The 221566-nt window shown below is 66.7% G+C and carries 227 protein-coding genes, 2 tRNA genes and 3 pseudogenes (2 of these 232 cut by a window edge); 106 read left to right on the top strand and 126 right to left on the bottom strand.

What is annotated here, in order from left to right; translation table 11 throughout:
- From AC3A84_RS14240 to AC3A84_RS14230, 3 genes are all read left to right on the top strand, one after another.
- On the top strand, positions 1–2949 hold the 3' portion of the coding sequence (locus tag AC3A84_RS14240; RefSeq protein WP_487970471.1) for an efflux RND transporter permease subunit. 297 nt of this gene lie to the left of the window's left edge; 2949 of the gene's 3246 nt are visible here — the last part of the coding sequence; the start codon falls outside the window, past its left edge; the stop codon is at positions 2947–2949.
- A gap of 14 nt (positions 2950–2963) precedes the next feature.
- Entirely contained in the window at positions 2964–4436 is a 1473-nt protein-coding gene (locus tag AC3A84_RS14235; protein WP_487970469.1) for an efflux transporter outer membrane subunit, read from the top strand.
- A 196-nt stretch (positions 4437–4632) separates the two neighbouring features.
- Positions 4633–6072 (top strand): NAD-dependent succinate-semialdehyde dehydrogenase, encoded by a 1440-nt coding sequence (locus AC3A84_RS14230; protein WP_487970467.1) that lies wholly within the window; start codon positions 4633–4635, stop codon positions 6070–6072.
- Between the two features lie 143 nt (positions 6073–6215).
- Here AC3A84_RS14230 and AC3A84_RS14225 read toward each other — a convergent pair whose 3' ends face one another.
- The 3 genes from AC3A84_RS14225 to AC3A84_RS14215 form a co-directional block, all read right to left on the bottom strand.
- Positions 6216–6914 carry a DUF4124 domain-containing protein gene (locus AC3A84_RS14225; protein ID WP_487970465.1) on the bottom strand — a complete coding sequence of 233 codons (699 nt, stop codon included), beginning with the start codon at positions 6912–6914 and terminating at the stop codon, positions 6216–6218.
- A 71-nt stretch (positions 6915–6985) separates the two neighbouring features.
- Positions 6986–7282 (bottom strand): hypothetical protein, encoded by a 297-nt coding sequence (locus tag AC3A84_RS14220; protein WP_487970463.1) that lies wholly within the window; start codon positions 7280–7282, stop codon positions 6986–6988.
- 230 nt (positions 7283–7512) lie between these two features.
- Positions 7513–8427, bottom strand: coding sequence for a LysR family transcriptional regulator (locus AC3A84_RS14215; RefSeq protein ID WP_487970461.1), 915 nt, complete (start codon positions 8425–8427; stop codon positions 7513–7515).
- A gap of 112 nt (positions 8428–8539) precedes the next feature.
- Between AC3A84_RS14215 and AC3A84_RS14210 the strand changes: the two genes are divergently transcribed.
- The gene (locus AC3A84_RS14210; protein ID WP_487970459.1) at positions 8540–9190 is read left to right on the top strand and encodes an NAD(P)-dependent oxidoreductase; all 651 of its coding nucleotides are present in this window, start codon (positions 8540–8542) and stop codon (positions 9188–9190) included.
- A gap of 131 nt (positions 9191–9321) precedes the next feature.
- Here AC3A84_RS14210 and AC3A84_RS14205 read toward each other — a convergent pair whose 3' ends face one another.
- From AC3A84_RS14205 to AC3A84_RS14195, 3 genes are all read right to left on the bottom strand, one after another.
- Positions 9322–10281, bottom strand: a complete 960-nt coding sequence (locus AC3A84_RS14205) for a chemotaxis protein (protein WP_487970457.1) — start codon at positions 10279–10281, stop codon at positions 9322–9324.
- 457 nt (positions 10282–10738) lie between these two features.
- Positions 10739–12013 carry a CaiB/BaiF CoA transferase family protein gene (locus AC3A84_RS14200; protein WP_487970455.1) on the bottom strand — a complete coding sequence of 425 codons (1275 nt, stop codon included), beginning with the start codon at positions 12011–12013 and terminating at the stop codon, positions 10739–10741.
- 108 nt (positions 12014–12121) lie between these two features.
- Positions 12122–13318, bottom strand: coding sequence for an acyl-CoA dehydrogenase (locus AC3A84_RS14195; protein ID WP_092939756.1), 1197 nt, complete (start codon positions 13316–13318; stop codon positions 12122–12124).
- 159 nt (positions 13319–13477) lie between these two features.
- Between AC3A84_RS14195 and AC3A84_RS14190 the strand changes: the two genes are divergently transcribed.
- The 3 genes from AC3A84_RS14190 to AC3A84_RS14180 all read left to right on the top strand — a co-directional run bounded on the left by AC3A84_RS14190 (position 13478) and on the right by AC3A84_RS14180 (position 15129).
- Positions 13478–14425, top strand: coding sequence for a LysR substrate-binding domain-containing protein (locus AC3A84_RS14190; protein WP_487970453.1), 948 nt, complete (start codon positions 13478–13480; stop codon positions 14423–14425).
- 163 nt (positions 14426–14588) lie between these two features.
- Positions 14589–14816, top strand: coding sequence for a hypothetical protein (locus AC3A84_RS14185; RefSeq protein ID WP_487970451.1), 228 nt, complete (start codon positions 14589–14591; stop codon positions 14814–14816).
- A 169-nt stretch (positions 14817–14985) separates the two neighbouring features.
- Positions 14986–15129: a hypothetical protein gene (locus tag AC3A84_RS14180; RefSeq protein ID WP_487970449.1), complete on the top strand. Its 144-nt coding sequence runs from the start codon at positions 14986–14988 to the stop codon at positions 15127–15129.
- 416 nt (positions 15130–15545) lie between these two features.
- Here the strand turns inward: AC3A84_RS14180 and AC3A84_RS14175 are convergent, their stop codons facing one another.
- Positions 15546–17207, bottom strand: coding sequence for a histidine kinase famiy protein (locus tag AC3A84_RS14175; RefSeq protein ID WP_487970447.1), 1662 nt, complete (start codon positions 17205–17207; stop codon positions 15546–15548).
- A gap of 480 nt (positions 17208–17687) precedes the next feature.
- On the opposite strand from AC3A84_RS14175, the gene AC3A84_RS14170 reads away from it, so the two are divergent.
- The gene (locus tag AC3A84_RS14170; protein ID WP_487970445.1) at positions 17688–18161 is read left to right on the top strand and encodes a hypothetical protein; all 474 of its coding nucleotides are present in this window, start codon (positions 17688–17690) and stop codon (positions 18159–18161) included.
- Positions 18162–18362: 201 nt separating this feature from the next.
- Here the strand turns inward: AC3A84_RS14170 and AC3A84_RS14165 are convergent, their stop codons facing one another.
- Entirely contained in the window at positions 18363–18902 is a 540-nt protein-coding gene (locus AC3A84_RS14165) for a GNAT family N-acetyltransferase (protein WP_487970443.1), read from the bottom strand.
- Between the two features lie 579 nt (positions 18903–19481).
- On the opposite strand from AC3A84_RS14165, the gene AC3A84_RS14160 reads away from it, so the two are divergent.
- Both AC3A84_RS14160 and AC3A84_RS14155 read left to right on the top strand, forming a co-directional pair.
- A complete protein-coding gene (locus tag AC3A84_RS14160; RefSeq protein WP_487970441.1) occupies positions 19482–20687 on the top strand; it encodes a tyrosine-type recombinase/integrase in 1206 nt (401 codons plus the stop codon).
- A gap of 586 nt (positions 20688–21273) precedes the next feature.
- Positions 21274–21552 (top strand): helix-turn-helix domain-containing protein, encoded by a 279-nt coding sequence (locus AC3A84_RS14155; protein WP_487970439.1) that lies wholly within the window; start codon positions 21274–21276, stop codon positions 21550–21552.
- Between the two features lie 3 nt (positions 21553–21555).
- Here AC3A84_RS14155 and AC3A84_RS14150 read toward each other — a convergent pair whose 3' ends face one another.
- Complete coding sequence (locus AC3A84_RS14150; RefSeq protein ID WP_487970438.1) at positions 21556–22137, bottom strand: hypothetical protein; 582 nt, start codon at positions 22135–22137, stop codon at positions 21556–21558.
- A gap of 274 nt (positions 22138–22411) precedes the next feature.
- On the opposite strand from AC3A84_RS14150, the gene AC3A84_RS14145 reads away from it, so the two are divergent.
- From AC3A84_RS14145 to AC3A84_RS14115, 7 genes are all read left to right on the top strand, one after another.
- Positions 22412–22645: a hypothetical protein gene (locus tag AC3A84_RS14145; protein ID WP_487970436.1), complete on the top strand. Its 234-nt coding sequence runs from the start codon at positions 22412–22414 to the stop codon at positions 22643–22645.
- A 3-nt stretch (positions 22646–22648) separates the two neighbouring features.
- Positions 22649–23215, top strand: coding sequence for a JAB domain-containing protein (locus tag AC3A84_RS14140; RefSeq protein ID WP_487970434.1), 567 nt, complete (start codon positions 22649–22651; stop codon positions 23213–23215).
- Between the two features lie 9 nt (positions 23216–23224).
- Positions 23225–24805 (top strand): hypothetical protein, encoded by a 1581-nt coding sequence (locus AC3A84_RS14135; protein ID WP_487970432.1) that lies wholly within the window; start codon positions 23225–23227, stop codon positions 24803–24805.
- Positions 24806–24987: 182 nt separating this feature from the next.
- Positions 24988–25218 carry a helix-turn-helix transcriptional regulator gene (locus AC3A84_RS14130; protein ID WP_487970430.1) on the top strand — a complete coding sequence of 77 codons (231 nt, stop codon included), beginning with the start codon at positions 24988–24990 and terminating at the stop codon, positions 25216–25218.
- Positions 25215–25715, top strand: coding sequence for a hypothetical protein (locus AC3A84_RS14125; protein WP_487970428.1), 501 nt, complete (start codon positions 25215–25217; stop codon positions 25713–25715). The genes AC3A84_RS14130 and AC3A84_RS14125 overlap by 4 nt, the downstream gene beginning before the upstream one ends.
- A gap of 12 nt (positions 25716–25727) precedes the next feature.
- Positions 25728–26009 (top strand): hypothetical protein, encoded by a 282-nt coding sequence (locus tag AC3A84_RS14120; RefSeq protein ID WP_487970426.1) that lies wholly within the window; start codon positions 25728–25730, stop codon positions 26007–26009.
- Entirely contained in the window at positions 26006–28900 is a 2895-nt protein-coding gene (locus tag AC3A84_RS14115; RefSeq protein ID WP_487970425.1) for a DUF927 domain-containing protein, read from the top strand. The genes AC3A84_RS14120 and AC3A84_RS14115 overlap by 4 nt, the downstream gene beginning before the upstream one ends.
- 728 nt (positions 28901–29628) lie before the next feature.
- On the opposite strand, the gene AC3A84_RS14110 is transcribed toward AC3A84_RS14115, so the two are convergent.
- From AC3A84_RS14110 to AC3A84_RS13975, 28 genes and pseudogenes are all read right to left on the bottom strand, one after another.
- Positions 29629–29711: transfer RNA gene (locus AC3A84_RS14110), tRNA-OTHER, on the bottom strand.
- 70 nt (positions 29712–29781) lie between these two features.
- Positions 29782–30807 carry a site-specific integrase gene (locus AC3A84_RS14105; protein ID WP_487970423.1) on the bottom strand — a complete coding sequence of 342 codons (1026 nt, stop codon included), beginning with the start codon at positions 30805–30807 and terminating at the stop codon, positions 29782–29784.
- Positions 30808–30815: 8 nt separating this feature from the next.
- Positions 30816–31022 carry a DUF4224 domain-containing protein gene (locus AC3A84_RS14100; RefSeq protein ID WP_487970421.1) on the bottom strand — a complete coding sequence of 69 codons (207 nt, stop codon included), beginning with the start codon at positions 31020–31022 and terminating at the stop codon, positions 30816–30818.
- Positions 31007–31204, bottom strand: a complete 198-nt coding sequence (locus tag AC3A84_RS14095) for a hypothetical protein (protein ID WP_487970419.1) — start codon at positions 31202–31204, stop codon at positions 31007–31009. The genes AC3A84_RS14100 and AC3A84_RS14095 overlap by 16 nt, the downstream gene beginning before the upstream one ends.
- Positions 31201–32109: a recombination-associated protein RdgC gene (locus AC3A84_RS14090; protein WP_487970417.1), complete on the bottom strand. Its 909-nt coding sequence runs from the start codon at positions 32107–32109 to the stop codon at positions 31201–31203. The genes AC3A84_RS14095 and AC3A84_RS14090 overlap by 4 nt, the downstream gene beginning before the upstream one ends.
- A 58-nt stretch (positions 32110–32167) precedes the next feature.
- Complete coding sequence (locus AC3A84_RS14085; protein WP_487970415.1) at positions 32168–32335, bottom strand: hypothetical protein; 168 nt, start codon at positions 32333–32335, stop codon at positions 32168–32170.
- On the bottom strand, positions 32332–32553 hold the full coding sequence (locus AC3A84_RS14080; protein WP_487970413.1) for a hypothetical protein: 222 nt from the start codon (positions 32551–32553) through the stop codon (positions 32332–32334). Before AC3A84_RS14080 ends, AC3A84_RS14085 begins: the two co-directional genes overlap by 4 nt.
- Entirely contained in the window at positions 32543–32671 is a 129-nt protein-coding gene (locus AC3A84_RS14075) for a hypothetical protein (RefSeq protein WP_487970411.1), read from the bottom strand. The genes AC3A84_RS14080 and AC3A84_RS14075 overlap by 11 nt, the downstream gene beginning before the upstream one ends.
- Positions 32661–32852, bottom strand: coding sequence for a hypothetical protein (locus AC3A84_RS14070; protein ID WP_487970409.1), 192 nt, complete (start codon positions 32850–32852; stop codon positions 32661–32663). Before AC3A84_RS14070 ends, AC3A84_RS14075 begins: the two co-directional genes overlap by 11 nt.
- Positions 32849–33709: a DNA adenine methylase gene (locus AC3A84_RS14065; RefSeq protein ID WP_487970407.1), complete on the bottom strand. Its 861-nt coding sequence runs from the start codon at positions 33707–33709 to the stop codon at positions 32849–32851. Before AC3A84_RS14065 ends, AC3A84_RS14070 begins: the two co-directional genes overlap by 4 nt.
- A 391-nt stretch (positions 33710–34100) precedes the next feature.
- Positions 34101–34925: a hypothetical protein gene (locus tag AC3A84_RS14060; RefSeq protein WP_487970405.1), complete on the bottom strand. Its 825-nt coding sequence runs from the start codon at positions 34923–34925 to the stop codon at positions 34101–34103.
- Entirely contained in the window at positions 34922–35239 is a 318-nt protein-coding gene (locus AC3A84_RS14055; protein ID WP_487970402.1) for a hypothetical protein, read from the bottom strand. Before AC3A84_RS14055 ends, AC3A84_RS14060 begins: the two co-directional genes overlap by 4 nt.
- Before the next feature lie 96 nt (positions 35240–35335).
- Positions 35336–35551 (bottom strand): hypothetical protein, encoded by a 216-nt coding sequence (locus tag AC3A84_RS14050; RefSeq protein WP_487970400.1) that lies wholly within the window; start codon positions 35549–35551, stop codon positions 35336–35338.
- 79 nt (positions 35552–35630) lie between these two features.
- On the bottom strand, positions 35631–36320 hold the full coding sequence (locus tag AC3A84_RS14045; protein WP_487970398.1) for a hypothetical protein: 690 nt from the start codon (positions 36318–36320) through the stop codon (positions 35631–35633).
- Positions 36321–36358: 38 nt separating this feature from the next.
- Positions 36359–37429 (bottom strand): DNA cytosine methyltransferase, encoded by a 1071-nt coding sequence (locus AC3A84_RS14040; protein WP_487970396.1) that lies wholly within the window; start codon positions 37427–37429, stop codon positions 36359–36361.
- A 59-nt stretch (positions 37430–37488) separates the two neighbouring features.
- A pseudogene (locus AC3A84_RS14035) lies at positions 37489–37659 on the bottom strand (KTSC domain-containing protein); the annotation flags it as partial.
- A 142-nt stretch (positions 37660–37801) separates the two neighbouring features.
- Positions 37802–38260 carry a hypothetical protein gene (locus AC3A84_RS14030; protein ID WP_487970394.1) on the bottom strand — a complete coding sequence of 153 codons (459 nt, stop codon included), beginning with the start codon at positions 38258–38260 and terminating at the stop codon, positions 37802–37804.
- Positions 38260–40041: a YqaJ viral recombinase family protein gene (locus AC3A84_RS14025; protein ID WP_487970393.1), complete on the bottom strand. Its 1782-nt coding sequence runs from the start codon at positions 40039–40041 to the stop codon at positions 38260–38262. The genes AC3A84_RS14030 and AC3A84_RS14025 overlap by 1 nt, the downstream gene beginning before the upstream one ends.
- Positions 40042–40109: 68 nt before the next feature.
- Complete coding sequence (locus AC3A84_RS14020; RefSeq protein ID WP_487970391.1) at positions 40110–41078, bottom strand: hypothetical protein; 969 nt, start codon at positions 41076–41078, stop codon at positions 40110–40112.
- A 64-nt stretch (positions 41079–41142) separates the two neighbouring features.
- Positions 41143–41349: a hypothetical protein gene (locus AC3A84_RS14015; protein ID WP_487970389.1), complete on the bottom strand. Its 207-nt coding sequence runs from the start codon at positions 41347–41349 to the stop codon at positions 41143–41145.
- Positions 41350–41359: 10 nt separating this feature from the next.
- Positions 41360–41563, bottom strand: a complete 204-nt coding sequence (locus AC3A84_RS14010) for a hypothetical protein (RefSeq protein WP_487970387.1) — start codon at positions 41561–41563, stop codon at positions 41360–41362.
- Positions 41563–41775 (bottom strand): hypothetical protein, encoded by a 213-nt coding sequence (locus tag AC3A84_RS14005; RefSeq protein WP_487970385.1) that lies wholly within the window; start codon positions 41773–41775, stop codon positions 41563–41565. Before AC3A84_RS14005 ends, AC3A84_RS14010 begins: the two co-directional genes overlap by 1 nt.
- Before the next feature lie 1084 nt (positions 41776–42859).
- The gene (locus tag AC3A84_RS14000; RefSeq protein ID WP_487970383.1) at positions 42860–43072 is read right to left on the bottom strand and encodes a hypothetical protein; all 213 of its coding nucleotides are present in this window, start codon (positions 43070–43072) and stop codon (positions 42860–42862) included.
- Entirely contained in the window at positions 43069–43380 is a 312-nt protein-coding gene (locus tag AC3A84_RS13995; RefSeq protein WP_487970381.1) for a hypothetical protein, read from the bottom strand. Before AC3A84_RS13995 ends, AC3A84_RS14000 begins: the two co-directional genes overlap by 4 nt.
- A 200-nt stretch (positions 43381–43580) precedes the next feature.
- Complete coding sequence (locus tag AC3A84_RS13990) at positions 43581–44357, bottom strand: DUF1828 domain-containing protein (protein WP_487970379.1); 777 nt, start codon at positions 44355–44357, stop codon at positions 43581–43583.
- Positions 44354–44824, bottom strand: a complete 471-nt coding sequence (locus tag AC3A84_RS13985; RefSeq protein WP_487970377.1) for a DUF6978 family protein — start codon at positions 44822–44824, stop codon at positions 44354–44356. The genes AC3A84_RS13990 and AC3A84_RS13985 overlap by 4 nt, the downstream gene beginning before the upstream one ends.
- A 51-nt stretch (positions 44825–44875) precedes the next feature.
- A complete protein-coding gene (locus AC3A84_RS13980) occupies positions 44876–45304 on the bottom strand; it encodes a thermonuclease family protein (RefSeq protein WP_487970375.1) in 429 nt (142 codons plus the stop codon).
- Between the two features lie 12 nt (positions 45305–45316).
- On the bottom strand, positions 45317–45757 hold the full coding sequence (locus tag AC3A84_RS13975; protein WP_487970373.1) for a hypothetical protein: 441 nt from the start codon (positions 45755–45757) through the stop codon (positions 45317–45319).
- Positions 45758–45840: 83 nt separating this feature from the next.
- On the opposite strand from AC3A84_RS13975, the gene AC3A84_RS13970 reads away from it, so the two are divergent.
- The 22 genes from AC3A84_RS13970 (at position 45841) to AC3A84_RS13865 (ending at position 58044) form a co-directional block, all read left to right on the top strand.
- Complete coding sequence (locus tag AC3A84_RS13970) at positions 45841–46074, top strand: hypothetical protein (RefSeq protein WP_487970371.1); 234 nt, start codon at positions 45841–45843, stop codon at positions 46072–46074.
- A gap of 90 nt (positions 46075–46164) precedes the next feature.
- Positions 46165–46398 (top strand): hypothetical protein, encoded by a 234-nt coding sequence (locus tag AC3A84_RS13965; RefSeq protein ID WP_487970369.1) that lies wholly within the window; start codon positions 46165–46167, stop codon positions 46396–46398.
- Positions 46399–46419: 21 nt separating this feature from the next.
- The gene (locus AC3A84_RS13960) at positions 46420–46605 is read left to right on the top strand and encodes a hypothetical protein (RefSeq protein WP_487970367.1); all 186 of its coding nucleotides are present in this window, start codon (positions 46420–46422) and stop codon (positions 46603–46605) included.
- Between the two features lie 33 nt (positions 46606–46638).
- Positions 46639–46917: a hypothetical protein gene (locus tag AC3A84_RS13955; protein ID WP_487970365.1), complete on the top strand. Its 279-nt coding sequence runs from the start codon at positions 46639–46641 to the stop codon at positions 46915–46917.
- Positions 46914–47657, top strand: a complete 744-nt coding sequence (locus AC3A84_RS13950) for a helix-turn-helix domain-containing protein (protein WP_487970363.1) — start codon at positions 46914–46916, stop codon at positions 47655–47657. Before AC3A84_RS13955 ends, AC3A84_RS13950 begins: the two co-directional genes overlap by 4 nt.
- Positions 47654–48199, top strand: a complete 546-nt coding sequence (locus AC3A84_RS13945; protein ID WP_487970361.1) for a hypothetical protein — start codon at positions 47654–47656, stop codon at positions 48197–48199. Before AC3A84_RS13950 ends, AC3A84_RS13945 begins: the two co-directional genes overlap by 4 nt.
- A complete protein-coding gene (locus AC3A84_RS13940; RefSeq protein WP_487970359.1) occupies positions 48190–48555 on the top strand; it encodes a hypothetical protein in 366 nt (121 codons plus the stop codon). Before AC3A84_RS13945 ends, AC3A84_RS13940 begins: the two co-directional genes overlap by 10 nt.
- Positions 48552–48863, top strand: coding sequence for a DUF4406 domain-containing protein (locus AC3A84_RS13935; RefSeq protein ID WP_487970357.1), 312 nt, complete (start codon positions 48552–48554; stop codon positions 48861–48863). The genes AC3A84_RS13940 and AC3A84_RS13935 overlap by 4 nt, the downstream gene beginning before the upstream one ends.
- The gene (locus AC3A84_RS13930; protein ID WP_487970355.1) at positions 48860–49201 is read left to right on the top strand and encodes a RusA family crossover junction endodeoxyribonuclease; all 342 of its coding nucleotides are present in this window, start codon (positions 48860–48862) and stop codon (positions 49199–49201) included. Before AC3A84_RS13935 ends, AC3A84_RS13930 begins: the two co-directional genes overlap by 4 nt.
- Positions 49194–49718, top strand: a complete 525-nt coding sequence (locus AC3A84_RS13925) for a hypothetical protein (protein WP_487970353.1) — start codon at positions 49194–49196, stop codon at positions 49716–49718. Before AC3A84_RS13930 ends, AC3A84_RS13925 begins: the two co-directional genes overlap by 8 nt.
- 202 nt (positions 49719–49920) lie before the next feature.
- Positions 49921–50304, top strand: coding sequence for a hypothetical protein (locus AC3A84_RS13920; protein WP_487970351.1), 384 nt, complete (start codon positions 49921–49923; stop codon positions 50302–50304).
- 1 nt (position 50305) lies between these two features.
- A complete protein-coding gene (locus AC3A84_RS13915) occupies positions 50306–50779 on the top strand; it encodes a hypothetical protein (protein WP_487970349.1) in 474 nt (157 codons plus the stop codon).
- Positions 50776–51261, top strand: coding sequence for a hypothetical protein (locus AC3A84_RS13910; RefSeq protein ID WP_487970347.1), 486 nt, complete (start codon positions 50776–50778; stop codon positions 51259–51261). Before AC3A84_RS13915 ends, AC3A84_RS13910 begins: the two co-directional genes overlap by 4 nt.
- Before the next feature lie 42 nt (positions 51262–51303).
- On the top strand, positions 51304–51894 hold the full coding sequence (locus AC3A84_RS13905) for a putative metallopeptidase (protein ID WP_487970345.1): 591 nt from the start codon (positions 51304–51306) through the stop codon (positions 51892–51894).
- A 31-nt stretch (positions 51895–51925) separates the two neighbouring features.
- Positions 51926–52399, top strand: coding sequence for a DUF2280 domain-containing protein (locus tag AC3A84_RS13900; protein WP_487970343.1), 474 nt, complete (start codon positions 51926–51928; stop codon positions 52397–52399).
- A complete protein-coding gene (gene terL, locus AC3A84_RS13895) occupies positions 52380–53798 on the top strand; it encodes a phage terminase large subunit (protein ID WP_487970341.1) in 1419 nt (472 codons plus the stop codon). Before AC3A84_RS13900 ends, terL begins: the two co-directional genes overlap by 20 nt.
- Positions 53799–53818: 20 nt before the next feature.
- Positions 53819–55198, top strand: coding sequence for an anti-CBASS protein Acb1 family protein (locus AC3A84_RS13890; RefSeq protein ID WP_487970339.1), 1380 nt, complete (start codon positions 53819–53821; stop codon positions 55196–55198).
- Positions 55199–55279: 81 nt separating this feature from the next.
- Positions 55280–56131, top strand: coding sequence for a hypothetical protein (locus AC3A84_RS13885; RefSeq protein ID WP_487970337.1), 852 nt, complete (start codon positions 55280–55282; stop codon positions 56129–56131).
- Positions 56128–56370 carry a helix-turn-helix domain-containing protein gene (locus AC3A84_RS13880; RefSeq protein WP_487970335.1) on the top strand — a complete coding sequence of 81 codons (243 nt, stop codon included), beginning with the start codon at positions 56128–56130 and terminating at the stop codon, positions 56368–56370. Before AC3A84_RS13885 ends, AC3A84_RS13880 begins: the two co-directional genes overlap by 4 nt.
- Positions 56363–56644 carry a hypothetical protein gene (locus tag AC3A84_RS13875; protein ID WP_487970333.1) on the top strand — a complete coding sequence of 94 codons (282 nt, stop codon included), beginning with the start codon at positions 56363–56365 and terminating at the stop codon, positions 56642–56644. The genes AC3A84_RS13880 and AC3A84_RS13875 overlap by 8 nt, the downstream gene beginning before the upstream one ends.
- A 97-nt stretch (positions 56645–56741) precedes the next feature.
- Positions 56742–57098 (top strand): hypothetical protein, encoded by a 357-nt coding sequence (locus AC3A84_RS13870; protein ID WP_487970331.1) that lies wholly within the window; start codon positions 56742–56744, stop codon positions 57096–57098.
- A gap of 16 nt (positions 57099–57114) precedes the next feature.
- Positions 57115–58044: a phage minor head protein gene (locus AC3A84_RS13865; protein WP_487970329.1), complete on the top strand. Its 930-nt coding sequence runs from the start codon at positions 57115–57117 to the stop codon at positions 58042–58044.
- On the opposite strand, the gene AC3A84_RS13860 is transcribed toward AC3A84_RS13865, so the two are convergent.
- The 4 genes from AC3A84_RS13860 to AC3A84_RS13845 all read right to left on the bottom strand — a co-directional run bounded on the left by AC3A84_RS13860 (position 58034) and on the right by AC3A84_RS13845 (position 59361).
- Positions 58034–58234, bottom strand: coding sequence for a hypothetical protein (locus tag AC3A84_RS13860; protein ID WP_487970327.1), 201 nt, complete (start codon positions 58232–58234; stop codon positions 58034–58036). The two genes, AC3A84_RS13865 and AC3A84_RS13860, sit on opposite strands and share 11 nt — an antisense overlap.
- Before the next feature lie 198 nt (positions 58235–58432).
- Positions 58433–58618 carry a hypothetical protein gene (locus AC3A84_RS13855; RefSeq protein WP_487970326.1) on the bottom strand — a complete coding sequence of 62 codons (186 nt, stop codon included), beginning with the start codon at positions 58616–58618 and terminating at the stop codon, positions 58433–58435.
- Positions 58619–58785: 167 nt separating this feature from the next.
- A complete protein-coding gene (locus AC3A84_RS13850) occupies positions 58786–59076 on the bottom strand; it encodes a hypothetical protein (RefSeq protein WP_487970324.1) in 291 nt (96 codons plus the stop codon).
- A gap of 39 nt (positions 59077–59115) precedes the next feature.
- The gene (locus tag AC3A84_RS13845; RefSeq protein ID WP_487970322.1) at positions 59116–59361 is read right to left on the bottom strand and encodes a hypothetical protein; all 246 of its coding nucleotides are present in this window, start codon (positions 59359–59361) and stop codon (positions 59116–59118) included.
- 198 nt (positions 59362–59559) lie between these two features.
- Here AC3A84_RS13845 and AC3A84_RS13840 point away from each other — a divergent pair, with 198 nt between their 5' ends.
- Genes AC3A84_RS13840 through AC3A84_RS13785 form a run of 12 tightly spaced genes read left to right on the top strand, consistent with a single transcriptional unit; the run spans position 59560 to position 68265 of the window.
- Complete coding sequence (locus AC3A84_RS13840) at positions 59560–60843, top strand: hypothetical protein (RefSeq protein ID WP_487970320.1); 1284 nt, start codon at positions 59560–59562, stop codon at positions 60841–60843.
- 11 nt (positions 60844–60854) lie between these two features.
- On the top strand, positions 60855–61316 hold the full coding sequence (locus AC3A84_RS13835) for a hypothetical protein (RefSeq protein ID WP_487970318.1): 462 nt from the start codon (positions 60855–60857) through the stop codon (positions 61314–61316).
- A gap of 11 nt (positions 61317–61327) precedes the next feature.
- Positions 61328–62326, top strand: a complete 999-nt coding sequence (locus AC3A84_RS13830) for a major capsid protein (protein WP_487970317.1) — start codon at positions 61328–61330, stop codon at positions 62324–62326.
- Positions 62327–62337: 11 nt separating this feature from the next.
- A complete protein-coding gene (locus AC3A84_RS13825) occupies positions 62338–62604 on the top strand; it encodes a hypothetical protein (protein WP_487970315.1) in 267 nt (88 codons plus the stop codon).
- A complete protein-coding gene (locus AC3A84_RS13820; RefSeq protein ID WP_487970313.1) occupies positions 62601–62969 on the top strand; it encodes a DUF7370 family protein in 369 nt (122 codons plus the stop codon). Before AC3A84_RS13825 ends, AC3A84_RS13820 begins: the two co-directional genes overlap by 4 nt.
- Positions 62969–63310: a hypothetical protein gene (locus tag AC3A84_RS13815; protein ID WP_487970311.1), complete on the top strand. Its 342-nt coding sequence runs from the start codon at positions 62969–62971 to the stop codon at positions 63308–63310. The genes AC3A84_RS13820 and AC3A84_RS13815 overlap by 1 nt, the downstream gene beginning before the upstream one ends.
- Before the next feature lie 32 nt (positions 63311–63342).
- Positions 63343–63690, top strand: coding sequence for a hypothetical protein (locus AC3A84_RS13810; protein WP_487970309.1), 348 nt, complete (start codon positions 63343–63345; stop codon positions 63688–63690).
- Positions 63687–64043, top strand: coding sequence for a phage tail termination protein (locus AC3A84_RS13805; RefSeq protein WP_487970308.1), 357 nt, complete (start codon positions 63687–63689; stop codon positions 64041–64043). The genes AC3A84_RS13810 and AC3A84_RS13805 overlap by 4 nt, the downstream gene beginning before the upstream one ends.
- Positions 64044–64048: 5 nt before the next feature.
- Positions 64049–64501, top strand: coding sequence for a phage tail tube protein (locus tag AC3A84_RS13800; protein ID WP_487970306.1), 453 nt, complete (start codon positions 64049–64051; stop codon positions 64499–64501).
- 17 nt (positions 64502–64518) lie between these two features.
- Positions 64519–64863, top strand: a complete 345-nt coding sequence (locus AC3A84_RS13795) for a hypothetical protein (protein ID WP_487970304.1) — start codon at positions 64519–64521, stop codon at positions 64861–64863.
- Positions 64863–65426 (top strand): DUF6246 family protein, encoded by a 564-nt coding sequence (locus AC3A84_RS13790; protein ID WP_487970302.1) that lies wholly within the window; start codon positions 64863–64865, stop codon positions 65424–65426. Before AC3A84_RS13795 ends, AC3A84_RS13790 begins: the two co-directional genes overlap by 1 nt.
- Before the next feature lie 25 nt (positions 65427–65451).
- Positions 65452–68265: a tape measure protein gene (locus tag AC3A84_RS13785; protein ID WP_487970300.1), complete on the top strand. Its 2814-nt coding sequence runs from the start codon at positions 65452–65454 to the stop codon at positions 68263–68265.
- Here AC3A84_RS13785 and AC3A84_RS13780 read toward each other — a convergent pair whose 3' ends face one another.
- Entirely contained in the window at positions 68266–68946 is a 681-nt protein-coding gene (locus AC3A84_RS13780) for a hypothetical protein (protein WP_487970298.1), read from the bottom strand.
- Positions 68947–69036: 90 nt separating this feature from the next.
- Between AC3A84_RS13780 and AC3A84_RS13775 the strand changes: the two genes are divergently transcribed.
- The 9 genes from AC3A84_RS13775 to AC3A84_RS13735 all read left to right on the top strand — a co-directional run bounded on the left by AC3A84_RS13775 (position 69037) and on the right by AC3A84_RS13735 (position 76507).
- Positions 69037–69474, top strand: coding sequence for a hypothetical protein (locus AC3A84_RS13775; RefSeq protein ID WP_487970297.1), 438 nt, complete (start codon positions 69037–69039; stop codon positions 69472–69474).
- On the top strand, positions 69474–69956 hold the full coding sequence (locus AC3A84_RS13770) for a hypothetical protein (protein ID WP_487970295.1): 483 nt from the start codon (positions 69474–69476) through the stop codon (positions 69954–69956). Before AC3A84_RS13775 ends, AC3A84_RS13770 begins: the two co-directional genes overlap by 1 nt.
- Complete coding sequence (locus AC3A84_RS13765) at positions 69953–70348, top strand: NlpC/P60 family protein (RefSeq protein WP_487970294.1); 396 nt, start codon at positions 69953–69955, stop codon at positions 70346–70348. The genes AC3A84_RS13770 and AC3A84_RS13765 overlap by 4 nt, the downstream gene beginning before the upstream one ends.
- A complete protein-coding gene (locus AC3A84_RS13760) occupies positions 70342–72810 on the top strand; it encodes a host specificity factor TipJ family phage tail protein (RefSeq protein ID WP_487970292.1) in 2469 nt (822 codons plus the stop codon). The genes AC3A84_RS13765 and AC3A84_RS13760 overlap by 7 nt, the downstream gene beginning before the upstream one ends.
- A 50-nt stretch (positions 72811–72860) precedes the next feature.
- Complete coding sequence (locus AC3A84_RS13755; RefSeq protein ID WP_487970290.1) at positions 72861–74741, top strand: hypothetical protein; 1881 nt, start codon at positions 72861–72863, stop codon at positions 74739–74741.
- 124 nt (positions 74742–74865) lie between these two features.
- The gene (locus AC3A84_RS13750) at positions 74866–75219 is read left to right on the top strand and encodes a hypothetical protein (protein ID WP_487970288.1); all 354 of its coding nucleotides are present in this window, start codon (positions 74866–74868) and stop codon (positions 75217–75219) included.
- Between the two features lies 1 nt (position 75220).
- A complete protein-coding gene (locus tag AC3A84_RS13745; RefSeq protein WP_487970287.1) occupies positions 75221–75499 on the top strand; it encodes a hypothetical protein in 279 nt (92 codons plus the stop codon).
- 1 nt (position 75500) lies between these two features.
- Entirely contained in the window at positions 75501–75974 is a 474-nt protein-coding gene (locus AC3A84_RS13740) for a hypothetical protein (RefSeq protein ID WP_487970285.1), read from the top strand.
- Complete coding sequence (locus tag AC3A84_RS13735; RefSeq protein WP_487970283.1) at positions 75971–76507, top strand: DUF2514 family protein; 537 nt, start codon at positions 75971–75973, stop codon at positions 76505–76507. The genes AC3A84_RS13740 and AC3A84_RS13735 overlap by 4 nt, the downstream gene beginning before the upstream one ends.
- Positions 76508–76572: 65 nt before the next feature.
- Here AC3A84_RS13735 and AC3A84_RS13730 read toward each other — a convergent pair.
- A tRNA-Leu gene (locus tag AC3A84_RS13730) sits at positions 76573–76657 on the bottom strand.
- Between the two features lie 43 nt (positions 76658–76700).
- Here AC3A84_RS13730 and cysM point away from each other — a divergent pair.
- The 3 genes from cysM (at position 76701) to AC3A84_RS13715 (ending at position 78600) form a co-directional block, all read left to right on the top strand.
- Positions 76701–77606, top strand: a complete 906-nt coding sequence (gene cysM / locus AC3A84_RS13725; protein WP_092939761.1) for a cysteine synthase CysM — start codon at positions 76701–76703, stop codon at positions 77604–77606.
- 130 nt (positions 77607–77736) lie between these two features.
- Positions 77737–78297: an NUDIX domain-containing protein gene (locus AC3A84_RS13720; protein WP_487970591.1), complete on the top strand. Its 561-nt coding sequence runs from the start codon at positions 77737–77739 to the stop codon at positions 78295–78297.
- A 75-nt stretch (positions 78298–78372) separates the two neighbouring features.
- On the top strand, positions 78373–78600 hold the full coding sequence (locus AC3A84_RS13715; protein WP_092939763.1) for a sulfurtransferase TusA family protein: 228 nt from the start codon (positions 78373–78375) through the stop codon (positions 78598–78600).
- A gap of 128 nt (positions 78601–78728) precedes the next feature.
- On the opposite strand, the gene galU is transcribed toward AC3A84_RS13715, so the two are convergent.
- From galU to hemC, 7 genes are all read right to left on the bottom strand, one after another.
- On the bottom strand, positions 78729–79610 hold the full coding sequence (gene galU / locus AC3A84_RS13710; RefSeq protein WP_487970281.1) for a UTP--glucose-1-phosphate uridylyltransferase GalU: 882 nt from the start codon (positions 79608–79610) through the stop codon (positions 78729–78731).
- Positions 79611–79784: 174 nt separating this feature from the next.
- Positions 79785–82658 (bottom strand): valine--tRNA ligase, encoded by a 2874-nt coding sequence (locus AC3A84_RS13705; protein ID WP_487970279.1) that lies wholly within the window; start codon positions 82656–82658, stop codon positions 79785–79787.
- Between the two features lie 201 nt (positions 82659–82859).
- Positions 82860–83489, bottom strand: coding sequence for a VOC family protein (locus AC3A84_RS13700; RefSeq protein WP_487970278.1), 630 nt, complete (start codon positions 83487–83489; stop codon positions 82860–82862).
- A gap of 285 nt (positions 83490–83774) precedes the next feature.
- Entirely contained in the window at positions 83775–85052 is a 1278-nt protein-coding gene (locus AC3A84_RS13695; protein ID WP_487970276.1) for a heme biosynthesis HemY N-terminal domain-containing protein, read from the bottom strand.
- Positions 85053–85070: 18 nt separating this feature from the next.
- The gene (locus AC3A84_RS13690; protein WP_487970275.1) at positions 85071–86168 is read right to left on the bottom strand and encodes a uroporphyrinogen-III C-methyltransferase; all 1098 of its coding nucleotides are present in this window, start codon (positions 86166–86168) and stop codon (positions 85071–85073) included.
- Entirely contained in the window at positions 86158–86994 is an 837-nt protein-coding gene (locus AC3A84_RS13685; RefSeq protein ID WP_487970273.1) for a uroporphyrinogen-III synthase, read from the bottom strand. The genes AC3A84_RS13690 and AC3A84_RS13685 overlap by 11 nt, the downstream gene beginning before the upstream one ends.
- A 6-nt stretch (positions 86995–87000) precedes the next feature.
- A complete protein-coding gene (gene hemC, locus AC3A84_RS13680; RefSeq protein WP_487970271.1) occupies positions 87001–87942 on the bottom strand; it encodes a hydroxymethylbilane synthase in 942 nt (313 codons plus the stop codon).
- A 178-nt stretch (positions 87943–88120) separates the two neighbouring features.
- Between hemC and ppc the strand changes: the two genes are divergently transcribed.
- Both ppc and yccS read left to right on the top strand, forming a co-directional pair.
- Positions 88121–90991: a phosphoenolpyruvate carboxylase gene (gene ppc / locus AC3A84_RS13675; RefSeq protein WP_487970269.1), complete on the top strand. Its 2871-nt coding sequence runs from the start codon at positions 88121–88123 to the stop codon at positions 90989–90991.
- 336 nt (positions 90992–91327) lie between these two features.
- A complete protein-coding gene (yccS, locus tag AC3A84_RS13670) occupies positions 91328–93526 on the top strand; it encodes a YccS family putative transporter (RefSeq protein ID WP_487970267.1) in 2199 nt (732 codons plus the stop codon).
- A gap of 72 nt (positions 93527–93598) precedes the next feature.
- On the opposite strand, the gene AC3A84_RS13665 is transcribed toward yccS, so the two are convergent.
- Entirely contained in the window at positions 93599–94843 is a 1245-nt protein-coding gene (locus AC3A84_RS13665; RefSeq protein WP_487970265.1) for an AI-2E family transporter, read from the bottom strand.
- A gap of 252 nt (positions 94844–95095) precedes the next feature.
- Between AC3A84_RS13665 and AC3A84_RS13660 the strand changes: the two genes are divergently transcribed.
- Both AC3A84_RS13660 and AC3A84_RS13655 read left to right on the top strand, forming a co-directional pair.
- Positions 95096–95830 carry a hypothetical protein gene (locus AC3A84_RS13660; protein WP_487970263.1) on the top strand — a complete coding sequence of 245 codons (735 nt, stop codon included), beginning with the start codon at positions 95096–95098 and terminating at the stop codon, positions 95828–95830.
- Between the two features lie 47 nt (positions 95831–95877).
- Positions 95878–96435, top strand: a complete 558-nt coding sequence (locus AC3A84_RS13655) for a FlgO family outer membrane protein (RefSeq protein ID WP_487970589.1) — start codon at positions 95878–95880, stop codon at positions 96433–96435.
- 151 nt (positions 96436–96586) lie between these two features.
- Here the strand turns inward: AC3A84_RS13655 and flhC are convergent, their stop codons facing one another.
- From flhC to AC3A84_RS13550, 21 genes are all read right to left on the bottom strand, one after another.
- A complete protein-coding gene (flhC, locus tag AC3A84_RS13650) occupies positions 96587–97132 on the bottom strand; it encodes a flagellar transcriptional regulator FlhC (RefSeq protein ID WP_487970261.1) in 546 nt (181 codons plus the stop codon).
- A gap of 61 nt (positions 97133–97193) precedes the next feature.
- Complete coding sequence (gene flhD / locus AC3A84_RS13645) at positions 97194–97523, bottom strand: flagellar transcriptional regulator FlhD (RefSeq protein ID WP_092939776.1); 330 nt, start codon at positions 97521–97523, stop codon at positions 97194–97196.
- A 748-nt stretch (positions 97524–98271) separates the two neighbouring features.
- Complete coding sequence (locus AC3A84_RS13640; protein ID WP_024537615.1) at positions 98272–98517, bottom strand: DUF2274 domain-containing protein; 246 nt, start codon at positions 98515–98517, stop codon at positions 98272–98274.
- The gene (locus AC3A84_RS13635; protein ID WP_024537616.1) at positions 98514–99782 is read right to left on the bottom strand and encodes a TraB/TrbI/VirB10 family type IV secretion system protein; all 1269 of its coding nucleotides are present in this window, start codon (positions 99780–99782) and stop codon (positions 98514–98516) included. The genes AC3A84_RS13640 and AC3A84_RS13635 overlap by 4 nt, the downstream gene beginning before the upstream one ends.
- Positions 99783–99784: 2 nt before the next feature.
- Complete coding sequence (gene trbG, locus AC3A84_RS13630) at positions 99785–100765, bottom strand: P-type conjugative transfer protein TrbG (RefSeq protein WP_487970258.1); 981 nt, start codon at positions 100763–100765, stop codon at positions 99785–99787.
- On the bottom strand, positions 100762–101466 hold the full coding sequence (trbF, locus tag AC3A84_RS13625; protein ID WP_024537618.1) for a conjugal transfer protein TrbF: 705 nt from the start codon (positions 101464–101466) through the stop codon (positions 100762–100764). Before trbF ends, trbG begins: the two co-directional genes overlap by 4 nt.
- Positions 101467–101484: 18 nt before the next feature.
- Entirely contained in the window at positions 101485–102849 is a 1365-nt protein-coding gene (gene trbL, locus AC3A84_RS13620; RefSeq protein WP_024537619.1) for a P-type conjugative transfer protein TrbL, read from the bottom strand.
- A complete protein-coding gene (locus AC3A84_RS13615; protein ID WP_009523295.1) occupies positions 102846–103169 on the bottom strand; it encodes an EexN family lipoprotein in 324 nt (107 codons plus the stop codon). The genes trbL and AC3A84_RS13615 overlap by 4 nt, the downstream gene beginning before the upstream one ends.
- 11 nt (positions 103170–103180) lie before the next feature.
- On the bottom strand, positions 103181–103906 hold the full coding sequence (gene trbJ, locus AC3A84_RS13610; protein WP_009523294.1) for a P-type conjugative transfer protein TrbJ: 726 nt from the start codon (positions 103904–103906) through the stop codon (positions 103181–103183).
- Entirely contained in the window at positions 103903–106356 is a 2454-nt protein-coding gene (gene trbE / locus AC3A84_RS13605; protein WP_487970255.1) for a conjugal transfer protein TrbE, read from the bottom strand. Before trbE ends, trbJ begins: the two co-directional genes overlap by 4 nt.
- 10 nt (positions 106357–106366) lie before the next feature.
- Positions 106367–106639 carry a VirB3 family type IV secretion system protein gene (locus AC3A84_RS13600; RefSeq protein ID WP_009523292.1) on the bottom strand — a complete coding sequence of 91 codons (273 nt, stop codon included), beginning with the start codon at positions 106637–106639 and terminating at the stop codon, positions 106367–106369.
- Entirely contained in the window at positions 106636–107013 is a 378-nt protein-coding gene (locus tag AC3A84_RS13595; protein ID WP_009523291.1) for a TrbC/VirB2 family type IV secretion system protein, read from the bottom strand. Before AC3A84_RS13595 ends, AC3A84_RS13600 begins: the two co-directional genes overlap by 4 nt.
- On the bottom strand, positions 107010–108044 hold the full coding sequence (trbB, locus tag AC3A84_RS13590; protein WP_024537621.1) for a P-type conjugative transfer ATPase TrbB: 1035 nt from the start codon (positions 108042–108044) through the stop codon (positions 107010–107012). The genes AC3A84_RS13595 and trbB overlap by 4 nt, the downstream gene beginning before the upstream one ends.
- A complete protein-coding gene (locus AC3A84_RS13585; protein ID WP_009523289.1) occupies positions 108041–108487 on the bottom strand; it encodes a ribbon-helix-helix protein, CopG family in 447 nt (148 codons plus the stop codon). Before AC3A84_RS13585 ends, trbB begins: the two co-directional genes overlap by 4 nt.
- Entirely contained in the window at positions 108484–110481 is a 1998-nt protein-coding gene (locus tag AC3A84_RS13580; protein ID WP_024537622.1) for a conjugal transfer protein TraG, read from the bottom strand. Before AC3A84_RS13580 ends, AC3A84_RS13585 begins: the two co-directional genes overlap by 4 nt.
- Positions 110482–110699: 218 nt before the next feature.
- Positions 110700–110972 carry an EexN family lipoprotein gene (locus tag AC3A84_RS13575; RefSeq protein ID WP_009523287.1) on the bottom strand — a complete coding sequence of 91 codons (273 nt, stop codon included), beginning with the start codon at positions 110970–110972 and terminating at the stop codon, positions 110700–110702.
- A gap of 35 nt (positions 110973–111007) precedes the next feature.
- Positions 111008–111901: a LysR family transcriptional regulator gene (locus tag AC3A84_RS13570; protein ID WP_487970252.1), complete on the bottom strand. Its 894-nt coding sequence runs from the start codon at positions 111899–111901 to the stop codon at positions 111008–111010.
- Positions 111902–111970: 69 nt separating this feature from the next.
- Positions 111971–115150 (bottom strand): CusA/CzcA family heavy metal efflux RND transporter, encoded by a 3180-nt coding sequence (locus AC3A84_RS13565; RefSeq protein ID WP_103018377.1) that lies wholly within the window; start codon positions 115148–115150, stop codon positions 111971–111973.
- Positions 115151–115166: 16 nt separating this feature from the next.
- Positions 115167–116759 (bottom strand): efflux RND transporter periplasmic adaptor subunit, encoded by a 1593-nt coding sequence (locus tag AC3A84_RS13560; RefSeq protein ID WP_103018419.1) that lies wholly within the window; start codon positions 116757–116759, stop codon positions 115167–115169.
- Positions 116760–116761: 2 nt separating this feature from the next.
- Positions 116762–118087, bottom strand: coding sequence for a TolC family protein (locus AC3A84_RS13555; RefSeq protein WP_024537625.1), 1326 nt, complete (start codon positions 118085–118087; stop codon positions 116762–116764).
- 167 nt (positions 118088–118254) lie between these two features.
- Entirely contained in the window at positions 118255–118608 is a 354-nt protein-coding gene (locus AC3A84_RS13550) for a hypothetical protein (RefSeq protein ID WP_083840419.1), read from the bottom strand.
- A 175-nt stretch (positions 118609–118783) separates the two neighbouring features.
- Between AC3A84_RS13550 and AC3A84_RS13545 the strand changes: the two are divergent.
- Positions 118784–119476: pseudogene (locus AC3A84_RS13545) on the top strand (ATP-binding protein); the annotation flags it as partial.
- Between the two features lie 35 nt (positions 119477–119511).
- On the opposite strand, the gene AC3A84_RS13540 reads toward AC3A84_RS13545, so the two are convergent.
- The 3 genes from AC3A84_RS13540 to AC3A84_RS13530 are packed head-to-tail and all read right to left on the bottom strand — an operon-like array spanning position 119512 to position 122971.
- Positions 119512–120204 carry a ZIP family metal transporter gene (locus AC3A84_RS13540; RefSeq protein ID WP_009523279.1) on the bottom strand — a complete coding sequence of 231 codons (693 nt, stop codon included), beginning with the start codon at positions 120202–120204 and terminating at the stop codon, positions 119512–119514.
- A gap of 3 nt (positions 120205–120207) precedes the next feature.
- Positions 120208–120510 (bottom strand): double zinc ribbon domain-containing protein, encoded by a 303-nt coding sequence (locus tag AC3A84_RS13535; RefSeq protein ID WP_082136747.1) that lies wholly within the window; start codon positions 120508–120510, stop codon positions 120208–120210.
- A gap of 22 nt (positions 120511–120532) precedes the next feature.
- The gene (locus tag AC3A84_RS13530) at positions 120533–122971 is read right to left on the bottom strand and encodes a heavy metal translocating P-type ATPase (protein ID WP_027477924.1); all 2439 of its coding nucleotides are present in this window, start codon (positions 122969–122971) and stop codon (positions 120533–120535) included.
- 103 nt (positions 122972–123074) lie between these two features.
- Here AC3A84_RS13530 and cadR point away from each other — a divergent pair, with 103 nt between their 5' ends.
- A complete protein-coding gene (gene cadR, locus AC3A84_RS13525) occupies positions 123075–123530 on the top strand; it encodes a Cd(II)/Pb(II)-responsive transcriptional regulator (RefSeq protein ID WP_024537628.1) in 456 nt (151 codons plus the stop codon).
- Here the strand turns inward: cadR and AC3A84_RS13520 are convergent, their stop codons facing one another.
- From AC3A84_RS13520 to parA, 5 genes are all read right to left on the bottom strand, one after another.
- Positions 123531–125525, bottom strand: coding sequence for a relaxase/mobilization nuclease domain-containing protein (locus tag AC3A84_RS13520; RefSeq protein WP_024537629.1), 1995 nt, complete (start codon positions 125523–125525; stop codon positions 123531–123533).
- Between the two features lie 436 nt (positions 125526–125961).
- Entirely contained in the window at positions 125962–126549 is a 588-nt protein-coding gene (locus tag AC3A84_RS13515) for a S26 family signal peptidase (RefSeq protein WP_027477923.1), read from the bottom strand.
- Positions 126546–127091 (bottom strand): DUF2840 domain-containing protein, encoded by a 546-nt coding sequence (locus AC3A84_RS13510; protein WP_027477922.1) that lies wholly within the window; start codon positions 127089–127091, stop codon positions 126546–126548. Before AC3A84_RS13510 ends, AC3A84_RS13515 begins: the two co-directional genes overlap by 4 nt.
- A complete protein-coding gene (locus AC3A84_RS13505) occupies positions 127088–127372 on the bottom strand; it encodes a hypothetical protein (RefSeq protein ID WP_009523273.1) in 285 nt (94 codons plus the stop codon). Before AC3A84_RS13505 ends, AC3A84_RS13510 begins: the two co-directional genes overlap by 4 nt.
- Positions 127369–128007, bottom strand: coding sequence for a ParA family partition ATPase (gene parA, locus AC3A84_RS13500; protein ID WP_059400215.1), 639 nt, complete (start codon positions 128005–128007; stop codon positions 127369–127371). Before parA ends, AC3A84_RS13505 begins: the two co-directional genes overlap by 4 nt.
- On the opposite strand from parA, the gene AC3A84_RS13495 reads away from it, so the two are divergent.
- Complete coding sequence (locus AC3A84_RS13495; protein ID WP_255581933.1) at positions 128006–128137, top strand: hypothetical protein; 132 nt, start codon at positions 128006–128008, stop codon at positions 128135–128137. The genes parA and AC3A84_RS13495 overlap by 2 nt on opposite strands.
- A 159-nt stretch (positions 128138–128296) precedes the next feature.
- Here the strand turns inward: AC3A84_RS13495 and AC3A84_RS13490 are convergent, their stop codons facing one another.
- The 4 genes from AC3A84_RS13490 to AC3A84_RS13475 form a co-directional block, all read right to left on the bottom strand.
- Entirely contained in the window at positions 128297–129154 is an 858-nt protein-coding gene (locus AC3A84_RS13490) for a replication initiator protein A (RefSeq protein ID WP_059400232.1), read from the bottom strand.
- Between the two features lie 26 nt (positions 129155–129180).
- Positions 129181–129471 carry a helix-turn-helix transcriptional regulator gene (locus AC3A84_RS13485; RefSeq protein WP_103245942.1) on the bottom strand — a complete coding sequence of 97 codons (291 nt, stop codon included), beginning with the start codon at positions 129469–129471 and terminating at the stop codon, positions 129181–129183.
- Positions 129472–129554: 83 nt separating this feature from the next.
- Positions 129555–130316 (bottom strand): DUF2285 domain-containing protein, encoded by a 762-nt coding sequence (locus AC3A84_RS13480; RefSeq protein ID WP_009523269.1) that lies wholly within the window; start codon positions 130314–130316, stop codon positions 129555–129557.
- A 329-nt stretch (positions 130317–130645) separates the two neighbouring features.
- Positions 130646–130996, bottom strand: coding sequence for a DUF2958 domain-containing protein (locus tag AC3A84_RS13475; protein ID WP_009523268.1), 351 nt, complete (start codon positions 130994–130996; stop codon positions 130646–130648).
- Positions 130997–131253: 257 nt separating this feature from the next.
- On the opposite strand from AC3A84_RS13475, the gene AC3A84_RS13470 reads away from it, so the two are divergent.
- Positions 131254–131544 (top strand): helix-turn-helix domain-containing protein, encoded by a 291-nt coding sequence (locus AC3A84_RS13470; RefSeq protein ID WP_009523267.1) that lies wholly within the window; start codon positions 131254–131256, stop codon positions 131542–131544.
- Between the two features lie 388 nt (positions 131545–131932).
- Here AC3A84_RS13470 and AC3A84_RS13465 read toward each other — a convergent pair whose 3' ends face one another.
- From AC3A84_RS13465 to bfr, 9 genes are all read right to left on the bottom strand, one after another.
- A complete protein-coding gene (locus tag AC3A84_RS13465; RefSeq protein WP_009523266.1) occupies positions 131933–132247 on the bottom strand; it encodes a DUF736 domain-containing protein in 315 nt (104 codons plus the stop codon).
- An 803-nt stretch (positions 132248–133050) separates the two neighbouring features.
- A complete protein-coding gene (locus AC3A84_RS13460) occupies positions 133051–133443 on the bottom strand; it encodes a YkvA family protein (protein ID WP_059400218.1) in 393 nt (130 codons plus the stop codon).
- 186 nt (positions 133444–133629) lie between these two features.
- Positions 133630–133839 (bottom strand): hypothetical protein, encoded by a 210-nt coding sequence (locus tag AC3A84_RS13455; protein ID WP_059400219.1) that lies wholly within the window; start codon positions 133837–133839, stop codon positions 133630–133632.
- Positions 133840–133901: 62 nt separating this feature from the next.
- A complete protein-coding gene (locus AC3A84_RS13450; protein ID WP_066788719.1) occupies positions 133902–135992 on the bottom strand; it encodes a ParB/RepB/Spo0J family partition protein in 2091 nt (696 codons plus the stop codon).
- A 66-nt stretch (positions 135993–136058) separates the two neighbouring features.
- Positions 136059–136889 (bottom strand): DUF932 domain-containing protein, encoded by an 831-nt coding sequence (locus AC3A84_RS13445; RefSeq protein ID WP_103245943.1) that lies wholly within the window; start codon positions 136887–136889, stop codon positions 136059–136061.
- 775 nt (positions 136890–137664) lie between these two features.
- A complete protein-coding gene (locus AC3A84_RS13440) occupies positions 137665–138057 on the bottom strand; it encodes an ATPase (RefSeq protein ID WP_103245825.1) in 393 nt (130 codons plus the stop codon).
- A gap of 320 nt (positions 138058–138377) precedes the next feature.
- Positions 138378–139541, bottom strand: a complete 1164-nt coding sequence (locus AC3A84_RS13435) for a PDDEXK nuclease domain-containing protein (protein WP_103245826.1) — start codon at positions 139539–139541, stop codon at positions 138378–138380.
- On the bottom strand, positions 139538–140737 hold the full coding sequence (locus AC3A84_RS13430) for a tyrosine-type recombinase/integrase (protein ID WP_103245827.1): 1200 nt from the start codon (positions 140735–140737) through the stop codon (positions 139538–139540). Before AC3A84_RS13430 ends, AC3A84_RS13435 begins: the two co-directional genes overlap by 4 nt.
- A gap of 249 nt (positions 140738–140986) precedes the next feature.
- The gene (gene bfr, locus AC3A84_RS13425; RefSeq protein ID WP_487970245.1) at positions 140987–141463 is read right to left on the bottom strand and encodes a bacterioferritin; all 477 of its coding nucleotides are present in this window, start codon (positions 141461–141463) and stop codon (positions 140987–140989) included.
- 269 nt (positions 141464–141732) lie between these two features.
- On the opposite strand from bfr, the gene ahpC reads away from it, so the two are divergent.
- The 3 genes and pseudogenes from ahpC to AC3A84_RS13410 all read left to right on the top strand — a co-directional run.
- Entirely contained in the window at positions 141733–142308 is a 576-nt protein-coding gene (gene ahpC, locus AC3A84_RS13420; protein ID WP_011794518.1) for an alkyl hydroperoxide reductase subunit C, read from the top strand.
- Between the two features lie 168 nt (positions 142309–142476).
- Positions 142477–144045, top strand: a complete 1569-nt coding sequence (ahpF, locus tag AC3A84_RS13415) for an alkyl hydroperoxide reductase subunit F (RefSeq protein ID WP_487970243.1) — start codon at positions 142477–142479, stop codon at positions 144043–144045.
- A gap of 82 nt (positions 144046–144127) precedes the next feature.
- Positions 144128–145263 (top strand): annotated as a pseudogene (locus AC3A84_RS13410) (alkaline phosphatase family protein); the annotation flags it as partial.
- A gap of 528 nt (positions 145264–145791) precedes the next feature.
- Here AC3A84_RS13410 and AC3A84_RS13405 read toward each other — a convergent pair.
- The 3 genes from AC3A84_RS13405 to AC3A84_RS13395 are packed head-to-tail and all read right to left on the bottom strand — an operon-like array spanning position 145792 to position 151890.
- Positions 145792–147336, bottom strand: coding sequence for an efflux transporter outer membrane subunit (locus tag AC3A84_RS13405; protein ID WP_487970586.1), 1545 nt, complete (start codon positions 147334–147336; stop codon positions 145792–145794).
- Entirely contained in the window at positions 147336–150527 is a 3192-nt protein-coding gene (locus AC3A84_RS13400; RefSeq protein ID WP_487970242.1) for an efflux RND transporter permease subunit, read from the bottom strand. Before AC3A84_RS13400 ends, AC3A84_RS13405 begins: the two co-directional genes overlap by 1 nt.
- A gap of 16 nt (positions 150528–150543) precedes the next feature.
- Positions 150544–151890 carry an efflux RND transporter periplasmic adaptor subunit gene (locus AC3A84_RS13395; RefSeq protein WP_487970240.1) on the bottom strand — a complete coding sequence of 449 codons (1347 nt, stop codon included), beginning with the start codon at positions 151888–151890 and terminating at the stop codon, positions 150544–150546.
- Between the two features lie 187 nt (positions 151891–152077).
- On the opposite strand from AC3A84_RS13395, the gene AC3A84_RS13390 reads away from it, so the two are divergent.
- From AC3A84_RS13390 to AC3A84_RS13365, 6 genes are all read left to right on the top strand, one after another.
- Positions 152078–153547 carry an ATP-binding protein gene (locus AC3A84_RS13390; RefSeq protein ID WP_487970238.1) on the top strand — a complete coding sequence of 490 codons (1470 nt, stop codon included), beginning with the start codon at positions 152078–152080 and terminating at the stop codon, positions 153545–153547.
- The gene (locus AC3A84_RS13385) at positions 153544–154272 is read left to right on the top strand and encodes a response regulator (RefSeq protein ID WP_487970236.1); all 729 of its coding nucleotides are present in this window, start codon (positions 153544–153546) and stop codon (positions 154270–154272) included. Before AC3A84_RS13390 ends, AC3A84_RS13385 begins: the two co-directional genes overlap by 4 nt.
- Before the next feature lie 388 nt (positions 154273–154660).
- Positions 154661–156325 carry a methyl-accepting chemotaxis protein gene (locus AC3A84_RS13380; RefSeq protein WP_487970234.1) on the top strand — a complete coding sequence of 555 codons (1665 nt, stop codon included), beginning with the start codon at positions 154661–154663 and terminating at the stop codon, positions 156323–156325.
- 254 nt (positions 156326–156579) lie between these two features.
- The gene (locus AC3A84_RS13375; protein WP_487970232.1) at positions 156580–157233 is read left to right on the top strand and encodes a DUF937 domain-containing protein; all 654 of its coding nucleotides are present in this window, start codon (positions 156580–156582) and stop codon (positions 157231–157233) included.
- Between the two features lie 144 nt (positions 157234–157377).
- Complete coding sequence (locus AC3A84_RS13370; RefSeq protein ID WP_487970231.1) at positions 157378–157824, top strand: CBS domain-containing protein; 447 nt, start codon at positions 157378–157380, stop codon at positions 157822–157824.
- Positions 157825–157906: 82 nt separating this feature from the next.
- Positions 157907–159688, top strand: coding sequence for a bifunctional protein-serine/threonine kinase/phosphatase (locus tag AC3A84_RS13365; RefSeq protein ID WP_487970229.1), 1782 nt, complete (start codon positions 157907–157909; stop codon positions 159686–159688).
- A gap of 127 nt (positions 159689–159815) precedes the next feature.
- Here the strand turns inward: AC3A84_RS13365 and AC3A84_RS13360 are convergent, their stop codons facing one another.
- A complete protein-coding gene (locus tag AC3A84_RS13360; protein WP_487970227.1) occupies positions 159816–161033 on the bottom strand; it encodes an MFS transporter in 1218 nt (405 codons plus the stop codon).
- A 370-nt stretch (positions 161034–161403) separates the two neighbouring features.
- Between AC3A84_RS13360 and AC3A84_RS13355 the strand changes: the two genes are divergently transcribed.
- From AC3A84_RS13355 to AC3A84_RS13335, 5 genes are all read left to right on the top strand, one after another.
- A complete protein-coding gene (locus AC3A84_RS13355; RefSeq protein ID WP_487970225.1) occupies positions 161404–163761 on the top strand; it encodes an ATP-binding protein in 2358 nt (785 codons plus the stop codon).
- A complete protein-coding gene (locus AC3A84_RS13350) occupies positions 163761–164507 on the top strand; it encodes a methyl-accepting chemotaxis protein (protein WP_487970584.1) in 747 nt (248 codons plus the stop codon). The genes AC3A84_RS13355 and AC3A84_RS13350 overlap by 1 nt, the downstream gene beginning before the upstream one ends.
- Positions 164504–165139 (top strand): hypothetical protein, encoded by a 636-nt coding sequence (locus AC3A84_RS13345; RefSeq protein ID WP_487970223.1) that lies wholly within the window; start codon positions 164504–164506, stop codon positions 165137–165139. Before AC3A84_RS13350 ends, AC3A84_RS13345 begins: the two co-directional genes overlap by 4 nt.
- Before the next feature lie 140 nt (positions 165140–165279).
- Positions 165280–166332: a chemotaxis protein CheX gene (locus AC3A84_RS13340; protein WP_487970221.1), complete on the top strand. Its 1053-nt coding sequence runs from the start codon at positions 165280–165282 to the stop codon at positions 166330–166332.
- 73 nt (positions 166333–166405) lie between these two features.
- On the top strand, positions 166406–166771 hold the full coding sequence (locus AC3A84_RS13335) for a response regulator (protein ID WP_343589749.1): 366 nt from the start codon (positions 166406–166408) through the stop codon (positions 166769–166771).
- A gap of 193 nt (positions 166772–166964) precedes the next feature.
- Here the strand turns inward: AC3A84_RS13335 and AC3A84_RS13330 are convergent, their stop codons facing one another.
- The 4 genes from AC3A84_RS13330 to AC3A84_RS13315 form a co-directional block, all read right to left on the bottom strand.
- On the bottom strand, positions 166965–167777 hold the full coding sequence (locus AC3A84_RS13330) for an ABC transporter ATP-binding protein (RefSeq protein ID WP_487970219.1): 813 nt from the start codon (positions 167775–167777) through the stop codon (positions 166965–166967).
- The gene (ntrB, locus tag AC3A84_RS13325) at positions 167774–168721 is read right to left on the bottom strand and encodes a nitrate ABC transporter permease (protein WP_487970217.1); all 948 of its coding nucleotides are present in this window, start codon (positions 168719–168721) and stop codon (positions 167774–167776) included. Before ntrB ends, AC3A84_RS13330 begins: the two co-directional genes overlap by 4 nt.
- Positions 168722–168780: 59 nt before the next feature.
- Entirely contained in the window at positions 168781–170025 is a 1245-nt protein-coding gene (locus AC3A84_RS13320; RefSeq protein ID WP_487970216.1) for a CmpA/NrtA family ABC transporter substrate-binding protein, read from the bottom strand.
- Positions 170026–170458: 433 nt separating this feature from the next.
- A complete protein-coding gene (locus tag AC3A84_RS13315) occupies positions 170459–171085 on the bottom strand; it encodes an ANTAR domain-containing response regulator (protein WP_092939837.1) in 627 nt (208 codons plus the stop codon).
- A gap of 338 nt (positions 171086–171423) precedes the next feature.
- On the opposite strand from AC3A84_RS13315, the gene tsaD reads away from it, so the two are divergent.
- Positions 171424–172488, top strand: a complete 1065-nt coding sequence (gene tsaD, locus AC3A84_RS13310) for a tRNA (adenosine(37)-N6)-threonylcarbamoyltransferase complex transferase subunit TsaD (protein ID WP_487970214.1) — start codon at positions 171424–171426, stop codon at positions 172486–172488.
- 89 nt (positions 172489–172577) lie between these two features.
- Here the strand turns inward: tsaD and ppsR are convergent, their stop codons facing one another.
- Positions 172578–173399, bottom strand: a complete 822-nt coding sequence (gene ppsR, locus AC3A84_RS13305; protein WP_487970212.1) for a posphoenolpyruvate synthetase regulatory kinase/phosphorylase PpsR — start codon at positions 173397–173399, stop codon at positions 172578–172580.
- A gap of 239 nt (positions 173400–173638) precedes the next feature.
- On the opposite strand from ppsR, the gene ppsA reads away from it, so the two are divergent.
- The 5 genes from ppsA (at position 173639) to AC3A84_RS13280 (ending at position 179668) form a co-directional block, all read left to right on the top strand.
- Entirely contained in the window at positions 173639–176029 is a 2391-nt protein-coding gene (ppsA, locus tag AC3A84_RS13300) for a phosphoenolpyruvate synthase (protein ID WP_487970210.1), read from the top strand.
- A gap of 37 nt (positions 176030–176066) precedes the next feature.
- Positions 176067–176417, top strand: a complete 351-nt coding sequence (locus tag AC3A84_RS13295; RefSeq protein WP_487970208.1) for a DUF4212 domain-containing protein — start codon at positions 176067–176069, stop codon at positions 176415–176417.
- Entirely contained in the window at positions 176410–178512 is a 2103-nt protein-coding gene (locus AC3A84_RS13290) for a VC_2705 family sodium/solute symporter (RefSeq protein WP_487970207.1), read from the top strand. Before AC3A84_RS13295 ends, AC3A84_RS13290 begins: the two co-directional genes overlap by 8 nt.
- A 120-nt stretch (positions 178513–178632) precedes the next feature.
- Complete coding sequence (locus AC3A84_RS13285) at positions 178633–179121, top strand: hypothetical protein (protein WP_487970206.1); 489 nt, start codon at positions 178633–178635, stop codon at positions 179119–179121.
- A 130-nt stretch (positions 179122–179251) separates the two neighbouring features.
- The gene (locus AC3A84_RS13280) at positions 179252–179668 is read left to right on the top strand and encodes a nuclear transport factor 2 family protein (RefSeq protein ID WP_487970204.1); all 417 of its coding nucleotides are present in this window, start codon (positions 179252–179254) and stop codon (positions 179666–179668) included.
- 94 nt (positions 179669–179762) lie between these two features.
- Here AC3A84_RS13280 and AC3A84_RS13275 read toward each other — a convergent pair whose 3' ends face one another.
- Together AC3A84_RS13275 and AC3A84_RS13270 are read right to left on the bottom strand one after the other, a co-directional pair.
- Positions 179763–180122 carry an FKBP-type peptidyl-prolyl cis-trans isomerase gene (locus tag AC3A84_RS13275; RefSeq protein WP_487970202.1) on the bottom strand — a complete coding sequence of 120 codons (360 nt, stop codon included), beginning with the start codon at positions 180120–180122 and terminating at the stop codon, positions 179763–179765.
- 119 nt (positions 180123–180241) lie between these two features.
- Positions 180242–180547 (bottom strand): winged helix-turn-helix transcriptional regulator, encoded by a 306-nt coding sequence (locus AC3A84_RS13270; protein WP_092939804.1) that lies wholly within the window; start codon positions 180545–180547, stop codon positions 180242–180244.
- A 246-nt stretch (positions 180548–180793) separates the two neighbouring features.
- Between AC3A84_RS13270 and AC3A84_RS13265 the strand changes: the two genes are divergently transcribed.
- From AC3A84_RS13265 to AC3A84_RS13255, 3 genes are all read left to right on the top strand, one after another.
- Complete coding sequence (locus tag AC3A84_RS13265) at positions 180794–182038, top strand: CaiB/BaiF CoA transferase family protein (protein WP_487970200.1); 1245 nt, start codon at positions 180794–180796, stop codon at positions 182036–182038.
- Positions 182039–182182: 144 nt separating this feature from the next.
- Positions 182183–183172: a DnaJ C-terminal domain-containing protein gene (locus AC3A84_RS13260; RefSeq protein ID WP_487970198.1), complete on the top strand. Its 990-nt coding sequence runs from the start codon at positions 182183–182185 to the stop codon at positions 183170–183172.
- A gap of 4 nt (positions 183173–183176) precedes the next feature.
- Positions 183177–183521 (top strand): chaperone modulator CbpM, encoded by a 345-nt coding sequence (locus AC3A84_RS13255; RefSeq protein ID WP_487970197.1) that lies wholly within the window; start codon positions 183177–183179, stop codon positions 183519–183521.
- On the opposite strand, the gene aroQ is transcribed toward AC3A84_RS13255, so the two are convergent.
- Genes aroQ through AC3A84_RS13225 form a run of 6 tightly spaced genes read right to left on the bottom strand, consistent with a single transcriptional unit; the run spans position 183493 to position 187934 of the window.
- The gene (gene aroQ / locus AC3A84_RS13250; protein WP_487970195.1) at positions 183493–183939 is read right to left on the bottom strand and encodes a type II 3-dehydroquinate dehydratase; all 447 of its coding nucleotides are present in this window, start codon (positions 183937–183939) and stop codon (positions 183493–183495) included. The two genes, AC3A84_RS13255 and aroQ, sit on opposite strands and share 29 nt — an antisense overlap.
- A gap of 28 nt (positions 183940–183967) precedes the next feature.
- Complete coding sequence (gene aroE, locus AC3A84_RS13245; protein ID WP_487970193.1) at positions 183968–184789, bottom strand: shikimate dehydrogenase; 822 nt, start codon at positions 184787–184789, stop codon at positions 183968–183970.
- Positions 184786–186051, bottom strand: a complete 1266-nt coding sequence (locus AC3A84_RS13240) for a CaiB/BaiF CoA transferase family protein (protein ID WP_487970192.1) — start codon at positions 186049–186051, stop codon at positions 184786–184788. Before AC3A84_RS13240 ends, aroE begins: the two co-directional genes overlap by 4 nt.
- Positions 186048–186527: a MaoC family dehydratase gene (locus AC3A84_RS13235; RefSeq protein WP_487970191.1), complete on the bottom strand. Its 480-nt coding sequence runs from the start codon at positions 186525–186527 to the stop codon at positions 186048–186050. Before AC3A84_RS13235 ends, AC3A84_RS13240 begins: the two co-directional genes overlap by 4 nt.
- Positions 186528–186556: 29 nt before the next feature.
- The gene (locus tag AC3A84_RS13230; protein ID WP_487970189.1) at positions 186557–186970 is read right to left on the bottom strand and encodes a VOC family protein; all 414 of its coding nucleotides are present in this window, start codon (positions 186968–186970) and stop codon (positions 186557–186559) included.
- A 34-nt stretch (positions 186971–187004) separates the two neighbouring features.
- Positions 187005–187934: a ketopantoate reductase family protein gene (locus tag AC3A84_RS13225; RefSeq protein ID WP_487970187.1), complete on the bottom strand. Its 930-nt coding sequence runs from the start codon at positions 187932–187934 to the stop codon at positions 187005–187007.
- 112 nt (positions 187935–188046) lie between these two features.
- On the opposite strand from AC3A84_RS13225, the gene AC3A84_RS13220 reads away from it, so the two are divergent.
- Positions 188047–188991 carry a LysR family transcriptional regulator gene (locus tag AC3A84_RS13220; RefSeq protein WP_487970185.1) on the top strand — a complete coding sequence of 315 codons (945 nt, stop codon included), beginning with the start codon at positions 188047–188049 and terminating at the stop codon, positions 188989–188991.
- Between the two features lie 92 nt (positions 188992–189083).
- Here AC3A84_RS13220 and AC3A84_RS13215 read toward each other — a convergent pair whose 3' ends face one another.
- The 4 genes from AC3A84_RS13215 to AC3A84_RS13200 all read right to left on the bottom strand — a co-directional run bounded on the left by AC3A84_RS13215 (position 189084) and on the right by AC3A84_RS13200 (position 192536).
- Positions 189084–189884: an amino acid ABC transporter permease gene (locus tag AC3A84_RS13215; protein WP_487970184.1), complete on the bottom strand. Its 801-nt coding sequence runs from the start codon at positions 189882–189884 to the stop codon at positions 189084–189086.
- On the bottom strand, positions 189881–190546 hold the full coding sequence (locus AC3A84_RS13210) for an amino acid ABC transporter permease (protein ID WP_487970182.1): 666 nt from the start codon (positions 190544–190546) through the stop codon (positions 189881–189883). Before AC3A84_RS13210 ends, AC3A84_RS13215 begins: the two co-directional genes overlap by 4 nt.
- A 17-nt stretch (positions 190547–190563) precedes the next feature.
- Entirely contained in the window at positions 190564–191466 is a 903-nt protein-coding gene (locus AC3A84_RS13205) for a glutamate ABC transporter substrate-binding protein (RefSeq protein WP_487970180.1), read from the bottom strand.
- 104 nt (positions 191467–191570) lie between these two features.
- Entirely contained in the window at positions 191571–192536 is a 966-nt protein-coding gene (locus AC3A84_RS13200) for a ketopantoate reductase family protein (protein WP_487970178.1), read from the bottom strand.
- A 188-nt stretch (positions 192537–192724) separates the two neighbouring features.
- Here AC3A84_RS13200 and AC3A84_RS13195 point away from each other — a divergent pair, with 188 nt between their 5' ends.
- On the top strand, positions 192725–194014 hold the full coding sequence (locus tag AC3A84_RS13195) for a LysR family transcriptional regulator (protein ID WP_487970177.1): 1290 nt from the start codon (positions 192725–192727) through the stop codon (positions 194012–194014).
- Between the two features lie 31 nt (positions 194015–194045).
- Here the strand turns inward: AC3A84_RS13195 and AC3A84_RS13190 are convergent, their stop codons facing one another.
- From AC3A84_RS13190 to dnaG, 4 genes are all read right to left on the bottom strand, one after another.
- A complete protein-coding gene (locus AC3A84_RS13190; RefSeq protein ID WP_487970175.1) occupies positions 194046–194756 on the bottom strand; it encodes an alpha/beta fold hydrolase in 711 nt (236 codons plus the stop codon).
- Between the two features lie 46 nt (positions 194757–194802).
- Positions 194803–196143 carry an MFS transporter gene (locus tag AC3A84_RS13185; RefSeq protein WP_487970174.1) on the bottom strand — a complete coding sequence of 447 codons (1341 nt, stop codon included), beginning with the start codon at positions 196141–196143 and terminating at the stop codon, positions 194803–194805.
- 375 nt (positions 196144–196518) lie between these two features.
- Positions 196519–198900 (bottom strand): RNA polymerase sigma factor RpoD, encoded by a 2382-nt coding sequence (gene rpoD / locus AC3A84_RS13180; protein ID WP_487970173.1) that lies wholly within the window; start codon positions 198898–198900, stop codon positions 196519–196521.
- A 333-nt stretch (positions 198901–199233) separates the two neighbouring features.
- Positions 199234–201231 carry a DNA primase gene (gene dnaG, locus AC3A84_RS13175; RefSeq protein WP_487970582.1) on the bottom strand — a complete coding sequence of 666 codons (1998 nt, stop codon included), beginning with the start codon at positions 201229–201231 and terminating at the stop codon, positions 199234–199236.
- A gap of 213 nt (positions 201232–201444) precedes the next feature.
- On the opposite strand from dnaG, the gene AC3A84_RS13170 reads away from it, so the two are divergent.
- The gene (locus AC3A84_RS13170; RefSeq protein ID WP_487970171.1) at positions 201445–202125 is read left to right on the top strand and encodes an EAL domain-containing protein; all 681 of its coding nucleotides are present in this window, start codon (positions 201445–201447) and stop codon (positions 202123–202125) included.
- 42 nt (positions 202126–202167) lie between these two features.
- On the opposite strand, the gene AC3A84_RS13165 is transcribed toward AC3A84_RS13170, so the two are convergent.
- Entirely contained in the window at positions 202168–203262 is a 1095-nt protein-coding gene (locus AC3A84_RS13165; protein ID WP_487970580.1) for a mechanosensitive ion channel family protein, read from the bottom strand.
- Between the two features lie 335 nt (positions 203263–203597).
- Here AC3A84_RS13165 and AC3A84_RS13160 point away from each other — a divergent pair, with 335 nt between their 5' ends.
- Both AC3A84_RS13160 and AC3A84_RS13155 read left to right on the top strand, forming a co-directional pair.
- Positions 203598–207701, top strand: a complete 4104-nt coding sequence (locus AC3A84_RS13160) for a response regulator (protein WP_487970169.1) — start codon at positions 203598–203600, stop codon at positions 207699–207701.
- A gap of 53 nt (positions 207702–207754) precedes the next feature.
- Positions 207755–208894 (top strand): response regulator, encoded by a 1140-nt coding sequence (locus tag AC3A84_RS13155; protein ID WP_487970168.1) that lies wholly within the window; start codon positions 207755–207757, stop codon positions 208892–208894.
- A gap of 114 nt (positions 208895–209008) precedes the next feature.
- Here the strand turns inward: AC3A84_RS13155 and AC3A84_RS13150 are convergent, their stop codons facing one another.
- A complete protein-coding gene (locus AC3A84_RS13150; RefSeq protein WP_487970166.1) occupies positions 209009–209974 on the bottom strand; it encodes an inositol monophosphatase family protein in 966 nt (321 codons plus the stop codon).
- Positions 209975–210132: 158 nt separating this feature from the next.
- Here AC3A84_RS13150 and AC3A84_RS13145 point away from each other — a divergent pair, with 158 nt between their 5' ends.
- Positions 210133–210939: an RNA methyltransferase gene (locus AC3A84_RS13145; RefSeq protein WP_487970164.1), complete on the top strand. Its 807-nt coding sequence runs from the start codon at positions 210133–210135 to the stop codon at positions 210937–210939.
- 55 nt (positions 210940–210994) lie between these two features.
- Positions 210995–211777: a serine O-acetyltransferase gene (gene cysE / locus AC3A84_RS13140; RefSeq protein WP_343589834.1), complete on the top strand. Its 783-nt coding sequence runs from the start codon at positions 210995–210997 to the stop codon at positions 211775–211777.
- A gap of 93 nt (positions 211778–211870) precedes the next feature.
- Here the strand turns inward: cysE and mog are convergent, their stop codons facing one another.
- Positions 211871–212506: a molybdopterin adenylyltransferase gene (gene mog, locus AC3A84_RS13135; RefSeq protein ID WP_487970162.1), complete on the bottom strand. Its 636-nt coding sequence runs from the start codon at positions 212504–212506 to the stop codon at positions 211871–211873.
- Positions 212499–213164 (bottom strand): ribosome biogenesis factor YjgA, encoded by a 666-nt coding sequence (gene yjgA / locus AC3A84_RS13130; protein ID WP_487970161.1) that lies wholly within the window; start codon positions 213162–213164, stop codon positions 212499–212501. The genes mog and yjgA overlap by 8 nt, the downstream gene beginning before the upstream one ends.
- A gap of 96 nt (positions 213165–213260) precedes the next feature.
- On the opposite strand from yjgA, the gene pmbA reads away from it, so the two are divergent.
- Positions 213261–214691 (top strand): metalloprotease PmbA, encoded by a 1431-nt coding sequence (gene pmbA, locus AC3A84_RS13125; protein ID WP_487970160.1) that lies wholly within the window; start codon positions 213261–213263, stop codon positions 214689–214691.
- A 25-nt stretch (positions 214692–214716) separates the two neighbouring features.
- On the opposite strand, the gene AC3A84_RS13120 is transcribed toward pmbA, so the two are convergent.
- Positions 214717–215856, bottom strand: coding sequence for a GGDEF domain-containing protein (locus AC3A84_RS13120; RefSeq protein WP_487970158.1), 1140 nt, complete (start codon positions 215854–215856; stop codon positions 214717–214719).
- Positions 215857–216034: 178 nt separating this feature from the next.
- Between AC3A84_RS13120 and AC3A84_RS13115 the strand changes: the two genes are divergently transcribed.
- The gene (locus AC3A84_RS13115; protein WP_487970156.1) at positions 216035–216640 is read left to right on the top strand and encodes a hypothetical protein; all 606 of its coding nucleotides are present in this window, start codon (positions 216035–216037) and stop codon (positions 216638–216640) included.
- A gap of 25 nt (positions 216641–216665) precedes the next feature.
- Here the strand turns inward: AC3A84_RS13115 and AC3A84_RS13110 are convergent, their stop codons facing one another.
- The 3 genes from AC3A84_RS13110 to AC3A84_RS13100 all read right to left on the bottom strand — a co-directional run bounded on the left by AC3A84_RS13110 (position 216666) and on the right by AC3A84_RS13100 (position 219249).
- Positions 216666–217067 carry an RNA-binding S4 domain-containing protein gene (locus AC3A84_RS13110; RefSeq protein WP_487970154.1) on the bottom strand — a complete coding sequence of 134 codons (402 nt, stop codon included), beginning with the start codon at positions 217065–217067 and terminating at the stop codon, positions 216666–216668.
- 68 nt (positions 217068–217135) lie between these two features.
- On the bottom strand, positions 217136–218554 hold the full coding sequence (locus AC3A84_RS13105; protein WP_487970578.1) for a sensor histidine kinase: 1419 nt from the start codon (positions 218552–218554) through the stop codon (positions 217136–217138).
- Positions 218555–218565: 11 nt separating this feature from the next.
- Entirely contained in the window at positions 218566–219249 is a 684-nt protein-coding gene (locus AC3A84_RS13100) for a response regulator (protein WP_487970152.1), read from the bottom strand.
- A gap of 168 nt (positions 219250–219417) precedes the next feature.
- Between AC3A84_RS13100 and AC3A84_RS13095 the strand changes: the two genes are divergently transcribed.
- The 3 genes from AC3A84_RS13095 to AC3A84_RS13085 all read left to right on the top strand — a co-directional run.
- Positions 219418–220377 carry a Bug family tripartite tricarboxylate transporter substrate binding protein gene (locus AC3A84_RS13095; protein WP_487970151.1) on the top strand — a complete coding sequence of 320 codons (960 nt, stop codon included), beginning with the start codon at positions 219418–219420 and terminating at the stop codon, positions 220375–220377.
- A 111-nt stretch (positions 220378–220488) separates the two neighbouring features.
- Positions 220489–221058 (top strand): tripartite tricarboxylate transporter TctB family protein, encoded by a 570-nt coding sequence (locus tag AC3A84_RS13090; RefSeq protein WP_487970150.1) that lies wholly within the window; start codon positions 220489–220491, stop codon positions 221056–221058.
- Positions 221058–221566 carry the 5' end (the start) of a tripartite tricarboxylate transporter permease gene (locus AC3A84_RS13085; protein ID WP_487970148.1) on the top strand. It continues 1012 nt past the right edge of the window, so the window shows 509 of its 1521 coding nt (coding positions 1–509); it begins with the start codon at positions 221058–221060; its stop codon lies off the right edge, out of view. The genes AC3A84_RS13090 and AC3A84_RS13085 overlap by 1 nt, the downstream gene beginning before the upstream one ends.

The following is a 221566-nucleotide window of genomic DNA, read 5'->3' as shown; positions in this document are numbered from 1 at the left end:
ACTGATCCCGACAAGGCGCAGCAGCTGGTGCAGAACCGCGTCTCGCAAGCCGAGCCGCGCCTTCCCGAGGAAGTGCGCCGGCTGGGCATCACCACCGTCAAGAGCGCGCCCGACCTGACCATGGTCGTGCACATGGTCTCCCCCAACGGGCGCTATGACATCGACTACCTGCGCAACTACGCCGTGCTGAACGTGAAGGACCGGCTGGCCCGCATCCCTGGCGTGGGCCAGGTGCAGATCTTCGGCGGCGGCGACTATTCCATGCGCGCCTGGCTCGATCCGCAGAAGGTCGCGCAGCGCGGCCTGTCGGCCAGCGACGTGGTGGCCGCCATCCGCGGCCAGAACGTGCAGGCCGCAGCGGGCGTGGTGGGGCAGTCGCCCGGCCTCAAGGGCGTGGACATGCAGCTGTCGATCAATGCGCAGGGGCGTTTGGCGACGGTGGAGGAGTTCGGCGACATCATCGTCAAGACCGGTGCCGACGGCGCCGTGACGCGTCTGCGCGACGTGGCCCGGCTGGAGCTGGGCGCGGCCGACTACTCGCTGCGCTCGCTGCTCAACAACGACCCGGCCGTGGGCATGGGTGTGTTCCAGGCGCCGGGCTCCAACGCGCTGGACATTTCGTCCAACGTGCGTTCCACCATGGCCGAGCTGCAGAAGAAGATGCCGGAGGGCGTGGAATTCCGCATCGCCTACGACCCCACGCAGTTCGTGCGCGCCTCCATCAAGTCCGTCATCCAGACGCTGCTGGAGGCCGTGGCGCTGGTGGTGGTCGTCGTGATCCTGTTCCTGCAGACCTGGCGCGCGTCCATCATCCCGCTGCTGGCGGTGCCGGTGTCGGTGGTGGGCACGTTCGCCATGCTGCATCTGCTGGGCTTCTCGATCAACGCGCTGAGCCTTTTCGGCCTGGTGCTGGCCATCGGCATCGTGGTGGACGACGCCATCGTGGTGGTGGAGAACGTGGAGCGCAACATCGAGGCGGGCCTGACGCCGCGCGAGGCCACCTACCGCGCCATGCGCGAAGTGTCAGGGCCCATCATCGCCATTGCGCTGGTGCTGGTGGCGGTGTTCGTGCCGCTGGCGTTCATCAGCGGGCTCACGGGACAGTTCTACCGCCAGTTCGCGGTGACCATCGCCATCTCCACGGTGATCTCGGCCATCAACTCGCTCACGCTGTCGCCGGCCCTGAGCGCACTGCTGCTGAAGGGCCACGATGAACCCAAGGACGCGCTCACGCGCGGCATGGACAAAGTGCTGGGCGGGTTCTTCCGCCGTTTCAACAGCGTGTTCCACCGCGGCTCCGAGGCCTACAGCGGGGGCGTCAGGCGCGTCATCGGCCGCAAGGCGCTGATGCTGGTGATCTACGGCGCACTGGTGTTCGCCACCTGGGGCCTGTTCAAGATCGTTCCGGGTGGCTTCGTGCCGGCGCAGGACAAGCAGTACCTGGTCGGCTTTGCCCAGCTGCCCGACGGCGCCACGCTGGACCGCACGGACGACGTGATCCGCCGCATGGGCGAGATCGTCAAGAAGAACCCCAATGTGGAGGACGCCATCGCCTTCCCGGGGCTGTCGATCAACGGCTTCACCAACAGCTCCAACTCCGGCATCGTGTTCGTCACGCTCAAGCCTTTTGCCGAGCGCACCCGCGCCGACCAGAGTGGCGGCGCCGTCGCGGGCCAGCTGAACCAGGCCTTCGGCAGCATCGAGGAGGCGTTCATCGCCATGTTCCCGCCGCCGCCGGTGGCGGGGCTGGGCACGACGGGCGGCTTCAAGCTGCAGATCGAGGACCGCGCCTCGCTGGGCTACGAAGCGATGGATGCGGCCGTCAAAGCCTTCATGGCCAAGGCCTACCAGACGCCCGAGCTGGCCGGCCTCTTCACCAGCTGGCAGGTCAACGTGCCGCAGCTGTACGCCAACATCGACCGCACCAAGGCGCGGCAGCTGGGCGTGCCGGTCACGGACATCTTCGAGACCCTGCAGATCTACCTGGGCAGCCTGTACGCCAACGACTTCAACCAGTTCGGCCGCACGTACAGCGTGCGCGTTCAGGCCGATGCGGCCTACCGCGCGCGGGCCGAAGACGTGGGCCTGCTCAAGGTGCGCTCCGCCACGGGCGAGATGGTGCCCTTGTCGGCGTTGATGAAGATCGAGCCCAGCTTCGGGCCCGAGCGTGCCATGCGCTACAACGGCTTCCTGGCAGCCGATGTGAACGGTGGGCCCGCGCCGGGCTACTCGTCAGGGCAGGCGCAGGCCGCCATCGAGCGCATCGCCGCTGAGACGCTGCCGCAGGGCATCAGCTTCGAGTGGACCGAGCTCACTTACCAGGAGATCCTGGCCGGCAACTCCGCCGTGCTGGTGTTCCCCATCGCCATCCTGCTGGTGTTCCTGGTGCTGGCCGCGCAGTACGAAAGCCTGACGCTGCCGATCGCCATCATCCTGATCGTGCCGATGGGATTGCTGGCGGCCATGACGGGCGTGTGGCTCTCGGGCGGCGATAACAACGTGTTCACGCAGATCGGACTGATCGTGCTGGTGGGGCTGTCGGCCAAGAACGCCATCCTGATCGTGGAGTTCGCGCGGGAGCTGGAATTTTCGGGACGCACGCCGGTGCAGGCCGCGATCGAGGCCAGCCGCCTGCGGCTGCGCCCCATTCTGATGACGTCGCTGGCCTTCGTGATGGGCGTGCTGCCGCTGGTGCTGTCCACCGGTGCCGGCGCCGAGATGCGCAGCGCCATGGGCGTGGCGGTGTTCGCCGGAATGATCGGCGTGACGGCTTTCGGTCTGTTCCTGACTCCGGTGTTCTACGTGGTGCTGCGCCGCATGGCCGGCAATCGGCCGCTGCAGCAGCACGGCAGCCACGTGGCGCCGTTGACCGATGCCGACGTGGGCGCAGCAGGTCATGGCGCCTCGGCCTACCCGGTGATCGCCGCGCCGCGTGGCCTGCACGAATGAGACGGAGTTTTTCCATGACGACACTGTTTTCCCTTTCTTCCTTTTCGCGGCTGGTTCCGCTGGCCGCGGCCCTGGTGCTGGCGGGTTGCATGAGCCCGCCGGTGGTGCCGGAACATGCCGGCGTGGCCGTGCCCGCCGCCTTCAGCGAAGCCGATGGCGCAGCATCCTGGACCACCGCGCCTCCGGCCGAGGCACAGCCGCGCGGCGCGTGGTGGCTGGGCTTTCGCGATCCCGTGATGGACGACCTGGTGCAGCGTGCCGGCAGCGGCAACACCACCGTGCAGGAGGCGGCCGCGCGCCTGGCGGAGGCCCGTGCGCTGCTGCGCTCGGCCGACGCCAACCGCACTCCGCAGGTGGGCCTGTCCACCGGCGTGGCGCGCCAGGCCGGGGCCAACACGGCCACGGGCGGCCCCTTGCCTGCCACTCTCGCCACCGTTGGTTTGAGTGTGTCGTACGAGCTGGACTTGTTCGGCCGCCTGTCGCAGGCCAGCGATGCGGCGCGGCTCGACGCACAGTCGCGCGATGCGCTGCTGCAAAGCACCCGGCTGATGGCCCAGGCCGACGCGGCGCAGGCCTACCTGCAGCTGCGCTCCGTGCAGGCCGAGAGCAGCCTGGTCCGGGAGAGCCTGGCGGCCTACCGCGAGACGCTGCGTCTGACGCAGCGCCGCTACCAGGCCGGCGATGTGGCCGAGCTGGACGTGGCCCGCGTGCAGACCGAAGTGGCGGCGACCGAGTCGGATGCGCTGGCCCTGGAGCGCCAGCAGGCCGTGCTGACGCATGCCCTGGCGCTGCTGGTGGGCGAGGTGGCCACAGGCTTCACCGTGCCCGCTGCGGCGGGCGATGCCGCTTTGCCGGTCATCCCGGCCGGCGTGCCGGGTACGGTGCTGGCCCGCCGGCCGGACGTGTCGGCGGCACAGGCTGCGGTACTCGCGGCGCAGGCCCGCGTGGGCGTGGCGCAGGCGGCGTGGTTCCCCGCGGTCACGCTCACGGGCAATGGTGGTTATGCGTCGCCGGAACTCGGCGATCTGTTCAAGTGGTCGGCACGCTCCTGGGGCATTGGCGCGCTGCTGTCCCTGCCGCTCTTCGATGGGGGCCAGCGCCAGGCGCAGGAGGACGGGGCGCGGGCACGGCTGGAAGGGGCGCTGGCGGCGCACCGCGGCCAGGTGCTCACGGCCTTCCGCGAGGTGGAGGATCAGCTGAGTGCGCTGCGCCTGCTCGCGGGCCAGGCAGAGGCGCAAGGCCGCGCCGTGCAGTCGGCCGCGCGTGCCACCCAACTGTCGGAATCCCGCTACCGCAACGGTATGGTGAGCCAGCTGGAACTGCTGGACGCCCGGCGCAGCGAATTGCGCAACCGGCGCCAGGCGCTGCAGGTGCGCACGGCGCAGTACACCGCCACCGTCGGCCTGATCCGGGCACTGGGAGGCGGGTGGGGCGATGGCCCTGCGCCAGCGGCCCAGATCGCGCAGGCCTTGCGACCCAAGCCCTGACTCCGTCGGGGCGAGACCTTGCAGCGGCGCATTCGGGGTGCCGGCTGACACGCGGGTGTCGCCGGCACGCCTGCAGCTGCCGCTCAAGGGGCCTATAGTTGTCGGTTGCCGACGCGCGTGCCGGCGGCAGGCCTTGCCTTGGGGCAGGGTCTTGACGGCACCGCCATTCCCCAGAACCCCTCCAGGAGCTTTCTGCATGACCTATCCCAACACGCAACTCTTCATCGCCGGCACATGGCAGGACGCCGCCGATGGCAAGACCATCGCCGTGCACAACCCTTCCACCGGCAAGGAGATCGGCCGTGTGGCCCACGCCGGCAAGGCCGACCTGGACCGTGCGCTGGAAGCCGCCCAGAAGGGTTTCGAGGCCTGGCGCGATCTGCCTGCGATCGAGCGCGCCAAGGCCATGCGCCGGGCCGCCGCCCTGATGCGCGAGCGCGCCGATTCCATCGCCCGCATCCTGACGCAGGAGCAGGGCAAGCCGCTGGCTGAAGCCAAGATCGAAGCCATGGCTGCTGCCGACATCATCGAGTGGTTCGCCGACGAAGGCCTGCGCATCTATGGCCGCATCGTGCCCTCGCGCGGCAACCTGAACGTGCGCCAGCTGGTGCTGAAGGATCCTGTGGGCCCGGTGGCCGCCTTCACGCCCTGGAACTTCCCCATCAACCAGGTGGTGCGCAAGATGGCCGCCGCGCTGGGCGCGGGCTGTTCCATCCTCGTCAAGGCGCCTGAAGAAACCCCGGCCAGCCCGGCAGAACTGATCCGAGCCTTCGCCGATGCCGGCGTGCCCGCCGGCACGGTGGGCCTGGTGTATGGCGATCCGGCCGAGATCTCCGGCTACCTCATTCCGCACCCGATCATCCGCAAGGTCACCTTCACGGGCTCCACCGCTGTGGGCAAGCAACTGGCAGCGCTCGCGGGCAAGCACATGAAGCGCGTGACCATGGAACTGGGTGGCCATGCCCCGGTGATCGTGGCGGAAGACGCCGACGTCGAACTGGCCGTCAAGGCCGCAGGCGGCGCCAAGTTCCGCAACGCCGGCCAGGTCTGCATCTCGCCTACGCGCTTCCTGGTGCATGAGAGCATCCGCAAGGATTTCGTCGCAGCGCTCACGCGCCATGCGCAGAGCCTGAAGGTGGGCGATGGCCTGGCCGAAGGCACGCAGATGGGCCCGCTGGCCAACCCGCGCCGCGTGAGCGCCATGGCCGATCTGATGCAGGACGCCGTGAAGAACGGAGCGCAGGTCACGGCCGGAGGCGAGCGCATCGGCGGCGAGGGCAACTACTTCCAGCCTACCGTGCTGGATAACGTGCCCCTGTCGGCGCGCATCTTCAACGAAGAGCCCTTCGGCCCCGTGGCTGCCGTGCGCGGCTTCGAGAAGATCGAGGACGCCATCGCCGAAGCCAACCGCCTGCCCTATGGCCTGGCGGGCTACGCCTTTACCAGCTCGCTGAAGTACGCGCACTTGCTGTCGCAGCGCGTGGAAGTGGGCATGCTCTGGATCAACCAGCCTGCCACGCCGTCGGCCGAATTGCCTTTCGGCGGCTTGAGGGATTCCGGCTACGGCTCTGAAGGCGGCCCGGAAGCCATCGAGGCACACCTGAACACCCGGTCGGTGTCGATTACCAACGTGTGATCTGCGCCTGAGCGCCCCTGCCAGGGCATGTGCCCTGGCCCTGGGGCAATCAGCAGCCGGGCCGTTGCGCGCTGCGATCCTTAGCCCGCGATGGCTTGATCTCGGTGCGCTGGCCTGCCCCTCGCCGGCGGCCCATTACCGCATCAGTGCGGATACACGTTGCCCTGCCGGTCGTAGCAGCGGAACACGTTGCACTGCGTCATCTCCGGCCGGGGCTGCGGCGCTGGCCGGGGTGGCACGACCACCACGGCGGGCGGCGCGTAGTACGGCGATGCGTACTGCGGCGCCACATAGGCCGGCCGGTTGGCGCGTGCCCGTTCGGCTTCGGCATAGGCTGCTGGCGTGAGGCACGCCAGATCGGCCTGTCGTTGGGCCGCGTCCAGTCGCGTCGCTTCGTCGTACATGCCTTGGCCGAGGCTGGCCGTGGCTTCCTGCAGCTGCAGGCGTGCGCGCTGGCAGGCTGCGCTCTGTGACGGGTCCGCCCGCGCCTCGTTGCCCCTGCGCACCTGCGCACTGCGCTCACGCGCATCGCGGGCGGCATCCAGCCGCGCCTGTTCGGCGTCGGTGCGCAAGCGTAGCTGGCGTTGCTCCAGTGCCTGCGCCGCCTGTTCCCGTTCCTGGCGCAGCTGCGCCTCGGTCTTGCGCGGCTCCACTTCCGTCACAGCCGCACCACGGCCGCAGGTGCCGTCGGTGTAGGTGACCTTGCCGGTGGCCGCGTCGGTGCAGCGCAGCACCTGGGCGCCCGCACCTGCGGCCAGCAGCCCGGCACTGGCCGCGCAGGCGAGCGCCCGCAGCAGCCGCGATGGGCGGGAGGGAGAACGGGGGGGGGGCGGCGATGGCATGAGACGGCTTAGAGGGAAGCGATGGTGCACGGCGAATGCGCGATGCTGCGAGTGTGCGGCAATCCTGGCGCTCAACGCCAGTCGTTGGCCAAGTGGGCGTTGCCTCGCTGCCATACCGGCCGCGGGGCGGGCGCGGAGCGGGGCAATGGAATGCCGCCCGGGCTGGAATAGACGTAGCGCGGCGGCGGCTCGTTCACCGGATGGGTGGAGTAGGCGGCACTGTCGCCGCCCATCGCGTCGGGGACATGCGGGTATTGGCCATAGTCGTTGTCGTCGTAGGGATGGTCCGGAAGTGCGACACAGCCCATGGTCAGCCCGGTCAGCGCCGTGGTGGCGGTGAGCCGCAGCGCGAGCAGCAGAGGGGGCATGGCCTGTCTCTTTCTTTGGGAGTGGATGTGGCCCGGGAACCTCGCTCGTGGGCACTTTTCACCTGGCTGGGCATCGGTGCGCCGTATCCGCCAGGCGGCGTGTTCTTTCATGACTGACGCGCTACGGCTTGTTTTGGTTGACCGTGCGCTCTGGTCCGCGGCCACCGTGGTGCTGACCTTGCAGGCGGGCTGGCGCGTGATGCGGCCCGTGCCGCACAACTCCTGCCGGCTCAGTCGCTCACGCCCGGCTGCTGCCGCAGGTAGCTCTGCAGCGCGGAGATGGCCTGGCGCACCTTGGCGGGCTGGGTGTCGCGCTGCGGGGTGACGGCCCAGATGCGCAACCCGTCTGCCGGGCCGAAGTGCCATTGCGGCATTAACCGCACCAGCCGGCCGCTGTCCAGCGCGTCCTGCACGTCGATGCTGCCCACCAGGGCCAGGCCCAGGCCGGCTTCGCACATCTGCTGGATCGACAACTGGTTGTTGCTGGCGATGCGCGGCTGCACGCGCAGCGTGTGCGACTCGGCACCGGGCGCGCTGCGCTTCATCTCGATGCCAAGGCCGCCTTCGCGCGCGAAGCCCAACCAGGGCTGGGCCAGCAACTGCCCTGGCGTTTGCGGTGTGCCATGCCGGGCCAGCCAGTGCGGCGCTGCGCAGAGCCACCAGTGGAGCGTGCCCAGGCTGCGCGCGGCCCAGGATGAATCGGGCAGGCCGCCGAAACGCACGGCCAGATCCACCCGCGCCTCGATGAGGTCGATGAGCGCGTCGTCCACCAGCAGATGCAGGCGCAGGTCCGGGTGTGCAGCCAGCAGGGGGCCGAGGGCCGGCGAGATGTGCCGCGCGAAGCCCACGGGTGCCGCCAGCCGCAACTCGCCACTGGGCACGTCGCGCGAGGCCGCTAGTTCGGCACGGGCCTGTTCGGCGGCTGCGCACATGGCTGCGCACTGCGCGTGGTAGCGGGCGCCAGCTTCGGTCAGGGCCAGTTTGCGGGTGGAGCGGTGCAACAGCGTGACGCCGCCCGACTGCTCCAGTAGCCGCACCTGCTGGCTGATGGCCGAGGGACTGAGCCCCAGCGCACGTGCGGCCCCGCTCATGGATCCGTGCCGCACCACGGTGGCGAAGATCGCCATGCGTTTGAGATCATCCATTGTGAAGTTGGCCTTCAAGGAGAAGGCTGAAAAAGCCATCTAGTGCGTTGATTGTGCATTCCATACGATGAGGGCATCGCCTCGATGGCTCTTTTGACGGAAGGACACTCTGATGAAAATCGCTTTGATTGGTACGGGTTTTGTGGGCAGCGCGGTGCTGGAAGAGTTGCTGGCGCGCGGCCATCGCGTCACGGTATTGGCCCGCCATCCCGACAAGCTGGAGCCGCGCGAAGGCCTGAGCGTGGTGACGGCTGATGCGCAGGATGCCGCACGAGTCGCGGCTGCCGTACGCGGCCATGATGCGGTGATCAGCGCCTACAACCCCGGCTGGACGGTGCCGGACCTGCACGATCAGTTCCTGGCCGGCAGCCTCGCCATTCTGGAAGGGGTGCGCGCCTCTGGCGTCACGCGGGTGCTGGTGGTGGGCGGCGCGGGCAGCCTGTTCGTGGCGCCGGGCGTGCAGCTGGTCGATACGCCGGAATTCCCGGCCGAATGGAAGCAGGGCGCCCTCGCAGCCCGCGAACTGTTGACCCGCATGCGGCAGGACCAGCAACTGGAATGGACCTTCCTTTCCCCAGCCATCATGCTGGAGCCGGGCCCTCGTACCGGCCGCTACCGCCGCGGTACCGAATGGCCCCTGATGAACGGCGATCAGCCGGGCCGCATCAGCGTGGCTGACCTGGCCGTGGCGTTGGTGGACGAGCTGGAAGCTCCGCAGCATGTGCGGGCGCGCTTCACGGTGGCGCAAGAGCTGCCCGCCTGAGCCGGAACAGGGCATCCGTGGTGCGTGGCGGCCGGCCCCAGATCGGCTGCCCCGGGGGTGCTATGAAAAAAAGAGCTGCCAGCGCTTGCAATAAAAGCGCTGGCAGCTCTTTTGACGACGAATTGATGGTTTCAGGTCGGCAGCACCCGGCGCATGGTTTCGGCCAGATCTTCGGCAACGAACTTGGCAACGTAAGCGTCTGCGCCGACGCTGCGCACATGGTCTTCATTGGCCGAGCCCGAGAGCGAGGAATGGATGACCACCGGAATGTTCTTGAGCCGGGCATCCTGCTTGATGTTGCGAGTCAGGGTGAAGCCGTCCATCTCGGGCATTTCCAGGTCGGTCAGCACGAGGGAGATGCGGTCGGCCGCGGTCTTGCCCTCGGCTTCGGCGCCCCGCGCGATCGCATTGAGGCGGTCCCACGCCTCCTTGCCGGACTTGGTCATTTCGTAGGGCGCCTGCAGGGCCTGCAGTTCCTGCTCGATGAGCGTGCGGGCGACGAAGGAGTCGTCCGCCGCCAGCACGATGCTGCCGGGCTTGATCTTCAGGCGCGGGCCGACCTTCTCCGGGTCCACATGGTGTTCGTCCGAAGGCGACACCATCTGCAGGATGGCTTCGACGTCCAGCACCTGGGCCAGGCGCGAGCCGTCGGTGTTGCCGTCCAGCCGGGCGATGCTGGTGACCAGCTTGCCGCGCGCGCCGCTGGTTTCGGCGGACAGCACCTGTTTCCAGTCCAGCCGCACGATGTCTTCCACCGATTCGACCGCGAAGGCCTGGGTGGTGCGTGCGTATTCGGTCACCAGCATGATGTTCAGCCCCGTCTGCGGCTTGCAGCCGACGATGGCCGGCAAATCCAGCACCGGGATGATCTGGCCCCGCAGGTTGACCACTCCCAGGGAATGCGGCGTGGCGCCCGCGATCGGCGTGATATTGGGCATCGCCACGATCTCGCGGATCTTGAACACATTGATGCCGAACAGCTCCGACTTGCCGAGTGCGCTGTCGGTGCCCAGCCGGAACAGCAGCAATTCGAACTTGTTCGTGCCTGTGAGGTTGGTGCGCTCGTCGATGTCCTGCTGAACTGCTTTCATTGCTACTCCTTGGCGCGGATGCGCCTGCAGACAAATTCTAAGGGGGGGGCGGGTGTAAGGCCCTGCTGGCGTTTACCCCGACTGCCCGGCCTGTGTGCCGCAGGGGTCAGGCCGCGCCTGCTGCTATTGCGGCCTGTGGGTCCAAGGGGCGCCGGCAAGCATGGAGTCTGCCGGTGGGACGGGTGTCGCGCGCGACCCCAGCGGACGCCTTCAGGTCGTGGCAGCCGTCTGGGGTGGCCTTGTCGCTGATCGGTGCCGTGGTTGATCGCGGGAACCTGGGCTGCGAGGGCGACGTAGTTGTCTTCGGGGTCTTGCCTGGCGTCACGGAGCATACGTCGATGGGCGTGAGCGGCTGGCCTGTCGTGGCGCGTCCCACCAGGGCGCGCCCGCTGCTGCTTGCAGGCCGCTTGAAGTCGAAAAAGGTGGGCTGCGCGTTGCATGCCTGTGGCCCAGCCGTTCAGACCACGTTCGCGCTCCGCAATGCCGCGATGCCAGCCGCATCCAGGCCCAGCTCGGCCAACACTTCGTCCGTGTGCTGGCCCAGAGCCGGCGGCGCATGGCGCAGCACGGGCGGGTGGGCCGAAAGGCGGAGCGGGCTGGCTACGGTGGCGATGGTGTCCACCCCGTCGCCGGCATCGCCCTGCGGCCAGCGGGGCAGGTCCACCCGCAGGCCGCGCGCCTGCACTTGCGGGTCGTCGAAGGCCTGGGCGATGGTGTTGATGGGGCCGCAGGGCACGGCCTTGTCCTGCAGCAGGGCAACCCACTCGGCCGTGCTGCGTGAGCGGGTGAGCGGCTCCATCAACGCGATCAGCTCGGCCCGGTGGCGAACGCGCAGGGTGTTGGTGGCAAAGCGCGCGTCCTCGGCCCACTGCGGCATGCCTGCGGCGGCGCAGAAGCGGGCGAACTGGCCGTCGTTGCCGATGGCCAGCAGCATGTTGCCGTCGGCCGTGGGGAAGTCCTGGTAGGGCACCAAGCTGGGGTGGCTGTTGCCCATGCGGCCGGGCGATGCGCCCGTGGCGAGAAAGCCCGCCGCCTGGTTGGCCAGCACGGCCATGCCCACGTCCAGCAGCGCCATGTCGATGTGCTGGCCCTGGCCGGTGCCGGTGGCGGCGTTGTCGCGGGCATGCAGCGCGGCCAGGATGGCGTTGCTGGCATAGAGCCCGGTGAAGAGGTCGATCACCGCCACGCCCACGCGCAGCGGGCCGCCGCCGGGCGCGTCGTCGGGCCGGCCGGTGATGCTCATGAGCCCGGTCATGGCCTGCACCATCAGGTCGTAGCCTGCGCGCTCGGCATACGGGCCAGTCTGCCCGAAGCCGGTGACCGAGCAGTAGATGAGGCGCGGGTTGAGCGCGCGCAGGCTGTCGTGGTCCAGCCCGTATTGGCGCAGTCCGCCGACCTTGAAGTTTTCCACCACCACGTCGGCCTGCTGCGCCATGCGGCGGATCAGCTGCTGGCCTTCGGGCGTCGCCATGTCTATGGTGACCGAGCGCTTGTTGCGGTTGCAGGCGGCGAAGTAGCTGGCCTGCGGCGTGTCGCGGCCCTCGGCGTCCTGCAGGAAGGGCGGGCCCCAGTGGCGCGTGTCGTCGCCCGCGCCGGGGCGTTCCACCTTCACCACGTCCGCGCCCAGGTCGGCCAGCACCTGGGTGCACCAGGGGCCTGCCAGCACGCGGGAGAGGTCGAGCACCTTGATGCCCGCCAGGGCGCCGGGCGGGGAAGGGTGGGGCGCGGTCATGGGTGTGGAAACCGTGGGTTTGAGTGAAAACGGCTGGCAGCCCAGGTGGATCAATGGTGGATAGCTATTGATTAGATAGCGCCACCCGGATGCGGCGCGAAGGGTGGGTCAGTTCCCGAACGCCGCGATGCCGGTCTGCGCGCGGCCCAGGATGAGCGCATGCACGTCGTGCGTGCCCTCGTAGGTGTTGACCACCTCCAGGTTGACCAGGTGGCGCGCCACGCCGAACTCGTCGCTGATGCCGTTGCCGCCCATCATGTCGCGGGCCAGGCGGGCGATGTCCAGCGCCTTGCCGCAGTTGTTGCGCTTGATGATGGAGGTGCCTTCGACCGATGCGATGCCCTCGTCCTTCATGCGGCCGAAGCGCAGCGCGGCCTGCAGGCCCAGCGCGATCTCGGTCTGCATGTCGGCCAGCTTCTTCTGGATGAGCTGGTTGGCGGCGAGCGGCCGGCCGAACTGCTTGCGGTCCAGCGTGTACTGGCGGGCGGTGTGCCAGCAGAACTCGGCCGCGCCCATCGCGCCCCAGGCGATGCCGTAGCGCGCGCTGTTGAGGCAGGTGAACGGGCCCTTGAGGCCCTGCACTTCGGGGAACGCGTTCTCTTCGGGCACGAACACGTCGTCCATCACGATCTCGCCGGTCACGCTGGCGCGCAGGCCTACCTTGCCGTGGATGGCAGGCGCGCTCAGGCCCTTCATGCCCTTTTCGAGCACGAAGCCGCGGATAGGGCCGAGGGCGCCGCCTTCGGAGACTTCCTTGGCCCAGACCACGAAGACGTCGGCCACCGGGCTGTTGGTGATCCACATCTTGGTGCCCTTGAGCTTGTAGCCACCGGCCGTCTTGTACGCCCGCGTGGCCATGCTGCCGGGGTCGGAGCCGTGATCGGGCTCGGTCAGGCCAAAGCAGCCGATCCATTCGCCGCTGGCCAGCTTGGGCAGGTATTTCTGTTTCTGCGCCTCCGAGCCGAATTCATGGATGGGCACCATCACCAGCGAGCTCTGCACGCTGGCCATAGAGCGGTAGCCCGAATCGACGCGCTCGACCTCGCGCGCGATCAGGCCGTAGGCCACGTAGCTGAGGCCCGGGCCGCCGTACTGTTCGGGAATGGTGGGGCCGAGCAGGCCGACTTCGCCCATCTCGCGGAAGATGCTGGTGTCCATCTTCTCGTGGCGGAAGGCGTCCAGCACGCGCGGGGCCAGCTTGTCCTGGCAATAGGCGGCAGCGGCATCGCGGATGGCGCGCTCGTCGTCGGTGAGCTGCTGCTCGATCAGGAAAGGGTCGTCCCATTGGAAGGCGGCGTGGGCCATGGCGTGTCTCCGGTATCGGTGAGGGCAGGGTGCCCAGGCATGCAGGCAATGCATGGCGTGAGCTGGTGCCGGCATCGTATGGAGGGCAACGCCACTGCGCAAACGACTTGTTTTCATCCAGAAATGCATAAATGGAATGTCTGGGGTAGTCTTGCGCCCATGCACCGACATCTTCCCTCCACCCAGGCGCTGGCCTGCTTCGAAGCGGCCGCCCGGCATGAGAGCTACACCCGCGCGGCGCAGGAGCTGTCGCTGACGCAGAGCGCGGTCTCCCGCCAGATCCTCGCGCTGGAGGAAGGGCTGGGCGTGCAGCTCTTTCGCCGCACGCGCCACGGCGTGGTGCTGACGCCTGCCGGCACGCGCTACGGCCGCCAGGTCGCCCGCTGGCTGCAGGGGCTAGAGCGCGACACGCTGGAGGTGATGGCCCACCAGGGCCGCGGCGGTGCGTTGTCGCTGGCGGCGGTGCCCACCTTCGCCACACGCTGGCTGATTCCGCGCCTGCCGCAGCTGGCGGCGCTGCATCCCGACATCGTGGTCCACATCGAGACGCGCACGCGGCCCTTCCTCTTCGCCGACACCACCTTCGACGCCGCCCTCTACGCCGGCACGCCCGAGCAGATCGCCCAGTGGCCGGGCGTGCAGGCGCAATTGCTCTTGCATGAAGACGTGGTGCCGGTGTGCAGCCCGCGCCTGCTCGAAGCCGCCGCCCGGCGCGGCCCTGGGCGGGCGCACCAGCCCGTGCCGGCGCAGATGCTGGCGCGCCTGCCGCTGCTGCAACAGAGCACGCGGCCGCTGGCATGGCAGCAATGGTTCGCCGCAGCGGGCGTGGAGGCGCCTCGCGCGCTGGACGGGCCGCGCCATGAGCTCTTTTCCATGCTGGCCGTGGCGGCCACGCACGGCCTGGGCGTTGCGCTGATACCGCCTTTGCTGATCGAGGCCGAGATCGCCCGGGGCGAACTGGTGGTGGCTTGCGCGCAGCCGCTGCGCGGAGAGCGTGCGTACTACCTCATCAGCCCGGCCCAGGAGCCGCCGGCCGTGCTGGCCAGCTTCGCTGCTTGGCTGCAGGAATGCGCCGCGACGAGTGCAGACGAGCGGCGCAGCAGGTGACATGAACGTGCCGGCGCGGATGCACTGGGCCGCGGTCCTCCAAGGTCGCATGCCGCGCGTGCGGCGCATTCAGTGTTGATGAAGTGCGCGCCCGGCGGCGCGGAACCGGCGTGCCCTGTGCGGACTCTGTCATTCACGCGCACCAACGACGAGGAGTTTCGACATGGCCGCCATTCCTTCCACTTACCACGCACCCACGTTCGAGCCCACTCTGGACGAGCTTGAAACCCTCAAGCAGCTGGAGATGGGACGCCCCGTCGGCGTGCCTGAAGCGCTCAAGCACCACCTTTCGGGCCGTCTGCTGCATTGGGGCATGGTCACTCAAGCCGCGGGCGGCGACTGGCACATCACCGATGCCGGCCGCCAGATCATCAAACGCCAGAACAACTGATTGAGCCCTGGCGAGTCGCGCCTCCTGAGCTGTGCGGACGGGGCTGGCGGCAAGCGGTTTCGTCCTACGTACCTCCTGTCAACCGCCCCCTACATTCGCTTGCATCAGTGGGGGCTTCGTGAGCGAGGCGCCCGTCGTCCCGGTTTTACCAGTTTCAAGGAGTGTGACGATGCCGCACCGTCCTCAGCCCGTCGCCCATGTGGCTGCCGGCACCGCAGGCTGCAAGCGGTGTGCGGTGGGCCTGGGTTGCGACTGCTCCCGCCGCATGGCGATGGCCTTCCAGGCATTCCGCCTGGTCGCGCTACCGCGCTGAAATGCTCACCAGCGTGGTCGCACCTGCGTTCCGCCGACTCGCCCAGCCCATCCCATTGCGGGAGCGGCGCGATAACGCGGTCGATGGTTGTGGTGGTGAACGGATTCTTGCTGTCCCACATCCCCGTCCTCATGCGGCTGGCAGGCTGTGCCGGCGGTATGGCACGAGATCAGGCAGGCCAATCAGTCCATCACCCTCGCGATGCCACGCTGGGCCCATTGCCACTGCCGGTGCATGTGGTTTGCGGCTTTCGGCCGGCAAGCCGGGTCAGCCCGTAGAGCCTGACGTGCCAGGTCCGGCCCCGGAACCTGCAGACGCGCCGCCGTACATCGTGTGCATGCGGCCCTGACGTAACGTTCGCCGGGGACGGCTGAATGCCCGCAGCTGCCGTCTTTCTGATCGACGCGCCACGCGTCTCAGCGTGGCCGAAGCATCCGTGCCCCGGTATGCCCGTCGATCGCGAGCCTTACTCTGCGTGCTAGCTCGCTCATGCCGTAAGGCTTCTTCAAGACATCGAATTCCGCACCCTCTGTCACGCCCGAGATATTGCCGTCACCGGCATATCCGGTTGTCAGCAGGATGGCTATACGGGGATTGCGCTTGCGCACCTCCCGAGCGAGCATGAACCCGTTCATGCCTCCGGGCATCAGCACATCGGAAAACACCAGATCCGGCACCACGGGGTTGGTGCGCGAGTCCAGCCTCGCCAGAGCCTGGGCTGCATCGGTAGCCACCTCGGTCTGGTAGCCCAGGCTTTCCAGCATCGCGCCTGCGAGGTCAGCGACCTCCTGCCGGTCGTCCACGATGAGCACGAATTCCGATCCACCCCGCTCGGTCGCCTTCTCGCCCGGCTGCGCGTTCTGGGGCGGGTTCATGGCTTTGCCGGTCGCCGGAAAGTAAAGCTGCACGGTCGTGCCCACTCCGACTTCCGAATAGATGTTGACCGTTCCACCGGACTGCTTGGCAAAGCCATAGACCATCGACAGGCCCAGCCCGGTGCCCTGGCCCTCGGGCTTGGTGGTGAAGAAGGGGTTGATCACCTGCTTGATGAGCTCGGGCGGAATGCCCTCGCCGGTGTCGGTGATACAAAGGGCCACGTACGTGCCCGGCTGCAACCCTCCGTGGGCCGACACATCGGCGTCGGTCACTTCCACATTGCGGGTCTGCAAGGTGACCTTGCCTCCCGACGGCATGGCATCGCGCGCGTTGGTGATGATGTTGAGGATCGCGGCCTCCAGCTGCGTGGGATCGACCTGGCAATTGGCAAGATTCGGGTCCAGCTGCAACTCCAGCGGGATCTCCGCTTTGAGGAGGTCTTCGATCAGCGCGCGGAGGCTTTGGGTCTTGACGTTCAGGTTGATGGGCCTGCCTTCGAGGCGCTGCTTGCGGGCAAAGGCCAGCAACTGCTGCGTCAGCGTGGCTGCGCGCTTGACCGCCTCCGATGCGCTGCCGATGCTGGTCAGCACGGCCTCCGCATCCTTGCCGGCCTGAACCCGACGCTTGGCGATCTCGAGGTGGCCGGATATCACCTGCAGCAGGTTGTTGAAGTCGTGCGAGATCCCGCCCGTCAGTTGCCCGAGCGCCTCCATCTTCTGTGCCTGCGCCAGGGCCTGCTCTGCGTCCCGCCGGCGGCTCACGTCCAACTGCGAGGCGAAAAAATAGACCAGCTGGCGGTCCTTGTTGTAGACGGGCGATACGAAGAGGGCGTTCCAGAACGAGGAGCCGTCCTTGCGATAGTTCAGGATCTCGGTGGTGATCTCCATCCGATTGGCGATGGCCTCCGAAAGAGCGGCCACCGTGGCGCGGTCGGTGTCCGGCCCTTGGAGAAAACGGCAGTTGCTGCCCAGGATCTCTTCGCGCGTGTAACCCGTCATCGAAAGGAAGGCCCGGTTGACGAACACGATGGGGTTATCCGGCTGCCGCGGGTCGGTCACCAGCATGGGCATGCGGGTCGTCTCGATGGCGGTGAAGAAGATGTCGTGTTCGTGGTTTTCGAGCGTGCGCACATCGGAGCTCGCGATCGACACTTGAGGCGCACGGGAGCCCTGAATGGGTGGCTTTTCTTCATGCGAAGTCATGCCTTATTAGAGCAGCAGTTCCCCCGAGTTTTGCGTAAGCGGGGACGTCGCTTTCCATGTCGGCCGCCGTCGCTTTGAAGTGGCTGCACGGCGCTGCCGCTTGGTGCGCAGGCTCGCATCGAACAGCCGGAGCGGCGGGCACGAGGCCGAGTCGCGGGCCGGTCCAGCGGATTGCCAGGCCGCTCGGTGCCGGGACGCAGTTCGTGGCTCCGTCTGCCTGACATCCGCATGCGTGCGCCGCGTGGCGCCTTCTCTCTGGAGGCGATGCGTCTCCGAGGTTGTGCGCAGGCCGCCGCCAGTCAGCGGGGCCTACGCGGGGCCCGCGGGCTGCTTCAGCTGACCTCACAGCTTTGGGGTAAGCGGGTGCTGTGTGTTTCGGCGGTGCCTGCGTCCTACGCAGCTCTGTTGCAAATCCCTCCAGGCATGTCAACGCGACTGGCTCACGCTCGCAGGACCCCGCAAAAAAAGGTGCTTACTCTCATGAACATCCGAAGCCTGCTTCCTTCTGCCTTGATCGGCGCCGTTGCCAGCGCACGTTCCATGACGCCCATGGCGGCCCTGTCCTTGGCAAGGCTTTTGGGCAGGGAAACGCCGGGCGCGCTCGCACTGCTGGACCGACCGCTTTTTCGCGGTGGAGCATTGGCCATGGGGGCCGGCGAGCTCTATGGCGACAAGATGAAGACCGCGCCTGACCGTACCGTCTTTTTAGGGCTGCTGGCCCGGGTCATGAGCGCAGGGATTGCCGGTGCCGCATTGGCGCCGCGCGGCAAAGAGAAGGCAGGGGCCGTCGTCGCCATCACCACGGCGGTGCCTCTGGCCTATGTGACCCTCGATGTGCGGAAAAAAGCGATGTCGCGCATGGGCCAGACCCCCAGTGGTTTGATCGAAGATGCCTTGATCGTCGCCGCAGGCCTGGCCATCGTGGCGGTGGCGACCCGGAGGGAGCGAGCCTGATTCATCGAGCGTCTGTCCACTGCCAGGGCACCGCGGCGACCATAAGTCACCAGGCTAGAAACGAAAAGGCCCACTCGGTGCGGGCATTCGCGAGGCTGAGCTGGGGGCACATGGTGGCTGAGATCCCCATCCCACGCGGACGTACTTTCGGGCGCAGAAGTGGGTATATCGGCAATTGCTACCGCTGCGCTGGCCACCGGGTCACGCAGTCCTGCTGTCCCGCATGACCTTCTCGAACTGAAACGCGTCACCGCCGTCTTCGGGCAAGTCAGCAGGCTCCCCATGGTCTGGCTCAGGATGATGTCGGTTGAAAAACTCGATGATCTTGAAGCCGCACTTGTTGACGTAGAAGTGGATGTTGCGTTTCTCGAAGTAGGGCGTGTGCGTCTGCCACGTGATGGTTTTGGGGTATCGCTCCTCGATCGCGCGCCAAGCCTTCAAACCGATGCCACGCCCTTCCTCGCCCGCGTTCACGAAGAAAAGGTCAAGCGAATTGTGATGCGTTTCGTTGATGGTGAGGACCGCTCCGCCCACGTTCTGACCATTGCGAAGAATGCGTAACGCCACGGCATCGGGTGCATGGATCGCCGCGTCCAGGGTTTTGTCTGCGGGTATCGGCCCATCGGGCAGTTCACCAAACTCTTCCACGACGGCGACCGCAAAGGCGTTCTGCAGTTCCGCCTTGAAATCGGCGATGTCATGAGGTAGTAAGGGCTCGAGGGTGATGCGATCGGCGGTCATATGTCCGGTATATCACCGATTGCCTGCGACCTGCCCCCGACGGGCCGTGCAGAGGGTGGGCTGGCATGACCTTTCCTGCTCATCCCTGCTGTTCAGGTGTGCCTCCACCTGTGAGGCGTGCCCTCCTCAGAGCCCCGCCTGGCCAACCAAGCGCTCACCGGCATCGGGCCTGCGTATTGGCCAAGCAGCGGACTGGGTTTGTGATGCTGACCCTCGACTCGATGGGGCGGGGGCTGTCAAAGGTGACGGAGTCTGGCAGCCCATACCGCGAGTGCCATGCAGCTGAGCTGGCTACGGTGTAGCCCAACTTCCCAAGTGGCCCGATCCACGTCCGCACCCTCAGTCGCGGATGGCTGCTTCGTCGGGAACTGTGGAATGGCGGGAGGGCCTAGAACACTTTCCACACTGGCGTTGCGCCAATATCGCGCCATAAGCTATTGGTTAAATAGCAAGAAAGCCATGGTGCCGGGGCCGCATCCAAACTCAGCCCCGGAACCCGCATGAATGCTGGGCGTGGTTTGACTTTTCGCGGAATGTACCCCCAAATGTACCCCCAGACCGCGAAGGATACCCCCCGCCATGAAGCTCACTGACGCCAAGCTCCGCAACCTCACAGCCCCCGGCAAGCATTTCGACGGCGGCGGCCTCTATCTGGATGTGACCAAGGCGGGCGGCCGGTACTGGCGCATGAAGTACCGGTTCGGCGGCAAAGAGAAGCTGCTGGCCTTCGGCGTGTACCCCGGCGTGAGCCTCAAGGACGCCCGTGACCTGGCCGCCGTCGCCCGCAAGGCGCTGCAGGCTGGAGACGATCCGGGCGAGCTGCGCAAGGCCGACAAGGCCAAGGCGGCGCACGAGCAGGCCAACACGCTGCAGGCGGTGACTGCTGACTGGATGAAGCACCAGGCCAGCCGCTGGGAGCCTGAGACGGCTGGCCGCATCCGCGCATCGCTGGAGGCCGACGTGCTCGATACCCTGGGTCAGCGCCCCATGGCCAGCATCAAGCCGGGGGAGATCATGGCGGCCGTGAAGAAGATCGAGGCGCGAGGGGCCGGCGACCAGGCGGGGCGTGTGCTGCAGCGCGTGAAGGCTATCTACCGCTGGGCCGTGACGCATGAGCGGATCGAGGCGAACCCCATGCTCGACCTGGTGCCATCGGAAATCCTCAAGCCCCGCGAGGTTCAGCACCGCGCCGCCCTTGCCGACAAGGAACTGCCGGCCTTCCTTGCCAAGCTGGAGGCCTATGAGGGCGACCCGCATACCGTGCATGCGCTGCGCATGGTCATGCTGACCGCCACGCGCCCGGGCGAGGTGCGGGGCGCCCGGTGGGATGAATTCGACACCGAGGCCGCCGTGTGGACGATCCCCGCGGAGCGCATGAAGATGCGCACCGAACACCGCGTTCCGCTCTCGCGCCAGGCCTTGCAACTGCTCGAGGCCATGCGCCCGCTGAGCGGTGGCCGCGAGCTGGTGTTCCCCAGCCCCGTCTATCCGTCCAAGCCACTGAGCGAAAACACCTTCAACTCCGCCATGGCGCGGCTGGGCTACAAGTACACCGCCACGGCCCACGGCTTTCGGGCGCTCTTCTCCACCGTGGCGAATGAGGCTGGCTGGAACCCCGATGTGATCGAGCGCCAGCTTGCGCACATGGAGCGCAACAAGATCCGGGCGGCCTATCACCGCTCCACCTACACGGAAGAACGGGCCAAGCTCATGCAGTGGTGGGCCGACTATCTGGACGGCCGCAAGGCGGGGAACGTGGTGGCCTTCACCCAGCGGGCCGCGTAGCCAGCCCCAGCCCAGCAAAGCCGCCACGGTGTCAAGCCCTGGCGGCTTTTCTACGCTTGCTGTTGAATCGTTCAGCCCCGGAAATTGAAAAATTGCCGGGGACACCGGGGACAGATGGCAAAAGCCAGCAACCATGCGGCTTTGAGGGTAGGAGGTGCCGGGGACTGGCAGGGGACAAGGCGGGGACTAAGAGGGGACGAATAGGAAATTTATTGAATAGTGAAATTTCTCATGTATTCACATCCTGCCTTCCCGTTGCAACCTCTTCCCCCCAGCTGTGAGAAACGAGCGGCGACCAGTGCGCGAGCGCGTTCGGACGGTGGCGCACAAGTTCGGAAACGAGCGCGAGAGGGGTTCCCTTGGCGCCGCCATCGCACGCGGGCGGCCTGTGGATAACTTCCATGCCCGCACGTGCTCAAAATTTCAGCAAATTGCCGACCTTTGTAAGCCCTTGTGAGCATTGGTTTTTCCCGAAAGTGTGCGGAAATTATCCACAATGCACATTAGATACGACGGGCGTTATGTCAAATAGTGTGCTGATATTTTCTATTTTGCACACTATCGGGCTTCGTGCCAGAATTGACGCATGACGCTTGACGAATTTGACGCCGCCCTCCATGCCCTGGGATGGAAGGTCAGCGAGTTCTGCCGGGCTACAGGCCTGCACCGCAACACCCCCAGCCGCTGGCGCAATGACGGCGTGGAGATACCTGATTGGGTGCCTAGGCACCTGGGCCTGCTGCTCGATGTGAAGCGCCTGCATGCGGCCCACGTGCTGCCTGAAAGTGACAAGGGTGCTGGGTGGTACGTGCAGGACCTGCAGCGTCTCCACGCGGCTTATCTGGCGCCGCCCGCTGGCGAATAGCTGTCAACCAGGCTTTTGGCCGGGGTCATCAGGTGCATGCGCTGCGGCTGCGAGGGCTGTGCGCTCCCGCTCCCGCTCCCGCTGGGCGGCCCTGCGCGCATTCAATTTGGCTCGATGCGCCTCTGGTGCCTCTGCGTAAGCTGCGCGGCGTTGCGCGTTGCGTTCGTCCCTGCGGCGCAGCTCGTGCCGCTGGTCAATGGCTCGGTAGAGCTCAGGATTGGCGGCCCTGCGTGCGCGTTTCTGCATGGCCTGGGCCTCGCGCCACTGGTCTGTCTGCCTTTTTCTCCAGTTTCTGAGGTGGGCGTTGCGTGCTTCGCGTTGGTCTTCGGTTTCTTCGCTGCGCTCGATCTCGGCCTGCGTCTCCCTGAAGGCCTGCAGCGCGGCCCTGGCCAGCGCCCGTTCTGCTCCGAACTCGCGGTGAAACCATCGCTCGTGCCCGCCTGGCTCGCCGTTGGGTGGTGGGCTCTTTCCCTCCAGATACACGACTTGCGCGGGCGCTTGCCACATGCGGCGCCGCAGCTCTGCAGCCTGGTCTTCCATGCGTGAGCGCCAGCCTTTGATTTGTTGAGATTCGTCGGTAGCCATGTACGCCTCCCCCGTGCATAATGCCTGCAACCCCTGACCGGGGCCGGTGCGTAGAAACACCTTTTCGATAAGCGGCGCGACCTCCCCGATAGCGAGGTTTTGTCACGTCTGGATTCAGCACGCAGGGCATGGCCATGCGTGTGCGGTTTCGGGCGGGATGGCCAAAGCGGTAACGCCTGGCGCACGTCTTATCGCGTGTTTCTAACATCCCGTCCACCTGCTGCGCGTAGAAACGCAACAGGTGGGTTTCAAGTCTCGATAAGGAGCAGAAGCCATGACCCTCGTCATCTCCCCGGCTGGCCGCAGTGATGCGCCCAGCAGCCCTCCAGGCGCCTGCCTGTCAGCCCCCGCCGATCCTATTCAACTGCATGCCGAAGCGCACAATGCGCTGGCCATGGCGCTGCACTATCTGCGCCAACCATCGGGCCTGAATGTGCCGGGTGCGAAACGCAAGGCAGTGCAGGCGCTGGCGGCGTTGCGCCGTATGGATGTGATGGGGAGGGCTTGAGCCATGGCCGTAGCAGACAAGCCCAAGACCCCAGCGCGTGCCGCGGCCAAACGGCCGCGTCTCGTTGCTGAGGCTATCCCTGCTTTTGGTGTGGCTGATGGCGTGCAGAGCTGGCGCCATGGCCTGCGTGCCCGAGAGCGTGCGACCGTGGATCGCGCCCTGGCGATTCTTGGCGCTAGGCTGCGCAATGCCGGTGAGGTCTTCGACAGCCCTGCAGCCGTGCGTGCATACCTGTCGCTGCACCTTGCTGCTGATCCTTGCGAGCGATTCGCGGTGCTGTACCTCGACAGTCAAAACTGTGTCATTGCCTATGAGTGCCACTTCTCCGGCACGCTCACGCAGACCAGCGTCTACCCCCGGGAAATCGCTGTAGCTGCGATGAAGCACCAGGCTGCTGCCGTGATCCTGGCGCATAACCACCCCAGTGGAAAAGTGATGCCCAGCAAGGCGGATCACTCGCTGACCCGGGCGCTGAAAGACACGCTCGCGCTGATCGATGTGCGCGTGTTGGATCACATCATCGTGGGCGGTGTGCAGTCTTTGAGCATGGCAGAAGAAGGTTTGATGTAGGGAGTGGCGATGTCATCAGCTTCAAAAGATCCAGCAAACGAAACGCCGCTGGCATGGCGGCTGCAGTCGGATGATGGACTGCACCTTCGTGCGGATGCCACGGATGCGGGGCGTCTCGTTCTTCTCTCTGATGCATTGCGGTGGCTGATGGACGTGAGAGAGCTCCCTCGTTCAGAGGCCATCGAAACGCTCTGCCATGCCTTTGAATCGACTCAGCCGGCGCCCGAGATTTTTCGAGCACAGCAGAGCAGCAGGGCTGAGCCCATTACCGGCGATGAGGCTCTCTTTGGGTACCACACCGAAGAGACTTGGGCGTGCATGGAGTTGGGTAGAGCACTAGTCGAGCGGCGCAGGCGATACCCGTTTCGTTTTGATGAACGCAGTGGCTCATTTGGCAGCAATGGCGAGTTGACGGCGGCAGGTTGGGCGGCGGTGAAAGAGCAGTATCGCCAGGGCGAGCGCCCAGCAGTGTTGCATGTTGGCGAGCGGGCGCCTCATCTTTGCGAGCCCGGAATCCCGGCAGCGGCGCGATATATCCGGGAACATTGGAGTGTGGTGCCTAAGCCGGATGTATCGCCGCAACGATGGCAGGGCCTTGCGTATGGTCTGGCAGTGCGGCTGTCCGATGCTTGGGCATTTCTGGGTTGCAATGTGCAGCACGGTTCAGTTCAGCCTCTGAATCGTTCCGCGCCGTTGAAAGTGGAGCCTCCTGCCGGTAGCGGGTGGACGGTCCATTCAGCATTTGGTGCATTAAAGACCGCGAAGGGTGAGAGGCTCATCCGGCTGCAGGATGTGCATGCATGGCTGATGCAGCGTGATGGATTGCCTTCCGCTTCTATCGCTGCGCGGGTGCTTGGCGTTTTCGTCTCTGACGCCAATTCCAAGATGGGCATCGACCAGGGGGTAAGCGAAGTACGAAAGCATCTGTATCTCACGGATCTTTCTGGGTACGCCGAAGCTGTGCCGGGTTTTGCTGGTCAACAGTTCTTGCAGGAAGTGGCAGAGCTCGTGCCGTACATCCCACATCATCGTTTCGACAGAGGATCGCTTGCCGCACTCATGTATTCGCTGGGCTTGATGGCGGGTGAGGTATGGGCGCCGCATGCATGTGACCTCGATGTGGACGAACGACTTGAAGGGTACAGCCCCTGCGGGTCGTTTCCCACGGCGGCGAAGTGTCGGGAAATCGTTGGTCGCCTTGCTGTTCCCTTTGCTCTGGCTCATGAGCTATGGGGGTGGGGGACTGTTCTGCACTCAGTGGAGTCTGCCGGCGCAAGTGCGAAGCTTCCAGAGGGTGTGTCACCCTTCCCATTGGCCGACTTCGCTGCGCTTGTGCGGTATCGACTGGCGCAGAAGGCTATCAATGTGGATGCCGGGAAGCACCGGAAGAATGTTCCTTGGGATCAGGGGAATCAGCTTGACGTGCTGCATGCTGAATATGAGCGGCTGGGCCAAAACACCAGCGCCGCAGAGGCTATTGCGAAAAACCTTCGCATCACCAGGCAGGCCGTTGAGTCTGCTCTAGGCAGGGAGTGGGAACGGCCAAGCCCCAACCGGTGGGGACAGTTGGGTGCAGCTAAGGGCGCCTGACTGTTTGCAAAAGCATTTGCAGCCTGCTCTACATGCGCGGGCCATCCCCGCTCTGTACGCACGTCTGCGGGCGTATGCAAGCGATTTGCAAGGCGACAAATAACGTTTGCACGCTCGAAAGTCTCGCCATGCCTTGCGTGCACCACTACGGATGCACCGGCAGACATGAAAGGACTTTCCCCATGCAAATGGTTCATTCCATCAAGCCTGTCATTCCCCGTGATCGCCTATTGCGTCTTCATGATGTGGAAGCAGCCACTGGCTGCAAGAAAAGCACCATTTACAAGCTCATGAAGGAAGGCAAATTCCCTCGGTGCATTCGCATCACAGCACGCATGGCGGCGTGGCCTGAGTCGGCTGTCTTGGCGTGGGTGCAAGCGCGTATTGCCGATGGGCAAGGGGTGCAGCCATGAACGGCACCAATGATTCCAGCCCTATAGCGACGGTGTTTGCAGCGTCCAAGGCAGCTGCGCAACGTCGCTTGCGTATGGCCGCAAATAAGCTGAATGCGGTCATCCCATCGCATGGCGTGGTGTTCGACAAGGTAATGCGGAACGGGGTTGCAGAGCCTGAAAGGGTGGTGCTCCGCTGGCCCGGTGTGTTGGTGCGGTCCAATCTCAGAAGCGGTGAAGTGATCGGCGAGAGCTGGGCGCGTGACATGCATCTTGAGATGCCCCAAGCAGTTGCCTTCATGGCACAGCGGCAACGTGGCCGCCCCTTGGTGAAGGTGCGTTTCCAGCCCCCGCAGGGTGTGCGCTTGGTTGCCACGTTATGGGCCGATGGCGTGGTGCGCGTGCATGCGGCGAAGGGTGGCGAACTGCTGGCCGAGTCGGAGCCGGGACAGCCCACCGTGCTGCGCTCTGGCTTTCAGTCGTTGGCGGCGGCGGATCTTGCGCCGCGGCTGAACTGACGGGGGGCTGTCATGGCATACGCCAAACCCCCAGAGGACACGCGCCCCGCCCAGGCGTTGCGAGCGGCGGACTTCATGGAAGCGCACCCCGGCAGCACGTTGAAGGAAATCAACGATGCGTGCGACGTGGGCAGCGTCACCAAACTGCTTTCCGAAATGACTGCCATGGGCTATGGCATCGAACGCGGGTGGCGGGAGGTGTCCTGCGCAGGCGGAACGCATAGCCGCCGCGTGCGTACCTACACCTTGCTGCACCGGCCCTCTCCGGTGCGCGATCTCTTCTCCCCAGAATGACTAAAACGACCATCACCCCCGCCCTGGTTCGTGATGCCCTTGCGCACATCCCCGCGAACCTGCCGCGTGACGAATGGGCGCGGGTGGGCATGGCGATCAAGAGCGAATATCCCGACGACACGGGGCTGACGCTGTTCGAGGGCTGGAGCGCCACGGCCGAGGGCTACGACTCCGCGGCGGTGCGCAGCACCTGGCGCAGCATCAAGGCCGGCGGCGGTGTGACCATCGCCACGCTGCTGCACATCGCCAAGGGCCACGGCTTCGAGCTGCCCCGGCCCGATGCGCCAGCGGCACTGCCCAGCGCGGCCGAGCAGGCGCGGCGTGAAGCCGAACGCACCCAGCAGCGCCAGGCAGAAGCCAGCGCCCGCCAGGCCGCCCACGCCGCCGCAGCGGCAGAGGCGCAAGCCCTCTGGGAAGCCGCCAGCGATGCTGGCGCCAGCCCCTACCTGGCCCGCAAGGGCGTGCAGGCCTACGGCGTGCGCTTTGCGGCCGATGGCTGGCTGCTGGTGCCTCTGCGCGATGCGGCCGGCACGTTGTGGAACGTGCAGCGCATTGCCCCCGGCCGCAACCGCTACGGCACGGACAAGCTGTTCATGAAGGGCGGGCGCAAGTCGGGCCTGTGGCACATGCTGGGCGATGCGGCCGGCGCTGCGCTGGTGCTGGTGGCCGAGGGCTACGCCACTGCCGCCAGCCTGCACGAAGCCACGGGGCTGCCCGTGGCCGTGGCCATCGACGCCGGCAACCTGGCCCACGTCGCCAGGGCGCTGAGGCAGATCCTGCCGGCCGCGCTGCTGGTGCTGTGTGGGGATGATGATCTCGCCACGGCGCAGCGCACCGGCACCAACACCGGCCGCGTGAAGGCCGAAGCGGCGGCCCTGGCCGTGGGTGGCGTGGCGGTGTTCCCCGTGGGGCTGGAGGCCGGCGCCAGCGACTTCAACGATATGCACCAGGCGCAGGGGCTGCAGGCCGTGCGCCAGGCCGTGGAGGGCGCGATAGAGGCCGCACGGCAGGCCGCAGCCCCTGCGGGTGCCAGCGAGGCCGGCCAGCCCCGCCCACGGGCCGGCAAAGGGCGGGGCGATGGCTCTGCGCCTGCAGAGGATGCAGCCCCCTACGATCCTTTCACCGTGGACGATGCCGGCGTGTACTTCCATGGCCGCGACAAAGAGGGCAACCCGGCGCGGCCCCTGTGGCTGTGCTCGCGCCTCGATGTGGCCGCCCTCACGCGCGATCAGGACGGCCAGGGCTGGGGCTACCTGCTGCAGTTCGCCGACCCGCTGGGCCGCGCCAAGCAATGGGCCATGCCTGCCCGCATGCTCTCGGGCGATGGGGGCGAATACCGCGCCGTGCTGCTGAACATGGGGCTGCGCATCGCCACCGCGCCCGCCGCACGCAACAAGCTCACGGAATACGTCCAGACCCGGAGGCCGGACGAATTCGCCAGCTGCACCGACCGCATCGGCTGGCATGGCACCGAGGGCGGGGCCGCCTATGTGCTGCCGCACCAGACCATTGGCGACGATGCGGAGCGCATCGTGTTCCAGAGCGACAGCCAGATGGAGAACACCTTCCGCGTGCGCAAGGATGCCGCCGCCTGGCGCGAGCGCATCGGGGCGCTGTGCGTGGGCAATAGCCGCCTGGTGTTTGCCGTGGCCTGCGCCTTCGCCGGGCCGCTGCTGCGGCCGGCCGGCATGGAGAGCGGCGGCTTTCACCTGCGGGGCGACAGCAGCTCGGGCAAGACCACGGCGCTGCGTCTGGCTGCCAGCGTGAACGGCGGCCCCAGCTACATGCAGCGCTGGCGCACCACCGATAACGCCCTGGAGGCCATCGCCGCCCAGCACTGCGATGCGCTGCTGATCCTCGACGAACTGGCCCAAGTGGAGGGCAAGGTGGCCGGCGAGTGCGCCTACATGCTGGCGAACGAGCAGAGCAAGGCACGGGCAACCCGTGGCGGTGCGCCGCGTGCCCGCCTGTCCTGGCGCCTGCTGTTCCTGTCTGCTGGCGAACTGGGGCTGGCCGACCACATGGCCGAAGGAATGAAGCGCACCCGCACCGGGCAAGAGGTGCGCATGGCGGACATTCCGGCTGATGCCGGCGCCGGTATGGGGGCGTTTGAGCAGATCCATGATTTCGCTGGCCCTGCTGCTTTCGCCAGCCACCTGGGCCGCGAGGTGCAGGCCTGCCATGGGGCGCCGGGGCTGGCTTTCCTCGAATGGGCGTGCAGCCAGTGGGGCGTGCTGCCGAAGCGCCTGCGAGCCGGCATGCAGGCCCTGCAAGGGCAGTGGGTGCCACAAGGTGCATCCGGCCAGGTGGAGCGCGTTGCCGCCCGGTTTGCCTTGGTAGGCGTGGCGGGCGAACTGGCTACCGAAGCGGGGCTGACCGGCTGGCCGCAAGGCGAGAGCGAGCGTGCAGCACGCGCATGCTTCGATGCCTGGCTGGCGGCACGCGGCGGGGCTGGGAATGGCGAGGTGCGCAACATGCTGCGCCAGGTGAGGCGCTTCCTCGAATCCCACGGTGAAGGGCGCTTCACCTGGTGGCACCGGGCCTCCGATGACCACAACGCCAAGACGCTGCAACGGGCTGGCGTGCGCCGCATGCTCAACGCCGACGGCGATCCCATCAAGAGCAATAGCCAGCATGGCGCCGAGTACGGGGAGCGCATGCCTGCGGCGCTGGGCGAGGGCGTGAGCTGCGAATACTTCATCCTGGCCGAAACGTTCAAGGGCGAAATCTGCAGCGGTTTCGACCATCAGGCCGTGTGCCGCGTGCTGGTGGAACACGGATGCCTGACCGTGAAGGAGCCCGGCCGCCACACCATCAGCACCAAGCTGCCGGGCATCGGCAAGGTGCGTTGCTACCACGTGCCCCCGGCCATCTTCGAGCTGGATCTATAAGTTCAGCATACGGGCCTGCCGCCCTTCCGCCCGCCGCCCGGTGGGGGCGGGGGCGCAGGCTCTTTTCGCGCTGCAAATTGCTGAGCCGCTGGCCGCCCAGCTCCAGTGCGGTGCGGTGCGGGGTGCGGACGCTCTTGCACATCCGTGGAAAGAGTTGTCCCCGGTGTCCCCGGTGCCGGGGTGTTTGTCCCCGGTGCCTACCGGGGACTACTTTCCTCAATGATGACAACGGGTTACGTGCGTTTTCCGGAGTTGTCCCCGGTGTCCCCGGTAAAAAATGGTCATACCCCGAAGCAGAGGGCCGCCGTGCCTTGCTGCGGGTCCTCCCTGGGTGCCCCCGATGCGGGTAATTCGAGCCGCACCGATTCGCTGTTCCGTGGCGCTCCTAAGGGGCTTAAGTGAAGGTGCGGCAAGCAGGGGGAGGGTGGGGCAAAAGTCGCCTCGAATCGACCGGAAACCGAACGCCCAGATGGGGTTTTATGGGGAACGAAAACTACCCCCTGGGGGTTCGCTGCGGAGGGGCTGGAAAGTGCCAGAAAACGCCCGCTTGGCAGGCTGGGGTACGAGGCCGATATACCCCCGGATCTCAAGAATCTACCCCCAAAGGTACCCCCAGATACCCCCGGATTCCGGCACACTTCGCCGGACGTTTGCGCACTAGTCAGGCCAGCTCTTCAGAGGGGCAAAAGAAAAGGCCGCACGGTTATGGAACCATGCGGCCTTAGATTTGGTGCCCGGGGCCGGAATCGAACCGGCACGCCTTGCGGCGGGGGATTTTGAGTCCCCATCACATTCCAGTGTTTATGCGGGCTGCGGGCCGATAGTTTCCTCAAAACATGGGAGTTACCGCCCTCTATCAAGGAGGCATTGCGGAAATGGTTTCAGCGCACCGCGCGCAGCTTGTCGGCCCTGGTTCTGTAGTGCTTTGCGGTCAAGGCCTTGCTGCTGTGCTGCAGCAGCTTGGAGGCCTCATCCACGTCGCCAGCCAGGTCGGCCGCCAGGCTGCGCATGTCTCGCAAATACATCGCGCGGATGCGGGCGCCAAGGTCCGCATTGCCGGTCACCTCTGCCCGGTAGGCCGCCGCGTCCCGCGCTTCCTCCCAGCGGTCGCGCAGCATGCGGGCGGACACTTGGCGGCCCGTGCTGGTGGCCAGCAGCATGACGCAGTGCGCGCGCATCGCTTCGCGCCGTGCGACGAGTTCAGACAGCACGGGCGAGTCGGCCACAACGAACTGCACGGCCTTCTTGGTCTTGCTGGCGCGGTGGGTGATGACGCCATCGGCAGGCATCCGCACGGTGCGGGCGTCGGTGATCCGCATGCCTGTTGCTGATGCGATGTCCATGCAGTCGCGCACCACCTGGTCGGCCTGCGCATAGACAGCGGCGAACATCGCTTCGGTCACCTCGAACTCGCGTGCTTGCTCTTCGTTCTTCCACCCGCGGACGCCCTGGGCCGGCCATGGCAGGCGAGTCATGCCCCAGAGCAGGGCCTTGCCCCACACGACCCGCAGCAAGGACATTTCACGGTTGCCCTGCGTCTTCGCTGACCGGCGGTCAAGGTACAGCCTGAGCGTCGGGAGATCCACCTCGTCCCAGGCCATCCCGCCGAACACCGGCCGAAGCATTCTGAGGTTCTTCGCGTATCCCTTGCGTGTCTCGGCGCTGGTGTACTTGGAAAGCTCTTTCTCTTCGAAGCGCTGGAAAGCCTCTTCAAGCCGGCCGACTGTCATCGGCAGCTTGTTGTGCAACTGCTCCCACTGCTCCAGCGCGCGGCCGTGGTCTTTTCCCAGGTTGATGTCCGGCTTTCCTTCAGGCCGCATGTCGTAGGCGTAGTACACCCATACCTGCCCAGCCCGGCCGCGCCGGATCATCGTCTTCAGCCTGGGGTATTTCGTCGCCTTCGGCATGCTGTCTCCTATCGGATGGCTGCGATGTTCATGCCGCCCCGGGCAATTGTGGGCTTGCCCTCCAGCCACGATTGCACATGCACGCGGGACACGATCAACCGCGCCCCGTCCTGGCGGTGGGGGATGCTGCGGAACTTGAGCCATGCGGCCTGCTGCCCGGAACGGGCATAGCCGGTCAGTTGATGCAGCTCAGGGCCGCTCAGGTATTCGGACATGATTCCTCCGGTTCCCGCGATGGCACCTCGGGCAGGCTCTGCAGCGGAACCACCGACCAGCCGCCAGCCATGAACTGCTCCCAATCAGCATCAGCGCGGGCTGCGGCGCGGCACATGGCCCAGGACCAGATGGCCACGAAGGCCATCAGGATGAGCAGCAGAATGATGAGCAAGGTGGTCATTCGGTCGCTCCCTTGCGGCCTTCGCCGCCCAGTGCCTCGATCAGGTCGGGGATCAGCTTGCTCAGCTCACCCGTGGCGATAGCCACATCGGTATCGAAGCCGCCATTGTCCTTGCCCGAGCCCTGGACCTCGAACACTGTGTCGAGGAACGACAGCTTGCGCAGCTGCAGGCCTTCGCTGAGCACGAACGACACGCGGTCATCCCAGGTCAGAGCGAGTTCGGTCGGCAGCTTGCCAGCGGCGATGTGGGCTTGCACCTCCTCGATGTCGAGCGGGTGTCGGCCGTACTTCACCACCGCCTTGGACTCATCGGTGCTCTTCAGCACCGTGGCGCGGTCCACGCTGAAGCCTGATGGCGGCTCCTGCTCCTTGAGCCAGTGCGCCATGGCGGCCTGCGGGCTGGTCTGCGTATCGAGCAGCGAGAGCGACAGGCCCGGCAGCGCCTCGACCAGCAGGCTGGTCACCTCGTCGGCGCGGCCCTGGGAAGAGGTGTCGAGCAACAGCGTCAGCGCCTGCGGGTCGATCCACACCCAGGTCGAGCCCTGCTTGGTGAAAGCCATGGGCAGCAGGTCGAGCTTGGCCTCTTCCTTCAGCTCCTTCGATTCCTTCTTGCCGGGCTTGCGGCCGGTCTCCTGCTCGATGCGGGCGGCCTTGTCCTTGACCTTGCGCGCCAGCACCGAGCCGGGCAGCACCTTGGTCTCGGCCATGAAGCGCAGCACCCAGTGCCCGCCCACCGATTCGGCCATCGGGCCGTGGGCCTCGCCGCGCGGCGGCACCCAGCCGATGGACTTTTCCTGCGTGGCGCCGCATTCGGTGAAAGGCGTCTTGGCCAGGGCTTCGTTGGCAGAAGCAAGGTCGGCCGCCCAAGTGGCGGCGATGCGGTAAATGATCAGGTGCTTGAACATGCGGGCTCCAGAAAAGAAAAAGCCCGCTCAAGGCGGGCTGTGGGTCATATGGTGGCGATCACTGCAGCATCTGCCGCTGCTCGTAGTCGTCTTCATGCTCCGGGTACTCGGAGCGCTCTTGGTCTCGTTCCTCGCGCCAGTCCTGGGACTGTTCCAGTGGACTGAAACCAGACCACCGTGCGGCCTCTGATGCCTTGCGCTCTGCGCGGATGTCGCGGCGTCTCATTGGGTGTCCTTTCGTGAAGCGGGGGCCTCATACGCACTCCTAGCGTGCGCCTTCAAATGCGGCCACTGGTAACCCAGCGGCGCATTCGGCATTGATGCATTGGTGATGTGCTCGGCTGCAGGCCGCTCTAGCTTGATGACCCGCATCTGCATTGCGGCACGGGCCAATGTGGACTGGCGGCGGCCCTGGCGGTTCAGGGTTTTGGTTTCAGCGGTCATTGGTGGGCTCCTTCGCGGCAGTGCTGTGGTCCAGCGTGTCCAGCTTCACGCCACACATCGGGCAGTAGGAGGCGAAGAACAGCACTGGCTTCTTTCGCACCTGGTCATCAGCTTTCACGGTTGCCAGCGCGATGCGCTCGGGGCCCGGGCCGGTAGGTGCCGGCCAGCAGCTCGGCATGCAGGTCGCCCAGGTTGCGCTCCAGGTGCTGCTCGAAGGCCTGGGCGCTGGCTGTGGTGCGCTTGTGCTTGCGGCAGTCGAGGTAGGCCTGCAGGAGGGTGGTGAAGGTGGGGATGGTCATGCTTCGCAGGCCTCTGCAAAAAGGCCGCCGCGCGACAGCTCCAGCGCATCGGCACATGCGGGGTTGATCCAAACCACTTCGGTGCGCATGCCGGTGCCGCGATGGGCGGCAATGCGTGCCTCTGTGGTGTAGCGGGACCAGCCCTGCAGGGCGCCGTCGTACAGCTCGCTGGGGTAGCCTGATAGCACGACGAAGCCGCGCAGCTCGCGCAGGCAGTCCAGCAGCTCGGCGTGCTGGACTGCCGTCATCTCGTGCCTGTAGTACCGGCTGGACTTCCGGATCTGCCGGGTTTCGTGCAGATAGGGCGGGTCCACAAAGTGGAGGGTATCGGGGCCGTCGTGCTGGCGCATCACGTCGATAGCGGGGCGGTTTTCTACCAGTACGCCGGTCATGCGCTGGCCCAATGCTGCGATGTGGCTGGGATAGTCGGCCCAGTTGTGCATGGCGGTGGCGTAGGCCCGCGTGGTGTCGATGCGGAAGCCGCCCGCGCCCTTGGTGGCACCTGCTGACCCGAAGCCCATAGCGGCGCGCACGGCAGTGCGGCGGGCGCGCTCTACGGGGTCGGTGGTGGGCTCGTAAGCCAGTTCCCATTCGGCGCGGGCATAGGGCGTCAGCTCGCAGCCCTCGGTGAGGCGGATGCGTTGTTCGGGGTCGCGCACCACGCGGAAGAAATTGGCGATGTCGTCGTCCAGGTCGTTGTAGACCTCGGCGTAGCTGCGCTCTTTGCGCAGCAGCACGCCAGCGGCGCCGCCGAAGGGCTCCACGTAGCGATGATGAGTCGGAAAGAACTGCATGACCCACGGCGCGAGGCGGAACTTGCCGCCGTGGTATCTAAGTGCGGGGCGGGTGATGGTCATTGGTGGCCCTCCCAGGGGCATGAATCTGCGGACGGGGCGAGCGCGGAACTCGTTGTCCTTGTTGTTGGCGTTGCTGTTGCCGTACTCGAAGTCCTGGCACCAGGCGTTGTTGCGCGAGTACTGCGAAGCGTCGAGCTATCTACGTCGCCCTGCCGAAGGCCTGCGGAGCCGATCGGCGGGGTAACTGCGCCGGACCGGGCCGCGCTGGTGTGCCGCGCGGTGGTATCCGTGGTGCGCCTGGCGGTGGGGCTCGTCATCGTGAGGTCGAACGTGATGAGGACTTGCTGGCCGTTCATCGGAATGGTGCAGTCCAGCGATGCCGTGTCCGTGTCAGCGCGCAGCATCCCGCTGATAACTTCGCGCAGGAATGCTGCGAGGGTTTGGTCGCCGTTCATGCGGCGCCGCCTTCCTGGGCCGGCACCTGGGGCGCGGCGGCGAGCATGGCAGCGTCGATGGCAGCATCAGCATGTTCGCCGCCCATGTCTGCCAAAAGCGCGACGCACCTCCATGATTGCGGGTGACGGCTACCTTCGGTCAGCATGCCCTGTTCGCGCAGCCAGCGATACCTCGCTGCATCTTTCACCACATCGCTCGGCGCGCTCACTGCAGCAGGGGTGGGTATGTCGCGCAGCACCTGGCGCACCAGTGCTTCTACGGCTTGTATGGAGCCGAACTCCACGTACCCCGCATCGTTGTTCCGCCCGCCAACATGCAGGATGCGCTGGGCGATGTTCATGCCGGCGGTAGGGCTTGGTTCGCGGGTGGCCGCCACGGCTGGAGCCGCTGCGTCAGGCTGGGCCTGGTGTGCAGCATCATCATCGGGGTTGAAGTCGGACGGAGGCAGTCCGTACCCGACAAATGACAGTAGGTGCTGCGCCATGCCGACGATCGCATGCTCTTCTTCCGACGCCAGCTCGCGGCCAGAAACCCAGTCGTAGCCGATGCTCAGGACGGGTTCGCCCTTGATGTGTGCAACAACGTGCCAAGTCTCAGGCATCGCTGGACGCGCGGCCGCCACGGCTGGAGCCGCTGCGCTGAGTGCGGCAAGACCATCAGCGGCAGCTATGTGCTCTTCGTAGACCGCCTTCACCTCCGGCTCCCCGTTGTCCCATTCAGACAAGTAGCCGATGGTGTGGGCTGCCTTGAGTTCTTCCGCTGCTTCTCGCAGCAGTCGCTCGGCCATTCCCAGCGCTTCGAGTGCTTGTTGGTTTGTCACGATGGATCGTCCTGAATAAGCACCACATGGCAGGAGTGGTGCAGGGTGGATGGTTTTGAAAAGCCAGAGCGGCGCACCACGTACTGCGTGCCGCCTGGTGTGTCGCGCTTGTGGCCCAGAAACTCGTACAGGTCGCCCGTGCGCTTAAGTCGGAAGCGCTGCCCCGGTTGCAGGTTGCGCACTCGGTCAGCCATCAATCCCTCTTGCTTGCATTGATGGTGGGAGGGGCGGGCAGCGGGCGCCAGTGGGTGGGTTGCACGCACCATCCGTGAAGTTCTCTTTGCTGCACCCGGCAGGGACCGTCTCTTGAACATGGGGGATCTCCAAAAAGAAAGCCCGTGTTGGCGGGCTCTGGTGTGGGTGGTGGCGGTGGCTATTGCCACCGGTCGCGCTTGTCGCCGCGCTCGCGGCTACGTCGGGAGGCCATGGCCTGCTCCTTTCGCGAGGTGGGAGCGCATCCAGTCGAGGTTGCGCTCCATGTTTTCGATCTTGGCCAGCAGCTCTCGGCGCTCGCCCATCACCGCATCGAAGATTCGCTCCGCCGCCGCCATTGGCGGGCCGTCGATGGTCAGACAGGGATGCAGTCCAGCAAGAAAAGCCAAGGCCTTTTGGTGCTCCTCAAGCAAGGCCCCGCGCTTCGAGCCTGACCAACTGCACGGCTCATCGCACATGGATTGGCATGGCTCGTTGCCCACGGGGCAGTAGTCAGGTCTTGCCATCGGGTGCTCCGGTGATACCGTGGGTGGCTTCGTGACTGCGTTTGAAGCTCAGGGCCCATACCCAAGGGTTGGCGGACCAAGCGCCGGCGCCGTTGATCTGGTCCCACAGCGCGGCGTATGCGTCGTAGGCTGGGCAGGCCGGGTCGGTCGTAACGCCCTCGGCCGCTGCGTCGGTCTCGCTGATGTCCTGCAGGCGTTCGACGCGCACGTCGGTAATCTCCAGCGTGATGCGGCTGGCCGCGCGGGGCATGTGTATGGACGGATGCCAGGCTGACCGGGGCTCGCCGCCGCCATCGTCATCGCCTGCCCATTCGTGGCTGCCGTCTGCCGCATAGATGACGTGGCCCGAGTAGTAGCCTTGGCCGAATCGCATCTCCCTGATGGGTGTAGCGGGTCTGTCCGGTATCCAGTCGATCGGGTCGCCGTCTGCATCCCAGGCGTGGCTTACGACGCCCCACGTCTCGCGCACCCAAAGACGGTCGCCTGGCTGGCCGTAAGGGCTGCAGCGGTCAATGACATGCTGCGGCTCGCGCTCCAGCACCAGGGCGCCGGGTGCGTACATATTTCCAAGGTCTGGGTGGCGCACGGGCTTGGCCACGCGCCGCGTCTGCATCTTCGTGCCGGCGAGCAGGGCGCGCACCATGGGCGCGGAAAAAAGGATCGGTTTCTCAGCCATGCGGCCTCCATGTGGTTGGTGCCCCAAGGGGGCGGGGATCAGGGGATGGCCTCCATCACGCATTGGATGAAGACGCGCGCCGCTTCCGCGTTGATGGCGTTGCCGTAGCCTTTGAGCCGGCCCGTGCGGCTGCCTTGGTCTTTGCGCGGGACGATCTCGGCGATGCGTTCTTGATCGGCGCGCACTCGTCCCATGTGACCGGCAGGCCCATCAACCAGCGGGAATGTGCCGGGTTCAACTGGCCGCCACTTTCCATCCCGGCACAGGAGCCAGTCAGCAGCTGACCAGATGCCGTTAGTCGGGCCGGGCACGGAACGTCCTTGATAACCTCCATCGCTCGGCGAAAGTCCCCGCTGATCTGTCCGTGCGAGGCTGGAGATGTACTGCCCACAAGGGGCGTGGGCCAACCCGCTAAATTTGCTGCATGATTCAGAGTGATGTTCGGCGTTGTGGCCTCGATCGATGGACACCGCAGGGCATCCGTGCTGGTGGTTGTTGGCCAGCCGGTGAGGCATGCCGCTGCTGCCAAGTCCGGCCCGTGGTTGCGCATCGCCTCCATCAAGCCGCCCTCGAAGGTGCGCACGCCTTTCTTGGCCAGCGCTGCCGTAGGCGTTGGCCACCCAGTAGAGCCGGTCACGGATGTGCGGAGCACCGACGCCCGCAGACGGAAACGGGACCGCCCCGACCCTGTATCCCACGCCTTCCAAGTCATCTTGTACAAGGTCGATCCAAGGATCTGCGTCCTTGCTCGCAACCTGCTCTCCAAGGACCGCTGCAGGGCGGCGCTGCGCGATGAGATGGTGGAAGGCGGGCCAGAGGTGCCGCTCGTCAGCAAACCCAGCTCCCGCGCCTGCCGAGCTGAAAGGTTGGCACGGACAGGAACCGGTCCAAACAGGTCGGTCGTCGGGCCAGCCGGCGCGGCGCAGGGCCAGGCTCCAGACTCCGATGCCGGCGAAGAAGTGGCACTGGTCGAATCCGCGCAGGTCGTCGGGGTGAACATCTTCGATGCTCCTTTCGTCAACGACGCCAGGGGCTATGTGCCCGGCGGCGATGAGGTTGCGCAGCCACTGGGCCGCGTACTTGTCGATCTCGTTGTAGTAAGCGGTCATGGCTCCAGAAATGAGAAAGCCCGCACGCGGCGGGCTCTTGGGGTGGGGGCAGGCGGCGATCAGGGCTGGCTCGGCGCCGGGTACTTCTCGAAGGGCAGCGTCTTGACGTGCAGCCCGAAGAAGCTGCCCTTGGAGTCCGCCGCCATGAAGCTGGCGTGCAGGTCCGGTTCCACGTTGGGGTAGTGGTAGATGTCGCCCGGGCCGCGGGTGAAGCTGCAGGCCAGCGTCTTGGTTTCGGCGTCTTAGCCGATGGCGGCCACTTGGTTCGACTCCACCGGCGTCATCGGGATGGCGACATAGGGCTTGTCGGAGAAATTGGCGGGTGCGGCAAATTGGCGGGCCATGGAGAACTCCTGAAAGAAGAAGGCCCGCTCAGTGGCGGGCCGGTGGTTGGGGAAGGGATCGCTGCGACATCGCCGCGCGCATGCTCGGAGGCGCCAGGTGCAGCCATGGGTTGACCACGGGCGGCAGGCCCATGTCCTTGGCCCGCTTGGTGCGGTGCTTTGCATTGATCCCGGCCCGGTTCTTGTCGCGGTAGCGCGCCTGGGTCTTCTTGCGGCGCGCCGGCGAATCGAGACTGGGCCGCGCCACATCAGCGCCGGCCTGAGCATCAAAGACTGCAACTTGGCGCAGGCGGCCGTCGTGCACGGCGTCCTTGTAACTGACGATCCGGAACACCTTCTCGGGAAGAAGCCACCGGGTTGATGCGATGGTCGTTCCCACCTTGGCCACGTCCCATCCCAAATGCTCCGCAAGTTCGTAGCGGTTCATGGGCCCGAACTCGCGCAGCGCTTCGACCACCTGGCGGCGGTTGATCGGCTCGTATGCCATCAGGCCACCTCTGCCGCCGTCACGCCGGCCGCAGCTGCATCCATCGCGCGCTTTGCGATCGCGCGACAGAGCGCCGGAAACAGCACGGCCGGGAAATGCACCGCCGCCTTCACGCGGGTGGTCGTGAAGCCCAGCGCTTCCAGGCCGGCTGCGTCCAGCTTGACCGGTGCCAGCAGGGTGTTGAGTTGGCCCAGCGTGATGGTGGCCCCGTCGTCTGCTTGCTGCGGCGCTGCGGCCCGCGCCTGCGCCGCGCCGATCACCTGGCGGGCATCAATCGCTGCCACGGCTTCGCTAGTCTTGTCGGCTGCAAGGGCGCCCAGGTCCGCCGCAAGTGGATCGGCCAGCAATCCTTGCTGAGCGGCTTGCGTGATGGATGCCTGGGTGGCTTGCCCTTCTGCCTGCAGCCGTTCTCGGGCTTCCCGGTCGGCCCGCTCCGCTTCTTCCCGGCGGATGCGCTCGCGCTCGGCTTCGACCCGCGCGGCTTCCTTGGCCTGATGCTCGGCGATGCGCGACTTCACCAGCATGCCCAGGTCCTCGGGCTGCTTGAGCACGATCTGCGCGGTGTCAGCGAAGAGGAAGGCGTGCTCGCTGGCCTGCTCGCGCAGCGTGGTCAGGTTGACCTGAATGCGGTCCGCGATCTCATTAGAGGCGATCTTGGCTCGGGCCAGCTCGTCGTTGACGGCGCTGCGCAGGCTGTCCACCGAGCGCTTGCCCTTGATGACCCCGGCGAAGTCGGCGGGCACCGCGGGCATGTATGGCTTGCCGAGGCGGGTGTTCAGGCCCGCGATGTGCTCGCGTAGCGCGGCGACGCCACCGGCCACGATCTCGCCCCGGATTTCCTCCTTGCGCTGTGCCACCAGTTTTTCCCGCTGCAGCCGCGTCGTGCGTGCCAGGGCACGGTAGTCGGCAACAAAGCGGCGCATGGTGTCCACATCGGCCAACTGCGCCAGCGCGTTGGACTCAGACGCCTCGAGCGCATCTTCCGCACGCTTGAGCGCCTTGCATGCCGCTTCGGTGTCGGCGAATTCCTGGTCGGTGCTGGGATCGGTCGGGATGCGGTCGATGAAGGCCTTCAGGGCATCACCGAAGGCTGGAAGGTTAGACACAATGCTCAGCCCGCCTTGCACCTGCACGCTGACTGCTGGCAGTGTCTCCATCGGTGCGGCCACCACCGGCGCGGGCTTCGGTGCCTCGGGCACGTAGGCGGCGACGTCTGCTTCCAACTGCGCCCAGCCGGCAACGATTTTGGCGCGCAGGGCTAAGTCAGGCTCGTACCAGCAGTGGCGCTCTTCGATAAGCGTGTCGCCTTCCCACTTCGACGCCATGAAGAGAATGCGCGCGGCGCCGGCCACCATGCACTGCTGCTCCATCTGCACGCGGTACACCATCGGTAGGTCGGCGCCGGTGCAGCCGTCGAACATCGCTTCGCGCAGCGCCTTGTTCAGGCTCTTGTGCTCGAAGCCGGTGTCCTCCATCAGCGTCAGACCGTCGAACGAGGCACTGAGCTTGCCTTCGCTGCCGACCGTGGGGGCGAGCTCTTCACCGATGATCTGCTCGGCCAGAGGCCGGGCCAGTTCTTCGAAGCGGTGACCCGCATCGAAGACGGCCTGCGTAGCGGCATCGACCTCCGGCGTGATGCCGGTGGCCAGCTCAGAGATCAGCTCGGTTCGCGTCTTGTACGGACTGCAACCCATCATGGCCGGCGCATCGCTGGCGTTGAAGTGGTTGCGGCGGTAGGCGTGCCACTCGGGCGAGCCCTGAACGAGGTTGTGAACTTGCATGGAATCTCCTGTGATTTCTTCGCCAGCGCTCGTCGCGTCGGCGCTGGTAGCTATGAAAGCGATAGCAGTTACTGCAGCTGGTTGATGCGCTGCTCGTAGATGTCGTTGAGCTCGGCCTGCTGCTCGCTGTCCGGCACCTGGGCGATCAGGTCTGCGGCGATGTTGAGCGTGTCCGGGTCCTTGGCCGCGTTCAGCTTGTCGGCCACCTGCGCGAAGGTCATGGCCAGCCCCGCCGCAGCGTTCGTTGGCGCTGGTTCGTTCTTCGGCGTCACGTCGGTGGCCTCGGCGTTCTTCACCGGCTGCACGGCACGCAGGCGCTCCAGCTGCGCATCGGTGAAGGGCGTGTTCGGGTTGCGCGACTGGGCAAATGCGATCAGCTCGTCCACCGTCTTGCGGCGGGACTTGATGACCTGCTCCCACTGCGGGAAGTTCTTGTCGAACTGCTCGGCGGGGTAGGGTTGGGGCGTGGGCTTCACCTCATCGACCGGCCCCATGTCGCGGGCACCGCCGATGGGCGTGTCCATCACCTCTTCGGCGACGGGCAGGCCCTTCAGCACATCGGGGAAGACGTCGCGCAGTGCGAAGGCACGGGCGCGCATCTGGCGCATGCGCTTCGGGTACTGGGTCCAGGGGCCCTGCTTGCCCAGCAGGCCGGCGAGCTTCGCGTCCTCCATGCTGAAGGTCCGTTCCTGCTCGGGCTCGCCGCGGCGCTTCACCTTGCAGGTGGCCGTCTTGCCGTCGTCCGACTCGCTCACGTATTCGCACAGCGGCGACGAACGCACCAGGGCGATCACGCTGTCGCCCCAGAGCGCCGGGCGGCCGTTGATGACCGCGATGTTCTGCAGCGCCTGCATCGGCTTCAGGCCGACTTCGGCGCCCCACTGCATGGCGATCAGGCAGTTGCCGGGCTTGCCCTTGAAGTCCTTGGGCACCATGTCGCTGTCGGCCATGTAGCCGGCGAAGGTCAGGGCCTGCTCGAAGGTCTGGGGGCTCAAGTCGAACTGCTGGCGGGGGGCGAGGGAGGTATCGGCGGTCATGTGGTGCTTTCGGAGGGTGCTGGGTTGTAGGGGCGCAGGAACTGCTCGGGCGAGATGGGCTGGGTCATGGCAGGTTCTTGAGGCAGCGGAGCGTCTTGTCATCCAGCCATTCCGGCGTGGCGCGCGGCCCGCAGACCTGCTGGCCGGCCCACTCGCGCGAGGCAAGCGCCTCGGCGTCTTCGCGGTCGGCCTGGGCTTCGGTGTCCGCCGCGGCAACAGCGCCAAGGGCAACAGCCAGGGCGCATGCGGCGATCCAGTGCATGGGGTTCATGGGAGGGTCCTCAGTTCATGGCCAGGAACAGCCTGCAGCGCTCAATGTGCTGCTGCGGGTTCCATGCGGCGGGTTGGTTGTCGAAGGCCTGCACGTGCTCTTCCAGCAACTGGCGCGCGGCCTCCAGTCGCTTGTGCAGCGCCTGCGATTGCTCGCTGGCTGCGCGGGCGCTGTCCAGATCGGTCCAATTGCGGCGGGTGGCGTCGGCGGTCATCAGAGCATTCCCTTGATAGTCATACCCGGCTGCGCCGCATCGCGCTGCTGCAGGCGCAGGGCCTGGCCGTCGCGGATGGCCTCGCGGTCGCGCTGGTGTTCGAGGTCGGCCTGCACGAGTCGGGCTTCATCGGGCGGCGTGCCCGGAGCGATGGGCAGGGGCCAGAAGCGGTGCAGTTGCGCCGCGATCTGTGGGTTCACGTGGTCGTTCATGGATCGCTCCAGGCGAAAAAAAGCCCGCGCTTGGCGGGCAGAGGGAATAAAAAGCGCCCTGGCTGGCAGGGCGAACGCCCCAGGGTGGGGCGGAGGGAGCGAGTGTTGATGGTGGCTGGCGCTTTCCCAGCATGTCCGCTCACCACGTCGGCGGACTCGCGGCTTTCAGGTGCGGGCCACCCGTCCACCGGTATTCGCTCTCACCATCATTGCTGCACCCTGCCGTAGCCACTGCACTGTTGTGCGCGCCGCACGGGGAGCCTGTCGGGGCTCCATTTCCAGGCCGACACCCTCACTATCGAGGTGCAGCAATGATGGCCCCCGTCTTTCCGGGGTGTCACGCAGGAAGGCTGGATTCAACCCTGCGATCTACGAATCTTCGGGCTGCCCGTTGAGTTCTTCATCTTCCCCATTCACCCATCGGTCCCAGTCTTTTTGGTTGATGAGCAGCCCCAGATACCGCTGGGCGCCGCATGTGTGGCAGTGCTCGCGCTCATGAGGGCGGCCGGGCGAAAACACAGTGGTAGGGCCGTCGCACAACTTGCATGTCATAGCTTCTCCTGAAAAACAGAAACGCCCTCGATGGAGGGCGCTTGTGTTTCGCCCCTCGTGAGAAGGGCTGCAGGCTTCTTCCCGCTGCGCGGGCTCCTGCGTCGGCCTGGCGCCGTGTTCCCGATCACTATCGGGTGCCGTGTTCTCCCCACCTCCAGCTTCGGGGCCAGAGGGTCGCCGCACGTTCATGAAAGGGTGCGCCGCGTGTGCTTTTTCTTCTGCCGCACGGGATCAGGGGCAGGGCGGCCGAAGCCACCTATTCATCCTCTCGCTGTTTTAAAGACGCATGCCGGGTTGCTCTCGATGGATTGGCCCCATCGCCTGCACATCCGCTGCGCTCCTGAGAGCTAACCCCGCCTCTGCGTCCTGTCGGCTGCCGGCTTCGTATCGCTTGCCGGGGGTGTGTCGCGGTTTGTGTGCTGCGATGGGTGGACTATACAAAATGTTGACTCCAAAGTCAAACGAAAAGTGTAGTGGAGTGGCCTTGCGCCTGACGAGGGACGTAAAAAAGCCGCCTCAGTAGGCAGCTTGGTCAGAACGGTGCTGCGGAGACTGAGATGCTGGCCGGCCCGATGCCAGACCAGATCAGCGAGCCACTCGCACGCTCGCGGACTTCAAACCAGTCGGGCTGTAGCTCGCGCATCTCGTAGGCATCGGCCGGCAGCGGAAGGATGGCGACCGATGGGCCCACCCAGCCCCAGGGTGGCATGGTCAGCAGAGTAGGGTGGTCTGCGGGGTTGTTCACAGCGCACTCTCGTCGCCGAGCCGCACGCGCCAAGCCTGGGCCACCCAGTCGCCCTCGGTGGTGCGCTCAAGCCCATGCACCTCGAAGCAACCGTTCACCATGTCAACGATGCGGGGCTCAAACAGGCTGATGGATTGGAAGCCGGCCAGGTGCAAGGCAGGGACGGTGCCGAAGCGGCCCTCAATGCGAAGGACGCTCAGCTTTCCCGCGTACTCATGCAATTTACCTGCGAACGGGCGTTTCCCGCCCTGTGAGTACAGGGTCAGGACCGTGGCATTGACGGGGCTGGAGATGTGGTCTGGCGTCATGGTGTACTGTATGAATATACAGCCATTGGTGGACGCGAGGAATACCAAAAAGAGGAGCGGGTCAACCTGCGCGAGATTGCTGAGTCGCGTGCTACGGTTGCAGGAGCGAGGCGGGGCGCCACCGCCGGCGAATGCCTCGCAGAAATTGGAAAGCCGCCTCGGTGGGCGGCTGAACATGGGGCTGGGAGCCTGCTTCTCGGTCAGGCGGCCAAGCGGTGCCGGATCTTGGCCTCAATGGCTGCTCGTTCTGCAAGGCTGGGGATCGCGTCGTTGGCAGCAATCATCAAACGCCTCTGGTCAGCCTTGGGAATTTCGTCAATGTCGCTGTACACCACCATCGAATTAAAGCGAGAGGTATGGGCGGCGATGTGCTGCAGGATGATCGTGGCCAGGCGCGCACGGTCCTTTGTGGGTACGCCGAAGATGAACAAAGGATCTCTGGCGGTCCTCACGAAAAAATCCACCGGGTAGTTCTCTGCGCCTTGTAGGCCAGGCACCTGGTAGCCTTCCACCAAGTTCTCATTACCTACCACATCCGCGAGGATGCTCCGGAGATCATCGTTGAATGAGTTCTCCACCCGGGTGCGCGTCCACAATCCCAAGTCCTCGACCCGCGTAGCGCCTTGACCCAACGCGAACAATCCGAAGGTGAGCGCGTCCGCAGGTACGTCGAGATACAGCTCTCCGTCGTCTTCCTGAAGACCGGACTCCTGCAGCACGGTCTGATACAGCCGTTCCCGAGCGCCCGCAAGAAGCTTGCCCAGGTCGTGCTCGTAGCTCAGCCGCATGAGGGTTGAGCCCTTGTCAGAAACTCTCCAGCCGGCCGTTACAGGGCTGACATAAGCTGTGAGATGGTCGCCATCTCGCCCGACGATGGGCAAAGACACCGCCAAACCTGCCGGGCGCTCAGACACCGCCACGTCTCGACAAAGCGTAGCGCAGAGAGTCTCGCGAAGTTGTTCGGCAGTCAGGTTCACAGCAGTGTCAATTGGTCGTCGTTCGCATTGTCACCCAAGCCCTCAATGTTGCAATCACAGATGAGGGCACGAAGGGCTCCGTCAACGTCCGAGTAGCGATCGGTCGTCTCCGCAAAGTGCTCGGATTTTCTGCCGGCTGCGATGTAGCGCGCTGTTGCGCGGTGGATGTGGCAGGCCAGAGGCAGCGGTTTTCCGTTCTCCAGAGGGTTGGTGTGCTCGTGGTCGCTGCCGTTGTACCGGGTCAACATCACTGGCGGTCCGGATGAAGGCTCATAGAGGAGGCCCGCTGAAAAGCCGTCCGGGATCCGCATGTTCTGTCGAACGAAAAGCCTGAACGTCTCGCCTGTTTCGCTGATCAATTCATAGTTGACCTGCTCTGAGCCGCGCTTTTCCAGCCTGCGGGCCCGCGGGTTCTGGACCGTCTTCTTCATCTTGAGCAGAGCGTCGATTTCTTCGTCTGTAAGCATGCTCCCCTCTCATTGTGGTCAGCCAAAAATCCGGGCTGGCCCTTTGGCTTCTCACTTGGCTCGCCGCCAATCCCAAGGCGGCATCTGCTCCCTGTCTGCCCATAGGCCGCGCCCGGCTGCGCGCGCAGCAGTCTCAGCCGTCTGCAGGTGCTCATACCCTCGTCCGTAGCGGACGTAGTACCAAGCCATCCCAGCGCGCACCTGGGCCGCGCCCGCGTCCTGCCCGCGGCACTCCACATCGGCCACTGTGCGGCCGTACCGGTCCCGGCCGCGCGGGGTGATTCGTGCCTCTTGCTGGAAGCATAGGCCGGCCAAGGCCTGCCTGCTGCGCTGACCCCAGGGCTGGGCCTTCTCGGGAGCGTCGATGGCGGCCAGCCGAACTTTCACCTGCTCATAGGCGCCAGTCTCTCCGCAGCGTGCGGTCAGCGTGTCGCCGTCGCTGATGCCTACGACAAAGCAGAGCAGAGCGGAGCCGATCATTGATTGGGGGGATCAACTTGCCCCGTTCTTAGCTTGCCTGGTCTGCGCCAGGACCTTGGCGACAAGTTCGGCCCAGCGCTTGGCGCGCTGCTCCATCTCCGCTGTGAGCTCAGCTCGGTCGTCATCCGACATTCCACGGAAGGCCAGCAGCATGCGGTGCTCGTCTTCTGTCACTGAGTCGAATCTCTGACCTGGCGGGGATGGGGGTGCCTTTGCGGATGGCTTTGAGGTGATCCACATATCGCCCATACCTGTTGCGATCCAGCTTGCAGATACACCCCAAAGCTGCTGAGCAGCAGTTGCCTTTGAGTGAGCGACGCCACGCGTCTTCCAGTTGTTCACCACCTGATCCGAGACGTTGAGCGCACGAGCCACAGCGGCAGCACCCTTTACGCCCTTCTGATCCGCAGCATCCAGCAGTCGCTGCAGCGAAGTTTTCCGAGGGTCTTCCATCCGTGAGATTTTCCAGCTAGTAAACAAAGCGTTGCTACATCTTTTGTTTGACTTGACTAAACCAAAAGTGTAGAGTTCGGCCCATGACTGACGCCGAACTAATTGACCACTACGGTGGACCCGCACAACTTGCCAAGCGCCTCGGGTGGGCTGAACGACGTCATGCCGTGCAGCGGATTCACAACTGGCGCAGTCGTGGCATCCCTGCGGCCATCAAAGTCAAGTTCCCTCGCCTGTTTTTGATTGATGTGCCGCGCTCCCCAAAAGAGCCGTCCGCAGCAGAGCAGGGGGCAGTTGGGGAGGCCGCCCATGGCTGACCTACGCCGCATAGCCGCGCGGCTGCCGCCTGATCGCAGCCTGCACCCCACCAACCACTCAACCACAACGACCCCGAAGGGTTCCCCGATATGTACGCCGATCCCAAACGCATCCGCCGCAACCGCGTCCCCGTCTACCTCGACGGCTACGTCTACGAGCGGCTTGCCCGCCTCGTGGAGATGACCGGAGGGGAGACGTCGGTGGTCAGCCGGGACGCCCTGGAGAAGGGACTGGACTTGCTCGAGCAGGAAATTCATGCCTGCGAGTCTGCCCAGCTGTCCGCAAACAAGCGAGACGTACATGCGGGCTTCTCGCACGCTTAGCGCAGCACGAAGGAAGCACTGATGTCCGCACGCCCCCCCGCACGCCATCCGTACCTTGCAGAGCCCACTGATGCGCAACTGGCTCAGGCCCAGCGCATTGCGCAACGCACCGGCAAGACCGTAGCGCAGGTGCTTTCCCTGGCCATCGGCCGCGGCACGTCTGCGCAGTTCGCCGAACTGCTGCGCTCGCCAGTCAGCAGGCACTGATTTTTAAAGCACTGAAAAAACGTGGAAGCAGTCATGCAAGTCCATCACCTTGTCCGCGCTAGTGATCCACTGTCGAGCGTCCAGGCCGCAGAGCGCGCGCCCGAGTTCGCCGGCAATCACTGCGACCGCATCTTGGCGGCATTGCGCCGCCGGCCCGCCACTGCGCACGAACTGCAGGGCACCACCGGATTGACCGTGGTGCAGATCGACCGCCGCCTGCCTGACCTCCTGAAAGCAGGCAAGGCACAGGTCGTACAGCAGGGCGGAACCGACCTGATGCGCGGCGGCGCGCGAGTGTGGGAGGCGGTGTGAGCGTCCGCGTCATGACAGCGGTGTTTGACCGCTATCCGAACGGCGGCGGCGAGATGCTGACCGCGCTGGCCCTGGCAGACCATGCCAGCGACGACGGAACCCGCGTTTTCCCAGGCATCAAGGCCCTGGCCGAGAAGACGCGGCAGTCCGAACGCACGATCCAGTACCAGCTGCGCCGCATGGAGGAATCCGGCTGGCTGATCCTCGTCAGCGCCGGCAACGGTGGCCGCTCGATGACCAGTGAGTACCGCATTTCGCTCGATTGGATAAAGGGTGCAGAAATTGCACCCATTCAAAAGGGTGCAAGTGACGACGAAAAGGGTGCAACTGGCGACACGAAAGGGTGCAAATCAGCGCAAGAAAGGGTGCAACGGGTTGCACCCGCAAATAACCGTCATAGAACCATCAATGAACCATCAGTGAATCGGGCCGCCGCTGCCACGCCGGCCAAGCCAAGCCGCGGAACCGTGGTGCCATCCGATTTTGAGCCGGACCAGACGGCCACACGCATCGCCGCCGAAACCGGTGTCAACCTGCAGGCCGAGTTGGCGAACTTCCTGGACCACCACGCGGCGCGTGGCACCGTCTTCAAGGATTGGCAGGCTGGTTTCCGCACTTGGCTGCGCAACGCTGTGAAGTTCGGCCAACGTGGGCACGCTGCAGGCGGTCAACGCACCCGGCAGAACCAGCCCCGCTATGCCGCAGCTGCTGCAACGATCTACGAAGGGGTGAGCCTGTGAGCGACGTCTCCACCCTGGCGCACGACGCCATTCACCAGGCCTCACAGCCGTCGCGCGCGCGCCGCGAGGCATCGTCCACTACCCGCAAGCTATTCGTGCTGCTGCACGGCTCCTACGGCAACCTGTTCCTGTCGAAGTTCGCCACGGGGCAGCAGTCCGATGACGGCGGCGACAAGGGTGTTGCCGCTGCGATGTTGGTGTGGGACGCAGCCCTGGCGAAGTTCGCGCCGGATGTGATCGAGTCGGCCGCCAAGCGCCTGACTGCGGAGCACCCCGACTTTGCACCGAACCTGCCGCAGTTCGTGAAGACCTGCGAGGCCATGACACCGCGCAAGACATACGCCGAAGAGAACAACTTGCCTGCGCTGCCCGCTCCCGTTGCGGCTCCCCCGGCGTCCGTCAACTACGAGGCCAAGGGCGACAGCAAAGATTGGGCGCGCGCGATCCTGGCCCGCGCCGAGGCGGGCGAAAAGATGAAGCCGTTCAGCCTTCTGTCTGCCCGGCAGGCCCTGGGGCTGGAAGGGAGGATGAAGTGGCATTGACTCTGCGCGAAAACCTGGCGCCCAAGCAGGCCTGGTCCCATGCCGTCCTTGATGACGTGCGCGCCGGCATCCGCCACGACCCCGGCGCTGTTCGTTTCGCACTGCGCGCTTTGGGAGAGCCCGTTGACTACGACATGCCAAACCTGCGCCCACTGGAGCCCGCGCAAGAACCCCGCCATGGCAAAGCACGGCTTTGCACCCTGCGACCTGCGCAAGCCCTGGACCACGTACCCGCCGCAGCACACCTGCAGCAAGCACAAACCCGCACCGGAGGCTGTGCAGGCTGCCCGCGTGGTGTGGCTCACCAAATCATCGAGCAGAGCCGGCAGTGCTGGCAGATCGGAGTAGATGCATGACCCGCATCTACATTGCCGGGCCAATGTCGGGCCTGCCGGATCTCAACTACCCGGCATTCCATGCGAAGGCGGCCGAGCTTCGCGCCCTGGGCCATCACGTCGAAAACCCCGCAGAGAACAAGCCGCCGCATTGCAAGAGCTGGCTGGGCTACATGCGGCTGGCCGTGGCTCAACTCGTCACCTGTGATGCCGTGGTGCTGCTGCCCGGGTGGGAGAAGTCCCGAGGCGCGCGCATCGAGCGCCAGCTCGCAGACGGCATGGGCCTGCAGGTGTTCGGGCATCTGGATTTGCTGGAGTCCGAGGAATGAAGTTCATCCTCCCCTGGCCGCCGGCCACGCTCAGCCCGAACGCGCGCCAGCACTGGAGCGCCCTGGCGCGGGCGAAGAAGGCCTACCGCCGCGAGTGCGCCGCCCAGGCCCAGCTCCAAGGCCTGCGCCGCATCGAGCCCGCCAAGCTGCACGTGTCCCTGGTGTTCGTGCCGCCCAACCGCCGGGCGCACGACCTGGACAACCTGCTGGCGCGGATGAAGTCCGGCCTCGACGGCCTGGCCGACGTGTTGGGCGTGGATGACAAGCACTGGTCCCTGAGCATCGCCAAGGCGGACGAGATCGGCGGCATGGTGCGTGTGGAGGTCGCCCATGCCTGAGATCGTGCTGGTGCGCCAGGAGGATGTGGCGGTCACCGAGGCGGACAAGGAAGCCGCGCGCCGCGTGCTCTTCGGCACGGTGGACGGCCTTGGCGAGCAAAACCGCCGCAAGTGGCGCCGCTTCATGTCGGCCCTGTTCCGGATGGAGCCCGGCGAGATGGCCACGATCAAGACGCACAAGGCCCGCTCAGGCCCATTCCATCGCCGGCACATGGCGCTGGAGCAGCGGGTGTTTGACAGCCAGGATCGCTTCACGGACTTCGAACGCGGCTTCCGCGACTGGCTGAAAGTCGGGGCGGGGCACTGCGACTGGCACCCGGGCCCGCGCGGCGGCGTGTTCCCGGTGCCGAAGTCCACCAGCTATGCCGAGATGGAAGAGGGCGAGATGCGCGAGTTCCACGACGCCGCGGTGAAGTTCTTGCGCAGCGAGCACGCCGGCCGCACGCTGTGGAAGCACTTAGGCGAGCGCCAGCGCATCGAAATGATCGAGACGATCCTTGGGGAGTTCGGGGAATGAAGGCGCTGCTGCACATGCTGAAGTTCCTTGCGCTGGGCCTGCTTTCCTTGGCGGTCATGGTGTTCTTGCAGATCGTCTGCATCGGGGAAGAGCGATGAAGCGAACGCCCATGAAGCGCACCGCCTGGCCACGCCGAGCGCCCACCACCCAAAAAATCCCGCGAAATCGCGAGAAGCGCCTTGCAGATCGTGCCTCTGCAGCTATGAAAAACATAGTGCCGCGCGCTGCCGTGATGGCTTCGGCCACCACCAGCTGCGCACCGGTCGCAAAGTCCGATCCCATCCGCAGCGAGGCCTACCGGCGCGCGGTCGCACAACTGCCTTGCGCGATCTGCGGCATCTACGGCTACAGCCAGGCGGCCCACGCCAACACCGGCAAGGGCATAGGCATGAAAGCCTGCGACCTGACCCTGTTCCCGGCCTGCGCCGACCGCCCGGGCGTGCGGGGCTGTCATTCCAAGCTCGACCAGAGCGCGCTCTTCAGCAAGTTGGTTCGCCGCGAGCTCGAGCCTGTCTGGGCGGCCGACACGCAGCGCCGCGTGCGCGAGTTGGGCCTGTGGCCTCAATCAATGGACGAAGGAGCGTGATGTGAACCCCCACACCAAACGCCGCACGGCGCCCGCCGTCAACTTGGTCGAGCGCGCCGTCATAGCTCAGCGGTGGCGCGAGCACGTCGCCACTGCCCGGATCCATGCCCTGATGGGAGAAAACGCACAGGCGCTGGTCAACCAGGCCGGCAGGGTCTTCTTCGTGGTGCTGGGTGCCGCGATGCACAAAGGCATGGCCGAAGACCAGCGCGAGATCCGCATCATCCGCGGCGCCGTGAATGCCACGCACGACCAGGCCGAGGAGGAGCCCATCAACCCACTGCGCCGGGCATCGATCCATGCCGGGCTGGAGGCTGCCGTCAGGCTGTTGCCTGAGCTTCCCCACGCAGCCCTGGTCCAGGTGGCTTGCGAGCTGGAGGCAATGCTGCGACGTCAGGACGTCCGTCTGTCCGATTTCGAGCACCTGATCGGCGCCGGGCCGGCGGCCACCAGTGCGAGCGAGGTGCACCCATGAGTCTCCGTAGCATCGACATCTACACCATGAGCCTTTTCCCCGAACTGCGCGCGCCCCGGAAACCGGCCACGCCGGCGCGGGGGAAGGCCGCTCGTGACAAGGCGAAGATCAACGGCGCCAGTGGGGAGGATGACGCGTTGCTGACCGTGCGGCAGCGCACCCGCAAGGCATGGCGCGGCATGCCCAAGGAGGCCCGGGCCGCTCTCTCCTCGGTCTTTGACCTGGCCGGCAAAGCGCTGTGTCTGCGCCAGGGCAGCATGGAGCGCGCCGCGGGCGAGGGCGGCAGCAAGTACGCCTCCCGCGCCCAGCCCGCCCGGGGCGTCACCCGCGTTGAGGGCGCGGCCTATCCCTCCCGGTGGACCGCAGAGGATTACCGCCGCGAGGAGCAGCGCCGGGCCCGCCAGCGCCCCCCTCGCCCGGTGGCCAAGGCCAGGACCCGGGGCAAGGTGGTCCGTGCCGCTGATGGCGAGGCGGTGGACTGAATGGGCAAAGTGTTCCAACTGCGGGGTGCCGCGAAGCGGCCCATGCCCCCCGAGGGGGAGGGGCGCTACCAGCCCGCCCACGGTGTGGCCGAGTGGGTGCAGGAGCGGGTGCTGTCGGCCGATGGAGCCGTGCACAACCCCGAGCACGCCCACCTGATCGATGCGGACCTGGTCTTCCTTTGGGCTCCTGCCGGGTTCGTGAAGCAGATGCGCACGGTGCTGGGCCAGGCCGAGGAGGTGATGTTCCGCGCTGGGGGATGGCAGAAGGGCCGGCAGGAGCAGCAGTTCATCGACTGGTTCGGTCGCGTGCCCACGTTCATGATCACCTTCGACGCACAGTACGCGGCCACCTGCAGCGACGCGGAGTGGTGCGCGCTCGTGGAGCATGAGCTGTACCACTTAGCCCAGGCTCGCGACGAATTCGGCGCGCCCAAGTTCACGAAAGAGGGCAAGCCCAAGCTGGCACTGCGCGGCCACGACGTGGAGGAATTCATCGGGGTGGTCCGCCGGTACGGCGTGGGCGATCCTGGGGGCGCTATCTCTCGCCTGGCTGCAGCTGCCCGGGGAATGCCCGAGGTCAGCGCAGCGTCCATCGCGTCGGCCTGCGGCACCTGCCTGCGGAGGGCTGCCTGATGCTGTACCCGCGTAATACGGAGGCTTCGACATGGCGACGCTGACCGACCCCGTCAAGATCGCCATCGTGCAAGCCCTGGCGTGTTTCGACACCCCCACGCAGGTCGCCTCCCAGGTAAAGGAGGAATTCGGGCTGACGATCACCCGGCAGCAGGTGGCGAACTACGACCCGACGAAGGCAACGGGAGTGAACCTGAGCAAGAAGCTGCGGGCGATCTTCGAGTCCACGCGCGAGCAGTTCCTGGCGGACGTGAGCGGCATTCCGATCGCCCAGCAGGCCTACCGCCTGCGGGTGCTGCAGCGGAACCTGGAGCGGGCCGACCAGCGGGGCAATGCCGCCATGGTCACCTCCATCCTCGAGCAGGCAGCCAAGGAACTGGGCGGGGCCTTCACCAACCGGCGAGAGCTCACCGGCAAGGGTGGCCAGCCGCTGGCTACGGTGAACACCAACGTGACGCCCGAGCAGCTGAAGGAAGTGGTGGAGAGTGTCCAGGCCAAGTTTTAGCCCTGCCGAGCGGCTGGCGGCCGTGGGCTGGGCGCGTGAGGACCTGTACAGCTTCTCGCGCTGGATGTTCCTGCAGCGCAAGGGGTTCATGTGGCAGCGCGCCAGGCACCACCAGCTGATCTGCGATGCGCTGATGCGCGTTTTCCAGGGCGAGTGCAAGCGCCTGGTGATCAACATCCCGCCGCGGTACTCCAAGACCGAACTGGCCGTGGTGAACTTCATCGCCTGGTGCATGGGCAAGGTGCCGGACTGCGAGTTCATCCACGCCAGCTACTCCAGCGCCCTGGCCACGAACAACAGCACGAATGTGCGCGGGCTGGTGCTGCACGAAGCGTACCGCGAGATCTTCCCCGAGCTGCAACTGGCGAGCGACGCCCAGCACCACTGGAAGACCAGCGTGGGCGGCGTGATGTATGCCACCGGCACCGGCGGCACGATCACCGGCTTCGGCGCTGGCAAGCACCGGGATGGCTTCGGCGGCGCGATCATCATCGATGACCCGCACAAGGCGGACGAGGCCACATCGGACACGATCCGCAAGGGCGTGATCGACTGGTTCCAGAACACGCTGGAGAGCCGCAAGAACAGCCCGGACACGCCCATCATCGTGATCATGCAGCGGCTGCACGAGGATGACCTGGCGGGCTGGCTGCTGGGCGACCGTGGCACCGACGGCAACGGGCCGGCCGTGGCGGGGGGCAATGGCGAGGTGTGGGAGATGCTGCGCCTGTCGGTATGGAACGACGACGGCACGCCGCTGTGGCCCGAGAAGCATGACGCCGAGACCCTGCGGCGGATGGAGCAGGCTGCGCCCTACGTCTTCGCCGGCCAGTACCGCCAACGCCCGGCACCACCGGCGGGAGGGGTCATCAAGCCAGACATGATGGAGATCGTGGATGCGGTGCCGGCAAGTGTGGTCGAGTGGTGCCGAGGCTGGGACCTTGGAGCATCCGACAAGGGCGACTACACGGCAGGAGTGAAGGTTGGGCGCATGGCGGACGGCCGCTTCGTCATCGCCGACGTGGTGCGCGACCAGTTGCAAACTGACCGCCGGGACGCGCTGATTAAGAACACCGCCACCGCTGACGGCCGCAGCCTCAAGCAGAGCTTGCCGCAGGACCCGGGCCAGGCCGGAAAGTCGCAAGTCCTTTCCTTCGCTCGTTTGCTGGCCGGCCATGCCGTCCACTTCAGCCCTGAGACAGGCGACAAGGTGACGCGGGCAACGCCGCTCGCCAGCCAGATCAACGCCGGCAACGTGGTGATGGTGCGCGGCCCCTGGAACAAGCCATTCACGGACGAAGGCCGGCTGTTCCCTTATGGGAAGTACGACGATCAGGTCGATGCAGCGGCCCGGGCGTTCAACCAACTACTGAACCCGACAGCCGGCATCTTCGCTTGACCCCTTCCTAGCATGGTCGCATGCCCGATCAGATCATCGTCAACTCCTACGAGATGCAGGCCGCCCGCGCCGAATTGCTGCTGGGCGTTGGCCTGGACGCCAAGCGCCCGACAGCATGGAGCCAGTACGGCTACAAGCAGCAGCTGAACTTCGCCGACTTCAAGCTGGCCTATGACCGTGGCGGGGCCGGCCATGGCGCCGTCCACAAGTTGCTCGAAAAGTGCTGGCAGGCGCTGCCCCGCATCAAACAGCCGGCCCAGGACAAGGAAACCGAGTGGGAGAAGAAGGTCGGCGCCACGCTGCGCAAGGTGGCGGCCTGGCAGAAGCTGCGGGACTTCGACCGCCGGAACATGGTGGGCCGGTATGCGGCGCTCATCTACCGCGTGCGCGACGGCAAAGAGCTGCGTGAGCCGCTGGGCACCGCGACGGAGCTGGTGGACCTCGCACCGGTGTTCGAAGATCAGATCAGGGTGGAGCGCTGGATCGAGGACAAGGCCGACGAGAACTATGGCCAGCCGGCCATGTTCCAGATCCGCACCCGTTCGCCCAACGCGACGGCGGACACGCAGGCCAAGCCTGAAGACTGGCTGGACGTGCATCCCTCCCGCGTCCAGATCCTGGCCGAGGGCAGTGTGGGTGATATGTTCGACGGCGTGCCGCTGCTGCAGGCCGGATTCAACAGCCTCGTGGACATCGAGAAGCTGAGCGGCGGCGGGGCAGAGTCGGCGCTGAAGAACTCGGCGCGCACCGTGGTATTCCAGTACGACCCAACGGCTTCGGTGCAAGCCATCACCACCACCAACCCCGACGGCAGCGTCTCCCAGAAATCGGTGCGCGAAGCCCACGAAGAGCAGACGCGCAGTCTGAACCGCAACCAAGATGCCAGCATTGTCCTGCAGGGCGGCAAGGCCGAGACGCTGCAAACGCAGGTGTCGGACCTGTCGCCGCAGTTTGAGATTGCGGCCAACCTGTTTGCCGCTTCGGTGCGCATTCCGTTCGTGGTGCTCTTCGGCCAGCAGACGGGGCGCTTGGCCTCCGATCAGGACCGCCAGGACTTCGCCGCGCGCTGTTCCTCCCGGCAGGCGAATGAACTCACCCCGATGCTAGAGCAGTTCATCCGGCGCATGCAGACCTGCGGCGTGATCGAAAAGGGCGATTTCGAGATCGAGTGGCCACCCGTTGATGCCCCAAGCGACAAGGACAAGGTGGAGCTTCTCCAAAAGATGACTACTGCCATGCAGCAGAGCTTCCAGTCCGGGCAAGGCCAGCCGCTCTTCAGCATCAACGAACTGCGCAAGGTCGCGGGCTTCGAGCCCATTGCTGAGATGGACCTGCCCGCCGAGGGCGATCCCGCGATGGACGCGCAAAACGATCCCTCTGCACCGCCAGCGTCTTCCTAGCATTGCTGGGGCGGATAGGGTCGCCCCCGAAGAGCCTTAAGCAAGCCTGCCGCCTTCGTTGTGCTGTGCAAGGAGCTTGCCTTGAACCAAACCCAATCCGCCGGTGTGCCGGCATACATCGAAGTCAGCGCCGAAGTGCGCTACTGGGAAGACGCCGCCGTCAACGGCGCCGAGGATGCCGACGGCAGCCTGATCCCCTTCAAGCGTGAAGCGCTCTGGTGCCCCGTCATCCGTTTGTCAGATGGTCAGGTAATGGACTGGCCGGCCGGCACCGAGGCCGACGTTCACTACAAGGTCTGTGACGCTGGCGAATACTGGCTGCTGGACGCCGAGCGCCGCCGGATTGCCAAGTGGACTGGCTTCTACGTGCCGAGCGACTTCCTGTGTCACGGCGACGACGGCTATGGGGACTACATCATCCTCAAGGTCGGCCCGGCTGGTGTGATCGAGAAGTGGACCGCGCCGCGCATTGAATGGGCACGCGAGGAGGGGGACGAAGACGACGACCCGGGCTGGAAGCGTATCCCTGTGCCCACCGTCCCGGGCATCACCCTGACCCTGGAGCAGGCCCGCACGCTGGCCGAGGCGCTGGACATCAGCCATGACACTCTGGCCGCAGAGGCAGAGAGCTACCACCAGTCCATGGCCGGCCACTACCCGGCGCTTCACAAGGCCGAAGATGAGCGCGTGGCCGCCGTCAAGGCCGCGGGCGCGCTGCTGGGCCAGCTGATCCAGGGCTCCGGTGCGAGCACTGTGCCTGCGACGGACGCACTGGACGCGGCCCGGTATCGCTGGCTGCGCGACGTCAGCGTGCCTCCGCACAACTTCTACCTGAGCGTGCCCATTGAGTTCGATGGCGTGCGCTACACGCCGGCCGAGGTGGACGCAGCCATTGACGCTGCCCGCGCCAGTTCCAGCAAGGAGGGAGCATGACGCTCGGCGACCTGCTCAAGAGCCGACGCACCGCGCTCGGCCTCACGCTCGAAGAGGTCGGCGATGCCGCGGGCCTGTCAAAGAGCCACCTGCACGGGCTGGAGTCCGGCCGCAACCCGAATCCCGGGATCGTGACATGCGCCCGGCTGTCTCTCGCGCTCGGCATGAGTGTGACGTCCTTGGCTGCCGCAGCGGTCGAAACTGCCATGAGTTCCGGCAAGGAGGCGCCCCATGGCTGACCCGCGCCAAACACGCCGCGAGGTCGAGGCAATCCTGTCATGCCGCCAGAAGCGCCGCGAGGCGATGGGGAAGGTCGATCTTTCCCGCGCTGCCGACTTCCTGGAGCAGTACGCCGACTTCATCAGGCGCGAAGTCGTGTCGGCGGACATCGAGCGCCACCCGTACCTGCCGGAGCTGGAAGAGGTAGCGGCGACCATCCGGGCCGCTGCTGTGGCCGAGGTCACAACGCCGGTTTTCGTGACCAACCCCGCCGAGGGGCCGAGCCATGGCTGAGCCGGCATTGGGTGCGCCGCTCGCCCTCGGCGCCGAGTGGGAAACGCCAGCCATGCGAGAGGGCATAGGGCGGTGCCGGCGCGGGCACGATGCTGGTATGGCCGGCCTGCCGTGCCCGCCTGACGGAGACGAGTTCTCCCATCGCCGCGCCACGCTCATGCGCCGGGCGCGGACCGGCGAGATCGTCATGGTGCTTTGCCGCGGCTGCCGCTGCCGTAAGTGCGGCGCGCAGAACTGGGGCTGGCGGCCAGGCTGCCGCTGCTGGACGGAAGAGGACATGAGGGGCGACGGCCCGGGCATGGACTATGGGGTGCTGGTGCAGCCGGAAGGCGATGACCCGAAGGTGCCCGCGCGTTTCATGACGCACGCCGATCTACTGGCGGCGCGCGCCGCCGGCAAGCCGGTGCTGGACGACATCAAGGGCGAGCCGGTGGATCTGGATGGGCATGGCTGACCGTCCGAAGAATCCCATGATTCCCGGCAACCTCCGGGACCGCACCGGCACCGGCGGCATCATGCGCCGGGCCCTGGCCGACATCCGCCGCCGGTACGCCGGCCTGCAGCGGGACGTGGTGGCGCTCTTCGACGCGATTCCGAGGCTGACCGGCAACGATCTTCCCGCCCTGCCGCCGCTGCCCGCGCCCCCGCCGCGCGACATCTACGCCATGACGCCGGAGCAGCTGCAGCGCCTCTCCGACGACCTACGCCAGGCCGTGGAGCGCTGGATGGCAGATGGCCGCGATCCACAGTACGCATTCTGGTGGGACCGCTACGTGGCCGAGGCCTCGCAACTGGGCACCGCGCAGACCGTGGCGAACCTCACCGCGCTGTCCACCACCTACGCCGCCTCGCGCACGCTGGCCCAGGTGATCTACAGCGAGCCCTACCGCAACCGGCTGGCCATGGCGCAGCTGGCCAGCAAAGAGCATTGGACCGGGCTTGCCGCCCAGCAGAAAGCCGACCTCGCCCAGATCATTGGCCGCGCCGTGGTCGATGGGAAAAACCCGCGCGCGGTTCGCAAGGAGATCGCGGAGAAGCTGGCGGTGAGCAAGTCTCGGGCCGAGAATTTCGCGCAGACGGATGTCACGGGCACGCTGCGGGAGGCCAGGTGGGCGGAGGCGGACCGGGCGGAGGAGGAGCTGGGCCTGCGGCTCGGATTGCTGTGGACGTCGGCTCTACTGCCGACGACCAGGCCATGGCATGCGGCGCTGAATGGACAGGTGCGGACCACTGAGCAGGTGCGCCAGTTCTACTCACAGGGCGGGAATCGATATAGGTGTCACTGTAGCCAGACCGAGTGCTTGCTTGATGAGGACGGCAAGCCCATCCTGACGAAGTCGCTGCAATCGGCCATGGCGAACGAGAAGGCCGCCTGGCAGTCGCGCTACCTCAAGAAGTGATTTCCCAGGGCTTGGCCTTGTGCGGCGGGTTCACCAGGTCGCGCGGGTCGAGCTTGCGTTGCCGCTCAGCTTCTTCGGCCCTGCGCTGCAGCATCAGGCGCACGGCTGGCGGCGTTGCCTCCTCAAGGATGGTGAGGGGCGGGGCCAGCGGTGGCTTGGCTGTCGGCTTGGTGCGCTGGCGCTTGGGCATCGCGGGAGTCTAGCTGCCCGCATGGCCACGGTCTCAAGCCGGAGGCCAGCGCAGAGCAGGCAAGCGCAGTGCGCAGGTCGATCTTTGCCCCGCCCGCAAGCATACGAGCATAGGTCGAGCTACCTACCCCTAAGGCCTTGCAGGCCTGGGCGTAGCTGTAGCCCATTCGGGTCTGCCAAGAGCGCAAATTATCGGGCTTCACCTGCGGGCCTCCAGCTTGTAGTGTGGATGCTGATCCAGTGCTAGCAAAAACAGCGCCCAACGATCAGCACCCATCTGCCGCTCGGCAGATTCATAGCGCAACCACGCGCGTGCGTTAGGCGATCCGGCAAGCGAGGCGGCCCGCTTGATCGTCAGCCCAGCAGAATCGCGGGCCTGCTTCACATCGGCCGGGGATGGTGGGCTCAAAATGAGTAGAGTTGGATCAGCGTGCATAATTTAGGACCAAATCTATACGTGTGGTTCCTGCCCTGCTAATGCTGGGCGGCCAACAAGGCGAGGCGAAAGCTGCCGGCAACAAATGGGGCCCCTGGCATTCCGGACGTTTCTTTTTAGAGACGTGCCGCCAGAAGAGCGCGTACATCTGCCTCAAATTGCGCCCGGGTTGCCACGCCCGGCTTGGTGATCGGGCTGTCGCTGCCCAGCATGTAACGTGCATGCGGCAGCTTGTGCTCTGCGTATCTGACGGGTTCGGCCCACACAAGCGCGCCGTCCACGACGACTTGCCGATGCGGTTTTTCGCGCGTGTACAGCACCGTGCCGTGCTGCCGCTGCCCGACTGCCAAGCCGGTGTCCTTTCCGTCCAGCAAGACCCAGCCGGAAGTGTCGATTTGCAATCCCATGATTTTCTCCAATACGCACCCCGCCGGGCGCAGGGTTGTTCAGTTGCCGATGGAATCAATGGCAGATTCAAGGGCGGCTTGGCTCTCAAAAGCCCAAACCTTGCAGACGCCATGCCAGCGGGCGCCGGCAGCCTTGATTGCGTCTTTGTGCGCGTAGGTGTTGCCGCCGATGGCAGGGACGCCGCCACGGCCGCCGTTGTTGATTTCGCCGGCCTTGAGGCCCAGGGCTGCGGCCTTGGCGTTGAGGGATTCGCGGCCGGCGATGTTGGCGATGAAAACTTGCATGATGTGTGCTCCGCGTGGAACGCCAGGTAACCGCCTGGACTCGGTGGCGATCTATTTCGATCACCATGGATGCAATATTACTCCCGAAATGGGAGTTTTGCAAGGGTTTTCTGTCGTCTTGAAGCCATGAAATCACGACGTTGATCGGACGCCCAGCGCCTCCCTAGCATCGTCTGGCATACCCAAAGCGGAGATGCCATGGCAACCAAGAAAAAGCGCGTCCACATGCTGAGCGTCGTCAATGCGGCGAACGTCAGCAAGTCCGGCGCTAAGTACGTGATCCGCGACGTCTGCGGCGCGGTGGACGACATCGTGATGAACTCCACCCTGTACCCGGCCGACCAGCTCGCCGCAGGAGCGCCGACGATGGAGGGCCGCATTGCGCCAGCCGGCCACCCGAAGAACGCCGACGGCACCTTCATCAGCGCCACGAACGCGGATGCGCTGCTCGCCAGCTTCATCGGCGCCGTGTGCAAGAACGCCAGGCACGAGGGCGGCCGGACGCTGGTGGACATTCACGTCAACGAGGCCCAGGCCAAGGGCCACCCCGACGGCCAGCGCCTGATCGAGCGCCTGGATGCGGCCATCGCGGGAACGAACGCCGACCCGATCAACGTCAGCACGGGCTTGCTGCTGGTGCCCATCACGGCCAATGGCGAAAGCCGGGGCAAGAAGTACACGCGCATCGCCACCCAGCTGCAGTACGACCATCTTGCGATCCTGCTCAACGAGAAGGGCGCCGGCACGCCGGCCGAGGGCGTGGGCATGTTCCTGAACGCCGAGGGCGCCCAGGAAGAGGTCGAGGTGGTCGAGGTCAACGCCGAGCCAGCCGACCGCCGCTACGAGGGTGCCATCGGCTGGCTGCGCAGCCTGTTCGGGAACAAGGACATCAGCTTCGACCAGATCTATGACGGCCTGCGCGTTGGCCTGCCCCAGGGCGCATGGATCCGCGAGGTGTTTGCCTCCTATGCCATCTGGACCGACGAGGCCGGCAAGCTGTGGCGCCAGGAATACCACACCAGCGAAAACGGCTCCGTAGCATGGCTCGGAGATCCTGTTGAAGTCGTTCGGCAGGTTTCCTATGAGCCCGTCACCATCAACCAGGAGAAAGGTGATCCCGTGAAAGACCACATCCTCGCCGCGCTGAACGCCGCCGGCATCACCACGGCAGGGCTGGACGATACCCAGCTGCTGGCCGCCTACAACTCGCTGGCGCGCAAGCCCGCCGAGGACAAGCTGACCGCTGCGAATTCGCGCATCGCCGAACTGGAAGGCGAGAAGACCGCCGCCGAGAACGCCGAGCGCGACAAGCTGGCCACCGAACTGGCCGTCAACAGCTCGCTGACGGCTGACGACTTCAAGGCCATGCCCGTGGTTCGCCTGCGCGAGCTGAAGGCCAAGGCCGCCCCGGTGGTGGTGGGCAACAGCGGCGGCGGCAACGCCGACGAGTTCGCCGGCTACGACCTCAACAAGTTGCCCTAAGGAGGCGCGCCATGGCAAATCGAATCTTTCGCACCGGCAGCGGCGTCCCGCGCCCGCGCACCATCACCGACAAGACCGTCTCCGGCGCGCTGCTGCCCGGCACGGCGGTATTCATCGGCGCCACGCAGCTGACGCAAGCCACTGCCGTGAGCGGCGGCCGGCTCGCAGTGCTGGGCGATCGGGACTACTACAGCCCCGGCGGCATCAACCTGTCCACCGACCCGCTGCTGACCCCCTACACCTCGGGCGAATCCGGCGTGGCCTACCTGCCCAAGCCCGATGACGAGTTCCTGTGCGCCATGGCCGCAGGTTCCTACACGCCGGGTCAGGAACTTACCGTGGGCGCCGCTGGCCGGCTCACCGCCGCCGCATCCGGCGGCATCGTGGTCGCGCATTTCGACCAAGCCGCCAAGACCGCAGCCGCAGGGGATCTCTGCGACGTGGTTTGGGCCAACGCATACACCAAGGCATAACGGAGGGACCCATGCTGATTTTTACCAACGAGCAGCAGCAGGCCGTCATGGCTGCGCGTCGCCAGTTCAACCAGCGCGCAACTGCCCGTGCGGCTGAAGCTGTCGCCGGCCTGGAAGGCAACTCCCTGGCCATCCCCCTCGATGCATGGCGTCGCATCGACACGCGCGCGCAGCAGATCGCGCGGTCGCGGCTGGTGATGTTCAGCCGTCTGGCCGCCGCCAGCACCATCCCGGTCGGCATCGCCGACATCGTCAACTACTACCCGCAGGTCAGCGACAGCGGCGAAGTGCTGGTGACGATGGACGGTCGCAACGCCGGCAAGGCCGATCAGGCTGTCATGAAGTTCGTCGGCACGCCTGTGCCGATCCTGACGTCCACCGCTCGTTTCGGCTGGCGCCAGATGGAAGTCATCCGCAAGGGTGGCGCCATGATCGACACCGCCACCATCGCCAACCACCAGCGCAAGGTGGCCGAGAAGCTGGAGGACATGGTCCTGAACGGCCTGTCGGGCATCAATGTCGATGGCAACATCATCTACGGTCTGCGCAACCTGCCCCAGCGCAACACCTTCGTGCACGGCCTGACCCTGGCCACCGCGACGGGGGCACAGTGGCTGGCCATGGTGAAGCAGGCCATCTCCGCCGCCTTGGCCGACAACCAGTACGGGCAACTCACGCTGTTCGTCAACCAGGCCGACTACACCGCCGCCGACACCACGGACTACGCCGCCAACTACAGCGGCACGATCCTGGAGCGCCTGCGCGCGGTGAACCAAATCGCCGAGATCGTCCCGGTGGCATCGGTGCCGCCGAACGAGGTGCTGGGCATCGTGGACCTGTCCGGCGGCGAGTGGGGCGGCATCCTGTCGGCCATGCCGATGACCACCCGTCCGAAGACCCGCATCGAGCCCGAGGACGACTACCTGTTCGGCGTGATGGCTGCAGCTGCTCCGCAGTTCCGCAGCGACTACGCCGGCCAGTCGGCCTTCCTGCACGGCACTCAGGCCTGAGGATCGGCGCCATGAACGTGAAGATCACGCATCTCAAGGCGCCCTGGCCCGAAGGGGCCAAGGTGGGCGATGTGGTCGCCTTCGACGGCGCCGTGCCGGCCTGGGCGCTGGGTAAGTGCTCCGAGGTGGCTGACGACGCGCAGGTGGACCACATCTACGAAGCGCCCGCTGTCGCGGTGTCTGCCGGAGTCGTGCCGGGCGCGTCCGACGTCGAAGAGCTGCGCAAGAAGCTGGCCGACGCCAAGGCCGCTGCAGCGAAGGGCAAGGCCTCGAAGTGATCACGGACACCCAGGCGCAGCAGTACCTGTCGGAAGCCCTGGGCATCTCGGTGCCCGGATTTTTGGTGGATGCCGCTGTCGCCCAGGTGGCCACGGCAGAGCAGGCCATGGTGGATGCCGGCTACAGCGAGCAGACGCGCCTGCTGGTGCAGACCTACGCGGTCGCTCTCATCGCCGCGGCCGGCGCTCCACGTCGGATTCAGTCACAAGGGGCGCCCAGCGGCGCGAGCCGCAGCTTCAAGAACGAGGAAGGCGCGCTCACGCAGTTGCGCCGCTCTCTCGCCGCCCTGGACAAGGCCGGCACCGTCGCCGCGCTGGTGGGCCCAGATCCTGCCGGTGGCACGCTGATGATGGTGGTCTGCTGATGAGCGCTGCCGCCAGCTGGAGCTACACGGCTACCGCCACGCTGTGGCCACTGCTGGGCCGCGACGACTGGACGGGTGCCATCACCTACGGCCCGCCCGAGGTTCTGGCGTGCGACTACACCGCCGAGGCCGTGCGCATGACCGATGCCAAGGGTATCGAGTTCGTCTCCCGCCAGCACATCTTCACCGAGCGCGCCGACATCAAGCAGGGCGACATGATCCTGATCGGCGAGTCCACGTCGCAGAGCCCGGTCACGGCCGGCGCATTCGAGGTGCGTGCCGTCACGCGGTGGGCCGACACGCTGGACCGTGTCGCTGACGACTACCGCGTTTCGACCTGAGCCCGTGCCGGGCCTCCGTAGCATGCCTTTGCATGGCTACCAAGATCATCAACAAGCTACCGCAGTTCGTCACGCGCACCGAGCAGCGCGCCGCGCGCGGTGTGGCGCAGGCGCTCGTGCTGGGTGCGGCCGAGGCTTCGGTGATGACGCCAATCGACACCTCAACCCTGCTGAATTCGCAGTTCCGCGATGTGCGCAAGGATGGCACGGCCATTGTCGGCACGGTGGGCTACACCGCCGAATACGCGCTGCCGGTCCACGATCCGGAACACGAGCAGCAGTTCCGGCGCGCGACGGCCAAGAAAGAATTCTTGAAGCACGGCTTCGAGAAGGCCGAGCCCAACATTCGCGGCGTCATCACCGGAGCCATTCGCACATGAGCCCCGCAGACGCACTCCGCGCTTTCCTCGTGCCGTTGCTGCCCGGCTGGCGCCTGCAGTTCGGCCGCTGGGTCGATGGCTCCAAGACAGACCGCTACGCCGTCATCAAGCCGGCCGGCGGGCTGCCGGCGTCGTTGGTCCGCGAGCCGAAGTTCACGCTGCTGCTGATCGGCAGCTCCACCGATCCCGCCACGCTGCCCGACACGACCGCCCAGGCCGTGATTTCGGCCATGGCCACAAGCAGCGGCGCCCTTGTTTCCTTGCAGCCGGGCGAGCCGGTCTTCTGGTCCACCGATGACGGCCGCCCCGCATCGGATCTCTCCATCAACACCATCGCTAACGCAGAAGGATGACCATCATGGGTGCTTTTACCGGCCGCGACACCATCGTCGAATACGCCATCGCCGCGGAGGACGCGAATCCTGCCGGCCTCGTTTTCAAACGCCTCGGCATGATGCGAGGCAAGTCCATGAAGACCAGCTGGGACACCGTGGACACCACGGGAGACATGAGCCCTGGTCAGACGAAGACCGGCCTCGTTACCTATAAGAACGTCGAGTTCACCGGCGACGGCGTGAGCTACGACAACGAGGTCTACAACCAGAAGGAATTCAAGGCGAACGTCATCTCGCCGAGTTCCGCATCGGGCAACCAGCCCAAGGTCTGGCTGCGCATGACCGACCCCGATGGCGACACGACGACCGGCCCCTTCATCGTGAAGGAATGGACCGATGACCGCCCGCACTCCAACGAAGCCACCTGGAGCATGTCCGCCAGCTCCAACGGCAACGTCGTCTACAACCCGGCCTGATCCGGAAGGAGAACCTCATGGCAGCCATTGCCTCCATCGACGCACGCCAGGTCGGCGCATTCGCCGCGGCGCCGTCCGTGCTCACCTCCGACGACACCATCACCTACGATTCGGCCCGCAAACAACTGCTGGTGCTGCGCAACCCGACCGCAGGCGCCATCACGGTCACCGTTGACGGTGCCGACGCAGCCTCTGCGGTGTTGCCCGGCTACGGCTCGGTCAACCTGGGCAACGGCTTCGCCATCGCGGTCCCGGCCGGCGCCGTGCGTGCCGTGCAGTTGTCGAGCATCTCCCTGTACCTGCAGGGCGTCGTGCATCTGCTGGGTGGCGCTGGCGTCGAGGCCACGCTCTACAACCTCTGATGCTGGTCGAGTGCGGCTACGTGCGCGCGGTGGACGGGGAGGGCCGTGAGTGGTCCTTCCTGCCCAGCTTCGCCCGTATCGCCGCGCTCGGCTCGCCCGAGGAGATCGTCAGCCTGTATGTGGAGCTGCACGGGCCAGTGGCCGGCCGCGCTGCGCGCTACGTGCTGGCCTGCCTGTGCGAGCAGGAAGACCCCACGCCACTGCTGGGTGACGTGGCGCCCACCGACGGCGCCGGCCTGCAGTACCTGCCTGGTGGCATGCCCGAATCGGAGCAGGTCATCATCGCCCGGCACCTTATGCAGCACGGCATCTGCGGCCTAGCCAAGCCGGAAGAAGGCGGAGGCGGCCAGTTCAGCGAACGCTTCGACGCAGCCGAATACATCGCGGCGGCCCGGGTGCATCTGGGCTTGTCCAGTGCCGATGCCGAGGCGCTGAGCATGACGGAGTTCCAGGCCATGCTGGCGATGAAGTTCCCCGATGAGAAGAGCCGCCGGCGCGATGTGCCCGACCGTGCGACCTACGACGCGGCCATGGCCCGCTTGACGGAGATGCGACGTGGCTGAACAGGTAGGCGGGATCTACTACGACGTGCGGCTCGAAACGGGCCAGCTCCTGCGCGATCAAAGGCAAGTGGAGGGCGCCCTTCGGGCGACGGAAAACGCCGGGAGCCGGCTGCAGGCCAACTTCAATGCGCTGGCCGTTGCCGTCAAGATCTTGGCCGTGGCTATCGCCACTGTGAAGGCCGCCGAGAAGGCCGACGAAATGCGTCTGCTGGGTGCGCGCGTGGAGGTAGCCGCGGGCAGCGTGGACAAGGGCGTCGAGGCCATGAACCGCCTCGTGCAGATCAGCCGGAACACCCAGACGGCCGTGGTCGGAAACGTCGAGGTGTTCAACCGCCTGAACCAGTCGCTCCTTCAGATGGGCGGCACTCAGAACGACACGCTCAACCTGACAGACCTGCTGGCCAAGGCCATCCGCGTCTCCGGGGCGTCCGCCGTAGAGGCAAAGAGCGCCATGCTGCAATTCGGCCAGGCATTGGGCTCTGGCAAGCTGGCTGGCGATGAGCTGCGGTCCCTGTTGGAGAATGCCCCCTACCTGATGCAGCAGCTTGCGGCCGGCATCGGCAAGCCAGTGGGCGAGCTAAAGAAGCTGGGCGAGCAAGGCAAGCTGACGGCCGATGTCGTCGTGGCCGCGCTCACCAAGTCGGCCGAAAAGATCAACGCCGACTTCGCCAAGTTCCCGCAGACCGTGAGCGGTGGCTTCCAGCTTGTGCAGGATGCCGCGGCGCGCCTCAACGAGAAGATGGACCAGGCCAGCGGCAATAGCGCGGCGCTGGCCGGGGCTGCTCAAGGATTGGCCGAGGTGCTGGACACGCTCACCGGAGAGTTCGCCGGGGCCAACACCGAAGCCGAAAAGCTGGGCCGGAACAAGGCCATTCAAGGGTGGGCGCAGGAAACGAAGATTTTCCTGTCCTACGTGGCTGATGCAGCCGATGTCACCTGGCAGGCGCTGTCCGTGCTGGGCCGCAACGTGGCGTTCGTGTTCCAGGGCATCGGGACCGAGATCGGGGGCATCGGCGCCCAAGTGTCGGCCGTGCTGCGCGGCGACTTCTCCGGCGCCGTGGAGATCGGCCGCGCCATGCGCGAGGATGCCGACAAGCGACGCGCCGAGTTGGACGCATCAGATGCCAAGACGCTCGCCAACCGCAAGTTGATGGGTCAGCGCATGCGCGAGGCCTGGCAGCAGGGGGCGAAGGAAACCCGGGGCTTCACTCCGGCGCCGGATGCTCCTTCCAAGCTCAAGCCGCCGAAGGACGACGACGAGGCCCGCAAGCTGGCAGCGAAGACGGCAGCCGCAAAGGCTTACTACGAGGGGCTTGTGGCTGAGAACGCGATCGCCCTGGCCAAGATCGACGCGGAGGAGCGCAAGGCGCTGGACGAGAACAAGCGGCGCGCCTCCGAGGACAAGGGCAACCAGCAGATCTATGCGGCTGCACGGCTGGAGATCATCAAGAAGTTCGCCCGCGAGCGCGGCAAGCTCGAGGAGCAGACCACGCAGCAGGTGGCCGACCTGAACATCGCCATCACCACGGACGAGGCCAAGAAAATCGACATGGTGCAGCAGGAGGCCATCCGCCGTGCCGATGCCGCCGTGAAGCTGGGCACCATCACGCACGCAGAGGGCGAGCGTGCCAAGACGCTGGCGACCTTCACGGCAGAAAAGGAACGGGCAGCCATCCGCGAGCGCATTGCACAGGCCAATGCTGAGGTGTCAATCGCGGCCACCATTGACGAGCTCACCAAGATCGACCTGCAGCGTCAGGAATCCCTGCGCCGAGCCAATGAGGCTGTGCGACAAGGCACGATGACCTACGCTGAGGGCGAGGCCCAGAAAGCCAAGGCGGCAGTCGATGCGCAGAACGCTATCCGGCAGCAGGTGCTGAGCATCAACCCGCTGGCTCAGTTGGAGATGGACTACCAGCAAAAGCTGCGGCTGGTGCAGTTCTACGAGCAGCAGATCGCCAAGGCCGGCGTTGACGGCACCGCTTTCGTTGAGGGCAAGAAGCTGGAGCTGTCGCGGCAGTACCAACTGCAGCGCAACGCGCTTGTCGAGGCTGAATTTGTGGCCCAGAGCCAAGCGAACGCATTCCTTGTCGGCTCTCTCAACAGCCTGGCCAACACCGCATCAAGCACCATCACTGGGCTGCTGAGCGGAACGATGTCCGCCTCCGACGCCATGCGTGCACTGGGAAATGTCGTGCTCAACGAAACGGTGGGAGCCCTGGTTCAGGTCGGGCTGCAGTACATCAAGAACGCAGTGATGGCGAAATCGGCCGAAACCGCGATGGCTGCCGTGAAGGCGGCAAACGCGGCCACCTACACCGCCGCCGTGAGTGCGCAGGTGGCTGTGACGGCTTCGCTGGCTGCGGCAAATGCTTTTGCCTCCACCGCTGCAGTGCCTATTGTGGGGCCTGGACTTGCGCCAGCAGCAGCCGCTGCGGCGGGGGCGGCTGCCACCGCAATCGGGGCAGGGGCCATTGCCGCCGCCCCGATTGCTGGCGCCCGTCAGTACGGTGGGGCCGTGAGTGCTGGAAGCCTCTACCGGGTCAACGAAAAGGGCCCGGAAATGTTCGTGGGGAGCAACGGCAACCAGTACATGATGCCGTCGGCCGGTGGCCGTGTCGTGCCCGCAGATCAGACTGGTGGAGGCATCACCGTGATCGTCAACAACGCGCCGGCCGGAACGGATCCATCGGTCAACGTCAACGGGAATCAGGTGGTCATTGACCTGGCGGTCAAGGCTGCCGAGGCCCGGATCGCGGAGAGCTTCGCCAGCAACAGCGGACCTGCATGGTCCGCTCTGCGGGGCTCCAGCAACGTGCGCGCGGGTGGACTGAGTTGATTATCTGTTCTGCTGAGAGAATGTTTTAATTAGCTTGTAACGAATTTGCCTGTTAGTTGCGTCAAGAATTTCAATCTCTGCGCCTTTGTAGCCAATTATTTTTGACTCAGATAGGTCGTATTCGACATCGTTATTGAATGCCATTCTAGCGAGGTTGGCAGAGAATTCGCGATAACCAATATTGATCTTGTTCCCTATTCTGCCGCTGTAAATTAATGTTTGCTGGAGAGTTTTTTCTGTAATAAGGTCGATGAACTTTCGCTCATAATTAGCTCCGGATTTGCAAACATATTGTGTAGATATAGTTACTACGCACAGCGACCCGTCCTGTTTTAGCATCACAGACGATGGTGCATCAAAAATCGTTGCCGTCCTGTCAAGGCGACCGCCGCCATCTCCAAGCTTTGGAGAGAAATACTCGGCTTGATCATCAGAGCCTGTCTTTAAATAGAGTCCCGGACCTATGATGTGCCCGATATTGGGCGCGAACGGAGCTAGTACCTCAATGGCCTCCTGTCTAACTAACACCCCTTGGGACAGCATTTTCTCCCCAACGCCGGCAGTCGATACTGAACCTACTGGCGGGTCACTGAATTCCTTTGTTTGGGGGGCGTAGTTGTACTTTGGTGCCGCGCATCCGGCGAGCGCAATTGCGGCCAGGGCCGCGATCATCAGTTTCATGGTCTTCTCCTTGCGGCGCATTCTGCCTCAATGCCTTGCCTCCCTAGCATCAGGGCGGTGCCAGTAGCCTACCCCCCAGACCTCCCCGCGATGCAGAGCGCATCGAAGAGCCGCAGCCAGCCTGCGGCCTTCACCGTGGCCGAGCCGCGCCGAGGCTACGGCTACCGCCAGGCCGTGGGCACCGACACGCCGGTGATCTGGGACTGCCTCTTCCGCTTCAGCGAGCAGGATGCTGTCCGGTTCCAACTGTGGTTCGTCGTGCAGTTGCAGCGCGGGCTGCTGGAGTTCTCCATGCCAATCCGAACCGAGTTCGGGATGGTGTGGCACGTCTGCCAGTTCCTCCCGGAAGGCCTGCTGGATGCCACCGCCGAAGCCGGGGTTTGGACCTTCAAGGCTCAGGTGATGGCGCGCGCGCAGGTGATTCCTGCTGGGTATCTCGAGGCGGCCGGTCTCATCGCCGGCCTGCCGGACTGGTCCATCTGGTCCGAGTACCTGGACCGCGCGATCGCCGCTGCGCCGGAGGCTTGATGGACGCCCGAGAGTTCTGGACCACGAAGAGCCCTCTGCCCGAGTTTCACGCGGTGGTGTTCGAGCACCCGGCGTTCGGCCAGGCCTTCCACCTGGTCGCCAACCAGTTCCAGCCGGTGGTGCTGTCCGGTGTGGAGCACATTCCCACGCCCATGACCGTGAAGCCGCCAGATCAGACTGGCGACGCGACGGCCAAACTGTCGATCGCTTTCCCGCGTGCCGTGGTCGGTCGCGAATTCAAGCGCAAGCTCGCGCTGGTGCGCGCGTCCGGCTCGCGCGAGCCCATCGTGGTGCGCTACCGCGTGTATCTGGGAGACACGAGCGCTCCGAAGGTGACCTGGAATCTCTACGCGGCCGAAGGGCAGGGCGTCACCTTCGGGCCTGAAACGGTGCAGGTCAACGCCACGGCCGACAACCCCATGCGGCGGCTGGCCGGTCCGGTGTACGACCCCGCCGTTTTCACGGGGCTGCAGCTGATATGACGCCCGAACAATTCGCCGACCGCGCCGTCGGTGTGCCCTGGGTGCGCTGGCGCTCCGACTGGCAGGCCATGGATTGCTTCGGCCTGATCGTGCTCTACCACCGTGAGGTGCTTGGCATCGAACTGGGCGAGGTGCCGCAAACCGACATCGCGGCCGGATTCGCGGCTGCTGCGGGCTGGCGAGAGTGCGACCGTGGCGCTGGAGCGACTTGCTTCATGGCCTGGCGCGACGGCGCCCCCCAGCACTGCGGCGTTCTGCTGCCGGGCGACATGCTGCTGCACTCCGAGGCCAATGAGATCCATCCGCCCGGCAGTGTGCGCGTCACGCGCCTGGTGGTGGCCGAGCGTACCTATGGGCCCCTGCGTTTCTACCGCTTTGAGTCGCCATGCTGACCATCTGCCATGACCCCACCGGCGCGCTCGGACGCGACCGCCACGAGCTGGACCCGGGCATCAGCCTGCAGGCCAACATCCAACGGCACCTGCAGAGCGGCGCTGACTGCCGCCTGTTGATCAATGGCCAGGACGTTGACCCGCTCAATGATCCGCGACTGCACGCGCCGCCGGCGCCGCGCGATCAGGTCACCATCATCCGCCGGCCCGGCTTCGGCATTGATGCGATCTACTACCTCTATGCCGCCTACGCGGCCCTGGCCATCTACAGCCTCTATGCCGCCCGCAAGGCGCGCAACGGCACCGCCGGGCAGACCGTCAACGAAAGCCCCAACAACTCGCTGACGGCGCAGACCAACGTGGCGCGGGCCTATCAGGCGATCCCTGACGTCTACGGCTATCGACGCTGCTGGCCTGACCTGATCCAGCCCAGCACGGTCGAGTACATCGACAACCTGAAGTACGTCACCGAGTGGATGTGCATCTCGCGCGGCCGCGGAGACGTCAGCGATGTGCGCTACGCCGAATCGCCGATCGGCGACATCTCCGGCGCCAGCTATGAGGTCTTCGGGCCGGTGGGCGGTGGGAACCACCCGGAGCGCGGCGTGACGACCATCCGCGACGTGGTTGAGGCGTTTGAAAGCCAGGAGGTCAACGGCCAAGAGATGACGGCGGCGGTGCCCTATGCGACGATCCAGCGCGCTGCTGTCGTGCGGGCGGAAGAGGGTGCATCCACCTTCACGATCACGCTGGAGGACCGCGCCGACCTGGCCCAGCTAAAGAGCCTTTCGGGCACCGCCACCACTTCCAGGCTCAAGTTCATCGTGACTGCATTGGGCGGCGCTACGCCGGGTGTGGGGTTCTACGCGGACCGCGCTCTGCTCAGCTTCAGCGTGACCTCCGGCAATTGCACGCTGGTGTTCGGAAGCCCTGATTTCGTGGCTGACGACGTGAGCACGACCGTGAGGATCACGCCCAATGCCGCCACCTACACCAACGTCGGGCCTTTCACCCTGCCACTTGATGCTGACCGCATTCGCTGGAATACCATCTTCCTTCGCGGCCTCGATGGCAGCGTGACGATCCGCGCAGAGTGGTGGGCCATTGATGAAGCTGGCATCGAAATCGCGGGCACGCGCGAGACGCGCGACGACACCTATACCGCTTCCGGGTTCGATCAGCGCTACTTCACAGTCACCGTGGCACCAATGGCGGGATTCCGGCGCTACCGCGTTCGCTTCGTGCGCCTGACCCCCGCGAACGATGACCAGGGCAGCGACCAGGCTAAGCTGGAAGAGCTCTATGCCGTGCGCTACTACGCAGAGAAGCAATTGCCCGGCGTGACGGTGGTGCGCGTCACGACCAAGGCAACGACGGACGCTACCGGCTTCTCTGACCGCAAATTCAACTGCCGGTGGCAGCGCCACTGCCGGGTTTTCTACGACAACGTGAACATCGGACCGACGCGCAATTTCGCCAGGGCCATGGCTCATATGTGGACGCTGGCCGACAACGATCTGGCCGAGCTTGACGTGGACCGCCTGAGCGCCATCAATGCCGAGTTCGGGGAGACATCGCCGCTGCTGCGCTTCGATGGATCTCTGGATGACGCAGAGATGAGCCTGGGCGAGCGCATGCAGATGGCCGCCGATGGAGTCCGCTGCCAGATCTGGCGCGACGGCACGCGCTGGACCGTGACGCGCGAGCAAGCGCGCAGCTATCCAGAGCTGCAGTTGGACTACCGCAACCTTGCCTCGGACGGTGACGGGGCCATCAGCTACTCGGCGCATCTGCCGGCGTCGAATGACGGCGTAGAGCTGGAGTACGTGGAAGAAACCACGCAGGCCAAGAAGTCCTATGTGCGGCTCACCATCGCCAGCGGCGCCGTGGCATTCGGCCAGAGCCAGAACCCCGCCAAGATCAAGATGCCGGCCTGCGCCACTTATGCGCAGGCCCTGAACCGCGCCCAACTGGAGGCGCGCAAGCTGCTGTATCAGCGTGTCACGGTCAGCGATAAGGCCATGAATGACGCCGGCGTGCTGGGGCTGGGTAGCCTCGTGCGCTGGGTGGACCCCGCAGACTTCGCCGGCGACGACGGGCTGCAGGCGGGCGAGGTGATGAGCATCGCTGGCGCGGTCATCACCACCAGCGAGCCGCTGGACTGGAAGGGGGCCACCACCGGCCGCATCCAGTTCACCGGCGCCAACGGCCTCCGCCTGGGCGCGCCGGTTGCGTGCTCGCCGGTTGCTGGCGGCGTGCAACTGGCCAGCATGCCCGATGGCATCTACGTGCGCGGCGATACGCGGCAGCTGGGCAGCCGGTACGCCTTCGCCGTCGGGCTGACGGCCGGCGAGATGGAGGCCGCTGGGCTCTACGTCTGCACGGCCATCCGACCGGACGGCAAGGGCAACATGGATCTCTCGCTGGCCGAATACGACGCGAGGATCTACGCGGCGGACTGAGCCCCCGCCTGTCCCTAGCATCTGATGGCAGTCATCAATCACAGGCTGCCATGGTCACTCCTACCAACAATCCAGTTCCGAGCCAAGCGCCGCAAGATCTGCTCTTCAATGCAGAAAAGCTGGACGAATTCATCAATTCGACAGCAGCGTCCATCGTGGACCGCCGGGGCCACACCAAGCGCACCATCGCGGGCACCCAGCTGGAGATGGACGCCGCCCTGCGCAGTGTCGGCCGCCTGCCGCCGGTGGTCTATGCCGCGGGTTTGTCCATGACCAGCGTGCGCCAGACCGTGGCATATAGCGGGGTCACGTACGCGCCCCGGGCCGACATGCTGCCGTTCACGACGGGCGGCACATTCGAGGTGGATAAATTCGAGGTAGTGCAAGGCATCAGCGGTGCAGATCTCGCAGCGCCCGCAGGTCTTCCTGCATTCGGCTTCCTGGCTGCCGAGGTGCAGAGCATCATGGATAACGCGCTGCCTCTGCAAAGCTATTCTGCGCTGCGAAGCTATACCGGGCGGGCGCTGGGTGTGCGCATTACGCAAAATCGGCTGGCTGGGTTCTTTTTGCGTGATGCATCTATTAGCAGTGCCGACGATGGTGGAACGATCATCGTTGATGGCCTCGGTCGTCGCTGGATTCGTATATTCGACGGATCGGTTATGGCTGAATGGTTTGGAGCTGTCGATAACAATGACGTTGATGTCGGATTGCCTATGGCGAAGGCTTTTGCCGTCGCCACGGCAATCGGAAGATCCGTAGAGCTGGGCGGGTCTGGGAAATATCGCTGGCGTACTTCGCAGATATTTTTATTCAAGAAAAAAACGAGAATATTTTCAAACAACGCTCCCACAATTGTTTGGGACAACCCTGAGAACACTATCGGTGTTTGGTTCCGGCGTGACGCAACAGTGGGCGATTTGTTCAGCGGCTGCGGTTTTGAAGGCATCAACCACGAAGGAGTTGGTAGCGTAGTTGAACGCACTGCAATGCGTTTCAGCGATGCATACGGGCATTACGTGCGTCGATCTTTTGTGAACAATCACCGCAACTTCATACAGCTGTACAACGAAACCGGGTGGACTGAAGGGTTTGAGCTGTCTGGAGTGATGCTTCGAAGTTCTTACCGTTACTTGACCTTTGATCGAGTTGCGGACGGCGCTGGTTCCGCGACAGATTCCTTTGGCCACATGAATTTGAGAGACGTCACTGTGTCTATGGAAACCGCGAACTCTGTTTTCATGGCGGTTGTTGGATCTGCTGGTAAGCGGATGAGTGTTTACAACATACGTGCAGAAAAGCTGCTTGCTTTTTTTGATGGCACGGGGGGCGGCAAGGCGCTCATGCTTGCCAGTGGAAACGCCAAGATATCAGGCGAACTTCACGGTTCTCAAGATTTCTACGGTGGCATATATAACGGCAGCGATCTCGTTCCATTCTTTGCCAATAACGGGGGGCAAATAGATCTACGTGGATGCTACGATGCGGTAGAAATCGTTGATGCCGCAAATATGGTGGGCGTCAAGCCGCGGCAGCTAATAAAAGTTGAACCGTCCTATGCAACTGTTGGAAATCGCCCCGCCGTTAGATTCAAGGGAGCGTTTTTGAGAATGACGGCCAATATCGCGGAGGGTGTGGAGTATATATACGACAGTGGATCGCTTCCGCCGGGCTCCTCATGGCGAATAACCTTATCAATCGGTTCTGATAATTACCAATCTGGATCAGTTTGGGAGGTAAAGACGCTATCGACGAATGAAATTGCCCATGTCGGGAAAATCGTTGGCGACTCAACGGCTCCCGCAATCATTGTGCGCGGTGTTAACGGTTATACCGGCGGAGCATCTTCTCCCAACGTTGGTGCGCGGTTCCAAATTTATCGTCCTGCAGGTACTGCTCTTAACTACTCTGCAGAAATCGAGATGCTCTGAAGGATGAGTGAATATGACGGAACTTAGTTACTTTTGCGCAATCGCTGGCAAAGTTGCAGGCTTGGCGGCCGCTTTTAGTCACTTGGGCTCGCAGTTGAGTGTGTGATCTATGGCAGAGCCAACAATGACCCTTGCACCCGTGCTTGCCGCAAGCGCGAGCACGATCACCCTGGCGCTCATCGGCGTTGATCACTACAGCCTCGTCTGGGGCCTGGTGGGCGCGCTGCTGGCGCTCTACCAGGCCGAAACGATGGGCCGGATCAAGTCCGTAACGTTCGTGGCGCTCTCAACGCTCATCGGCGCCGCGCTGGGCACGGCGGCGCAGGAGTGGTGGGGCGGCACGTCGCGCCCGCTGCTCATCCTCGCCAGCCTCACCGGCGGCTTTGGCGCCCAGGCCATCATCACCACGGGCCTGCGCATTGCGCTGGAGTGGCTGGGCCGCGCCAAGCTGCCCCCACCGCCGGCGGGAGGGGCCTGACATGCTGTCCGCATCCATCAACCTGCTGGCCGGCGTGGCTTCGTGCTACGTGCTGGCTCAGTGCATCACGCGCATCGACTTGATGCGCCGTCGTCGCGGCGGCTTCCTTTGGCTTGCCGTCTATGTGCTCTTCGCCGCCTCGGCCATGGGCCTGCTGTATGAGGCCTGGGCCACGGGCGTGCGCTGGCAAGACCTGCTGGGCCTGCTGGGCACGCTGCTCTATCTCGCTCTCACTGCCCGACGCTGGTCCAGCGGCGAGGCGCAACGCTGTGGAGGCTGAAATGGATCTGCACGACGTCATCACCCAGGTCATCGACCCCGCCCTAGCTCTCATGCCCGCGCGCATGGACAGCCCTCAGGCCCGCGTGCTGATGCTGGCCATCGGCCTGCAGGAATCCCGCTTCGAGCACCGCCGGCAGCTGGGCAACGGCCCGGCCCGCGGCTTCTGGCAGTTTGAGGCCGGCGGCGGCGTGAAGGGCGTGATGACGCACTTGGCCAGCCGGGACGACGCACGACGCATCGCGCAGACCCGCGGCGTGCCGTGGGAGCAGCGCGCCGTGTGGGCCGCGCTAGAGCGCGACGACGTGCTGGCCGCAGGGTTCGCCCGACTGCTGCTGCTGACCGACGCGAAGCCGTTGCCACGGATCGGGGACGTGCACGACGCCTGGGCCTACTACGTGCGCAACTGGCGGCCTGGTAAGCCGCACCCGGATACGTGGCCAGGGCTGTACAAGCAGGCGCAGGCGGCGCTATGAAAGCCTTAGCCGCGTTCATCGACTTGGTGCCGCGCTGGCTCCTGCTGGTGCTGCTGGGCGCTGTCGTGGTGCTGCTGGGCGCGCAGCGCGTGCAGGTCTCCAACGCCCGGACCGATGCCGCCACGGCGCGCGGCGATCTGGACCGCTACCGAACCGACCAGGCTGAAGCCGCACGAACAGCCGAGCGGTCCGCACGCACCAAGGAAACCGAATGGCGAACTGCCATGGAAAAGGAGGCCCGCGATGGTCAAACACGCATCAATCTGGCGCTCGGTGACGCTGCCCGCGCTCGCGCTGCTCTTGACGGCCTGCGCCGCCAGCTCGCCGCCGTTGCCTCCACCGACAGTCCAGCCGCCACGGGTGCCGAGCCTGCCGACACAGGCCCAGCAACCAGTGCCACCGGCGATGTGCTTGCCGACATGCTCGGCGGGGGTGGAGCGGCTCTTGTCGAGCTGGCGCAGTTCGCTGACGCTGCCCATGCCGCCGGGGTTACCTGCGAGCGATCCGCTGCGGCGTTGAGGCCCGAAAAATAGCGAATAGCGGAAACGGGCGAGGAAACGATGCGGAAACTACTGCAAAATCCATAGCAAGACAGCCATGGTGCCCGGGGCCGGAATCGAACCGGCACGCCTTGCGGCGGGGGATTTTGAGTCCCCTGCGTCTACCAATTTCACCACCCGGGCGACGCGAAGAAGCGAAGGGCGAATTATGGCACAGTAGCACCATATGAAGACCTATCCGACCATCGAGGACGCCGTCGGCCGCACGCCGCTGGTGGCGCTGCAGCGCATCGGCGCACAGGACAATCAGGCGCGCGGCAACGTCGTGCTGGGCAAGCTGGAGGGCAACAATCCTGCGGGCTCGGTGAAGGACCGGCCGGCGCTGTCGATGATCCGTCGCGCGGAGGAGCGCGGCGAGATCAAGCCCGGCGACACGCTGATCGAGGCGACCTCTGGCAACACCGGCATCGCGCTGGCGATGGCGGCGGCGATCAAGGGCTACCGCATGGTGCTGGTGATGCCGGAGGATCTTTCCGTGGAGCGCGCGCAGACCATGAAGGCCTTCGGCGCCGAACTGATCCTGACGCCCAAGAGCGGCGGCATGGAATACGCGCGGGACCTGGCCGACACCATGGTGGCGCAGGGCAAGGGCCGAGTGCTGGACCAGTTCGCCAACCCGGACAACCCGCGCATCCACTACGAAACGACGGGCCCCGAACTGTGGGAGCAGACCGAAGGCCGGATCACGCACTTCGTGAGCGCGATGGGCACGACGGGCACCATCACGGGGGTTTCGCGTTTCCTGAAGGAAAAGAACCCCGCGATCCAGATCATCGGCGCGCAGCCCAAGGAAGGCTCGCGCATTCCGGGCATCCGCAAGTGGCCTGAGGAGTATCTGCCCAAGATCTACGACCCGCGCGCCGTTGATGAAACGCTCAGCGTGGGCCAGGACGATGCCGAGGACATGTGCCGCCGCCTCGCGCGGGAAGAGGGCATCTTCGGTGGTATCTCCGCCGCTGGTGCTTGCTGGGCGGCCCAGCAGATCGCGCAGCGCGAGCGCGACGCGACCATCGTCTTCATCGTGTGCGACCGGGGCGACCGCTACCTGTCCACGGGCGTGTTCCCCGCCTGAAGCCTTGGCGGGTTGGGGCGGCCGAACGGCATGCCGGAATGGGTGTGAAATCTGCCGCTAGCGCAATATCTATCTGCGTTTCATGCTATTAATTGTGTAGCAATTGCGCGCTCGATCGGAAGGTGAGGCTCTGGTGTACGAAACCCGTTTTTGCACCCACTGCGCGACCGCGCTGCAACCCTTCACGCTGATGGAAGATGGTGGGCCGAAGGAGCGCCTGCGCTGCCCGGCCTGCGGCTGGACGCACTGGAACAACCCCACGCCGGTCCTCGCCGCCATCGTCGAATACGAGGGCCAGGTGCTGCTGGCGCGCAACGCGGCCTGGCCCGGGCGGGCGTTCGGGCTCATCACCGGCTTCATGGAGGCGGGCGAAACGCCTCAGGAAGGCATTGCGCGCGAAATCAAGGAGGAGACGAACCTCGATGTCGATGTGCAGGCGGGCGATCTGCAATTGATCGGTGCGTACGATTTTCAGCGCATGAACCAGGTCATCATCGCCTACCACGCCGTGGCGCGCGGGGAGGTGCGTCTTTCGCCCGAGCTGGTCGAATACCGGCTCGTCGCACCGTCTTCGGTCATCTGTTGGCCGTCCGGCACGGGGTATGCGCTGGCGGACTGGCTGCGCACGCGCGGGATCGCGCCCCGCTTCGCAGACTTCCAGGCGCCGCGGAGCGCGGAAGATCCGAGCTGACACGGCCGCGGCGCGTACGGCGCGCCTGCACCCGCGAGGCGGCCTAAAATATCCGACCACCTTCAGGAATCACCGATGCACATCCACCAGGAAATCGACACCCGCGGCTTGAACTGCCCGCTGCCCATCTTGAAGGCCAAGAAGGCGCTCGCGGGGATGGTCAGCGGCCAGTTGCTGAAGGTGCTGGCGACCGATGGCGGCTCGCTGCGTGATTTCCAGGCGTTCGCCAAGCAGACCGGCAACGAGCTGGTGGAGCAGCAGACCGTGGGCGAAGAGTTCATCCACGTGCTGCGCCGGCGCTGACGCGGCGCCAGCACCGAGAGCGCCTCGGTGGGCCACGGCACCACGTGTACCGCCCCCGATGCCCAGAAAAAAGGCCCGCAATTGCGGGCCTTGTCGTTGGTGAGCCACCTGTAGGGTGACCGAAACGCTCAGAGAGACAGGTTCTTGAGGTATTTGCGGAAGTCCGCGCCCAACTGGGGGTGGTCCAGCGCGAGTTCGACGTTGGCTTCGAGGAACCCTTCCTTGCTGCCGCAGTCGTAGCGCTTGCCGTCGTAGCGGTAGGCGAACACCTTTTCGCGGCGCATCAGCGCGGCGATGCCGTCGGTGAGCTGGATCTCGCCGCCCACGCCGCGCGGCAGGGCTGCGATCTCGCGGAACACGCCGGGCGTGAGGATGTAGCGGCCGGCCACGCCCAGGCGCGAAGGTGCGTCCTCCGGCGCAGGCTTCTCGACCATGTGCGAAAGTTCCAGCAGGCGGTCGTTGACCGGCTTGCCAGCCACGATGCCGTAGCGGCGCGTGTGTTCTTCGGGCACTTCCTGCACGGCCAGGATCGTGGCCTGCCATTCGGCGAACTGCTCCACCATCTGCTTGAGCACGGGGGGCTTGCCGACCATCAGGTCATCAGCCAGCAGCACGGCGAACGGGTCGTTGCCCACCACGCTGTGCGCGCAATAGACGGCATGGCCCAGGCCCAGAGCCTTGGGCTGGCGGATGTAGATGCACTCCATGTCGTCGGGCACGATGGAGCGTGCCAGCGCCAGCAGGTCGTCCTTGCCCTTCGATTCGAGTTCGGATTCGAGCTCGTAGGCGGTGTCGAAGTGGTCGGGGATGGCGCGCTTGTTGCGGCCGTTAATGAAGATCATCTGCCGGATGCCTGCAGCATAGGCTTCTTCGACGGCGTACTGGATCAGTGGTTTGTCCACGACGGGCAGCATTTCCTTGGGCTGGGCCTTGGTGGCCGGCAGGAAGCGGGTGCCCAGACCTGCCACGGGAAAAACGGCCTTGCGAATCGTTGGAATGGATTTGGTCATGCAATGCGTGCGTGGTGATGAAAGTCGGTGAGGATCATAAAGGCGAGGAAGGTAACGCCCTGTAGTCGATTGCGCCAAATAGCATGGCCCTGCGCATCCTTCGCCGCGTTCATCACAAGCAGGCTGCGAGTCGCAGTGGCCCGCACCCTTCGGGTGATGAACGACGGGTGGGATTCAGCCGAGCCGTGCCAGTTGGTCCTTCAGGCGCGAGAGCGTTGCGCCGAAGTCGGCCACACGCTTCTTTTCCTGGTCGATCACCGCGGGCGGCGCCTTGGCGACGAAGGCTTCGTTGGAGAGCTTGGCACCGGCCTTGGCGATCTCGCCTTCGATGCGCAGGACTTCCTTGGACAGGCGGGCCTTTTCGGCGGCGACGTCGATCTCCATGTGCAGGCACATGCGCGCCTCGCCCACCACCGCGACGGGCGCAGCCTGTGCCGCGGCGGCCCAGGCCGCTTCGTCGTCGAAGACCTTGACTTCGCTCAGCTTGGCCAGGGCCTGCAGCACAGGCGCGGCGCCACGCATGAAGGCCGTGTCGCCCACCACGTAGAGCGGCAGACGCGTGGCGGGCGAGACGTTCATCTCGCCGCGCAGCGTGCGGCAGGCATCCACCAGCGACTTGAGCTTCGCCACATGGGCGACGGCGGCCGGGTCGATTTTCTCGGGCTGTGCGAGCGGGTAGGCCGCAATGCTGACCGACGGGCCCGCGCGGCCGGCCACCGGCGCCACCTGCTGCCAGAGGCCCTCGGTGATGAACGGGATGATCGGGTGGGCCAGGCGCAGGATGGTCTCCAGCGTGCGGATCAGCGTGCGGCGCGTGGCGCGCTGCTCGGCCTCGTTGCCGGTCTGGATTTGCACCTTGGCGATTTCCAGGTACCAGTCGCAGAACTCGTTCCAGACGAAGTCGTAGACCGCATTGGCCACGTTGTCCAGGCGGAACTCAGCGAAGCCCTTGGCGACTTCGGCCTCGACCTGCTGTAGCAGCGACACGATCCAGCGGTCGGCCTGGCTGAACTGCAGGTATTCGCCATCGCATGCGGTGGGCGCGTGGTCGTCCAGGCCGCAATCGCGGCCCTCGCAGTTCATCAGCACGAAGCGGCTGGCGTTCCAGAGCTTGTTGCAGAAGTTGCGGTAGCCCTCGCAGCGCTTGCTGTCGAAGTTGATGTTGCGGCCCAGGCTGGCGAGCGCCGCGAAGGTGAAGCGCAGCGCATCGGCGCCGTAGGCGGGAATGCCCTCGGGGAATTCCTTCTGCGTGTTCTTGCGCACCTGGGGCGCGGTCTCGGGGCGGCGCAGGCCGGTGGTGCGCTTGTCCAGCAGGGGGTCCAGCGCGATGCCGTCGATCAGATCGACCGGGTCGAGCACGTTGCCCTCGGACTTGCTCATCTTCTTGCCCTGCGCGTCGCGCACCAGGCCGTGCATGTACACGTGCTTGAACGGCACGCGGCCGGTGAAGTGCGTGCTCATCATGATCATCCGGGCGACCCAGAAGAAGATGATGTCGTAGCCCGTGACCAGCACGGACGAGGGCAGGTAGAGGTCGTAGTCCTTGGTGGGCGATGCGTCATCCAGCGCCTCGGGCCAGCCGAGCGAAGAGAACGGCACCAGGGCCGACGAATACCAGGTGTCCAGCACGTCGGCATCGCGCGTGAGCTTGGCGCCCGCGCCGGCCTGGGCCTGGGCTTCGGCTTCGTTGCGGGCCACGTACACGTTGCCGGCCTCGTCGTACCAGGCCGGGATCTGGTGGCCCCACCAGAGCTGGCGGCTGATGCACCAGTCCTGGATGTTGTTCATCCACTGGTTGTAGGTGTTGACCCAGTTCTCGGGCACGAACTGCACCTGGCCGGATGCCACGGCGTCGATGGCCTTCTGCGCGATGGACTTGCCGGTAGGGTCGCCCTTGCCGACTTCGCTCATGGAGACGAACCACTGGTCGGTCAGCATGGGTTCCACCACCTGGCCGGTGCGTACGCAGATGGGCACCATCAGCTTGTGCTTCTTGGTCTCGACCAGCGCGCCGGCGGCTTCCAGGTCGGCCACGATGGCCTTGCGGGCCACGAAGCGGTCCATGCCGCGGTACTTTTCGGGGGAGTTCTCGTTGATGGTGGCCTGCAGGGTCAGCACCACGATCATGGGCAGGCCGTGGCGCTGGCCCACCTGGTAGTCGTTGGGGTCGTGCGCGGGCGTGACCTTGACCACGCCGGTGCCGAATTCCTTATCGACGTAGGCGTCGGCGATGATGGGAATCTCGCGGCCCACCAGGGGCAGGGTCACGGTCTTGCCGACGAGTGCGGCGTAACGCTCGTCCTCGGGGTGGACCATCAGCGCCACGTCGCCCAGCATGGTCTCAGGGCGCGTCGTGGCCACCGTGAGGCTGCCGCTGCCGTCGGTGAGCGGGTAGGCGATGTGCCAGAGCGAGCCGTCCTTCTCTTCGCTCTCCACTTCCAGATCCGACACGGCGGACTGCAGCTTCGGGTCCCAGTTGACCAGGCGCTTGCCGCGGTAGATCAGGCCCTGCTGGTAGAGCTTCACGAAGGTGTCGGTCACCACCTTGGAGAGCTTGTCGTCCATGGTGAAGTACTCGCGGCTCCAGTCCACGCTGTCGCCCAGGCGGCGCATCTGGGTGGTGATGGTGTTGCCGCTCTTTTCCTTCCATTCCCAGACCTTCTCCACGAAGTTCTCGCGGCCCAGGTCGTGGCGGCTCACGCCTTGTTCCTGCAGCTGGCGCTCCACCACGATCTGCGTGGCGATGCCGGCGTGGTCCGTACCTGGCACCCACAGCGTGTTGTGGCCCAGCATGCGGTGGTAGCGCGTGAGGCTGTCCATGATGGTCTGGTTGAACGCATGGCCCATGTGCAGCGTCCCGGTCACGTTGGGCGGTGGCAGCTGGATGGCGAAGGCGGGCGCGTTCGCGTCGGGCTGCTGCGTGCCGCGGTGGCCTGCCATGCCGTAGCCGCGGCGCTCCCACTCGGGGCCCCAGTGGGCTTCCAGGGCGGCGGGCTCGAACGATTTGGACAGGCTCTCAAGGCCGGGCTGCGAAGGGGTGTCACTCATGGCGGGCAAATGGAAGGAAAAACGGCATCTTGCGCACAAGATGCCGTGGGGTTGGCGATGGACGATGGCGCCGATTTTACCGGCGCGACCCGCGGAGGCAGGCCGTTCTGGAGGCGGCGGCATCTGCCCGCGCGGATTCAGCGCGAAAGCTGCCTGCAGCGCTCACAAATAAAGCGCATGCAGCTATTGTTTCAATAGCGTTCAGTGGCTGGAGCCGCCGTATTCGGGCCGGTCATTGGTCTGCGGCTTGAGCGGTGCGGCCGCCTGCCCGGCGGCGCGCTGGCGGCGCCATTCCTCCTTGCGCGCCGTCCATTCGCGCAGGCGCTGGTGGGCGATGGTGCTGTCCCTGGCCATTTCTTCGTCGCTCGCCAGCTGTGCAGCCAGTTCCAGGCGGATGCCGTTGGGGTCGAAGAAATAGATGCTCTTGAAGATGTGGTGGTCGGTGACGCCCAGCACCTCGATCCCGTGCGCCTCCAGCCGTGCCTTGGTGCGGGCCAGCTCCTCCACCGTATCGACGCGGAAGGCGATGTGATTGACCCAGGCGGGCGTGTTCGGCGAAGGCTCGGCCTTCACGTCGTCGCCCAGGTCGAAGAAGGCGATGAAGGAGCCGTCGCGCAACCGGAAGAAGAAGTGCGTATAGGGGCAGTATTCGCCCGTACTGGGCACATGGTCGCTCTGGATGATGTGATAGAGCGGCAGGCCCAGGATGTCTTCGTAGAAGTGGCGCGTCTCTTCCGCATCGCGCGCCTTGTACGCATAGTGATGCAGCTGCTGGACGGCAGCCGGAGCCGGCAGCGCGGCGAAGGCGGCGGGGGTCATGACGGCGTTCATGCGAGTCTCCTGGATGTTTTACGAAATTCTACTATTCGTAATTAATTCACGTTAGAGGAATTTCGGCGCAGTGAAGTCGCCAGGGGATATGCCGCTGCGTCCCGGGACGCGCGCGCTGCTGGCCCGCCGATAGCCAGGCTGTGCCGCGAGCGTGGATAGCTGGGGTGTGGCCGGCCTCTGGCCTGCCGTGCCTTGCAGGGAGGGGATGGGGAGGGATGCAGCGTGCGGCGGCGCAGAGGGGCTTGTCCGCTGCCTGTAGAGACGACCGGCGAGCGCCGCTCTGCCTCAGTGCGCCAGCGCCGCGTTCTTCCAGGCGGTGGCGGCAGCCTCGGCGTCGCCGCGTTCCTCGGCCAGTTCGGCCAGGTGGCGCCAGGCGCGGCAGCGCAGCGTGGGGTCACCCAGCTGCTGCGTGGCCTGGGTGAAGCGCTGCTGCGCCTTGCCCCAGAGCTGGCGGCGCAGGCAGGCTGCGGCCGAGAGGTAGAGCAGCGCGGGGTTGCGCGGGTTGTTCTGCTGCGCGGTCTCGATGCGTGCCAGCCACGGGGCATCCAGCCCGTCCAGATGGTTTTCGAGGGTGCGCACCAGCTTCAGTGCCAGCGTCTCGGGCAGGTCGGCTGCCGGATCGGCCAGCCGCTCCCAGGCGGGCTGCAGCCAGCTGCGGCCCAGGGCCGCATCGCCGCCCAGCTGCGCCAGGCGCTGCGCGGCATGCACGGCCAGCTCGGGCATGGCGCGTTCGCCGGGTTCCAGGTCTTGCCAGAGCCGCTGCAGCTGGGCCGTGTCGTGCGCGCCGTCGATCAGTTCCATGGCCAGCCCGCGCACCATGCTCTGCGCGGCGGCCGGCGAGAAGGCGCGGTGCTTGCCCAGCAGCCGGGCGGTGTCCAGCGCGTCCTGCGGGTGGCGCGACATGCGTGCGGCCTTGAGGCGGGCGCGCAGCGCCAGCGTGCGCCGGGCGGCGCCCTGGGGCAGGGCGGCCAGCCATTCGAGCGCAGCGGGCGCGTCGCGCTCGTCCAGCGACCAACGCGCTGCACGCAGTTGCACGCCTTCGCGCAGCTCCAGTTCGCTCAACGGGGCGCGGTCGGGGATGTTGTTCAGTGCGTGATCGAGGTGCGAGGCGCGCGTGGCGCGGTCCTGCAGTGCGTGGGAGGCTTCGGCGGCCACCAGATGGGCCAGCGTGCGCAGCTGTCGGCCGTGCGGCACGGGGGCTCCCGCGCCGTCGAGGGCCCGTTCCTGCGCCAGTGCGGCGACGGCAGCCTTGCGCGAGCGAAGGAAGCGGCCGGCCAGCAGCTGCGACAGCGCATCCATCAGCGCTCCGTGCATGGCCCGTTCCTTCTGCTGCACGCGCCAGCGGCGTGCCTGGCGCGGCAGGGCCAGCAGTGCGGCCAGGCCGCGCAGCGCTGCGTAGATCAGTCCGAAGCCACCGACGGCCAGCACCAGCACCAGGTTGAGCGAAAGGTCGATGCGATAGGGGGGCCAGAACAGCGTCACCGAGCCCTGGTTGTTGCCTGCGAAGAGCGCCACCGCCACGGCGACGCCGAAGAGCCCGAGAAGCCAGAGTGCTGCGCGCATGCGTCGTTGCTCCCGGCTTCAGCGACCCGCGGCGGCGGTAGCCAGCGCGGCCAGGGAATCGTCGATGCCCGGCAGCTGCGCGGTCTTGAGATGGGTCTGCGCCTGCTGCAGCGTGGTGGCCGCGGCCTGGGTGCGGCGCGATGCCGGGTCGAAATACTGGTTGAGCGCCGTGTTGGCTGCTGCCAGATCGGAACGGGCGGAGTCGAGCTGGCGCGCCAGCACGCCCAGCCGGGCGTTGAGCAGCTTGAGCTTGAGGTTCTCGCGCAAGAAGAACGCCTGCTCGGGCGCCAGCAGCATGGCATCGGGCCGGTCGATGCGGGTGACCCGCAACAGGCCGCGCATCTCATCGCGCACCACTTCCCAGGCGCTGGCCAGCACCGCCTGCCAGCGCGGCAGGCCGGCGGTGGATGCTGGCGTTGCCGGGGCGTCGTCGGCGCCTTGTGCCGCAGCCATGCGGCGCATGGCCGATGCGTGTGCCACGGCGTTGAGCAGCGGCAGGTCGTCCACCTGCCGGATCAGGTCGTCGATGCGGCCGAGCAGGCCGGCGGTGTCGGTGACCGAGGCGCGGCCGAGGCGATCCAGGTCGCGTTCGATGGCCTGCTGCACGGGCGCGAGGCGCGGCTGGGCCGAGCGTTCGATGCGCTGCTGCGCGCTGCGCAGCGAGGCTACCAGCGGTTCGAGGTTGCCGGTCAGCTGCGCTTGCTGCTGGGCCAGGCGCAGGCCCGATTCGATGTCCACCACCAGGTTCTCGTCGCGGGTGCGCGAGAGGCTCTGAATGAGCTCTTCGAGCTGGCGGCGCTGCAGGGTGACCTCGTTCAGCCGCGCATCGGCCACGGCCTGCTTGGCGGCGATGTCGCGCGCCAGATCCTGTGCCTGTCGGGCCATGGAGCGGGCCTCGATGGCCTGCGCGCCGGAATCGGCAGACTGGCGCGCCAGCTGTTCCTGGATGCCGGAGAGGCGCTGCCACAGCAGCAGGCTGGCCACCAGGGCGGCCAGCGCGATGCAGCCCAGCGCGGAGAGGCCCAGGCGGGCACTGGCCGACAGCCGTGCGGCAGCGCGGGCGCTGGAGCCAGCGGATGCGGTCGGCGGCAGGCCTGGGGTGGGCTCAGAACTCATACAAGGATTCTATCGACCCGACCACATCCGAAAGAGCGGGCCGGCATTCGTTCACCACGCCGAAACCGACCTTGCGGGCGGCCTCCGCGATGCGTGGATGGGTGCAGAGCGCATGGGCGCGCTGCCAGTCCTGCCCGGGCACGGCGGCCGAGAGGTGGGCGATGGCTTCGGAGCTGCTCAGCAGCCAGATCGAGCCGTCGTGCGCCGCCTGCCGTGCGAGCGCGAGCTGGGGGGCGTCCAGGCGCGGTGCTCCCCGCTCATAGACGGCGATGAAGTCCACCTGCCCGCCGGCCGCTTCGATCTGCCGTGCCAGCCAGTCGCGGCCCCGTCCGCCGGCGGCGCCAGGGCTGGCCGCGGCTTCCGGCGTGGTGCCTCGCACGATCAATACCCGGTCGCCCGGCTGTACCTGGGCCTGCACCTGGTGCCAGAGGGCTTCGGAGTCGAACTGCGCGGCATCCGGGGCGGGGCTGTCGATGGCGGCGGCGGCAACGCCCGCATCCAGCAAGGCTTGCCGGGTGCCGGGGCCGGGGGACCATGCTCTGAATTGAATAGCGTTGGGTGCAGGAGAAACGGGCGCTCCAGCCGATTCTGATCCGAAGAAGTAGTGCACGGCATTGCCGCTCACGAACATGAGCGCGCGCCAGCGGCCCAGGTCGGCGCGGGCCTGCTGCAGTGCGGCCTGCAGCGCCGGCTGCGTGGCCGGGCCGATGGCAATGAGCGGCAAGGCCACTGCCGGCACGCCGCGCTGTTGCAGGTCGGCCACCCACTGGGCCGCGTCGCGCGCGGGGCGGGTGACGATGGCGCGGCGGGCCAGGGCTGCGGGCATGGGGCGTCAGGCCGTTGCGGGGCCCGTGGCGCCGCCTGCGCGCAGTTGCTGGGAGACATCGGCGCCCAGCGCCTCGGCATCGGCCGCCGACGCCACGGCGGTGGTGGCGCTGGCGTGCACCAGCGGGCTCAGGCCTTCGGGGTCGCCCCAGGCGGCGTCGAGCCGCAGGCTGCCGTCGGCCTGCCATTGCGCATGCGCGGCCAGCGGCATGGAACAGCTGCCGCCCATCGCGCGGCTCACGGCGCGCTCGGCCGTCACGGCCAGCGCCGTGGGGCGGTGCATCAGCGGCGCGAGGGCTTCGATCAGATCGGCACGCTGGGTGCGCACCTCGATGCCGAGGGCACCCTGGCCGGCGGCGGGCAGCATCTCGGTGGGCTCGAAGATGGCGCGGATGCGGTCCGTCAGGCCCAGGCGCTTGAGCCCGGCGGCGGCGAGCACGATGGCGTCGTACTGGCCTTCGTCCAGCTTGCGCAGGCGCGTGTCGAGGTTGCCGCGCAGCGGCTCGATGCGCAGATCGGGGCGCAGTGCCTTGATCAGCACCTGGCGGCGCAGGCTGGAGGTGCCCACCACCGCGCCCTGGGGCAGATCGGCCAGCCGGGCGTAGCGGGGCGAGACGAAGGCATCGCGCGGGTCTTCGCGCTCCATCACGCAGGCCAGCGCGAAGCCCTCGGGCAGCTCCATGGGCACGTCCTTGAGCGAATGCACGGCGATGTGGGCGCGGCCTTCTTCCAGCGCCACTTCCAGCTCCTTGACGAACAGGCCCTTGCCGCCCACCTTGCTGAGGGAGCGGTCCAGGATCTGGTCGCCCTTGGTGGTCATGCCCAGCAGGTCCACGGCATGGCCGCGCCCGCGCAGCAGGGCTTGCACGTGCTCGGCCTGCCACAGGGCCAGTCGGCTTTCGCGCGTCGCGATGGTGAGGGTGAGGGCGGGCGTAGAGGCAGGGGTCATCATCGCGGGTTTCGGCAGGGCTGCCGGGGCGGAAAAGGGGGGCGCGATCGCCCCGAAACGGGGGCTTGGCGTGGCGTGGGGAATGCTAGCATGCTGCACTGCAGCACCCTTGTTGACACAAGTCATATCTACTCACAACAACACGCCGCGCGCAGGCCCGGCGGATGGAGATCTCTGCATGAATGCGTCCCCCCGCAAGCCCGATGCCGCAGTCCGCGCGCCCGCAGCCCCTGCTGCCGTCCGCAGGACCGACAAGGATCTGCCGCTGATACAGGACATCCGCCTGCTCGGCCGCATCCTGGGCGACGTGATCCGCGAGCAGGAAGGGGTGGCCGCATACGATCTGGTCGAGCAGGTGCGCACGCTCTCGGTGGCCTTCCGCCGCGATGCCGACCAGGAGGCCGACAAGGCGCTCAAGAAGCTGCTCAAGGGCCTGACGGGCGACCAGACCGTCAGCGTCATCCGCGCCTTCACCTATTTCAGCCACCTGGCCAACCTGGCCGAGGACCGCCACCACATCCGCCGCCGCGCCGTGCACGAGCGTGCCGGCAGTGCGCAGGAGGGCAGCATCGAGGTCGCGCTGGCGCGGCTGCGCTGGGCCGGCATCGCGCCGCGTACCGTCGCGCAGACGCTGGCGACCAGCTACGTGGCGCCGGTGCTCACCGCCCATCCCACCGAGGTGCAGCGCAAGAGCATCCTCGATGCCGAGCGCGACATCGCCCGCCTGCTCACCGAGCGCGACGACATCGCTGCGCGTGCGCAGCTCTACAACAGTGCCAAGGACGCCATCACGCCGCGTGATCTGGCCGCCAACGAGGCCTGCATCCGCGCCCGCGTGGCCCAGCTCTGGCAGACGCGCCTCCTGCGCTATTCCAAGCTCACGGTGGCCGACGAGATCGAGAACGCGCTCTCCTACTACGAATCCACCTTCCTCAGCGAGATCCCCAAGATCTACGCCGATCTGGAGCGCGAGCTGGGCGACCAGCCGGTGGCGAGCTTCCTGCGCATGGGCCAGTGGATCGGCGGCGACCGCGACGGCAACCCCAACGTCACCGCGGCCACGCTGGAGCTGGCGCTGCGCAGCCAGGCCGAGGTGGCACTGCGCCACTACCTGACCGAAGTGCATTACCTGGGTGGCGAGTTGTCCATGTCGGCCCGGCTGGTGCGCGTGTCACCCGAGATGCAGGCTCTGGCCGAGCGCTCGCCCGATGCGAGCGAGCACCGGCAGGACGAGCCCTATCGCCGCGCGCTCACGGGCATCTACGCCCGGCTGGCGGCCACGCTCAAGCAGCTGACCGGCGGCGACGCGGCGCGCCATGCCGTCGCGCCGCAGAACCCTTACGCCCAGGCCGAGGAGTTTTTGGCCGACCTGCGCGTGATCGAGTCGTCCCTGCGCGCCCATGGCGGCGCGGGCATGGTGGCCGAGCGCCTGCACCCGCTGGTACGCGCCGTGGAGGTGTTCGGCTTCCACCTGGCGACGGTGGACCTGCGCCAGAGCTCCGACCAGCACGAGCGCGTGGTGGCCGAGCTGCTGGCCACCGCCCGCATCGAGGCGGACTACGCCGCGCTCGATGAAGCCCGGCGGCGCGATCTGCTGCTGAGCCTGCTGTGCGACGCGCGGCCGCTGCGCGTGGTGGGCGCCGCCTATTCCGAGCACACCACCGGCGAGATCGCGATCTTCGAGGCCGCCCGGGTGATGCGCGAGCGCTTCGGCGCACAGGCCATCCGCCACTACATCATCAGCCACACCGAAACCGTGAGCGACCTGCTCGAAGTGCTGCTGCTGCAAAAGGAAGTGGGCCTGATGCACGGCACGCTGGACGCCGGCCCGCAAGCCGCGCGTGCCGATCTGATCGTGGTGCCGCTCTTCGAGACCATCGAAGACCTGCGCAATGCCGCGCCCATCATGCGCGAGCTGTATGCGGTGCCGGGCGTCGCCGCGCTGGTGCGCGCCAGCGGCGCCGAGCAAGACATCATGCTGGGCTACAGCGACAGCAACAAGGACGGCGGCATCTTCACGAGCAACTGGGAGCTCTACCGCGCCGAGATCGCGCTCGTGGCCCTGTTCGATGAAATGAACGCGGCGGCCCAGCCGGCCGCGCCGATCCAGCTGCGCATGTTCCATGGCCGGGGCGGCACGGTGGGGCGTGGCGGCGGCCCGAGCTACCAGGCCATCCTGGCGCAGCCGCCCGGCACGGTGCGCGGGCAGATCCGCCTGACCGAGCAGGGCGAGGTCATCGCCTCCAAGTACGCCAACCCCGAGATCGGCCGGCGCAACCTCGAAACGCTCGTCGCCGCCACGCTGGAGGCGACGCTCTTGCAGCCCACGAAACCGGCCACCAAGGCCTTCCTGGAAGCAGCCGCGCAGCTGTCGCAGGCCAGCATGGGCGCTTATCGCGCGCTGGTCTATGAAACGCCGGGATTCACCGACTACTTCTTCAACTCCACCCCGATCCGCGAGATCGCCGAACTGAACATCGGCTCGCGCCCCGCATCGCGCAAGCCCAGCCAGAAGATCGAAGACCTGCGCGCCATTCCCTGGGGCTTCAGCTGGGGTCAATGCCGGCTCACGCTGCCGGGCTGGTATGGCTTCGGCTCGGCGGTGGAGGCTTTCATCAAGGCGCCGGGCGAAGACCCGAAGGCGCGGCTGGCCCTCTTGCAGCGCATGTACCGGCAGTGGCCGTTCTTTCGCACGCTGCTGTCCAACATGGACATGGTGATGGCCAAGAGCGATCTGGCGCTGGCCTCGCGCTACAGCGAACTGGTGACCGACGCACGCCTGCGCCGCAAGGTGTTCGGCGCCATCGAGGCCGAATGGCAGCGCACCGGCGAGGCGTTGGCCCGCATCACCGGCGAGAAGCAGCGCCTGGCGGGCAACACCGCGCTGGCGCGCTCCATCCGCCACCGCTTTCCCTACATCGACCCGCTGCACCATCTGCAGGTCGAGCTGGTGCGCCGCTGGCGCGCCGGCAAGGGCGACGAGCGCGTGCAGACCGGGATCCACATCTCCATCAACGGCATCGCGGCCGGGCTGCGCAACACGGGTTGAAGGAGCGCTGTCCGGCCGCACCCGGCGCGGAACTTGCAAGCCGGCAGGGCATCGTAGGATGCCTGCCGACCGTGTTCCTGGCGGCGCGTCTTTCGGGGGGCGAGGAGTGCGCTCAAGTGGCAGCACAGCGTGGTGCCGAGCGAATGGCGCGGCGGTTCATCCCCGGTGCCGTATGCCGCTGCCTTTCGGTTCGGCGACCCATCGTGCGCATGATCGTTCCGATGGCGCTGCGATGCCCTGCGATGATCCCCCACGGGATCGTCCATAGGCTCCAAGGCCCCTTGCGGGCCTGTTTTCGTTGGTGAGAGTGCGGGAGTGATTGTGGATAACGGATGGATGGGTTTGTTGCGGCGCCTCTGGGCGAAAGACGATTTCGTCTACAGCCTGCGGGTGTTCGTCGCGCTCAGCAGCGTGATGGCGCTGTGCTGGGCACTGGGCCATGTGCCCCTGGTGACGCCGCTTTTCCTCGGCATCATCGCCATGGCGCTCGCCGAGACCGACGACAGCTGGCAAGGCCGGGTGCGGGCCATCGTCGTCACCTTGGGCTGCTTCGCACTCGCAGCCTTCTCGGTGCAGGCGCTGCTGGCCTGGCCGCCGCTGTTCGTGCTGGGGCTGGCCTGTTCCACCTTCGGCTTCACGATGCTGGGCGCCATGGGTGAGCGCTACCGGGCCATCGCATCGGCCACCGTCATTCTGGCGATGTACACCGCCATCAGCGTCGCGCCCGGCCATGGGTCCGGTCTGCCGCATTGGCTGGTGCCGGTGCTGCTCCTGGCCGGGGCGGCGTGGTACGGCGCCTTGTCGCTGGCCTGGTGCGCCTTGTTCCCCCACCAGCCGGTGCGCCAGAACCTGGCGCAGCTCTACCGCGAGCTGGGCGCCTACCTCCGCCTGAAAGCCAGCGTGTTCGAGCCCGTGCGCGCCGTGGACATGGAGCGCCGCCGCCTGGCCCTGGCGCAGACCAACGGCCGCGTGGTCGCCGCGCTCAACACCGCCAAGGAAAGCCTCTTTTCCCGCCTGGGTCGCCAGCCGCCCACGGGGCGCCTGCTGCGCCACCTGAATCTCTACTTCGTGGCGCAGGACATCCACGAACGCGCGAGCTCCTCCCACTATCACTACAACGAATGGGCCGACGTGCTGTTCCACAGCGATGTGCTCTACCGCTGCCAGCGGGTGCTCAAGCTGCAGGGCGTCGATTGCTCGCAGGTGGCCGAGGCGCTGCAACTGCACCAGCCTTACTTGCGCGACGGTGAAGCGGAGCGCGCACTGGCCGACCTGAACGACTCCATCGCCTATCTGGAACGCCAGCAGCAGCCGGCGTGGCAGCGCCCACTGCGCTCCCTGCGCGCGCTGACGCGCAACCTGACCACCCTGGATGCGCAGCTGGTGGCCGCTTCCCGCCCCGAGGGCGGCGAGCGCCCGGGCGACAGCAGCCTGTTCGACCGCACCCCGCGCTCTCTGGCCGATGCCTGGGCCCGCGTACGTGCACAGTTGAATGCGGGCTCGCCACTGGCGCGCCATGCGGTGCGCCTGTCGCTGGCCCTGGCCGCCGGCTGCGCGGTGATGCAGTTCACCGATCCGTCCCATGGGTACTGGATTCCGCTGGCCACGCTCTTCGTCTGCCAGCCTACCTATGGCGCCACGCTCTCCAAGGTCACGCAGCGCGTGCTGGGCACGGCGTTGGGGCTGGTGGCGGGCTGGGCGCTCTTGCGGCTCTTTCCCAGCCTGCACGTGCAGGCGCTCATCGCGGTGGCCTCGGGCGTGCTGTTCTTCGTCACGCGCACCAAGCGTTATCTGCTGGCGACGGCGGCCATCACGCTGCTGGTGCTGATGTGCTTCAACCAGAGCACAGGCAATGGCTACGCCCTGATCTGGCCGCGTCTCGTGGATACGCTGCTGGGCAGCGCCATCGCCGCGGTGGCCATGCTGCTGGTGCTTCCGGACTGGCAAGGCCGGCGCCTGGCCGCCGTGGTGGCGCAGGCCGTGCGTTCCAACGGGTTCTACCTGCGCGAGATCATGTCGCAGTACGCCACCGGAAAGGTGGATGACCTGGACTACCGACTGGCGCGCCGCACGGCGCACAACGCCGATGCGGCGCTCTCCACCGCGCTCTCGCAGATGCTGCAGGAGCCGCGCTCCGTGCGTCGGCATGTGCGCCAGGGCATGCAGATGCTGGTGCTCTCGCATACGCTGCTGAATTTCCTCTCGGCTCTGGGTGCGCACCGCGGCCAGCTGGATGCGCAGGAGGACGAGCCCCTGGTCACGCAGGCGGCCGAGCATGCCGCCGCTCAGATCGACCGCATCGCGCAGGCGCTGCTGGAGCGCCGGGCTCCCGAGCCGGACGGCGGCGCGGCTGCGGCACTGGCCGATGCGCTGGAGCGACAGGCTGATAGGGCCGGCGAGCCGCTGCGCCTGGTGCTCACCCAACTGGCGCTGGTCTGCCGGCAGATTGCGCCACTGGGTGCGATGGCTGCGCAACTGGTGGCCGGGCCGGCAAGCACCGAGCCTGCTGCGCGCCCGCTTCGCATACCTGCTTGAGGGCGTGCAGACTCCACGACCGGATGGCCTCGCCATCGTGGGGCGGGGCGGTAAGGCCGCCCGTGCCCCGCGTCAGTCGCCCAGGAGCTCGCCCACGGGCCGCAGATCGTCCACCCTGTCGCAGATGGCCTTGACGACCATCATCACCGGAATGCCCAGCAGCAGACCCCAGAGCCCCCATAGCCAGCCCCAGGCCAGCACGCTCACGAACACCGCCACCGGGCTCATGCGGCTGGTGCGGCTGGTGAGCCAGGGAGTGACCAGATTGCCGATGATGGTGTGGATGACGAGTGAGGCTCCGCCGATGGCCAGTGCCATGTCCAGCGTGCCGAACTGCAGGAAGGCCACCAGCGCCGACGCGCCGGTGACCAGCAGCGAGCCCACGTAGGGCGCCAGATTCAGTGCTGCGGCCACCACGCCCCAGACAACGGCGTTCTGCAGACCCAGGGCGGCATAGGCCGCCCAGGTCGCCGCGCCCACGAGCAAGCTGGTGAAAACCTGGACCAGCAGATAGCGCTGGATCTGGCCCGTGATGTCGTCCAGCACTTCCATGGTGATCTTGCGGCGTTCCAGGCTGGTGCCGGCGATGCGCATCAGCTTGCGACGAAAGAGGCTGCCCGATGCCAGCGAGAAGAAGGTGAGGAAGACCACCACCGTCATCTGCCCGACCGCTGAGGCCAGGCCCATGGTGCCGCTCCAGACGTAGTCGCGGATGTTGAAGGGCGGGCGCTCGACCACCACGCGCTGCACGCCGCGCCGGGTCTGCGGCGGCACGCTTTCCGAGGCGGCCTGCTCCAGTTGGGTGGCGGCCTTCTGCATGGTGTCCAGCGGGCTCACGCCAGGCACGCTCTGGCGCACGGCATCGCGCACCTTCCGCGCAGCTACCGGCAGCGAATCGACGAGCTGCGACGCTCCTTCGCTCAGCGACCAGGCCGTGCCGCCCAGTCCGCCGATGATGCCCATCAGCAGCAGGCCGGCACCCACCGCGCGCGGCACGCGCCAGCGGTGCAGCCACTGCACGGCCGGCTGCAGCGAGATGGTGAGCAGGACGCTCAGCATCAGCGGAATGAATACCGCGCTGGCCCAGTGCAGCATGCCGATGCCCAGAAAGAGTGCGATCAGCGCCAGAGACACACTGCGCACGTCCACCGGCATTTGCAGCAGCACATGGGGGGCATCGGCTTTCGGCGGTGCGCCCTGCGCGGCTTCGGCTGCAGGGGGCGGATCAGGCGGCTGGGGGGCGGGTTGATCGGGCGGCGTGGCGGGTCCGGCGCCGGCCCGGGCCGGGTGGGAGGAGTCTGGCTGCGTTTCTGGCATGCCCTGGATTGTGCTTCGGCGCGGACCGCGCCGTGCGTAGGCCGGAGCCTGAGGGACGCAAAGCCATCCTGCCGGCTGATTGCGAGGGTTTTTTAAGGTGAAAAGGTGTCGAGGCCCTCGCTTTATAAGGGCATTTAGCTATAAATAAAATAGCAATAAAAGGCCCCAGTGCATTCCCAGCCGGCGAGCAGCCACCGAAAGTCCGCGCTGTTCGGCCGTTTCAGGCGTGGCCGGCACGCTTAGCATTCCCGCATGCCATTCGAATCCTGCGCCTCCAGCGCTTCATGCCGTACCGACGCCGGGATCCAGCCGCCGCGTCGCGCGCGCTCGTCGTCGTCGCTAATGCTGGCGTCGCTGGCGGCCGCCTTGCTGCTCTCCTCGGCACTGGCCGGTTGCGCTGCGCGGCTGGACGTGCCGGCCCCTGCGGCCTACGCGCCGTCCTCGCAGCTGACTTCTCGCGCCGCCCATCACTGGGACGTGATGGCCGCCGACATCGCCACCCATCTGGCCGAACGCCTGCGCGACTGGCCGCCTGGCGAGCATCCGATCTACATCGTTCCTTCGCCCGATCCGTCCGGCTTCGGACGCGGTCTGCGCCAATTGCTGGCGACCCATCTGGTGGAGCGGGGCCTGGCGGTCAGCACCGATCCCACACCGCTGGAACTTCGCGTGATCACGCAGCTGGTGCAGCACCACGCCGGCGCGCCGCTCACCAGCCGCGGCGCCTGGCTGGCGGACGGCATCCAGGTGGAGCGCGGGTCTGCGGGCTACGGCCCCATCGCCCATGTCCCCGCAGCACCTGCCGGCCCGCTGCGCTCCGAGATCCTGGTGACCACGTCGCTGGAGCGCGAGCAGCGCCTGCTGGCGCGGACCTCCGACGTCTATTCCATTGCGCAGGACGATGTGAAGCTCTACCAGACCCCCTTGCCTGAGCCGGCTGCCGCCGTGCCGGCCGCGACACTGCGCACCTGGAGGGTGGTGCCATGAAGCCCATCCTGCCGTCTGGCGCCGGGCCTTCGGCCGCGCTGCCTGACATGGGCCGGCGCCGCGGCCTGCGCAGCGCGGCCGCGCTGGGCGCTGCCATGGTGGCGGTGCTGGGCAGCTCCGGTTGCGCGAGTTATTACTACGGCGCCGCCGCAGGGGCCACGCCTGTCGATCTGGTCGGCGCCAACTACGCCGCCGTCGATGCGCTGCTCATGCAGAGCCCGCCGCTGGACCCCGCGCTGCCGTTGATGGTCGCCACCATCGTGCAGATCGACCGGCTGTCCGAGTCATCCCGGCTGGGTCGGCTGGTGTCGGAGCAGCTCGCGGGCCGTCTGGCGCAGCGCGGCCTGCGGGTGACGGAGCTCAAGCTGCGCGAGACCCTGGCCATGCGCTCGGGCCAGGGCGCGCTGCTGCTGTCGGGCGAAGCGCGCGAAGTGGCGCAGGCCCAGGCCGCGCAGGCCGTGCTGGTGGGCACCTATGCGGCGTCGCCGCGTGCGGTCTTCATCAGCCTCAAGCTGGTTCACCCGTCAGGCAACGTGGTGCTGGCCGCCTACGACTATGCGCTGCCGATGGATGCCACCGTGCGTGGTCTGCTGATGGCGCAATAGAGTGCGCTGGCTGGCGTGCATGCGCGCGGGGCACGCCATTTCGCGGGTGCATCCGAATGAAGTGCGCTTGCTACTTTATTGATAGCTGGAGGCGATGGAGCGACAAGCGTTGCAGGGCCTCTGGGGCCCTGCATGGTGCATCCGTCGATGCTCAGTGCAGCATCAGCGCTCCGGCGCTCTTGCTCTTGCCTGCGCGGGCGGGCGGGTTGCACAGGCCACAGGTGTAGCCCCGGTTCTCGTACAGCTCGGTGACGAACTGGCCGCCGCACTGCGTGCATTCCGTGCGCGTGAGCATGCCGGCATCCACGAACTTGATGAGTCGCCAGGCGCGGGTGAAGGACAGCAGCGGCTCGATGCCCGACATGGAGACCTGTTCGTTGTACAGGCGATAGGCCTTGGTCAGCAGTTCCACCGAATCCAGATCCACGCCCTTGGAGAGGTACTGGTAGATGTTCAGGAACAGCGACGAGTGGATGTTTTCCTGCCAGGTCAGGAACCAGTCCGTCGAGAAGGGCAGCTGGCCCTTGGAGGGCGATTTGCCAGCGATCTCTTTATAGAGGCGGATCAGCCGCTCATAGGAGAGCGTGGTTTCCGATTCCAGCACCTGCATGCGGGCGCCCATCTGGATCAGCAGCGCAGCGCGCTCGATCTGCTTGGATTCGTTCAGAACGCTCTTGACGGGTGCTGCTGCGGACATGGCGGGCTTTCTTTGGGGTGACGGCTGGACGGGAGGCAGGCGAGGGCGGTGCGAAAGCGCTTCAGAGCACTTCGGAGACGCGGCTGGCCATCAGGATGTTGGCGTGCAGCGCGTTGGTCGCCTCGTTGCCGACCTTCTTGGGCGTGTTGTGGTTGGTGAGCAGGCTCCACACCATGTTGTCATCCACCCGGAAGCTGCACAGCAGCGTGTTGCGCGATGCCAGCTTGAGCACTTGCGCCGACGACAGCGAGGCCAGCAGGTCGGCCGCGTCTTCGTTCAGACCCAGACGGAACACCGCCTCCGCCTTGTCGTGGCGAATCAGCGTCTGGGCCAACATCAGGTAGGTGAGGTTGGCTTCACGGATTTCGGCGAGCAGTTGTTCGGAGGTCATGGGTCAGTCCTTTTTCCAGTACCCGGATCGCGTTGCATGCGGTCTGCATGTCTTGCGTGATCCGTTGAAATGGATTGTGAATTCGGCCCAATCAGAAATTAAGTCGGGGGGTGGCTGCGCGTGGCGTCTGGTCGGCGAGACGCCCTTGTAGGAATTTGCCTTACAGGCGTGTCTCGCTTGAATGCGCCTGCGGGGCGGGCGGATGCCCCTTCCCCCTGGTGGCTCCGGTCAGCGTGCCTCAGGCCCCGTGCTGCGCCAGTGCCGCCACTCGTCGGGTGGGCTGATGGAAGGCCGTCCGACTGTTACATATGGCCGCGCCACCGAAGCGCCTACGAATGCGGTGGATCGCCTTCTTATTGCGGGATGCCGGGTGCTCTTAAAATGCTAGCGCACTTCGCGCTGCAGGCGGGGGCGAGCACCGCCTGCAGGGACATTGGCCCCGTCCGGAAACAAAAAAGTTCTGGTGTCAAGTCCTTCGTGCAAATCACGCAGAGCTTGAAACCGTATATGGGACAGTAGGTTAGCTCGTTTTCAGGCCACTTTGCGGAAGTGCGGCCTTGTGGGCTAGGAGCCACATAGGAGCGTCGGGAGGGAAAGCCGGATCGCGCTGGAGCGTGCGGGATTGCCGAGGAACGGCGGGCCTGTCGCACCATCATAGCCCAAGAGGCTTTGCGTGCGGCATCCAGAGAATGAAGAACGCGCAGCCTGGGGCTGCGCGTTCGACGGATGCCATTGGTACGCGACGCCATCATGTCGGCTTCGTTGGCGCGCTCCGTGTCGCCGTGCCCTTCCTGAATCCCCGATCCCCCGCCATGAACGCCTCCAGCATGTGCGGGATAAGCGTCGTTGCATCGACGGTCTCGCCATATGCCTGCGCGTGCAGCGCGGCATAGCGGTCGAGGGTGGCCCTCAGGCTGGCCGGGCAAGCGAAGGTCAGCTTGACGCTCTCGGTCTTGGGCAGTGGCCCGAGCCGCAGTTTCTTGGTCGTGCTCATTGCATCGCTCCCCGCTGGAAGAACATTGGCTGGTACGGACGCAGCACCAGATCGCGGTTGGCGATGATCCGCACCGGCAGGCCGGGCCGCTCGGTCAGCGTCGGCTGGATGTTCATGTTGCGCCGGGTCATCTCCTGCCCGACCTGGTTGATGCTGTCCTGTGCGCTGTCGCGCCCGGCGATCACGATGCGGTTGCCGTCCTGCCGGTTCTCCGGCGCGGCCAACTCGGCGCCGATGCCCAGCAGCGTCGTCAGCGCCGCACCGGCGACGATGCGGCTCCAGTGGTAGTCCACACCGTCTTCCAGGCCCGAATAGCCGGCCGGATCGGTGCCGACGAGGTTGTCCAGCGTCAGCGAGGACGTGTCCGGCAGGATGATGCGGTTCCAAACCACCTGCACCCGGCTCTGTCCATAGCTGACCTGGCTGTTGTAGCGGCCCAGGATGCGCGAGCCCTGCGGAATCAGCAGGAACTTGCCCGTGGCCGTGTCGTAGACCGGCTCCGTCACCGTGGCGATCACGTCGCCCGGAAGATCGGACTTGATGCCTGTCACCAGCGCGCCAGCGATCACCGTCCCGGCCATCACCTGATACGGCGAGGACGGCATTTTCAGATTCCCGGAATTGCGGGTTTCCGTAGAGCCGCCTTTCAGGAACGCCTCTTTCTGGTCTTGTCGATTCTGCACAGCGGTCGGGTCGGCGGGCTGGGCCGCCGTCGAGGCCGGCCCGGCGGCGAGCGGGTCGAAGCCCGCCAAGGCCGATGCTTGGCCAGCCGCAGCGACTTGCGCAGCCGCTGGCGCGGCGGTCTTGCCAGGCGTGCCCGAGCGGAAGAACACCGAGGAAGCTGCTGCCGCTTCAGCTTCCTTGCGCCGTGCATCCTCCGGGTCGTGGCCCGGCGGCGCGTAGGTGGGCGTCACCGGCTGCTGCGCCTTCACGATGGCCGGGCCAAGGTCGCCCGGCAGCGGCGGCCCCAGCTCGGGCACCTTTCGCGGCAGCTTGGAGTAATCCGAAGGCAGGCCATCCAGCCCCTCGGACTTCGAGACGCGATCGACGTTGTAAAGCTCGGTCTGCTCGCCTGCGCCGCGCCGGTGCGGCTGCAATGACCAGATCGTGGCCCCGAGCACGGCGACCGACAGGCCACCGGTGAGCATGGCCAGCGTGCGCCGGTTCAGGCGTGTGACCGGGCGCGGCTGGGCGCGCAGCGCCACCGCCTCGGGCGCGACCTTGCCCGCCTGCGGCGCAAAGTCAGGGGAATCGTCCTGGCTCATGCTCAGTTCCTCCGCGTGCCATCGGTACGTTCGATCCGCACCACATCGCCCTTGTCCCCGCCCAGGCGTAGTTCGGCGGCGCCGAACAGGCGATCCACGATGTAGTACGGCGGCCGGAAGCGGTAATTGACGAGTTGCCCATCGCCCTGGGCGCCGATGACGAACAGCGGCGGCAGTTCGCCTTGGGCGATGCCCGGCGGAAACTGGATATAGACCTTCTCGCCGTCATCGAAGGCGCGCAGCGGCTTCCAAGGCGGATTGCTGCCGCTGACCGCATAGCGGAACCGGATCTTCTCCAACGACAGCCCGGCATCGACCGGCGCGGCGGCGCTGGCCGCCTGCGCCTGGCGCTGCAAGGCCAGCATCTTGTCCTTCGGGTACTCCCAGGACACCGACGCCATCCACGTCTTTTCGGTAGAGGTCAGCTCCAGCAGATAGGTGCGCCGGCTGGTCGTGATGACGAGATTGGTCTTCAGGCCCGAGCGGATCGGTTTGACCATCACATTGACGCGCAGCGCGTCAGCGCTGCCGCTCGATGTGTCCCCGACGATCCAGCGCACGGTATCGCCAGCGGCCACCGTCACCAGTTCCTCGCCGGGCTGGAGCGCGATCACCGTCACGCGGCCCACGGCCGCATAGACCTGATACAGCGCGCCATCGGTGAAGGGCCAGACCTGGATCGCGTTGACGTAGCCCTCGCGCGTGGGCGCAATGCGCGCCTCGGCGTTGACGCGGGACACACGCACGGTTTCATCGGCGGGTTCCGGCGTGGGCTTGGCATCCGGCACAGGTTTCATCTGCGCCGGCATCGGCAGCACCTGCGGCACGGCCACCACTTCCACAGGCGCAGGCGGCTCCGGCAGCGGCTGCGCCTGCGCCGGCTCATCGAGCGAAATGGACGGCGGCGGCTTGCCCTGCGTGGCGCAGCCCGCGAGGGCAAGCAACATGATCGGCAAGGCGGATTTACGGAAAAGATCATTCATGGCTTTGCTCCTTCGTTTCCTTCCAGTTCGCGGCTCCACGACAGCCCGTTGACGTAGATACCCAGAGGGTTCTTGCGCACGCGCTGCTCGGTGCGCGGCGTCTGCTGCACGATGGAAACCACGGCGTTCCAGCGTTCGGTGCGATCCAGCGCGCCATTGACAAAGCGCGTCTCCGTCCAGCGCACGTTGAAAGACGTGTCGCTGGCGCGGGTCACGCTGGTGATCTGCACCGTCACCGACTCCTTGCCGATGCGCGCGAACGGATCGTTCACGCGGGCGTACTCGTTGAGCACCACGGCGCCCTTGTCAGTGGTGTAGTCGTAGGCATCCAGCCAGTTCTGCCGCACCACGATGGGGTCGATGGACAGCGAGCGCACCAGGCCGATGAAGCGGCCCAGGTGATAGGCCACCTGGGCATCGCTGGGCCGATACGGCGTAGCGGCTTCACCGACCGCGCGCACCTGGCCCGCGTTGTCCACCTCGATAACGTAGGGCGTGACGATGGACTGCGCCGAGCGCCAGACCAGCCCGCCCGCCATCAGCACGGCCAACGTGAGGCAGCCAAAGGCCATGAAGCGCCAGTTCTTGGCCTGCACGCGGGCCGAGCCGATACGGTCGTCCCAGACCTGCGCGGCGGATTGGTAGGGGGTGGCAGGCTGCGGCGTATCGGCGTAGCGCACCTGCGGTCTTTTGAATCGCATGAGGGTTCTCCTTGAAGATCAGGAATCGGAATCACGCAGGCTTGGCCCCTGGCTGGAGCTGCCGCCGTCGCCGCCGCGCAGCGTGTGGGCGGCGGTCGTGGCGGCATGGGTGAGCTGCTGCCTGCGGTGCAGGCGCTTGGCCCAAGCGGGTTGTGCGGTGGATGGGGCTGTGACGGGAGATTCGCTCGCAGCCCGTGCGGCACTGTCCCCCGACGCCGATCCGGCGTCATCAGGCCGGAAGGCGGCGGCGACGCGCTCCTTCATCGAGCGTGCGCCTTGGGCCACCTTCTGCCCGGCTGCCTGCGCGCCAGTCTTGGCGACATTGCCCACACCGGCGGCGGCGCCCTGGAGGCCGCCACCGGCCGAAGCGGAGCCCGCCTGATAGGCCGACTTGGCGCTGCTGGCGGTCGATGCCATCGAACGGGCGCCACTGACCCCTGCTTTGGCGGCTGCGGGCGCCATACGCGCTCCGGCGGCCACTGCGCCGCCGACACCCGTAGCAGCAGCGCCGACCGCAACGGCGGTTCCGGCTGCGCCGATGGCAGCACCGGCCATCGCGCCCGCGCCAAGCTGCGGGCCGCCGGACACCAGCCCGGTCGCAATGCCCGGCCCGAAGATGCCCAGGGCCAGCATGGACAGCGAGACCAGCATGATGACCAGCGCCCGGTCGATCGAAGGCTCCGAACCTGCCGGGATGTTGAACTCGGAGAACAGCCCCGAGCCGATACCGACGATGACGGCCAGTACCAGCACCTTGATGCCCGACGACACCACGTTGCCCAAGACCTTCTCGGCCAGGAATGCCGTCTTGTTCCAGAGGGCGAACGGCACCAGCACGAAGCCCGCCAGCGTGGTCAGCTTGAACTCGATCAGCGTCACGAAAAGCTGCACCGCCAGCACGAAGAAGCTGACGATGACCACCATCCATGCGAAGAACAGCACGACGATGGGCATGATGTGAATGAACACCTCGGGGAAGCCCGCCATCTCCTTGATCTGCTCAAGAATGGGCGCCCCGGCGTCGATGCCCACTTTGGCGAGCCGTCCCGGCTGCAAGAAGTTACCCATGCTCAGGGTCGAGCCGCTGGCCGTCAGGCCCAGCCCGGCGAACGAGCGGAACACGATGCTCGCCAAGGTGTTGAAGTTGCCGATGATGTAGGCGAAGGCACCGACGTACAGCACCTTGCGGATCAGCTTGGCGATCACGTCCTCGCCCTGGCCGCTGGCATGGCTCATGGCCCAGAACAGCCCGGCGAGCGTCATGTCGATGACGATCAGCGTGGCTGTGAGGAACGCCACCTCCCCGTGCAGCAGGCCGAAGCCCGAGTCGATGTAGCGCGAGAACACATCGAGGAAGCGATCAATGATCGAAATGTCATTCATGGCGAGTCCTCCTGCCCCGGCAAGGCCGCTGCCACCGCCTCGCCGTCTTCGGTGGGTTCATCGAAGCTGGCCGGAATCGGCGGCAATTCGGCCAGCGTCCGGTACTCATCAGGCCCGGCCTTGCCGGAGAAAAAGCGGCGCAGGTCGGCCTTGACCACCTGCGCGCATAACGCGCCGTCGAGCTGACCCGCGCGGCATTGCTCCTTGAGCAAGCGCAGCCGCGCCGGATGGGCCGAGAGTGCATCGACCGAAGGCACCTCCTGCTGGCCGCAACCGGCCAGCAAGAGCACGAGACCGCAGAAAGCAGGCGCGCGGGTCATGGCAACACCTGTCACCGGCCGTAGAAATCGACGGTCTGCGGCGTGTACGGCGTACCTTCACCCAGGAAACGCCGGTTCACCTCGCGGCCTCGCTCCACGGCGGCAGCCTGCCGCGCCAACTCCAGCGACGCGGCGCGATCCTGGGTGATGCTCAGGCGTTGCGTTTGGATGGACTGCTTGGCCTGCAAAGCCAGAAGCTGATTGGTGGCTTGCATGGCCTGCAAGGCGCCCACGGCCGATTGGCTCTTGCCCACGAGGTCGGCCAGCACGCCTTCGTCGTCGCTCAGGTTCTGCGACGCCTGGGCCTGCATCTGCATGGTGGTCTGCAAGCCGTTGAGCGTGTTCTTCCAGCGCTCCTGCGCGTCGCGGTACATCTGGTTGCCGCTGACGGTGGCGGCATATTGCTCGGGATACAGGCGCTGGAACTCCCGATCCAGATTCGTCACGTCGTAGGCCAGTCCTCTGGCCTGGGCGATCAGCCGCTGTGTGGTCGCCAGATTGGCGCGCAACTGGCCGACCACGCTGGACGGCAGGCTGGCGAGGTTGCGCGCCTGGTTCATCAGCATCTGCGCTTCGTTCTGGAGCTGCTGGATCTGGTTGTTGATCTGCTCCAGCGTGCGGATCGCGGTCAGCGTGTTCTGCACGAGGTTCGTGGGGTCGATCACGACCCATTGCGCATGGGCGGTGGCGGTGCAAAGCATGGCCGCGATGGCGGCGGCGATGAGACGTTTCTTCATGGCTGGTTCTCCAGGGGTTGGTCAGCGAGGGAACCCGGCGCGAGGCCGGGGAACGAGGGCAGCAGGTCGGCCGCCCAATCGAGGCCGCGATGGCGCAGCCAGGCGCCCGCGAAGCCGGGCACGCCGGCGTCGGCCAGCACCGCGTCCATGTCGCGCTGGTCTTGCGGCGTGGACGCGCCCGCGAAGGCCAGCGCCGCCGGCCCCAGGTCGAGGTCGAACAGGCGATTGCCGAGGCGCGATTGGTAGTAGTAGTCGCGCTTGGGCTGCGCGGTGGCGACGATCTCGATCTGCCGCCTGTTGAGGCCGAAGCCCTCGTAGATCGTGCGAATCTGCGGCTCGGTGGCCTGCGGGTTCGGCAGGAAGATGCGACTCGCGCAGCTCTCGATGATCGCGGGCGCGATGCTCGAATCCTTGATGTCGGCAAGGCTCTGCGTGGCGAAGATGACGCTGACGTTCTTTTTCCTGAGCGTCTTGAGCCACTGGCGGATACGCGCGGCAAACACCGGGTCATCGAGGAACAGCCACGCTTCATCGAGGATCAGCAGCGTGGGCGCCCCGTCGAAGCGTTCATCGAAGCGCGCAAAGAGGTAATGCAGCACCGCCATGACGGCGGCCTTGCTGTGCATCAGCTCCTCCATCTCGAAGCACTGCACGTCGGCCATGCCGAGCCGGTCATGGTCGGCGTCCAGCAGCTTGCCGTGGGCACCGCCCAGCACATAAGGCGACAACGCCTGCCGCAGCGTGTTCGATTGCAGCAGCACGGACAGCCCCGTCATCGTGCGCTGCTCCACCGGCGCACCGGCGAGGCTGCCGAGCGCCGACCAGATGGCGGCCTTCTCTTCGGGGCCGACGACCACGCCCTCATGCCGCAAGCGGCCTTCGATCCACTCTGCCACCCAGGTGCGGTAGCCCTCGCGGTCGATACGAGCCAAGGGCTGGAAAGCGATTTCGCCATCCATCCCGAGGTCGTAGTGCTCGTCGCCCAGGCCCAGGATGGTGGCGCGCATCGAGCGGCCCATGTCGAAGGCGAAGATGCGCGAGCCGCGATAGCGACGGAATTGCATCGCCAGGGTGGCGAGCAAGACCGACTTGCCCATGCCGGTCGGGCCTGCGACCAACGTGTGGCCCACGTCGCCGATGTGCGTCACCAGCCGGAACGGCGTGGCGCCATCGGTGCGCGTGACGATCAGCGGCGGGCCGTCAAGATGGGCATTGCGTTCGGGGCCGGCCCATACCGCCGACACCGGCATCATGTGCGCCAGGTTCAGCGTCGAGACGATGGGCTGGCGCACATTGGCGTAGGCATTGCCGGGGAGCGAGGACAGCCACGCATCCACGGCGTTCAAGGTTTCAGGGATCGTCACGAACCCGCGCCCTTGGATGGCCCGCTCCACCATCCGCAACTTCTCGTCGGCCACGGCCGGGTCGGCATCGAGCACTATAACCGTGGCGGTGAGATAGCCGAAGGCGACTTGATCGCTGCCCAGCTCCTGCAAGGCGGCATCGGCGTCGGTGGCCTTGTTGCTCGCGTCGGTATCGACCAGCGGGCTTTCTTGCTGTAAGATCGTTTCGCGCAGCAGCGCGATGACGTTCTTCCTTTTCGCAAACCACTGGCGACGCAGGCGGACGAGTTCCTTTTCCGCTTCGGCTTTGTCGAGGCACAGGAACCGGGTTGACCAGCGATAGGCAAATCCAAGCCGGTTGAGGTCGTCCAGAATCCCCGGCCAGGTCGAGGGCGGAAATCCCCGCACCGACACCACGCGCAGGTGCCGGTCGCCCAGCATGGGCGCCAAGCCACCGACAAGTGCGGAGTCGGTCAGCAGCGCGTCGATGTGGAACGGCACTTCGGGCACGCCGACGCGGTAGCGCCGCGTCGAAATGGTGGCGTGCAGGTAGGTCAGCGTCTGGCTGTCATCCAGCCAGGCGATTTCCGGCATCACGCCGTCGAGCAGGTCAAAGATGCGATCCGTTTCTGCGGCGAAAGCTTGCAGCCGCTCGCGCCAGTCCACGCCGTCGGTAGGCCGGTTCTCGTACAGCATCCCCGCCGCGCGGGCGTGCGATTCCTCGGGCGGCAGGTACACCAGCGTCAGGTGATAGCCGCTCTCGAAGTGATTGCCCGAGTCCTCGAATGTGGCCCGGCGTTCCTCGTCCACCAGCCACGACAGCGGCTCGGGGAACGCCGAGTGCGGATAGTCGGCGGCGGCGCGGCGCTCGGCCTCGATGAACAGTGCCCAGCCCGAACCCAGGCGGCGCAGCGCGTTGTTCAAGCGCGCCGACGTGGCGATCAACTCGCCTTGCGTCGCGCTGTCGAGGTCAGGCCCGCGAAACCGGGCCGTGCGCTGGAAACTGCCGTCCTTGTTCAAGACGACGCCCGGTGCGATCAGCCCGGCCCAGGGCAACCAGTCAGCCAGCAAGGCCGGGCGCTGGCGATATTCGGCAAGGTTCAGCATGGCATTCCCCTCACACGTCCAGCAGCGGCCGGTGTTTGATATGGCGCGCGAACACGGCCATGAACTGCGGATCGACACGCGCACCCCAGACCGCCAGCGAATGGCCGACGATCCAGAGCACCACGCCTGGAATCCACATCTGTAAGCCCAGCCCGACAGCAGCGGCCAAGGTGCCGTTAGTGATGGCCACGGTGCGCGGCGCACCGCCCATCAGGATCGGCTCGGTCAACGACCGATGCAGCGGCACCTCGAAGCCGGGTATTCCATCGTGTGGGCCGTTCATACGACGGCCCCACCGGAGAAGCTGAAGAACGACAGGAAGAAGCTCGAAGCGGCGAACGCGATGGACAGGCCAAACACGATCTGGATCAGCTTGCGGAACCCGCCCGAGGTATCACCGAAGGCCAGCGCCAAGCCCGTAGCGATGATGATGATGACCGCGACGATGCGCGCCACCGGCCCCTGGATGGATTCGAGGATGGATTGCAGCGGCCCTTCCCAGGGCATCGAGGAACCGGCGGCCTGCGCAGTACCTGCGAGCAGCAGCATGAAGGCAGCGAGCATCAAGCCCTGCATGGCCGGGCGAGCCAGGCCATCCAGCCGTGCGGGCCGAGGAAGCGGATTTGCGGAAATACGGAAAGCATCAGCGTGCGTCATGGAAGTTCTCCAGAGTGGTCAGGGGACGGGGAGGAAAGGTCGGACTGCGACAGCAGCTCCGGGAATGGAGCCTCCAGCGCATCCGCCAGGTGGTAGCCCACGCCATCGAAGCCGATGACGCGGACGATGCTCTCGATGCGGCGCTTGCGCCCGCGCCCAGCGATGTGGATGACCACATTGACCGCTTCCGCGATCAGCGCACGGGGCGGGTTCACCGCCACTTCGAGGATCAGTTGCTCCAAACGCAGCAGCGCGCCCAGCGCGGAGCCGGCATGGATCGTGGCAATGCCGCCCGGATGGCCTGTACCCCACACCTTGATGAGATCCAGCGCTTCGGCGCCGCGTACCTCGCCGACGACGACGCGATCCGGGCGCAGGCGCATGGACGAGCGCACCAGCTCGGTCATCGACACCACGCCTGCGCGCGTGCGCAGCGGTACGTGGTCGCAGGCCGCGCATTGCAGCTCCACCGTGTCTTCAAGCACCAGCACGCGGTCGCCAGTGGCGGCGATCTCGGCGAGCAAGGCATTGGCGAGCGTGGTCTTGCCCGTGCTGGTGCCACCGGCAATCAGGATGTTCTGGCGCTCGCGCACGGCGCGCACCAGCAAGCCCGCCTGCGCGGCGGTCATCATTTCGTCCTCGATGTAGCGCGACAGCGGGATCACGCCAAAGGCGCGCTTGCGCAAAGCGAAGGCCGGCCCCGGCGCAGCGGGCGGCAGGATGCCCTCGAAGCGCTCGCCCGTCTCGGGCAGCTCCGCCGTCAGGAGCGGCTGGCCGCGATGCACCTCGGCGCCGACGTGGGCCGCGACCAGCCGGATGATTCGTTCGCCGTCGGCCTCGGACAGCTCCACACCCATCGGCGCGCGGCCCGACGAAAGCCGGTCGATCCACAAGGTGCGATCCGGGTTCAGCATGACTTCCACTACGTCGGGGTCTTCCAGCGCGGCGGCGATCAGTGGCCCCATCGCCGTGCGCAGCATCTGGATGCGGCGATCCAGTGAAACGGCGGTGAAGGAAGGAACGGCGCTCATGACGCGCGCTCCTGCGCGTCGTCCATGCGTGCCGGGTCTGGATGCAGTTCTTCCACCACGTCTCGCACCAGACTGCGACCGCGCAGCAAATGCCGCCCGAGTTGTTCGACGAACTGCTCGAAGCGCGCCTTGCCCTGGGCGCGCGCTGCGTCCTGATGCGCTTCGGGCACGGGCGTGCTCACCGTGAGGAAGTAGCGGATGAACAGTGCCAGCGTCTCGATCTGGATGTTCTGGTCGCGCTCCATGCGTTCGGCCTGCCGCGACAGGCGATCAAGCCGCTTGGCAATGGCCGCCTCGCGCTGGTCGGCGGCATCGGGCGACAGCCACGATGCGAGCGCCGCCGCGACGATGGACGACTTGGACACGCCCTTCTTGGCGGCCAGCTCATCGAGCCGCTTGGCGTGCTCCGGCTGGATGAACACGTTGAGGCGGTGTTGGGTCATAGGTCGATTCCGTCATCAGGGTCGAGGGATGCCAGCCGGGCCGTGCGTTGCAGGGCAGGGTCGAGCTGGCGAGGAAGGGGAAGCGGCAGGTCGTCGTCATCGAGCAACCCAAGGTCGGCCGCAGGCGCGGCCAGCTCGGGGTCGTAGGCGGCGATTTCGGAGAGTTCGGGCTGGCGACGCGGGCCGCCGTCATCGGCGCTGCCAAGGTCGCCAACGGTCTCCGCGACGAGAGGTGCCGGCACCGCAGGAATTGCCAGCCCGCTCCAGTCATCGGCGCGGGCCGGCGGCGCGTCGGCGTACTGCCCGTCCGCCAGCGTGGGCGGCGGCAGCACGCGGCGCTTGAAATTGGCGTCCGCGTAGTAGCGCAGCTTCTTCGCCTTGATGGGCGCCACGCTGGACACCATTACCACGGCCTCATCAGGCGGAAGCTGCATGACTTCGCCCGGCGTCAGCAGCGGACGCGCGGTTTCCTGGCGCGACACCATGAGGTGGCCCAGCCACGGCGCGAGCCGGTGGCCCGCGTAGTTGCGCTGCGCGCGCAGCTCGGTGGCGGTGCCCAGCGTCTCGGAGATCCGTTTGGCGGTGCGCTCGTCGTTCGTGGCGAACGTCACGCGCACATGGCAGTTGTCGAGGATGGAGTGGTTTTGCCCATACGCCTTGTCGATCTGGTTGAGCGACTGCGCGATGAGGAAGCTGCGGATGCCATAGCCCGCCATGAAGGCCAGCGCCGTCTCGAAGAAGTCCAGGCGCCCCAGCGCAGGGAACTCATCGAGCATCAGCAGCAGCTTGTGGCGGCGCTCGATGCCATCGGAGCCATCGAGCGACTCGGTGAGGCGCCGCCCGATCTGGTTGAGGATCAGGCGAATGAGCGGCTTCGTCCGCGATATGTCCGAAGGCGGCACCACCAGATACAGCGATACCGGATGCTCGGCCGCGATCAGGTCGGCGATGCGCCAATCGCACCGCGACGTGACTTGGGCCACCGTGGGATCGCGGTACAGGCCGAGGAACGACATGGCGGTGCTCAACACGCCGGAACGCTCGTTGTCCGATTTGTTGAGCACTTCGCGCGCAGCCGAGGCCACCACCGGATGAGGCCCATCGCCGAGGTGCGGCGTGGTCATCATCCGGTGCAGCGTCAACTCGAAGGGGCTGGCCGGGTCGGAGAGGAAGTTGGCGACGCCGCGCAGCGTCTTGTCTTCGCCCGCGTAGAGCACATGCAGGATGGCCCCGACCAGCAGCGCGTGCGAAGTCTTTTCCCAGTGATTGCGCTTCTCCAGCGCACCTTCGGGATCAACCAGAATGTCCGCGATGTTCTGCACGTCGCGCACCTCATGCGCGCCGTGTCGTACCTCCAGCAGCGGGTTGTAGGCCGCTGACTTCGCATCGGTGGGGTTGAACAGCAGGCAATGCGAGAAGCGCGAGCGCCAACCGGCGGTGATCTGCCAGTTCTCGCCTTTGATGTCGTGGATGACGGCGGATGCAGGCCAGGAAAGCAGCGTCGGCACCACGAGGCCCACGCCCTTGCCCGAGCGCGTAGGCGCGAAGGTCAGGACGTGTTCCGGGCCTTCATGCCGCAGGTACTGTTGGCGATGCAGGCCGAGGAACACGCCCGCAGGGTGGTCAAGGCCCGCCTTGTGAATGTCCTCCACATTGGCCCAGCGGGCCGAGCCATAGGTCGTGACCAGGCGCGACTGGCGCGAGCGCCAGATCGACATGCCGATGGCGACCACAACCGCCAGTAGGCCACTGCCGCCCGCGATGGCGCCGCCGGTATCGAACACGCGCGGCGCGTAGGCATCGAAGAAGAACCACCACTCGAACAACCGCCACGGGTGATAGACCGGTGTGTCCAGGAAATCGAACCACGGCGAGCCCAGGCGTAGTTGGTAGCCCAGGGCCGCCGCTGTCCATTGCGTGGCGCTCCACACCCCAGCGATCACGATGCCGAACACCACGGCAATCTGACCGAACAGCACGTTCGTTCCCTGCATCATCCAGCCTCCGATCGCAGCACAGGCATGTGCCGCCCTCGTGAGGATCAGTGCCGCTGGGCGTGCCGGTCAAAGACCGTTATCGGCAGGTTGATGCCGCAAAAAACATGGTTTCCGGCAGGGAAGAACTGGGGCGAAAGACCGCCACAATGAGCGCGCTGCTGCGCAGCGCGCAAAAAGGCGCAGGCACGCGCAGGTGCGTTGCGGCAAGCCGACCATCAGAACTTCGGCGGTTCCTTCGGTGGCGTATAAGGCACCTTGCCGTCGCCCAGGAAACGTCGGTTCGTCGCCTCGGCCACTCGGTTGCACAGCACGTCGCCCATCGTCGGACGATCCGTCTTGCACTGCTGGCGCAGTTCTCGCAAACGCACGGGGTCAGCAGCCAGTTCCTCCACGCTGGGCACGGCAGCGGGCTTGGACGGCTCAGACTTGCCGCAGGCGACCAGCAGAACTGCTAGCGACGACATAGCGATGATCTTGGATAGGTTCATGGCTTGAATCCTCCGAAGTGAAACGGGGCCAATGGCTAAGCGTCTCCCGGTCCCAGGGCTTCGACCCGCTCGATAAAGCGGGCTAGCGCCTGCGACGGCTCGGCGTCGCGGCGCAGCAGATAGGTAGTGAGCATGGGCGACTTTCCCGCGAGCGGTCGGCCCACCACGCCCGGCTCGCGGCTGGAAGCGATGTGCGCGGCGCCTGCGAGCCCTAGCGCCAAGCCGGCCGACACGAAAGTCATCATCACGTCGAACGTGGCGACGTACTGTTCGATCAAGGGCTCCCGGTCCTGCTTGCGCAGGATGCGGTCGATCTGCTTGGCATGGCCTTCGCAAACTGCCGGGTCGCCCAGCACCAGGGGATGTTGCAGCACTTCATCCAGCGGTACCCGCTTGTGGGCCTGTAGTTCATGGCGCGCGGGCATGGCGACCATCAGCTCATCCTCCCAGGCGGGTTCGATGATGATGCCGTCGCCCACCTCGTCGGCCATCGAGAAGCCCACGTCGTATAGATCGTCACGCAGGCCGCTGAGCTGCTGGGCCAGCGGCACCTCGAACAGGCGGATCTCGATCTCCGGGTCTTCCTCGCGGCAGCGCGCCAGCAGCGCCGGCAAGCGCGAGGGGGTGATGCCGTCGGACAGCGCCACGCGCAACCGGCCGTGAAAGCCATTGGCCGCTGCCTTCACGCTCTCACGCGCCTGGTCCAGCGCCAACAGCACGCGAGGCGCGTTCTCCATCAGCAGCTTGCCCGCAAGCGTCAGGCGCGTGCTGCGGCTGGTACGCACGAACAGTTGTGCGCCCAACTCTTCTTCCAATTCCCTGATGGCGCGCGACAGTGGTGACTGTTCGATATGCAGCCGCTCCGCAGCGCGGGCGAAGTGCAGCTCCTCGGCAACGGCCAGAAAGTACCGAAGGTGACGAAATTCCATGAGTCGATGTCCCTGTAAAGCTCGAAGGAGTCTGTCGTGGTGCCGTAACGGCGTTCATCGTTGTTCCTTTCAAGCGGTTACGCCCTCATGTGCGGGCTCTGCCGTGACATCCTCTTCTTGCTCGTCCGGGCGATGAGCCAGCCGATACAGAATTGGCAACACGAGCAGCGTCAGTACGGTGGACGACAAGATGCCGCCGATAACCACGGTGGCCAGAGGCCGTTGGACTTCCGCGCCCGTTCCCGTGGCGATGGCCATCGGGATGAAGCCCAGCGACGCCACCAAGGCCGTCATCAACACGGGGCGCAAGCGGGTCAGCGCGCCCTCGCGGATGGCTGCGTCCAGCGGCGTTCCGCCCTCTCGCAGGCTGCGGATGTAGGAAATCATCACCAGGCCATTGAGCACGGCAACGCCCGATAGCGCGATGAAGCCCACGGCGGCCGAGATGGACATGGGAATGTCGCGCAGCCACAGCGCCAGGATGCCGCCGGTCAGTGCGAACGGAATGCCGGTAAAAACCAGCAAGCCATCCTTGACATTGCCGAACATGGCAAACAGCAGCACGAAGACCAGCAGCAGCGACACCGGAACGACGATCTGCAAGCGCTGGGTGGCGGATTGCAGGTTCTCGAAAGTGCCGCCCCAGCTCGTCCAGTAGCCTGTGGGAATCTTGACCTGCGCCAGCGCAGCCTCGGCGTCGGCCACGAAGGAGCCGACGTCGCGGCCACGCACGTTGGCGCTCACCACGATGCGGCGCTTGCCGTTTTCCCGGCTGACCTGGTTGGGGCCGGGTGCCAGCTCGAAGCTCGCCACCTCGGCCAGTTGGATGAAGTTGGTTCGTCCTTCGCCGCCACCTGTGCCGCGTGGCAACGGAATCGGCAGGCGCTTCATGCTTTCAAGGTCGTTGCGCAGGGACTCCGGCAGCCGAACCAGGATGTCAAATCGACGGTCCCCTTCAAACAGCGTACCGGCCTCGCGCCCGCCGATGGCCGTGGCCACTGCATCTTGGATGTCGGCCACGTTCAGCCCGTAGCGCGCGGACTTCTGACGATCAATGTTGACCGTGAGCATCGGCAATCCTGTGGTCTGTTCAACTTTGACCTCAGACGCACCGGGGATCTTCTGCAACATGGACGAGACTTCTTCGGCTGTCTTGTTCAATACGTCCATGTCGTCGCCGAAGATCTTCACCGCCACATCGCTGCGGACCCCTGAAATGAGTTCGTTGAAGCGCAATTGGATAGGCTGCGAGAACTCGTAGTTGTTGCCCGGCACCTTGCCCACGACCTCCTGAATGGCCGCCAGCAATTCGTCGCGCGACTTGCGCGGCTCCGGCCACTCGGACACCGGCTTGAGCATGATGTAGCCGTCGGAAATGTTCGGCGGCATGGGGTCGGACGCGATTTCCGCCGTGCCGGTGCGCGCGAAAACGCGGTCGATCTCGGGGAACTTGGCCTTCAGCGTGGCTTCCAGTTGCTGCTGCATCGCAACCGATTGCGAAAGGCTGGTGCCCGGAATGCGCAGCGCCTGGATGGCGAAATCGCCTTCGTTCAGGCTGGGCACGAACTCGCTGCCCATTCGGGTGGCGATCAGGCCGCACAGCACCACTGCCACGGCGGCTGCCGCCAGCATCACTGCTTTGGCCGCCATCACGCGATCCAGCAGCGGGCCATACCAGCGCTTGGCCTGCACGACCAGGAAGTTTTCCGTCTCGCTGACCCGATGGCCGATGAACAGGGCGACCGCTGCCGGGATGAAAGTCACCGACAGGATCATGGCCCCCACGAGTGCAGCCACCACCGTGAACGCCATCGGGTGGAACATCTTCCCTTCCACCCCCGTCAGGGCGAAGATGGGCAGGTAGACCACCATGATGATGAGCTGCCCGAACAGCAGCGCGCGGCGTGATTCCTTCGATGCCAGGAACACCTCGTGAAAGCGTTCCGCCCGCGTCAACGGCCTGCCGTAGTGCGCCTGTGCATGGGCCAGGCGTCGCACGCAGTTCTCGACGATCACCACCGCTCCGTCGATGATGATGCCGAAGTCCAGCGCCCCGAGGCTCATCAGGTTGGCGCTCACCTTGTAATGCACCATGCCAGTGAAGGTGAACAGCATCGACAAAGGAATCACCGTCGCCGTGATGATGGCCGCGCGGATGTTGCCCAGGAACAGAAACAGGATCACGATCACCAGGATCGCGCCTTCCAGCAGATTCTTCTTCACCGTGGCGATAGCCTTGTCCACCAGCACGGTGCGGTCGTAGACCGTCACCGCATGCACGCCCTCGGGCAAGCTGCGGTTGATCTCCACCATCTTCTTGTCCACGGCCTGCGAAACCGTACGGCTGTTCTGACCGATGAGCATGAACACAGTGCCCAGCACCACCTCGCGACCGTTATCCGTGGCCGCGCCGGTGCGCAGTTCACGCCCCAGCCCCACGTCCGCCACGTCACGCACCCGTATCGGCACGCCGCCCGCACTGCTGAGGATAACGTTGCCAATGTCTTCCAGGGTCTTGACTTGTCCGGGCGCACGGATCAGGTACTGTTCGCCGCGCTTCTCGATATAGCCCGCACCCACGTTGCCGTTATTGCGATCTAGTGCCGTCACGATGTCTTGCAGGGTAACGCCGAGCGAAGCCAGGCGAGCGGGTATAGGTGCGATCTGATACTCCTTGGCATAACCGCCAATCGAGTTGATTTCAGTCACACCGGGCACGTTGCGCAACTGCGGCTTGATGATCCAATCCTGAATCTCGCGCAGGTCTGTTGCCGTGTAGGGCATCCCGTCGGGTTTCTTCGCACCGTCCTTCGCCTCGACCGTCCACAGGTAAATCTCCCCCAGGCCGGTGGAGATCGGCCCCAGCGCAGGCGTGATGCCGGAAGGCAGTTTTTCCCGCGCCTCCTGGATGCGTTCATTGACCAACTGGCGCGCGAAGTAGATGTCGGTGCCGTCCTTGAAGATCACGGTCACTTGCGAGAGGCCGTAGCGCGAAAGAGAGCGGGTTTGCTCCAGGTTGGGCAGGCCCGCCATCACGGTTTCAATGGGATAAGTCACCCGTTGCTCGGTCTCCAACGGTGAATAGCCCGGCGCCTGGGTATTGATCTGCACTTGGACGTTGGTGATGTCGGGTACGGCGTCGATGGGCAACTTCTGGTAGCTGAACACGCCGACGGCGGCCATGCCAATGGCGGCTAACAACACTAGCCATCGGTGCTCGATGGCCGCGCGAATAAGTTTTTCAAACATGTGCGTTGCTCCGGCATCAATGGGTGTGTTCGGCAGAGGCTTTGCCAAGCTCTGACTTCACGACAAAACTGCCAGCCGACGCATACGGAGCCCCCGCCTTCAGCCCTTGAACCACCTCGACGCGCTTGCCATCACTACGGCCCAACTGCACGGGCTGGGCAATGAAGCCACCATTCACTTTCAAAAACACGACGGGCTTGTCGCCCACGGTCTGAATGGCATCACCGGCCACCGTCACGGGCACGTCGGCCTCAGATGAGGTCACTTCCACGTTGACAAACAGTCCGGGACGCCAAGCGCCTTGGGGGTTGGACAAGACCACGCGGGCCTTGGCCATGCGGGTTTGTTCGCCAATCAGCGCGCCAACAAAGGTGATGGTGCCTTGCGCGCTGGCATCGAATGCCGTTGCCTTGATGGTGACCTTTTCACCCACTCTGACCAGCGGCAAATCCTTGGCGGGCACGTTGATCTCTGCCCAGACCTGGCCCAGGTCGGACACCGTGAACACGGCGGCGTCTTCCTTGACGGCCTCGCCCAGGCTGAGGTGCTTTTCAATCACCACGCCATCGAAGGGCGCACGCAGCTCGAAGCGGTTCAGCCCGCCCGAGGAACCTGGGGCCAAGCCCACGGCCGACAGCTTCTGCTGCGCGTTGGCCACGGCGACCTGCGCCTCGTTCAGCGCCTGGCCGGCTTGCAGGTAGTCCTGCTCGGCGGAAATCTTCTGTTCCCACAGCCGCTTCTCGCGTTCAAAAGTTGTCTGGGCCAATGCCCGCCGCTTTTGCGCCGTCTGCAACTCGCTGCGCTGCTCGGATGCGGCAGGGCTGGCGATAACGGCGAGCACCTGTCCCTTCTTGACCGTTTGCCCCAAACTGGCCTGCACACTTTCGACAACACCCGCAATGCGCGGAACAACGTGCGAGGTGCGGTCTTCATTCAGCCTAATCTCACCCGGCAATTGCAGGGCAGACTTGATGCTTGCAGCCCCTGCGGTGTCAATGCCGATGGATGCAGCCTTGATTTGCGCATCGCTGAGTTCGACTTTTCCTTCCTCCTGGCTGAAGCTGAACGTGAAAGGCGCGTTGGCCGTCTGAGCCACGATGCTGATCTCGAACGCATGAGGTTCCGGGACAATCTCTCGACTCAACAGGCTGTCCTTGTCGGGCGTGAAGTTGAGCGCCTGCTTCTCCCCAGTCAGGCGTGTAACGGTAGCGCTGACCTTGGCGGCGCTGCTGGCTAGCGCCTTTTCCTTTTCGTAGAGCCAGATTCGCAGGCGTGGTTCGCCGCCGTCCTCAGCGAGTAAGGCTTCCAATCCGAAATCCCCTTCTTTGAACAGCTTGCCGCCATGCGGCCCCTTGCTTGACCCCTCGTGGTGCTCGCCGTCCGCATGGCCTTTGTCGTCCTCGTGGGAGTCTGCGCCCGTCTTGCCATGATGCTCACCATCACTGTGGGCCTTGGCTTCAACGTGGCTGCCGTGACCCTCGCCCTCGGCGCTCTTATCCGTCTTGCCGCCGAGAATGGCGCTGCCCAGTCCTATGCCCACTGCGGCGATCACGGCGATGGCAAACCACTGCTTCTTGCCGACGTTCAGTTTGTTCGTTTCGGGTTTCATGTTCATTCCTTGTTTGCAGGCAGGGTGGTCGTGGATTCGGATGCGCCGATCACGCGATCCATGTCCGCCGCCGCGCGGTGCGCATCGGCGAGCGCCTTGAGGTACTGGGACTTGGCGGCAAAGTAGGTGCGTTGCGCGTCCAGCACTTCCAGGTAGTTGAACTTGCCGTAACCAAAGCCCACGGTGGCCGCGTCATAGGCGCTCTTGGCCCCTGGCAGCACCTCTCGCTGCAATATGTCGATCTCGCCGCGAACCGACGCCAGCCGCTCGCGGGCTTGCAACAGCTCTGTGTTGAGGCGCAGATTCAACGCCTGGAGTTCATCCCTCGCCTTGTCTTCACGCTTCAACGCTTCCAACAGATTGCCCTGATTGCGGTCGAACAAAGGCAGCGGCACGGAAATGCCGAGCATTAACTGATTGCGCGCTAACTCGTTCGGACGCTTCACGCCCAGGCTGACCGTGACATCGGGCGTCTGCTTGCTGCGCTCCACGTCGGCCAGCGACCGACGGCGTTCGATCTCCAACTGCGCCCGGCGCAATGCCGATGAGGCCGACAAGCGCTGCTGGATGTCATCCAGCGAAGGGACGTTGGGAAGATCGTCCACGCTGCCCGCTACCTGGGTGAAACGCGGCGGGTTGGCCCCGAGCAAACTGGCCAGCCGCGCGCGGGCACTGCGTTGTTCGCTCTGCGCCTGTGCCAGTTCAACCCGCACGCCGGCCTCGGCCACCCGAGCCTTGGTTTCTTCGACCGGGGACACCTTGCCCGCCGTCACGCGCTTGGCAACGGCATCCGTCGCTTGCCTGGCCAGGTCAACGCTGTCCTGGGCCAAGGCCGTGCGATCCTGGGCGGCCAGCGCCTCAAAGAAGGCGGCAACCACAGCGGCGCGAATTTCAACGCGCCGCGTGTTCAGTTCTTCAACTGCGACGTCACGCCCTCGCTCTGCCGCGGCAATGCGGGCAGCGCGCTTGCCCCCCAGCTCGATGGGCAGATTGATCTGGACGCTTTGCGTGCGGGTTGGCGTGCGTTGGTCTTCGAGCGAGTACGCCAGCTCGGGATTAGGACGTACTCGTCCCTGAATTACCTGGCCCTCCACCGCCTCGATTTCCCGTTGGGCGACAGTTAGGTCAAGATTCGCCTCCAAAGCCAGCGCGACGGCCTTTTGCAGAGTCAGGGGCGTTGCTGCTTCAATCTGCTCTACGCCGTTGGCGCTCTGCCCAAGAGCTGGTGCCGTCGGCAATAACTGAGCGAAAGCCGTCCCCGTCATGAGCGCAAGGAGCAAGCCTGCCGCAACCGCCCTCGCGTTGTAATTGTGAATATCCTTCAGCATCCGATTCTCCAGTGATTTGAAATACACAAGGGAATCGGCGGGGGGGCGATCCAGATGATCGCCAGCAACGTCATCACATCAGCCGCGCGAAGCCGGCTGGATACCGTAGCGCGCCATGCGCGACGGCAGGGGTGAGGACGAAGGGAAAGGAACGCGCTCCCCGCCGATCAGGCGAGGACACGCCACTGAGGGCGCTCTAAACGTTCAGGTGGAGGCGCAGCAAGGTGCTCCGGGGGATACCCCGTATCCAGGGACGGGCTGACCGGCGACGCCAGCTTGACATCCCCTGACAAGACCGAGAAGCACCCGGCATGACAGGACGCGCAATCAGGATCGCCACCCAGGGTCTTGGCCGGATCAGGGCTGGCATCCTGGCCGTCGGCCGCCTTGTGCTGATGCGCATGGTGGCCGAAGTGCTTGGCCGCAGCTCCGGTTTCATGCTGGCAATAACTGGCCACTGCCGCCCAACTGAATTGAAGCGGCAAGAACACCAGCAAGACGATGGCCAGCCATTTGCGCATAGGGGTAACAGTGTAGCAGCTACATGCTTTACTTTGCCACTCCTCGCTGCTTGGGTTTTCTCAGAGCCCCGTGCGCGTAGCGTGCCTCCTCTCAGGTTCATCCTGCATCAAATCAGAGCCGCTTCGATATTCGGCGAGTTGTGGCCGCTTTGACGACTGAGGCGACACGAGGGGGCGCCACAGCGCAGGGTACGGGCAACTGGAAGCCTTCAATGCTGATGTTGCGCATGAACTGTTCACGCCGTTGGCGACGTTGATGGGGGGCACTGAAGTTGCTTTGCGCAAAGCACGCGATGCCGACACGTTGCGAGATGTGTTGGGCTCGCACCTCGAAGATCTCCAGCGCATGTCGATGATCGTGCAGGACATGCTCTTTCTGTCGCAAGCCGACCGTGGGGCTGAGGCCCGCCGCGAGCATGTCGCCAGTCTGGCCGGCGTTGCGCGCGCGGTGGTGGAATTGCACGAGGCGGCCATTGAAGAGGCCGGGCTGAAGGTTCGTATCGACGGCGATGCCACCGGCTTGGCCGATGTGCGCCTGTTGCAGCGCGCGCTATCCAACCTGATCGGCAACGCAACCCGACACGCGCATCCGCACAGCACCGTTGTCGTGCAAATCGACCGGCTGGACGGCGAGATCGCCCTGCGGGTGGTGAACGAGGGGCAGACGATTTCAGCCGAGCATTTGCCCAATCTGTTCAACCGCTTCTACCGGGCAGATGCGGCGCGGTCGGATGCCGCCCGCAATCATGGACTGGGCTTGGCCATCGTGGCTGCCATCGCCCGCATGCACGGAGGGCGGACGATGGTCGATTCGAGCAACGGCATCACGTCTATCGGGCTCATGGTGCCCACCCCGCGCGCGCAATAGTCAACGGATCGGGCACCACCAACAGACTGGCTCCACTAGCCAATTACTTCTTCCAGCAGGAGAAGCGCCAGAAAGCCGACAAAGAACATCGCCGTCACCCAGGGGCGATCTGGCGTTTCGTGTGCTTCGATCAGCAGTTCTTCGGTCACGAGGTAGAGCAACGCAATCAGACCAAACGCGAAGAAGCCAGTCAGAAGAGGGTTGGGCAACAGCGCCACCGGCGCTCCAAGCAAGGCCCCGATCGGCAGCAAGAGCACGAGCGCGGCCGTGATCCAGACGACCCTGGCACGGGAGCGAACGCTCTCGCCGAGTTCCGTGGCCACTGTCAATCCCAGGAACAGAACCTCGATGGTCAGGGCGATGGTCAGAAGCAAGCCGACCTTTGGGCCAGCCGCAAACCCGATACCAAGCACCAAGCCATCAATCAGGATGTCGATGCCGATCACGGTCAGGAGACCGGCCGGCCCCTTCGCCAACGCTTCCAGATGCTTCACCAGCAGCATGGTGGCGACGCCGATTCCGCCGCCGATCATCGTCGCCCAAGGCGAGGCCCGGTGCATGATGTCGGGCAAGATTTCGCCGGCCGCCGCCGCGAACACGACGCCAGCGGCGAAATGCTGAATCGCGCTGACCAGTGTTGGCCCCGGCCGCACGTTCACCGCGACCGCAGCTCCGATGATGGCGGCCGCTGCCGGGATCAAGGTGTAGATCCAGGCCGAGATCACCATGACTTAAGTTACCGCGTTGCCGCACTGAGCACAGAATTTCGCGCCGATCGGAATGACGCTACTGCACTTCGTGCACGACGCTGGCACCAGCGATGTCCCGCACTGGCCGCAAAAGCGAGCGCCGTTCGGATTGATCGCTTTGCATTGCGGGCAAGTGATGCCGCTGGCCGAAGGCGCCGGATTGCGCCCCCAGTCGTGACTGCTGGGGCCACCGTGGCCATGGCTACTGCCATGCCCGTGGGAGCCGCCATGCCCCCCGCCGTGGCCGCCGCCATGCCCACCAAAAATTCGATCCAGGATTCCCATTTTCAACACTCCATATTCGGTTTTACTGACCCGCCTGCTGCCTGAGCAGCCTCAGCCCGTTGAAGACCACCAGCAAGCTCGCCCCCATGTCGGCGAACACGGCCATCCACATGGAGGCATCGTCGAAGATCGCCAGCAGCAGGAACACTAGCTTGATGCCCAGCGCGAGCGCGATGTTCTGCCATAGCACGGCGTGGGTGCGCCTGGACAGCCGGATCGTTTCGGGCAGGCGGCGTAGGTCGTCGTTCATGACCACCACGTCGGCGGCCTCCATCGCGGTGTGGGTGCCCGCGCCGCCCATAGCGAAGCCGATGTCAGCCTTCGCCAGCGCGGGGGCGTCGTTGATGCCGTCGCCGGTCATCGCCGTGACGCCCATGCGCTGCTGAAGCTCGCCGATGGCCTGCAACTTGTCCTCGGGCAGCAGGTTGCCACGCACCTCGGCGATGCCCGCCTGGGTGCCGACGGTTTGCGCCGTCGCCAGGTTATCGCCCGTCAACATCACCGGCGTCACGCCCAATGCCTTCAGGTCGGCCACGGCCTGCGCGGATGAGGATTTGATGGTGTCGGCTACTGCACAGATGGCCATGACCCGTTCGCTGCTGGCCAACAACGTGACGGTGCGGCCAGCTTGCTCATGCACTGCAAGGCGGGCTTCGAGGTCAGCCGAACACTGCCCGCGCTCTTCAATCCAGCGGTGGTTAGCCAGCACATAGGTATGGCCGTCGATCACCCCCTGCACGCCGCGCCCGGCAACAGCCTGAAACTCATCCACTTCTTGCGTGGCGGACGACACGCCATCTGCGATGGCCTTGGACACTGGATGATCCGACCGCGCTGCGAGGCTCTTGGCCAGCCCCTCCAGGGCTTGTTGGCCGAGTCCTGTGTCCACGGGCTCGAAGGCCACCAGCTTGGGCTTGCCTTCGGTGATGGTGCCGGTCTTGTCCAGCGCCACGGCCTTGATCTTGCGCGCCTCTTCCAGGTACACACCACCTTTGATCAGGATGCCTCGCCGCGCCCCAGCGGCCAAACCGCTGACGACGGTGACGGGCGTGGAAATCACCAAGGCGCAAGGGCAGGCGATGACCAGCAGCACCAGGGCCTTGTAGGCGGCCTGCATCCAGGTCAGCCCCATGAGCCAGGGCGCCAACAACGCAACGGCAACGGCCAGGACGAACACCGCAGGCGTGTAGACGGCGGCAAAGCGATCCACGAAACGCTGCGTGGGCGCACGGGAAGACTGGGCCTGCTCAACGGCGTGGATGATGCGCGCCAGCGTGCTGTCGGACGCGGGGGCCGTGACACGGATTTCCAACGCCGCAGCCTGATTGATGGTGCCGGCGAAGACTTCATCGCCGGGGCTCTTGTCCACCGGCAAGCTTTCGCCGGTCACGGGGGACTGGTCAATAGCGCTCTGACCTAGGCTCACGATGCCATCCAGCGGAACGCGCTCGCCAGGGCGAATACGCACGGTCATGCCCACAGTGACTTCCTTGACTCCCATGCGCACCCAATTGCCATCGTCTTGACGCACTTCAGCTTGCTCCGGCGCGAGCGCCAGCAGGCTCTTGATGGCGCCGCGCGCCCGATCCACGGCGCGGGCCTCGATGGCTTCCGCAATCGCATATAGGGCCATCACCATCGCCGCTTCGGGCCACTGGCCGATCAGGAAAGCGCCGGTCACGGCCACGGTCATCAGGGCATTGATGTTCAAGCGGCCCTGCCGCAGTGCAGCCAGCCCCTTGCCGTAAACCGAGAAACCCGACAGCGCGATGGCCGCCGCGGCCAGCGCCATTCCCAGCGCCTTGACAGGTACGCTGTCTGGAAAGGCGAATGCCAAGCCCTCGGCCGCCACAGCCAACCCCAGGGCGCCCAGCGACTTGCCCCATGTCGTCCAGAAGCCCGTTGGCGAGGCAACCGCAGCAGCCGACGAGCCTGTGTCGCCAAGAGGTTCCGGCTTGAAGCCTGCCTTGCGGATTGCGTCTAGCGCCTGCTGCAAGACAGGATCATCGGCGGCAATGGCCAACTCGCGTTCGCCCAGATTGAATTGCAGGCTACGAATTCCCGCCATGCCGTCCAACGCCCGGCGGATTTCCGACTCCTCCGAGGCACAGTCCATATTCGCAATGCGGAAGCGCTGGACATTCTTCGCGCCGAGGGGTTCCGGCTTGAAACCCGCTTTGCGGATCGCTTCTAGGGCCTCGGGCAGCGCGTGGTCATCGGCGGCAATGGCAAGCTCTCGATCCCCCAGGTTGAATCGCAGGCTGCGAATCCCCGCCATGCCTTCCAGCGCCCGGCGGATTTCCGACTCCTCTGAGGCACAGTCCATGTTTTCTATGCGAAAGCGTTGCGGCCCAATAGTCGTTGCATCAGACGCTGTTGGCTCGGGCGCCACAGGCACTGTTGCACAGCCACTCCCGCAGCAGGCAGCGTCGGCGTGTTGGCGTTGGTGGGCAGAGTTCATGAAATTCTCCTTTTCAGTCAGATTGGAAACCCTGTACCCACTACAGAGTCAAGCGCCTACAATGAGCCTTGGAGAAAAACCCGCGACCGCTGAAGATGAACTCATGAAAATCGGCGAACTGGCTAAGGCCGCACATACCCAGGTAGAGACGATCCGGTACTACGAGCGTGAAGGCTTGCTACCCGAAACGGCCCGTACGGATGGCAACTACCGCATGTACGCAGAAGAACACGTTGACCGGCTGTCCTTCATCCGGCACTGCCGGGGGTTGGACATGACGCTGGATGAAATCCGGGTTCTGTTGCGCTTCAAGGATGCACCGCACGAGAACTGCGCCCAGGTGAACGACCTGCTCGACGAGCACATCGACCATGTGGCTACCCGCATCAAGGAATTGAAAGCGTTGGAACGACAGCTCAAGACCTTGCGGGAACGCTGCCGTGAATCCCAGCAGGCCAGCCAGTGCGGCATCTTGACCGAGCTGTCCTCAGCATCGCGCCATCTGCACGAACCGGCGACGCGCAGGGGCCATGTTCATGGGGCACATAGCCTCAAGTGACTAGCCCAAAGAAACCCCAAGCCGACGCCCGATTTCCCATGAGGTCGTTCCGCCACGCACTGTCGCCGCAAGCGGCTGCCCCAACCGCTGCTCGATCACTGGCCTCCACGGTACCAGGCTGAAGCCCATGCCGTCGTCCAGCATCGCATACCGACCGCTGGCGAGCATGAGGCTGCGGCGGTAGATGCCGGCCACGCGCTGGCCGTCGGCCACCGGGCGGTGCTCCAGGCCGGTTTCGGCGGCGATGTCCTTGGCGGCCTGCGCCAGCTCGCGGCTGCGCAGCGTGCCCAGCAGGTTTCGGGCGAGGATCACGCGCTGCCCGCGCCGCTCGGCCAGTCCCTGTTCGGCCAGGAAGTCGGCGCGCTGCTGCATCGCCTGCTTGGCCTCGCCGCCAAAGCCGAGGTCGCCCAGGCCCGAGCCGCCGCCGATCAGTTGCTGGTCGAGCCAGGTAGCCCCGATGACGCGGGCCTGCCGCTCGATGGGCAGGTGCGATTTCAGTTCCACGGCCACGCCGCCCAGGCGCTGCGCGTCGTACTGATGGCCACGCTCGGGCAGATCGTCCGGCACCTTCCATAGCCCTTCGGCCACGCGCTCCACGATGCCGGCGCGGCGCAGGGCTTCGAGTCGGCGGATGTGGGCCGCGACGACTTCCTGCGGATCACGGCCCGGCACGGCCTGACCCTGCGCGACGGCCAGGTGATGGTCGGTGCGGTATAGGCCGCCGCTCGCCAGTGCGGTGATGTTCTTGTCGGCTGCGCGCACGTCGGCCGATCCCTTCACCTCCACTACGGCGCCGGCCGGATAGTTCGCCAGTTCATCGTGTGCGTTGAGCGCGACGTAGTGGGCCTTGCCGTCCACGCCGTCGATGACCAGATAGCCCCGGTCGCGCAGCTCGTCGGCCAGCCCCTTCGCTGCCACGCGGCCGAGAATGGTTCGGCCACCTCCATCAGCATCTTGGCCCGGCTCGAACACCGCCAGCTCGCGCGGCTCGCCGCGCATGGCCCGCTGCATGGTGCGGATGATGTCGCCACGCTCGCCCAGGGCGCGCAGGGTCTTTTCGGCATCGGCATGGACAGCCCAGGTGCCCGGCTGCATCTCGTCAGCCAGGCCCAGGAGCTGCAAGCGTTGCAGGCGGCCGATCAGCAGCAAGCGCTGGCGTTGCAGTCGGGGTTCATTGAGCCGTTCGACATGCACCAGGCCATCATCGCCGGCCTCGCGCTTCAAGGTGCGATCCAGGCTCGTCCACCGCTCCTGATCCACCTCGCGTCGCAAGGTCTGCTGGATCTCCAGTTCGGTGCGCGGCCCCAGCCGTTCGGTCGCCAGTTCGGCGGCACGATGGCGGAACCCGTCGGCGATGTAGTCGCCCGCGATGATGAGGTCTTTGCCGGTGTCGTCGCGCCCGCGCACGACGATGTGCGTATGCGGGTTGTCGGTGTTCCAGTGGTTGACGGCTACCCAATCGAGGCCCGTGCCCAGGTCGGCTTCCATGCGGCCCATCAGGTGCCGCGTGTAGGTGCGCAGGTCTTCCAGCTCCGCGCCGTCCTCCGGCGAGAGGATGAAGCGGAAATGGTGCCGATCGTCGGCGCAGCGTTCCTTGAAGGCGTCGAGGTCGGCGGCATCGGTCAGCGGCCCGTAGGCTTGGCCCGGCTCGCCATCGCGGCCCACGCCGTCGCGCTCGATGTAGCGCAGGTGCTTGGCGAGTGATTGCGGGCTGGCCCGTTGCTGGTTGACCAGCAACGTCTTGATGGTCACGCGCCGCGACATAGGCGTGAGCTTCGCGCCTGCGAAGCGTGCCGCCGTATGCCCGCGCCCTAGTCGAGAGCCGGGCCGCTGGCCAGCGCGTGCGCTGCTGCCGCCGGCTGCGGGACGGCGCATCGACGACTTGCCACTGCTGGCCTTGCCTGCCTGCTTGAGCACCCTGGAGACGAAGCCCTGGCCCCGGTTCTTCGGGGCACTGGGTCGGATGCGGAAATCGTCATCGCGGCGGTCGGTCATGGCTGCGCTCCCTGCAAGCTCTGGCGTGTCCGGGCGTGCGAAGCACGCGGGCACGCCTGCATCGGCGCGGGCCTCGCGCCCCACGCGGCACGGCGGCGAAGCCGCTCCGTGCCGCGCCACCCCCACGTGCAGACAGGCTTTCGACGCGGCCCCGTGCCGCGTCCTTTTGTCTTGCCTTCCGCCTTTGCCCCTCGCTGGCGCTCAGGGCAGCGGCGGCCCGGCGGCGCTGCTGCGCGAGCAGCCTGCGCGCCGGCGAACGCAGACACGGCCGCAGGCCGGGCGCGTTCGAGGCAAGACGCCTGCACGTTGGACTGCCGCACCGGAGGCAGCGCGAAGTGCGGTGCGAATGCACCCGCACTGCACGCGCGACGACACGGGGACGAACAGCAGAACGACACGCCCGATGGCACGATGATGCGCAGCGAATCGGCGGCGATCATGGGCGTGACTCCAGCCAGACCGGACGTGCAACGCCGATCACGGCGGCGGCGCTGACCGGCCCGAAATACCGGCTGTCGAATGACGCCGGGTTAGTCGCACTGAGCAAAAACAGCTCGCCAGGCCGAAGGCGGCGGCACTGCGGCCAGGATGGCAGCGGCCGGCCCCAGCGATCGGCAGACAGCACGGCGGCCGAAGGCACGCCGTCGATGCGGACTTTGCCGTCAGCGATGCACACCTCCTGCGGCGCGACCGCGCCCACGCGCTTGAGCAACGGGATGCGCGTCGGTAGGTAGCCGCGCTGCGCAGCGAGCGCGGCGGCCTCTGCGGGCAGCGGCACCAGCACGATGCTGCCCACGGACAACGGACGTGGCAGCGAGCTGGTGCGATGGTCAAGTGGATCGACGCGATACCAACCGACCGCCACGCTGTCGGACGGGTTGTAGGTCAGGCGCGGCAGTGGATGCACGAAAGACGCCCAGGCCAGCGCAGCGAGGCCGCAGGCGGACAGGCCCGCCAGCACGAGGCGAGCGCGCAGGCGCGAGCGAGAACGCGGCGTTGTGCCGGCGGTGGAAACAGCGGTCATGGCAGCGCCCTCCCGACCAGCCAGGCGGCGTGCCGCTCGGCGCTGTATTCGGGCAACGGCAAGCGCGCAGCGAGCCGGTTGCCCAGCGTGCGCCAGTACGCGGGCGAGGCGGTAGCGGGCGCGATGCCCAGCGCCTCGATAGCGGCGATGCGTTCCAGCACGGCGCGCACCTGGTTGTCGCCCTCGACGTGCAGCAGCAGGCGTGCACTCGGCTGAACGCCGGGGATGCGCTGCGCCGCATCGAGCGGCGTGCAAGCCTGCATCACCATGAGCTGCCAGCGGATCGTGCCGTAGTCGTTGGCCTGCCAGCGAATGCGGCAGAACATGGCGCCCGGCAGGAACACGGCGCAGCGCCGCCAGCGGTCGAGCTGGTGCGTGCGCGCAGGTTCGCCGAAGCGCAGGTAGAGCTTGAAGCGCGGTTCGATGTAGGCCAGCGCCACGCGCGTCAGCGGCGCGCTGGCAGGCTGGCCGGAAGGTGCTGCGAGCGCAGCCGTGGCCGCGAAGGCAACAGGCGCGGGGGCAGACGAAGCGGATGCAGTCATGGCGTGTTCTCCCTGCGGTGTTCTGGAAACTCCCGCTCCAGCAGGCCGCGCAGCAGGTCGGCCACGGTCACGCCCTGCGTGAAGGCCGACACCTTGATGCGCGCCCGCATGGCGGGCGTGATGTCGAGCGTGAGGCGGGCCGTATAGAGGTCGCCCTTGCCCAGCGCATCGGCGTCGCCCTGGCGAATCCACGCCTCGGCGTGCGGATTCGCGGGCGGACGCGCGCCGATGCCGACGCGCTTTACCGTGCGTTTGCTGTTCGGTGGCGGCTTCGCAGTCATGTCGGCCACCGCAGCAGTTCGTCCACCAGCGCAGTGATTTCGCGCGCGGCGGCGCTGTCCGGTGCCGTCTCGCGTGCCAGCCGGCCAGCGGCCACGCTGTCGGCGAACACGATGCGTTGATGTACTTCCGCGCGCAGCGCAGGAAGCGGCTGCTCAGCCAGCGCGCCGCGTGCTTCGCGTCCGATGACGGTGGTACTGACGCGCCGGTTGATGACGAAGGCCGCGCGCAGCGTAGGCCGAAAGACTTGCGCCTCGCGGATCAGCGCCACCATCTCAGCGCTGGCCCACAGGTCGTAGGGGCTGGGCTGCACCGGGATCAGCACGCGCTCGGCCGCCAGCAGCGCGGAGCGTGCCAAGGCGGCGATGCGCGGCGGGCCGTCGATGACGACGTGATCGGCCCGCCTGGCGAGTTCTGGTGCCTCCTGGTGCAGGGTTTCGCGTGCGAGGCCCACGGCGCTGAACAGCCTTGGCAAACCTTGCTGGCTGCGGCGCTGCGTCCAGTCCAGCGCGGAGCTTTGGGGGTCGGCGTCCAGCAGCACGACATGCTGGCCGCGCATCGCCAGCTCGCCGGCGATGTGGGTGGCGAGCGTGGTCTTGCCCACGCCGCCTTTCTGATTGAGCAGCGCGACGATCATGGCGCAGCCCTCCTTGCTGGAAAACCTGCCTTTGATCGGCCTGCAAAACCGGCTTGCCGGTGGCAAAAATCACTGGCCCGCGCGTGCCGTTTGGTGGTTGTCCACCGAAACGCCGCACTGCTACTACTAATGTTAGGAATTAAGTTAGATAAGTTAAGAGAGGCCGAAACCCGCGCCAGCATTGGGTTTGCGGCCGATTTTGTTGCCTGATAGCACGAGGATTCGTTGCCTGATAGCACGATACTTCTGTTGCCTGATAGCACGAGCCCGTCCACAGGCTTTGCCGCAGTTATCCCCGTGCCGTGGGCGGCACGGGCCGAAACGTCAGCAGCGGCGCGGCAGCAGTGCTGAGGTATTCGATGCCCAGGCGATAGCCGGGCAAGGCTTGCCGAGCCACCAGCGCCCGCAGGTCGGCGGCGAAGTCGTAGTACCGCGCCACGCTGCCCGATTTGCGGTACAGGTGCTGGAAGTCGAATTGCCAGCCCCCCGGCTGTCGCCCACCGTGCTTTCGCACCAGCCGGTACAGCCACCGCTCGATGCCGCCCGTGAGCCGGAAATACGCTGGGTCGATGGTCAGCACCAGGGCGGCATCCATCACGCCGGCATAGAACCAGTCTGGCAGGATCAGCTCCAGCCCCAAGGGCGTGCCCTTGGCATCGGCCAGTTCCTTCCATTCGTTGATCCACGAGAAGCGGTGCAGCCGCCTTCCTGTGGTCTCCCGAATGGATGTGGCCACCGTGGTCGACTGCAGCCGATCCAGCGCGGCCTTGAGACGCTGGTAATCGCGCAGCGACGTACCGCGCCCGATGAAGCGCAGGATCTCGTAGGGTGTGGCCTGCATCAGCCGCGACGGGCGCAGGCCCGCGTCGCGCGCTTCCACAATCTGGCTCGCAGCCCAGATCAGGATGTCCGCATCCCAGATCGTGGCGATGCCGTGCTCCTGTGTACCCTCCACGCGGATCGTCACCCCACTGGCTTGGAAGTCGATAGGCGCTACGCGCCGCGACTTCGCCAGCGAGAAGAACGGAAAGGCCATCAAGTCCTGGCTGTCGCGCGGTGCCATGTCGCCCGGCAGGGCGCGGAACAGGTCGAGCTGTTCGCGCTCTGGCACGGGCCGCTGCCGGGACGGCAGCGCAGGGCTGGACATGGCGAAGGCCACCCGCTCGCCAACGATCAGCGCGCACGGCTGTCCGCCGAGTGCTGCTCGGCGTATTCGGGATCGGACGTAGTTTCGTAGCTGCGCTCGGCGGCCCAGGCATCGAGGTCGGCCACGGCGTACATGACGCGGCGGCCGAACTTGCGGAACTTGGGGCCGCCACCCAGCACGCGCTGCTTTTCCAGTGTGCGCGGCGACAGCCGCAGGTAGTCGGCAGCTTCGTCGTTGGTGAGATAACGCTGCGGTTGCGCGGTAGCGGTCGAGGTGGTTGCGGGAGCGGCGGCAGGCCGCAAGGGAGCGGGACGCATGGTGAGAACCTCCATAGCTTTCAAAGCTCCGGCCACACAGCGCAACCGGATGGAGGCAGTCTCAGAAAACGAAGCTCTCCTGCTCAGGGTCGTTTTGCGTGGCCTTCAAAACGACCCTTCTCAAGCGGAGCAAGCTGTGCTAGGCGGCGATAGCCGCCGCGCATCAGCGCATCGCCGCGCCGCGTCAGGCGGCGCACCTTGGAGCGCAGGCCGCCGTCGCTGTACCAACCAGCCGCGGCATCCACGCCGAACAAACCTTCGGCCACGTCGCGCAAGGACGCGCCCGTCAGGGCCGCGTCGAGCGCCTGCAAGGTGTGCAGTTCCAGCAAGGCCGAATGCGATGGCCGGGGCCGCGCATCGGCCAGCGCCGCACCGGGCGCATGGCCGCGTGCAGGTGCGGCAGCACCGCCGTGATGGGCATAGGCGACAGCCATGCCGTCCTCCAGGCCGGGCGCCAGCGCGAAGCGCAGGCACTGGCCGGGGCTGCGCGCGATCAGCGCCAGTCGCTTGCCGTCGTGGAGCAGGTGTTTGTGGCCGGGGATGTTCCAGAAGTCGAATGCGGCGGCGTCGGGCGGCGGATCAGCATCAGGGTAGAGCTGCACCACACCAGTGTGGCCGGGCAGCCAGGCCGGGTGCGCGTCACGCGCATCCAGCGCCGGGTCTTCCAGCAGGCGCAAGCCCCAGCGATGCCCAGCATCAGAGCGACGCGCACGGCGCAGCCAGTCGAGCCGGTAATCAGGATGGCGGCGCAGGTACTCCCAGGCCAGTGCGAGCGTGTCCAGCCCCAGGACGTAGAGGTAAGCGGCCGTGGGATACCAGTGCGCGAAATGGTGAGGGCTGACCATGACGAAAGCTCCTGTCGAACAGCAGGAACGTCGCCACGGCGGCGAACATGCGGGAGCCTCAAATCAAGGTGGAAATCCGGTTAAGCTGTAACTTCTGGTGTCAAGACCGATAGGCTCCGGCGAGTTGCGAAATCCGTCTGAATGCGACGGCCGCCTGACCCAAAAATGTCACGCGGCATAAAACACCGTGCCGCAAGCCGCGCGAAAGATCGTGACTGTTTCAGTCACAGATATTCGGGTTTGAAGCAGAGTGCGAATTCAGATCGAAAAGGTCTGGAGCAAGACCGAAATAGTCTGAATGCGCCCGGCTTGGCCGGAGCGCGAACGGTTCAATCAACGATGGAACCGTTCTCCTGGGCCAGCCGCAGGTATTCCGACAACGGGCGCACTGCCTGGAAATACAAATCCCGCATCACGGGCTGTTTGTTCGGGCCGACGATGGAGGCCAGGTCGGACAGCTTGATGCGGCCCAGCTCTGGCATACCAATGCCCACGTCCATGATGCCGGTCGCCGTATCGTCATCGGCAGGATCGAGCGAGGCCAGCAGCCAGATGGCGTGCGCGTCGGGGGTGAACAACCGCACGACCGGCAACGGGTCGTGCGGTTCACCGGCGGCGGCCCGCCGCCCGTTCTCCAGCAGCGCGGCGCGCTGCGCATCGGTGACGAGGGGAGCGTTCATCGTGGTGCTCCTGTTCCAACATGGATTGCCGGTTTTGCGCTTCCGCGCCGAAGCACGGATGCGTGTTCCACCAAAGCCTTGGAAACACGAAAGCGCAAAAACAGAATTGTAGAAATCTGGAAAGGCACGTAGGCGGTTCTCCGGTTCTGTCGGAATCCGCAAAAGCGGATTTCCGTAAAAGCACGAATAAGGCCAGAGCCGTGAAAGAGTTAAAGATAACGTGGTTTTAATTGTGCTGCGACTTGACGCTTCTGTCCATGCAGAAGCGATCCATCCAGCGCGGCCGGCCAGCGGGCGCCACCACCTTCGATGCCGAACTGGCGCAAGCCTTCGGCGCGGCGGTGCGCGCGTTGCGGACGGAGCGCGGCATCGCGCAGGAGTCGCTGGCGCACCTCGCGGGCATCGAGCGTTCGCACATGGGCAAGGTCGAGCGTGGCGAGCACATGCCCACGCTGGCGATCATCTTCAAGATCGCCAGCGCACTCGAATGCAGCACGGCAGTGCTGATGAGCAAGGCCGAAGAACTGCTGGCGGTAGCCCAGGCATAGCCGCCGAAGCCCCGCCATCATGGCGGGGCGTGCCAGGCCGATCCGGTGCCAGCCGGTTCGGCGGTATCGAGGGGCGCCAAGCACCGCGCGGCGGGGATGGGCCTGGCGCCGATCCCTTGGAGGCAAGCGAAGCGCGCAGCGCCGCAGGCGCGAAGGCGGCAGGGATTGGAGCCGAATGGCCGTGACGGCGTAGTCGGCACGGGGCGGAGCCCGCAAAGCCCGGTGGTGCGCAGCACCGACCCGCCCCGCATGTACCTCTACCAATTCAAGCCATTGCTTGGTAGCCAGGCAAGACACATCCCGCACACTGCCAAGCCATTCTGCTTGCCGATACAGCGCAGCATTCGCAACACAGCGCCCCGCCGCGTGGGCGGGGCGCTGGCGGCCGTCAGGCCGCCTGGGGCTTGCTGCGCGACCAGATCAGGTCGTGCGTGCCGTCCTCGTCTTCGATCAGGCGGGCGTAGACCGTGGCCGGGAACGAAGGATCGTCGAGGGTCACGGAGATGTACTCCCGCCCGGCCTCGCTGGTCTTCTTCCACGCCGCGCCGATGTCGTGGCTGGCGGCCTGCAGGCGGAAGTCAGGGGCCTTCTCGTTGTCGCCCTTGTCGTTGGGCACCAGCTTGACCTTGACGTTGAGCGTCAGGGTGCGAAGCGTGCCGGTGAAGCCGTCTTTGTCTGCGGTGAAGGTGCCGATGTTGGCCATGATGGATCTCCTTTTGGTGGAACAAGGTTCGCGCCCATCGCGTCCTTGTTGTGATCCGGCCGGCGGGGGACGGGCGGGCTGCACCGCTTGCGGTCGCAACGCAGTGGAGAGCCGGGAGGCGAAAAGAATTTGTCCCGCGAGGAATCTGCGCAGCAGAGGGGAAATTGTTTTCGCTGGACGGTTGCAGCCAGGAAGCCCGAGGCGCAGCCGCGCCCCCGCCAGGATTCACAACAACACAAGGACGCTTTGGGCCGAACCGCACCGAAAGGAGACAGGGCCGGCTCGGCATTCCCGCACGAAGGCTGCACCGGCTCGCTCCCAGACGCGGGCCAGGTCAATACCCCAACGACGGGCGAGAACGCCCCTGCCGCACTTTGCGGCGCTGGTCTTGAGGCGTGGCGTGGAAGTTCCATGGCGATGCCGGGCGGGATGTCCGTGAGCCGTCCTTCATGACGTGATGGGCACGAACCGCCAGCGTTGAGGACGGCACGCATTCGCACAACCTGCCGCAGCAAGTCTCAGCGTGTTCGCCAACGTACCGTCCACTGCGGCGGGGCGCTGGCCAAGCCGATCCGGCTTCGCCGGTTCGGCAGCATTGAGGGGCGCCAAGCATCGCGCGGCGGGGATAGCCCGCTGGGCTTTCTCCTGGAGGCAAGCGCAGCGCGCAGCGCCGCAGGCGCGAAGGCGTGAGGGATTGACGCCGAATGGCCGTGACGGCGAAGTCGGCACGGGGCGCAGCCCGAAAGCCCGGCGGCGCATTGCGCCGACACGCCCAGCCCATTCAGTACGCCATCATGAACAGCCTACAGATGCGGCTTGAGCCAGAGCCACAACGCCACCCCCATCGCCAGCCACAGCATCAAGATCATCACGGCCCCGAATCGGCTCCTTGGCTTGGCCCCTTCTGTTCGCATCCATTCATCGGCCTGCACACGGCACTCCGCCAGCACCTCGGACGGCAACAGCTTCACGGTCAGCCAGATCAGCACGGGCAACAGAATCACATCGTCCAGATAGCCCAGCACCGGGATGAAGTCTGGAATTAGGTCGATGGGACTCAGGGCATAGGCCACCACGAACAACCCCAGCGCCTTGGCATACCAAGGCGTGCGGGGATGCTTGCCGGCAAACCACAGCGTCACGCCATCGCGTTTGATGCGCTTGGCCCAAGTCTTCATGGTGGTGCTGATACTCATGCCGGAAAGTGTGGCATAGCAGAAATAGCCGATTGACCCGATCGGCACATACTGGCATCGCGCACCACCGCGATGCCTGCAACGCCGCCGCCCGAGCCAGAGCGAGGGCGGCGGCGTGATGTTCCGGCTGTTCGGCTTCAACACCGCGCCCAGGACGGAACGGCCTGGGCGCGGTGCTGACGATGGTTATTCCTTCGTCTCGATGATCCACCACACGGCGCGAGCCAAGGCGCGACCCGTGATGGGATGAATGTCGGTGAGGTCAGCGCGGGCCGACCAGCCCGAGGGCGGGCGGTAGCCGCGCACGTCGCCATCGCCGTGCCAGCGGCGGGCGCGTGTTGTGCCGGGGGCGTAGATCGCCGCCATGCGCTGGCGGCTGCTGGTGATGCGGGTCATGGGGGCTTCTCCTTTCGCCGAAGCGCCCCGGTCGAAGCCGGGGCGCTTGCCTTCGGCGCGGGTCAAGCGGCCAGCGCCTCGGCGGTTTCATCCGCCATTGCCTCGGCATCCTCCGGGGCGTCCTGCTCCGGGCCTTCCTCCTGCGCGCTTTCCTGCACTGCCTGCTGCGGGCCTGCGGCCTTGAAGATGGCAGGCATCCAGCCCGTGCCATCGGCCAGCCGCTCGGCTTCGCTGGCAATGTCGGCCTTCTTGAGCTTACCCAGCCGGGTGACGGATTCCGGCGCGAACTCGCCCACGGCCTCCAGAATCACGGCCTTGGAAACATGCTTGAAGTAGCCTTCGGCGGTCGGCTGCCACCATGCGGCCATGTCGAGGCCCACGGCCTGCGCCAGTTCTTCGCCGGGCTGGTGCGGCGTGGCGCGAGGCGTCACCACGTCCACCGTGGAAGCCACGCACACGGCCAGCAGCTTGACCAGCTCGTCTTGCGGCTTCGTCAGCAGCACGGCGAACAATTCGGCGCTGTCGTCCGGCAAGGCTTCGCCCGCTACCTGTTGCAGTTCGCGCAGCGCCACGGCGGCAGGCGATCCCGGCCAGTCCGGGGCCATGCCTTCCAGCCGGTCTTGCACTTTCAGGCCGACGCCCAGCGGCAGAGAATCACGGCTGCGGCCGTAGCGGCTTTCCTGCAAGGCGGTCTGCACCATGCCATGCACCACAGCTGCCAGCGCAGCTTGCGGATGCCGTGCGACTTCGATTTGCAGCGCGGCGGTGCGGTGGGCGCTCAAGCGTTGCGCCAGCCGGTCGGACATGGCGGCGGTCTTGGGCTGCCTGTCGTCGTCTCCGTCCTCGCCCTCGTCATCGTTCGCGGCGTCCGGGTCGCTGAAACCCTGGCGCAGCTTTTCCAGCGTGCGCAGCGCCTTGGCTTCGGCCTCGCGCATCAGGCCGCGATGAATCACGGCCTCGCCGTTGCGGTCGATGGTGACGATGGCACCGGCTGCGGCCTTCACGTTCGCGCCGTAGTCCTGCAAGCCATCTTCCAGCGCCTGCAACTGTTCGCCCACGGCTTCGCCTTCCTCCTGCAAGGCGTCGGCGTCGGCCTTGTCCTCGTCGTCGGCGTCCAGCGCGGCATCCACGGCTTCGGCCAGTTGGTGCATCCGGGCTTGCAGCTTCTCGATGCGTGCGGCTTCGCGCTTGTTCGGCTCGCGCCGCTCTCTCGGCGCACGCTGGAAAGCGTGCAGGTCGGCATGGGTCACGCCCGGCGTGGCATCCACCCAGGCCCAACCCTCGGCGCGGACAGTGGCGGCGATGCCCGCCAGCTTGTCTTGCGCCAGCCGTTCCAGCAGCGCGGCATCGGTCAGATACACACCCGCATCATCTTCCGCGAACAGGTCACGGCGCACGCCACCGCCTGCGGCCTCGTAGCTGTCCAGCCCGACAAAGCGCACCAGCGGATGCCGGCAGGCGTCGATTTCCCTTTCGGTCAGGCGTTCGCGCAAGTGGGATGGGTGGCGCTGCCACTGCGGTGCATCGTAGAACGCGGCTTCCTGCGCGGCGTGGTCATCGGTGATGGCAAGGGCCATCAACTGATCGAGCGTGACGGCATCGGCCCGGTAGTCGGCCATCAGGCGCGGCGAGACATTCGCCAGCTTCAAACGGCGCTGCACCACCAGCGGCGTAACGGAGAAATCCGCCGCAATGTCCTCGATGGGTCGGCCTTCGGCCACCAGCGCCGCGAAGGCTTCAAACTGGTCTGCCGGGTGCATGGCTTCGCGCTGCACGTTCTCGGTGAGGCTGGCCGTGCGGGCCGTGCCATCGGCCACCAGCAGGCAAGGCACCTCCCAATCCTTGGCGATGCGGTGTTTCTTCGCCAGCAGCTTCAACGCGGCGAGGCGACGGCCACCGGCCACAACTTCGTAATGCTCGCCATCGGCGGATGCGATCACGATCAGGTTTTGCAGCAGACCCACACGCTGGATGGATGCGGCCAGTTCGGGAATGGACATGCGCGGGGTCTTGCGCACGTTGCGGCCAGCGGGGCGCAGCACCAGCCGCGACAGCGGAACCAGAATCAGGTTCTTGGTCGGGTCGGCAGCTTCCAGCGGAATAGCTGCGGCGGTATTGACGGCGCGGGCTTCGGTTTGGGTGATGGCGTTCATGGTGACTCTCCAATCGAGTGAAACAAGGGAATGGAGGGGAAGCCGCCCCTCCGGCGGGGGAACGGTTCAGGCTTTCAACTGGCGCAGGCCATCGGCCAACATCCAGAGGGCGCGATTCAGGCGCACATCGGAATCAATGCCCTGCACGGGTCGGGTCTGCTGGCGGCGTCCGTTGGCGCTGCGGCCATGCAATCCGCCCTTGGTCAAGTTCTCCTGCGTGCGGTTGAACACGCTCCACAGGTCGGGGCGTCGGTCATCAAACCGGCGCGGCATCAGGATTTGCGACTCCGTGATGGGCGCGGGCTTGTTGTCCGTGGGGTCGTACTTGAGGGCCAGCGCGGAACGGGCGAACACTTCGGCTTCGCCTTCATCCAGCGTGATAGCGCGCATGGCATCGCGGGATTCCTTCACCCGCTCGAAGCCGCTCAACACCTCGAAAGCGCCTTCGATGACGGAACCGGCCACGTCGCCCTTATGGGGTACGCGCACGTCCGCCACGGTGTCGCCGCACACAAGGCCATTGCTGCACACGAACCGGAACATTCCGGCCAGCATCTGATAGCTGCTGGTGCCATCATGGGAGTTCAGCAGCACGATTTCGTTAGCCTCCGCGCCGTTGATCTGGCTGGCATGGCGCAGGCGCAGCATGTGCTTGGTGTGCTCGCGCTTGCCTTCATCGCGCACGCGGGTCTGCGTCACCATGAAGGGTTGAAACCCCTCCTTGCGAAGCTCGGTCAGAACTGCCGCCGTGGGGATATAGGCGTACCGCTCGGAGCGGCTTTGGTGCGGGGCATCCGCGAAGATGGACGGGGCTACCCTGCGAATCTGGTCATCGGACAGCGGGCAGTCGCTGCGCAGCGAAGGGGAACGGGAAGCGAAACGGGATGCGAGTTGCATGTCTTTCTCCTGAACAAAAAGGCCGTTGAAGAAAACCGCACACCGGATTCCTAGATTCGGAGCCCAGCCTTTCGGCTGTTCGGTGCGGTCGGCACGAGGAACCCGGTTGGCCCTGTTGCCACCGTCTTTCCTGAGTTCATCGCCCGCGACGGAAGGGAGCCCGTGGACGGGGGCCGTCAAGGAAACCAGCGCAGGGTTGGTGCGGCCCGCAGGCGCAGCCGAGGACACGGCCCTGCGCGCCTTGACGGCACCAGGCCGCGGGCTACAGTCGCGGACAAGGTGATGAAGTCAGGGAAGACGGCTGGACATGGCAACGGCCATCCCTGTGTGCCGACCGCACGCAAGCGAAGCGCGCAGGCCCGAAGCTGGAAGCCGGGCCGGAGGCGTCAGCCGAGCGGAGCGAGGGAACGATGGAAGCCCGACAGGGGCGAAACCCCGCAGGGGGTTCGATGCGAAGCACGACAGCGCGCCCGGCCATCTCCCAGGTGGCCGGGGACGCCCAGCCTTCAAAGCCGAAGAAACAACAGAATCAGGACGAGCACACGCAAGGCATCGTGGATCTGCTGCGAATGCGGTCTGGCCGATCCGGCGCAGCCGGGTCGGCGGTCTTCGAGGGGCGCCAAGCCTGCGCGGCGGGGATAGCCCGCAGGGCTTTCCCCTGGAGTGCAAGCGCAGCGCGCAGCGCCGCAGGCGCGAAGGTATCGGCACCGGGCGCAGCAAGAAGAAAGGTGCGCCGCTCCCGAAGGAACGACGCACCGAAGGCAGCGCGGCGCGATCAGCTCGCCGCCGGCGCCGTCATCGACTGCAACTGCTCGATCACGCCAGGCTCAACGAACACGCAAGCCTGCTCGTCCGCGATCGGTACGTTGAACATCCGCGCGAACACCGTGCGCCGCAGATGGGCCAGTCGGCCCGTCCGATACGCCTGCTCGGGCTTCATGCGCCCGCCGGCCTGCGAACCGCTGCGCTGCGGATCGCATTCGACCAGCGCCACAAAGCCATCGTCGGCCAGCTTCTGATGCTTGGGGCACAGGCCCCAGCCGGTCGCCGTATGGCGCTCCATGCTCGCGCGCAGGCGCTTGTCCAGCAGGATGGCGCCGGTATCGAACGCCGTGCCGCAAACGAGGCAAACATGCTGTTCGAGTGAAACGTGTGATTTGTCGTTCATGACGGTCTCCGGTTGCACGGGCGGAATTGCCCGGAACCGTCGCCCTCACGGCGCAGCGCAAGCAGTCAAAGATCGAAGACGGCCGCCAGGCCGCAAGCGTGCCTGCACGCGCAGTCATTGACGGCGAGAACGCCGTGATACGGTGAAGGGACACAGCAAGACCGCTCCCTCAAACCACCCACGCACCCGGCTTTCGGCAAGCGGAGCGCGCAGGCCCGAGAGGGCCGGAGGCGTCAGGGATCAAAGCCGGATGGCCGCGATTCGGCACGAAGCGCGGGGCGCAGCCCGCGAGCCCGACGGCGGCACGCCGGGACGCCCGGTTATTGCTTGCGCTTCTTGGGAGGCACCGTCACGCGAGATTCGATCAGCCGCCGCGTGTTCTCCAGTTCCTTTTGCAGCACCTCGGCATCCGGCAGCACCATCTTGTAGTTCGCCGCCATCACCTTGTTGGGCAAGCCTTCCAGCGCGTACCGCGCCAAGGCGTGCCCCTTGTCGGCGCAGAGAATCAGGCCCACGGGCGGATTTTCCTCGGGGAACGTCCAGTGTTCCTTCGCATAGTTGCAATACAAGTGCATCTGGCCCACATCAGCATGGGTCAAAGCACCGAGCTTCAAGTCGATGATGACCAGGCAGCGCAAGCGCCGATGGAAAAACAGCAGATCGACGCGATACCACGTCTGGTCGATGCGCAAGCGGCGCTGCCGCCCGACGAAGGTGAAGCCGTCGCCCAACTCCAGCAGGAAATCTTCCAGCCGTCGAATCAAGGCTTGTTCGAGATCGGATTCCGAATACTCGTCCTTGAGATCAAGGAACTCCAGCACGAGCGGGTCTTTGATCGCATCATCGACCGTCACGGCATCATCCGGCTTCGGCACGGCGCTCTTGACCAGCATCGCCGCCTTGTTCTTCGACAGCGCCGTGCGCTCGTAGAACTGGCTGCCGATCTGCCGGTCGAGCTGGCGCACGCTCCAGCCGCCGCGCAGGGCTTCGGCTTCGTAGAACTGGCGCGCGTGGTCGTCCTTGACCATCAGCAGCCGCACATAGGCCGACCACGGCAAGGGGAAGACATGGGCCAGTTCGTCCAGCCGCCCAGGGCGGCCCTGCGCCAGCAGGAAATGCCCTTGCGACGGCGCTAGAGAAGATTCGCTAGACACTGTCTGGCGAATTGGCCGGGTCAGGAAGAACGACCGCATCTGCTGCAAGTTCGGGCGGCTGAACCCACGCCCGAACTGCGCAGTCAAGTCGGCAGACAGCCGTTCGATCAACTGCTCGCCGTACCCTGCGCGGCGCTTGCCCTGCTGCTCGGCCTCCACGATGCGGCGGCCGATTTCCCAATAGCTGGCCGTCATCAGCGCATTGACGCTGCGCGCTGTTGCACGGCGTGCAGCGTCAAGCAGTTCTACGATGCCGCCGTGGATGCCGGCGTAGCCGGCAGGCAAGGCGGCAGCCTTGGCCGCCACTGCGGGCGATTTTGTGCTGTTCATGCTGTCGCCTCCGCAGGCTGGCGCGCACCCGTGATGGCCTGCCGCCGGCTGGCCACCAGCTCGGCCGCATCGCGCACTGGCTTGTCCTCGGTGTGGACATAGTGCATGAACATCGCCACGGTCTTGTGGCCTGTCAGCTTCATGCCCACCTTGGTCGGCACGCCCGAATTGGCAATGTCGGTCGTCGATCGGTGGCGGATACCGTGTGTGCCGACATGAGCCACGCCCGTGGCCTTGAGCACCCGGCACCAGCCACCGTAGTGCTCGCCAAAGGTCAAATGCTTGTCCGGGTCGTTGGGCGACGGCAGGACGTAAGGGCAGCCTTCCCGGCGTGGTGCCGTCGCAAGCAGCCGATAGGCTTCCGCGCTCATGGGCTTGGAGAGGCCACCGGTCTTGCTGTCCGGCCACACCACGCGCCGGTTCTCCAAATCAACCCACTTCCATTCGAGGGTGCAGATTTCGGAGCGGCGGCCCGCGAACTCGAATTGCAGGCGAATCGCCAGCGGAATGACGTAGTTCTCCAGTCCTTCCGCCTCCAATTTCTCCAGATGGCGGAAGATCAGCGCCAGTTCGTCGTCCACGATGAGCCGGGTTTCCTTGCCGGGCGGGAACATCGGAACGTGGCGGCACGGGTTCGTGCCGTCGGGGCGGTAGCCCCACACCTCGGCCAGGTTGAACATCTTGCGCAGCACGCCGAATGTGTTGTTCGCCTCGGCGGGTTTGTAGGCCAACTTCTCCATCAGCCCGGCAACGTCAGGCCGCTTCACGTCCTGCACCTTCTTGCGCCCGAGCAGCGGAACAATGCAGCGATCAATAACGGCCTGGTAGCCGCGCCGCGTGCTGGGCTTGTTGCGCTTCTTGGAGTAGTCCTCCATGAACTTCTGGCACAGCGCCTCCACCGTGGGCGCCTTGCGCGCCTCGGCCTTGGCGCCGCCGGGATCGCCGCCCCGGCGAACTTCAGCCAGCCAGTCCTGCGCCATGACGCGGGCCTGCTCGACGGTCAGTTCCCCGAACAGGCCCAAGGCAGGTTTGCGACGCTCGCCCGCGTTCGTGCGGTACTGGAGCATGAATACCCGGCGGCCCGCCGGGGTAATCTTGCACAGGAAGCCGGGCACCACGGTGTCCCGCAGTTCGATGTCCTGCGCCTGGGGTTGCGCCGTCTCCACGGCGGTCTTGGTGAGCTTGATCTTGGCCACGATGACTCCTCGGAAAGACCCGGTTTCCAAGAGCCACATAGGGGCCGCGAGAGCGGAAGCCGGGTCAGGTTTCGGAAAGCACCGGCATATGATGGACGCGCGTAAGTTATTGATAAACCTGCTGTATCGGGCTTCAGCGCAGTCCAGCGAAATGTCGGGCTGGGGTCATCGTCAAACAAAAAAACGGGCCGAAGCCCGTTTGTCATGCGGATGCCGGTGCGCGAATGCGCGGGCTGCGTGCCGGCGGACTCAGTCGTCCTCGCCCATCTGCGACTGCAGATAGTTCTGCAGGCCGACCTTGGACACCAGCTCGATCTGGGTTTCGAGGAAGTCGATGTGCTCTTCGGTGTCGTCCAGGATCTCTTGCAGCAGATCGCGCGAGACATAGTCGCGCACGGTTTCGCAGTGGGCAATGCCGGCCTTGATGGTGGCTTGAGCACCCACTTCGGAGCGCAGGTCGCATTCCAGGATCTCGGGCACGTCCTCGCCGACCTGCAGTTTGGCCAGGTCCTGCAGGTTGGGCAGGCCGTCCAGCATGAAGATGCGGTCCATCAGCTTGTCGGCGTGCTTCATCTCGCCGATCGATTCCTCGTATTCCTTCTTGGCCAGGCGGTCGAAACCCCAGTGCTTGAGCATGCGGTAGTGCAGGAAGTACTGGTTGATGGCCGTGAGTTCGTTCTTCAGCTGCGCTTGCAGATGCGCAATGACTTGATCGTCGCCTTTCATGGGGCTCTCCTCTTTGATTGTGTGTACTCGAGTGCAGGCATTGTCGTGACGCGGGTCATGGCGCACAAGGCAAAACCCCCCATCGCCTGTTCTGCGTGCGTGTGAGGCTGAGTCGCTTTCTCATCCAGTCCGATGACATCGCATTGACATTTGGATAGCTTTTGGCAATTGAAATCATTTGTTCAATTGATTGGAGCCATCAAGGGTTTGCCCCTAGACTTCAGTCCTGTCTTCATTCCCGTTCGTTCCAACTCTTTAAGGAAACAGCAATGTCCCTGATCAATACCCAAGTCCAGCCTTTCAAGACCGAAGCGTTCGTGAACCGCAATGGCAAGGGTGAGTTCATTACCGTGACCGAAGAGAACCTGAAGGGCAAGTGGTCCGTGCTGATCTTCATGCCGGCCGCCTTCACGTTCAACTGCCCCACCGAAATCGAAGACGCTGCCGACAACTACGCCGAATTCCAGAAGGCTGGCGCCGAGGTCTACATCGTCACGACCGACACGCACTTCTCGCACAAGGTCTGGCACGAAACCTCCGACGCCGTCGGCAAGGCCAAGTTCCCCCTGGTCGGCGACCCGACCCACCAGCTGACCAATGCCTTCGGCGTGCACATCCCCGAAGAAGGCCTGGCACTGCGCGGCACCTTCGTGATCAACCCCGACGGCGTGATCAAGACGATGGAAATCCACTCCAACGAAATCGCGCGTGACGTGTCGGAAACCCTGCGCAAGCTCAAGGCTGCCCAGTTCACCGCCGCCAACCCCGGCCAGGTCTGCCCCGCCAAGTGGAAGGAAGGCGCCAAGACCCTGACGCCTTCGCTGGACCTGGTCGGCAAGATCTAAGCCCCGCGAGAAAACTCCCGCGATCCAGGAGGCGCCCACCCGGCGCCTCCCCGGCCGGACCCCAGCATGGCGCTCGCCGTCATGCCGTCCGGCTATTTTTTTGCCTGAATGCCCGCGCCTGTCGCCGGCCGGGCCCCGGACAAACACAGCTTCTAAAGGATGCAAGCCATGCTCGACGACCAACTCAAATCCCAACTTTCCGCCTATCTGGAGCGCGTGACGCAGTCGTTCGAGATCGTGGCGTCCCTGGATGGCAGCGAGACCTCCGCCCAGATGCGCGAGCTGCTGGAAACCATCCAGTCCCTGCGCCGCGACAAGATCAGCCTGCGCACCGACGGCGACGATGCCCGCAAGCCCTCGTTCACGCTGCAGCGCGTGGGCACGCAGACGAGCCTGCGCTTCGCAGGGCTGCCGCTCGGCCATGAATTCACCTCGCTCGTGCTGGCGCTGCTCTGGACTGGCGGCCATCCCCCGAAGGTCGAGCAGGACGTGATCGAGCAGGTGCAGGCGCTCGAGGGCGACTACGATTTCGAGGTCTATATGAGCCTGACCTGCCACAACTGCCCGGACGTGGTGCAGGCGATGTCGCTCATGGCCATCCTCAACCCCCGCATTCGCACCACCGTGATCGAAGGCGGCGCGTTCCAGCAGGAAGTGACTGACCGCGAGATCATGGCCGTGCCCATGGTGTTCCTCAACGGCCAGGTGTTCGGCTCCGGCCGCATGAGCATCGAGGAAGTCGTGGCCAGGCTCGACACCGGCGCCGCCAAGCGCGAAGCCGCCAAGCTCTCGGCCAAGGACGCGTTCGACGTGCTGATCGTCGGCGGCGGCCCGGCCGGCGCGGCAGCAGCCGTGTATGCCGCCCGCAAGGGCATCCGCACCGGCGTGGCGGCCGAGCGCTTCGGTGGCCAGGTCAACGACACGCTGGACATCGAGAACTACATCTCGGTGAGCAAGACCGACGGCCCCAAGTTCGCCGCCGCGCTGGAGCAGCACGTGCGCGACTACGAGGTGGACCTGATGAACCTGCAGCGCGCCAAGTCGCTCAAGCCGGCCGCCACCGAAGGCGGGCTGATCGAGGTCGAGCTGGAAAACGGCGGCACGCTCAAGTCCCGCTCCGTCATCATTTCGACCGGCGCGCGCTGGCGCAACATGAACGTGCCCGGTGAAGAGCAGTACCGCACCAAGGGCGTGACCTACTGCCCCCACTGCGACGGCCCGCTCTTCAAGGGCAAGCGCGTGGCGGTGATCGGCGGCGGCAACTCCGGCGTGGAAGCGGCCATCGACCTGGCCGGCGTGGTGGCCCACGTCACCGTGCTGGAATTCGCCGGCGAGCTGAAGGCCGATGCCGTGCTGCAGCGCAAGCTGCGCAGCCTGCCGAACGTGGATGTGATCCTCAACGCCCAGACCACCGAGGTGAAGGGCGATGGCAACCGCGTGACCGGCCTGAGCTACAAGGACCGCACCACCGACGAGCATCACGTGCTGGCCCTGGAAGGCATCTTCGTGCAGATCGGCCTGCTGCCCAACACCGACTGGCTCAAGGGTACGGTGGAGCTGTCGCGCTTCGGCGAGATCGTGGTCGATTCGCATGGCCGCACCAGCGTGCCCGGCGTGTTCGCGGCCGGCGACTGCACCACGGTGCCCTACAAGCAGATCATCATCGCGGCCGGCGAGGGCGCGAAGGCGGCCCTGGGTGCGTTCGACCACCTGATCCGCACCTCGGCTCCGGCCTGAGCGCGCTGCGGGCCCTGCGCCCGTCCACTGGAAAGAAGATCAAGGGAGCGGCTTCGGCCGCTCCTTTTTTCTTGTGTGCCGGGGGGGCGCCGGCAACGCCCACCGCGTGCGCGGCACGCCGCATAGCGGGGTGGATGCGCGCAACGCATGGGACCATGGCCGCATGAGCGAATGGCCGCGCTACAAGAAGCCGCAGTCCATGGGTTGCTCCATGCAGACCGAGGCCCCGTTCCAGTTTGCGCTGGCCAATGCGTTCACCGTGTGCGACGCGTATTTCTGCTCGCTGCACGGCGGCACTCACTTCAACCGCCTTTTCCATTGGACCGGCACCCACGGCGCCACGGGGCCCTCCGGCCAGGTGGTGGTGAACAACGTCCGGGACGAGCTGGATTCGGGCACCGACATCCGCATATCCGCACCGGTGGCTACGACTGGACGACCTACCCGGAGCAACGGCAGCAGGCCGGCGTGTCGTGGATGGTCTATCAGAACATGCCCGACAACTTCGCCGACACCCCCCTTGTCGGCGTCAAGCAGTACCGCCAGGCGAGCCTTGCCTCGGGTAAGCCGGCGGACAGCGACCGGGTCAAGGAGGACGCCGGCAACCCGCTCTACGGCGGCTTTCTCGGCACGTTCCGCCAGGCCGTGCTGAACGGCACGCTGCCGCAAGTGCCGTGGATCATTCCGCCGGCCGCCTCTTTCGAGCACTCCGGCCCCTCCAGCCCCGTGCAGGGCGCCTGGTACGTGCAGGAGCTGCCAGACGCGCTCACCGCCAACCCCGACGTGTGGAGCAAGACGTGCTGCTCACCAACTTCGACGAGAACGACGGCTACTTCGACCACCTGCCGCCTACTGCGGCCTTCGCTGGAAGGGCAGGGCGGCACGCTCGGCAAGTCCACGCTGGCGGCGGGCGACATGGCCTGCGAGTACTACACCCACACGCCCTGCGCCGGCACCAACACGCCGCCGCCCGATGGCGAGTGCTCCGGCCCGGGGCCGCGCGTGCCGTTGGGGGTGATCGCCCCCTGGAGCCGTGGCGTCTGGGTGACTTCGCAGAACTTCGACCACACCTCGATCCTGCGTTTCCTGGAGGCACGATTCAGCGTGAAGGCGCCGCTCATCAGCTCGTGCTGCCGCGCCGTCAACTTCGCCCCACCCAACGATGCGCCCCTGGCAACCCTGGCGGGCCGGCGCAGCAAGGTGGATGCCGACGCGCTGCCGGACTTCGAGCGGCGTTTCGCCGGCCGCGTCGAGACCGGCCGTGACGGGCTGGGCGACCCGGCCATGGCCGCCGCGGGCGGAGCGGCCCCGCCGCCGCCCGTGCCGCGGACGCTCGTAGAGAGCGCGCAGCCGTGGCGCGTTCGCGTTGCCGGGGGGGCCTGCATGGCAGCACACCCGCGCGGCCGTTGCATTCCCGCGTTCCCACGCCTTCGTTTCACCCCCGCCAGGAGCCCTGAACCCGCCATGCTGCAAGAGGAGCGCCTGCTGCGCATCGACTCCCTGCTGGCCGCCTTCGTGCGCGTGAGCACCGAATGGATGGCCCAGGAGCTGGACATGTCGCGCTAAACACCCAGAACCCAGATCGGCGTCGCCAGCCGGCGGGCCTTTTGCACGGCGCGGGACGTGGACATGCTGGTCACCCACCGACCCGCCTCCACGCACGCCGGGCTGGCGCTGCTGTGGCGCGAGGCGGGGCGGCTGGTCGCTGTCTAGCGGTTGGAGCGATCCAGCGGTGCCGGCTTGCACTCAGTCCGCGCCGCCCAGCACCTTGTAGAGCGTGATGCGGTTGGTCTGCTCGGTCAGCTGCAGGCCGATCAGCGCCTGCTGCGCCGCGTACAGCGAGCGCTGCGCGTCCAGGACCGCGAGATAGCTGTCGGCGCCCAGGCGCCAGCGCGCCAGGGTCAGATCCAGCGCCTTCTGCGTGTTGGTGACCAGTGATGCCTGTGCCTGCAGGCGTTCTTGCAGGTTCGCGCGGTCGGCCAGGGCGTCGGCCGCCTCGCGGAAGGCGGTCTGCACGGCCCTGTCGTATTGCGCCACCGCCGTGTCGCGGGCGACTTCCGATACGCGCAGGTTGGCCTGGTTGCGGCCCGCGTCGAAGATCGGCAGGCGGATCTGCGGCGCGAAGCTCCAGGTGCCATTGCCGGCATCGAAGAGGCCCGAGAGCGCGTTGCTGGCTGTGCCTACACCGCTCGTGAGCGTGATCGACGGGAAGAACGCGGCGCGCGCGGCGCCGATGCTGGCGTAGCTGCCCTGCAGCGACCGCTCGGCGGCCTGGATGTCCGGGCGGCGCAGCAGCACGTTGGAGGGCAGGGCGGAGGGCACCGCCAGCAGTGGAGCGGCTTCCAGCGTGGGGCGCTGCCAGCGGGCCGCATCGGGGTTGCCGGCCTGCGCCGACGGGGCCGTGTCGGCCGCCGCTTCCATGGTGGTGGGCGTGGCGGCCAGAGCGAAGGCTTCCACTGCGCTGGGCGGCAGCAGCGTGTCGGGCAGTGGCGCGCCCGCCAGCAGTTGCAGGGCGTTGCGGTCCTTGGCGATCTGCGCGGCGGCGGCGGCCGCATCCGCGCGGGCGGCGTCCACCGTGGCCTGCGTCTGGGCCAGGGTCAGGCCCGAGGTGGCGCCCCGCTCGCGGCTCTGGCGCGCCAGAGCGAGCGACTGCTCGCGCGTGCGCAGCGTCTCGCGGGCCAGCAGCAGGCGGCGGGCATCGGCGTCCAGCGTGAGCCAGGCGCCCGCCACATCGGCGATCAGCGACAGGCGCACGCTGCGCGCGTTTTCGCCCACGCGCAGGAATTCCTGCAGCGCGGCGTCGTTCAGGTTGCGCACGCGGCCGAAGAAGTCGAGCTCGTAGCTCGCGAAGCCGACCTGGGCGCTGTATTGGGCTGTGGTGTTGCTGCGGCCGGCGGCGGTCAGGTCATCGGCCGTGCGCGCCCGGCTGCCTGCGCCAGTGGCGGCCACGGTGGGCCGCAGGTCGGCACGGCTCACGCCGTATTGGGCGCGGGCACGTTCGATGGCGAGCGCGGCCACGCGCAGGTCGCGGTTCTCGGCCAGGGCGCGGCCCACCACCTCGCGCAGGCGCGGTTCGGTGATGAAAGACTCCCAGGCGGGCAGGCGGGCGCCGTCCTGTGCATCGGCCGATGCGGTCGCGGGTGCGCCGGCAGCGGCCGGGTCGTCCAGCGTGGCGGGCACGGGCAGGGCCGGCGGCACGTAGGGCGGCGCCAGATTGGCGCAGCCGGCCAGCAGCGTGGCAGCGGCGCACGCCAGCAGCGCATGGCGCGATGGGAGGAGCGGGAGGCACATCATGCGGAGGCTCCGGAGGATGAGTCGCCGGGGCCCGGGCGGGGCGGAGCGATGCCGGCATCGCGTACGGCGCCACGGGCAAAGAAGCTGCGGATCAGCACGAAGAACACCGGCACGAAGAAGATGCCCAGCACCGTGGCGGCCACCATGCCGCCCAGCACGGCCGAGCCGATGGCCTGGCGCCCGCCGGCGCCCGCGCCCGTGCCGATGGCCAGGGGCAGCACGCCGAAGCCGAAGGCCAGCGAGGTCATCAGGATGGGCCGCAGCCGCAGCCGCACGGCTTCGAGCGTGGCGTCGATCACGCTCTTGCCGGCAGCCTGCAACTGGGTGGCGAATTCCACGATCAGGATGGCGTTCTTGCAGGCGAGCCCCACGGTGGTGAGCAGCCCGACCTGGAAGTACACGTCGTTCGACAGCCCGCGGATGCCGATGCCCATCAGCGCCCCCACGATGCCCAGCGGCACCACCAGGATCACCGAGAACGGCACCGACCAGCTTTCGTAGAGCGCCGCCAGGCACAGGAACACGAACAGGATGGAAATGGCGTAGAGCGCCGGCGCCTGCGATCCCGAGAGTCGTTCCTGGAAGGAGGCGCCGGTCCACTCGTAGCCGATGCCCGGGGGCATCTGCTTCATGATGTCTTCCACTGCCGCCATGGCCGCGCCGGAGCTCACGCCCGGGGCTGCGTCGCCCACGAATTCATAGCTGGGGCTGCCGTTGTAGCGCTGCAGCTGGGGTGATCCGTAAGTCCAGTAGGTGCTGGAGAAGGCCGAGAACGGCACCATCTGGCCCTGGTTGTTGCGGACTGTCCAGGGGCCGATGTCCTGCGGCAGCATGCGGAAGGGTGCATCGCCCTGCATATAGACGCGCTTGACCCGGCCTTTATTGAGGAAGTCGTTCACGTAGGTGCCGCCGATGGCGCTGGAGAGCGTGCTGTTGATGTCAGCGGTCGTCAGGCCCAGTGCGCCGGCCTTGGCGTCGTCGATCGTCACCCCCAGCTGCGAGGTGTCGTCCGGGTTGTTGGCGCGCAGGTTGGAGATCTCGTGCCGGCCGCGAGCCAGCTCCAGTACTTTGTCGCGCGCAGCCACCAGCGCCTCGTGGCCCAGGCCGCTCAGGTCCTTGAGCTGGAAGTTGAAGCCCGCGTTGGCGCCCAGGCCCCGCACGGCGGGCGGAAGCACCACGAAAATGCGCGCATCGCGGATCTGGCGCAGGTCGCGCGTGGCCTTGCGGGCGATGGCGTCGGCGCTCTGCTCGGGCCGGGTGCGCTGGCTCCAGTCGGTCAGGCGCACGAAGCCGCGCGCCGAGCTTTGGTCGCCGTTGGCGCCGGTGATGGAGTTGAAGCTCACCACATCGGGCTGGGCGGCGAAGTACTTCTGCACCTCGGCCATCACGGCCTGCAGCCGCGTGTTGGAGGAACCCGCCGGCAGTGTGATCTGTATCTGTACCGCGCCCTGGTCTTCGTTGGGCAGGAACGAAGTGGGCAGGCGCATGAACAGCACCGCCATACCGCCGACGATGAGCGCATACACGATCATCATGCGGCCGCCCCGGCGCACCACGCGGCCCACGCCGCGCTGGTAGCCGTCGGCCGTCCGGTCGAAGTGGCGGTTGAATCCGTCGAAGAAGCGGTCCGTCAGGCCCATCAGCCCGCGCCGGGGCGTGGCCCCGTGCGGGCTGTGCGCGCCCTTCGGGATCGGTTTGAGCAGCGTGGCGCAGAGAGCCGGCGTGAGCGTGAGCGCCACCAGCACCGACAGCACCATGGCCGAGACGATGGTGATGGAGAACTGCCGGTAGATCACGCCCGTGGAGCCGCCGAAGAAGGCCATGGGGATGAACACTGCCGATAGCGTGAGCGCAATGCCCACCAGCGCCGGCGTGATCTCGGCCATGGACTTGCGCGTGGCCTCCTTGGGGGAGAGGCCTTCCTCGCTCATCACGCGCTCGACGTTCTCCACCACCACGATGGCGTCGTCCACCAGCAGGCCGATGGCCAGCACCATGCCGAACATGGTCAGCGTGTTGATCGAATAGCCCGCGGCCGACAGCACGCCGAAGGTGCCCAGCAGCACCACCGGCACGGCGATGGCGGGGATCAGCGTGGCGCGGAAGTTCTGCAGGAACAGATACATCACCAGCACCACCAGCAGCATGGCCTCCATCAGCGCCTTTATGACCTCCTCGATCGAGGCCTTGACGAAGGGCGTGGTGTCGTAGCTGGTGAAGGGCTTGAGCTCGTAGGGGAAGAAGGGCTGCAGCTCGGCGAGCTTGGCGTTCACCGCCTGGGCCACCGCCATGGCGTTGGCGCCGTCGGCCAGCACCACGCCCATGCCCGCACCGGGCTGGCCGTTGAGGCGCGTGGTGATGGTGAGGTTGTCCGCGCCCAGCTCGATGCGCGCCACGTCCTTCAGTCGCACCACGGCGCCGTCGGTGGCGACCTTGAGCGCGATGTTCTCGAATTGCTCCTTGCTCTGCAGCTTGCTGCGCGCCGTGATGGTGGCGTTGAGCTGCTGCTGGCCCACGGCGGGCAGGGCGCCCAGCTGGCCGGCCGAGACCTGGGCGTTCTGCGAGTTGAGCGCGCTGCCCACGTCGGAGGGCATGAGCCCGTATTTCTCCAGCTTGGCGGGGTTCATCCACACGCGCATGGCGTAGCCCGTCCCCAGAGTGGCCACGTCGCCCACGCCGTCGATGCGGCTGACGACGTCCACCAGATTGCTGGAGATGTAGTCGCCAATATCCACCTGCGATGCCGACGGGTCGGGCGAGGTGAAGGTGATGACCATCAGGTAGTCGTTGCCGCCCTTGGTCACCGTCACGCCTCGGCTCTGCACGGCGGGCGGCAGGCGCGACATGGCCTGCTGCAGCTTGTTCTGCACCTGCACCTGGGCCACGTCGATGTTGGTGCCGGCGTTGAAGGTGAGCGTGGTGCGCGAATTGCCCGAGGCATCGCTGGTCGAGCCCATGTAGATAAGGTTGTCCAGCCCCTTGAGCTGCTGCTCGATCACCTGCGTGACCGACTGCTCCACTGTCTGGGCCGAGGCGCCCGTGTAGGTCGCACTGATGGACACGCGCGGCGGGGCGATGTCCGGGTACTGCTCCAGCGGCAGGTTGCGGATGGAGAGCGCGCCCGCCAGCATGATGATGATGGCGATGACCCACGCGAAGATGGGCCGGTTGATGAAGAACTGAGCCATGGGCCGCCTTCCCCCGTCAGCGCGAGGCGGCCATGGCTGGCGTGGATGCTGAGGCAGCGGCTGGCGCCGCTGCTGCCGTGCTGCCGCCCGCTTGCGCGGCCGGTGCGGCTTGCGTGGCCTGCGGCTTGATCTGCACCTCCACCGGCTCTGCGGCGTCGCCCGGCTTCACGCGCTGCAGGCCATCGACCACCACGCGGTCCCCGGCGGCGAGGCCCTGGGTGACCAGCCAGCGATTGCCTACGGCGGAACCCACCTCGATGCGGCGGCGCTCGATCTTGCTCTGCGCGTTCACCAGCAGCACGCTGGCGCTCCCCGCCGCGTCGCGCGCCACGCCCTGCTGGGGCACGAGCAGCGCCTTCTCGTCCACGCCGGCCTGCAGCACGGCACGCACGTACATGCCGGGCAGCAGCAGGCCGTCGGGGTTGGGCACCACGGCGCGCAGCGTGATGGTGCCGGTGGTCGGGTTCACGTTCACGCCGCTGAACTGCAGCCGGCCCGGGTGCGGGTAGGTGCTGCCGTCCTCCAGCAGCAGCTGGATGCGCGCGCTGCCGCTGTCCGCCTGCTGGAAGCGGCCCTGCGCCATGTCGCGCTTCAAGCGCAGCACGTCGGTGGTGGACTGCGTGACATCCACATAGAGCGGGTCGATCTGCGAGATGGTCGTGAGAGCCCCCGTCTGGTTGGCCGTGACCAGCGCGCCCGGCGTGACCGTGGACGTGGTGGTGCGCCCGCCGATGGGTGCCTTGATGCGGGTGTAGCCCAGGTTGATGCGCGCGTTCTCCACCGCTGCCGTCGCCACGCCCAGGTCAGCACGTGCCTGTGAGAGCACGGCCTGGCTGTCGTCATAGACCTGGCGGCTGATGGCGTCGATCTTCACCAGCTCGGCATTGCGCCGCGCATTGGTTTCGGCCGTGGTGACGGCCGAGCGGGCCTTGGCCTGGGTGGCCTCGGCACTCGCCAGGGCCACGGCGAAGCCGGCATCGTCCAGCTGATAGAGCACCTGCCCGGCTTTGACCTGTGCGCCTTCGGTGAAGAGCCGCTTTTGCACGATGCCGCCCACCTGGGGCCTGATCTCGGCGCTCAGGTAGGCCGTGGTGCGGCCCGGCAGCTCCGTGGTGACCGTCTGCCGCTGCGGCTGCAGCGTGACCACGCCGACCTGCACCGGCCCGCGCGCCGCAGGCTGCTGCGCGGCCTTGTCGGAGCAGGCCGACAAGGCGACGAGCGCCATCAGCGCCGCAGCGCCGGCCCGCCAGCGCAGGCCGTGCCCCGAGCGGGTGCTCGGCACGCTGTCAGTGGCGGCGAGGAGGGCGGACGAAGATGGGGATGCGGGGGATGGGCGGCTGCAGGGGCGTGGGAACGGATTCATCGTGCGGGCGCAAACCGGAGGGCGGAGGACTGGGGGAGAGTGGGAACATTTTGCCGGCGAATGTGGGAGAAAGGTTGAAGTGCCCAGCGCCGCGCCGGGTCGCGCGCCCGGGCGGTCCCCGCGGGTGATCTAATCCCGGCGAGCCCTCCGCCGGCCCGCTTCAATCACTCTCGCTCCACAGGTCACCGTGCAATTTCCCTGGCGTCGCTTTCAGCCCGGCATCACGGCCCAGCTCTTCCTGGCTGTGCTGAGCACGGCCATCTTCATGGTCGTGGCCATGGGCGCGGCCGCGCAGTGGAGCTTCAGCCGGGGCTTTCTGGGCTATCTGAACGAAGCCGCAGCCGACCGCCTGCAGGCCGTGCGCCCCCGGCTGGAGCAGGCCTACGCCGAGAACGGAGGGACCTGGGACTTCCTGCGCGACGACCGCAAGCGCTGGTTCAAGCTGCTGCGGCCGGTGGCCGAGGGCGATGCCTCCCCTGCGGCGGTGCTCGCGCAGCGCCCGTTGTCGGATCTGGCCGGCGCGGCCCTGCGCAGCACGCTGCTCGACGCCGGGCTGCATTTCGTCGTCGGCCACGAGGGCTTTCGGCTCGATGCGCCCCGCTGGCCCCTGCAGTCGGGCGGACGCACGGTGGGCTGGATCACCACCGCGCCGTTCGAAAGCGTGAGCGCGGCGGGCGATGTGCGCTTCGTCGCCAGCCAGTACCGCGCCAGCTGGACCATGGGCGCTGTCTCCGTGCTGCTGGCAGCGCTCATCGCGCTGTGGGCGGCGCGCCGGCTGCTGCGCCCGTTGCGGGCAGTGGCGGCGGCCACCCACCGGCTGGCGGCGGGCGACTACGCCACCCGCGTGCCGGTGGTGGCGGCCGGCGAGGTGGGCCAGCTCGCCTCGGACTTCAACCGCCTGGCCGTCACCCTGGAGCGCAACGAGCAGATGCGGCGCGACTTCATGGCCGACATATCACACGAGCTGCGCACGCCACTGGGCGTGCTGCACGGCGAGCTGGAAGCGATGGAGGACGGCGTGCGCCCGCTCAACCGCGTGGCCGTGCAGTCGCTGCAGGCCGAGGTCGCCACGCTCAACAAGCTGGTGAGCGATCTCTACGACCTGTCGCTGGCAGAGGCAGGCGCCATGACGTTCCGGCTCGTGCCGCTCGATCTGGCGGAGCTGCTGCAGGCCAGTGCCACGGCCTACCGCTCGCGGCTGGCCAGCGCCGGCATCGCGCTGGAGGTGCGGCTGTCAGCGCAGTCGCTGGCGGTGGCGGGCGACGGGCGGCGGCTGCACCAGCTCTTCGGCAACCTGCTGGAGAACGCGGTGCGCTACACCGACGCCGGCGGTACGCTGCGGATCGACGCCGAGCGTGACGCCGCGGGCTGGGTGCGCGTGGCGTTCAGCGACTCGGCCCCCGGCGTGGCGCCGGAGCATCTGCCGCGCCTCTTCGACCGCTTCTACCGCGTGGATGCCTCGCGCAATCGCGCCAGCGGCGGAGCCGGCCTGGGCCTGGCCATCTGCCGCCGCATCGCCGAAGCCCACGGCGGCCGCATCGAAGCCCGGCAGTCGCCCCTGGGAGGCTTGTGCGTGATGCTGTGGCTGCCGGTGCCAGCCGGCGATTCGGCGGCACAGGTTGCGAGCGTGCCCCAGCCTGAGGAGCAAGCTCCATGAGTTCCTTGGCGCAGCGCGAAGCCGAGGCCATGCCGCCGGCCCGCATCGTGGTGGTCGAGGACGAGCCCAAGATGGCCGCGCTGCTGCTGGATTACCTGCGCGCCGCCGGCCACGAACCGCACTGGCTAGACGATGGCCGCGCCGTCGTGCCGCATGTGCGTGAGCACGCGCCCGACCTGGTGCTGCTGGACGTGATGCTGCCCGGCCGCGACGGGCTCGAGGTGTGCCGCGAACTGCGCGGCTTCAGCGACGTGCCCATCATCATGCTGACCGCTAGGGTGGAAGAGGCCGACCGCCTGGCCGGCCTGGAATGCGGTGCCGACGACTACATCTGCAAGACACCGTTCAGCCCGCGCGAGATCGTGGCGCGCGTCAAGGCCATCCTGCGGCGCAGCCGGCTGGCGCCGGCGCAGGCCGCCGCGCCCACCCCCGTGAGTGAGCCAGCGCTGCGTATTGACGTGGAGAGCTACCGCGCCTATTTCCACGGCGCCCTGCTGGACCTGACGCCGGTTGAATTCCGCCTGTTGCGCACCCTGGCTGCGGCGCCCGGGCATGTCTTCTCGCGCGACGTACTGCTCACCAAGCTGCACCATGACCACCGCGCCGTGACGGATCGGGCGGTGGACAGCCATATCAAAAACCTGCGCCGCAAACTGGCGCAGGTGGATGCGCAATGCGATCCCATCCGGGCAGTCTATGGGGTGGGCTTTCGGCTTGACCTGTAGTCGGGCGTAGAAGGCCTGGCCCGGCCCCATGAAGCAGCCCAACCTTGGATAGCGAGTCTGTGACATCGCTGCTGAATATTCACATATTCACATATTCACTTGATGCAGCGGTGGTTCATGGTGAGTGATCCCGCAATGGGAGCAGCGCTGCATGACAGGCTGGTCGGCGGCCCAGCCAATCTCGGGGCGAAGCGCGGGCCGATTGCCGGTGGGCGCTCACATGTGCTGACGAACGATGATGCACCCCGCATTCGTCACGTTTAGATCGGGGTCGCCGAGTGATATTCAGATATTAATATGCGGACTGAATATCGAAATAGTAAACGCGGCTGACGGGTGGGAGAGCCCCATACCCCTGGCCGGTGGACCCCCTGATATCGAGGCCTTCATGCGTATCAACCTTCCCGTTACCGCCCGCGAATATCCCTTTCCTCGCGGAGAAACTCTGGTTTCCACTACCGATCTACAGGGCCGCATGCTGTATTGCAACCCGATGTTCATCGAGGTCAGCGGCTACACGCGGGAGGAATTGCTGGGCCAGCCCCACAACATGATTCGCCACCCCGACATGCCCGAGGAAGCCTTTCGCGACATGTGGGCCACGATCTCTTCGGGGCTGCCGTGGTCGGCCCCAGTGAAGAACCGGCGCAACGACGGTGACTTCTATTGGGTGATGGCCAACGTCACGCCGCTGATCGAGGGTGATCGGCCTGTGGGCTACATGTCGGTGCGCACCGAAGCCACGCGCGAACAAATCCAGGCGGCTGAAGCGCTTTACGCCCGGATGCGCGCTGAAAAGCAGGCCGGCCGCCAGATGCTGGCTCTGAAGGCTGCCCGGCTGGTGAGCAACACCCCGCTGGGGCGCGTGGCGCAGGCCCTGCGGCTGGGCATGGGCACCAAGGTGTGGATGGCCTGCGCGGCCATGTTCCTGGCTTGCCTGATGGCATCGCTGGCCGGCACGCCGGTGTCGGGTATGGGGGCTGCGGCGGCCTGGTTGGCAGCGCTCGCCGTGGCCGCGGGCGCGGCCTCCTACATCAGCAGCGCCGCCGTCGCGCCGCTGGGCCAGATGGTGCGAGCCGCCAATCGCATGGCGGCAGGCGACCTCACGCAGTCACTGCAGGTCACGCACTCCGATCTGATGGGCGATCTGCAGAAGGCGCTGAGCCAGCTCAACGTCAACTTGCTATCCATCGTGCGCGATGCGCGGGAGGAGAGCGAGAAGATGCGCAACGCCACGCAGGACATCGCGCGGGGCAACCGCGATCTCTCCAGCCGCACCGAGACCCAGGCCAGCAGCCTGGAGCAGACGGCTGCGTCGATGGAGGAGATCACCGGCACGGTCAAGCTCACAGCCGAATCGGCCAGCCAAGCCAGCCAGATGGCCAGGCGCGCAACCGAAGTGGCTGAGCGCACCAGCGAGGCCGTCAACAGCGTGGCCGACACCATGAAGCAGATCCAGGCCGCGTCGGGCCGCATCGGCGAGATCACCCAGCTCATCGACAGCATCGCCTTCCAGACCAACATCCTCGCGCTGAACGCCGCCGTGGAAGCCGCCCGTGCCGGAGAGCAGGGCCGTGGCTTCGCCGTGGTGGCGCAGGAGGTGCGCAGCCTGTCACACCGCACGCAGACGGCCGCCAAGGAAATCCGCGCGCTCATCGACGACTCTGCCGCCAAGGTGCAGGAAGGCCATCGCAAGACCGACGGCGCACAGACCACCATGGGCGAATCGCTGGAGCTGGTGCGCGACATGAGCACGCTGATCGGCGAGATTCACAGTGCGGCCAACGAACAGCTCTCGGGCATCTCGCAGATCAATACGGCCGTGGCCCACCTGGATACCATCACCCAGCAGAACGCGGCGCTGGTCGAGCACAGCGCCGGCCTCGCGCAGCAGTTGCAGAGTCAGGCGCAGACGGTGACCGAGACGGTGCAGATCTTCCGCGTCGCGGCCGGTGCCCCCGCGGCCACGCGCCAGGACGCTGTGTCGCTGCGCAAAGCCATGAAAGCGCAGCAGACCGCATCGTCCGGCCAGGCGGTGCTCGAACACGCCTGAGGCAGGACCTCTCCGGGAAGTAAACGCGCAGATTCAAGGCTGAATCACGCTCTGGTGCAGGTGGATAGAGCGCAGTGTGCTATCAATAAAGTAGCGTTCCGGAGGGGCTCGAGCTGCGCCCGTGTGGGCAAGCGTGGCGGCGAGCGCGGCGCGTTTCCGATTTCTGGCGATAAGCCCTCCGGTCTGGCCTACCATGCGGGGCGCAGTCAGCCGGCTGTAGCTCACACTTTCGACCGTTGCCAGAAGGACGCTTCATGACCTCTTCCTCCGCCTCTCTCGCCGACCAGCTCTTCGCCCAGCTGCAGGGCGCGCCCCTGCAGCAGATCGCGCAGCAATTGGGCACCAGCCCGGAGCAGACCCAGGGCGCCGTAGGCGCAGCCCTGCCGCTGCTGCTGGGCGCGCTGGGCCGCAATGCCCAGCTGCCCGGCGGCGCCGACGCGCTGCTGAATGCGCTGCAGCGCGACCATGTCGACGCCGCACCAGCGGCGGCTGCCGAAGGCGGCGGCATGGACTGGGGCGGCTTGCTGGGAGCAGTGCTGGGCGGCTCGGGCAGCGGAGGCGCCGCGCCGACGGGCGGGGCCGACATCCTGGGCCACATCTTCGGCGGACAGCAGCGCCAGGCCGCCTCCGGCCTGGGCGAGGCCACAGGGCTCGGCGCTAACGCCGGTCAACTGCTGCAGGTGCTGGCCCCTATCGTCATGGCCTTTCTTGCCCAGCGCGTGAAGGCCGGCGGCATGGACGCCGGTGACCTGGGCGATACGCTGGGCCAGGAACATGCCCGCGTGCAGCAGCAGGGCGGGCTGGCCGGGGGCCTGATGGGCAGCCTGCTGGACCAGAACGGCGACGGCAAACTCGACCTGGGCGATCTGCTGAAGGTGGGTGGCAGCCTGCTCGGCGGGCGCCGCTGAAAGACCGCTGAGAACGTGAACACGTTCTGGGGGCTGCGGCAGGCCGCGCTGGCGGGCGGGTTGCCAGCCCCCCACGGTTGGGCCGACACTGGTGGCGCGTCTTGCCTTGCCATTTCGCCACCGCCATTCCACAAGGAGGTTCCCATGACCACCACTGTCTCAGAAATCCTCAAGTCCAAACCGCAGTCGAGCGTTCATACCGTCAAGCCGCAGGACACCGTGCTGCAGGCGCTCAAGGTGATGGCGGAGCACGGCATTGGTGCGCTGCTGGTGATGCAGGGCGACGAGATCGCCGGCATCTTCACCGAGCGCGATTACGCCCGCAAGGTGGCCCTGGCGGGCCGCACCTCGGGCGACACGCGCGTGAGCGATGTGATGACGAGCGCCGTGCGCTTCGTGCGTCCCTCCCAGAACACCGACCAGTGCATGGCCCTGATGACCGAGAACCGCCTGCGCCACCTGCCGGTGGTCGATGACGCAGGCCGCCTCGTCGGCATCGTCTCCATCGGAGATCTGGTCAAGCACATCATCTCCGAGCAGCAGTTCATCATCGAACAGATGGAGCAATACATCACGGGCCACCGCGCCTGATGCGCCCGGCTGACGCCCTGCGCGAGCCACGCGTCGCACGTGCCCGCTGCCGTGCCTCGTGCCAACCACGGGGGGCGCGGCCATGAGCTTCGACCTGGCCTGGGGCCAGGCCAGCGACGCCGGCCGCAAGCTGCCCAACGAAGACCGCGCCGGCCATGCGCAGGGGCAGGGCGCCGAGGCCGGGCACGGCGCCATCGCCGCCATTGCCGACGGCGTAAGCCGGGGCGGCCTGGGCGCAGAGGCTGCATCGTCCGTCGTGGGCGCACTGCTGCGCGACTATTTCGCCACGCCTGGCACCTGGGACACGTCGGTCGCGCTGGACCGCGTGCTGCTGGCCCACAACCAGTGGCTGGCGGGCATGAACCGCCGGCGCAGCCCGGCCATGGGCCTTTCGACTCTGACCGCCTTGGTGCTGCGTGGGCAGACATGGACCCTGGCGCATGTGGGCGACACGCGCGCCTACCTGCTGCGCGGCGGCCTGTGGCAGCAGCTCACCACCGACCACGTCCTGGCGCACCGCGACTTCGCGCACCAGCTCACGCGTAGCGTGGGCTCCGATGAGCGCCTGCTGGTGGACTACGTGCAGGGCGACCTGTTGGAAGGCGACCGCTTCGTGCTCCTCAGCGATGGCGTGCATGGGGCACTGCCCGAGCCGGCGATGCGCGGCCTGGTCGCCACGCCCGGCGGCTCGCCCCAGGCCGTGGCCGATGCCCTGGTGCAGGCCGCGCTGGCCGCCGGCAGCCGCGACAACTGCACTGCGCTGGTGGTGCAGGTGCAGGGCGCCAGCCAGGCCACGCTGCATGACCGCACGCGGCAGGCCCAGGCGCTACCCGTGCCGCCGCGCCTGCGCACGGGCGACGTGATCGACGGACTGCGCGTGCTGGGCACTGTCTCGGACACGGGCACCCATCTGCTCTACCGTGTGGCCGAGACGGGGCAACGCACGGAGGGGGGGGGCGCCGACGCCGTGCTCGCCGAGCCGCGGCACTTCGCGCTCAAGGCTCTGGCTCAGAGTCGGGCACACGATGCCGTCGAGCGCGACATGCTGGCCCACGAAGCCTGGTTGGCGCAGCGCCTGCAAGAGGGGCGCGCGGGCCGGCACCTCGCGCGCCTGCATGCCTGCCCTCCGATAGGTGAGGCCACGGCCTTCTATCTGCTCTACGACTGGATTGAAGGCGAAACCCTGGCGCCCTTGCTGGCGCGCAGCCAGCCCGTGGACGTGGCCCGCGCCGTTGACTGGGCCATCCAGGCTGCCCAGGCGTTGGGGCTGTTGCACCGCCAGAGCGTGATCCACCGCGATATCAAGCCCGACAACCTGCATGTGGGTGCGGATGGCGTGGTGCGAGTGCTGGATCTGGGCGTGGCCCTCTCAGGCCGCGAGCCCGAGGCCACGCGGCTGCTGCATGCCGGAACGCCCAGCTACATCAACCCCGAGCAGTGGCCCGGCTACGACGCGGCCCGGCGGGGTGAGCCGGCCGCGCCCGATGCCGGAGGCGACCTCTTCGCGCTGGGTGTCACGATCTACCAGCTGCTGACCCAGGGGCGCCTGCCGTATGGCGAGGTCGCACCTTACCAACTGGGCCGTTACCACCGCGACCCCGCGCCGCCCAGCCGGCTGAACCCTGCCGTGCCGATCTGGCTGGACCACATCGTCCTCAAGGCGGTGGCGCGTGCCGCGCCACAACGCTTTGAGACGGCAGAGGAACTGCTGCTGGCGTTGCAGCGTGGCGCATCGCGCCCCTTGCCGGCGCCCGCCGCCACGGCGCTGGCGGCGCGCTCACGACTCGCGCCCTGGCAGGTGGCGCTGGCCCTCAGCCTGCTGCTCAACCTGGTGCTGGTGTGCCTGTTGCTGCTGCTGCGGTGACGGCGCTTCAGCGGCACGCTGAATAAGTCCTTGCTGTGCAGCGCAGCGCTGCGGGAGGGCGGTCTTTGGCGTTGCCGCAACCCTTCGCCATCGCGGCGGCTCTGGCGGTGTGCGGTTCACTCTCGGGTTAGACCGCCACGCGTGCCCGGCCCCCTTTTTCGGCCCAGGTGCGCGTCCAGCGGCGCTGCATCACCCGCAGCAGAACCAGCATGGCGGCAGCCGCGGTAGCGAACAGCACGAAGCCCCAGAGATAACTGCCCGTGTACTGCTTGGAAAGACCCATGGCATTGGGAATGAAGCCGCCGCCCAGCGCGCCGATCTCCCCGATCATCGATCCCGCAACCGCCGTGGTGAGCGGCCAGCGCAGCGGCACCAACTGGAAGAGCGCGCCGTTGCCCGCACCCAGGGCCGCGAAGCACACCAGAAAGAGCAGCACCGTCGTGGACAGCGAGCTTTGCGCAAAGCCGCACAGCAGCAGGCTGGCCGCGGCCGTGACCAGCACGGCGGTGAGCGTGTTCACGCCGCCCCAGTGGTCCGACAGCCACCCGCCGAAGATCCGCAGCGCCGCTCCCATGAAGGCCACCAGCATGGTGAGCTGGCCCGCCTCGGTCTTGCTCACGCCGAACTGGTCGTAGAAGTAGCTTGGCAGGAAGGTCGTGAGGCCGATGAAGCCTCCGAAGGTGACGGCGTAGATCAGGCTGAAAGCCCAGCCGTCCTTCTCGAACAGGCAGGCCACGTGCTCGCGCAGGCTGGCGTGGGCATCCACGTCGGGCGGTTCCTGGGCAAAGGCGATCATCACCACGACCGGAATGGCGATGGCGAGCGCGGCCAGGCCATACACCGTCTGCCAGCCGAAGCGCTGGGCCAGCAGGGGCGCCAGCAGTGCGCACACCGCGGTTCCCACGTTACCGGCACCCACCAGACCCATCGCCAGGCCCTTGTAGCGCGGTGGGAACGAGCCCGAACCCAGCGACAGCGCGACGCCGAAGCTGGCCCCGGCGATGCCCAGCAGCACGCCCATGGCCAGCAGATCGTGGTAGCTGTCCACGAAGAAGTAGCCGAAGCCCATGGCCAGCGCGATACCGCCCATCTCGACCAGCGTGGCGTTCTTGCGGCCGATGTACTGCGCCAGCACGCCCAGCGGAAAGCGCATGAGCGCGCCCGCGAAGATGGGGATGGACAGCATCAGGCCCTTTTGCGCGGGCGTGAGCTGGTAGGTCTCGCTGATGAAGGGCGCCATCGCGCCGTTGATGACCCAGATGCCGCAGGAGAAGGCGAAGTACAGGAACGAGGCCCACAGGGTGGGCGCGTGGCCGGATCGGTGGAAGGCGCGCAGGGATGTCATGGTGCGGGTCGGCTGAGCCGGGAGTCTTTCCAAAACGGAAATGCCAAAACAAAAAGGCGTCCGCCTGCGGGGGCCGGCCTGGAGCCGGTTTCGTGCGGGCGGACGCCTTCGTCCTAGTGGGTCCGGACGCAGCGTCGCGTCAGGCTTTGCGTGGCGGTAAGCAAGCTCGATGCCAGAGGTGGTCCCTACGGCGGGGCGCGAACCGCGGCGAAAAGGCGTCCTCCCGCCTGAACATGCCCCAGATTGGGGCGTGCGTCGGTGCTTCCACACCCCGATCAGCTGTCACTAATTGTTAATCCGTGCGTCACGAGCCTGCCATGGATGGTGTTGATACTCACTCTTAATTGTTAAAAACTGTGAATTCATCAATATGACTGTCCGTTCGCGCATCGCCTTGCTGATCGTGCTGGCCCTGATGGCGCTGTGCGCCATCGGTGGCTTCGCGCTCTACCAATCGTCTCAGGGCGCTCTGCAGGTCAAGCGCGTGACAGAGGGGGTGGTGCCCAGCACCATCCATTCGGTGGAGCTGATGGGCCAGCTCAAGGATGTGCAGATCGCGGCCTTGAATATGGTGAGCGCCCCGGATCGCGCCACGGCCGAGGCGATGCACCAGCTGGTGACGGAGCGCAAGGACACGCTGCGCCAGGCGTTGCAGGCGCAGTCCCGTAGCGCCGACAGCGACGCCCAGCGCGGGCTCATCAAGGAAGCCGAGATGAGTCTGGACAACTATTTCGCCGCCATTGACGACACCGCCAAGTTCAAGCTGGCGGGCCAGCAGGAGGCGGCAGAGGCGTACATGGCGGCTACGGTGGACCAGTACCTGCGCGAGCAGGGGCAGATGATCGAGGCCGTGCAGGTCGAGCGCCGCCGCAGCAAGGACGAGGCCATCGCGTCGCTCAACCAGCAGCTCGAGCGCACCACCACCATGCTGCTGCTGGCGGCCGCGGTCAGCGTGATCGGCCTGGGCGGAGCGGGGCTGATGCTCTACCGCCAGATCGTTCACCCCATTGGCGAGATGCAGCTGAAGATGACCGAGATCGCTACCAGCCAGGACTTCTCGCACCGCGTGCCTGTGGCCCGCATGGACGAGATCGGCCGGTCGCTCACAGCCTTCAACGCCATGGTGGCCAAGATCCAGGAAAGCTCGGAACTCGTGCGTCAGAAGTCGGCCGACATCCAGGCCATGCTGCAGACGCTGCCGCAGGGCATTCTGACGCTCGAAGCCGGACGCCGTATCCATCCCGAATACTCGGCCTATCTCAGCACCTTGCTGGAACGTCATGAGCTGGCCGGCCACACGCTGGACGAGGCGCTGCTCGATCGCTGCGAGGGTAGCGCCGACGCCCGGGCCCAGGCCGATGCCGCCATCGACGCCTGCATCGGCGAAGACGAGCTCAACTTCTCTTTCAACGCCCACCTGCTGCCCCAGGAGCTGTGTCTCGTCTGCGCCGGCGGCCGGCGCAAGATCATCGAGCTGGGCTGGTCGCCCGTCACCGCGTCCGACGGAACGGTGGCACGCTTGCTGGTCAGCCTGCGCGACGTGACCGAGCTGCGCGAACTGGCCCGCGATGCTCAGGCCCGCAAGGAAGAGCTCTCCATGGTGGGCGAGCTGCTCGCCGTGCCGGCCGAGAAATTCCGCGCCTTCGCCGGCGCCGCCGCCCAGCTGGTGGACGAAGCGCGCGTGCAGCTGCAGGCCCCTCAGCAGGAGCGCGCCGCCGCCATCGCCGCACTCTTTCGCGGCATGCACACCATCAAGGGGAATGCCCGCACCTACGGCCTGCCGCGCATTGCCGATGCAGCCCATGTCGCGGAGCAACGCTACTCCGCGCTGCGCGACGACCTCACGGGCTGGGACGAAGCCGCGCTGGTGGCCGATCTGGACGCAGTCGATGCTGCACTGCAGACCTATGTACACGTGAACGACGAGACCCTGGGCCGCGGTGCCGCTGGCAACGAGGGTGCCGAAGGCGCGGTGCGCATCGCCCGCGAACGGCTGGACGCGCTGCGCGCCAGCATCGACAGCGTGCTGAGTGACGGCGACTGGCCGCAAGACCACCGCGAGCGGCTGGCGCAGGTCTCCCACGCGCTGGAGCACCCCGATGCGGCCGGCCTTGCCGAGGTCTTTGGCAGCGTCGCAGCCTCGCTGCCCGATCTGGCCCGTGAGCTGGGCAAGGAGGCCCCCGTGGCGGAATGCACCGGCGCGCCCGTGCTGTTGCGCGCCCAGGCGGGGCAAGCCATGCGCGATGCCTTCGTGCATCTGCTGCGCAACGCAATGGACCACGGCATCGAGCCTCCGCAGGAGCGCGCAGCCAAGGGCAAGCCAGCCCGCGGCCACATCCGTGTGCAGACGCAGATCGAGGGGGACTACGTCGCCGTGCGTCTGCAGGACGACGGCCGGGGACTGGACCTGGCGCGCATCCACGACAAGGCCCTGGCTCAGGGCCTGCTGGACCCGGATGACGCCCCCAGTGCCGACGCGCTGGCGCAGATGATTTTCGCGCCGGGCTTTTCCACCGCCAGCCAGGTGACGGCCGTTTCCGGGCGGGGCGTGGGCATGGATGCGGTCAAGGCCTTCATCGAGGCGCTGAACGGCAGCGTGGCCGTGGTGCTGGAGCCCGATGCGGCGGTCTACGCCACACCGTTCACCACCGTCATTCGACTGCCGCTGCGCTGGACGGTCAGCGCCCAGGGTCAGGGTAGCCGAGGCGCGCTGGGTGAGGCCGCGTGATGTTCGGCGACTGGTGGACTGCCATGATGGTGGGTGCGGTGCTGGGCGCCGTGCTGGGTGCGGTGCTGATGTGGCGGCTCTGCGCCATACGGGCGCGCCGTGGTGCCGAGGCCGCAGCTCGGCAGGCGGGCGCGCAGGCCGATGCACTGGAAACGGCGCTACGCGAGAACGCCTTGCTGCAGGCCGACCTGGACCGTGCGCAGGCCGATTGGCACAAGGAGCGCGAGCAGTGGCAGAGCACGGCAGCCGCGTGGGAAGGGCAGCGGCAGGACAGCGTGCTCAAGGCCGACCAGGCGCGTCGCTCGCAAGTGGTGCCCGCACTGGAGTACATCCACACACAGGGCCGCTCTCTGCAGGAGCTGCAAGGCATAGGCAAGACCTTCGAACGCTGGCACGCCGACATGAGCGCGCTGGTGCAGCACAACCGCACCATGCACGACAAGAACGACGAGTTCGCCCGCATTGTTCGGCAGATGGTGATCGTCGCGCTCAATGCCTCCATCGAGGCGGCGCGAGCGGGCGCGCAGGGGCGCGGCTTCAACGTGGTGGCTGGCGAGATGCGCGAGCTGTCGTCCCGCGCGGAGGCGCTCTCGCGCGACTACCGCGCCAGCCTGTACGCCAACGACCTCATCGCCACCACCACCTTCCAGGACATGCAGGCGGGCGGCAAGATGGTCATCAACGCCGCCATGGGCCTGCAGATGACCAACGGCCGTATCCAGGCCGCGCTGGAGGAGGCCGCATGACCGCTGGCGGCTTTTTCTCTTCTTCCGGCGCCACCGCCGTGAAGCCGGTGGCTGGCGACGTGCTGCGCCTGCTGAGCCAGCGCGCCTGCGACAGCCTGGACCGCATGATGCTCTCGGGCTTGCGCCAGAGCCTGGTGCCGGGCGATGCCAGCGCCGCCATCGACATGGTCGATGTCGTACCGACGGGCGCGGCCACGCACATGGCGGTGCTGTCCATTGCCTCCTTTCCCTTCCGGCTGAACACCGCGCTGCACTTCGCCCGCACCGAGGCCTTGCTGGCCTGGGCTGCCCGGCGTGCCGGGATGGAGGAGGGCGCCGGGCCCATCGGCGAGCAGCAGTTCATCGACGTCATTTGCGAAGTCGGCAACCTGTGCTGCGGATCCATCAACCGCGACCTGGGCGAGTTCCAGTCGTTCCTGGGGCTTTCGACTCCGCAGATCCTGGATGTGCGCTGCCTGCCGCACTTCGTGCGCGACGGCGCCGAGCATCTGCGTCACTTCCGTGTGCAGGTGCAGCCCGATCTGACGCTCTATGCCTCGCTCTGCGCGCGCGCCTATCTGCCGCAGGACTTCCACTGGAGCGGCCCGCCCGCCGAAGCCGCCGTGGAGTCGGGCGCGCTGGAGATGTTCTGACGCGCGCCTGCCCGCCAGGTCGGTGAGTCGCTGCCATCGCAGCCGCAGGTGCGCCATGGCCTCACCCTTTCCCGATGCCGTTTTGATTCGTCTTCCTCTTTTCGATCCTTTCTTCAATCGTTGCTGAAGTAGACCTGCATATGCAACCTGCACTGCCTGAGATCGAGAACGCGCCTGCCGGTTTGGGCACGGCTGCCGAGCATGGCGCTGCGCCCGAACCCGCTGCGCTGGTCAGCAAGGTCCTGGTCATCGAGACCGATGCCGGGGCGCTGGCCGCGATCCGTGCCTTCTGCGATGCCAACGGCCTGCAGGGCCACAAGGTCCATCCCCTGAACGTGCCCGCCGTGCTGCGCTCGCGCATCGACCTGGGCGCGGTGTTCGTGGGCGCCGAACTGCAGGGCGCGGTGACCGACGGCCTGGCAGTGGCGCGCGACATCGCCTGGCTGAGGCCCGAGCTGCCGCTTTTTCTGCGCATGGACGGCATGCCCGTGGCGCACGCCGAAGCCGCCATCCTCGCCTTGCAGCGCGAGCCGTCGGTGGTGCGCTACACGCTCGCCGAGATCGATGCCCTCAAGGCCGAAGTGGACCGCAAGCTCTTCGACCGCGTCTACCCCACCTCACTGGTGCGCACTCTCGGCGAGATGACGCAGGGCGCCCTGGCCAGCCAGTTCAAGGGCATGCAGGTGCGCCTGGATCCGGCTTACATGGTGCGCGACCGGCTGATCCACGGCGAACTGTTCACGCTCATTCCCATGGAGACGCCGTGGTGCCGCGGCTTCATGACGCTGCAGACCGACGCCGGGTCCCTGCGCCGCGCGGTAGCGGCGGGGCGAACGGCCTTTTCCGCTGAGGAGAGCGAGGACTTCCGCAACCTCAACGCCGTCCTGGGTGAGCTGACCAACCTCGTGTGGGGCGCGTTCCGCAACCGCTTCGGCACCGAGGGCGCGAGCAGTTCCTTCGGGGTGCAGGTACCCATCATCGTCAACCACCTGCACCGCTATATCAGCTTCGGCACGGAGAGCCCGCAGCTGTGCTTCAAGTGCCAGCTCTGGGCCCCGGAAGACCCTGAGGCAACGGCCATCACGATCTACCAACGCTTCGCCTTCAGCCTGAGCTGGGCACCCGAGCTCTACCGCGAGAGCGAGGCGCTGCTCAGCGGTTTCGTCGCATCCGGCGAGCTGGAGCTTTTCTGAGCTTCGTCCTCGTTGCCTCCTTTTCCTTCTTTCTTTTTGTCATTCTTTCTTTCTGTTTTCGAGGAGCATTTCCATGGCCAACGTTCTGGTTGTTGATGATTCAAGCACCGTGCGCAACGAGGTGGGCAACTTTCTGGGAAGCAATGGCTTCCAGGTCGCGCTGGCCGTGGACGGCCATGACGGGCTGGCAAAGCTGCGTCAGGACAGCGGCATCAAGCTGGTCGTGTGCGATGTGAACATGCCCAACATGGATGGCCTGACCATGGTGGAGCGGGTGCGCAGCGAACTGGGCAATCACAAGGTCAACATCGTGATGTTGACGACGGAGAGTTCGCCGGCGATGAAGGAGCGGGGCAAGGCGGCGGGGGTGAAGGGGTGGATCGTGAAGCCGTTCAATGGGGCGGCGGTGTTGGGGTCGTTTCAGAAATTGGCTGCTTGAGGGGTTGTTGGCTTCATTGGCTTGACGGGCTTTTCTTGGGCGGTTGCTTCCCGGGGCCGGGCGCACATCCCGATCCCCGGAAAGCAACCGCCCAGCCACCGGCAGCACCCCCCGCCTCAAGTGCCAAGCCTCTCATCAAGGCCGGAAAAAGCCCCCGGGCCTCAAGGCATACCGGTCAAATAACCAACGCCCCTCAAGCCACCTTCTCCACATGCCCCTGCCGCGTGTAGAGAAAATCAATGACTGCCTTGCGGCACTGCAGGTACACCGGATCTTCTGCCAGTTGCACCCGGCTGCGTGGCCGCGGAATGTCAACCTGCAGCACCTCGCCGATGGTCGCCGCCGGCCCGTTGGTCATCATCACGATCTTGTCGGACAGCAGCACGGCCTCGTCCACGTCGTGCGTCACCATCACCACCGTGCTCTGTGTGCGCGCCACGATTTCCAGCAACTCGTCCTGCAGCTTGGCGCGGGTGAGGGCGTCCAGCGCGCCGAAGGGCTCGTCCATCAGCAGCACCTGGGGTTCCATCGACAGTGCCCGGGCGATGCCCACGCGCTGCTTCATGCCGCCGGAGATCTCCCCCGGGCGCTTCTGCGCGGCGTGCGTCAGGCCCACCAGCGCCAATGCGGCATTGGTGCGCTCGCGCAGCTGGGCCTTGCTTTCCGTGCGGCTGAAGACGCGCTCCACGGCCAGATAGACGTTGTCGAAACAGGTCAGCCACGGCAGCAGCGAATGGTTCTGGAACACCACGGCGCGTTCCGGGCCTGGGCCCTTGATCTCCTTGTTGGCGCAGAGCAGGGCGCCGGAGGTGGGCGTGGTCAGGCCGGCGATCAGGTTCAGCAGCGTGCTCTTGCCACAGCCCGAATGGCCGATGAGCGCGACGAACTCGCCCTTGGCGATCGTCAGGTCGATGCCGCGCAGCGCGGGGAACAAGCCCTTGGCGGTCTTGAAGGTCTGATCGACGCGCTGGACTTCGATGAACTTGGACGTAAGCGACGCATTCATGCTTTCACCTCTTCGAATGTGAAGGCCGTGGCCAGCTTGACCAGGGCGTATTCGAGCAGCAGCCCGACGATGCCGATGACGAAGATCGCGATCAGGATGTTCTTGACGTTGAGGTTGTTCCACTCGTCCCACACCCAGAAGCCGATGCCCACGCCGCCGGTCAGCATCTCGGCCGCGACGATCACCAGCCAGGCCGTGCCCACGGCCAGGCGCACGCCGGTCAGCATGTAGGGCAGCACGGAGGGGAAAAGGATGGTGGTGGCGATCTTCCATTCCGAGAGGTTGAGCACGCGGGCCACGTTCATGTAGTCCTGCGGCACGCGCTGCACTCCCACCGCGGTGTTGATGATCATGGGCCAGATGGAGCAGATGAAGATGGTCCAGATGGCGGCCGGGTTGGCGCCCTTGAACACCAGCAGGCCGATGGGCAGCCAGGCCAGCGGCGAGACCGGCCGCAGCAGGCTGATGAGCGGGTTGAACATGCGCGAGAGGAATGTGAAGCGCCCGATCACGAAGCCCGCCGGGATGCCCACCACAGCCGCCAGCCCGAAACCGATGGCCACGCGCTCCAGCGACGCCAGCACGTTCCAGCCCACACCCTGATCGTTGGGGCCGTTGCGGTAGAACGGGTCGCTGAAGATGGTCACGGCTTGCTGCCAGGTGTCGGCCGGACCGGGAATGCTCTGGCCGGTGGTGGCCGACACGAGGGCCCAGATGCCCAGCAGCAGGCCCAAACCGCAGGCGGGCGGCAGCACCGCCATCCAGAAGCTGCGCGAGAGCGCGGCCCAGTCGCGACGCTGCCGCGCTGCGTCGGCGGCGGCAGCCGCTGGTGCTTGCGCGGCCTGCGACTGTGCAGCGCCCGTAGATGGCGCGTTACCAGCTATGTTTTTGAAAGCTTCCGGCGACGCGGAATCCAGCGGTGAATGAAAGACGGCACTGACCATGGTGTGTTCTCCGGTGTGCGTGGGCGGGTGGAATGCAGGGAGCGCGTGAGGGGGGGCCGTCAGGCGTGGATCTTGAAGCCGTCGGCGTACTTCTTCGGGTCCTTGCCGTCCCAGACGACGCCGTCCACCAGCTTGGCGGTGCGCATCTCGCTCGCGGGCAGTGGCGTCTTGGCGGCGGCGGCGGCCTGCTTGTAGAGGTCGATGCGGTTCACGGACTTGGCCACGGCCAGGTAGTCGGGGTGGTCCTTCAGCAGGCCCCAGCGCTTGTGCTGCGTGAGGAACCACATGCCGTCCGAGAGATAGGGGAAGTTCACCGCGCCGCCGGCGTAGAACTTCATGTGGTCCGGGTCGTCCCAGGTCTTGCCCAGGCCGTCCTGGTAGCGGCCCAGAATGCGCTGGTTGATCGCATCCACGCCGGTGTTCACGTAAGCCTTGCCGGCGATGGTTTCGGCCATCTTGCTCTTGTTGGCCAGGCTCTCGTCGATCCAGCGGCTGGCTTCCAGGATGGCTGCCGTCACGGCGCGCGCGGTGTTGGGGTTGTTCTGCACGAACTCGGACGTGGTGCCCAGCACCTTCTCGGGGTGGTCCTTCCAGATCGCCTGCGTGGTGGTGGCGGTGATGCCGATGCCGTCCATGATCGCGCGGTGGTTCCAGGGCTCGCCCACGCAGAAGCCGTCCATGTTGCCCACGCGCATGTTGGCCACCATCTGCGGCGGCGGCACGGTGATGACCTTGGCGTCCTTCATCGGGTCGATGCCGTTGGCCGCCAGCCAGTAATAGAGCCACATGGCGTGCGTGCCGGTGGGGAAGGTCTGCGCGAAGGTGTATTCGCGCTTCTCTGCAGCCATCAGCTTGGCGAGCGTGGGGCCGTTCACGGCGCCCTTGTCCGCCAGCTTCTTGCTCAGGGAGATGGCCTGGCCGTTCTGGTTCAGCGTCATCAGCACGGCCATGTCCTTCTTGGGGCCGCCCACGCCCAGGTGAACGCCATAGACCAGGCCGTAGAGTACGTGGGCAAAGTCCAGCTCGCCGTTGACCAGCTTGTCGCGCACGCCGGCCCAGCTCGCTTCCTTGCTGGGGATGATCTTCACGCCGTATTTCTGGTCGATGCCCAGCACCGAGGCCATCACCACGCTGGCGCAATCGGTGAGCGGGATGAAGCCGATCTTCACTTCCTTTTTCTCGGGGGCATCGGAGCCTGCGGCATACACCAGGGAGCGCAGCGCCGGGCTGATGCCCACGGCGCCCACGGTGGCCGCCTGCAGCACGGTGCGGCGTTGCAGGCTGGTTTTAGAAACATCGGTCATGGCAGCGTCCTCGAAACGGTTGGAAAGAGACGGAACAAGACAAGGCAAGGCAACACGAAACGAAACAGCGCAGGCAAAGAAAAAGGCGTCCACACGTCGCAACTGCTCTCTGGCGTGAGCGCAACTGCGAGTGGGGACGCCTTTGTCCTGGGAGGCGGGGCAGGCCGCCCGTCATTGGGCTGCCTGCTTCGCGGAAATCATCGACCTGCGTTGGTCTGCACAGTGCTACGCAAGCGGTGTGCCAGCGCGTATCGTTGTGCGCCCGTGCTATGCAGTTGATAGCTGAATGTGGAGTTCTATCAAAGGCTGAATGGCAATAAGGCGGTGATCACGCCAGCGCCGCAAGCCGGATCCGGCAGGGCCGGAACGATGCCGACCCGCACTGCGGTTGTGCGCTGCACCAAAAAAGAAGCGGGGGACGTGCGGGAAGCCTTCAGCCCAGCAGATCGGCCACGTCCAGCATGCGCTGCGCGACTTCGGCGAGCTTGAGCCCCTTGTCCATGGCGGTCTTGCGCAGCTTGTCGTAGGCGGCCTGTTCGGTCAGGCCCTGGCGCTGCATCAGCAGACCCTTGGCGCGGTCGATGGTCTTGCGATCCTTGAGCTCGGAGCGCGCATCGGCCAGCTGCGAGCGCAGCGATTGTTCGTGCTGGAAGCGCGCCATCGCCACGTCCAGGATGGGGCGGATGCGCTGGGGCGCCAGGCCTGCGACGATATAGGCCGAAACACCCAGCGCGACCGCGTCCTTCACGTGGCTGGTGTCCTCGTCGTTGGTGAACATCACGATGGGGCGGCGCTCGTCGCGCGTGGCCATCACGACGTGTTCTAGCGCGTCGCGAGCCTCGCTTTCGGCGTCCACGATGATGAGGTCAGGTTGCAGCTGCGCGATGCGCTCGCGCAGGAACACGTCCGCCGGCAGCGTCGCCACCAGGTTGAAACGGTTCTCCAGCAGGCCGATACGCAGGGCGCGAGAGCGCTCTGCCTGCATCTGGGCATGCTCGTCATCTTCCCCCGTCTCCGACAGGTCGGGGGCCACCACCACGATGCGCAGGGACTCGTTCATGACCGGCATTGTGAGCAAGAAACACGCCAAATTGGTGCATCGTGATGGTGCGTATCCGGGGCCCGGATGCGGTGCGCCGCTCCGACAGCATTGCAAGCCCCGGCGCGCGTGCGACCATCGTCCAGCCCAGAGGGCCGGCCTAAAGCGGTTGGGGCCGAGGCAGCGTGTGTCCTGTGGCGGGCTTCTGCCCGGAGCGCGAGAAATCGCAATGCACTTCGCTGCTGCCTGTGCCTGCCCAACAATTCACTTCGATCGGTTGGGTGATGCCTTGCATTGATTGAAGCGTTGGTTTTCCCGGCTGACCTGATGGGCGAGGGCGGCCGTCTAAACTCCAGCCCATGAGTCAGCTGATCCTTGGAATCGAATCCTCCTGCGACGAAACCGGCGTGGCGCTGGTGCGGCTGCCCGACGGCGCGGGCGTGCCCACGCTGGAGGCCCATGCGCTGCACAGCCAGATCGACATGCACCAGGCCTACGGCGGCGTGGTGCCGGAACTGGCCAGCCGCGACCACATCCGGCGCGTGCTGCCGCTCACGCAGAGCGTGCTGGAGCAGGCGGGCCGGCAGCTGGCCGAGGTGGACGTGGTGGCCTACACGCGCGGCCCGGGCCTGGCCGGCGCGCTGCTGGTGGGTGCGGGCGTGGCCTGTGCGCTGGGCGCGGCGCTGGGCAAGCCAGTGCTGGGCGTGCATCACCTCGAAGGGCATCTGCTCTCGCCTTTCCTGAGCGCCGATCCGCCGGAATTTCCGTTTGTCGCGCTGCTGGTCTCGGGCGGGCACACGCAGCTGATGCGGGTGGACGGCGTGGGCCGCTACGAACTGCTGGGCGAAACCATCGACGACGCGGCGGGCGAGGCCTTCGACAAGTCCGCCAAGCTGCTGGGCCTGGGATACCCGGGCGGCCCCGCCCTCTCGCGGCTGGCGCAGCAGGGCGATGGCGATGCCTTCAAGCTGCCGCGCCCGCTCCTGCACAGCGGCAACCTCGATTTCTCCTTCGCCGGGCTGAAGACCGCCGTGCTCACCCAGGCCAAGAAGCTGGGCGACGATCTGGACGCGCGCCGTGCCGACCTGGCCGCGAGCACCGAGGCCGCCATCGTGGACGTGCTGGTCCGAAAGACCCTGAGCGCCCTGAAGGGCACCGGCCTGCGCCGCGTGGTGGTGGCGGGGGGCGTGGGCGCCAACCGCCTGCTGCGCGAACAGCTCAACGCCGCCTGCGCGCGCCTGAAGGTGCGTGTGCATTACCCGGAGCTGCACCTGTGCACCGACAACGGCGCCATGATCGCCATGGCCGCCGCCATGCGCCTGCAGGCCGGCCAGCAGGCACCCAGCCGCGACTACGCCTTCGACGTCAAGCCGCGCTGGCCGCTGGATTCGCTGCAGGCGGATGCGCCCGCCGTGGCGGCCTGAATCTGCGGTCGATACGGTCCTAGCGCAGGCTAAGTCTGCGCATCGCGCTATCTATTGAATAGCAAGCGGCGCTCAGTGCGCCCGGTACTTCAGTACATGAGGCGTTCAGGCCGCACTTCCTGCAGGATGGTGGTGGCGATCTCTTCGATGCTCTTGGTGGTGGTGGACAGCCACCGGATTCCCGATCGCCGCATCATGCTTTCTGCCTCCGAGACCTCGTAGCGGCAGTTGCGCAGATCGGCGTATTTGGAGCCGGGCCGCCGTTCGTTGCGGATCTGCGAGAGCCGCTCGGGCTGGATGGTCAGCCCGAAGATCTTCTTGCGGTGCGGCTCCAGCGCGGGCGGCAGCTGGCGGCGCTCGAAGTCCTCCGGAATCAGCGGGTAGTTGGCCACCTTCAGGCCGCACTGCATGGCCAGGTACAGGCTGGTGGGCGTCTTGCCCGAGCGCGAGACGCCGATCAGGATCACGTCGGCGCCGGCCAGGTCGCGGTGGCTCTGGCCGTCGTCGTGGTCCAGGCTGAAGTTGATGGCGTCGATGCGCTGCGTGTATTCCTTGCTCAGGCTTACGTCCGAGAAGCGCCCCACGCGGTGGTGCGACTTGATGCCCAGCTCGGTCTCCAGCGGGCGGATGAAGGTGCCGAACATGTCCAGCAGCATGCCCCGGCAGCCCTGCTCGATGATGTGCAGCACGCTCATGTTCACCAGCGTGGTGAAGACAATGGGCTTCCTGCCCTCCAGCTCCGCCGTGTGGTTGATCTGCCGCACCACCTGGTGGGCCTTGTCTTCCGTGTCAATGAAGGGCAGGCGCACGTGGCGGGGCTTCATGTCGAACTGGGCGAGGATGGCGTTGCCGAAAGTTTCGGCGGTGATGCCGGTGCCGTCGGAGATGAAGAAAACGGTGCGGGTGTGCATGGAGCGGATGGTTTCGGGAAGGGCAAGGGACAGGAGGGAGGGGTGTGCGGCCGCGGAGCTGGAGCGCATGCCCCTCGGCCAGCCTACAATCGCGCCCATTATTCCCAATTCATCACCATGCAACGCGGCTGCCCACTACCAGAACAGCAAAGCCAGCTGCCTTGCATGGGCGCGCGCCCACCTCGTTCGCTGCAAGTGGGCGCAGGCGCAGACCCGGTTTCAACTTCTGGAGCTTTCCCATGTCTGCACTGTTCGAATCGACCGCCCTGGTCGTTCCGTTTGAAAACCTGAGAATGAGCGACGTCGAGTCGGTGGGGGGCAAGAACGCCTCCCTCGGCGAGATGATCTCTCAGCTGCCCCAGGGCGTGCGAGTGCCCACCGGCTTCGCCACCACGGCGCATGCCTTCCGTGAGTTCCTCAAGCACGAAGGGCTGGCCGACCGCATCAGCCAGCGACTGGCTTCGCTCGACACCGAAGACGTGCGCGCGCTCGCCGCCGCCGGCGCCGAGATCCGCGGCTGGCTCGAAGCCCAACCCTTCCCGGCCGATCTCGAAAAGGCCGTGCGGGACGCATTCGCCACCCTGTCCGAAGGCAATGCCGAAGCCAGCTTCGCCGTGCGCTCGTCCGCCACGGCGGAAGACCTGCCCGACGCCTCGTTCGCCGGCCAGCAGGAAACTTTCCTGAACGTCGTCGGCATCGAGGACGTGCTGCACAAGATGAAGGAGGTCTTCGCCTCGCTCTACAACGACCGCGCCATCAGCTACCGCGTCCACAAGGGCTTCGCGCATGACGTCGTGGCCCTGTCGGCCGGCGTGCAGCGCATGGTCCGCTCCGACAAGGGCGCGGCCGGCGTGATGTTCACGCTCGACACCGAATCCGGTTTCGAAGACGTCGTCTTCATCACCTCCAGCTACGGCCTGGGCGAGACGGTGGTGCAAGGCGCCGTGAATCCCGACGAGTTCTACGTCCACAAGCCCATGCTGGCGGCCGGCAACAAGGCCGTGATCCGCCGCAACCTGGGCTCCAAGCTGATCCAGATGGTGTTCGCCTCGCCCGAGGAAAAGAAGGCATCCGGCAAGCTGGTGCAGACCACCGACGTGCCCGCCGAGCTGCGCAACCGCTATTCGCTGACCGACGCCGAAGTGCAGCAGCTGGCCGAATACGCCATCGTGATCGAAAAGCACTACGGCCGCCCGATGGACATCGAATGGGGCAAGGACGGCACCGACGGCAAGCTTTACATCCTGCAGGCGCGCCCCGAGACGGTGAAGAGCCAGTCCAAGGGCCAGGCCGAGCAGCGCTTCAAGCTCAAGGGCACGGGCACCGTGCTGGCCGAAGGCCGCGCCATCGGCCAGAAGATCGGCACCGGCCCCGTGCGCCTGGTGAGCGACATCGCCGAGATGGACAAGGTGCAGCCCGGCGACGTGCTGGTCACCGACATGACCGACCCCAACTGGGAGCCGGTGATGAAGCGCGCCAGCGCCATCGTCACCAACCGGGGCGGGCGTACCTGCCACGCGGCCATCATCGCGCGTGAACTCGGCATCCCGGCCGTGGTGGGCTGCGGCGACGCCACCAGCCTGCTCAAGGACGGCACCCTGGTCACCGTGAGCTGCGCCGAGGGCGACACCGGCAAGATCTACGACGGCCTGCTGGAAACCGAAGTCACCGAGGTGCAGCGCGGCGAGATGCCCGCCATCAAGACCAAGATCATGATGAACGTGGGCAATCCCCAGCTGGCCTTCGACTTCTGCCAGCTGCCCAACGAAGGCGTGGGCCTGGCCCGGCTGGAGTTCATCATCAACAACAACATCGGCGTCCACCCCAAGGCCATCCTGGACTACCCGGCTGTCGATGCCGACCTGAAGAAGGCCGTCGAATCCGTGGCCCGCGGCCACGCCTCGCCCCGTGCGTTCTACGTGGACAAGGTCGCCGAAGGCGTGGCGACCATCGCCGCCGCCTTCTGGCCCAAGCCGGTCATCGTGCGCCTGTCGGACTTCAAGTCGAACGAGTACCGCAAGCTCATCGGCGGCAGCCGCTACGAGCCCGAGGAAGAGAACCCGATGCTGGGCTTCCGCGGCGCAGCGCGCTACATCAGCGAAGACTTCGGCGAAGCCTTCGCCATGGAATGCGACGCGCTCAAGCGCGTGCGCGGCGAGATGGGTCTGACCAACGTGCAGGTCATGGTGCCCTTCGTGCGGACCCTGAAGCAAGCGGACCGCGTGACCAAGCTGCTGGCCGACCATGGCTTGAAGCGCGGCGAGAACGGCCTGAAGGTCATCATGATGTGCGAGGTGCCCAGCAACGCCGTGCTGGCCGACGAGTTCCTGCAGTACTTCGACGGTTTCTCGATCGGCTCGAACGACCTGACCCAGCTGACCCTGGGCCTGGACCGCGATTCCGGCCTCGAACTGCTCGCGGCCGATTTCGACGAGCGTGACCCCGCCGTGCAGGCGCTGCTCAAGCGTGCCATCGGCGCGTGCCTGGCACAGGGCAAGTACGTGGGTATCTGCGGCCAGGGCCCCAGCGACCACCCCGACTTCGCCCAGTGGCTGGCCAATGAGGGCATCTCCTCGATCTCGCTCAACCCCGACAGCGTGATCGCCACCTGGCAGCAGCTGGCGCGCTGACGCCCGCGCCGGCCCGGGCCACCCACCGACCGTCGCCATGCCGCACCCGGCACCGGACGAAGCGTTCCGCGAGGGCGCTCCGTTCGCGCCGGATCTGCATGACGCGCGGCACCTGTGGCTCAAGGCCGGGCTGCTGCTGGCCTGGGTGCTAGTCTCTTTCGTCGCCTGCTATTTCGCACGCGATCTGCAGGTGATGGTGGCCGGCTGGCCCCTGGGCTACTGGATCGCGGCGCAGGGGGCGATCCTCGCCTTCCTCGCCATCACCATCTTCTACTGCCGGGCCATGGACCGCTTCGAGCGCCACGATGCGGGTGCCTCAGAGGCAAAGTCCGACGCTTCCGTCCCCCCTGATCATCCGGCCCCAGCGCCGCGCCCGCCCCATGGCTGAGCGGCAGGGTGGTGTCGAAGGTCCCGGCGCGGGCGGCTCCGCCGCCACCACCACGGCCCTTCACCGCATCGTGTGGATGTACGTGGTGGGCGTGCTGCTCTTCGTGGGTGTCATGGCCTGGGCCGAGCAGCAAGGCCTGTCGCGTCAATGGATCGGGCCCATCTTCCTCTTCCTCACGGTGATGGCCTATGCCGTCATCGGGGTCTGTGGCCGCACGACCGACCCGGACGATTACTACGTCGCCGGCCGGCGTGTGCCCGCCGTCTACAACGGCATGGCCGCCGCTGCCGACTGGATGAGCGCAGCCTCGTTCATCAGCCTGGCCGGCGCGCTGTACCTGCAAGGCTTCGCCGGCCTGCCGCGCCAGGCGGGCGGTCTGGCCTACCTGTTGGGCTGGACGGGGGGCTTCTGCCTCGTCGCCATGCTGATCGCACCGCACCTGCGCGCCATGCGGCTCTACACCGTGCCCGACTTCTTTCAGGTGCGCTTCGGCGGACGCTGGCCGCGCGTGATCGCCGCGCTGGCGGCGGCGGCCTGCTCGTTCACCTACGTGGTGGCGCAGATCTACGGCGTAGGGCTGATCGCCTCGCGCCTGACGGGCGTGCAGTTCGAGATCGGCATCATGCTGGGCCTGGGCGGCGTGCTGCTGTGCTCCTTCCTGGGCGGCATGCGCGCCATCACCTGGACGCAGGTGGCGCAGTACGTGGTCATGCTGCTGGCCTTTCTCATCCCCGTGTCGTGGCTGGCCTACAAGCAGCTGGGCAACCCGGTGGCGCCCCTCGTTTACGGCGCTCAGATCAGCAAGATCGCCGAGCTGGAATCGCGCCTGCTGGCTTCGCCCGCCGAGCACGAGGTGGTGCTCGCCTACCAGCGCCGCGCCGAGGAGTTGCAGGCGCGGCTGGCCGACGTGCCCGCCGCCATGGAACATGAGCGCCAGGCCCTCGGCGAGCGCATGCGTGCGCTGCGCGCGCAGAACGCCGACGTGGGGCTGATCGTGGCCGCCAGCCGCGAACTGGCCGCGCTGCCGCACGACGAGGCCGTGGCCCGCGAGCGCTGGACGCGCGAGATGCGCGAGAACCTGGAGCGTGCCCGCCCGCTGGGCGGCCTGCCACGCCACAGCCAGGCCTACGGCGGCGACCCGGACGGCACTCCGCAGGAGCGCGCCGAATACGAGAACATGCGCCGCAACTTCCTGGCGCTGATGTTCTGCCTCATGGTGGGCACGGCTGGCCTGCCGCACCTGCTCACGCGCTACTACACCACGCCGGGCGTGTCGTCGGCGCGGGCCTCGGTGGCGTGGACCATCTTCTTCATCGCGCTGCTCTACCTGAGCGCGCCGGCGCTGGCTGTGCTGGTCAAGTTCGAGGTGATGAACAACCTGGTGGGCAGCCATTTCGACGCGCTGCCGCACTGGATGGCGCAGTGGGCGCGTGTCGATGGCGCGCTCCTGTCGGTGGAGGACGTGAACGGCGACGGCATCCTGCAGTTCGGCGAGATCCGCATGGGCACCGACCTGATCATGCTCGCCACGCCCGAAATCGGCGGGCTGCCCTATGCCGTCTCGGGCCTGGTCGCTGCCGGCGGGCTGGCAGCGGCGCTTTCCACGGCCGACGGGCTGCTGCTCACCATCAGCAATGCGCTGGTGCGCGATCTGTACTTCCGTGAAACCCGGCGCAAGGCCTCGCCCGAACAGCGCGTGATCCTCACCAAGTTCACGCTGCTTATCGTGGCGCTGGCGGCGGCCTTCGTCGCGGCCATGAAGCCGTCGGACATCCTGCCCATGGTCACGGCCTCATTCTCGCTGGCGGCATCGGCCTTCGTGCCGGTGATGGTGCTGGGCATCTTCTGGCGCGGCACCAGCCGCCAGGGGGCGGTGGCCGGCATGCTGGCCGGGCTGGGGGTGACGGTGTATTACCTGCTCTCGCACGTGGGCAGCGTGCGCGCGGTGGTGCCGGCTCCGCTGCTGGCCGATGGGTTCTGGTTCGGCATCCAGCCCATCTCGGCGGGGGTGTTCGGTGTGCCGGTGGGGCTGCTAACCGCGTGGGCCGTGAGCCTGCTCACGCGCGGCGGTCGTCAGGCCGCGGTTTCTGGATAAACCCCGATTCACGGGTGGGGGCGCCGGTGGCACGCTCGTCGCCAGAACTCGATCCCGCTCACTTCGCCCCTTACGCCCACCCCACGCCGCAGCGCGGCCAGGTTTTCCTCGAAAGTCGCCATGATCTTCTCGAAGACGCAGGCTGGCCTGCAGGCGTTGAAAGACCGCCACGGCCTGCTCACCCCGCGCCAGCGCTCGGCCTTCATCCTCTTTGACGGCCAGCGCACGCTGGGCCAGGTGCTGGAGGCCACTTCCAGCCTGGGCATCACCATGACGGACGTGCAGGCCATGCTCGACTGGGGCCTGTTGGAGGCGGGCGGGGCGGCCGTGCCCTCCGTGCCGTCATCGCCACCCGCATTGACACTGTCACCGCAACCGGCGCCACCGCTCCCGCCGAGTGGCAGCGGGCGGCCGGACATAGAACGCTATCAGGCGGCCTACCGGGTGGCCACGGAGCTCACTGGGGGATTGGGGTTGCGGGGCCTGCGGCTCAACCTGGCCGTGGAACGCGTGCGCTGCTTCGAAGAGCTCGCCGCGCTGGCACCGCGCATCCGGGAGGCTGTGGGCGAGGTGGCCTACGCCCGGCTGCATGCGGAGCTGTTCGGCTGATTGCCGCCCCCGGCGCGCGACGCAAGGGCAGCGCTGGCATGACGCTTGCGGGCGGGTTGAGAGGCTATGGCGCCTGCAGCGGCCCGTGCGCCAGCCCTCGAAATGAACTGTTTTTTGCCAGCGAACCACCATGCATCACGCCCCCCTGGAAACCGTCCGTACCTATCTGAAATGCCTGCACGCGAGCGATACCGCCGGCCTGGTGGCCGCGTTCGAGCCGGACGGCATGGTGCATTCTCCCTTCCTGGGAACGATGCGCGCGGATGCGTTCTTCCAGCGGCTGGCGCAGGCCTCCAGCCGCAGCGTCATCACGGTGCTGGACCTGTTCGCCTCGGTGCAGCCCGCCGACCCGCAGGGCGTGCGTGTGGCGGCTTATTTCCGCTACAACTGGACGCTGGCCGATGGCAGCGTGGTGGATTTCACCTGCGTAGACGTCTTTACGTTCCGCCCGGGCAGCGCCCGCATCCAGGACATGCGCATCGTGTACGACACGCACCCGCTGCGCGAGCAGGTCGGCGACAAGTACGCCGTGGTGCCTAAGGCCTGAGCCGCAATCATCCGGGCAAAAGAAAAGCGGCCCGCAGGCCGCTTGGAGGGTGCAATCGTTCAGCGCGGCGCGCAAGCGCTGCCGCCGTGGTCGATCAGCGGCCGACGGCCAGCAGTTCCACGTCGAACTTCAGCGTGGCGTTCGGTGGGATCACGCCGCCCGCGCCGCGTGCGCCGTAGCCCAGGGCTGCGGGGATGATCAGCGTGCGCTGGCCGCCCACCTTCATGCCCTGAACGCCTTCGTCCCAGCCCTTGATGACCATGCCGGCGCCCAGGCCGAACTGGAAGGGGGCGTTGCGGTCGCGGCTGGAGTCGAACTTGGCGCCTTGCTCGCCGTTGTTGTAGAGCCAGCCCGTGTAGTGGACGCTGACGTGCTGGCCGCGCGTGGCCTCGGCACCTTCGCCGACAACGGTGTCTTCGTATTGCAGGCCGGATGCGGTGGTGGTCAATGCCATGGTGTTCCTCGGTATGCTAATTTGCTATGAAAAGATGAGCTGCATGCGCAGTTATTGCCTGGGCTGCATCCCGAAAAGCCTGTCAGCGCGGAGCCAGGGCGCGCGCTGGGGGCGATTACTTACTTCTTCACGCGGGCGGCGGCCCAGCGGGTGGCGAAGGCCTGCACGTCCGACAGGCGCTTGAGCAGGTCCACGCCCGAGGGCGTGACGGTGTAGCCGTCGCTGCCATGGTCCAGAAGGCCGCACTCGCGCAGTTCCTTGATCCGGGTGTTCAGCGTGTTGGGGGTGATGCCGCCCACGCTGTCCTGCAGCAGGCGGAAGGTCTGCGGGTGGCCGTCGCGCAGGGCCCACAGCACGCGCAAGGCATAGCGGCATTCCAGCTTCTCGAACAACTGGTTAATGGCGGCGTTTTCTTTGGAGCTCATGGATGCTTCTCCTTGCTCAGGTATCAGGGGGTTTGGCCGTCGCGCCGGGCTGGTGGCGACTTCCGCGAGATCGCTATCAATATAGCGGCGAAATGAATTTGCTACAAGTTTAATAGCTCAGTAGTGAAGTGCTATCTGCGCTAGACCGTGAAAACCTCATCGTGATGATGTGTTGCAGACATGCCACGGGGCCGCGGCGCTTCCTAGAATCCCGGCATCCACAGGCTCCTGCCGCCCGCCCACGCCATGCACCACAGCACCCCAGCGGCCGATGCCGCAGCCCCGCAATCCGCCCCGCCCGCCCGGGCCGCGCTGCCGCTCGCCGGCCTGCGCGTGGTGGAGTTCTCTCACATGGTCATGGGTCCGACCTGCGGCATGGTGCTGGCCGACCTGGGCGCCGAGGTCATCAAGGTCGAGCCCGTGGAGGGCGACCGCACGCGCCACCTGCTGGGCGCGGGCGCCGGCTTCTTCGCCATGTTCAACCGCAACAAGAAGAGCATCGCGCTGGACCTGCGCAGCCCGGGCGGGCTGGAGGTCGCCATTCGCCTCGCCTCGTCAGCCGACGTGGTGGCGCAGAACTTCAAGCCCGGGGTGATGGCCCGCTACGGGCTGGACTACACCGCGCTTTCGCGCCTGAACGAGCGGCTGGTCTATGTGAACCATGCGGGCTTTCTGCCCGGCCCCTACGAGCACCGCACGGCGCTGGACGAAGTGGTGCAGATGATGGGCGGCCTGGCCTACATGACCGGCCGCCCCGGCGACCCGCTGCGCGCCGGCAGCAGCGTGAACGACATCATGGGCGGCATGTTCGGCGCCATCGGGGCCATGGCCGCGCTGATGCAGCGCGCCACCACCGGGCGCGGGCAGGAGGTGGATGCCGCCCTGTTCGAGAACAACGTCTTCCTGGTCGGCCAGCACATGATGCAGTACGCCGTCACTGGCCAGCCGGCCGCGCCCATGCCCGAACGCATCTCGTCCTGGGCGGTGTACGACGTGTTCAGCGTGCAGGGCGGCGAACAGATCTTCCTGGCCGCCGTGAGCGATGCGCAGTGGCGCACCTTCTGCGACGCGCTGGGCTATGCCGACCTGCGCGCCGACCCGCAGCTCGCCACCAACAACGACCGGGTGCGGGCCCGCGCCACGCTGCTGCCCGAGCTGCGCCGCCGCCTGGCCGCGCACCCCGCCGCCGAGCTGGCCGCGATCTTCGAGCGCCACGGCCTGCCGTTCGCGCCCATCGCCCGGCCCGAACAGCTCTTCGACGACCCGCACCTGAACGCCACCGGCGGCCTGGCCGAAGTCACCCTGCCCGACGGCGAACGCGCCGGCCACACCGCCCGCGTCGCCCTCATGCCGCTGCGCATGGACGGCCAGCGCCTGGGCGTGCGCAGCAGCCCGCCGCAGCGCGGCGAGCACACGGCTGCGCTGCTGCAGGAGCTGGGCTACCCGCCCGAGGCGATCGCCGCGTTGCAGGCCGCGGGCGAAGTGGCCTAGGCGACGCGCGCTGCGCGCTGCGTCACTCCGACGCCGCCTCGTTATCGGCAGGCAGATGACGGAGCTTGCGTTCCGCCCGATCGCTACCATGTGCGCAAGAGTGGGCGCCCTGCGGCGCCTCTCAACCCGTGGGAGCCTGAACCGATGGATTTCAAGGACTACTACCAGACCCTGGGCGTGGAGCGCGGCGCCGACGCCGCCGCCGTCAAGAAGGCCTACCGGCGCCTGGCGCGCAAGTACCACCCCGACGTGAGCAAGGAGCCCGACGCCGCCGCCCGCATGAGCGAGCTGAACGAGGCCTACGCGGTGCTCTCCGACCCCGAAAAGCGCGCCGCCTACGACATGCTGGGGCAGCAGCGCCCCCCGGGCTCAGGCCATGGCGAGGGCGGTGAACACGGCTTTCAGCCGCCGCCCGGCTGGGCCAGCGGCTTCGAATTTTCCGGCAGCCCCGGCGGCATGGAAGGCGAGGGCGCCGACTACAGCGATTTCTTCGAATCCCTCTTTGGCCATGCCGCTGCGGCGCAGGGCCGGGGCGGCCGCGCGCGCCAGGCCGCACGCGGGCGCGACCACCATGCCCGCATCGACATTGATTTGGCCGACGCCTATGCCGGCGCCACGCGCGCCATGCACCTGCGCAGCGCCCAGCTGGACGGCGAAGGCCGCGTGCAGCCCACCGAGCGCACGCTGGAGGTGCGCATTCCCCAGGGCGTGAAGGAGGGCCAGCTGATCCGACTGGCCGGCTACGGCGCGCCGGGCGGCGAGGGCATGTCCGCGGGCGACCTCTACCTCGAAGTGCATTTCAACCCCGATGCGCGCTGGCAGGTCGAAGGCCGCGACGTGACGCAGACCCTGCGCGTGGCCCCGTGGGAGGCCGCGCTCGGCGGCGACGTGGACGTGACCACGCCCGCGGGCGGCACGCTGCAGGTCACCGTGCCGGCCGGCTCGCGCCCGGGCCGCAAGCTGCGCCTGAAGGGCCGGGGCATTCCCGGCAACCCCGCGGGCGACATGTATCTGGTGCTCGACATCGTCTGGCCGCCGGCCGACACGCCGCGCGCCCGCGAACTCTATGCCGCCATGGCGCGCGACCTGGCCTTCGATCCGCGTGCCGACGCCAACCCCACACCTCGGAGCTGATGCCATGAGCCGTGAAACCTCTTCCTCCGTCACCGGGGTGCTGCTGGACGACGACACCCTGGGCCTGCACGACTTCGCCCACACCTGCGCGGTGGAGCCGCACTGGGTGATCGAGCGCGTGGAGTCCGGCCTGCTCGAGTTGTCCGCGCAGGGCGACGGCGTGGACCGCGTGCAGTGGCGCTTCGCCAGCACCCACGTGGTGCGCGCCCGGCGCATGGCCTTCGTCGAGCGCACGATGGACGCCAACCCCGAGCTCGCCGCGCTGGTCGCCGATCTCGAAGAAGAGATCGCGCGGCTGCGGCGGCGGCTGGGGGATTGTTCTACGCCACCCGGTCGCGGGCGTGGCTGACGGCAGTGCGCAGCGCCATCCGGTAGCTGTCCACGCCGAACCCCGCGATCTGTCCCTGCACGATCTCGGCGAACACGGAGTGGTGCCGGAACGGCTCGCGCGCGTGAATGTTGGACATGTGCAGCTCGACGATGGGGCAGGTCAGGATGGCGAGCGCGTCGCGGATGCCGTAGCTGTAATGCGTCCAGGCCCCGGCGTTCAGCATCACGCCATCGAGTCCGTCGAAGTAGGCCTGGTGGATGCGCTCGCACATCGCGCCTTCGTAGTTGGTCTGGAAGCTTTCCACCTCCACGCCCAATTCGCCCGCCAGATCCCGCAACTGGCCGTCGATCTGCTCCAGCGTGATCGTGCCGTACTGCTTCGGGTCGCGCTTGCCGAACATGTTGTGGTTGATGCCGTGCAGCATGAGGAATTTCATGGCTCTGTCTCCCTGAGAGGCCCCGTGCTCAGCGCAGCGGCACGGTCAGCTTGGCGATGACGGCGGTTGTGTCGGGCCGCACGCCGCGCCACCAGTCGAAGGCCTCGGCCGCCTGTTCCACCAGCATGCCCACGCCGTCCGCCAGCCGCTGCACGCCGGCTTGCTGCGCCAGGCGCAGGAAGGGCGTCAGGCCCTTGCCGTAGGCCAGCTCGTAGGCCAGGCCTTCCGGCGCGAACACCGTGGCCGGCACGGGCGGCTGTTCGCCGCGCAGGCTGGCCGAGGTGGCGTTGAAGACGATGTCGAAGCGCTCGCCCTGCAGATCGTCATAGCCGCAGCCGCGCAGCGCCCCGTGGGCCTGCAGCTCGTGCGCCAGCGCCTGGGCCTTCTCGACCGTGCGGTTGGCGATGACCAGCTCGGCAGGCGCCTGCTCCAGGAAGGGCAGCAGCGCGCCGCGCGTGGCGCCGCCCGCGCCCAGAATGAGCACGCGCTGGCCGCGCAGGGCGAAGCCCAGGTTGTCCACCACGTCGCGCGTCAGGCCCACGCCGTCGAAGTTCTCGGCCAGCACGCGCTCGCCCTCGAACTTCAGCGCGTTGACGGCCCCCGCCAGGCTGGCGCGCGCCGAGCGCTCGGTGGCCCAGGCGAAGGCGTCCAGCTTGAAGGGGGCGGTGACGTTCATGCCGCGGCCGCCTGCGGCGCGGAAGGCCGCCGCATCTTCGACGAAGCCGCCCACACGGCCTTCGATGGCGGTGTAGACGATGTCCTGGCCGGTCGCCTCGGCGAACATGCCGTGGATCAGCGGCGACTTGGTATGGCCGATGGGGTTGCCGATGACGGCGTATGTGTCGCTCATTGCTTCATCTCCTGTGTGTAGAGCACGCCGTCGGCCTGCATCTGGGCGATTTCCTCGGTGCTGTAGCCCAGCGCCGCGGCGATCTCCGCGTTGTGCTGGCCCAGGTCCGGCGCGACCTGGCGGATGGTGGTGTCGCACCCCGAGAACCTGAAGGGCAGGTTGGGCAGGCGGATCTTGCCGAGCACGGGATGGTCCTGCTCCACCACCATGCCGCGCGCCTGCATCTGCGGGTCGGCCAGCACCTCGTCGATCCGCTGCACCTTGGCGCAGGGCACATCGATGCCGTCCAGCAGCGCCAGCACCTCGGCCACCTGCCGCGCCGCGACCCAGGGTTGGACCACGGCCAGGATCTCCAGACGATGGGTGTTGCGGCCGGTGGACGTGTGAAAGCGCGCATCCGCGCCGAAACCGGCGGGTCCGCCATGCGCTTCGACCATCGCCGCGAAGCGCTTCCAGGCGTCGTCCACCTGCGCGGCGATCACCAGGTCGCCATCGCCCGCGCGGAACACCCCGTAGAGCGTGGAGGTGGGCATGTCGTGCCCCGTCTGCTCGGGCAGCACCCTGCCGCCCGACAGGGTGTAGCACTGCACGGCGTACTCGTGCATGGACACCAGCGTGTCGTAGAGCGCCATGTCGATGTGCTGGCCCCGGCCGCTCTTCACACGGCCCAGCAGGGCGGCGTTGATGGCCGCCACCGCATGGATGCCGGTGTACATGTCGCCCAGCGAGATGCGCAGCAGCGGCGGCGCCTCGCCCGGCGTGCCCACCATTTGCATGATGCCGCTCTTGGCCTCCGCGATCAGGCCGAAGCCTGCGCGGTGCGCGTCGGGGCCCGTGTGGCCGTAGGCGGAGATGGAGCAGTACACCAGGCCGGGGTTGCGCTGGCTCAGCTCGGCATAGCCCAGGCCCAATTTATCCAGCGCACCAGGGCGGTAGTTCTCGATGAAGACGTCGGCGCTGTCCACGAGCTTGTGCATCAGCGCCTTGCCGCGCGGGTCCTTGGTGTTGACCGACAGTCCCTGCTTGCCCATGTTGAGCTGCAGGAAGTAGCCCGAATACGCGTCGTCCTCGCCCACGAACCAGGCGTGGTGGCGGCCCGCGTCGCCGGTGACCGGGCGCTCGACCTTGATGACCTCGGCGCCCAGGCCCGCCAGGCAACGGCCCACGTAGGGGCCGGCCAGGAAGTGCGAATAGTCGATGACGCGGATGCCTGCCAGCGGCAGCGGCTGGGCGTTGTTCGGTGCTCCGGTTACGGTGCTCATGCGGGCCTCCGCGGAATCATCAGGCGGTGTTCGCCCTTCTGCACGACCTCGCCGTGCTGGTTGACCAGTTCGGAGGGCAGGATGACGATGCCCCAGCCCGGCCGGCTCTTCGATGCGCGCAGCCCGGTGACCGTGAAGCGCACATGCAGCCGGTCGTTGATCTTGATGGGCAGCAGGAAGTCCCAGGTCCAGCCCAGCGACATGCCGGGCAGGAAGCGGTATTCGCTGCGCGTCTTCAGGCCGTCGGCGATCGAGAGACCGAACAAGCCGTGCGCCACACGGGTGCCGAACGGCGTGGTCTTGGCGTAGTCCTCGTCGATGTGGACCGGCGTGTAGTCGCCGGTCAGCTCGGCATAGGCATTGATGCGGGCCTCGGTCACTTGGTACTCGGGGCTGGTGCAGGTGTCGCCCTCGCGGGCGTCGTCCCAGTACTTCTCGGGCGTGTCGAAGTGCAGGGGAGGCGGGGTCAGTTGCATGTTGTCGTGTCTCCGGTTGTCGTTGTCTGTCAGCCGCGCGGCTTCACGGCCAGGGCCTGCGCCACGCTGCCGGGGGCGGCCTGGATCAGTTCGATGGCCAGGCCGTCGGGCAGCTGAAGCCAGTTGCGGCCCTGTGGCAGTGCCTTCACGCCCCAGGGCGCGGCGGCGGCCAGGGCGGCCTCCAGGTCGTCCACCATCACGCCCAGGTGGGCCAGCCAGCCGGCGTCGTTGCTGGGCGGCGCCTGGAAATCGGGCGTCGCCATCAGCTGCAGGCCGCCCAGCGTCCAGTACTGGCGCGGGTCGTCGGTGGGGCCGTCGATCTCGCGCACGTCCATGCCCAGCACCTCGTAGAAGAAGCGGATGTGCCAGTGGATGTCGCGCACGCGGATGGCGACGTGCTCGACGTAGGCCCGGGTGGGCGGGGTGAAGGGAGTGGTGGTCATGTTGGGTGTCTCCTGGTCGGTGATTTGCGCGCGCTCAGCGGGCCTGGCGCGCGATCTCGATGCCCTTGACGCACGCCACCAGCGTGGCATTGACGGGGGTGGGCACGCCGCAGCGCTGGCCCCAGCGCACGACGGCGCCGTTGATGAAGTCGATCTCGGTGATGGAGCCCTTTTCCAGGCTCTGCAGCATCGAGGTCTTGAAGTCCTCGGGCAGGCCGGCGGTGGCCTTGGCCCAGGCGGCTTTCGGGTCGGTGTAGGAAAGCGGCACGCCGCTGGCGCGGGCCACGTCCATCGCCTCCTGCACAGCGGCCACGGCGGCGGTCTCGATCTCGGCAATGGCGTACAGCGGACCGTAGGGCAGGCCCGTGATGCTGCTGACGGCGCCCGTGGCCACGTTGATCAGCAGCTTGTCCCAGATCGTGCCCATGATGTTCGTGCTGACCGTGGTGCGCAGGCCGGCCGCCTCGAAGGTGGCGGCGATGTGGCGGATGCGCGCGCTGTCGCCTCCGTCCAGCTCGCCGATCAGCGTCTCCTTGCCCTCGGTGCCGCTGATGATGTGGCCGGGCGCCAGCATCACGCCGCCCACATAGGTCTTGCCGGCGACCACGCGCTCACGGCCTACCGCGTCGGCCAGGATGTCCTCGTGCCCCAGCCCGTTCTGCAGCGACAGCACGACCGTATCGGGGCCGATCAGCGGCGTCGCCGCGCGGATCGCCTCCTGCGTGTGGAACGACTTGACGAGCACGATGACCAGTTCGGCCGGTGCGAGCGCCGCGCAGTCCCGCTCGGCGCGCACCGCGACGCAGCGCTCGCTGGCCGGCCCCCGCATGCGCAGCCCGTGGGCGCGGATCGCGTCCACATGGGCCGGGTTGCGGTTGATGAGCACCACGTCGTTGCCGGCCTCTGCCAGCGCCCCCCCGATAGCGCAACCCAATGCGCCGGCGCCCAGCACTGCGATCTTCATCAAATGCATCTCCTGTGAATGGGCACCATTCTTGGTGTTGCATTTCATGTGGTAAATCGCATGGGTCACATAAACTCCATGTCGATTCAACATGATGCTGCCGGAGGCCCCCATGCCCGACCTTCCCCTGCTGGACGGCAGGCAATTGCAGTTGATGGACCTGCTCTACAGCACCGGCAGCGTTACGCGCACCGCCGAAGCGCTGGGCCAGACCCAGCCCACGGTCAGCATCTGGCTGGCCCGGCTGCGCACGCAGCTGGGCGATCCGCTCTTCGTGCGCACCCCGCAGGGCATGCTGCCCACGCCGCGCGTGGAGGCCATGATCGCGACCGTGCGCAGCGTGCTGCAGGGGCTGCGCTCCATCGCCGCCGAATCGCAGCAGTCGGTCTTCGACCCCGCGACCATGCCGCGTCGGTTCCGCATCTTCATGACCGATGCGAGCCACATCACTCTGCTGCCGCGCCTCTTCTCGCAGGTGCGCGCCCTGGCGCCGGGCGTGTCGCTGGAAGCCGCGCCCATCCACGCCGGCATGGGCGCGGAACTGGAATCGGGCGCCGCGGATCTGGCGCTGGGCTTCATCCCCACGCTGGATGCGGGCTTCTATCAGCAAGCCCTCTATGACCAGGACTGGGTTTGCCTGGCGCATCCTGACCACCCCCGCATCCGCCCTGGCGCCTTCGGCCTGGACGACTACAGCCGCGAAGCGCATGCCGGCATCGTTTACGGCACGGGGGCCCAGTTGCTCGACGCCACCATCCGCCGCCTGGGCGTCGAGCGCCGCCTGGCGCTGAGCCTCCCCGGCTTCCTGGGCCTGCCGGCCATTCTCTCCACCACCGACCTGATCGCTACGCTGCCCCGCCACATCGGCGAAACCCTGGCGGCCATCGGCGGCCTGCAGGTGCTGGACTGCCCGGTCCCCATTCCGGGCTTCCAGGTCCGGCAGCACTGGCATGCGCGGTTCCATCAGGATCCTGGCAACCGCTGGTTGCGGGGTGTCTGTTCCGGGCTTTTTCTCCGTTCATCTGAGAGAGCCCAGCCAGGCCGTACAGGGGACTGACGGCGCTACTGCGTGGCATCGCTGCTTTCTGATGAAACCATCTGCATGCGCACGCCCGCTCTCGGCCCAGCGGTAACCGATCCGGTGGTCAGTTAATAGACTGGCCGCCCCAGCCATTTGCTCGCCCGCGATATCCCGTAATTCACCAGGCAATACAGCCCCGCCACCACGAGATACACCGGTACCAGCGAGTGGTAGTTCGCGATGAGCACCTTGGCGTTCTGCATCAGTTCCCCATAGGTCACGACATAGCCGAAGGTGGTGTCTTTCACCACGATGACCAGTTGCGCGACCAGGGCCGGGACGATGTAGCGCAGGGCCTGGGGAAAGACGATGGTGAAGAAGACCTGCGTTTCGGTGAGCCCCAGGCTGCGGGCGGCGTCGGTCTGCCCGCGGGGGACGGCGAGCACGCCGGCGCGATAGACCTCGGCCACCACCGCAGCGGTGCTCAGGGCGATGGGCAAGGTCAGCATCCAGTAGGTGCTGAGCTTGATGCCGGTCGAGGGCAGCACCAGAAAACACAGGTAGATGAGCAGCAGCGTCGGCGTGCCGCGCAGGAATTCGATGGCCGCGATGCTGGGCCAGCGCAGGATGCGGGGCCGCGCCAGGCGCCCGGCCATCAGCACCAGGCCCAGGGCCAGGGCGATGGCGGCGCCCATCGCCGCTGACTGCAGTGTGCCGAGCAGGCCCTTGGCGAGGAAGGCCCAGGTCGTGGGCCAGGCGAAGAATTGCCAGAGCCGGCCTTCCAGTTGCCCGGCGGAATGAAAGCGGTAGGCGATGCCGGCGGCCAGCAGGAGCAGCAGGCCCGCCGCGATCACGCTGACCACCTGGGTGATGGTGCGTGCCCGGGGGCTGGGCGTGCCGAACAAGGTGTCTTCCAGCGATCGGCTCATCGCAGTATGCGCACTTTGTTGTCCAGCATGGCGCCGGCCCAGGCGATGAGCAGGCCGGTCGCCACATACATCGCGGCGGCCACGGCGAATGCGGCCATGCCGGCGGCGGAGTCGTTGGCGAGCTTGGAGACGAGCGCGGTCAGCTCCCGGCCCGGCATGGGCACCTGCGATGCGAGCGAGGTGGACAGCATCAGCGCGATGAGCAGCGAGGTCATCGGCTGCACCACCGAGCGCAGCGCCTGCGGCAGCACGACCGAATAGATGATCCGCGCGGGCCGCATGCCCAGGCTGAGCGCGGCCTCGATCTGGCCGCTGGGGATGGTGTTGATGCCCGCGCGCAGGTAGTCGGCCGTGAAGGCGGAGCAGACCAGGACCAGCGTGAGGATCACGCTGGGCTCGTAGTCGATCACGAATTCGAGATCGGGCAGCGCGAACACGATGAAGATCAGCAGCGCCACGCTGGGGATGTTGCGGAAGACCTCGACGTAGAACGTGAGAAAGCCGCGCAGCGGGGGCAGCGGAAAGAGCCGCAGCGCCGCCACGGCCACGCCCAGCACGACGCCGGGCACGAACGACAGCGCGGTGAGCTTCCACGTCAGCAAAAGGGCCTGCCAGAAGGCAGGCCCATGGTCGGCGAGGAGCCTGGAGATGTTGTCGCCCATCGTTCCGTTCGGTCAGGTCAGGGCAGGGCGGGCGGCGTCGGCACGGCCGTGCTGCCGGTGCGCTGGCCGATGGAGATGGTCCAGAGCTTGGCCCAGGTGCCGTCGGCCTCGATCTTCTTCAGGAAGGCGTTGACGAAGGCCACGCCGTCGGAGCCCTTGCGCAGGCCGATGCCGTAGGGGTCTTGCGCGCCGAAGGGCGTGCCCGCGAGCTTGGCGTCGCCGGTGCCCAGGCTCAGGGTGTTGAGCAGCAGGGTGTAGTCGGTCACGTAGGCGTCCACGCGGCCCTGGCGCAGCGAATCAAGCGCTTCTTGGTGCGTCTGGAATTCCTGCACCGTGCTCTTGGGCGCGAACTGCGCGAGGATCGCCGGACCCGTGGAGCCGGCCTGCGTGGCGACCTTCTTGCCGGCCAGGTCGTTGTACGACTGGATGGACTTGTTGTTCGCCTTGACCAGCACCCCGGCCTGCGAGGTGTAGTAGGGGCCTGCGAACGAGATCTTCTCGGCGCGGGCGGGCGTGATGGAGTAGGTGGCCACGACCAGGTCCACCTGATCGTTGATGAGCACCTGTTCTCGCGTGGACGAGTTCACCTGCGTGAACTGGATCTTGGCGCCATCGCCCAGGATGTAGCGCGCGAGGAGCTGCGACAGGCCCGCGTCGAAGCCGCGCATCTTGCCGTCCTTTTCGTTGAGCAGCGAGAACAGGTTCGAGGTCTGCGTGCCGCCCAGGCGCAGCGTGCCCGCCTGCTTGATCTTGGTGGCCCACGGGCTGGCTGCGATGGCTTCGGCCGTGGCGACGGGACCTTTGGCCACCAGGGCGTCGAACGCGGCGGCATCGATGGGGGCGCCTTGTGCGAAGAGCGATCCACTGCCCGCCAGCGCCAGCGTCGCCACGGCGGATTTCAGAACGGTTTTGATGGGCACGTGGTCCTCCTGGATGGTGATGTGTTGATTCGGGCAATGTATAGCACTGCCATAGGCCTGCCGATGTGGGTGAATGGCTGCAAATGGTGCGCAGCGGCCGCCCGCTAGCCCTGCTTGCCGGCCTCTACCAGCTTCACCAGCACCCAGAGCGCCTGGTTCACCGGAGTCGCCACCCCCAGCGCCTTGCCGCGCTGCACCACGTAGCCGTTGAGATGGTCGATCTCGCTGGGCTTGCGCCGTGCCAGGTCCTGCGCGGTGGACGACAGCTGCCCCGGCATGGTCGCTGCAATGCCCCGCACGGCGGCGCGCACGTCACCCGGGATGCGGATGCCGTCAGCCTCCGCTACGGCCAGGCATTCGGCCACCAGGTCTTCGATCACATCGGCCACGCCGCTTGTCTGCACCAGCCGGCCGTAGGGCTGCTGCGAGAGCGCCGAGAGGGCGTTGTAGGCGCAGTTGATGACCAACTTGGCCCAGAGCGCGCCGCGCACGTTGCCTGACACTTCAGTGGCGATGCCGGCCGCGCTGAACTGCTGCGCAACGGTGGCGCTGGCGGGCGAGGGCGCGATCACCAGCTCACCCCGGCCGTGGTGCCGCACGTGGCCGGGACCGGCCATTTCGGTGGCGACATAGACCACGGCGGCGGCCACGGCGTGCGCATCGCCCAGAACGGCGCGCACGCGCTCGTCGTTGTCCACGCCGTTCTGCAGCGTGAGCACCAGGGCGCCGGGCGCGAGATGCGGGCGGATCTGGCGGGCGGCGTCTTCGGTGTCGGTGGATTTGACGCAGAACAGCACGACGTCGGCGCCGCGCACCGCGGCGGGGGCGGTGTCGGCCGCCATGGGCACGTATTCGTTCAGCGCGGCGGTCTGCAGCCGCAGGCCGTGCGCACGGATGGCTTCGATGTGCGCCTGCCGGCCGATCAGCGTGACCGCATGGCCGGCCCGCGCCAGCAGGGCGCCGAAGTAGCAGCCGACGGCGCCGGCGCCCATCACGGCGATGCGCAGCAGCGGCGGGGCGGTGGTTGCGGTGGTGGCTGCGACGGGGGTGGCGGGCTGCGGTGCGGTCATGGGGCTCTTCTCCTCAAGGGCGGCCAGGATCGTACGACGGAGCGGGGTGCATTGCAGTGCGGCCGGTTGGCGCCGGGAGGCCGGGGCACCCCTGTGGGCGTTGCGCCGGGCTTATGAAAGAATTCCTTTCGGCTCTTCATGCCCCTCGCCCCGCTGCCCCTCGATTCCTCCCGCTCTTTCCCGACGCCATGACGCCGCCTCTCACCCCGACGCCCGCTTCGGCGAACAGCGATGCCCAGGGCTTTCCGGCGCTGGCGGCGCAGCTGCGCCCGCTGCGGGCCCTGCTGGGCGTGGTCCGCCACGGCAGCACCACGCAGGCCGCCCGCGCCATGCACCTGTCGCAGCCGGCCGTGGCGCGGGCGGTGCAGCAGCTGGAGGCCGCCTGCAGCGTGCCGCTCTTTCAGCGCGGCGCGCGCGGCATGATGCCGACGGCGCCCGGCAGCCAGTTGGCTGCGCGCACCGAGGCCCTGCTGGCGCACCTGACCACCGGCGCGGCCGAAGCGCATGCCGCCGCCGTGTCCGTGTCGGGTGGCCGCCGCCGCGTGCCGGTGCCGCCGCGGTTCGCCGACACCGTACCCGCCGGGCAGTTGCGCGCGCTGGTGGCGATCGCTGGCTGCGGCAGCGAATCCCTGGCCGCAAGGCGCTTGGGCATCGGCCAGCCTGCTGTGCATGCGGCGCTGGCGGGGCTGGAGGGCGCCCTGGCCCTGCCGCTTTTCTACAAACTCTCCTTCGGCACCCGTCTGACGCCTGCAGGCGAGGCGCTGCTGCGCCGCGTGAAGCTGGCGCTGGCCGAGCTGCGGGGCATGGAGAGTGATCTGTCCGCCTGGCGCGGCGCTGTCCGGGGCCGCGTGGTGGTGGGCGTGCTGCCGCTCTCGGTGGGCATCTTCCTGCCGCGTGCGGTGGAGGATCTTGCGGCCAGCCACCCGGACATCGAGGTCGCCATCGTGGACGGCACCTACGAGAGCCTCATGCAGCAGTTGCTGGGCGCGGACATCGACGCCATCGCCGGGGCCCTGCGCTCGGATGCGCCGGCCGACGAGGTGCGGCAGCTGCACCTGTTGGACGACGAGCTGGTGGTGGTGGCTCCCGCAGGCCATGCGGTATTGCGCCGCAAACGCCTGCAGCTGGCCGATCTGCTGCAGTGGCGCTGGGTGACGCCGCTGCCCGGCACGCCGGCGGACCAGGCCCTGGTGCGGCTCTTCGCCAGCCAGGGGCTGGAGCCCCCGCGTGGCGACTTGCGTGCGAGCAGCCCCGTGATGACGCAGGCTTTCGTCCTGCAGACCGGCCGGTTGGCGCTGGCATCGCGCGGCGAATCGCTGCGGCACGACCACGGCGGGCAGCTGGAGATCGTTCCAGTGAAGCTGCCTTCCACACGCCGGCGCATCGGGCTGGCGACGCGCGCCTTGAGCGTCGCCTCGCCCGATTTGCAGTTGTTCCTGCAGGCCTGCAGCCAGGCCGTGGGCACCCGGCCTGCGTAGGCCCTGCGCTGGCTATGCGCAGCGCAGGCCGTCAGCGCTGCATCCACGTGGCCAGGGCGCGGCTGACCTGCCCGGGCTGCTCCATGGTGCTCATGTGGCCGCTGTCTTCGATCACCACCAGCTCCGAGCCGGGGCATAGCGCCTGCATGCGTTCATGGCGGGACAGGGGGCTCCAGCTGTCCTGCCGGCCGCAGGCCAGCAGGGTGGGGCACTGCAGGCTCTGCAGCACAGGGCTGGCGTCGGGGCGGTTCAGCAGGGCATCGATCTGCGCGGCGAACAGGTCGGGCGTGAAGCGTGCCACCATGTCCAGCACTTCGGCGAAGAGTGGCGTGTCCAGTCGTGACGGGTGGACCATGCCCCGCGCCCACTGTGTGCCCATGGCACGCATGCCGTGCTCGCGCGCGATCTGCAGCAGCGCCATGCGCTTGTCGCGTTCGGCGATGCCGGCCTCACCCGGCGCGATAGGCTCCATGCCGGTATCGAGCAGGGCCAGGCGCTCGATGCGTTCCGGCGCCATGCTGGCGATCGCCAGCGCCACGCGGCCGCCCATGGAGTGGCCTGCAAGCGCGAAGCGGGGCGCAGCAATGCCGTCCAGCACCCGGCGGGCCATGGCTTCGATGCTCGAACAGTCGCCATACGAGGGCACGATGCAGTCGGCGAAATCGAGGGCCCTGGCCTGCTCGTGCCAGACGGCTTCGTCGCATAGCAGGCCGGGCAGCAGTACCAGGCAGGGGGAACTCATGCGGGGTTCTCCAGATTCGGTCAGGCAGGGAGTGTGGCGTTGGTCATCAGTGCGCGCCTGCGACCTGCCCACGCTGCGGCTGGCTACGGCTGGCGCCGGCAGCCATCACCGCCAGCGCGGCGGCGATGAGCGGCAGGGCGAACACGTAGTAGAGCGATGCAGGTTGCCAGCCACCATCCAGCAGCAGGCCGGCCATGGTCGGCGCGAGGATGGCACCCAGGCGGCCGATGCCGATGGCCCAGCCCATGCCAGTGGCGCGGACTTCAGCCGGATAGGTGGAAGGCACCAGTCCATAGAGCCCCGCCATGCAGGCGAACAGGAAGACGCCCATGCCGACGGCCGCGGCGAAGGCCCAGCCCAGGCTGGCCGAGGCCATGCCAAACAGTGCGGTGAAGAGCGCGTTGAGCAGCAGGCTGCCGATGGCCAGATGCCGTAGCTGGGCCTTGAGTGCCAGCAGGCCGAAAAGGCTGCCGCCCGCGATGCCCCCCAGGTTCAGCAGCACGCCGCCGGTCACGCCCTGCTGTGCGGAGAGGCCCGCCTGCACCAGCAGTTTGGGCGTCCAGCTCAACGAGAAATAGACGTTGAACATCAGCAGGAAGAAGCCGATCCACAGCATCAGCGTGGGGCGGGCCAGGCCGTTGCGAAACAGCGCCGCCACCGTGTTGCCGCTTTGCGCGGCGTGGCTGCCGCGTGCGGTCGCCGGCAACTGCTGCAGGGCGGGGCGGCCCATGAGTGCCATCAGGCTGTTGAGTTTGTCCAGCGCGCCAGCCGGGCGGCGGGTGACGAGGAAGTCCACGGACTCGGGCAGACGCCACAGCACGATGGGCACCATCAGCGCCGTGGTCACCCCGCCGAACACGAAGACCGAGCGCCAGCCGTGGTGGCCCAGCAGCCAGGCGGCCATGAGCCCGCCCAGGGTGGCGCCGATCGGGTAGCCCGTGGCTTGCAGCGCGATGGCCGTGTTGCGCCACTTGCTGGACGAATACTCCGCCGTGATCACCCCCACGCTGGCCAGCATGCCGCCGATGCCCAGTCCTGTGATGCCCCGCAGCGCCGCCAGTTCAGCGTGGTTGCGCGCGGCGGCTGACAGCAGCATGCCCAGCGACACGATGGCAAGGCACAGCAGGATGACGGGCTGGCGGCCATACCGGTCGGCCAGCGGCGCGATCAGCAGCGAGCCGATGGCCATGCCGATGAGCCCCGCGCTGAACAGCACGCCCAGCTGCGCTCCACCGAGCTTCCATTCCGCCGCGACGGAGGAGGCCGTGAAGGCCATGACCAGCACGTCGAAGCCGTCCAGCATGATGAGCATGATGCAGATGGCGATGGCCAGCCACTGGAAGGACGTCATCGCGCCTTCATCCAGATTCTTTCGGATGTCTGTCATACAAGTCCTTGTCGGATCAGGTTGTCTCTGTGCCCGGTGCCGCATCTGCAGGTCGCTTCTGTGCGGTGCGTCTGTCGGCCGTGCCGGGTCGTTGTGGGGCTCTTGTCGGCTTTTTTGTGGCTCGGCTGTGCAGGGGGCGCGTGCACCAGGGCCCGCTCAGCACCGCCAAGCGCAGTATTGCGGGGATGCCCCTGCCGCACCAATGCCGATGGGCGTCCCAGCGATGCGTTTTGCTGATGGGGTGGGGTTGCGGATATGACTGGATGTCACTGGGGAGGCCAATCGGGCCGGGCATGAAAAAAGCCCCGGCCGGTGGGCTCGGGGCTTGGGGTGCGCTCAGGCAGGCGGGGCCTGCCTTGAGGCTGGGTCGACCGATCAGAGCGAGTCGATGAAGCTGCGCAGCTTGTCGCTGCGGCTGGGGTGCTTGAGCTTGCGCAGCGCCTTGGCTTCGATCTGGCGGATGCGTTCGCGGGTCACGTCGAACTGCTTGCCCACTTCTTCCAGCGTGTGGTCGGTGGACATCTCGATGCCGAAGCGCATGCGCAGCACCTTGGCTTCGCGCGGCGTGAGGCCGTCCAGGATGTCTTTCACCACGTCGCGCAGGCCGGCCTGCATGGCGGCATCGATCGGGGCGGTGTTGGCACCGTCCTCGATGAAATCGCCCAGGTGGCTGTCGTCGTCGTCGCCGATCGGCGTTTCCATGGAGATCGGCTCTTTGGCGATCTTCATGATCTTGCGGATCTTGTCCTCGGGAATTTCCATCTTCGCGGCCAGGATGGAGGCGTCCGGCTCGAAGCCGAATTCCTGCAGATGCTGGCGCGAGATGCGGTTCATCTTGTTGATGGTCTCGATCATGTGGACCGGGATGCGGATGGTCCGCGCCTGGTCAGCGATCGAACGGGTGATGGCCTGGCGGATCCACCACGTTGCGTAGGTCGAGAACTTGTAACCGCGGCGGTATTCGAACTTGTCCACCGCCTTCATGAGGCCGATGTTGCCTTCCTGGATCAGATCCAGGAACTGCAGGCCGCGGTTGGTGTACTTCTTCGCGATGGAGATCACGAGGCGCAGGTTGGCCTCGATCATTTCCTTCTTGGCATCGCGCGAGGACGATTCGCCCTCGTTCATGCGCTTGTTGATGCTCTTGAGCTCGGTCAGCGGCACCACCACGCGCGACTGCAGGTCCATCAGGCGTTGCTGCAATTCCTGCACGGGCGGGATGTTGCGCTGCAGCACGGTGCTCCAGGGCTTGCCGGCGGCGGCCTGCTTCTCGACCCACTTCAGATTCAGCAGGTTGGGCGGGAATTCCTTGATGAAGACGTCCTGGGGCATGCCGCACTTGTCCACGATGATGCGGCGCAGCTCGCGTTCCTTCTTGCGCACGTCGTCCACCTGGCCGCGCACCATGTCGCACAGCTTCTCGATGGTCTTGGCGGTGAAGCGGATGGTCATCAGCTCGGCCGACAGGGCCTGCTGGGCCTTCATGTAGGCGGGCGTACCGTAGCCTTCCTTGTCGTAGATCTTGTGGACCTTCTCGAACAGCTCGCGCATGGTGTCGAAGCGCGAGAGCGCCTCGCGCTTGAGTTCTTCCAGCTTCTTGGTCAGCGCCTTGGAGCCGCCCTTGCCGTCGTCGTCGTCCTCTTCGTCGAATTCGTCGAAGTCTTCTTCGGCCACGTAGTCGTCGGCTTCGTTGGGGTTGGAGAAGCCGTCCACGATGGTGGAGATCACGACCTTGCCCTCACGGATCTCCTCGCCCATGGCCAGGATCTCGGCGATGGTGGCGGGCGAGGCGCTGATGGCTTCCATCATGGCCTGCAGGCCGCCTTCGATGCGCTTGGCGATCTCGATTTCGCCTTCGCGGGTCAGCAACTCCACCGTGCCCATTTCGCGCATGTACATGCGGACGGGGTCGGTGGTGCGGCCGAATTCGCTGTCCACGGTGGAGAGCGCGGCTTCGGCCTCTTCCTCCGCTTCCTCGACGGTAGCGGCCGTAGGCGTCACGTTGTTCTGGAACAGCGTTTCGGCATCGGGCGTCTGCTCGTACACGGCCACGCCCATGTCGTTGAGCATGGTGACCACGACTTCCATGGTCTCGGCATCGACCAGCTTGTCGGGCAAGTGATCGGAGATTTCGACCTGCGTGAGATAGCCGCGCGTCTTGCCCAGCGTGATCAGGGTTTTCAGGCGCGAGCGGCGCTTGGCCAGGTCTTCTTCGGACAGGACGGTTTCGTCCAGGCCGAATTCCTTCATCAGCGCGCGTTCCTTCGCCTTGCTGATCTTCATGCGCAGCGGCTTGACCTTCTCGGCCGGGGCGGCTGCGGCCGCTTCGGGTTCGGCCTCGACCTCGCCTTCGAGGTCCGCTTCGATGTCGGACAGGTCAGCATCGTCCGCGACGTCGGAGTCGGCTGCTGCCTTGGGCTTGCGGCCACGCTTGGCCGGCGTCTTGGCTGCGGCGGCAGTGCCGGCGGCCTTGGCTGGTCGGCCCGGGCGCTTCTTGGGCGCGGCCTCGTCGTCGCCTGCGGCGGCGGCAGGAGCCGCCTTGGCGCGGGCGGGCTTTTTCTTCAGCAATTCATCGGCAGCTTTGATGAGCTCGGCAGAACTTTTCACAGGTACGGTCTTGGTCTTGTTGGCTGCGGCACCGGCGGCGGACGGAGCGGCCACGGCTTTCGCGGAGGCTGGCGCAGCGGATTTTGAAACGGCCTTGGCGGCGGGTGCTGCGGCGGACTTGGGCGACTTCGCGGACTTTTGAACGGGCATGGACAACCTCAAGGATCAAAGACGGACACACAAAGAAAACGCAAGCGCCACTATTTCCCGGCGCGGGTGGCACGGCGCGGGCTCGCTGCCCGCGCGGCTGGAGAACGCCATGAGTCTCTTCAGGGCAGTGAAGAGGGCTCAAGGTTCTCGGTGGCAAGATGTCTGGGCGAACATTTGGTGTGCAGTCCTTGCGGCAGGTGGGGCGGTTGTGCGCGTTCGTCACGGTTGCCCCGGGGCCGGAGGTATTGCTGTCGCTCTTGCCGGTGAACCCTACATTATACCGGCACGGCCGATTTCAAGGGTTGCATGAAAGCTGCAGGTCCGCTAGGCGCGTCAGGCGGCACGCAGGGGGATGCCGCGCAGTTCCTTGATGCGCAGCTCCAGCGCCTGGTAGCGCGCCAGGGCGTCCGGCTCGCGGGTGATGCGCGTGACCAGTTCCTTTTGTTGCCGCATGAAGTCTTCGATGAGCATGCGGTCGAGCAGGCCACGCAGTTCGCCGCGCAGTTCGGCCGTGTCGCCTTCGGTCTGGGCGTGCGAGCCTGTCATCACGCGTTCGGCCGTGGCGGCGCAGGCGTGGCCGCGCAGGCTTTCGAGCAGCAGGGCCCAGGGCTGAGGGCCGTGCTCGTGCAGTTGGCCTTCCAGCCAGGTGAAGAGCGGGCCGTGGGGCGCCGGTTGGGCGCAGAGCGTCGCATGGTCTTCGTGCGACAGCTCTTCCATGAACTCCATGTGCGAGAGCAGCAGCCGCGCCGCGTGGTCCGCGCGGCTGGCGAGCGGGGTGCGCGGCAGCGGCGGCTGGGCCGGGCGGTCGTCTTTCTTCCAGCGGCTTTTCCAGTCGCCTTTCTTCCAGTCGCCACCCTTGTTAAAGGGTTTGCGCGGGTAGCTCGTTGCGCCAGCTTCGGCTCCCGGATGCCAACCGCCATCGGCGGCGGACCCTTGGCCCCACGGCGGCTCGTCGGCATAGGGGGCGTACTCTTCCTGCGCCGGCCGTGCCGCGCCGCCGCTAGCGCCCCCGCGTGACGCATCCTGCGCGCCGGTCTGCTGCCAGAGCTCGGCCAGGTCCTTGGCGTTCAGCTGCCCCAGCTCGCCCAGCTCCGAGAGCAGCTGGCGTTTCAGTGCGCCATCGGGCAGCGCGGACCACAGCGGTCGGGCGTTGCTCAGCATGTGGGCGCGGCCTTCGGCCGTACCCAGGTCGCAGCCCTCGCGTGCGGATTCGACCAGGAAGCGGCTCAGCGGCATGGCGTCGCCCACATGGCGCGCGAAGGCGTCGGTGCCGTATTCGCGGATGAAGCTGTCGGGATCGTGCTCCGCCGGCAGAAAAAGGAATTTCACGCTGCGCGTATCGCTGGCATAGGGCAGGGCTCCGTCCAGCGCCTTGCGTGCGGCGCGGCGGCCGGCTGCGTCGCCGTCGAAGCTGAACACCACCATGTCGGTGAAGCGGAACAACTTGTGGACGTGCTCGGCCGTGCAGGCCGTGCCCAAAGTGGCGACGGCATTGGGGAACCCCAGCTGGGCCAGCGCCACCACGTCCATGTAGCCTTCGGTAACCAGGGCGAAGCCGTGCTCGCGGATCGCGGTGCGGGCTTCGTAAAGGCCGTAGAGCTCGCGCCCCTTGTGGAACACGGGCGTTTCGGGTGAGTTGAGGTACTTGGGCTTTTCGTCTCCCAGCACCCGGCCGCCATAGCCGATGCACTCGCCCTTGACGTTGCGGATGGGGAACATCACGCGGTCGCGGAAGCGGTCGTAACGCTTGCCGCCGTCTTCCTCGTTGACGATGACCAGCCCGCTTTCTTCCAGCAGCGGGTCGTCGTATTGCGCGAACACGCTGGCCAGGCCCCGCCAGCCTTCGGGGGCATAGCCCAGGCCGTAGCGCTTGGCCACGGCCCCGGACACGCCTCGGCCCTTGAAATAGGCGATCGCCCGGGGCGAATCGCGCAGGTGGCGGCGCCAGGATTCGCCGGCTTTCTCCAGCACGTCGGTCAGCGTCGCCTGCTTCTGCCGCTGTGCGGCGGCGCGCTCGCGCTCCTGCGGGGAGACGTGGTCATCGGGCACTTGAAGGCCGGTCTGCTGGGCGAGGTCGTGGACGGCTTCCACGAAGCCCATGCCGGCGTGGTCCATCAGGAAGCCGATGGCATTGCCGTTTTTCCCGCAGCCGAAGCAGTGGAAGAACTGCTTGGATGGGCTGACGCTGAACGAAGGCGACTTCTCGCCGTGAAAGGGGCACAGGCCCATGAAATTCGCCCCCGCCTTCTTGAGCGGCACGTACCGGCCCACGACATCGACCACATCGACGCGCGAGAGCAGCTCTTGGATGAAAGACTGGGGAATGGACACCCGCGCATTTTCGCTGATGGCGGGGATCGAGCCGATGCGCACGCTCGCTTCGGTCGAGGTCTTGTCCTTCAAAAACAATCGACGCGTCTTGTTACCCTTTGGCACATGTCGCTCGTCCTACCTCTTCGGCCCGAGTTTGGGGCCGCGGCCCGTTCCACCCCGTCACCCTGCGGCCTGTGTCGTGATGCGGCTGCGCTGGACTTCACCTTCACGATGGCGTTCCAGCCCATCGTGAACCTGCGCGAACGCAAGGTGGTGGCCTATGAGGCCCTGGTGCGCGGCACCGACGGCAGTGGCGCCTACAGCGTGCTGCAGCGCGTGACGCAGGACAACCGCTATGCCTTCGACCAGCTCTGCCGCGTCAAGGCGGTGGAGCTGGCCAGCCGTCTGGGGCTGGAGGGCATGCTGCACATCCTCTTCCTGCCCAACGCGGTCTATCAGCCTGAGACCTGCATCCGCGCGACGCTGATGGCGGCAGAGCGCTGTGGCTTTCCGATCGAGCGGATCGCCTTCGAGGTGGCCGAGCAAGAGAATGTGGTGGACAAGGCCCACCTGAAGCGCATCCTGCAGTCCTACCAGCGCAGGGGCTTTCGCACGGCCATTGACGACTTCGGGGCCGGTTATGCCGGACTCGGCCTGCTGGCCGATTTCCAGCCCGACCAGATCAAGATCGACATGGGACTTGTGCGGGGCGTCGACGCCGACCCCGTGCGTCAGGTGATCGTGAAAGCCATTCTGGGCGTGTGCCTTGCACTGGACATCGAGGCGCTGGCCGAGGGCGTGGAGACCGTGGCGGAGCTGCAATGGCTGCAGGCTCAGGGCGTGAATATCTTCCAGGGCTACCTGTTCGCCCGACCCGAGATCGAGGCGCTTCCGCAGGTCAGCTGGCCCTGAGGCGCCCGCCGCCCGTGCTGTCGTGCGGGTGCGGTGGCAGTGTCAGGGCAGCTGCGAGGCGGCGGTCTGCGCCGGCTCCCGTGCCGCATTCGCTGCGGCGCTTTCGACAGGTACCCGCACCTGAGGCAGGCAATCGGGGTATTCGCGCTGGATGAAGGTGATGAGCGCCTCGCGCACACGGCAGCGCAGGTCGAAGGCCAGGCCTGAAGAGCGCGCTGAGACCAGCACGCGGATCTGGATGGTGCGCTCGGTCACATCGGTCAACTGCAGCACCTTCACGCGTTGGTCCCATTCGGGCGCGGTGGCGAGAACGCGGTCGAGCTCGGCGCGCAGGGGCTCCAGCGGCATGCGGTAGTCGGTGTAGAGTAACACGGTGCCCAGGATTTCGGAGCTGGTGCGCGTCCAGTTCTGGAAGGGATGCTCGATGAACCACTGCAGCGGGATGATGAGCCGCCTCTCGTCCCAGATCCGGAGAACCACATAGGTGCCGGTGATTTCCTCCACGCGGCCCCACTCGCCTTCGATGATCAGCACGTCGTCAATGCGGATGGGCTGGGCCAGCGCGATCTGCAGGCCGGCAATGAGGTTGCTGAACACCGGCCGTGCCGCGATGCCGGCCACCAAGCCCACGACGCCGGCCGATGCCAGCAGGCTGGCGCCCACCTGGCGGGCGCCTGGAAAGGTCATCAGCATCATCGCCAGCCCCGCCATGAAGATCCCCGTCATGGCGGTGCGCGCCAGCACGCGCGCCTGCGTGGCGATGCGCCGCGCCTGCAGGTTGTCTTCCACGTCGGCGGGGTGCCGGGCGATGATGCCCGCCGCCAGTCCGCGGATGGCGCGCATCGCCAGCCAGGTTCCGCAGGCGATCACCAGCAGGCCGTTGAAATGGCGCACGCCCGCGATGTAGCGCTGTTCGTCGCTGGCCGCATGCCACACCAGCTGCAGCGCGATCAGGGGCAGCAGCACCCGCATCACCGGCACGCAGGCCCGCACGACGGCGTTGAGCAGTGGCGTGGGGCGCGTGGCGCGCAGGGCCACCATGGCGGCGACGCGATGGCCGAGCGCGGCGAAAGAGGCGGCCATCAGGGCTGCGATGGCGGTGGCGAGCCAGGGGGAAAGCTGCAGGGATTCGAGCATGGAGCGAAGAGAGGAGCCGCGCAGGCCGACGGAGCCTATGACGGACATGAAGCGCACATGGAGCGTTAGGTTGGCAACGCTAGCCGCAAAGCTGGGGTGAACGTGTCGGACGCTGGCTTCAATTCTCAGGGTGTTGTCAAGGGGCGGCAAAAAATAGGCCCACATGGGTAACGTTTTGACATACTCTGAGGAGATGCTGCGTTTTCGCTTCCCGGTCCCCCCCTGGTTGTGAGCCCCTTGGCCTGCCGTACCCTTGCGTTCAAAGTGATGCCTTCATTCCGCCATTGCGATGCCTCCCCTTCCCGGTCTCGCTGCGGCGTCTTCGGAGGGGCGGCGTGAGCAAGAGCCGTGTCGATGGCGCATCGGGAGCGCTCCTGGGCCGTGGGTTCGATCGTCCGTGGCGGAGATGGCAGGGGGCGCTGTTGGTGGTGCTGGTGGCACTGGCTGGTGCAGCGCTGCTGGTCGAGGCGGTGCTGAAGATGCGCATCGCCGAGCGTGCGCACGATAGCGCGGAGACTCTCCAGAGAGCCGCAGACGCGCTGACCAACCGCACGAGCAGCGGCCCCATTCTGGGCGCCGTCGTGCTGCTGGGGTTGGCCGAGCCCGACTTGAAGGCCCTTGCCCGAGGGCAGCCCATGGCGGATCAGGCGCGCGCCCAGTCGCGGCTGGCACTGGTGCGTGAGCGGTTTTTGGGCAGTGGCCTCTATGTGCTCTCGGCCGACGGCACCGTGGTGGCCCATGACACGGCCGGGCCGTCCTCCGTGGGCATGAACCTGTCTTTCCGGCCTTACTTCCAGCAGGCCATCAAAGGGGCCGTGTCGGTCTATGCCGCTGTGGGGGTCACATCGGGCGAGCGTGGCCTGTATTACGCAGCGCCGCTCTATGAAAAGGAGTCCAGTGCGAGCGCGATCATCGGTGTGGTGCTGTTCAAGGCCGCCTTCGAGTCCTTTGAGAGCACCTTTGATCGCTTGGGCTACCCCGTCTTGCTGATGTCCCCTCAGGGGGTGGTGTTCGCCTCCTCCGATCCGCGCTGGCTTTACGCCATGACCTCGCCCCTCACGCAGCAGCGCATCGACCAGGTGCGGGCGCTACGGCAGTTCGGCGACCGGTTTGACAAGGGCGGCGGCTCCGAACTGCCATTCACCGCCGATGCCCGGCAGACGCTCATCAACGACGTGCCGTACGCCATCGCAAGGCGCAACATTGACTGGAACGATCCCGAGGGGCCCTGGCAGCTGGTCATGCTGGACGATGTAAGCGCTCTGATGCCGCTGGACGAGCGGCTCTGGGTCGGGGGCGCGGCGTTCTTCGGCCTGCTCGTGCTGGGGACGATGGTGCTGGACATGGTGGGCAACCGGCGGCGCATGCGGGCGGCGCGCGAGCGGTTCCGCGTGTTGGGGGCTGCTCTTGAGAGTAGTCCCGTGGCGGTCACCATCACCGATGCCGAGGGCCGCATCGAATGGGTCAATGCAGAGTACGAGCGCAAGACGGGCTACCGGCGCTCGGAGGTACGCGGCAAGAAGCCCTCGATCGTCGCCAGCGGCCAGACGCCGACCGAGACCTTCAAGGACATGTGGGCCCAGCTCACCGCCGGGCGTTCATGGCAGGGCCACTTCATCAACCGCCGCAAGGACGGCGCTCTGTTTCACGACGAGGCCACGTTGTTGCCGGTGTTTGACGAGCAAGGGCAGCGCATCGCCATCGTGGGACTGCATGAGGACGTTACCGAGCGGCGCGACCTGCAGACGCGGATCGCTTCCCAGCTCGCCTTCCAGCAGGCGTTGATCGAAGCCATTCCCGTGCCGATCTTCTACAAGGACGAAAAGGGCCGCTTCATGGGGTTCAACCGCGCCTACGAGGAGGCGTTCGGTATCCAGCGCGAGGACCTTGTCGGCAAGACCGTCCTGGATGTGCCGTATTTGCCGCAGGAGGAGCGCGTGCTGCTCAAGCGCTACGAGGAGGAAATGGTGGCCGGCAGCAAGTGGCTGCACATGGAACGGGATGTGCGCCATGCCGACGGCAAGCTGCATCGCAGCCTGTTCTGGCTGCATGCAATCGACCGGCCGGATGGTTCGCCGGGCGGCACCATCGGCACCCTGGTGGATATCTCCGAACGCATGGAGGCGGAGATCGAATTGCGCCATGCCAAGGAACTGGCGGAAGAAACCGCGACGCTGAAGTCCAATTTCCTCGCCAACATGAGCCATGAGATCCGCACGCCCATGAACGCGATCATCGGCATGTCGCATCTGGCGCTCAAGTCCGGCCTGAGCGCTCGGCAGATGGGATATGTCTCCAAGATCCAGCAGGCCGGCCAGCATCTGCTGGGCGTGATCAACGACATTCTCGACTTTTCCAAGATCGAGGCGGGCAAGCTGCAGGTCGAGCGTCAGCCCTTCGTTCTGGACCGCATGCTCGGTGGGGTGGCCGACGTGGTGGGCTACAAGGCCGCCGCCAAGGGGTTGGAGCTGGTGCTGGACGTGGCATCCGACGTACCGCAGCACCTCGTTGGCGACGCCCTGCGGCTGGGGCAGATCCTGATCAACTTCGCCAACAACGCTGTCAAGTTCACCGAGCGCGGCGAGATTCACGTGCTGGTGCGCCTGGTCGAGTCCTCGGGCCCACGCGTGCTGCTGCGCTTCGAGGTGCGTGATACCGGTATCGGTGTGGCCCCTGAGCAGATGGCGCGCCTGTTCAAGAGTTTCCAGCAGGCCGATGTGTCCACCACCCGCCGCTACGGCGGAACGGGGCTGGGCTTGGCCATCTGCAAGAGCCTGGCGGAACTGATGGACGGTGAGGCAGCTGCGGAAAGCACGCCGGGCAAGGGCTCGTCGTTTTGGGGCACGGTGCCGTTGGAGCGCGGCATGCAGCCCCGCCAGCCGGTCCAGCTGCCGGCAGCGGGCCTGCGCGCGCAGCGGGTGCTCGTGGTGGACGACAACGAGACCGCCGCCGCCGTGCTGGCCGACATGCTGGAGACCATGGGCTTCGAGGCCACGCAGGTGCATTCCGGGGAGCAGGCGCTGCAAACGCTGACGCAGGCGCAGGCCGACGGAAACGGTTTCGGGCTGCTGTTGCTGGACTGGCAGATGCCTGTCATGGATGGGCTCGAGCTGGCACGCCGCATCCGTTCTCTGGGGCTGGACCAGGTGCCGCAACTGCTGATGGTGACCGCCTACGGACGCGAGGAATTGATCCGTTCCGCGCAGAAGGAGGGAATCGAATCCGTGCTGGTCAAACCGGTCAGCGCGTCACTGCTCTATGACACGCTGATGCAGCCGCTGGAGCACGGCTGGCTGCCCAGCCACGCGCCGATGCTGCAGACGCCGCAGCCCGATGAGCTGCCCGCGTCGCTGCGCGGTGCCCGGGTGCTGCTGGTGGAAGACAACGAACTCAACCAGCTGGTGGCGCTCGAACTGCTGCGAGACGCCGGCCTGCAGGTGGACGTGGCGGGGAACGGGCAGGTGGCGCTGGAATGCATCGGCCGCCAGGCTTACGCCGCCGTGCTCATGGACATGCAGATGCCCGTGATGGATGGCGAGACAGCCACCCGCCAGTTGCGTGCCGATCCCCGGCATGCTGCGCTGCCCATCATCGCCATGACGGCCAACGCCATGGCTGCGGATCGCGAGCGCTGCTTTGCCGCCGGCATGAATGACCACGTGGCCAAGCCGATCGAGCCAGCGGTGCTCTGGGCGGCCCTGGCACGCTGGATACGCCCCCATGCGGAGCCGCACGCTCCCGGCATGGGCCTTTCGCAGGGACCGGAGGGCGCAGACAGCACGGCAACGCTGGCGGCGGCCGCCGCTGTGGCAGGGCCCGCGGTGCCGCGCCTGCCTGCGGTGGTGCTGCCGCGCGGCATTGCGGGGCTCGACGTGTCCCTCGGCCTGCAGCGGGCGCTCGGCAAACCGGCGCTCTACGCCGACATGCTGCGCCGATTCGTGCAAGGCCAGCGCGGCATCGACCGGGCGCTGGAAGAGGCCGAGCAGACGGGTGATGCCCAGCGCGCGGAGCGGCTGATGCACACCCTGCGCTCGGTGGCCGGCAACATCGGCGCCGCCGGGTTGGCGGAGCAGGCACTGGCGCTGGAGCAGTCCCTGCGCGCGGGCGAATCGGCCATGCTGCGTGAGCCGCTGCGCGACGCCATGGCGCTGTCGCTGTCCGTGTTGCTGCGTGGCCTGCAAGAGTGGATCGATGCCACGCGAGCGCTGAACGAGGCCGCCGTGCCGCCGGGCCCGGATGCCTTGCCACCAGACCAGGCGGCAGGTGCGCTGGCCGCGCTGCTGCGCCGCGACGACCCTGCCGCGCTGGACTGCCTGCAGCGGCATCGGGCCGTCCTGCAGGCGCGCCTGGGCGACGAGTTCGATACCCTTGAGCGAGTCACCCGCGATTTCGAATTCGAGCAGGCACTGGCATTGCTCGACCGCCTGGGTCCGCTCTGAGCAGGAACCCGGCCGTGCCCCCACCCATCCAGAATTCAGGCAGGACAACCACCATGGTCTTTGACTCGCAGTCCTTCATGCCGGGCCCCCAGGACCGGCCGGCCGACAAGCCGAGCGCCACCGTGCTGGTGGTGGACGACACCCCGGACAACCTCACGCTGATGGGCAACCTGCTGCAGGGGCGCTACCACGTGCGAGTGGCCAACAACGGCGAGAAGGCGCTCAAGATCGCGCGCAGCGATGCACCGCCCGACCTCATCTTGCTGGACATCATGATGCCTGGCATCGACGGCCACGAGGTCTGCCGCCAGCTCAAGGCCGACCCCGCCACCCGCGACATCCCCGTCATCTTCCTCACGGCGCGCTCCGACTCAGAGGACGAGCGGGTCGGCCTGGCCTTGGGCGCGGTGGACTACATCACCAAGCCGATCAGTCCGCCCATCCTGCTGGCGCGCGTGCATACCCATCTGGCGCTCAAGGCCACGGCCGACTTCCTGCGCGACAAGAGCGCCTATCTGGAGCGCGAAGTGGCCCTGCGCACGCTGGAGGTACAGGCCATCCAGGACGTGACCATCATGGCCATGACCTCGCTCGCCGAAACCCGCGACAACGAGACAGGCAATCACATCCGCCGCACGCAGCTCTACGTCAAGGTGCTTGCAGAGCGGCTCTGCCGCCACCCCAAGTTTGAATACCTGCTCAACGAGCGCACGATCGACCTGCTCTACAAGTCTGCACCGCTGCATGACATCGGCAAGATCGGCATCCCAGACAGCATCCTGCTCAAGCCCGGGCCGCTCACGCCTGAAGAGTTCGAGATCATGAAGACCCACACCACGCTGGGCCGCGATGCGATCGAAAAGGCCGAGCGGCGACTGGGCATGCGGGTGGCCTTCCTCAGCATGTCCAAGGAAATCGCCTACAGCCACCAGGAGAAGTGGGACGGCAGCGGCTATCCGCTGGGTCTGGCGGGTGACGACATCCCAGTCTCTGCCCGCCTGATGGCAGTGGCCGACGTGTACGACGCGCTCATCAGCCGGCGTGTGTACAAGGCGGCCTTCACGCATGAACAGGCCTGCGGCACCATCATCAGGGGCCGGGGGACGCACTTCGACCCCGACATGGTGGACGCCTTCGTCGATATCGCGGACGATTTCCGCTCCATAGCCCAGAAATACCCCGATCCAGATTGAGCCGGGGAGTTACAGCCGGCTGCGTTCAGGCATGAAAAAAGCTGCCAGCGCTTATTGTGCAAGCGCTGGCAGCTCTCTTTTTAATAGCGGTTCCGCAGGGCGCGGAACGGGGCTTCAGAACAGACCGTTGGCGGACGATGCGCTGCGGTCTTCGCCGTGGGCCGGGCGCTCGGCAGCCGGGGCTGCGTCAGTGTCTGCGGCGTCGTCCTGGGGCAGCACGGCCACATCCAGGTTGTCCGCCGCCTGGCGCACGGAAGCCTTGTCGCCGGCGCTGGCAAACTTGCTGTATTTGCTCAGGATCGGCACCAGCTGGCCGTAGATCCGCGGTGCGCCGGCCAGGCATTCGCGCTGCTCCAGGAAGTCGGCCTCGCCCGTGAAGTTGCCCACCAGGCCGCCGGCCTCGGTCACCAGCAGCGAGCCAGCCGCGACGTCCCAGATCGACAGGCCGGTCTCGAAGAAGCCTTCGGTGAAGCCGGCCGCCACATAGGCCAGATCCAGCGCGGCGGCGCCCGGGCGGCGCAGGCCGGCGGTGCGCTGCATCACGTCGGCCATGATGTTCAGGTAGTTCTTGAAGTTGTCGCCGGGGCGGAAGGGGAACCCCGTGGAGATCAGCGATTCCTTGAGCTGCGTGCGCTTGGAAACGCGGATGCGGCGCTCGTTCATGTAGGCGCCGCGGCCCTTGGTGGCGGTGAACAGGTCGTTGCGCGTCGGGTCGTAAATCACCGCCTGCTCGATCTTGCCGCGCACGGCCAGGGCGATGCTCACGCAATACACGGGAAAGCCGTGGATGAAGTTGGTAGTGCCGTCCAGCGGATCGATGATCCAGACGAATTCGGAGTCCCGGGCGCCATACTGGCTGCCCGATTCTTCGGCCATGATGCCGTGGCCCGGGTAGGCCGTCAGCAGGGTTTCGATGATGGCCTTCTCGCTCGCGTGGTCCACCTCGGTCACAAAGTCGTTGATCTGCTTTTGCGAAATACGCACCGATTCCACGTCGAGCGCGGCACGGTTGATGATGGCGCCGGCGGCGCGTGCGGCCTTGATGGCCACGTTGAGCATGGGATGCAGATTGGACGACATTGGATTGTGATGAGGAGCGGGCGTTGGGGGCCGGCAGGTGGCCCCAGGGAGACGCCGGGCGATGCCGGCGAGCGCGAAACCCTGCATTTTACCCATGCCGCATTTTTCCGCTGCCGGCGGCGACAATCACGGGTTCCGCTGCACCGTGCGATCCGCCCATGAAAACCCGCTTCATCCTCATCCAGACCAGCCATGCCGGCAATGTGGGCGCCACCGCCCGTGCCATGAAGACCATGGGTTTCGACGACCTGGTGCTGGTGGCGCCGCGATGGGCCAACGTGCTGCGGCGCGAGGAAACCATCCAGCGCGCCAGCGGTGCCCTGGACGTGCTGGAAAAGGCCCGCATCGTCGAGACGCTGGACGAGGCGCTGGACGGCATGAGCCACCTGTGCGCCACGGCGATGACGCCGCGCGACTTCGGCCCGCCCACGCGCCAGCCGCGCGCGCACTTCGAGATGCTCCTGAAAGAAGAGCGCCAGGCCCAGGCGGAAAGGGCGCTACAGGCCTCCAACGGTGATGAAGATGGCGCGGCGCGGGAGGCCGGCGTGGCGTTTCTCTTCGGCAGCGAACGCTTCGGCATGGCCAACGAAGACGTGTACCGCTGCCACGTCGCGCTCTCCATTCCCACCAACCCCGGCTTCGGCTCGCTCAACCTGGGTGCGGCGGTGCAGGTGCTGGCCTACGACTGGCGCCAGGCGCTAGGCGGCTTCCCGCTGCAGGGGCAGGACGGTGCCGGCGAGGGCCCGGCCCAGCCGCGCGCCGATGCGCGCCAGGTGGCCGGCATGCTGGAACACTGGGAGCGGGCGCTCGAGGGCATCGGCTTTCTCGACCCCGCCGCGCCCAAGAAGCTCATGCCCCGGCTCAACCAGCTTTTCAATCGTGCCCGGCTCACGCCCGAGGAAATCCACATCCTGCGCGGTGTCGCCAAGGCCATGCTGGAGACGGCCGAACGGGCGCAGCGATAGACTGCCAGCGCGCCAGCCGGCGCATTTGCATATTTCAAGAACAACCGAGTCCCCCATGTTCGACCGCCTCCGCTCCGATATCCAGTGCATCCTCGACCGCGATCCTGCCGCGCGCAGCACGTGGGAGGTGGTGACCTGTTATCCGGGCCTGCACGCCATCTGGCTGCACCGGCCAGCGCACTGGAGCTGGAACCACGGCCTCAAGTGGCTCGGGCGCTTCATCTCCAACTTCTCGCGCTGGCTCACAGGCATCGAGATCCACCCCGGCGCCGTGATCGGCGAGCGCGTGTTCTTCGACCATGCCATGGGCGTGGTGGTGGGGGAGACGGCGGTGATCGGAGACGGCTGCACCATCTACCAGGGCGTGACGCTGGGCGGCACTTCGCTCTACAAGGGCGCCAAGCGCCACCCCACGCTGGGCCGCGACGTGGTCGTGAGCGCCGGCGCCAAGGTGCTGGGCGGCTTCGAGGTGGGCGACGGCGCCAAGATCGGCAGCAACGCCGTGGTCATCAAGCCCGTGCCGGCCGGCGCCACGGCGGTGGGCATTCCGGCGCGCATCATCCCGTCCAAGACCGGCGCCAGCCCCGACGTGACCGAGCCGCAGCCCGCGCAGCGCTTCACCGCCTACGGCATCACGCAGGAAGACGATCCGCTCTCGCAGGCCATGCGCGGCCTGATCGACAACGCCTCCTCGCAGGAGCGGCAGATCGCGCTGCTCTGGGAAGCCATCGAGAAGCTGGCCCGCACCGCGCCCCAGGCCGGCGGCTGCGTGCCGGGCGATGCCACGCGCTGCGAGCAGTTCGAGGCCGAGCGGCTGAACGCGCTGGTGGGCAAGTAGCGCCTGGAGCGGCTCCCCGGCGGTTGGCTGCTACGTTTTAAATAGCAAAAGGCCCTGGCGTATCAAGCGCCAGGGCCTTTTTTATTGGGGAGATCAGTCGCGCGGAGGCCGCTGCGCCTGCTTGGGCCGGAAGGCCTTGCAGAAGGCGTCGCGCGTTTCCATGTAGGGCCCGCCGATCAGGTCGATGCAGTAGGGCACGGCCGCGAAGATGCCCGGCACGAGCTGCGCGCCGCCCTCGTCCTTGAGGCCGCCCAGCGTCTCGGCGATGGCCTTGGGCTGGCCCGGCAGGTTGATGATGAGCGCGCGGCCGCGCACCACGGCCACCTGGCGCGAGAGGATCGCGGTGGGCACGAAGCGCAGGCTGATCTGGCGCATCTGCTCGCCGAAGCCCGGCATCTCCTTGTGGCCCACGGCCAGCGTGGCCTCGGGCGTCACGTCGCGCAGCGCAGGGCCGGTGCCGCCGGTGGTCAGCACCAGGTCGCAGGCGGCGGTGTCCACCAGCTCGATCAGCGTGCGGCGGATGGTGGCCTCGTCGTCGGCGATCAGGTGTGGCTCGAAGGCGATGGGGTTGAGCAGGGCGCGCGCGAGCCAGTCCTGCAGCGCGGGCAGGCCCTTGTCTTCATAGACGCCGGCGCTGGCGCGGTCGCTGATGGAGACGATGCCAATGCGCAGCGCCTCGCAGCGCGCGTCCGGGGCGGGCAGCGCAGGGGAGACGGCGGTGTCAGGCATCGTGCTCGGCACCTTCGGCACGGCCTTCTTCGCCGGCGTCCTGCATCTGCTCGCGCACCAGCTGGAACAGCTCGCGGTAGGCGCGGCCCTTGCGGGGCGCAAGGCCCTCGGAGACCTGCACGTTGGCTTCCTTGCCGGCGGGCTGCGCGTCCTTGCGGGCCTGGCGGATCAGGGCGCGGATCTGCTGCGTGTCGGTGCGCGGGAACTGCTCCAGCCACTGGGCCAGCGCATCGTCGTCGGCGATCAGCCGCTCGCGCCACTGCTCGGCCTGGTGCAGCGCCAGCTTTTCGGCGGCCGAGCCACTGTGCTGCTCTTCCAGCGCGTCCTGCGCGGCCTGCACGGTGGCCTCGTCGAGCTTGCGCATGAGCTTGCCGACGTATTGCATCTGCCGGCGCTTGCCCTCGAAGTTGGTGATGCGCTTGGCTTCTTCGAGCGCATCGACGAGCTTTTCGGGCAGCTGCAGGCGCTCGAGCAGGTCGGCGCGCAGCGTGAGCAGGTCGCGGCCGAGGTTCTGCAGCGCATCGCTTTCGCGCTTCATATCGGTGCGGCTCGACTCGGTCGTGCCTTTGAGTTCGGCCTTCAGGGCGATGTCGAGTTCGCTGCCTGCGGCAACGAACTGGCCTCGCACGAAGTAGCCTTTGGTGGGTTTGCGTGACATGGTCGGGGAAAAACTCGGGGGCGGGACACGCGGGGTGTCCGGAGAAAAGACCCGGCTCCATGGCGCCGGGAAGCGGCAAGTATCATAGCCGCCGATATGAATACACCCCGCTCCCGCACCGCCGCAGGCGCCCGCAAGGCTTCCGCTCCTTCTGCCGCCGAGAGCGGCTTCAGCTACACCCGCGACTTCTTCGAAGGCCTGGTGGACCACGCCCTGGGCCATGCCCGCAAGCTGGGTGCCACCGATGCGGGCGCCGAGGCGTCCGAAGGCTGCGGCCTGTCGGTCAGCGTGCGCAAGGGCGAGCTGGAGAACGTGGAGCGCAACCGAGACAAGTCGCTGGGCGTGACCGTCTATGTGGGCAACCGGCGCGGCAATGCCAGCACGTCGGACTTCTCCCTCGCGGCCATCGAACGCACCGTGCAGGCGGCCTACGACATTGCCCGCTTCACCGCCGAAGACCCGGTCGCAGGCCTGCCCGATGCGGCTGACATTGCGCCGGCCGACACGCATCGCGACCTGCAGCTCTTCCACCCCTGGGCCATCACCAGCGAAGAGGCGGCCCGCCTGGCGCTGGAGTGCGAGGCCGCTGCCTTGGACACGCACAAGCGCATCACCAACAGCGAAGGCGCGGGCGTTTCGGCCCAGCAGAGCCACTTCTTCAGCGCCCACACGCGCGGCTTTCGCGGCGGCTATGCCAGTTCGCGCCACAGCATGTCGGTGGCGCCCATCGCCTCGCTGCCCGGCCGCCATGCCGAGATGCAGCGCGACGCCTGGTACTGCTCCATGCGCAACGCGGCCGACCTGTCGGCCCCGGCGCTGATCGGCCGCTATGCCGCCGAGCGCGCCCTGAGCCGCCTGGGTAGCCGCAAGATCCCCACCACCCAGTGCCCGGTGCTGTTCGAATCGCCTCTGGCCGCGGGCCTGTTGGGCAGCTTCGTGCAGGCCGTGAGCGGCGGCTCGCTCTACCGCAAGAGCTCCTTCCTGCTCGACTCGCTGGGCAAGCGCGTGCTGCCGGCGCACATCGACCTGATCGAAGACCCCTTCGTGCTCGGCGGCAAGGGCAGTTCGCCCTTCGACGAGGAAGGCGTGCGCGTGTCGGCCCGCAAGGTGGTGGATGCGGGCCGCGTGGAGGGTTACTTCCTCTCCACCTATTCGGCGCGCAAGCTGGGCATGAAGACCACCGGGAACGCCGGCGGCTCGCACAACCTCACGCTCACCTCGCGCCATACGCGGCCGGGCGACGACCTGGATGCGATGCTCAAGAAGCTGGGCACGGGCCTTTTCGTCATTGAGCTGATGGGCCAGGGCGTGAACTACGTCACCGGCGACTATTCGCGCGGCGCCAGCGGCTTCTGGGTGGAAAACGGCGAGATTGCCTTCCCGGTGCAGGAGATCACCATCGCCGGCAACCTCAAGGACATGCTCAAGGGCATTCAGGCGGTGGGCGCCGATGCGTACAACTACGGCGCCAAGACCGTGGGCTCGATCCTCGTCAACCGCATGAAGGTGGCGGGCAGCGGGGCCTGAGTTGACGACTCGGGCCGGGCGCCCGTCACTGGTCGGCGGCGCGCACCTGGTTGCGGCCGGCGCGCTTGGCCTCGTACAAGGCCAGGTCCGCCCGTTTCAGGCATTCCTGCGGCGAATAGGCGGACGAGGCCGTCCACGCCAGGCCGATGCTCACGGTGATGGGAATGGTCCTGCCGTGATCGACCTGCACCCTTAGCGCCTCCACGCTGGTGCGCAGCCGTTGCGCGATCGACCACGCTTCGGCGCGCGTGACAGCCGGCAGGTAGATCACGAACTCCTCGCCCCCGGTGCGCGCGAACAGGTCCGACGCTCGTAACAGGCTCTGCACGCAGTGCGCGAACTCGGTCAGCACCGCATCTCCGGCCGAGTGCCCGAATTCGTCGTTGATGCGCTTGAAATGGTCCAGGTCCAGCTGCGCGATGGCGCTTTGGGCCGGCAGGTGGGCGGGAAGGCGCGAGTCCAGCCAGCGACGGTTGCCGACGCCTGTCATGGGGTCGGTGTGGGCGGCCTGTGCCAGACGGATCTGCGCCCGCTCGTTGGAGAGCGTCGCCGCCATCAGCGCGATGCCGAAGTGGCAGAAGATCTGCACGTAGAAGGCCCAGGCGAAGCTGCTCGGGCCGCCGGCCGAGTCGGTCACGATGGAGCCCAGCCGCAGCAGGTAGATGGTGCCGCTCAGCGCCACGAGCAGGGCCAGCGGCCAGCGCGAGGGCAGCGGTTCCGCGGGGGCCTCCCGCAAAATCTCATAGCAGCTCAACGCGAGCGCCAGTGCGGCTGCGGCGTGGAACGTGCCGGCACGCGCGAGGTTGTGCGCGGGGAACCCCGTGATCAGACCCAGCACGGTGCGGGCCGCCGGCAGCATCAGCAACGCTGCCCAGGGAACGCGGCGGCGGCCGCTGAAGCTCCGTATGCCGGCCCAGAAGAGCGCGTAGCCGAAGGTGCCGAGTGCCAGGCTGCCGTGCGTCCAGAGCCACGCGGGAAGGGCAGCGACCTCGCCCCGCCAGGCGAGGCCGGAGCCGCATGCCTGCATCAGGTACGCAGCGCCCAGGCAGGCCAGGCCACGGGGGCGGCAGGAATGCAGGCGAATCTGGAAGATGCTGAGAGCGCCAGCAAATAGCGAGGTGTTGTAGACGACCAGCACGGTCGGCAGATCAAGGGTGAATTCCATGGGGCATTCGCGAGCGTTCGGTCCATTGTGCAGGCCGAACAAGGCATTTGCTGCGCAAAAAGCTCGCAACGTGTGCGCGCGTGGTGGCGCTAAAAGGCCAGGATTTTGGCACTGCGCCCGGGCCGCGCGGCTCAAGTGCAGCCCGGCGGAAGTCGATGCCTGTCCCGGACCCTGTTCCATGGCCGGCCTCGATGGCCCCACCATCTTCCCGGCCCCCAAAAAGACCCGCCAAGGCGGGTCGAATGTGCTTGCAAAGCAAAGGGGGGCGGCCGTGCAGCCGACCTGCGGATGGTCGGTGCGCTGGCGCCGGGCGGCGCAGTCGCCTCTGCCGCCAGGCGGAAATCGGCAGGTGCGCAGGCCAGCGATGCGCGTGCGTCCTACGCCCGTGTGCGTCGGGGAGGAACGCGCAGCGGCACGAGGGTTTTCTAGGATGGTGCCATTCTCAATTTTCCGGTTCGTCCGGGGAGAGGCTTCAGTGAGCAGCAATTGGTATCGTCTGGATCTGGGTCGTGAACGCGAGGCTTTCGAGCCGGCGAGGCAGATCCAGCAAGTCTTCATGGCCAAGTTCCTGATGGCGCGGCCGGGGTCGGGCAGGGCGCTTTTCTCCAGTTGCGATCCGGTGGCGGACAAGGTCTGTCTGTTCTTCTCGCCGGCCGCTGCGGACATTGCGATCCGCTTCCGGGCAGAGCCTTGCGAAAAGCCGCTGGCACCCTCGTACCTGAGTCTGCTGGCCGGCGAGAGCGAAGCGCTGGTGGTGCATTTCCCGGAGCCGCTGGCGGCCTGATTCACCACCTTCGCGCCAGTGGCGTTCAGTCGTCCAGCGACGCGCTCCAGCGCTGGCCCCAGTCGCCGGCCCGGTCGATATTGCGGCGGTCGCGCTTGGTGGGTCGGCCTTCCTGCAAGCTCGCGGCTGGTTCGGGCGCGAGGCGGCGCAGTTCGGCAGCTGCCGCGCGGGAGGCAATGCTCTCCGGTGTTTCCTCGAACAGCAACTGCGCTACGGGCGCGGGCCCGCGCATGGCGCTCAGGGCGCGGATCACCACAGTGCGTTGGACCGGGCCCTGGCGCAGCTCCAGGGTGTCGCCGGGGCGAACGTCGCGCGCGGCCTTGGCCTGTTGCCCGTTGACCGTGACGCGGCCCTTTCCGATCTCTTCGGTTGCGAGGCTACGGGTCTTGTAAAAGCGCGCGCACCATAGCCATTTGTCCAGGCGCATGGCTGCCACAGGGGTCTTGCTCGTCGGGGTTGTCATCGTTCCGATTGTGCCCAAGGCCGGTGCCGGGCTCAGGCGCTGGCCGGGTCCAGTGGCAGGCGAACGACGGCATCAAGCCCGGCGATGCGGCCGCCTGCCTCGCGGTTGACCAGCGCGATGGTGCCGCCCAGCGCATGCACGATCTCGTGGCAGATGGCCAGGCCCAGGCCCGAGCCGGTGCGGATGTCGCCGGCGGAGAAGGGCTGAAAGAGCCGCGTGGCCAGTTCCGCATCGATGCCCGGGCCCTGATCGGCGATGGTGAGCGCTGCATGCCGGCCATCGCTGCGCAGGTCGACGCTGAGCGTGCTGCCGGCCGGCGCGTGGCGGATGGCGTTGTGCAACAGGTTGCGCGCGAGCTCGCGCAGCATCCACGCATGGGCACGCAGCGGGGCCGGGTCGGTGTAGATGCCGAAGTCCAGATCGTGCTGCGCCACCAGCGGGGACAGGTCGAGCGCCGCCTCGCGCAGCACCGTGTCCAGCCGCGTCAGCGGCGGCGTGGCCTGATGGCGCAGCTGCTCCACCTTGGCCAGCGCCAGCATCTGGTTGGCCAGCTGGGTGGCCCGGTCCACCGTGTCGCCGATCTCTCGCAGGGCTTGATCGGGCGGTGCATCGCCGCGCAGGGCTGACTGCACCTGGGTCTTGAGGACGGCCAGCGGCGTGCGCAGCTGGTGCGCGGCGTCGCGCACGAAACGTTTCTGGTGTTCCAGCAGATAGTCCAGTCGCTGCATCACGCCGTTGGTGGCGTCGATCAGGGGCTGCAGCTCGCGCGGCGCGGAAGGGGCGGCGATGAGGCTCAGATCGTCCTCGGCCCGGTCCTGCAGGTTGGCGCTGAGCTGGCGTACAGGCCGGGTGGCACGCTGTACCACCAGCACCACCACGAGCGCGATGGCGGCCACCAGCAGGGCCTGCCGCGCCAAGGTGTTCCAGAGCATCTGCAGCGCCAGGGTGTGTCGCAGCTCCAGCGTTTCGGCTACCTGGATCACCGCCATGCCGCGGCCGTGCGCCGATGAAACGGGCTGCAGCAACACGGCCACGCGCACGGACTGGCCGCGGAATTCGTCGTTGTAGAAATCGACCAGAGCGGCATAGGGTGGCCGCTTCGGGATGGTGCCGCGCCATACGGGCAGCTCGGCGAAGCCAGAGATCAGTTCGCCGTGCAGGTTGGAGACGCGGTAGAACATGCGGCTTTGGTTGTCCGCCTCGAAGGCTTCCAGCGCCGAATAGGGCACGATGGCGTGCAGCCTGGCGGCATCGTCGTAGCCGACCACGTCCAGCTGCTCGCTGATGCTCTTGGCCGAGGCGAGCAACGTGCGGTCGTAGGCGGTGTGCAGCGACTGCAAGGTCTCGCGGTAGAGACTCAGCGTGTTGAAGACGATGAAGGCGAACACAGGCACCAGGATGCCCACCAGCAGCTGCTGGCGCAGGGAGAGCGTCGGCTCCGCGCGGCGCATCGCCTGGCGTCTCAAGCGTCGGCCTTCAGAAGGTAGCCCAGGCCGCGCAGCGTCATCAGCGTGAGACCGGTGCCTGCGAGCTTCTTGCGCAGGCGATAGACGACGACTTCGATGGCCTCGTACTGCACGTCGAGCTGTCCCGGGAACACCAGCTCGTACAGCCGTTCCTTGGTGACGGCGTGGCCCGGCTGGGCGAGGAGGGCGCGCATCAACGCCAGTTCGCGCGGGGTGAACTCCATTACTTCCCCATTCAGATAGATCGCACCGCTCTCTTTTTCATAGCGTATGGCGCCCAGAACGACTGCGCTGGGGACCGATCGTGCTTCGGGGGCATCACCGCTGCGGCGTACCAGTGCGCGCAGGCGCGCCTCCAGTTCGTCCAGATCGAAGGGCTTGGGCAGGTAGTCGTCCGCGCCCGCGTTCAGGCCCAGCACCCGGTCGCCCACGGTGCCACGGGCCGTAAGCAGCAGCACGGGCGTGCGCAGACCGCGCGCGCGCGCCTGCTGCAGCACCTGCAGGCCGTCCAGGCCGGGCAGGCTCAGGTCGAGCACGATGGCATCGGGTGGGCGGGCGATCCACTGCGCCAGGGCCGCGCGGCCGTCGGCCAGAGCGGTCACTTCCATGCCGCGCCGCGCCAGCGAGCGCTGTAGCGTGGCCTGCATGGCGGCGTCGTCTTCCACGAGGAGCAATTGCATGGGCCGGACCTTAGCACCGCCTGTGCAGGGCGTTCGCCCAGGTGTTTTCCCTGAGTCTGCGGACAGCCATTTGACAGGATGGGCGCGCATCATCGCCGCCACAAGAACGAGTTTCGGCAGGGCCGCCGCAGCCTGCCGGAAGCCCCCCATCTTCCAAGGAGACATGCCATGCGCCGCGATACCTTCCTCAAGTCATTGGCCGCCCTGGCCGCCACCGGCGCGCTGCCCTTGTCGGCCCACGCCTCAACCGCTGTCAAGATGATGCTGCCCGCCAACCCGGGCGGCGGCTGGGACACCACGGGCCGGGCTCTGGGCAAGGCGCTGCAGGACGCGGGCGTGGCCTCGTCCGTCACCTACGACAACAAGGGCGGCGCGGCCGGCGCCATCGGCCTGGCCCAGTTCGTCAATGGCTCCAAGGGCGACCCGAATGCGCTGATGGTGATGGGTGCCGTGATGCTGGGCGGCATCATCACCGGCAAGCCACCGGTCAACCTCTCGCAGGCAACGCCCATCGCGCGCCTGACCAGTGAATACAACGTCTTCGTGCTGCCTGCCAATTCGCCCTACAAGTCGATGGCCGAGGTGATTGAGCAGCTCAAGAAAGACCCGGGCAGCGTGAAATGGGGTGGTGGCTCGCGCGGCTCCACCGAGCACATCGCGGCGGCCATGATTGCCCGCGAGGTGGGCGTGGACCCGGCCAAGATCAACTACGTGGCCTTCCGTGGGGGCGGCGAGGCGATCGCGGCCATCCTGGGCGGCAACGTGACCATCGGTGGCGGTGGCTACAGCGAAATGGCCGAATACATCAACACCAAGAAGATGGTGCCGGTGGCCGTCACCTCCGGCCAGCGGCTCAAGGGCTCTGCCGTGCCGACCCTCAAGGAGCAGGGCATCAACGTGGAGATCGGCAACTGGCGCGGCGTTTATGGCGCCCCGGGCATCACCCCGGTGCAGCGCAAGGCGTTGATCGACATGGTGGCCCAGGCGGTCAAGAGCAAGAGCTGGGCGGAGTCGATGCAGAAGAACGACTGGACCCCCGCCTGGCTGCCGGGCGACGAGTTCGGCTCTTTCGTCGATTCGGAGTTCGCCAGCCTGCGCGCCACCATGGTCAAGGCCGGCATGATCTGACCTGACGCGGCTCCGGCCCTGCCGAAGATGAGCGCATTCGCCCAGGTGGCGGGTGCGCTTTTCTTTCGCCTCTTCGTTTGCCATTGTTGAATTTTCCCTGGGTGGTTTCCCATGACTGAACACTCGATTTCCGCCGCCTCACCCGGCGATGCGCCGCCCGAGCCCGGCTCTGGCAACGTGCCCGCCACGCGTGCCCAGTTGCTGGTGGGCGTTGGCGTGCTGGTGGTCGCTGCCGCGCTGGCCTGGGGCGCGCTCGCCATCCCCGCCAATGCGGGCTATGGCGGCGTAGGCCCCAACTTTCTGCCGGGGCTGGTGTCGGGAGTGCTGGCTCTCTGCGGCGCCTTCCTGGTGTGGGAGTCGCTCTCTGGTGGCTTTCGCGAGCTGGATGCCGGCGGCGGCGCGGCCCGGGCCGACAAGGGCGCCTTCGCCTGGGTGTCGGCCGGCCTGCTGCTGAACGCGGCGCTCATCACCACCGTGGGCTTCATCCTGAGCTGCACGCTCTGCTACCTGCTCGCAGTACAGGGCCTGCGCCGGGCTGCGGGCCAGCCGGCTGCCGCCAGCCTGCGCACCTGGGGCGTGGACGCGTTCACGGGCCTGCTCATCTCGGCGCCCGTCTTCTGGGCCTTCACGCAATTCCTGGCGATCAACCTGCCGGGCCTGACGAACACGGGGTGGCTGTGATGGAAATCTTCGACGCACTGCTGGCGGGCTTTGCCACCGCCGCCACGCCGGTCAATCTGCTGTGGGCCCTGGTGGGCTGTGCCCTGGGCACGGCGGTGGGCGTGCTGCCCGGCATCGGCCCGGCCGTAGCCGTGGCCATGCTGCTGCCCATCACGGCCAAGGTGGAGGTCACGGCCTCCATGATCTTCTTCGCGGGCATCTACTACGGTGCCATGTATGGCGGCTCGACCACCTCCATCCTGCTGAACACGCCGGGCGAAACGGCCAGCATGGTCACGGCCATGGAGGGCAACAAGATGGCCAAGAGCGGCCGCGCCGGCGCGGCGCTGGCCACGGCGGCCATCGGCTCGTTCCTCGCCGGGACCATCGCCACCGTGGTGGTGACGTTGTTCGCGCCCTATGTGGCCGACTTCGCGGTCAAGCTCGGCCCGCCCGAATACTTCATGCTGATGGTGCTGGCCTTCACCACCGTGAGCGCGGTGCTGGGCAAGAGCGCGGTGCGCGGCAT

Source organism: Paracidovorax sp., from assembly GCF_057642795.1.
Note: the sequence above shows the minus strand (reverse complement) of the source record. Positions and strands in the feature narration are given on the sequence as shown.

Excerpts from the sequence above, each read along its gene's own strand:
- AC3A84_RS14235 (WP_487970469.1), top strand. The coding sequence starts at position 2,964 with ATGACGACACTGTTTTCCCTTTCTTCCTTTTCGCGGCTGGTTCCGCTG.
- AC3A84_RS14230 (WP_487970467.1), top strand. The coding sequence starts at position 4,633 with ATGACCTATCCCAACACGCAACTCTTCATCGCCGGCACATGGCAGGAC.
- AC3A84_RS14225 (WP_487970465.1), bottom strand. The coding sequence starts at position 6,914 with ATGCCATCGCCGCCCCCCCCCCGTTCTCCCTCCCGCCCATCGCGGCTG.
- AC3A84_RS14220 (WP_487970463.1), bottom strand. The coding sequence starts at position 7,282 with ATGCCCCCTCTGCTGCTCGCGCTGCGGCTCACCGCCACCACGGCGCTG.
- AC3A84_RS14215 (WP_487970461.1), bottom strand. The coding sequence starts at position 8,427 with ATGGATGATCTCAAACGCATGGCGATCTTCGCCACCGTGGTGCGGCAC.
- AC3A84_RS14210 (WP_487970459.1), top strand. The coding sequence starts at position 8,540 with ATGAAAATCGCTTTGATTGGTACGGGTTTTGTGGGCAGCGCGGTGCTG.
- AC3A84_RS14205 (WP_487970457.1), bottom strand. The coding sequence starts at position 10,281 with ATGAAAGCAGTTCAGCAGGACATCGACGAGCGCACCAACCTCACAGGC.
- AC3A84_RS14200 (WP_487970455.1), bottom strand. The coding sequence starts at position 12,013 with ATGACCGCGCCCCACCCTTCCCCGCCCGGCGCCCTGGCGGGCATCAAG.
- AC3A84_RS14195 (WP_092939756.1), bottom strand. The coding sequence starts at position 13,318 with ATGGCCCACGCCGCCTTCCAATGGGACGACCCTTTCCTGATCGAGCAG.
- AC3A84_RS14190 (WP_487970453.1), top strand. The coding sequence starts at position 13,478 with ATGCACCGACATCTTCCCTCCACCCAGGCGCTGGCCTGCTTCGAAGCG.
- AC3A84_RS14185 (WP_487970451.1), top strand. The coding sequence starts at position 14,589 with ATGGCCGCCATTCCTTCCACTTACCACGCACCCACGTTCGAGCCCACT.
- AC3A84_RS14180 (WP_487970449.1), top strand. The coding sequence starts at position 14,986 with ATGCCGCACCGTCCTCAGCCCGTCGCCCATGTGGCTGCCGGCACCGCA.
- AC3A84_RS14175 (WP_487970447.1), bottom strand. The coding sequence starts at position 17,207 with ATGACTTCGCATGAAGAAAAGCCACCCATTCAGGGCTCCCGTGCGCCT.
- AC3A84_RS14170 (WP_487970445.1), top strand. The coding sequence starts at position 17,688 with ATGAACATCCGAAGCCTGCTTCCTTCTGCCTTGATCGGCGCCGTTGCC.
- AC3A84_RS14165 (WP_487970443.1), bottom strand. The coding sequence starts at position 18,902 with ATGACCGCCGATCGCATCACCCTCGAGCCCTTACTACCTCATGACATC.
- AC3A84_RS14160 (WP_487970441.1), top strand. The coding sequence starts at position 19,482 with ATGAAGCTCACTGACGCCAAGCTCCGCAACCTCACAGCCCCCGGCAAG.
- AC3A84_RS14155 (WP_487970439.1), top strand. The coding sequence starts at position 21,274 with ATGACGCTTGACGAATTTGACGCCGCCCTCCATGCCCTGGGATGGAAG.
- AC3A84_RS14150 (WP_487970438.1), bottom strand. The coding sequence starts at position 22,137 with ATGGCTACCGACGAATCTCAACAAATCAAAGGCTGGCGCTCACGCATG.
- AC3A84_RS14145 (WP_487970436.1), top strand. The coding sequence starts at position 22,412 with ATGACCCTCGTCATCTCCCCGGCTGGCCGCAGTGATGCGCCCAGCAGC.
- AC3A84_RS14140 (WP_487970434.1), top strand. The coding sequence starts at position 22,649 with ATGGCCGTAGCAGACAAGCCCAAGACCCCAGCGCGTGCCGCGGCCAAA.
- AC3A84_RS14135 (WP_487970432.1), top strand. The coding sequence starts at position 23,225 with ATGTCATCAGCTTCAAAAGATCCAGCAAACGAAACGCCGCTGGCATGG.
- AC3A84_RS14130 (WP_487970430.1), top strand. The coding sequence starts at position 24,988 with ATGCAAATGGTTCATTCCATCAAGCCTGTCATTCCCCGTGATCGCCTA.
- AC3A84_RS14125 (WP_487970428.1), top strand. The coding sequence starts at position 25,215 with ATGAACGGCACCAATGATTCCAGCCCTATAGCGACGGTGTTTGCAGCG.
- AC3A84_RS14120 (WP_487970426.1), top strand. The coding sequence starts at position 25,728 with ATGGCATACGCCAAACCCCCAGAGGACACGCGCCCCGCCCAGGCGTTG.
- AC3A84_RS14115 (WP_487970425.1), top strand. The coding sequence starts at position 26,006 with ATGACTAAAACGACCATCACCCCCGCCCTGGTTCGTGATGCCCTTGCG.
- AC3A84_RS14105 (WP_487970423.1), bottom strand. The coding sequence starts at position 30,807 with ATGCCGAAGGCGACGAAATACCCCAGGCTGAAGACGATGATCCGGCGC.
- AC3A84_RS14100 (WP_487970421.1), bottom strand. The coding sequence starts at position 31,022 with ATGTCCGAATACCTGAGCGGCCCTGAGCTGCATCAACTGACCGGCTAT.
- AC3A84_RS14095 (WP_487970419.1), bottom strand. The coding sequence starts at position 31,204 with ATGACCACCTTGCTCATCATTCTGCTGCTCATCCTGATGGCCTTCGTG.
- AC3A84_RS14090 (WP_487970417.1), bottom strand. The coding sequence starts at position 32,109 with ATGTTCAAGCACCTGATCATTTACCGCATCGCCGCCACTTGGGCGGCC.
- AC3A84_RS14085 (WP_487970415.1), bottom strand. The coding sequence starts at position 32,335 with ATGAGACGCCGCGACATCCGCGCAGAGCGCAAGGCATCAGAGGCCGCA.
- AC3A84_RS14080 (WP_487970413.1), bottom strand. The coding sequence starts at position 32,553 with ATGACCGCTGAAACCAAAACCCTGAACCGCCAGGGCCGCCGCCAGTCC.
- AC3A84_RS14070 (WP_487970409.1), bottom strand. The coding sequence starts at position 32,852 with ATGACCATCCCCACCTTCACCACCCTCCTGCAGGCCTACCTCGACTGC.
- AC3A84_RS14065 (WP_487970407.1), bottom strand. The coding sequence starts at position 33,709 with ATGACCATCACCCGCCCCGCACTTAGATACCACGGCGGCAAGTTCCGC.
- AC3A84_RS14055 (WP_487970402.1), bottom strand. The coding sequence starts at position 35,239 with ATGTTCAAGAGACGGTCCCTGCCGGGTGCAGCAAAGAGAACTTCACGG.
- AC3A84_RS14045 (WP_487970398.1), bottom strand. The coding sequence starts at position 36,320 with ATGGCTGAGAAACCGATCCTTTTTTCCGCGCCCATGGTGCGCGCCCTG.
- AC3A84_RS14040 (WP_487970396.1), bottom strand. The coding sequence starts at position 37,429 with ATGACCGCTTACTACAACGAGATCGACAAGTACGCGGCCCAGTGGCTG.
- AC3A84_RS14030 (WP_487970394.1), bottom strand. The coding sequence starts at position 38,260 with ATGGCATACGAGCCGATCAACCGCCGCCAGGTGGTCGAAGCGCTGCGC.
- AC3A84_RS14025 (WP_487970393.1), bottom strand. The coding sequence starts at position 40,041 with ATGCAAGTTCACAACCTCGTTCAGGGCTCGCCCGAGTGGCACGCCTAC.
- AC3A84_RS14020 (WP_487970391.1), bottom strand. The coding sequence starts at position 41,078 with ATGACCGCCGATACCTCCCTCGCCCCCCGCCAGCAGTTCGACTTGAGC.
- AC3A84_RS14015 (WP_487970389.1), bottom strand. The coding sequence starts at position 41,349 with ATGAACCCCATGCACTGGATCGCCGCATGCGCCCTGGCTGTTGCCCTT.
- AC3A84_RS14010 (WP_487970387.1), bottom strand. The coding sequence starts at position 41,563 with ATGACCGCCGACGCCACCCGCCGCAATTGGACCGATCTGGACAGCGCC.
- AC3A84_RS14005 (WP_487970385.1), bottom strand. The coding sequence starts at position 41,775 with ATGAACGACCACGTGAACCCACAGATCGCGGCGCAACTGCACCGCTTC.
- AC3A84_RS13995 (WP_487970381.1), bottom strand. The coding sequence starts at position 43,380 with ATGACGCCAGACCACATCTCCAGCCCCGTCAATGCCACGGTCCTGACC.
- AC3A84_RS13985 (WP_487970377.1), bottom strand. The coding sequence starts at position 44,824 with ATGCTTACAGACGAAGAAATCGACGCTCTGCTCAAGATGAAGAAGACG.
- AC3A84_RS13980 (WP_487970375.1), bottom strand. The coding sequence starts at position 45,304 with ATGATCGGCTCCGCTCTGCTCTGCTTTGTCGTAGGCATCAGCGACGGC.
- AC3A84_RS13975 (WP_487970373.1), bottom strand. The coding sequence starts at position 45,757 with ATGGAAGACCCTCGGAAAACTTCGCTGCAGCGACTGCTGGATGCTGCG.
- AC3A84_RS13970 (WP_487970371.1), top strand. The coding sequence starts at position 45,841 with ATGACTGACGCCGAACTAATTGACCACTACGGTGGACCCGCACAACTT.
- AC3A84_RS13965 (WP_487970369.1), top strand. The coding sequence starts at position 46,165 with ATGTACGCCGATCCCAAACGCATCCGCCGCAACCGCGTCCCCGTCTAC.
- AC3A84_RS13960 (WP_487970367.1), top strand. The coding sequence starts at position 46,420 with ATGTCCGCACGCCCCCCCGCACGCCATCCGTACCTTGCAGAGCCCACT.
- AC3A84_RS13955 (WP_487970365.1), top strand. The coding sequence starts at position 46,639 with ATGCAAGTCCATCACCTTGTCCGCGCTAGTGATCCACTGTCGAGCGTC.
- AC3A84_RS13935 (WP_487970357.1), top strand. The coding sequence starts at position 48,552 with ATGACCCGCATCTACATTGCCGGGCCAATGTCGGGCCTGCCGGATCTC.
- AC3A84_RS13930 (WP_487970355.1), top strand. The coding sequence starts at position 48,860 with ATGAAGTTCATCCTCCCCTGGCCGCCGGCCACGCTCAGCCCGAACGCG.
- AC3A84_RS13925 (WP_487970353.1), top strand. The coding sequence starts at position 49,194 with ATGCCTGAGATCGTGCTGGTGCGCCAGGAGGATGTGGCGGTCACCGAG.
- AC3A84_RS13920 (WP_487970351.1), top strand. The coding sequence starts at position 49,921 with ATGAAAAACATAGTGCCGCGCGCTGCCGTGATGGCTTCGGCCACCACC.
- AC3A84_RS13910 (WP_487970347.1), top strand. The coding sequence starts at position 50,776 with ATGAGTCTCCGTAGCATCGACATCTACACCATGAGCCTTTTCCCCGAA.
- AC3A84_RS13905 (WP_487970345.1), top strand. The coding sequence starts at position 51,304 with ATGCCCCCCGAGGGGGAGGGGCGCTACCAGCCCGCCCACGGTGTGGCC.
- AC3A84_RS13900 (WP_487970343.1), top strand. The coding sequence starts at position 51,926 with ATGGCGACGCTGACCGACCCCGTCAAGATCGCCATCGTGCAAGCCCTG.
- AC3A84_RS13890 (WP_487970339.1), top strand. The coding sequence starts at position 53,819 with ATGCCCGATCAGATCATCGTCAACTCCTACGAGATGCAGGCCGCCCGC.
- AC3A84_RS13880 (WP_487970335.1), top strand. The coding sequence starts at position 56,128 with ATGACGCTCGGCGACCTGCTCAAGAGCCGACGCACCGCGCTCGGCCTC.
- AC3A84_RS13875 (WP_487970333.1), top strand. The coding sequence starts at position 56,363 with ATGGCTGACCCGCGCCAAACACGCCGCGAGGTCGAGGCAATCCTGTCA.
- AC3A84_RS13870 (WP_487970331.1), top strand. The coding sequence starts at position 56,742 with ATGGCCGGCCTGCCGTGCCCGCCTGACGGAGACGAGTTCTCCCATCGC.
- AC3A84_RS13865 (WP_487970329.1), top strand. The coding sequence starts at position 57,115 with ATGATTCCCGGCAACCTCCGGGACCGCACCGGCACCGGCGGCATCATG.
- AC3A84_RS13860 (WP_487970327.1), bottom strand. The coding sequence starts at position 58,234 with ATGCCCAAGCGCCAGCGCACCAAGCCGACAGCCAAGCCACCGCTGGCC.
- AC3A84_RS13850 (WP_487970324.1), bottom strand. The coding sequence starts at position 59,076 with ATGGGATTGCAAATCGACACTTCCGGCTGGGTCTTGCTGGACGGAAAG.
- AC3A84_RS13845 (WP_487970322.1), bottom strand. The coding sequence starts at position 59,361 with ATGCAAGTTTTCATCGCCAACATCGCCGGCCGCGAATCCCTCAACGCC.
- AC3A84_RS13840 (WP_487970320.1), top strand. The coding sequence starts at position 59,560 with ATGGCAACCAAGAAAAAGCGCGTCCACATGCTGAGCGTCGTCAATGCG.
- AC3A84_RS13835 (WP_487970318.1), top strand. The coding sequence starts at position 60,855 with ATGGCAAATCGAATCTTTCGCACCGGCAGCGGCGTCCCGCGCCCGCGC.
- AC3A84_RS13830 (WP_487970317.1), top strand. The coding sequence starts at position 61,328 with ATGCTGATTTTTACCAACGAGCAGCAGCAGGCCGTCATGGCTGCGCGT.
- AC3A84_RS13825 (WP_487970315.1), top strand. The coding sequence starts at position 62,338 with ATGAACGTGAAGATCACGCATCTCAAGGCGCCCTGGCCCGAAGGGGCC.
- AC3A84_RS13815 (WP_487970311.1), top strand. The coding sequence starts at position 62,969 with ATGAGCGCTGCCGCCAGCTGGAGCTACACGGCTACCGCCACGCTGTGG.
- AC3A84_RS13810 (WP_487970309.1), top strand. The coding sequence starts at position 63,343 with ATGGCTACCAAGATCATCAACAAGCTACCGCAGTTCGTCACGCGCACC.
- AC3A84_RS13805 (WP_487970308.1), top strand. The coding sequence starts at position 63,687 with ATGAGCCCCGCAGACGCACTCCGCGCTTTCCTCGTGCCGTTGCTGCCC.
- AC3A84_RS13800 (WP_487970306.1), top strand. The coding sequence starts at position 64,049 with ATGGGTGCTTTTACCGGCCGCGACACCATCGTCGAATACGCCATCGCC.
- AC3A84_RS13795 (WP_487970304.1), top strand. The coding sequence starts at position 64,519 with ATGGCAGCCATTGCCTCCATCGACGCACGCCAGGTCGGCGCATTCGCC.
- AC3A84_RS13790 (WP_487970302.1), top strand. The coding sequence starts at position 64,863 with ATGCTGGTCGAGTGCGGCTACGTGCGCGCGGTGGACGGGGAGGGCCGT.
- AC3A84_RS13780 (WP_487970298.1), bottom strand. The coding sequence starts at position 68,946 with ATGAAACTGATGATCGCGGCCCTGGCCGCAATTGCGCTCGCCGGATGC.
- AC3A84_RS13775 (WP_487970297.1), top strand. The coding sequence starts at position 69,037 with ATGCAGAGCGCATCGAAGAGCCGCAGCCAGCCTGCGGCCTTCACCGTG.
- AC3A84_RS13770 (WP_487970295.1), top strand. The coding sequence starts at position 69,474 with ATGGACGCCCGAGAGTTCTGGACCACGAAGAGCCCTCTGCCCGAGTTT.
- AC3A84_RS13765 (WP_487970294.1), top strand. The coding sequence starts at position 69,953 with ATGACGCCCGAACAATTCGCCGACCGCGCCGTCGGTGTGCCCTGGGTG.
- AC3A84_RS13760 (WP_487970292.1), top strand. The coding sequence starts at position 70,342 with ATGCTGACCATCTGCCATGACCCCACCGGCGCGCTCGGACGCGACCGC.
- AC3A84_RS13755 (WP_487970290.1), top strand. The coding sequence starts at position 72,861 with ATGGTCACTCCTACCAACAATCCAGTTCCGAGCCAAGCGCCGCAAGAT.
- AC3A84_RS13750 (WP_487970288.1), top strand. The coding sequence starts at position 74,866 with ATGACCCTTGCACCCGTGCTTGCCGCAAGCGCGAGCACGATCACCCTG.
- AC3A84_RS13745 (WP_487970287.1), top strand. The coding sequence starts at position 75,221 with ATGCTGTCCGCATCCATCAACCTGCTGGCCGGCGTGGCTTCGTGCTAC.
- AC3A84_RS13740 (WP_487970285.1), top strand. The coding sequence starts at position 75,501 with ATGGATCTGCACGACGTCATCACCCAGGTCATCGACCCCGCCCTAGCT.
- AC3A84_RS13735 (WP_487970283.1), top strand. The coding sequence starts at position 75,971 with ATGAAAGCCTTAGCCGCGTTCATCGACTTGGTGCCGCGCTGGCTCCTG.
- cysM (WP_092939761.1), top strand. The coding sequence starts at position 76,701 with ATGAAGACCTATCCGACCATCGAGGACGCCGTCGGCCGCACGCCGCTG.
- AC3A84_RS13715 (WP_092939763.1), top strand. The coding sequence starts at position 78,373 with ATGCACATCCACCAGGAAATCGACACCCGCGGCTTGAACTGCCCGCTG.
- galU (WP_487970281.1), bottom strand. The coding sequence starts at position 79,610 with ATGACCAAATCCATTCCAACGATTCGCAAGGCCGTTTTTCCCGTGGCA.
- AC3A84_RS13705 (WP_487970279.1), bottom strand. The coding sequence starts at position 82,658 with ATGAGTGACACCCCTTCGCAGCCCGGCCTTGAGAGCCTGTCCAAATCG.
- AC3A84_RS13700 (WP_487970278.1), bottom strand. The coding sequence starts at position 83,489 with ATGAACGCCGTCATGACCCCCGCCGCCTTCGCCGCGCTGCCGGCTCCG.
- AC3A84_RS13695 (WP_487970276.1), bottom strand. The coding sequence starts at position 85,052 with ATGCGCGCAGCACTCTGGCTTCTCGGGCTCTTCGGCGTCGCCGTGGCG.
- AC3A84_RS13690 (WP_487970275.1), bottom strand. The coding sequence starts at position 86,168 with ATGAGTTCTGAGCCCACCCCAGGCCTGCCGCCGACCGCATCCGCTGGC.
- AC3A84_RS13685 (WP_487970273.1), bottom strand. The coding sequence starts at position 86,994 with ATGCCCGCAGCCCTGGCCCGCCGCGCCATCGTCACCCGCCCCGCGCGC.
- hemC (WP_487970271.1), bottom strand. The coding sequence starts at position 87,942 with ATGACCCCTGCCTCTACGCCCGCCCTCACCCTCACCATCGCGACGCGC.
- ppc (WP_487970269.1), top strand. The coding sequence starts at position 88,121 with ATGAATGCGTCCCCCCGCAAGCCCGATGCCGCAGTCCGCGCGCCCGCA.
- yccS (WP_487970267.1), top strand. The coding sequence starts at position 91,328 with ATGGGTTTGTTGCGGCGCCTCTGGGCGAAAGACGATTTCGTCTACAGC.
- AC3A84_RS13665 (WP_487970265.1), bottom strand. The coding sequence starts at position 94,843 with ATGCCAGAAACGCAGCCAGACTCCTCCCACCCGGCCCGGGCCGGCGCC.
- AC3A84_RS13660 (WP_487970263.1), top strand. The coding sequence starts at position 95,096 with ATGCCATTCGAATCCTGCGCCTCCAGCGCTTCATGCCGTACCGACGCC.
- AC3A84_RS13655 (WP_487970589.1), top strand. The coding sequence starts at position 95,878 with ATGGGCCGGCGCCGCGGCCTGCGCAGCGCGGCCGCGCTGGGCGCTGCC.
- flhC (WP_487970261.1), bottom strand. The coding sequence starts at position 97,132 with ATGTCCGCAGCAGCACCCGTCAAGAGCGTTCTGAACGAATCCAAGCAG.
- flhD (WP_092939776.1), bottom strand. The coding sequence starts at position 97,523 with ATGACCTCCGAACAACTGCTCGCCGAAATCCGTGAAGCCAACCTCACC.
- AC3A84_RS13640 (WP_024537615.1), bottom strand. The coding sequence starts at position 98,517 with ATGAGCACGACCAAGAAACTGCGGCTCGGGCCACTGCCCAAGACCGAG.
- AC3A84_RS13635 (WP_024537616.1), bottom strand. The coding sequence starts at position 99,782 with ATGAGCCAGGACGATTCCCCTGACTTTGCGCCGCAGGCGGGCAAGGTC.
- trbG (WP_487970258.1), bottom strand. The coding sequence starts at position 100,765 with ATGAATGATCTTTTCCGTAAATCCGCCTTGCCGATCATGTTGCTTGCC.
- trbF (WP_024537618.1), bottom strand. The coding sequence starts at position 101,466 with ATGCGATTCAAAAGACCGCAGGTGCGCTACGCCGATACGCCGCAGCCT.
- trbL (WP_024537619.1), bottom strand. The coding sequence starts at position 102,849 with ATGAATGACATTTCGATCATTGATCGCTTCCTCGATGTGTTCTCGCGC.
- AC3A84_RS13615 (WP_009523295.1), bottom strand. The coding sequence starts at position 103,169 with ATGACCCGCGCGCCTGCTTTCTGCGGTCTCGTGCTCTTGCTGGCCGGT.
- trbJ (WP_009523294.1), bottom strand. The coding sequence starts at position 103,906 with ATGAAGAAACGTCTCATCGCCGCCGCCATCGCGGCCATGCTTTGCACC.
- trbE (WP_487970255.1), bottom strand. The coding sequence starts at position 106,356 with ATGCTGAACCTTGCCGAATATCGCCAGCGCCCGGCCTTGCTGGCTGAC.
- AC3A84_RS13600 (WP_009523292.1), bottom strand. The coding sequence starts at position 106,639 with ATGAACGGCCCACACGATGGAATACCCGGCTTCGAGGTGCCGCTGCAT.
- AC3A84_RS13595 (WP_009523291.1), bottom strand. The coding sequence starts at position 107,013 with ATGACGCACGCTGATGCTTTCCGTATTTCCGCAAATCCGCTTCCTCGG.
- trbB (WP_024537621.1), bottom strand. The coding sequence starts at position 108,044 with ATGAGCGCCGTTCCTTCCTTCACCGCCGTTTCACTGGATCGCCGCATC.
- AC3A84_RS13585 (WP_009523289.1), bottom strand. The coding sequence starts at position 108,487 with ATGACCCAACACCGCCTCAACGTGTTCATCCAGCCGGAGCACGCCAAG.
- AC3A84_RS13580 (WP_024537622.1), bottom strand. The coding sequence starts at position 110,481 with ATGCAGGGAACGAACGTGCTGTTCGGTCAGATTGCCGTGGTGTTCGGC.
- AC3A84_RS13575 (WP_009523287.1), bottom strand. The coding sequence starts at position 110,972 with ATGAACCTATCCAAGATCATCGCTATGTCGTCGCTAGCAGTTCTGCTG.
- AC3A84_RS13570 (WP_487970252.1), bottom strand. The coding sequence starts at position 111,901 with ATGGAATTTCGTCACCTTCGGTACTTTCTGGCCGTTGCCGAGGAGCTG.
- AC3A84_RS13565 (WP_103018377.1), bottom strand. The coding sequence starts at position 115,150 with ATGTTTGAAAAACTTATTCGCGCGGCCATCGAGCACCGATGGCTAGTG.
- AC3A84_RS13560 (WP_103018419.1), bottom strand. The coding sequence starts at position 116,759 with ATGAAACCCGAAACGAACAAACTGAACGTCGGCAAGAAGCAGTGGTTT.
- AC3A84_RS13555 (WP_024537625.1), bottom strand. The coding sequence starts at position 118,087 with ATGCTGAAGGATATTCACAATTACAACGCGAGGGCGGTTGCGGCAGGC.
- AC3A84_RS13550 (WP_083840419.1), bottom strand. The coding sequence starts at position 118,608 with ATGCGCAAATGGCTGGCCATCGTCTTGCTGGTGTTCTTGCCGCTTCAA.
- AC3A84_RS13540 (WP_009523279.1), bottom strand. The coding sequence starts at position 120,204 with ATGGTGATCTCGGCCTGGATCTACACCTTGATCCCGGCAGCGGCCGCC.
- AC3A84_RS13535 (WP_082136747.1), bottom strand. The coding sequence starts at position 120,510 with ATGGGAATCCTGGATCGAATTTTTGGTGGGCATGGCGGCGGCCACGGC.
- AC3A84_RS13530 (WP_027477924.1), bottom strand. The coding sequence starts at position 122,971 with ATGAACTCTGCCCACCAACGCCAACACGCCGACGCTGCCTGCTGCGGG.
- cadR (WP_024537628.1), top strand. The coding sequence starts at position 123,075 with ATGAAAATCGGCGAACTGGCTAAGGCCGCACATACCCAGGTAGAGACG.
- AC3A84_RS13520 (WP_024537629.1), bottom strand. The coding sequence starts at position 125,525 with ATGACCGACCGCCGCGATGACGATTTCCGCATCCGACCCAGTGCCCCG.
- AC3A84_RS13515 (WP_027477923.1), bottom strand. The coding sequence starts at position 126,549 with ATGACCGCTGTTTCCACCGCCGGCACAACGCCGCGTTCTCGCTCGCGC.
- AC3A84_RS13510 (WP_027477922.1), bottom strand. The coding sequence starts at position 127,091 with ATGACTGCATCCGCTTCGTCTGCCCCCGCGCCTGTTGCCTTCGCGGCC.
- AC3A84_RS13505 (WP_009523273.1), bottom strand. The coding sequence starts at position 127,372 with ATGACTGCGAAGCCGCCACCGAACAGCAAACGCACGGTAAAGCGCGTC.
- AC3A84_RS13495 (WP_255581933.1), top strand. The coding sequence starts at position 128,006 with ATGGCGCAGCCCTCCTTGCTGGAAAACCTGCCTTTGATCGGCCTGCAA.
- parA (WP_059400215.1), bottom strand. The coding sequence starts at position 128,007 with ATGATCGTCGCGCTGCTCAATCAGAAAGGCGGCGTGGGCAAGACCACG.
- AC3A84_RS13490 (WP_059400232.1), bottom strand. The coding sequence starts at position 129,154 with ATGTCCAGCCCTGCGCTGCCGTCCCGGCAGCGGCCCGTGCCAGAGCGC.
- AC3A84_RS13485 (WP_103245942.1), bottom strand. The coding sequence starts at position 129,471 with ATGCGTCCCGCTCCCTTGCGGCCTGCCGCCGCTCCCGCAACCACCTCG.
- AC3A84_RS13480 (WP_009523269.1), bottom strand. The coding sequence starts at position 130,316 with ATGGTCAGCCCTCACCATTTCGCGCACTGGTATCCCACGGCCGCTTAC.
- AC3A84_RS13475 (WP_009523268.1), bottom strand. The coding sequence starts at position 130,996 with ATGAACGCTCCCCTCGTCACCGATGCGCAGCGCGCCGCGCTGCTGGAG.
- AC3A84_RS13470 (WP_009523267.1), top strand. The coding sequence starts at position 131,254 with ATGCAGAAGCGATCCATCCAGCGCGGCCGGCCAGCGGGCGCCACCACC.
- AC3A84_RS13465 (WP_009523266.1), bottom strand. The coding sequence starts at position 132,247 with ATGGCCAACATCGGCACCTTCACCGCAGACAAAGACGGCTTCACCGGC.
- AC3A84_RS13460 (WP_059400218.1), bottom strand. The coding sequence starts at position 133,443 with ATGAGTATCAGCACCACCATGAAGACTTGGGCCAAGCGCATCAAACGC.
- AC3A84_RS13455 (WP_059400219.1), bottom strand. The coding sequence starts at position 133,839 with ATGACCCGCATCACCAGCAGCCGCCAGCGCATGGCGGCGATCTACGCC.
- AC3A84_RS13450 (WP_066788719.1), bottom strand. The coding sequence starts at position 135,992 with ATGAACGCCATCACCCAAACCGAAGCCCGCGCCGTCAATACCGCCGCA.
- AC3A84_RS13445 (WP_103245943.1), bottom strand. The coding sequence starts at position 136,889 with ATGCAACTCGCATCCCGTTTCGCTTCCCGTTCCCCTTCGCTGCGCAGC.
- AC3A84_RS13440 (WP_103245825.1), bottom strand. The coding sequence starts at position 138,057 with ATGAACGACAAATCACACGTTTCACTCGAACAGCATGTTTGCCTCGTT.
- AC3A84_RS13435 (WP_103245826.1), bottom strand. The coding sequence starts at position 139,541 with ATGAACAGCACAAAATCGCCCGCAGTGGCGGCCAAGGCTGCCGCCTTG.
- bfr (WP_487970245.1), bottom strand. The coding sequence starts at position 141,463 with ATGAAAGGCGACGATCAAGTCATTGCGCATCTGCAAGCGCAGCTGAAG.
- ahpC (WP_011794518.1), top strand. The coding sequence starts at position 141,733 with ATGTCCCTGATCAATACCCAAGTCCAGCCTTTCAAGACCGAAGCGTTC.
- ahpF (WP_487970243.1), top strand. The coding sequence starts at position 142,477 with ATGCTCGACGACCAACTCAAATCCCAACTTTCCGCCTATCTGGAGCGC.
- AC3A84_RS13405 (WP_487970586.1), bottom strand. The coding sequence starts at position 147,336 with ATGTGCCTCCCGCTCCTCCCATCGCGCCATGCGCTGCTGGCGTGCGCC.
- AC3A84_RS13400 (WP_487970242.1), bottom strand. The coding sequence starts at position 150,527 with ATGGCTCAGTTCTTCATCAACCGGCCCATCTTCGCGTGGGTCATCGCC.
- AC3A84_RS13395 (WP_487970240.1), bottom strand. The coding sequence starts at position 151,890 with ATGAATCCGTTCCCACGCCCCTGCAGCCGCCCATCCCCCGCATCCCCA.
- AC3A84_RS13385 (WP_487970236.1), top strand. The coding sequence starts at position 153,544 with ATGAGTTCCTTGGCGCAGCGCGAAGCCGAGGCCATGCCGCCGGCCCGC.
- AC3A84_RS13380 (WP_487970234.1), top strand. The coding sequence starts at position 154,661 with ATGCGTATCAACCTTCCCGTTACCGCCCGCGAATATCCCTTTCCTCGC.
- AC3A84_RS13375 (WP_487970232.1), top strand. The coding sequence starts at position 156,580 with ATGACCTCTTCCTCCGCCTCTCTCGCCGACCAGCTCTTCGCCCAGCTG.
- AC3A84_RS13370 (WP_487970231.1), top strand. The coding sequence starts at position 157,378 with ATGACCACCACTGTCTCAGAAATCCTCAAGTCCAAACCGCAGTCGAGC.
- AC3A84_RS13365 (WP_487970229.1), top strand. The coding sequence starts at position 157,907 with ATGAGCTTCGACCTGGCCTGGGGCCAGGCCAGCGACGCCGGCCGCAAG.
- AC3A84_RS13360 (WP_487970227.1), bottom strand. The coding sequence starts at position 161,033 with ATGACATCCCTGCGCGCCTTCCACCGATCCGGCCACGCGCCCACCCTG.
- AC3A84_RS13355 (WP_487970225.1), top strand. The coding sequence starts at position 161,404 with ATGACTGTCCGTTCGCGCATCGCCTTGCTGATCGTGCTGGCCCTGATG.
- AC3A84_RS13350 (WP_487970584.1), top strand. The coding sequence starts at position 163,761 with ATGTTCGGCGACTGGTGGACTGCCATGATGGTGGGTGCGGTGCTGGGC.
- AC3A84_RS13345 (WP_487970223.1), top strand. The coding sequence starts at position 164,504 with ATGACCGCTGGCGGCTTTTTCTCTTCTTCCGGCGCCACCGCCGTGAAG.
- AC3A84_RS13340 (WP_487970221.1), top strand. The coding sequence starts at position 165,280 with ATGCAACCTGCACTGCCTGAGATCGAGAACGCGCCTGCCGGTTTGGGC.
- AC3A84_RS13335 (WP_343589749.1), top strand. The coding sequence starts at position 166,406 with ATGGCCAACGTTCTGGTTGTTGATGATTCAAGCACCGTGCGCAACGAG.
- AC3A84_RS13330 (WP_487970219.1), bottom strand. The coding sequence starts at position 167,777 with ATGAATGCGTCGCTTACGTCCAAGTTCATCGAAGTCCAGCGCGTCGAT.
- ntrB (WP_487970217.1), bottom strand. The coding sequence starts at position 168,721 with ATGGTCAGTGCCGTCTTTCATTCACCGCTGGATTCCGCGTCGCCGGAA.
- AC3A84_RS13320 (WP_487970216.1), bottom strand. The coding sequence starts at position 170,025 with ATGACCGATGTTTCTAAAACCAGCCTGCAACGCCGCACCGTGCTGCAG.
- AC3A84_RS13315 (WP_092939837.1), bottom strand. The coding sequence starts at position 171,085 with ATGAACGAGTCCCTGCGCATCGTGGTGGTGGCCCCCGACCTGTCGGAG.
- tsaD (WP_487970214.1), top strand. The coding sequence starts at position 171,424 with ATGAGTCAGCTGATCCTTGGAATCGAATCCTCCTGCGACGAAACCGGC.
- ppsR (WP_487970212.1), bottom strand. The coding sequence starts at position 173,399 with ATGCACACCCGCACCGTTTTCTTCATCTCCGACGGCACCGGCATCACC.
- ppsA (WP_487970210.1), top strand. The coding sequence starts at position 173,639 with ATGTCTGCACTGTTCGAATCGACCGCCCTGGTCGTTCCGTTTGAAAAC.
- AC3A84_RS13295 (WP_487970208.1), top strand. The coding sequence starts at position 176,067 with ATGCCGCACCCGGCACCGGACGAAGCGTTCCGCGAGGGCGCTCCGTTC.
- AC3A84_RS13290 (WP_487970207.1), top strand. The coding sequence starts at position 176,410 with ATGGCTGAGCGGCAGGGTGGTGTCGAAGGTCCCGGCGCGGGCGGCTCC.
- AC3A84_RS13285 (WP_487970206.1), top strand. The coding sequence starts at position 178,633 with ATGATCTTCTCGAAGACGCAGGCTGGCCTGCAGGCGTTGAAAGACCGC.
- AC3A84_RS13280 (WP_487970204.1), top strand. The coding sequence starts at position 179,252 with ATGCATCACGCCCCCCTGGAAACCGTCCGTACCTATCTGAAATGCCTG.
- AC3A84_RS13275 (WP_487970202.1), bottom strand. The coding sequence starts at position 180,122 with ATGGCATTGACCACCACCGCATCCGGCCTGCAATACGAAGACACCGTT.
- AC3A84_RS13270 (WP_092939804.1), bottom strand. The coding sequence starts at position 180,547 with ATGAGCTCCAAAGAAAACGCCGCCATTAACCAGTTGTTCGAGAAGCTG.
- AC3A84_RS13265 (WP_487970200.1), top strand. The coding sequence starts at position 180,794 with ATGCACCACAGCACCCCAGCGGCCGATGCCGCAGCCCCGCAATCCGCC.
- AC3A84_RS13260 (WP_487970198.1), top strand. The coding sequence starts at position 182,183 with ATGGATTTCAAGGACTACTACCAGACCCTGGGCGTGGAGCGCGGCGCC.
- AC3A84_RS13255 (WP_487970197.1), top strand. The coding sequence starts at position 183,177 with ATGAGCCGTGAAACCTCTTCCTCCGTCACCGGGGTGCTGCTGGACGAC.
- aroQ (WP_487970195.1), bottom strand. The coding sequence starts at position 183,939 with ATGAAATTCCTCATGCTGCACGGCATCAACCACAACATGTTCGGCAAG.
- aroE (WP_487970193.1), bottom strand. The coding sequence starts at position 184,789 with ATGAGCGACACATACGCCGTCATCGGCAACCCCATCGGCCATACCAAG.
- AC3A84_RS13240 (WP_487970192.1), bottom strand. The coding sequence starts at position 186,051 with ATGAGCACCGTAACCGGAGCACCGAACAACGCCCAGCCGCTGCCGCTG.
- AC3A84_RS13235 (WP_487970191.1), bottom strand. The coding sequence starts at position 186,527 with ATGCAACTGACCCCGCCTCCCCTGCACTTCGACACGCCCGAGAAGTAC.
- AC3A84_RS13230 (WP_487970189.1), bottom strand. The coding sequence starts at position 186,970 with ATGACCACCACTCCCTTCACCCCGCCCACCCGGGCCTACGTCGAGCAC.
- AC3A84_RS13225 (WP_487970187.1), bottom strand. The coding sequence starts at position 187,934 with ATGAAGATCGCAGTGCTGGGCGCCGGCGCATTGGGTTGCGCTATCGGG.
- AC3A84_RS13220 (WP_487970185.1), top strand. The coding sequence starts at position 188,047 with ATGCCCGACCTTCCCCTGCTGGACGGCAGGCAATTGCAGTTGATGGAC.
- AC3A84_RS13215 (WP_487970184.1), bottom strand. The coding sequence starts at position 189,884 with ATGAGCCGATCGCTGGAAGACACCTTGTTCGGCACGCCCAGCCCCCGG.
- AC3A84_RS13210 (WP_487970182.1), bottom strand. The coding sequence starts at position 190,546 with ATGGGCGACAACATCTCCAGGCTCCTCGCCGACCATGGGCCTGCCTTC.
- AC3A84_RS13200 (WP_487970178.1), bottom strand. The coding sequence starts at position 192,536 with ATGACCGCACCGCAGCCCGCCACCCCCGTCGCAGCCACCACCGCAACC.
- AC3A84_RS13195 (WP_487970177.1), top strand. The coding sequence starts at position 192,725 with ATGACGCCGCCTCTCACCCCGACGCCCGCTTCGGCGAACAGCGATGCC.
- AC3A84_RS13190 (WP_487970175.1), bottom strand. The coding sequence starts at position 194,756 with ATGAGTTCCCCCTGCCTGGTACTGCTGCCCGGCCTGCTATGCGACGAA.
- AC3A84_RS13185 (WP_487970174.1), bottom strand. The coding sequence starts at position 196,143 with ATGACAGACATCCGAAAGAATCTGGATGAAGGCGCGATGACGTCCTTC.
- rpoD (WP_487970173.1), bottom strand. The coding sequence starts at position 198,900 with ATGCCCGTTCAAAAGTCCGCGAAGTCGCCCAAGTCCGCCGCAGCACCC.
- AC3A84_RS13170 (WP_487970171.1), top strand. The coding sequence starts at position 201,445 with ATGGCGTTCCAGCCCATCGTGAACCTGCGCGAACGCAAGGTGGTGGCC.
- AC3A84_RS13165 (WP_487970580.1), bottom strand. The coding sequence starts at position 203,262 with ATGCTCGAATCCCTGCAGCTTTCCCCCTGGCTCGCCACCGCCATCGCA.
- AC3A84_RS13155 (WP_487970168.1), top strand. The coding sequence starts at position 207,755 with ATGGTCTTTGACTCGCAGTCCTTCATGCCGGGCCCCCAGGACCGGCCG.
- AC3A84_RS13150 (WP_487970166.1), bottom strand. The coding sequence starts at position 209,974 with ATGTCGTCCAATCTGCATCCCATGCTCAACGTGGCCATCAAGGCCGCA.
- AC3A84_RS13145 (WP_487970164.1), top strand. The coding sequence starts at position 210,133 with ATGAAAACCCGCTTCATCCTCATCCAGACCAGCCATGCCGGCAATGTG.
- cysE (WP_343589834.1), top strand. The coding sequence starts at position 210,995 with ATGTTCGACCGCCTCCGCTCCGATATCCAGTGCATCCTCGACCGCGAT.
- mog (WP_487970162.1), bottom strand. The coding sequence starts at position 212,506 with ATGCCTGACACCGCCGTCTCCCCTGCGCTGCCCGCCCCGGACGCGCGC.
- yjgA (WP_487970161.1), bottom strand. The coding sequence starts at position 213,164 with ATGTCACGCAAACCCACCAAAGGCTACTTCGTGCGAGGCCAGTTCGTT.
- pmbA (WP_487970160.1), top strand. The coding sequence starts at position 213,261 with ATGAATACACCCCGCTCCCGCACCGCCGCAGGCGCCCGCAAGGCTTCC.
- AC3A84_RS13120 (WP_487970158.1), bottom strand. The coding sequence starts at position 215,856 with ATGGAATTCACCCTTGATCTGCCGACCGTGCTGGTCGTCTACAACACC.
- AC3A84_RS13115 (WP_487970156.1), top strand. The coding sequence starts at position 216,035 with ATGGCCGGCCTCGATGGCCCCACCATCTTCCCGGCCCCCAAAAAGACC.
- AC3A84_RS13110 (WP_487970154.1), bottom strand. The coding sequence starts at position 217,067 with ATGCGCCTGGACAAATGGCTATGGTGCGCGCGCTTTTACAAGACCCGT.
- AC3A84_RS13105 (WP_487970578.1), bottom strand. The coding sequence starts at position 218,554 with ATGCGCCGCGCGGAGCCGACGCTCTCCCTGCGCCAGCAGCTGCTGGTG.
- AC3A84_RS13100 (WP_487970152.1), bottom strand. The coding sequence starts at position 219,249 with ATGCAATTGCTCCTCGTGGAAGACGACGCCGCCATGCAGGCCACGCTA.
- AC3A84_RS13095 (WP_487970151.1), top strand. The coding sequence starts at position 219,418 with ATGCGCCGCGATACCTTCCTCAAGTCATTGGCCGCCCTGGCCGCCACC.
- AC3A84_RS13090 (WP_487970150.1), top strand. The coding sequence starts at position 220,489 with ATGACTGAACACTCGATTTCCGCCGCCTCACCCGGCGATGCGCCGCCC.